A 225,176-nucleotide genomic window follows, 5' to 3' on the forward strand; every position below is an offset into this window, starting at 1 on the left:
ATCACCGCCTCCTCCGCCTGCTGCTTGTCCTTCAGGGCCTCGAAGGCGCCGTCGTTGAAGATGTTGCAGTTCTGGTAGATCTCCACCAGCGCCGTACCCGGATGCGCGGCCGCCTGACGCAGCACCTCCGTCAGGTGCTTGCGGTCGGAGTCCACCGTCCGCGCCACGAAGGATGCCTCCGCGCCGATCGCCAGGGACACCGGGTTGAAGGGGGCGTCCAGGGAGCCCATCGGCGTCGACTTCGTGATCTTGCCGACCTCCGAAGTGGGGCTGTACTGGCCCTTTGTCAGGCCGTAGATCCTGTTGTTGAACAGCAAGATCTTCAGGTTCACGTTGCGGCGCAGGGCGTGGATCAGGTGGTTGCCGCCGATCGACAACGCGTCCCCGTCGCCCGTGACCACCCACACGCTCAAGTCCCGGCGTGACGTGGCCAGGCCCGTCGCGATCGCCGGCGCGCGGCCGTGGATGGAGTGCATGCCGTACGTGTTCATGTAGTACGGGAACCGCGACGAGCAGCCGATGCCCGAGACGAAGACGATGTTCTCCTTGGCCAGGCCCAGTTCCGGCATGAAGCCCTGTACCGCCGCGAGGATCGCGTAGTCACCGCAACCCGGGCACCAGCGGACCTCCTGGTCCGACTTGAAGTCCTTCATGGACTGCCGGCCCTCGGCCTTGGGGACGAGGGAAAGCGCCTCGATCGTGCCCGTGCCTTCCGTGGACGTCTCAGCCATCGATGGCCTCCTTGAGAGCCGTGGCGAGCTGCTCAGCCTTGAACGGCATGCCGTTCACCTGGTTGTACGAGTGGGCGTCGACCAGGTACTTCGCCCGGATCAGCGTGGCGAGCTGACCGAGGTTCATCTCGGGGATCACGACACGGTCGTAACGCTTCAACACCGTGCCGAGATTGCGCGGGAAGGGGTTGAGGTGGCGCAGATGGGCCTGCGCGATGGACTCCCCGGCCGACCGCAGCCGTCGTACCGCCGCGGTGATCGGGCCGTAGGTCGAGCCCCAGCCCAGTACCAGCGTGCTCGCGCCGTGCGGGTCGTCGATCTCCAGGTCGGGGACGTCGATGCCGTCGATCTTCGCCTGGCGGGTACGGACCATGAAGTCGTGGTTGGCGGGGTCGTAGGAGATGTTGCCCGTGCCGTCCTGCTTCTCGATGCCGCCGATGCGGTGCTCCAGGCCCGGCGTGCCCGGGATCGCCCACGGGCGGGCGAGGGTCTGGGGGTCGCGCTTGTACGGCCAGAAGACCTCGGTGCCGTCCTCCAGGGTGTGGTTCGGGCCCTGGGTGAACTGCACGGTCAGGTCCGGGAGTTCGTCGATCTCCGGGATCCGCCAGGGCTCGCTGCCGTTGGCCAGGTAGCCGTCCGACAGCAGCATCACCGGCGTGCGGTACTTCAGCGCGATGCGGGCCGCCTCCAGCGCCGCGTCGAAGCAGTCCGCCGGGGTGCACGGGGCGACGATCGGCACCGGCGCCTCGCCGTTGCGGCCGAACATCGCCTGGAGCAGATCCGCCTGCTCCGTCTTGGTCGGCAGACCGGTGGACGGGCCACCGCGCTGGATGTCGATCACCAGCAGCGGCAGTTCGAGGGAGACCGCGAGGCCGATGGTCTCCGACTTCAGCGCCACGCCGGGGCCCGACGTCGTCGTCACCGCGAGGCTGCCGCCGAACGCCGCGCCCAGCGCCGCGCCGATGCCCGCGATCTCGTCCTCCGCCTGGAAGGTCCGCACACCGAAGTTCTTGTGCTTGCTCAGCTCGTGCAGGATGTCCGAGGCGGGGGTGATCGGGTACGAGCCCAGGAACAGCGGCAGGTCCGCCTGGCGAGACGCGGTGACCAGCCCGTAGGACAGGGCGAGGTTCCCGGAGATGTTGCGGTAGGTGCCGGTCGGGAAGGCCTGGGCGGCCGGCGCGACCTCGTAGGAGACCGCGAAGTCCTCGGTCGTCTCGCCGAAGTTCCAGCCCGCCCGGAACGCGGCGATGTTCGCGGCCGCGATCTCCGGCTTCTTGGCGAACTTGGTGGTCAGGAACTTCTCGGTGCCCTCGGTCGGCCGGTGGTACATCCATGACAAGAGGCCGAGCGCGAACATGTTCTTGCTGCGCTCGGCCTCTTTGCGACTGAGGTCGAATTCCTTGAGGGCCTCGACGGTCAGCGTGGTCAGCGGCACCGGATGGAGGCTGTACCCGTCGAGGGAGCCGTCCTCCAGCGGCGAGGCCGCGTACCCCACTTTCTGCATCGCCCGCTTGGTGAACTCGTCCGTGTTGACGATGATCTCCGCGCCGCGCGGCAGATCGGCGATGTTCGCCTTCAGGGCGGCCGGGTTCATCGCGACCAGCACGTTCGGGGCGTCGCCCGGGGTCAGGATGTCGTGGTCGGCGAAGTGCAGCTGGAAGGAGGAGACGCCCGGCAGGGTTCCGGCAGGCGCCCGGATCTCGGCGGGGAAATTGGGGAGAGTGGACAGATCGTTTCCGAAGGAGGCCGTCTCGGAGGTGAAGCGGTCCCCGGTGAGCTGCATACCGTCACCGGAGTCCCCCGCGAAGCGGATGATCACCCGGTCGAGGCGGCGGACGTCCTTCGCCCCTGCCGGTTTGCGCTGCTCTCCCACGACGGCTTCGTCGGCCTGCTCCGCTGGGCTACTGACCTGGCTGGTCACTGAACTGGACCTCCCTCGAGGCGGCTGTCCGGGACAGGCCTTCCCGCAGGCCCACCCAGGATCAACCCTACGTCCGTAAGGGTCGCCTTCCTGTGGCCAATCGCATGATGGACACCATTTTGAGACGGCCCGTCGCCCTGACTTGTCATGATTTACTCGCCCCCCGGCGCTTCCCTACAAGACGCTCCCCGCTGGCGTTCGGTTCTAGGTTCGATCGTTGATCTCTCGCCGCACTCGCGCCCCGCTCGTCGAGCGGTGCACCCATACGGCTGACACGGTGTCAGTCCGTCAGGAGTTCAGATAGGTGAGGACCGCGAGAACGCGACGGTGATCCCCGTCACTCGGGGACAGCCCGAGCTTCAGAAAGATATTGCTGACGTGCTTCTCGACGGCACCGTCACTGACCACCAACTGCCGCGCGATCGCCGAGTTCGTCCGCCCCTCGGCCATCAGCCCCAGAACCTCCCGCTCCCGCGGGGTGAGTCCCGCGAGCACGTCCTGCTTCCGGCTGCGCCCGAGCAACTGCGCGACGACCTCGGGGTCCAGCGCCGTACCCCCTCCGGCGACCCGCACCACGGCATCCACGAACTCACGCACCTCGGCTACCCGGTCCTTGAGCAGATAGCCGACCCCGCGACTGGACCCGGCGAGCAGTTCCGTCGCATACCGCTCCTCCACGTACTGCGACAGCACGAGGACCCCCAGCCCCGGATGCGCCTTCCGAAGCTGTACGGCGGCCCGGACCCCTTCGTCGGTATGGGTGGGAGGCATCCGCACATCGGCGACGACGACATCGGGCAGCTCACCCTGGGCGTCCAGCTCGGTGATCGTCTTGATGAGCGCCTCCCCGTCGCCGACCCCCGCGACGACGTCGTGCCCGCGGTCGGTCAGCAGCCGGGTCAGCCCCTCCCTGAGCAGAACCGAATCCTCGGCGATGACCACCCGCACCCTGTCCTCCACGATCCTCGGCCCCCCACAGCCCCGACTCCGCGCCCGCCTCCCCGGCGGGCAAAGTCCAGCATTCCAGCATTCGCATCCGGGTGCGCCGGAGCAACGGGAATCGACCCGAATCCACGGGAATACGCGCACGGCACGGCGGGTTCCGGCCTCTCACAAGGCCGGTTGTCGATCATCAGTCGTTCGCGAAGGACGACGAGGGACGACGAGGGACGATCCCGAACACCGGACGATTCCGACCATCGAGGGGGAAGGCCCATGAGGGCGATCACATTCAAGGAGACCGGCGGACCGGAGGTACTGCACCTCGCGGACCTCCCCACCCCGACCCCCGGCCCCGGCGAGCTCCTGATCCGCGTCGCCTACGCGGGCGTCAACTACGGCGAGGTCCAGCACCGCCTCGGCGACTTCGGCTCACCGACGGGCGACACGGTGACGGGCCTGGAAGCGGCGGGCCACGTGGCGGAGCTCGGCGAGGGCGTGACCGGCGTATCCGTCGGCGACCGTGTCACCGCCTACCTCCCCGACGGCGGCGGCTACGCCGAGTACGCCGTCGTACCGGCCGCCTTCGCCTTCCCCCTCCCCGACACGGTGGACCTGCGCACCGGCGGAGGCGCGGCCCTGGTCCTGACCACGGCATACGGCGTCCTGGCGGGGGCGGCGCGCATCGCGCGGGGCGACACGGTACTGATCCACGCGGCGGCGGGCGGGGTGGGCGGGGCGGCGGCCCAGCTGGCCAGAGCGCTGGGGGCGAGTGCGGTGTACGGCACGGCAAGCACGCCGCAGAAGGCGGCCTACGCCCGCGACACCTTCGGCTACGACGACGTCCACGTCCGCGAGACCTTCCCGGAGTCGATCCTCGCGGCCACCGCAGGCCGAGGCGTGGACATCGTCCTCGACCCGATAGGCGGCCCCACCCGCCTGGCCAGCCTCGACGTCCTGGCCCCATTCGGCAGGATCGCGGTCTACGGCGAGGCAGCCCGCCATCCCGACCTCACCCTCCCGATCCTCCCCCTCTGGAAAAACAACCGCACCCTCACCGGCTACAACATCGGCGACCTCTCCCGCCGCACCCCCGAAACCCTCCGCCACCACGCCCTCAGCGCCCTGTCCCTGGCGGCCTCCGGCGACGTACGGATCGACATCACGGAGGAGTACGAACTGGGGGAGGCGGCGGAGGCACATCGACTGCTGGGGGAGGGGCGGAACAGGGGGAAGGTGGTGTTGAGGGTGGCGGGGGAGTAGGGGGGCGGGGCTGAGTTTGTCGATGCCGGTCCAGGTATTTCAGCCCGTCCGGCGTTTGAGGACGAGGCCCTTTAAGGGCCGAAAAGGCGGGGTCTGGGGGCGCAGCCCCCAGGGACGCGGGGTCGAAGGGGCGGCAGCCCCTGGAGGATGGGACGGGTAGGGGCGGCGGGGGCGAAAACAGCCCCGCCGCCCACCGGCCGCACCCCCTCACCCCAACGCCCGCTCCCCCCGCCAAGGCAACTCCGCAGTAACCCGCGTAGGCCCCCCCACCGGCGAATCCACCACCAATATCCCGTCCACCGCGTCCAACCGCTCCGCCAGCCCCGCCAACCCGGACCCCGCAGCCGTCGAAGCCCCACCCACCCCGTTGTCCACCACCTGCAACATCAGCCGGTTCTCCACCCGCCACACATCCACCGCCGCCCACGTGGCCCGCGCATGCTTACTGATGTTCTGCAACAGCTCGGACACCGTGAAATACGCGATCCCCTCGATCGCAGGCGCCGGCCGTTCCACCAGATCCACCTCCACCTGCACCGGCACAGTGCACCGCGAGGCCACGGCGGACAGCGCCGCATCCAGCCCCCGATCCGTCAGCACCGCGGGATGAATCCCCCGCGCCAGATCCCGCAGCTCCTGAAGCGCCGTCTTCACCTCACCGTGCGCCTCGTCCACCATCCGGGCCGCCGCCTCCGGATCCTCCGCGAGCTTCTCCTTCGCCAGCCCCAGATCCATGGCCAACGCCACGAGCCGAGCCTGCGCCCCGTCATGCAGATCCCGCTCGATCCGCCGCAGATCGGAGGCCGCCGTATCGACGACGACCCCCCGGTCCGACTCCAGCTCCACCACCCGCGTGGCCAGCCGCGACGGCCCGAGCAGCCCGTGCACCATGACCCGGTCCACCATCGTCAGCGCCCGCACGATCCACGGCGTGGCCAGCGTGAACAGCAGCCCGACCAGCGCGGTGACCCCGATCTCGAAGGGGTTGTCGAGATAGATCCGATGAGTCCCGTCGCCGTACAGCTGAAGCCCGTCCTGCCCGCCGTACATCGGGAAGAGCCAGAACCACAGCGGATATGTCAGCAGCGCCCACCCGTACGCCCAGAAGCTCACGGCGACCACGAACGAGAACACCGCCCACGGCAGATGGATCACGGAGTACAGCAGCGTCCGCCAGGAGGTGCCGCTCTTGAGCACGGCCCCCATCCAGGCGAGGAACCCGCTGCCGCGCATCCGCAGCGGCTCAGGATCGGCGACCTCCAGCCGCAGCAGCCCCCGCGCCCGCACCCGCTCCATCGCGCCGAACCCCCGGCACCCGGCGAGCCCCGCCGCCAGCACCGGGATCCCGAGGAAGGTCACCAGCAGCCCGGCGCCGATCGCCACCATCGTGACGGCGTACGTGAACAGCACGATGCTGATCGGCAGGCTGAGCAGCACATATCCGAACTCCCGCCAGGTGCGCCCCTCGAACGGCGCCCGCAGCCCCGCGGGCAGCCGGCGCCGCCGCGGCGCCTCGTCGAGGAACCCGTAGCTCTGTCCGTAGTCCGTGGCCATCGGCGTTCGTCCTTCTCTCGTCCCGCGCCTGGGGTGTCCGGAGCGTGATGTCGCTGTCGTACCTCCACCCTGCTCGGCCGCAGGTCCACGAGCCATGGAGTCCGTCGGCGTCTTGGAAGGGGGGTTTTCCCTACCTACGACCGCACCACCGACGCCGACCGTCACCGAAGCCGCTCACCGCCGACCGCCACAACGGCGGTCACCACTGGCCGGCACCGCTGACCGTCACCGATGCCCGCCGTCGAACGACCGGTCCCGCCAGGGCAACTCCGCCGTCACCGTCGTAGGCCCGCCCTGCGGCGAATCGATGACGAACAACCCGTCCACGGCGTCGAGCCGCTCCGCGAGCCCCCGCATCCCGGTGCCACCGTCGAGGCGCGCACCCCCGCGGCCGTCGTCCCAGACCTGGATGAGCAACCGCTCCTCGGTCCGCCACACATCGACGGACGCCGACCGCGCCCCACTGTGCTTGCTGACGTTCTGCAGCAGCTCGGAGACGGTGAAGTAGGCGATGCCCTCGATGGCCGCGGCCGGCCGGGCGTCCAGGTCCGCCGTCACCTTCACCGGCACCGTGCAGCGCGAGGCGACCGAGGACAGCGCGGCGTCGAGCCCGCGGTCGGTGAGTACGGCGGGATGGATGCCGCGTGCCAGATCCCGCAGCTCCTGCAACGCCAGCTTCACCTCGCCGTGCGCCTCCTCGACCATCGCCTGCGCGTACTCCGGGTCCTCAAGGAGCTTCTCCTTCGCCAGGCCGAGCCCCATGGCGAGGTTGACCAGCCGGGCCTGCGCCCCGTCGTGCAGATCCCGCTCGATCCGCCGCAGGTCGGCCGCGGCCGTGTCGACCACGACCCCCCGGTCGGACTCGAGTTCGGCGATACGGCGCTCCAGCTCATCGGAGGGCGACAGCAGCCCGCGCACCATCGCCCGGTCGGCGTTGGTCAGCCCCCGCGCGATGTACGGCAGCACCGGCCACAGCACGAACAACGAGGTCAGCGTGATGGTGAAGGTCAGGATGCCCCAGGGCAGCCGGATGAAGTCGTACAGGATCGTCCGCCAGCCCACCGGGTCCTTCAGCATCATCCACAGCTGCTGGAAGAAGCCCGAGTTCTTGGTCCGCAGCGGCAACGGGCTCGGCTCGTCGATCCGCACCCCGAGCAGCGCCCGCGCCCGCCGCCGCTCCAGCGCACCCAGCCTCCGCGCCCCCATCAGCCCGGCCGCCAGCAACGGGAACCCGATCACCGTCACCGTCAGCCAGGCACCGGTGAACAGCACCGTCACCACATAGATGAACCCGAACAACGCCACCGGGAAGTTCAACAGGAGATGCGCGATCTCCTTCCAGGTGTGCGCGTCATAGGCGAAGCGGACGGGCGGAAGCGGCGATACGTTCTCGGCCTGCCTCTCGGCCGGGCGGGAATCTCTGAGGCGTTCGGTCATATGGGCTAGCGTGCCGCGCGGCGCGCCCCGACGCCATGAGGCGGACCGCCGCGCTGCCCTGGGGAAAACCCCACCTCGGCATCTCAAGCCGATCTCAAGCCGTGACGGGCTGCTTACGGTCTCTTTAGCAGGCCCTAGACTCCCGTGCGTACAGATCGTCGAACAGCCGTGTCCAAGAGACACGGATGGTGTTCATGCGGATGTTGTTCATGGGGACTCGGACAGGGAGCGAGGGGACGGACGTGCCGGATCCGACCGTCGGGTCGACCGTCGTCGTAGCGGCGGACTACTTCCAGTCGTACTCGGTCGTCGGACTGCTCGCCGTCGTCGGCGTGCTGTTCGTCGCCGTCGCCTTCGGCGCGGGCCGCCTGCTGCGCCCCGTCGTCCCGACCCCCGAGAAGCTCCTGACGTACGAGTGCGGCGTCGACCCCGTCGGCGAGGGCTGGGCCCACACCCAGGTCCGCTACTACGTCTACGCCTTCCTCTACGTCATCTTCGCCGTCGACTCGATCTTCCTGTTCCCCTGGGCCACGGTCTTCGCCGCCCCCGGCTACGGCGCCACCACCCTCGTCGAGATGTTCATCTTCCTCGGCTTCCTGGCCGTGGGCCTGCTGTACGCATACAAGAAGGGCGTCCTGACATGGGCGTGACGCCAGAAGCGACGCCAGAAGCGACGTCGGGAGTGACCCCCTCAGTGACCTCGCCGGAGCCCGTCCTGCTCCCGGAGCCGAAGCGCCTGGGCGCCCTCGCCCGCCTCGCCCCCGAGCCGATGAAGGTGGTCCTCAACTGGGGCCGCCGCTACTCCCTCTGGGTCTTCAACTTCGGCCTCGCCTGCTGCGCGATCGAGTTCATCGCCGCGTCCATGGCCCGCCACGACTTCATCCGCCTCGGCGTCATCCCCTTCGCACCCGGGCCCCGCCAGGCCGACCTGATGGTGGTCTCGGGCACCGTCACGGACAAGATGGCCCCCGCCGTGAAGCGCCTCTACGAACAGATGCCGGAACCGAAGTACGTCATCTCCTTCGGCGCCTGCTCCAACTGCGGCGGCCCCTACTGGGACTCCTACTCCGTCACCAAGGGCGTCGACCAGATCATCCCGGTCGACGTCTACGTCCCCGGCTGCCCGCCCCGCCCCGAGGCGCTCCTCCAGGGCATCCTCAAACTCCAGGAGAAGATCGCTCGGGAGTCACTGGGGGAGCGGTACGGCGTGACCGCACCGCGCGCTTCGGTCGGGGCGCTGCAGAGCGGACTGGTGAAGGCCCCGGAGACAGGTCCGACGGCGACGGGATCGGGTTCGGGTTCGGGTTCGGTGACAGGTTCGGCGCCGGGCACGCCGGACGCAGGTACGGGTACGGGTACGGGTACGGGTACGGGTACGGCCAACGGCCCCGCTCCGGACACGGACCCCACCTCGGCCCCCGGGGAGGAACGATGACCGAGGCCGGCTGGCTGCCCGCCCCCGCCGAGGAACTCTTCGGCACGGAGGCCACGGCCGAGGAGTCCTACGAGGTCCTGACCGTGGACGTCCCACCGACGTCCTGGCTCACCGCACTCTCAACGGCCCGCGACGAGCTCGGCTGCACCTACTTCGACTGGCTGAGCGCCGTCGACGAACCGGGCACAGGCTTCCGCGTAGCCGCGCACGTAGTCGCGCTCTCGCCTCCCCCCATCCGCCGCCTGCTCCTGCGCACGACCGTCCCGCACGAGTCCCCGACCCTCCCCAGCGCCGTCGACGTGTTCGCGGGCGCCGCCTGGCACGAACGCGAGACGCACGAAATGTTCGGCGTCGACTTCGAGGGCCACCCCGCCCTGAACCACCTCCTCCTCCCCGAGAACTTCGAGGGCCACCCCCTCCGCAAGGACTTCGTCCTCGCGGCCCGGGTCGCCAAGGCCTGGCCCGGCGCCAAGGAACCGGGCGAGTCCGACCACGGCGGCCCCAAGCGCCGCCAAATGCTCCCCCCAGGCGTCCCCGACCCCAACGAATGGGGCCCCCTGAAGGGCCAACTCCCCCCACCCCCAGCCCGCCCCACCCGCACAACAGGCCCCCGCCCAACAACCGAACGCCCCCTGCGCCGCACCCGCACAACAGCGGAGGGCTCAGCGAGCCAGACGGAGACCCCGAGCACGCCGGGTACGCCGAGCACGCCGGGTGGGTCCGGTGCGCCGGCTGCGGGGCCGCGCCGTGCGCGTACGGCGGCGGAGGGCTCGGCCAGCCAGTCGGAGGCTCCCTCGCCTTCGGGAACACCGTCCGCCGGGCCGCGCCGTGCCCGTACAGCGGCGGAAGGTTCAGCCAGCCAGGCGGCGACGCCAGCGACGCCAGGTACGCCCGAGGCACCGGCCGCGGGACCCCGTCGTGCCCGTACAGCCGCGGAAGGCTCAGCAAGCCAGACGGCCGCGGCTCCCGACGCGCCGTCGCCGTCGACCACCGACGCCGAGGCCTCCCCGTCGGAGACCAGCTCGCCCCCGTCGGCTCCCGACACCCCGCCCACCCCGTCCCGTACGCGCAGTGCGGACGCCCCGTGGCATCACGCCCGCCCGGCCTTCGACGAACCCGAGCCCGAGCCCGAGCCAGAACCCGAAGCCAAGCCGACCCCGGACCCGGTGCCGCCCACAGAGCCCGGTCCGACCTCGGAGTCTGAGCCGCAGCCGCAGCCGCAGCCGCAGCCGCAGCCGCAGCCGCAGCCGCAGCCGCAGCCGCAGCCGCAGCCGGAATCGGAGTCCCGGTCCGACGACGACTCCACCACGGTCCCCGAAGAACCCCCGGGAGCCGCCCGAAAGCCTGAGCACCCCGGAAAACCCGAAGCTCCCGAAAACCCCGCAGGAGGCCCGCAGTGAACGACGCTCTCGACGTCGCCCTGCGACTCCTGATCGTCTTCGTCGTCTTCCTCACCTTCCCCCTGATCGTCGGCCAGACCGAACACAAGGTCATGGCTCACATGCAGGGCCGCCTCGGCCCCATGTACGCCGGCGGCTTCCACGGCTGGGCCCAACTCGTCGCGGACGGCGTGAAGTTCGCGCAGAAGGAAGACGTCGTACCCGCGGGCGCGGACCGCCGTATCTTCCAACTCGCCCCTGCCGTGGCCCTCCTGCCCTACCTCCTGGTCCTCCTCGCCATCCCCATCGGCCCGAGCGAGGGCGCCGTCGGCGAGGTCATCGACGCGGGCGTCTTCTTCGTCCTGGCCGTCATGGGCGTCGGCGTCCTCGGCTCACTCATGGCCGGCTGGGCCAGCGCCAACAAGTTCTCCCTCCTCGGCGGCCTCCGCACCGCCGCCCAGCTCCTCGCCTACGAACTCCCGATGCTGCTCACCGCCGCCTCCGTCGCGATGGCGGCCGGCACGGTCTCCCTCCCGGGGATCGTCGACGCCTTCGAGTGGTGGTGGCTGCCCTGGCAGATCGTCGGCGCGATCGTCTTCTTCATCGCCGGCCTCGCCGAACTCCAGCGCCCGCCCTTCGACATGCCCGTCGCCGACTCGGAGATCATCTTCGGCGCGTACACCGAGTACACCGGCCTCCGCTTCGCGCTGTTCCTCCTCGCCGAGTACGCCGGGATCATCGTCCTGTGCGGCCTGACCACGGTCCTCTTCCTGGGCGGCTGGCACGGCCCGTGGGGCGCCGACGGTCTCGGCTGGGTCTGGACCCTGCTGAAGACCGCGATCCTCGCCTTTCTCGTGATCTGGCTCCGCGTCACCTATCCCCGCCTGCGCGAGGACCAGCTCCAGAAGCTCTCCTGGACCCTCCTCGTCCCCCTTTCCCTCGCCCAGATCGCCCTCACCGGCATCGTCAAGGTGGTGATCCAGTAACCATGGCTGAGCCTCTCCCGCCCACCCGGCCCCGCATTCCTGGCAGCGGCCTCGCCAAGGGCCTGGCCGTCACCCTCCGGACGATGACGAAGAAGACGGTCACCGAGCAGTACCCCGAGGTCCAGCCCGACCTCCCGCCCCGCACCCGTGGCGTCATCGGCCTGTTCGAGGAGAACTGCACGGTCTGCATGCTGTGCGCCCGGGAGTGCCCGGACTGGTGCATCTACATCGACTCCCACAAGGAGACGGTCCCGCCCGCCGCCCCCGGTGGCCGTGAGCGCAGCCGCAACGTCCTCGACCGCTTCGCCATCGACTTCTCCCTGTGCATGTACTGCGGTATCTGCATCGAGGTCTGTCCTTTCGACGCCCTGTTCTGGTCCCCGGAGTTCGAGTACGCCGAGACCGACATCCGCGAACTCACCCACGAGCGCGACAAGCTCCGCGAGTGGATGTGGACCGTCCCGGCCCCGCCCGCCCTCGACCCCGCCGCCGAGGAGCCGAAGGAGGTCGCGGCCGCCCGCAAGACCGCCGAGAAGCTGGCGGCGACTCAGGCCGAACCGCAGGAGGGAGACGCGTGAGCCCCGCTTCCGTACCCCTCACCCCGGCCGCCACCGGGACCCGCGGCTTCCTCACCATGGCCGCCACGGAAACCCACGGCTTTCTCTCCCCGACCGGCGTCGAGATCGCCTTCCTCCTCGTCGGCCTGGTCACCTTCGGCGCCGCGCTCGTCACGGTGACCACCCGGCAGCTGGTGCACGCCGCGCTCTGGCTGGTGGTGACCCTCGGCGGACTCGCCGTCGAGTACCTCCTGCTCACCGCCGAGTTCATCGCCTGGGTGCAGGTCCTCATCTACGTCGGTTCCGTGGTCGTCCTCCTTCTTTTCGGTCTGATGCTCACCAAGGCCCCCATCGGCCGCTCCCCGGACGCCGACTCCGGCAACCGCTGGGCCGCCCTCACGGTCGCCGTCGCCTCCGCCGCCGCCCTGGTCTGGGTCGTCGTCGACGCTTTCCGCGCGACCTGGATCGACCTGGACGGCCCCGCCGCCGGCTCGACGGAGGCCACCGGAGCGAGCCTCTTCCAGAACTGGGTCCTCCCCTTCGAGGCCCTCTCCGTTCTCCTCCTCGCGGCCCTGGTCGGCGCGATCGTCCTGTCCCGCAAGGCGAAGTCGGAGTCGAGCTCTCCCCCTGTGAACTCCCGGCCCGCGACCGGTAGTTCCCCATCCGCCCCGAATTCCCGCAATCACCCGATCGGGCGAAACAAACGGGTCGAGCGAACCGGGCCGACCGGGTCAGGCACCGCAGCCGAGCCCGGCACTCGTGGTGAGTCCGGAGCTCGTGCTGAGTCAGGTACTCGCGGTGAATCCGGTACCGGCGGCGAGTCCAGCTCCCGCGTCGACCCCGGCACCCTCATCGACTCCGACACCTCAGCCGACCCCGCCACCGAGGCTGTAACCGCCACCCGTATCGAGCCCGGCCCCCCAGCCGGGCCCGGCACCCGTGTGGAGCCCAGCGCCTCGGCGGAGCCCGGCACCCCGGTCGAACCAGGCCCTCAGGCCGAGCCCCGCACCCCCGCCCCGCGTCCCACCCCGGCCGAGCAGGAAGGTGCCCGCTGATGCACCTCGCCTATCCCGCCGTACTCTCCGCCCTCCTCTTCTGCACCGGCCTCTACGGCGTCCTCGCCCGCCGCAACGCGATCCTGGTCCTGATGTCGGTCGAGCTGATGCTCAACGCCGTCAACCTCAACCTGGTCGCCTTCGACGTCTGGCTCAGCAGGACCGCCGAGGAGACCCTGCACTCCGGTCAGGCGCTGACGCTGTTCACCATCGCCATCGCCGCCGCCGAGATCGGCATCGGCCTGGCGATCGTCCTCGCCGTCTACCGCAACCGCGGCACCTCGGACATCGACAAGCTCCGCGACACCGCCGAGGGCCACGAGCCCGAAGGCCCCGACTCCGACGGCGACGCCCCCGCGGCCGAGAAGGCTGAGGCCACCGCGTGACCACGACCACCCTCGCCGTCCTCGTCCCCCTCCTTCCGTTCCTGGGCGCGGCCGCCGGCCTGCTCCTGGGCCGCACCGCCCCCGGCTTCGTCCGCCCGCTCGCCGTACTGCCCCCGCTCGCCTCTCTCGTACTGGCCGCCCTGGTCGCCGTACGCCAGGGCGGAGACGAGGCCGTCGACGCGGCCACCGAGCTCACACCCACCGGTTCCGTCCCGATCGAACTCGCCCTGCACATCGACGGCTTCGCCGCCCTGGTCGCCGTACTCGTCGGCCTCGTCGCGACCTGCGTGCAGATCTACTCGACGGGCTATCTGCGCGACGACCCCCGCTACCCCTCCTACGCCGCTCTGGTCTCCCTCTTCACCGCCGCCATGCTCCTCGTCGTCTACTCCGGCGACCTGATGGTGCTGCTGGTCGGCTGGGAGATCATGGGCATCTGCTCGTACTTCCTGGTCGGCCACTACTGGGAGACCCCGGAGGCCCGCGCCGCCTCCATCAAGGCCTTCCTGGTCACCAAGCTCGGCGACGTCCCCTTCCTCATCGGCCTGTTCGCCCTCGCCACCGACGCCGGCTCCTTCCGCATCACGAAGGTCCTCGGCGCCGTCGCGCACGACGGGCTCGACCACCCGACGCTGATCGCCCTGCTGCTGCTCGCGGGCGTGGCCGGCAAGTCGGCGCAGTTCCCGCTGCACACCTGGCTCCCGGACGCGATGGCGGGCCCCACGCCCGTCTCCGCGCTGATCCACGCCGCGACCATGGTCGCCGCCGGTGTCTACTTCATCGCCCGTCTCCTCCCGGTCTTCGAGGCTTCGCAGGCCGCGATGGTCGTCCTCGCCGTCATGGCCGGCGTCACGATGCTCGGTTCGGCGCTCGCCGCACTCGCCCAGGACGACATCAAGCGCGTCCTCGCGTACTCGACGATCGGGCAGCTCGGCTACATGACCGGCGCCCTCGCCGTCGGCGACCGCGGTGCCGCCGTCTTCCACCTCCTGTCGCACGGCGCCTTCAAGGCGCTGCTGTTCCTCGCGGCGGGCGTGATCATCCACGCCGCCGGCACCAACTCGCTGGCCGCGATGTCCCGCATGGGCCATCTGCGCGACCGCGTCCCCGACGCGTTCTGGACGATGACCGTGGCGCTCCTCGCGCTCGCCGCGATCCCGCCCTTCAGCGGCTTCTTCTCCAAGGAGTCCGTCCTCGGCGCCGCCGAGCACGTCGCCACCGGCCACACCGAGCACGCCCCCGGCGCGGCGGGCTGGCTCGTCCTCGTCGCCGGGCTGCTCACGGCCCTGCTCACCGCGGCGTACGCGACCCGCCTGTGGCTGCTGGCCTTCCACGGCCGGGGGGCCGAGGCCCCCGACCACGGCCGTCAGCCGCTCACCATGACCACGGTCCTGTGGATCCTCGCGATCCCGTCCCTCGCCGTCGGCGGACTCGCCTACCGCGTGCTGCCCGACTGGTTCGACGGCAACGACCTCGCCCCGACCCTCACCACGTCCGTCCTCGGCACCGGCGTCGCCCTGGTCGGCGGCATCGTCACCTACGCCGCCTGGCGGCACACCACGGCCCTCGCCGCCCGCATCCCGCTGGGCGCGGTCGCCGCCCACCCGGACGGCGACGCCGGACTCGTCGAGGCCGAGGCCATCGCCAGCCACGAGCCCGCCTACGGGGACGTGGCCTACGCGCCCGACCCCGCGGACCCGGGCCGTCTGCTGCTCGGCCCGCTGCACCGGCACGCGGCCGTCGGCTTTCACCTCGACGCCGTGTACTCGGCCCTCTTCGTCCGACCGGTCCAGGCCGCCGCCGCCCTCGTACGGTTCCTCGACCGCGAGGTCGTGGAGACCTACGTACGCGGCGCCGGCGCCCTGCCGCGGCTGCTGGGCGCGGCCGTACGGCGGGCCCAGACCGGCAATGTGCAGACCTATGTGAGCGCGCTGCTCGCCGGCACCGTCGTCCTGGTGGTCGCCGCCGTCCTCGTCGCCACGGGAGCGTGAGCAGGCGTGATCGATATCAACGAGTCCGTGACGCAGTTCCTTCTGGCGTTCATCGTCGTCGGCCCGCTCCTGGGCGCCGTCGCCGCCCTGCTGCCGGCCCCGCCCGGACTGAAGGGGAAGTCGCCCGAGCAGGCCGTGCTGCGGCACGGCGTGACCGTGACCGGCGTGATCCTCGTCGCCGCGATCGTCCTCGCGCTCGGCTTCGACCACGACCACCCGTCGAAGATGCAGGCCACGACCGACATCAGCTGGATTCCCGCACTCGACGTGCGCATCCACCTCGGCATCGACGGCATCTCCCTCCCCCTTCTGGTCCTGACCGCGCTGCTGACCTTCCTCTGCGCGCTCTACTCGTACTTCAAGATGCCTTCGGGCCCGACCCCGAAGGCCTTCGTCGCACTGCTGCTGGTCCTCGAGTCCGGCACCCTCGCGACCTTCGCCGTCCTCGACCTGCTGCTGTTCTTCCTGGCGTTCGAGATGGTGCTCATCCCGATGTACTTCCTCATCGCCCGCTGGGGCGGCGAGGGCAGGACCCAGGCGGCGTGGCGGTTCATCCTCTACACGCTGCTCGGATCCGTGGTCATGCTGCTCGGCCTGCTCCTGATCGGGATCAAGGCGGGCACATTCGACATGGTGGCACTCGCCACTGACAACGGCCGGTCGCTGACCACATCCGTGCAGGTCATCGCCGTTCTGGCGATCGGGATCGGGCTCGCGGTGAAGACCCCGATGTGGCCCCTGCACAGCTGGCTGCCCGACGCCCACACCGCCGCCCCGACCGTCGGCTCGGTCCTGCTGGCCGGCGTCCTGCTGAAGATGGGCACGTACGGGTTCGTCCGGATCCTTCTCCCCATCGCTCCCGACGGCTTCGCCGACTTCGCGCCCTACCTCGCCTCCTTCGCCGTCGTCGGGATCATCTACGGATCCCTCGCCTGCCTGGCCCTCGCCAAACAGGGCGCGAAGGGCGACCTCAAGCGCCTCATCGCCTACTCCTCAGTCGGCCACATGGGCTTCGTCCTGCTCGGCATCGCCACGATGACCCCGACCGGCGTGAACGGCGCCCTCTTCGCCAACATCGCCCACGGCCTCATCACCGGCCTCCTGTTCTTCCTGGTCGGCGCGCTCAAGGACCGTACGGGCAGCACCGACCTCGACGCCCTCGCCGAGCAGACCGGCGCCGCGCTCTACGGCAAGGCACCCCGCCTCGGCGGCCTGCTCGCATTCGCCGCCGTGGCCTCCCTCGGCCTGCCCGGCCTCGCCGGATTCTGGGGCGAGATGCTGGCCCTGTTCGGCGCGTTCGACCCCGCCGACGGCCTCAGCCGCCCGGCGTTCCTCACATTCATGGCGATCGCGGCCTTCGGCACCCTCCTCACGGCCGCCTACCTCCTCGTCGTGGTCCGCCGCGTGTGCATGGGCGCCGTACCTCAGGACGCCCCGAAGCTCGCCGACGTCCAGACGTACGAGTTCGCGGCCTGGACGCCGCTCGTCGCCCTCACCGTCGTAGCCGGCCTGTGGCCGAAGGCCCTCCTGGGCCTGACCGACCCGGCCGTACAGCAGCTCCTCGCAGGAGGCACCCGATGAGCGCCCTGGCCGCCGCGGCCCAGCCGATGGCCGCGAACCTCGTCCAGTCCGTCGACTGGCTCGCCATCGCACCGCCCACCATCGCGGCGGTCGTCGGCCTCGTGGTCCTCGTCGCGGACCTGTTCGTCGGCGACCACAAGAAGGCGCTCCTCGGCCGGCTGTCCATCGCGGGCCTCGCCGCCGCCACCGCCATGCTGCTGCCCCTCCTGGACGGCGACCGAGCCACCTTCTGCCTCACCGGCGACCCCGACGTCTGCAGCTACACCGCGGACCGCTTCACCGTCGTCCTCCAGCTCCTGGTCCTCGGCGGAGCACTCCTGGCGGCCCTCCTGTCGGTCACCGCCCTCAAAGACGCCGACAAGGGACTCCCCGAAGGGGAGTACTGGTTCCTGCTGCTCTCCTCCGCCGCCGGCGCCGCCCTCCTGCCCGCCTCCCGCGACCTGGCGACCCTCATCGTCGCCCTGGAAGTCGCCTCCCTGCCCGCCTTCGCCCTCGTCGGCCTGCGCCACGGCGACCGCAAGTCCTCAGAAGCGGCCCTGAAGTTCTTCCTGTCCTCGGTCACCGCCACCGCGGTCAGCCTCATGGGCATCAGCTTCGTGTACGCGTCCACGGGCACCCTCTACCTCACCCGGATCGCCGACCGGATCCAGCACGTCGACGGCCAGCTCCACACCCTCACCCAGACCGGCGTCGTCCTCACCCTCGTCGGCTTCGCCTTCAAGACGGCCGCCGTCCCCTTCCACTTCTGGGTCCCGGACACCTACGTAGGCGCGCCCCTCCCCATCGCCGCCTACTTGTCGGTCGTCGGCAAAGCCGTCGGCTTCTCCGGCCTGATCCTCGTCACCGTCGTCGCCCTCCCCTCCTACGCCGACGTGTGGGGCCCGGCGCTCGCCGCGCTGGCCGCACTCACCATGACCGTCGGCAACGTCGGCGCCCTCCGCCAGCAGCCCACGCGCGCGTACAGCGCCGTACGCCTGCTCGCCTGGTCCTCCGTCGGCCAGGCCGGCTACCTCCTGGTGCCCATCGCCGCCGCCGCGTACTCCGACGACCCCGAGCACTCCATCGGCTCCACCGTCGCCTACGCCCTCATGTACGCCGCCGTGAACCTCGGCGCCTTCGCGGTGGCCGCACTGGTGGGCCGTACAAGAGCCCTCAACCGCCTCACCGACTACCGCGGCCTGTACGCCACGAACCCGCTCGCCGCCCTCCTGCTGGCCTTCTTCCTGCTGTGCCTCGCCGGACTGCCGCCGGGCATCATCGGCCTGTTCGCCAAGGTCACCGTCTTCTCGGCGGCCGTCGACGCCGGACTCGGCTGGCTCGCGGTGGTCATGGCGGTGAACGTCGTGATCGCGCTGTTCTACTACCTCCAGTGGACGGCCCTGCTGTTCCGCGCCCCCGAGGGCGAACCCGCGCGACACCGCATCCCCGCCCCCCTCACCGCCGCGATCGCCCTCACCGGTGTCCTCGGCATCGCCTTGTCGGGCGCTCCCCAGCTGATCCTGCGCTTCACCGACACCGGCCTCTTCTGAGCCCACCACCGGAGATCCCGGGAGCCCTCACCCGGACGGCGCACACCCGCCCCCGCGCGCACAAGGGAACTAGCCGCTCTCGCCTGGCGTTGACCAGTACGGGAGGGTCCACTGGACGTGAACCAGTAGGACCGCAGATCAAGCAAGCAAAGGGTTCCCCTGCTGCACGACTTGGAGGGCGTACCGTGCACCGCCGGCACAACGGGCTCAGGACCGCAGTACTCCTCGGAGGACTGTCGGCACTCATCATCGTCATCGGCAGCTTCTTCGGCCGTATGGGGCTCGTCGTCGCGGTCCTGATCGCCCTGGGGACCAACGCGTACGCGTACTGGAACAGCGACAAGCTCGCGCTACGCGCGATGCGCGCGCGCCCGGTGAGCGAGTTCGAGGCCCCCGCGCTCTACCGGATGGTCCGCGAACTCTCCACCCAGGCTCGCCAGCCCATGCCGCGCCTGTACATCTCCCCGACGGAGGCACCGAACGCGTTCGCCACGGGCCGCAACCCGCGCAACGCGGCCGTGTGCTGCACCGAAGGCATCCTGCGCATCCTCGACGAGCGCGAACTGCGCGGCGTCATCGGCCACGAGCTCAGCCATGTCTACAACCGCGACATCCTGATCTCGTCGGTCGCCGGCGCTCTCGCCTCCGTGATCATGTTCCTCGTCAACTTCGCCTGGCTGATCCCGATCGGCCGCTCCAACGACGACGACGGCCCCGGCATCCTCGGCATGCTGCTCATCATGATCCTGGGCCCGCTCGCCGCGTCCCTCATTCAACTGGCCATCAGCCGCTCCCGGGAGTACGAGGCCGACGCCTCCGGCGCCCAGCTCACCGGGGACCCCCTGGCCCTGGCCAGCGCGCTGCGCAAGCTCGAAATGGGCACCAAGCAGCTGCCGCTGCCCCCGGAGCCCCGCATCGAGACCGCGAGCCACATGATGATCGCGAACCCCTTCCGCCCGGGCCAGGGATTCTCGAAGATGTTCTCCACGCACCCGCCGATGGCGGAGCGCATTGCCCGCCTCGAGAAGATGGCAGGTCGCCACCAGTGAAGACAATCCTGAACGTCATATGGCTCGTCCTGAGCGGCTTCTGGCTGTTCCTCGGCTATCTGCTCGCCGGGGTGCTGTTGTGCATCACGATCATCGGCATCCCCTTCGGCATCGCCGCGTTTCGTATCGGCGTCTACGCCCTGTGGCCCTTCGGGTACACGACCGTCGAACGCCGGGACGCCGGCGCCCCCTCCTGCATCGGCAACGTCCTGTGGCTGATCCTCGCGGGCTGGTGGCTGGCCCTGGCCCACATCGTCACCGGCATCGCCCTGTGCGTCACGATCATCGGCATCCCGTTCGGCATCGCCAACTTCAAGCTGATCCCGGTGTCGTTGCTGCCGCTGGGCCGCGAGATCGTGTCGACCGACCAGCCGTTCTCGTCGCGCTGGTAGTCGGCCGGGGACAGCGTGGGTTTCCCACAGCCTCCAGGTTTTCCACAGGCCCGCACCGCTGTCAGTGCGGGCCTGCATCATGAACTCATGACCGTGAACGAACAGTTGCGGGCACAGGGGGCGACCGGGGCTCATGGCACCCGCTGCCCGCGGGCCCGCACATCACCCGAGTTCCACGACCGGCGCACCGCCGCGAGCCGTGCGCTCATATCCGCCCGTTCCGCCTGCCCGCTCGGCCGGCCAGGTATCCGTACGGCCTGACCGGGACGCGGCCGTGCGCGGTGAAAGGCGCCGGACCAATCGCCGCCGCACGAACTCCTACCGCCCCGCCCCACGCACCCCTACCGCGCCGCCACCCACCGCCGTACGCCGTACGCGACCACACCCACCACCAGCACACCCGCACCCACGGCCACCGACACTCCCGGCAGCGCGAACGCCAGCACCACGCACCCGAGAAGTCCCACCGCCGGCACCACCCGCGCCGCCGGAGCCGAACTCAGCGTCCAGGCCGAGGCGTTGGCCACCGCGTAGTACGCCAGCACACCGAAGGAGGAGAAACCGATCGCGCCCCGTACGTCCACCGTGGCGGCCAGGACCGCGACCACCGTGCCCACGGCCAACTCCGCCCGGTGCGGCACCTGGAAGCGTGGGTGCACGGCCGCCAGCGCGCCGGGCAGATGCCGGTCGCGGGCCATGGCCAGCGTCGTCCGGGAGACGCCCAGGACCAGGGCGAGCAGCGAGCCCAGCGCGGCGACGGCGGCACCGACCCGCACCACCGGCACCAGGCCCGGCACCCCGGCGGCCCGCACGGCGTCGGCCAACGGCGCACCCGCCCCACCGAGACCCTCCGCACCCAACACCGAAAGGACGGACACCGACACGCACGCGTACACGGCCAGCGCGATGGCCAGGGCCAACGGGATGGCGCGCGGGATGGTGCGCGCGGGATCCCGTACCTCTTCGCCGAGCGTCGCGATCCGGGCGTACCCGGCGAACGCGAAGAACAGCAGACCGGCGGCCTGCAACACCCCGCTCACCCCGCCCGAGGCACCGCTGTCCAGCCGCCCGGCATCGGACGCCCCGGACCCCAGGCACACGACCACCACGGAAGCGAGGACAGCCAGCACGACCGCCACGATCACCCGCGTCAGCCAGGCGGACTTCTGGACTCCGCCGTAGTTCACCGCGGTCAGCGCCACGACGGCCGCGACCGCCACGGCGTGCGCCTGCCCCGGCCAGACGTACGCGCCCACAGTGAGCGCCATCGCCGCACAGGAGGCCGTCTTCCCGACCACGAACGACCAGCCCGCCAGATAACCCCAGAACGGACCGAGCCGCTCGCGCCCGTACACGTACGTGCCGCCGGAGGCCGGGTACAGCGCGGCCAGCCGTGCCGAGGAGGTGGCGTTGCAGTAGGCGACCACGGCGGCGACCGCGAGCCCGAACAGCAGCCCGGACCCGGCCGCGCGTGCCGCGGGGCCCAGGGCGGCGAAGATGCCGGCCCCGACCATCGAGCCCAGCCCGATGACCACGGCGTCCCCCACGCCCAGGGTGCGGCGCAGTTCGGAGGCGGCGCCGGAAGGTGTCATGCGTCGCACCCTACTGATCAGTGCAACCGACCGGTGTGTTGGTGACGTCCTCCCCATCAACACGGCACCAACAACGCTGCCGCCGGTACATGAACGCACCACGTACAACCCACCAGCGCACAGCCCGCCCGGACGGAAGTCACAGCGCCGGGACAGTTCGGGCACAGCGCGGAAGGGCAGGTTCAGGGCATGAGCATCATCGGTTGGATCATCTTGGGACTTCTGGCCGGGGCCATCGCCAAGTTCCTGCTGCCGGGGCGTGACCCGGGCGGCTTCATCGGTACGACCCTCATCGGCATCGCGGGCGCCTTCATCGGCGGCTGGATATCGGCCCGTTGGCTGGACCACCCGGTCACCAAGAACTTCTACGACGGAACCACTTGGGCCGCCGCGATCGGAGGCTCACTCGTCCTCCTGATCGGCTACCGCATCCTGTTCGGCAACTCGCGCGACTGAGCACCCCCCGAACCGCAGCCAGCAGGCGAGAAGGGTGGACACCGGCCAGGTGCCCACCCTTCCTCGTCCTTCCCTTCTTTCTTTCCCTTCCTTCTTTCTCACGGCCGGGTCAGCGCACGGTGGAGATCTCCTGGCCCTGGTAGCCGGCGCGGGTGGCGGCCGCGATCTGGTCGCGGACCGGGCGGGGGAGCGCCGGGGCGAGGAGGGACGGGAGGTCGGAGGCGTCGGCCGGGGCCTCCAGGAAGCCGGCCTTCGCGTGGGAGAAGAGGGAGACGGCGTGGCCGACTTGGTAGGGCTGCAGAGCGCCGGATGCGGTCAGCGCGGCGCGGGTCTCGCCGAGCGGGAGGTCCTGGTAGCTCACCGGGCGGCCGACGGTCTCGGCGAGCACGGCCGCGATCTCGGCGCCGCCGAACGCCGTCACGCCCTCCAACTCATAAGTCCTTCCGGCATGCGGGCCGGGGACGCCTGCTGCGAGCGCGCGTTCGGTCTCGGCGGCCACCCGCACCGCCGCGTCCGCGAGGTCCTGCTTGGCGACGACGGATATTCGGCCGGTGCCCAGGGAGGCGGAGAAGACGCCTGTCTCCGCTGCCCCGGCAGCACCCGTGGCGGCCAGTCCCGCCGGGACCTCCGGGTAGAGGCCGTTGCGGAGGACCGTCAGCGCGAACGGCCCCCGGGCCAGCCGCTGTTCCGTCCACCGGTGCGGCAGAGCGATCGTCAGGCCGTCGCCGGATCCGGCGAGGCTGGTGTACATGACATGGCGGATCCCGGCCGTGGCCGCCGCGTCCGCCACCGCTCCGTGCCGGGCCAGCACCACGTCGTCCTCCGCGTAGCCGGCGGAGATCACGACGAGGACGTCCACGCCCTTGAACCCCTCGGCCAGGGTCGCCGGTTCGTCGAAGTCGACGCGGCGGGTGGTGGTCCCGTCGCCGCCGCGAGTGCCGCCGGCCACCTCGACATCGCCGAGCGCCTTCAGACCGTCGTACACCAGGCCGCCGAGTCCGCCCGAGACACCGGTGACGAGAATCATGGGAACACTCCTTCTGACGCTTCTGTTTCCGCGGGTGGTGATGGCGTCGAGCATCCGTCCGGGCGGACGGGGGCGGAAGGAGGCACTTTGATGTCGGCCACGAACACCGCGGTAACCCAGCAGGTCAGGGCGGGCGAGGGGGAGGCGGGCCACGGTCCGTGCGGGGACGACGACTGCGGGATCCGCGACATCCTGGATCGGCTCGGGGACCGCTGGACCGTGCTGGTACTGGTCGAACTGTCGAAGGGGACCCGTCGCTTCCGGGAGCTGGAGCGGGCGATCCCCGGCATCTCGCAGCGCATGCTGACGCTCACCACCAAGCGACTGGCCCGCGACGGCTTCGTCGAGCGCATCGCCTACCCGACCATCCCGCCGCAGGTCGAATACCGGCTCACCGAGATGGGCCGAAGCCTCGCCGACATGGCCTTCCACCTCGCCGACTGGTCACGTGACCGCAAGGCGGCGATCGCGGCGGCGCGGGACCGGTGGGACGCCGAGCACGGGGGCTGAGCACAAGAAGCTGACGGCGACGGCACGTGAGGGAGGGAGCGAGAGAGGTGAGGTGACGATGGCGCGAGGAGGGCGGGTCACCGAGGCTCGACCCCGGTGACCCGCCCTCCTCACACCCTGTCTGTCAGGTCCGTCCGCCCGTCGGCATCCGTGCGGGGCAGACCGGTTGACCTGACTACCGGTAGTTCACGAACTGGACGGCGAAGTCGAAGTCCTTGCCCTTCAGGAGGGCGATGACGGCCTGGAGGTCGTCGCGGCTCTTCGAGCTGACACGCAGCTCGTCACCCTGGACCTGGGCCTTCACGCCCTTCGGGCCCTCGTCACGGATGATCTTCGCCACCTTCTTCGCGTTGTCCTGGGAGATGCCCTCCTCGATCGACGCGAAGATCTTGTACTCCTTGCCGGACAGCTGCGGCTCACCGGCGTCCAGCGCCTTCAGCGAGATGCCGCGCTTGATCAGCTTGGACTGGAAGACGTCGAGGACGGCGTTCACCCGGTCCTCGGAGTTCGCCTCCATCAGGATCTTGTCACCGGACCACGAGATCGAGGCGCCGACGCCCTTGAAGTCGTAGCGCTGCGAGATCTCCTTGGCGGCCTGGTTGAGGGCGTTGTCGACCTCCTGCCGCTCGACCTTCGAGACGATGTCGAAACTGGAGTCGGCCATGTCCTGTGGCTCCTTGTATCGGGGTGCGTATCGGGTGCGTATCGGCGTACATGGGGCAGCCGCCGAGCCCGGTACAGACCCCGGGCCGCATCCGCACAAGCCTAGCCACCCCACGCCCCCCGAGCGCTGATCAATCGGGTGGCGAAGCACCCCTCCACATCGGGTATTGTTTACGTCGTTGCCACGGAGCGCCGCCGAAAGACGGTTCGAAGGGCAGCAAACCCCGGCGGTGTGCCCGAGCGGCCAAAGGGAGCAGACTGTAAATCTGCCGGCTCAGCCTTCCCAGGTTCGAATCCTGGCGCCGCCACACTGGGGAAGACCCCCTCCCAACTGCGGAAACGCAGTGAGGAGGGGGTCTCTTCGTATTCGGGCCATGTTCGGGGGGATTTGAGGGGCAGTCCGAGGCGGGGGTGACCCATCCCACTGGGTTCACTCGGTACGGGCGGGTCTCACGGTCGCTGCATCACCCGGTCGACCACCCCGTCGGCGGCCACGTACGACCACTGCTCGTACGTCACCGATCCTGCCTGCCGACGGTCCCGCATTCCCAGGTATCGGTACGTCTTGGCGTCGAAGACCAGGACCGGGCCGCCGTCCGCCCACGGAGTGCCCGGCTTGCCCACGTACTGGATGCCGATGCCCGTGCGGCCGTCCGCGTCCGTCTCGTTCGGCAGGAGTTTGATGCCGGGGACGGTGGCGAGGGCCTCGAAGGCGGCCGGGCGCAGGCCTTCCGGTAGGGCGGGGGTGCGGAGGAGGCCGTAGAGGAAGAAGTGGACCATCGGCCACTCGTCGGGCCGTGTCGGGCGGTCGTAGGACGGCTTGGCGCCCATGTCGCGCAGGGTGATCGTCAACTTGGCGGGGTCGGTGGGCAGTTGCTCCAGCTGGGACCACCTGCGCGGTGGCCAGCTGCTCTGCCCCGGCCGGTCCGGCGGGACCCACTGGGTGTGCTCCAGCTCGCTGACGTACGACTTCTTCGAGCCGTCGACCGAACTCCAGCTCTCATCGACGTACGTCCGGCTCCGGCCGCCGCCGACCGGGGTCTCCTTGATGATCTCCTTCGAGTAGATGAACTGGTCGTCGCGTGCCGCGATGGGCCGCTCGGTCCTGCGTTCCTCGGCCGCCGCGCCGCGCAGAACCGTGGCCGCGCTCGCGGGGCGGGTGCGGGGGGAGGGGTCCGTGTCCTCGGTGACCAGCACTGTTGTCGTGACGGCCGCCGCCGCGAGGCCGGCCGCCGCGATGCGCAGCAGCGGGCGACGGCGTACGGTCATGGGGGCTGGAGTCCGCATCGCCTGGTGCAGGTGGAAGCGGGCACGCGCGCGTGCGGTGTCCGTGAGCGGGGGCGCGTCGTCCCATTGCTTCAGGAGTTCGAGTTCATTCATCGTCGTCGGATTCCTCTCGGAGTGCGGTCGGATCGGATCCGCCCAATGCCTCACGAACCTTCCTGCGAGCCCTGTGCAGCCGCGACCGGACCGTCCCCACCGGCACCCCCAGGGCGCGTGCGGCCTCCTCGTAACCGAGGTCGGCCCAGGCGACCAGCAGCAGTACGTCCCGGTGCCGGGCCGGTAACCGGGCCAGTGCGGCGGCGAGTTCACGGCGTAACGCCTGGGCGCTGACCCGATCCGCCACCAGGTCCGCGACCGCCTCCTCGGCTCCGCCGCCCGTGGGCGCGGGCAGCCGGGCGAGCGCTCTCAGACGCCGGCCCTCGGCGCGGCGGTGGCGGCCGATGAGGTTGGTCGCGATGCCGAACAGCCAGGGGCGGGCGTCGGCCAGCTCCGTGTCGTAGCGGAACCGCTGCTGGAAAGCGGTGGTGAAGGTCTCCGCCATCACGTCCTCGGCCACCTCCGCACCCAGCCTGCGCGCCGCGTAACGGTGCACCGAGTCGGCATGCCGGTCGAAGAGCGCGGCGAACGCCTCGGGCTCGTCCCGCGACCGTTCGATCACCGCGGCGTCGCTGTCCTGCCCCACCCTGACGCCCGGTTCGACGGTCATCGGGGGCTCCTTTCGTCGTGTCCGGACGTTCTGAAGACTTGGGCTTTCAGCAGTACTTCGCCGCACGCGGGAATCGAGTTCCGTCTTCGCCCGGTGCCCCGGCCATTCGCCTGGGGTCCGTGGTCGGCCGCTCGGCGGCCGCCACCCGTCCGGCGCGCTCAACACGAGCCCGCTCGGGGCACACTGACCCCATGTCCACCCGTCGCAGGAACTGCCCCGCATGTCATCGCGAGATCGCCGTCGTCGCCGGGCGCTACGCGCGCCACGATCCGCCCGGCGCCCGCGAGAACGGCGACCTCACGTCCTGCCCCGGCTCCCGTCGACAGGCACAACTCGGCGCGGCTCAGCCGTCGTTGGACGGGTATGTGGTCCCGGAGTTCCCGGGGCAGATGCCGCTGTTCTGAGCGGTGGCGCGGGAACTCCGGTGTGCTGAGCGACGCCCCCTACGTGCCGGGTCGTACCGCTCCTCCTACGTGCCGGGGCGTACCGCTCTCAGTTGCCGGCCACCGACTTCACCGCCACCGACACCGGCGTCGATCCGCCGATCAGCTCCAGCGTCAGTCCGGCCGTCGCCGGGGTCTCCAGCAACTCCGCCACCACGGCGGCCACGTCGTCGCGTGTGACCGGGCCGCGGCCCGTGTGGGCCTCGAGGCGGACCAGACCGGTGCCGGCGTCGTTCGTCAGCGCGCCGGGGCGCAGGATCGTCCAGTCCAGGGCGTCCAGGCCGCGGACGTGGTCGTCGGCTTCGCCCTTGGCGCGCTGGTAGACGTCGAAGACATCGTCGCCCTGGTGCTTCGCATCGGCGCCCATCGACGACACGACCACATGACGCCGTACGCCGGCCCGGACCGCCGCGTCCGCGAACAGCACCGCCGCGCCCTTGTCCACCGTGTCCTTGCGGGCCGCACCGCTGCCGGGGCCCGCGCCCGCCGCGAAGACCGCCGCGTCAGCGCCCTGCAAGTGGGCCGCGACCTCCTCCACCGAGGCCGACTCCAGATCCAGGAGCACCGGTTCGGCACCGGCCTCCCGCAGGTCGTCGCCCTGCTCGGGCTTGCGGATGATCCCCGCGACCTCGTTGCCGCGCGCTGCGAGCAGTCGCTCCAGCCGCAGCGCGATCTGACCATGACCACCAGCGATGACAATGCGCATGCCTTCGACCGTACGCCCGGACGGCCGCATCCGCCGCACGACTTGAGCCGTGCCTCAGGGAGCGCGCCAGGGGGCGCGAATCGAGGCGCACACGCCCTGCGCGCAAGCTGTCGCCGCACAACGGGGGCGGCGCTCAAGGGCGCGCAGGCAGAGGTTCACGCCCCGCTCCGCATCTCACGCCCTTCTCCGCGCCTCGCGCCCTTCTCCGTACCCCGCGCCCCCTCCGTGCCCTGCGGGCCCCCTTCGAGCCCGGCGCCCTCTTCGCCCCCTCGCGCCTCCTCCGCGCCCCACGCCCCGCGCCCCTTCAGCGCCCCGCGCCTCCTGCACGCCCCGCCCCCCTTTCGCGCCCCACGCGCGCCCTCCGCACCCCCACCCCGCCCAGCCGACCTCACGACACCTCCCCCCGCCCCTGCCGCGGCAGCCCCAACTCCACCGCCGCCGCCGAGTCGCAGAACTCCCGTACCGCGCTCGTCCGCGCCACCACGCGCCCCCGGTGCACCACGATCCGGCTGTAGGCCAACGACAGCGCCCCCGAGAGCCGGTCGCCGCGCACCGCGAGCAACTCGGCCGGGAAACCCGCCTCCACGCGCACCTCGGGCAGCCCCAGTACGGCCCGCGCGGAGGCGCTCACCGCGTCGTAGGCGTCCTCGGGGCGCATGCCGTAGCGGGAGGCCAGGAGGTAGGCGGCCTCCAAGGGGTCGCCGCGGCCCACCGGGTTGGAGACGTCCCGCAGGGCGCCGCTGCCGGCCGCCACCCGTACCCCGGCGGCGCGCAGCAGCCGTACCGGCGCCGTGCCGCGCCGTTCCACGCCCCCGCAGCCGCCCTGCGGCAGACACACCACGGTCACGCCGGCAGCGGCGAGTTGGTCGGCGGTGCGGGAGGCGATCTCGGAGGGGAGCCGGCCGAGGCCGCCGCAGGGGCCGAGGGTCACCCCGGGGCGCAGGCCGCCGGCCATCGCGGCGAGGCGGGCGAGGCGGGGCGGGTCGGTGGCGTCGGTGTGGAGGTCGACCGGGCAGCCGTGTTCGGAGGCGACCTCCAGGATCGCCTGGACATAGCCCGTCGGGTCGGGGTCGAGGTCCGGGCAGCCGCCGACCACCGAGGCGCCCATCTTCACCGCGTCCCGCAGCATCGCGAGCCCCTCCTTCCCGGCCGCCCCGGTCAGCACCCGCGGCATCGCCACCGCGGTCAGCTCGGTGAGCCCGCGCAGCGAACGCCGTGCCTGGAGAACGGCCGCCAGCGCGCCGAGCCCCTGGACGTCGCCCACGCGCACGTGTGCTCGCAGCGCGGTCGCCCCGTGCCCGAGTTGCAGCAGGGCCGCCTCGGTGGCCCGGCGCTGGACGTCCTGGGGGTCGTACGAGACCGGGCCGCCCTCGTCGGCGGAGAGCGCGGTGTCGCCGTGGGCGTGCGGCTCCACGGGGGCCGGGAGCAGCAGATAGCCGCTGAGGTCCACTCGCGCACCGCACGCGCGCGTGCTCTCCGACGCCAGGCTGCCCGCCGTGCCGACCGCCTCGATGCGCCCGCCGCCCAGCCGTACGTCCACGGTCCGGCCGTCGGTCAGCCGTGCCCCGCACAGCAGGAGTGAGGTGGTGTCGGCCGGGCCCGGCGAGGACGACGAGTGGGGCGGCTGCGGCTGGCTGTCGGGCATCGCGCTCCAGGGGCTCAAGGCTCGTGGCCCGGGGCCGCGGGCAGGGGACGCTCGGGGCTGCGGGCGGGGGACGCAAGATCACGCAGAGTGAGTCGAGCCTAGGGTGGCGATCCACTCGTGGCGGGGAGGAGCGCAATAGTCGTACCGGTGTGGTCCGCCGTACGGGAGAGGCCTCGGAGGCGGGTGGGAGATCCACTGGCCGGAGCGCCCGACGGGCTGCCCGACAGGCCGCCGTGCAGAGCGCCGGGAGATCGCCGGAGCGATCACCGGAGAGACCGATGGGGCGGCCGTGATCAGACCGCTCCACGGGCCGCGGGCGGGGCCACGAAACGGATTTGGGTGAACGGCGGCCGAGCGTGTAATGTCTTCATCGCTCGCCCCAATAGCTCAGTCGGCAGAGCGTCTCCATGGTAAGGAGAAGGTCTACGGTTCGATTCCGTATTGGGGCTCTGGTGTGTGAGGTTCCCGTCGCGAGGCGGGAACGGATCGCATCACAGCGGTGTAGCTCAGTCGGTAGAGCAAGCGGCTCATAATCGCTGTGTCACCGGTTCAAGTCCGGTCACCGCTACTGACAGTAGCCGATTGTGGGGTCGGTCCTTCGATCGGCTACTCTTCTTTGCGTTAAATCAGTCCTATCCGTTCGTCAAGGAGCACTCCTGTGGCTGCCACCGACGTCCGCCCGAAGATCACGCTGGCCTGCGTGGAGTGCAAGGAGCGGAACTACATCACCAAGAAGAACCGGCGTAACAACCCGGACCGACTGGAGATGAAGAAGCACTGCCCGCGTTGCAACGCGCACACCGCGCACCGCGAGACGCGATAAATCAGGCTCGTACGCGAGGCCGCCCCCAGCAGTCAGGGGGGCGGCCTCGCGTCGTTCATGGGCCGATACCGGCCAGTACCCAGTGCGCCGATACCAGCCATTACCCAGTACTCAGCGATCAGGAGGTGCCGAGCCCATGGCGCTCGACCAGTCCTTCGTGGGGCGGAGCTACCCGCCCACCGAGCCCTATGAGGTGGGCCGGGAGAAGATCCGCGAGTTCGCGGAGGCCGTGGGGGACGCCAACCCGGCGTACACCGACCCGGACGCGGCCAAGGCGCTCGGTCACCCCGATGTGATCGCCCCGCCGACGTTCGTGTTCTCGATCACCTTCAGGGCCGCCGGCCAGGTCGTCGCCGACCCGCAACTGGGTCTGGACTACAGCCGCGTGGTGCACGGCGACCAGAAGTTCGCCTACACCCGCCCGGTCCGCGCGGGCGACCGCCTGACGGTCACCTCGACCATCGAGGCGATCAAGTCCCTCGCGGGCAACGACATCGTGGACATCCGCGGCGAGGTCCACGACGAGGCCGGTGAGCACGTCGTGACCGCCTGGACCAAGCTCGTCGCGCGCGCGGCCGAGGAGGCGTGAGGAAGACGATGACGGCGAAGATCGCATACGACGATGTCGAGGTCGGCACCGAGCTGCCCGCCCAGAGCTTTCCCGTGACGCGCGCCACGCTCGTCCAGTACGCGGGCGCCTCCGGGGACTTCAACCCGATCCACTGGAACGAGAAGTTCGCCAAGGAGGTCGGACTGCCGGACGTCATCGCGCACGGCATGTTCACCATGGCCGAGGCGATCCGCGTGGTGACCGACTGGGTCGGCGACCCGGCCGCCGTCGCCGAGTACGGCGTCCGCTTCACCAAGCCCGTCGTCGTCCCGAACGACGACCAGGGCGCCGTGATCGAGGTCAGCGCCAAGGTCGCGGCCAAGCTCGACGACAACACGGTCCGCGTGGACCTCACCGCGACCAGCGCCGGGCAGAAGGTGCTGGGGATGTCCCGGGCGGTCGTACGGCTGGCCTGACGAGCAGCACGCTGAGTAAGGGGCGCCCTCCATGGTGGGGCGCTCCTTACTGGTGTGAGGCCCCCTACCGGCCCCAACGGTCGGGGCGGTGAGGTCGTTCCGGGATGACCTTGACGAGTTGATGGATGCCGGGATGCCCCTTGACTTAGTTAGTGATTGAGTACTAACTTTCTATCCATGGTCAGGATGAGCGCAGAGGAGAGGCGCGAGAGCGTGATCCGCGCGGCGACGATCGAGTTCGCCCGTGGCGGTTACCACGGCACGTCGACCGAGGCGATCGCCAAGCGGGTCGGGGTCTCGCAGCCGTATCTCTTCCGGCTCTTCCCCGGTAAGAAGGCGATCTTCCTGGCGGCGGCGGAGCGGTGTGTGGAGGAAACCATCCGCACCTTCGACGAGGCCGCCGAGGGGCTCCAGGGCGAAGAGGCCCTGCATGCCATGGCGAACGCGTACACCAAGGTCATCGCGGAGCATCCGGAGCGGCTGCTGATGCAGATGCAGATGTACGTCGCCGTGGGCGCCGCCGAGGAGGAGGGTGACCACGAGTTCGGGGCGGCCGTGCGGGAGGGCTGGATGCGGCTGTGGGACACGGTCCATCTGCCGCTGGGCGCCGACGCGGGCGAGACGACGAACTTCCTGGCGTACGGGATGCTCATCAACTGCCTGGTCGCGATGGGGTTTCCGCCCGAGCACCGGGTGTGGGAGGGGATGTACCCGTCGGCGCGGGACAAGGGCCGACTGGAGAAGTGAGCAGCAGAGGCGTCATCGGCGCCTTTTCATGAGCGCGAAAGTTAGTAATCAATAACTATCCGGACAGCTCTGGGGGAGCAATGTCACAGCAAGTCGCACACAGGACGTCACGCGGGGGAGCCGTCTGGGCCCTCGTCATCACCAGCGTCGCCGGGTTCATGGCGGCCCTCGACAACCTCGTCGTCACCACCGCGCTGCCCTCCATCCGCGAGGACCTCGGCGGTGCCCTGCACGACCTGGAATGGACGGTGAGCGCCTACACCCTCACCTTCGCGGTCCTCCTCATGTTCGGCGCGGCCCTCGGCGACCGCTTCGGCCGCCGCCGGCTCTTCCTCACCGGCCTCACGATCTTCACCGGCGCGTCCGCCGCGGCGGCCCTCGCCCCCGGCATCGACAGCCTCATCGCGGCCCGCGCGGTCCAGGGCGTCGGCGCGGCCATCATGATGCCGCTGACCCTCACCCTCCTCACGGCAGCCGTGCCCGCCGCCAAGCGCGGGATGGCGTACGGCATCTGGGGCGCGGTCAACGGACTCGCGGTGGCCTCCGGCCCCCTGATCGGCGGCAGCCTGACCGAGCACATCTCCTGGCAGTGGATCTTCTGGCTGAACGTCCCGCTGGGCGTCGCCCTGCTCCCCCTGGCCCGCCTCCGCCTCGCCGAGTCCCACGGCACCGGCGCGCCCCTCGACATCCCCGGCACCCTCCTCGCCAGCGGCGGCCTCTTCGGCATCGTCTACGGCCTGGTCCGGGGCCCCGCGGACGGCTGGACGGACAACCTGGTCCTGACGTCCCTGTTCACCGGCACGGCACTCCTCGCCGGCTTCGTCGTCTACGGCACCCGCGCCAAGAACCCCATGCTCCCGATGCGGCTGTTCCGTTCCCGGGCCTTCTCCGGCATCAACGCGGCCAGCCTCCTGATGTTCCTCGGCATGTTCGGCTCGATCTTCCTGCTCAGCCAGTACATGCAGGGTGTGCTCGGCTACTCGCCGACCGAGGCCGGCCTGCGGATGCTCCCCTGGACCGGCATGCCCATGCTGGTCGCCCCCATCGCCGGCATCCTCTCCGACCGCATCGGCGGCCGCCCGGTCGTCGCCACGGGCCTCTTCTTCCAGGCGGCGGGCCTCGCCTACCTGGCCTCCGTCATCACCGTGGACGCCTCCTACGCGATCCAGCTCCCCGGCCTGATCATCAGCGGCATCGGCATGGCCCTCTTCTTCGCCCCCGCCTCCAACCTGGTCATGTCCAGCGTCCGCCCCTCCGAACAGGGCATCGCCTCCGGCGCGAACAACGCCCTGCGCGAGGTGGGCGGCGCGCTCGGCATCGCGATCATGGGCTCGATCTTCGCGGCCCAGGGCGGCTACGAGACGGGCCAGACCTTCGTGGACGGCCTGCGGCCCGCACTGGTGACGGGGTCTGCGGTGGTCGCTCTGGCGGGGGTGGCTGCGCTGTTGATTCCGGCCCGGAGGGAGAAGGTCCTGGTACCGGCTGAGCCGACACGAGCGGTGGAGAAGGTGAGCGCCTAGGGGGTTGCCGGGTTCTGTGGCCCGGCGGGCGCGGGTGGACTGTGGCTGGTCGCGCAGTTCCCCGCGCCCCTGGGTGGGTCCAGCCGGCCGCGTACGGCGGTGAGGGGACGGGGGCGGGGGGTGTCCGCCCGCAGCGGCCGGTCCGTCATCCAGCACTGAACGAGCTACAGCCACCGCCGGACCGAGGACGGACACCCCCCGCCCCCGCCCCCGGCCCCGACCCACCCACTCCGCGTAGTGCGCAACGCAAGCCCCCACCGAGCCGCCACAGGCCGCCGCAGGCACTTCAGGGGCGCGGGGAACCGCGCGAACGCCCACCCCCACCGACCCGCAGATCGCCACGGTCCCCCCGCCGGAGGCACCCCGTACCCTTGAGCCCGTGCAGGAACGACACGACGCCCCCCTCGCCCCGCTGACCACCTTCCGCCTGGGCGGCCCCGCCACCCGCCTGGTCACCGCGACCACCGACGCCGAGGTGATCGCAGCCGTCCGCGAGGCCGACGAGACCGGCACGCCGCTCCTGCTCATCGGCGGCGGCTCGAACCTCGTCATCGGGGACAAGGGCTTCGACGGCACCGCCCTGGTCATCGCGACCAAGGGCATCGCACTCGACGGCACCCACCTCGAACTCGCCGCCGGTGAGGTCTGGACCGACGCCGTCGCACGGACCGTGGAAGCGGGGCTCGCCGGAGTCGAGTGCTTGGCCGGCATCCCCGGTTCCGCGGGCGCGACGCCGATCCAGAACGTCGGCGCGTACGGCCAGGAAGTCTCCGCCACGATCACCGAGGTGGTCGCCTACGACCGGCGCACCCGGGAGACGGTCACGATCGCCAACGCCGACTGCGCCTTCTCCTACCGCCACAGCAGGTTCAAGGAAGACCCCCACCGCTACGTCGTCCTTCGCGTCCGTTTCGAACTGGAAGACGCCGACGGCCTCTCCGCGCCCGTCAAGTACGCCGAGACCGCCCGCGCCCTCGGCGTCGAACCCGGCGACCGCGTCCCCCTCGCCGCCGCCCGCGAGACCGTGCTGAAGCTGCGCGCGGGCAAGGGCATGGTCCTGGACCCCGAGGACCACGACACCTGGTCCGCCGGTTCCTTCTTCACCAACCCGATCCTCACCGCGGAGGAGTTCACCGCGTTCCACGCGCGCGTGAAGGCCCGCCTGGGCGACAGCGCCGAACCCCCGGCCTACCCGGCGGGCGAGGGCCACACCAAGACCTCCGCGGCCTGGCTGATCGACAAGGCCGGCTTCACCAAGGGCTACGGCACCGGCCCCGCCCGTATCTCCACCAAGCACACCCTCGCCCTCACCAACCGGGGCGATGCCACCACCGAAGACCTCCTGGCCCTCGCCCGCGAGGTGGTCGCCGGCGTGCACAGCACCTTCGGCATCACCCTGGTCAACGAGCCGGTGACGGTCGGCGTCAGCCTGTAAGGCGCAGTACGCCCTAAGGCTCGCCACGCCATCACGCGACAAGGCTCACCACGCCATAAGGCTCAGTACGCCACACCCACCCCCTGCTTCACCGTCCCCGCATCGTCGATCATCGACAGCATCGCGTGGGCCACATCCGCCCGCCCGGCGAACCGCCCCTTCGCCGGGAACCCCCCGACCACCGTCCGGTACACCCCGCTCACCGGCTTGTTCTGCAACCGCGGTGGCCGTACCGACGTCCAGTCCGTACCGCTGCGGGCCAGCTCGGCCTCCATCTCGCGCAGGTCGGCGTAGACGTTCTTGAGGAGCGCCGAGACCAGGCCCCGCATCCCGCGGTCCAGGAGACCGTCGTGCTCGGGCGCGGGTCCGACAGGCGCGGCGCTGACGACCAGCAGACGCCGTACGCCCTCGGCGTCCATCGCCGCGAGGACCGTACGCGTGAGCCGGGTGGCGACCCCCGCGTCCTTGGTGCTGCGCGCGCCGAGGCCCGACAGCACCGCGTCCCGGCCGGCGACGGCGGACCGTACCGCCGCCGGATCCGTCAGGTCCGCGCGGAACACCTCCAGGCCCGCGCCGGTGACAGTCAGGCGTGCCGGGTCGCGGACGACGGCCGTGACCTCGTGACCCGAGTCCAGGGCCTGCCTGACGATCTCCTTGCCTATGCCTCCGGTGGCGCCGAAAACGGTGAGTTTCATGGGACCCCCCATGTTCATGGGACAGGTGGGTGAGTATTCACTCACCCCTGACTCCCTCTAGAGTGGGTAAGTACTCACCCACCCGTCAAGGCCGTACGGAAAGCTGTACTGAAAGAAGGTTCGGACACCTCATGGAGAACAGGCCGGCCCGCCTCCGCATCCTCGACGCCGCCCACGAGCTGATGCTCACCGTCGGCTTGGCCCGCGCCACCACCAAGGAGATCGCCAGGGCGGCCGGCTGCTCCGAGGCGGCCCTCTACAAGTACTTCGACAGCAAGGAAGACCTGTTCGTCAGGGTCCTCTCCGAGCGGCTGCCCCGGCTCACACCCCTGCTGAACAGCCTCGCCGCCGAACCCGGTCAGGGCACCCTGGAGGGAAACCTCACCGAGATCGCCCGCCAGGCATCCCTGTTCTACGAGCAGAGCTTCCCGATCGCCGCCTCCCTCTACGCGGAGACCCAGCTCAAGCGGCGGCACGACGACGCCCTGCGGCAGATCGGCGCCGGACCCCACATGCCCATCGAGAACCTGGACACCTACCTGCGCGCCGAACAGACCCTCGGCCGTGTCCGCCCCGACGCCGACACCTTCGCCGCCGCCTCCCTCCTCCTCGGCGCCTGCGCCCAGCGCGCGTTCGCCTACGAGGCCACCGAGACCGGCGCCAGACCCCCCGTGGACGAGTTCGCGGCCCGCCTCGCCGCGACGCTCCTCGGCGGAATCTCCGTTGCGCACCGACCCCGCGGCCCACGACCCTGAGGCCATGAAGGACCCCAAATGCGGCTGAGGCTGCGACAGTTCAGGCCCAGGACCGGCCCCCACGAGCACCGGATCGTCCAGCCCCGCCAGACCCTGCGCCACACCTCACTGACCGCCCCCGAACCCATCGGCCTCCTGCTCGGCGACCACGACGGGCTGAGCCGGCTGGCCGGCCTTTTCTCCTTCGCCGCCTACTCCCGCCACACGATCGTCCATGTCCCGCTGCGCGACGGAGTCCCGCCCGACGAGGGCTGGGGCGAGCGGGTCGACCTCGTCCTGGCCCAGCACAGCGCCGGCCTGCGCGCGAGCGACTGGCCCGAACTGCGCCGCAAGCTCAGGCACGGCACCCCGCTGACCGTGCGCACCGACGAGGCCCGCACCGCGCGGGACGCGGAGTCCTGGCGGGCCCGCCGGTCCCACGCGGACGCCCGGGACACCCTGCGGCACGCCACCCACGCCCGGACGCTCTTTCTGTTCGGCGACCGGGACGCCTTCGTCTCGCTGGCCACCGAGTTCGCCTACGCGGCCGGCTGGGGGCCGCGGCAGAAGCGCGTCGCCGAGGGGCACATGGCGTTCATGTCGGCGCTCACCCTGCCCGAGCCGCCCGGGCCCCCGAGCGGCGGCCACCCGCTGGAGGTGGACATCTGCTACAAGCCGTATCCGCCCTACGCCCACTTCAAGAGACCGGGCGAACGAGCCATTCGTCGATCCCGGCCAGCATCCGCGCCTTGACGACCTCCGGCGCGGCCGAACCCCGCACCGACTGCCGGGCCAGTTCCGCCAGCTCCGCGTCCGTGAAACCGTGGTGCTGCCGGGCGATCTCGTACTGGGCGGCCAGCCGCGAGCCGAAGAGCAGCGGGTCGTCGGCGCCGAGCGCCATCGGGACACCGGCCTCGAACAGGGTCCGCAGCGGCACGTCCTCGGGCTTCTCGTAGACGCCGAGCGCCACGTTCGACGCCGGACAGACCTCGCACGTCACGCCCCGGTCCGCCAGCCGCTTCAGCAGCCGCGGGTCCTCCGCCGCCCGCACCCCGTGGCCGATCCGCGAGGCGTGCAGATCGTCCAGACAGTCCCGCACGGACGCCGGCCCGGTCAGCTCACCGCCGTGCGGCGCCGACAGCAGCCCGCCCTCGCGCGCGATGGCGAACGCCCGGTCGAAGTCCCGCGCCATGCCCCGCCGCTCGTCATTGGAGAGCCCGAACCCGACGACCCCCCGCTCCGCGTACCGCACCGCGAGCCGCGCCAGCGTCCGCGCGTCCAGCGGATGCTTCATCCGGTTCGCGGCCACCAGCACCCGCATCCCGAGCCCGGTCTCCCGCGAGGTCGTCTCCACCGCGTCCAGGATGACCTCCAGCGCCGGGATCAGCCCGCCGAGCCGGGGCGCGTACGACGTCGGATCGACCTGGATCTCCAGCCACCCCGACCCGTCCCGCACATCCTCCTCCGCGGCCTCGCGCACCAGCCGCTGGATGTCCTCCGGCTCCCTGAGGCACGACCGCGCCGCGTCGTACAGCCGCTGGAACCGGAACCAGCCCCGCTCGTCGGTCGCCCGCAGCTTCGGCGGCTCCCCACTGGTCAGGGCCTCGGTCAGCGCCTCGGGCAGCCGCACACCGTACTTGTCGGCCAGTTCCAGAACGGTCCCTGGGCGCATCGACCCGGTGAAGTGCAGGTGCAGATGGGCTTTCGGCAGCTCAGAGACATCACGTACACGCTCCATTCGCCGATCCTGCCGTACGCCCCCGCCGTCCCGGTAGCGGATTCCCCGAACGTGGTCTTGCTCGCACAAACGACAGGGACCACCCAGGAAGGTTCCCGGGTGGTCCCTGTCGTACGGCGTCAGTCCTGCGCCTCCGCGAGGAGCTTCTGGATCCGCGAGACACCCTCGACGAGGTCCTCGTCGCCCAGCGCGTACGACAGCCGCAGATAGCCCGGCGTACCGAAGGCCTCACCCGGGACGACCGCGACCTCGGCCTCCTCCAGGATCAGCGCGGCCAGCTCGACCGTGTCCTGCGGACGCTTGCCGCGGATCTCCTTGCCGAGCAGGTCCTTGACCGACGGGTACGCGTAGAACGCGCCCTCGGGCTCCGGGCAGAGCACGCCGTCGATCTCGTTCAGCATGCGGACGATCGTCTTGCGGCGGCGGTCGAAGGCCGTACGCATCTCGGCCACCGCGTCCAGGTTGCCGGAGACCGCCGCCAGCGCCGCGACCTGGGCGACGTTGGAGACGTTCGACGTGGCGTGCGACTGGAGGTTCGTCGCGGCCTTCACGACGTCCTTCGGGCCGATGATCCAGCCCACGCGCCAGCCCGTCATGGCGTAGGTCTTCGCGACACCGTTGACCACGATGCACTTGTCGCGCAGCTCGGGGAGGATCGCGGGCAGCGAGGTGAACTTCGCGTCGCCGTAGACCAGGTGCTCGTAGATCTCGTCGGTCAGCACCCACAGGCCGTGCTCGACGGCCCAGCGGCCGATCGCCTCGGCCTCGGCCTCGCTGTAGACGGCGCCGGTCGGGTTCGAGGGGGAGACGAAGAGGACGACCTTCGTCCGCTCCGTGCGCGCCGCCTCCAGCTGCTCCACGGAGACGCGGTAGCCGGTGGTCTCGTCCGCGACGACCTCGACCGGGACACCGCCGGCGAGACGGATCGACTCCGGGTACGTCGTCCAGTACGGGGCCGGGACGATGACCTCGTCGCCCGGGTCGAGGATCGCGGCGAAGGCCTCGTAGATGGCCTGCTTGCCGCCGTTGGTGACGAGCACCTGGGACGCGTCGACCTCGTAGTTCGAGTCGCGCAGCGTCTTCGCGGCGATCGCGGCCTTCAGCTCGGGCAGGCCGCCGGCCGGCGTGTAGCGGTGGTACTTCGGGTTGGAGCAGGCCTCGACGGCCGCCTGGACGATGTAGTCCGGGGTCGGGAAGTCCGGCTCACCGGCGCCGAAGCCGATCACCGGACGCCCGGCGGCCTTGAGGGCCTTGGCCTTGGCGTCCACGGCGAGGGTGGCGGACTCGGAGATCGCGCCGACTCGGGCGGAGACCCGGCGCTCGGTGGGAGGGGTTGCAGCGCTCATGGGGCCCATCGTTCCAGACCGGAAACGTCACCGGCACACGGGTTTCACAGACTGAACAACGGCTGAACAACCGTCCGGATTCGCGCGCTGGCCTGGGTGATCTTGTCGAGCAGCGCAGTCGATCCCCAGTCGATCTTCCGCTCGCAAAGCCCCTACGGGCGCTTTCTGTTCGACGGGGGGCCCGGGACCACGTACACTCTCACCTCGTTGGCCTCACAGCGGCCGCACTCATCCGGTGCACACCGAGCACCCGGGCGGATGCGGTACGTTTGGGGGGAACCACAAAGGGTCGTAGCTCAATTGGTAGAGCACCGGTCTCCAAAACCGGCGGTTGGGGGTTCAAGTCCCTCCGGCCCTGCTACACACACCGCCAGGATGTGTGCGCATGTACGTACAGGTAATGCACCGCCGTGCGGCTCAGACCGGGCGCGGCACGGCCACGACCCGGGAACAGGTGAGGACGAATGGCGGACGCCGTGGGCTCCATCGACACGCCTGATGCCCAGGACGAGGCGCCCTCGAAGAAGGCTCGCAAGGGCGGCAAGCGGGCCAAGAAGGGCCCGCTGAAGCGCCTGGCCACTTTCTATCGCCAGATCGTCGCGGAGCTCCGCAAGGTCGTCTGGCCGACGCGCAGCCAGCTGACGACCTACACGACCGTGGTGATTGTCTTCGTGATCGTCATGATCGGTCTGGTCACCGTGATTGACTATGGACTCAACCACGCCGCCAAGTACGTCTTCGGCTGAGCACAGAGCGATAGGGCGCCGTGGTTACCGGCGCCCCTTTCGCATGTTCCACCCCTATGTATCCAGGAAGAAGCAGCCACCGTGTCTGACCAGAACCTGAACGACGCCATCGAGCCGGACGAGTCCGTGGAAGACGAGCTCGACATCATCGAGGGCGCGGACGAGGACCTGGACGAGGTCGAGGCTGCCGATACCGAGGCGGGCGAGCCTGCCGAGGAAGCCGCCCTCCACGTCGAGGACGAAGACGCCGAGGAAGAGTCCGGCGGCGACGTCGAGGCCGTTGAGGACGAGGAAGAGGCTGTCGAGGAGGAGCCGGCCGAGCCGGTCGACCCCGTCGTCGCCCTGCGCGAGGAACTGCGCACCCTCCCCGGCGAGTGGTACGTCATCCACACCTACGCCGGTTACGAGAACCGCGTGAAGACCAACCTCGAGCAGCGCGCTGTTTCGCTGAACGTCGAGGACTTCATCTTCCAGGCCGAGGTGCCGCAGGAAGAGGTCGCGCAGATCAAGAACGGCGAGCGCAAGACGATCCGTCAGAACAAGCTCCCCGGCTATGTGCTGGTGCGCATGGACCTGACGAACGAGTCCTGGGGCGTCGTCCGCAACACGCCCGGCGTCACCGGCTTCGTGGGCAACGCCTACGACCCGTACCCGCTGACCCTGGACGAGATCGTCAAGATGCTCGCCCCGGAGGCCGAGGAGAAGGCCGCCCGTGAGGCCGCCGAGGCCGAGGGCAAGCCCGCTCCGCAGCGCAAGGTCGAGGTCCAGGTGCTGGACTTCGAGGTCGGCGACTCGGTCACCGTCACCGACGGCCCGTTCGCCACGTTGCAGGCCACGATCAACGAGATCAACGCCGACTCGAAGAAGGTCAAGGGCCTCGTCGAGATCTTCGGCCGCGAGACGCCGGTCGAGCTCTCCTTCGACCAGATCCAGAAGAACTGAGGTTCTTCGGACCGCACGCTTCCGACCAGGTCAGACGGGCTGTCAAAGCTTGTCTGACCTGCTCGGTTTTTAGCCGCACACCTATACCCGTTATCGTTGTGCGGTATGCCTGCATCCGGGACGCGACCCGGACGCCGGCACACCTCGATTGAAAGGACCCGGAGAGTAATGCCTCCCAAGAAGAAGAAGGTCACGGGGCTCATCAAGCTCCAGATCCAGGCCGGTGCCGCCAACCCGGCTCCGCCGGTCGGCCCCGCGCTGGGTCAGCACGGCGTCAACATCATGGAGTTCTGCAAGGCGTACAACGCCGCGACCGAGTCGCAGCGTGGCTGGGTGATCCCGGTGGAGATCACGGTCTACGAGGACCGTTCCTTCACCTTCATCACCAAGACGCCGCCGGCCGCCAAGATGATCCTCAAGGCCGCGGGCATCGAGAAGGGCTCCGGCGAGCCGCACAAGACCAAGGTCGCCAAGATCACCGAGGCGCAGGTCCGCGAGATCGCCACCACCAAGCTCCCCGACCTCAACGCCAACGACCTGGACGCCGCCGCGAAGATCATCGCCGGTACCGCGCGTTCCATGGGCGTCGTCGTCGAGGGCTGAGCCCCAAACCCGTACATCAGCAGAAGTGGCGGGGCCTGCTCGGCCCGTACCACGACTCCTAAGAATCACCAGGAGAAGCAGTGAGCAAGCGCAGCAAGGCTCTCAAGGCTGCGGACGCCAAGATCGACCGGGAGAAGCTCTACGCTCCCCTCGAGGCCGTCCGTCTCGCCAAGGAGACCTCCACGACCAAGTTCGACGGCACCGTCGAGGTCGCCTTCCGTCTGGGTGTCGACCCGCGCAAGGCCGACCAGATGGTCCGTGGCACCGTGAACCTCCCGCACGGCACCGGTAAGACCGCCCGGGTCCTGGTCTTCGCGACCGGTGACCGTGCCGAGGCCGCACTCGCCGCGGGCGCCGACATCGTCGGCTCCGACGAGCTCATCGACGAGGTGGCGAAGGGCCGTCTGGACTTCGACGCCGTCGTCGCCACCCCGGACCTCATGGGCAAGGTCGGCCGCCTCGGCCGCGTGCTCGGTCCGCGTGGTCTCATGCCGAACCCCAAGACCGGCACCGTCACCCCCGATGTCACCAAGGCTGTGACCGACATCAAGGGCGGCAAGATCGAGTTCCGCGTCGACAAGCACTCGAACCTGCACTTCATCATCGGCAAGACGTCCTTCGACGACACCAAGCTGGTGGAGAACTACGGCGCGGCGCTGGAGGAGATCCTCCGTCTGAAGCCGTCCGCCGCCAAGGGTCGCTACATCAAGAAGGCCGCGGTCAGCACCACCATGGGCCCCGGCATCCAGCTCGACCCGAACCGCACCCGCAACCTCCTCGTCGAGGAGGACCCGGCGGCGGTCTGAGCCTGAGGCTCACCCGAAGTCCGGTCACGGGCCCCGCACCTTCCGAGGTGCGGGGCCCGTTCCCATGTGCGGGGAGCGCGCCCTGAGTTAGCGTCTGGACAGGGCCGACACGCACAGGGGGACGCATGAAGAGCAGCACGGGGGGCCGTACGGTCTGCTCGGTCGCGGTGGTGGCCGTACTGGTGGGCGTGGCCGGCTGCACCTCCTCCGGCTCCTCCGACGACAAGCCCGCACAGAGCCGTGAGGCGACACCCTCCGGCTCCGTCGCGGCGGCCCTGCGCTCCGCCGAGCGCACCACCGAACAGGCCGCGTCGGCCCGGGTGAGCAGCGTCACGGTCATGGGCACCCAGCTGTCCGTCAAGGGCGACGGCGCCATCGGCTGGCGGGACGGGCTCACCGGCCGGATGACGATCACGTACACCGGTGGCACGGTGGCCGACACCATGCGGGAGCTGGGTGTGACCTCGATGGAGGCCCGCTATCTCGCCGACGCCTACTACGCGCGCATGGGGGACACGTTCGCGGCGAGGATCGGCGGCAAACACTGGGTGAAGTACGCCTACGAGGACCTCAAGACCCTCGGCGGCGGCGCCAACTTCGCCGATCAGATGCGCAGCACCACGCCCGACCAGTCCGTGAAGCTGCTGCTGGACTCCGAGGACGTGCGCCGGGTCGGCGCGGAGAAGGTGGGCGGGCGGAGCGCCACGCACTACTCCGGGACCGTCGCGGTGGCGGACGTCACCGACGCGGATTTGCGCCGGCAGCTCGACCGGGCCGGGGTCACCACCGAGACCGTCGACATCTGGGTCGACGACAGGAACCTGCTGGTCAAGAAGGTCGAGAAGAGCCGGACGGCGACCGATCAGGTGACCCAGACCGCCCTCTACAGCGACTACGGCGTGCGCGTCTCCGTCGAGAAGCCGCCGGCCGCCGACACCGAGGACTTCAAGGCGCTGCTGAAGAAGCGCTGAGGAAACCGGGCGGCGGCTCCACCCCCTGAGGGATTAGGCTCACGATCTTCGCTGTGCGCCGACCACGCATCAGCCATGTGTTCCTCGGGGGGATTCCATGAGATCTGCCGTACGCGCCGCCGTGCCGCTCGCCGCGCTCCTGCTGGCCGGCTGCGGCGCCGGCAGCGGCGCGGGGGAGTCCTCCGGGACGTCCGCCGCGGACGCCGTCGCGCGGGCCGCCGAGAAGTCGCAGGACGTGACGTCGGTCCACTACCGCGCCACCGGCCGCATACCGGAGACGGGCCGGGTCAGCACCGAGGCGCAGGTCTCCGTCGAGCCGTCGCGGGCCCGCGTGACGACGGTCCAGTCGGGCACCTCGGCGGGCAGGATGGAGTTCCGTCTCGTCGACGGCGTGCTCTACGAGAACGTGGCCGACAAGGACGTGAAGGAAGTCGGCGGCAGACACTGGGTCAGCTTCGGGCCGACCGCGAAGTTCACGGCGGGCGGCGGCCTGAAGATGGACGTCACCCTGCTGCGCGACCAGGCCGCCCGGAACCCGGCCCGGGACGCCGCCTTCCTGGCCGCCGCCGACGACGTACGGCGCGACGGCACCGAGAAGGTCGACGGCGCCGCCACCACGCACTACACGGGGACGGCGACCCTCGACGCCCTGCGCGGCTGGCTCAAGGAGCAGAAGAAGGCCACCCGCACCCGGCTCGGCCCCGGCCTCGACGAGTACGACCGGCTGGAGGTCGACGAGCTCACCCTGGACGTCTGGATCGGGGGCGACGACCGGGTCAAGCAGTTGCGCACCCAGGGCATGGGACGCCACGGCGAACTCGACCTCACCACCGTGCTCTCCTACGGCAAGCCGGTCACCGTCCGGGCCCCTGCCGCCGACGACACGGTGGATCTGCGCAAGCGGGCGAAGGACACCGCGCGCTGAGCACAGTACGGGCCGATTTGCTTGACAGTGATGCGGTCACGTACTCTCTCGGAGAAGCCAAAGACCGCTGGTCGTTGCCGTGCGCTCGCAAGAGGGTTCGGTGGCCGAAGGATCCGCTGAAAATCGCGGACGACCCGCGCAGGTGACTGTGGAAGTTGCTCCCGGAGTTCGCTGCCCAACAGCGTGCGAGTCCCGGTCGAGCCACGCCCCGTGCGCCTGCGCCGGGGCGTTTCGTTTTCCGCAGCCCCTTCTGAGCGGTCCTCATCACCCGGAAGGAGGCCACGCTTATGGCAAGGCCCGACAAGGCTGCCGCGGTAGCCGAGCTCGCGGACCAGTTCCGCAGCTCGAACGCCGCTGTGCTGACCGAGTACCGGGGTCTCACCGTGGCGCAGCTCAAGACGCTGCGTCGTTCGCTCGGTGAAGACGCCCAGTACGCCGTGGTGAAGAACACGCTGACCAAGATCGCGGCCAACGAGGCCGGGATCAACACGCTCGACGACCTGTTCAACGGTCCGACGGCGGTCGCCTTCATCACCGGTGACCCGGTGGTGTCGGCGAAGGGTCTTCGTGACTTCGCCAAGGACAACCCGAACCTCGTCATCAAGGGCGGTGTCCTTGACGGCAAGGCGCTGTCCGCCGACGAGATCAAGAAGCTCGCGGACCTCGAGTCCCGCGAGGTTCTGCTCGCCAAGCTGGCGGGTGCCTTCAAGGGCAAGCAGACTCAGGCTGCGCAGCTCTTCCAGGCGCTTCCCTCGAAGCTCGTCCGCACCGTGGACGCTCTTCGCGCCAAGCAGGCCGAGCAGGGCGGTGCCGAGTAACTCGGCTCGCACATTGACCGCGGCCGCCTGAGGCGGAAGTGGTCGACGCGGGCCGAACGTACGCCCGCCGACATGTACATCACGGCACCAGCCGATCAAGTGGAAGGATCGCCCGACATGGCGACGAAGCTGTCCCAGGAAGAGCTGCTCGAGCAGTTCGAGTCCCTCACCCTCATCGAGCTCTCCGAGTTCGTGAAGGCGTTCGAGGAGAAGTTCGACGTCACCGCCGCCGCGGCCGTCGCCGTTGCCGGCCCCGCCGTCCCCGGCGCCCCGGCCGAGGCCGCTGAGGAGCAGGACGAGTTCGACGTCATCCTCACCGGCGCCGGCGAGAAGAAGATCCAGGTCATCAAGGTCGTGCGTGAGCTGACCTCCCTGGGTCTGAAGGAGGCCAAGGACCTCGTCGACGGCACGCCGAAGGCTGTCGTCGAGAAGGTCAACAAGGAGGCCGCGGAGAAGGCTGCCGAGGCCCTCAAGGCCGCCGGTGCCTCCGTCGAGGTCAAGTAAGACCTTTTGCAGGCCCCATAGGCCTGTAACGCAATAGCGCTGAAGAGCGATCATCCATCCGGGTGGTCGCTCTTCGGCGTTCCCGGGGTCCCTGTGGCGGCGGACTTGTCCCCGGGTGCGCGAGGGGTATGGTGATCTTCGTCGTGCCTCTGAGCACCCCTGGTGGCGACCGGTCGGGGCGAGACAGGCCTTGACGAACCGCACGCAGCGCGCAATTCTCAGGACGCGTCGCCAGAACGGTCCGAATCCGAGGCATGGATCGGCGACGAAGAGGGCAGTATCAACGTGCGTTGAGGGCAGGCATGCCGAAGGCGTTGAGGACAACGAGGGTCACAGAAAATCGGGGCTGGACATCAGTGCGCCAAGTGGCTACACTGACCCTTTGCGCTGCCTGTTAGCTGTCCCCTGCCCGTCACCAGGGGTCTGCCCTCGCCTGAGCCACGACGATCAGAAGATCCCTGACCTGGGATTTCTATCGCTGTGGGCGGAGAGGGACCGGTACGCGCGTAGTGAGTCCGAGCCCTCGGAAGGACCCCCTCTTGGCCGCCTCGCGCACTGCCTCGAACGCGAATATGAACAACGGCGCCAGCACTGCCCCGCTGCGCATTTCCTTTGCAAAGATCAAGGAGCCTCTCGAGGTTCCGAACCTGCTCGCGCTGCAGACCGAGAGCTTTGACTGGCTGCTCGGGAACACCGCCTGGCAGAGTCGGGTCGAGGAGGCTCTGGAGTCCGGTCAGGACGTCCCCACCAAGTCCGGTCTGGAGGAGATCTTCGAGGAGATCTCCCCGATCGAGGACTTCTCCGGGTCGATGTCGCTGACGTTCCGCGACCACCGCTTCGAGCCGCCGAAGAACAGCATCGACGAGTGCAAGGACCGCGACTTCACGTACGCGGCCCCGCTCTTCGTGACGGCTGAGTTCACCAACAACGAGACCGGCGAGATCAAGTCCCAGACGGTCTTCATGGGCGACTTCCCGCTCATGACCCACAAGGGCACCTTCGTCATCAACGGCACCGAGCGTGTCGTGGTGTCGCAGCTGGTCCGCTCGCCGGGTGTCTACTTCGACTCCTCCATCGACAAGACGTCCGACAAGGACATCTTCTCGGCCAAGATCATCCCGTCCCGGGGTGCCTGGCTGGAGATGGAGATCGACAAGCGCGACATGGTCGGTGTCCGCATCGACCGCAAGCGCAAGCAGTCCGTGACCGTCCTCCTCAAGGCTCTCGGCTGGACCACCGAGCAGATCCTGGAGGAGTTCGGCGAGTACGAGTCGATGCGCGCCACCCTGGAGAAGGACCACACCCAGGGCCAGGACGACGCGCTGCTCGACATCTACCGCAAGCTGCGTCCGGGCGAGCCGCCGACGCGTGAGGCCGCGCAGACGCTGCTCGAGAACCTCTACTTCAACCCGAAGCGCTACGACCTGGCCAAGGTCGGCCGCTACAAGGTCAACAAGAAGCTGGGTGCGGAGGCTCCGCTCGACGCGGGCGTCCTGACCGTCGAGGACGTCATCTCGACGATCAAGTACCTGGTCAAGCTGCACGCGGGCGAGACCGAGACGGTCGGCGACAGCGGTGTGAGCATCGTCGTCGAGACCGACGACATCGACCACTTCGGCAACCGTCGTCTGCGCAGCGTCGGCGAGCTCATCCAGAACCAGGTCCGTACGGGTCTGGCTCGTATGGAGCGCGTCGTGCGTGAGCGCATGACGACCCAGGACGTCGAGGCGATCACGCCGCAGACCCTGATCAACATCCGGCCGGTCGTCGCCTCCATCAAGGAGTTCTTCGGCACCAGCCAGCTGTCGCAGTTCATGGACCAGAACAACCCGCTGTCGGGTCTCACCCACAAGCGCCGTCTGTCGGCTCTTGGTCCGGGTGGTCTCTCCCGTGAGCGGGCCGGCTTCGAGGTCCGTGACGTGCACCCGTCTCACTACGGCCGTATGTGCCCGATCGAGACGCCCGAAGGCCCGAACATCGGTCTGATCGGTTCGCTCGCCTCCTACGGCCGCGTCAACGCGTTCGGTTTCGTGGAGACGCCGTACCGCAAGGTCGTCGACGGTGTCGTCACCGACGAGGTCGACTACCTCACGGCCGACGAAGAGGACCGATTCGTCATCGCGCAGGCCAACGCCACGCTCGACGACGAACTGCGCTTCACCGAGAACCGCGTCCTGGTCCGCCGTCGTGGCGGCGAGGTCGACTACGTCCCCGGTGACGACGTGGACTACATGGACGTCTCGCCGCGCCAGATGGTGTCGGTCGCGACCGCCATGATCCCGTTCCTCGAGCACGACGACGCCAACCGTGCCCTCATGGGCGCGAACATGATGCGTCAGGCCGTGCCCCTGATCAAGAGCGAGTCCCCGCTCGTCGGCACCGGCATGGAGTACCGCTCCGCCGTCGACGCCGGCGACGTGGTCAAGGCCGAGAAGGCGGGTGTGGTCCAGGAGGTCTCCGCGGACTACATCACCACGGCCAACGACGACGGCACGTACATCACGTACCGCCTGGCCAAGTTCGCCCGCTCCAACCAGGGCACCTCGGTCAACCAGAAGGTCATCGTCAACGAGGGCGACCGGATCATCGAGGGCCAGGTCCTGGCCGACGGTCCGGCCACCGAGAACGGCGAGATGGCGCTGGGCAAGAACCTGCTCGTGGCGTTCATGCCGTGGGAGGGTCACAACTACGAGGACGCGATCATCCTGTCGCAGCGCCTCGTGCAGGACGACGTCCTCTCCTCGATCCACATCGAGGAGCACGAGGTCGACGCCCGTGACACCAAGCTCGGCCCCGAGGAGATCACCCGGGACATCCCGAACGTCTCCGAGGAGGTCCTCGCCGACCTCGACGAGCGCGGCATCATCCGGATCGGTGCCGAGGTCGTCGCCGGTGACATCCTCGTCGGCAAGGTCACGCCCAAGGGTGAGACCGAGCTGACGCCGGAGGAGCGCCTGCTCCGCGCGATCTTCGGTGAGAAGGCCCGTGAGGTCCGTGACACCTCCCTGAAGGTGCCGCACGGCGAGATCGGCAAGGTCATCGGCGTCCGCGTCTTCGACCGTGAAGAGGGCGACGAGCTGCCGCCGGGCGTGAACCAGCTGGTTCGTGTCTACGTGGCGCAGAAGCGCAAGATCACGGACGGTGACAAGCTCGCCGGCCGTCACGGCAACAAGGGTGTTATCTCGAAGATCCTTCCGATCGAGGACATGCCGTTCCTCGAGGACGGAACTCCGGTCGACATCATCCTCAACCCGCTCGGTGTCCCGTCCCGAATGAACCCGGGACAGGTCCTGGAGATCCACCTCGGCTGGCTCGCCAGCCGCGGCTGGGACGTCTCCGGTCTCGGCGAGGACTGGGCGCAGCGCCTCCAGGCCATCGGCGCCGACCAGGTCGCCGCCGGCACCAATGTCGCCACCCCGGTGTTCGACGGTGCGCGTGAGGACGAGCTCGCGGGTCTGCTGAACCACACCATTCCGAACCGCGACGGCGACCGCATGGTGCAGCCGACCGGTAAGGCGCGGCTGTTCGACGGCCGCTCCGGTGAGCCGTTCCCGGACCCGATCTCCATCGGGTACATGTACATCCTGAAGCTGCACCACCTGGTCGACGACAAGCTCCACGCCCGTTCGACCGGTCCGTACTCGATGATCACCCAGCAGCCGCTGGGTGGTAAGGCGCAGTTCGGTGGTCAGCGCTTCGGTGAGATGGAGGTGTGGGCGCTGGAGGCATACGGCGCCGCGTACGCCCTCCAGGAGCTGCTGACGATCAAGTCCGACGACGTCACGGGCCGCGTGAAGGTCTACGAGGCGATCGTCAAGGGCGAGAACATCCCCGAGCCCGGCATCCCCGAGTCCTTCAAGGTGCTCATCAAGGAGATGCAGTCGCTCTGCCTGAACGTGGAGGTGCTGTCCAGCGACGGTATGTCCATCGAGATGCGTGACACCGACGAGGATGTCTTCCGCGCTGCGGAGGAGCTCGGCATCGACCTGTCCCGGCGCGAGCCGAGCAGCGTCGAAGAGGTCTGACGGGAGTTCGGGCGGGCTCACGACCATGAGCCCGTCCGGCCCCAGGACCCCCGTATCAGACCCCAAGACTTACGACCCTGAGAGGGATTGACGCATAGTGCTCGACGTCAACTTCTTCGACGAGCTCCGGATCGGCCTGGCCACCGCGGACGACATCCGTCAGTGGAGCCACGGCGAGGTCAAGAAGCCCGAGACCATCAACTACCGCACCCTCAAGCCCGAAAAGGACGGACTCTTCTGCGAGAAGATCTTCGGTCCGACCCGGGACTGGGAGTGCTACTGCGGCAAGTACAAGCGTGTCCGCTTCAAGGGCATCATCTGTGAGCGCTGTGGCGTCGAGGTGACTCGCGCCAAGGTGCGCCGTGAGCGGATGGGCCACATCGAGCTGGCCGCGCCCGTCACGCACATCTGGTACTTCAAGGGTGTTCCTTCGCGCCTCGGCTACCTGCTGGACCTGGCGCCCAAGGACCTCGAGAAGGTCATCTACTTCGCGGCGTACATGATCACGTACGTCGACGAGGAGCGCCGTACGCGTGACCTGCCCTCCCTGGAGGCGCATGTCTCCGTCGAGCGGCAGCAGATCGAGAACCGTCGCGACTCCGACCTGGAGGCCCGCGCCAAGAAGCTCGAGACCGACCTGGCCGAGCTCGAGGCCGAGGGTGCCAAGGCCGATGTGCGCCGCAAGGTGCGCGAGGGTGCCGAGCGTGAGATGAAGCAGCTGCGTGACCGTGCGCAGCGCGAGATCGACCGTCTCGACGAGGTGTGGACCCGCTTCAAGAACCTCAAGGTCCAGGACCTCGAAGGTGACGAGCTGCTCTACCGCGAGCTGCGGGACCGCTTCGGCACGTACTTCGACGGTTCGATGGGTGCCGCGGCGCTGCAGAAGCGCCTGGAGTCCTTCGACCTGGAGGAGGAGGCCGAGCGCCTCCGCGAGATCATCCGTACCGGCAAGGGCCAGAAGAAGACCCGTGCGCTGAAGCGGCTGAAGGTCGTGTCTGCCTTCCTGCAGACCTCCAACAGCCCCAAGGGCATGGTCCTCGACTGCGTCCCGGTCATTCCGCCGGACCTTCGCCCGATGGTGCAGCTGGACGGTGGCCGTTTCGCGACCTCCGACCTGAACGACCTGTACCGCCGTGTGATCAACCGCAACAACCGTCTGAAGCGCCTGCTCGACCTGGGTGCTCCGGAGATCATCGTCAACAACGAGAAGCGCATGCTTCAGGAGGCTGTTGACGCCCTCTTCGACAACGGTCGTCGTGGTCGCCCGGTCACCGGTCCCGGTAACCGCCCGCTGAAGTCCCTCAGCGACATGCTGAAGGGCAAGCAGGGTCGATTCCGTCAGAACCTGCTCGGCAAGCGAGTCGACTACTCGGCGCGTTCCGTCATCGTCGTCGGCCCGCAGCTGAAGCTGCACCAGTGCGGTCTGCCCAAGGCCATGGCGCTGGAGCTCTTCAAGCCGTTCGTGATGAAGCGCCTGGTCGACCTGAACCACGCGCAGAACATCAAGAGCGCCAAGCGCATGGTGGAGCGCGGCCGCACCGTCGTGTACGACGTCCTCGAAGAGGTCATCGCCGAGCACCCGGTGCTGCTGAACCGTGCTCCCACCCTGCACCGCCTCGGCATCCAGGCCTTCGAGCCGCAGCTGGTCGAGGGCAAGGCCATCCAGATCCACCCGCTCGTCTGCACCGCGTTCAACGCGGACTTCGACGGTGACCAGATGGCCGTCCACCTGCCGCTCTCCGCGGAGGCGCAGGCCGAGGCCCGCATCCTGATGCTGTCCTCGAACAACATCCTCAAGCCCGCCGACGGCCGTCCGGTGACGATGCCGACCCAGGACATGGTCCTCGGTCTGTTCTTCCTCACCACCGACGGTGAGCTCCGTGACACCAAGGGCGAGGGCCGTTCGTTCGGCTCCACGGCCGAGGCGATCATGGCGTTCGACGCCGGCGAGCTCGCGCTCCAGTCGCAGGTCGACATCCGCTTCCCGGTGGGCACCATCCCGCCGCGCGGCTGGACCCCGCCGGTGCGCGAGGAGGGTGAGCCGGAGTGGCAGAACGGTGACTCGTTCCGTCTGAACACCACCCTGGGCCGCGCGCTCTTCAACGAGCTGCTGCCCGAGGACTACCCGTTCGTCGACTACTCGGTCGGCAAGAAGCAGCTCTCCGAGATCGTCAACGACCTCGCCGAGCGCTACCCCAAGGTCATCGTGGCGGCGACGCTCGACAACCTGAAGGCGGCCGGCTTCTACTGGGCGACCCGTTCCGGTGTCACCGTCGCCATCTCCGACGTCGTCGTTCCCGAGGCGAAGAAGGAGATCGTCAAGGGCTACGAGGCGCAGGACGAGAAGGTCCAGAAGCAGTACGAGCGCGGTCTGATCACCAAGGAAGAGCGCACTCAGGAGCTCATCGCGATCTGGACCAAGGCGACCAACGAGGTCGCCGAGGCGATGAACGAGAACTTCCCCAAGACGAACCCCATCTTCATGATGGTTGACTCGGGTGCCCGAGGAAACATGATGCAGATGCGGCAGATCGCCGGTATGCGTGGTCTGGTGTCGAACGCCAAGAACGAGACGATCCCGCGTCCGATCAAGGCCTCCTTCCGTGAGGGCCTGTCGGTGCTGGAGTACTTCATCTCGACTCACGGTGCCCGTAAGGGTCTCGCCGACACCGCTCTGCGTACCGCCGACTCGGGTTACCTGACCCGTCGTCTGGTGGACGTCTCGCAGGACGTCATCATCCGCGAGGAGGACTGTGGCACCGAGCGCGGTCTGAAGCTGCGGATCGCCAACCGTGGCGCCGACGGTGTGCTGCGCAAGGCGGACGACGTCGAGACCAGCGTCTACGCCCGCATGCTCGCCGAGGACGTCGTCATCGACGGCAAGGTGATCGCGCCGGCCAACGTGGACCTCGGTGACGTGCTCATCGACCAGCTGGTGTTCCACGGGGTCGAGGAGGTCAAGACCCGCTCGATCCTGACCTGTGAGTCCCAGGTCGGCACCTGCGCCATGTGCTACGGCCGCTCCCTGGCCACCGGCAAGCTGGTCGACATCGGTGAGGCGGTCGGCATCATCGCCGCCCAGTCCATCGGTGAGCCCGGTACCCAGCTGACGATGCGTACCTTCCACACCGGTGGTGTGGCCGGTGACGACATCACCCAGGGTCTGCCGCGTGTCGTCGAGCTCTTCGAGGCCCGTACCCCGAAGGGTGTCGCGCCGATCTCCGAGGCGAGCGGTCGCGTTCGCATCGAGGAGACGGAGAAGACCAAGAAGATCGTCGTCACCCCGGACGACGGCAGCGACGAGACGGCGTTCCCGATCTCGAAGCGTGCCCGTCTTCTGGTCAGCGAGGGCGAGCACGTCGAGGTGGGCCAGAAGCTCACCGTGGGTGCCACCAACCCGCACGACGTGCTGCGCATCCTGGGTCAGCGTGCCGTCCAGGTCCACCTGGTCGGCGAGGTCCAGAAGGTCTACAACTCGCAGGGTGTGTCGATCCACGACAAGCACATCGAGATCATCATCCGGCAGATGCTCCGCCGTGTGACGATCATCGAGTCCGGCGACGCCGAGCTGCTGCCCGGCGAGCTGGTCGAGCGCTCGAAGTTCGAGGTCGAGAACCGTCGTGTGGTCCAGGAAGGCGGCCACCCGGCCTCCGGCCGTCCGCAGCTGATGGGTATCACCAAGGCCTCGCTGGCGACCGAGTCGTGGCTGTCGGCGGCGTCCTTCCAGGAGACGACCAGGGTCCTCACGGACGCGGCGATCAACGCCAAGTCCGACTCCCTGATCGGCCTCAAGGAGAACGTCATCATCGGTAAGCTCATCCCGGCCGGTACGGGTCTGTCCCGCTACCGCAACATCCGGGTCGAGCCGACCGAGGAGGCCAAGGCCGCGATGTACTCGGCCGTCGGCTACGACGACATCGACTACTCGCCGTTCGGCACGGGCTCCGGCCAGGCCGTTCCGCTGGAGGACTACGACTACGGTCCGTACAACCAGTAAGCGAGCAGCATGAGTTGAAGGGCGGTCACCCCGTTTCGTACGGGGTGACCGCCCTTCGGCGTTCTCTAGTGCGGGGTCAGTTCCCACGCCGTGACCATCACAGTCGCTACGGCGGCCAGCGCACCGATGCTCGTCAGTGGCCAGCGGGAGCGCTCCAGGGCGTCCAAGCGCTGTTCGTGGTCGGCGAGTTGTTTGTCGGTCTGGTCGCTGCGCTGGACGAGCAGGGCGAGGGAACCGTCGACGCGGGCGAAGCCGGCCTCCAAGGTGCCGCGGAGGCGCTCCAGTTCCAGGGCGACGGCGATCGGGTCATTCGGGTCGGGGTCACCCATCCGCGCCTCCTTCCGTCCGCAGCCACGAGGGCAGCAGTGCCTGGACGCCGGGCAGGGCCATGACCCGGGCCAGGCCGCCCGCGACGGCGAGCGCACCGGCGGCCCAGGGGAGGGACTCCGGGACGCCGGAGGCCCGGACGATCTCCGGGAGCATGACCGCGACGCCGACCGTGGTCTGGAGGGTGGTGCGCAGGGTGCGCTTGGTGGAGTCCTTCATGGGTCAGATCTCCTTGGTGTACGGCACCTTGAGCGCGGCCCAGGACTTCGCGCCGGGCCAGCCGTCGGCGGCGGTGCCGGTGTAGCCGCGCCTGCGCTGCCACTTGGCGTACGACGCGCGGTCGGCGTCGGTCCACTGGGGGCCGGGTCCTTCGGTGTACGCGGAGCAGCCTTCGGCGACCAGGCGCTTGCCCATCGCGGTGATGACGGGGGACTTGGGGTTCTTCTTGAACCAGGCGGCGCCGGGGAAGGGCTGGTGGGCGGGCTTGGCGGGGGTGGTCTCCGTCGGCTGCTCACCGAGCAGCTGGGAAACCCTGGCCCGGAAGTCCGCCATGGTGAAGCCGCGCGGGTCGATCTTGGCGCTGGTCCACTCCTTGTGGCCGATGACGGAGGCCGCCGTCCAGCCGTGCGCCCGGCACAGCGCGGCCGACGCGCGGGCCATGGCGTCCAGCTGGACCTCGGGCCAGGGGTCCTTGCCGTCGCCGAGGTTGACGCACTCGAAGCCGTAGAAGTGGACGTTGCCGTCGGTGTCGTTCTCGTCGGGGGCGGGGAGCGTGGCGCGTTCGGCGATCACCGCTTCCAGTACGTCGCCGTCGCCGCTGCCCGCGTGGTTGGCTCGGCCGTTGCCGACCAGGTGGACCGTGCCGTCCTTGGCGATGACGCCGTGGCAGAGGGGGCCGGGGAGGTCGGAGCGGCCGTTGAAGCAGAGGCTGACGGTGGCGGTGGTGCCGAAGGTGACGGTGTGGTGGATGATCACGCCGTTGACCGGGCCCCAACTGCCCTTGTGGTTGCGGTTGTTGGTGCGCCAGCCGGCGTGTTCGACGACGCTGACACCCTCCTTCCGGAGGGCGGAGAGCAGGGCGTCGGCGGAGAGGGGTGTGGCCATGGGCGGGTCCTTCGGGGTGACGCGGGCATGAGAAAACCCCGGCCGGCGGGAGCGGCTCGGGGCGGGCGGGAGCGGGGGATCGGCTAGGCGCCGGTGGTCGTGTCCGTCGTATCGGTGTTGCCCGATCCGTCGTCCGCACCGCCTCCCGTGTCGTCCCCGCCGCTCGGCCACAGCTCGCACAGGGCCCGGTAGGCCGCCGTGTTCTCCTGGAAGTTGGCGAGGGCGGCGGTCACCGCTCGCTGGACCGCGGTCTGGTCGGGGACGACCGGGTCCGTGCCGACCGGCATGACGGTGACGCGGCCGTTGCCGCGCAGGACGGAGCCGTTCGCGCCGGTCTCGGTGAACTGGGCGGTGACCGTGACCGGGGAGTAGGTGCCGGTGATCGAGTCGGGGGCGATGATGCTGCTCAGGCTGGTGTCGGAGACGTTGACGTAGATGGTGTGGCCGGCCTCGGTGAGGGTGGCGCGGCCGGCGAAGTCGATGGCCAGGCCCCAGGGCTGGGAGGTGTCGATGTCCATGGTGGGAGGTGCCTTTCCGGAGTCAGGTCTGGCGGCCGTGCATCAGTACGGGGTTGACGTAGACGGTGCCGCCGCTCGCGGCCATGGCCTGGATCTCGACCTTGAGCAGGGTGCCGAAGACCGAGCCGAAGTCGGAGCTGATCAGGCCCTCGTAGTTGAAGTCGGAGCCGGCGGCGACCGTGCTGCCCCACTGGACGCCGTTGACGAGGACCTGGACGCTGCCGGTGTAGCCGGTGGTGACGCGGGTGTTCATCAGGAGCCGCATCTTCGGCTGCCAGGCCACGTTGTAGGACATCGCGACCGTCGTCATGGCGGTCGCCGTGGTCTGCGGCCAGCGGGTGTACGTCGAGTCCTGCGGCGGCAGCATGGCCAGCCAGGGCCGGGCCAGGCCGCCGTTGCCGACGTCGTCCGAGAAGATCTCGCGCTCCGCGGTGTCGTAGATCCGCAGCGGCTGCTGCGAGGTGGCGGTGCCGTCGCCGTTGTACATGCTCAGGGCCCGGTTGCCGGTCTGGCGGCGGAGGTCCATCTGGTACTCGGTGCCGTTCCAGTTGCCGACCCGGAAGATGACGGGTCCGCCGGACGGGCCGACCGAGAGGGCGCCGCCCGCGACCGTGTTGAGGGCGGGGCGGCTGTTGACGGCGGTGGACAGCTGCTGGATCCGGCGTTCCATCTGGGTCAGCCGGTCGATGATGTCTTCGGGCAACTGGGGCATCAGTCGGCCTCCTCCAGATAGAGCTCGGCGGTGTCCGGGCGGCCGCGCTGGGCCGGGCTGACCTTGACGCCGATGATCCGGTAGCGGGCGTCGAGGCCCTCGGTGAACCACTCGTCCCTGATCCGGATACGGGCGGTGCGGCCGAGCAGCGCCGTCGGCACCAGGTCGTCGAGGCGGACACTGATCTCGGGGATCACCACCGCCCCGGTGGCGGCGGTGAGTTCGGTGCGGGCGATGGCGTCGAGGGTCGCCGGGGCGGTGATCTCGTTGTGGTCCGAGGTCAGGTCGATGCGCGGATATCCGGCGTGCCCGGCCGCCGTCCCGATCAGCTGGTCGGCGACCGCGACCGTGGAGGCGAGCGGTCGGGACTCGCTGGCCTGGTCGGTGTTGGTGGAGGCGCCCCGGGCGCGGGCGGTGGTGCCGCCGCGGGTCGCGTCGCGCGGGAAGGAGTACGACAGGATCGTGCCGGGCCGGTCCAGGACCAGGTCGGTGCTGCCAGTCTTGATCTTGTCGTGGCCCAGGACCAGGCGGCGCACCCGGGCGCCCGAGACCGGGTCGGTGTACACGGTGACGTGGTACTCGAAGCCGTGCTCCAGGGCGGCCAGGGCGTCCAGCGCATCCAGGTAGGAGGTCTCGTCGCCGTCCCGGTAGGTGACCGTACGGACGATGTCGGAGGTCTCGGTGCCGTAGGTGACGAGGATGTCCCCGCCGTCCAGGGAGGTCTGCATGTCGTTCCACAGGCCCCGGGCGATGGCCAGCTGGTCCGTGTCGGTGAACGTCAGCCGGTAGCCGGCGTCGTACGCGGCGGTCGTCGCCCGGATCAGCCGGCGGCCCGCGTACGACTCGAAGGTCGCCGCCTGGATGCCGAGGGTGAGGACGCCCTGGTCGTCGCTCTGCAGGGTGCTGGTCCAGATGATGCCGCCCCACCACAGGTCGTTGCCGCGCTGGAGGTAGACCGCGGTGCGGCCCTCCTCGATACGGCGGACCCGGGCGGCCATCTCCGCGTTGGGGACGGGGATGGTGCCGGAGAGGGAGCCGGCCTTGCCGATGTAGTCGTCGACGGTGACATCGCGCAGCGGGAGGATGTCGATGGTGTTGTCGGTGAGCAGGTCGCAGAAGATCGCCCGGTAGGGCGTGTTGAGGACGCTCATGCGGCGGCCTCGTAGGTGGCGGTGCCGCGGATGGCGTGGGTCGAGGCCCACGTCCAGGGGGAGAGGGCGTCCACGACGCCCTGGCCGGCGGAGCCGATCGCGGTGGCGTCGACCCGGCCCGTGCCGATGTTCAGCTCGAAGGTGCCGGTCGTGCCCAGGTAGATCCGGCCCATCGCGCGGGCGTTGGCCGCCGCGGACAGCTCGGTGAAGCCGACCACGGGCTGGGCGGCGGCCGCGGTCACCGGCAGCGAGAAGCGCCAGTTGTCCGAGTTGGTGGGGCTGGTGCCGAAGTCGGTGGTGGTGCCGAACACGATCGAGAAGTTGAGGTGCACGGTCGTACCGGACTTGAGGTAACGGCAGTTGACGGTCGCGTTGCCGAACGACGGTGTGGCGTTGCCCGTGCTGGTCGTCCAGGTCGGGGTCCAGCTCTGCCAGGTCGGCAGGACCGGGTAGTCGGCCCAGGCGGTGCCGGTCCAGCGTTGCAGCTGGCCGTAGTTGTCGCGGTACTGGCCGGGGTAGGCGCCGGCGGTGCTGCCGATGGTGACCGGCAGGATGCCGCCGACGGCGACCGTGGCCTGCCGCTGGTCGGCGAGGGCGGTGGACCAGGGGATCCCGCCGCCGCCCGCGCTCGTGCCCTTCGCCACCGTGACCTGGTAGAGCGGGAGCGCGAGGGAGGGCGTGGCGGGGACGGCGGGGGTGGCGGCCGGGGTGCCCTTGACGATCTCGACGACGGCCTCGGTGCGGCCCGAGCCGTCGTAGGCGTCGTCGTAGACCCGCAGGACGACGAGGTCGATCCTGCCGTACTGGGCGTCGCCGTCGGCGAAGGTCAGGGGCAGGTACTGGGTCAGGGCGACCGGGTAGGCGCCCTGGCCGTCGGCGCCCTGGACGACCGCCCGGCCGGGGCTGACGGAGGCGGTCATGGCGCCCGTCGTGCCGGTCACGGCGAGGCCGGAGACATGCCACTGGCCGTCGCCGGAGCCCGGCAGGATGCCGGAGCGGGTGGCGACGGCCGAGGTCGGGGTGAGGGCGCCGAGTGAGACGAGGCGGGTGTCCTCGCGGGACTGGCCGTCCGGGGACAGCCAGCCGGAGCGTACGGGCATGCTGAACTCCCTTTCCGAAGAGGTCGGTTTCCGAACAGGTCAGAAGGCCGGGTCGACGCGCAGGAAGATGTTGTCGTACCAGCAGGTCACGGCGGCGTCGTTCGAGCGGTGCAGGGCGGTCGCCGTGTAGCTCGTGCCGGCGGTGAGCGAGCCCACGCGGATCACCGAGGAGACGGAGGAGTAGACGGTGCCGCCGTGGGAGACGGCGTACTCGTCGTTCACGGCCAGGACGACCGTGCTGCCCGTGGTGACCTGCGGGGCCATGTACGCCGTGGCGGTGCTGCTGCTCTGGGTGAGCATGCGGGCGCCGAAGTGGAGGAGGACGGCGCCGGTGGTGGGGGCGGTGAAGGTGAGGGTGAGGGCGGTGACGGCGGTGTCGGTGAGGGCGGCCGTGTAGGTCGTGGACGTGGTGTAGCCGGCGTCCAGGGACTGGGCGAACGGCGACGGCGCGTTCGCCGACTGCCAGGCCGTGCCGTTCCAGCGCTGGAGGTAGCCGGTGGAGGTGTCGCGGTACTGGCCGGTGTACACGCCGGTGCTGACGACGCCCGCCGGGGCGATGCCGCCGACCGCCCTGGGGTACTTCTCCCACGCGGTGCCGCCCCAGCGTTCCAGGTAGCCCGCGTTGTCCTGGTACTGGCCGGGGTAACTGCCCGCCACCGTCGCGTTGTTGTAGACCGGCAGGATCCCGCCGGCCGCGACCAGCGTGGTGCGCACGTCGATGTTGTCGGTGGCCCAGGCGATGCCGCCGGTCCCCGCGCCGGCCCCCGCCCGCACGGTGACCTGGGCCAGGGGCAGCGCGAGCGAGGGTGTGGCGGGGACGGCCGGGGTGGCGGCCGGGGTGCCCTTGACGATCTCGACGGCGGCATCGGTGCGGCCGGAGCCGTCGTAGGCGTCGTCGTGGACCCGCAGTACGACCAGGTCGATCCGGGCGTACTGCGCGTCGCCGTCGGCGAACGTGATCGTGATGTCCTCGTCGAGGGCGACCGGGTAGGCGCCCTGGGCCGCCGTGCCCTGGATCACGGCCCGGCCCGTGGCCACGACGGCGTTCATCCCGCCGGTGACACCGCCCACGTAGAAGCCGCTCACCCGGTAGCGGGGGTCGTTGTGGCCCGGCAGGATCCCGGAGCGGGAGCCGAGCGGGCCGGTCGGGGTCGTGGCCCCCAGCGAGGCGAGGCGGGTGTCCTGGCGGGTCTGGCCGTTCGGGGAGAGCCATGCGGTGCGTACGGTCATGAGGAGGCCTCGTAGGTGCCGTGGATGGACAGGACGTCGCCCGCGGCCCAGGTGAAGGGCGCGGCCTTGTCCCAGATGGCGGTGCTGGCGCCGAGGGAGTCGCGGAGCGAGCGGACGATGCCGCCGTTGGCGGTCGCGAGTAGGCCGGAGCCCTGGTAGAGCAGTACGGCCGAGGAGTCGAAGGCCTCCGCGTTCAGGACCCGGCCGTCCAGCTTCCAGGCGGGCGTGGAGACCGGGGCGGCCGGCAGCGAGAACGTCCAGTTGGCGTTGGCGTCCTGCGCGGAGAGGTTGGTCGTCGAGCCGATCCTGAGATAGATCCGCACGTGGACGACCGTGCCCGTCTTGGCGTACGACCCGGCGAGCGTGCCGTCGCCGATGGTGGGCGCGGTGCCGTTCTCGGCGCCCCAGACCGGCGTGTAGTCGGTCCAGGCCGGCACCGGCTGGTAGGACACCCAGGACGTGCCGTTCCAGCGCTGGAGCACCCCGGCCGAGGAGTCGCGGTACTGCCCGGTGAAGCTCGCCGTGGTGACCGCGCCGGCCGGGGCGATGCCGCCCAGCGCGCTCGGGTACGCCACCCATGCCGAGCCGTCCCAGCGCTGGAGCGCGCCGCCCGAGTCGCGGTACTGGCCCGGGTAGGCGCCGTTGCCCGTCTCGCCGTACACCGGGAGGATGCCGCCGACCGCGACGGTGGGGGTGCGCAGGTCGGTGAGGGCCGTGCTCCAGTCGATGCCGCCCTTGCCGGCGCTGACCGCGGCACCGACCTTGACCTGGTAGATCGGCAGGCCGATGGCCGGGGCGGCGGGGGCGACCGGGGTGGCGGCCGGGGTGCCCTGGACGATCTCCAGGGCGGCCTTGGTCTGGCCGGAGTTGTCGTAGAGGGAGTCGTAGATCTTCAGTACGACGAGGTCGATCCGGGGGTTGGTGGCGTCGCCGTCCGCGAAGGTGAGGCCGGCCGGCTCGGAGAGCGTGACCGGGTAGGCGCCCTGGGTCGCGCCCGCCGCGATGACGGCGCGGCCCTCGTGGACGGTGGCCTTCATGGTTCCGGAGGTGCCGTCCATCCAGAAGCCGGACAGGCGGTAGAGGCCGTCGTAGGACCCGGGCAGGATGCCGGAGCGGACCTCCAGGGGGTTGGTCGGGGTGGTCGCGCCGAGCTGGGTCAGCCGGGTGTCCTCACGGGTCTGGCCGGTCTCGGCCACCCATGAGCCGCGCAGGTTCATCCGCTGGTCTCCTCTGTAGTCGTGCCGGTCGGGAACGCGGCCGTACGGCGGTGCCCGGGCCGGTCAGGAACGCAGCCATTCGGCGGTGAAGTTGGTGGCGTAGCCGGAGCCGCCGAGGGTGGTGATCGTGGAGCCCGAGTTCTGGAAGCCGTAGAGCGCGAGCTTGTCGCCGGCCGCGCACTTGAGCAGGGCGCCGCCGCCGACGGTGGTCGCGCCCGGCCCGGCGCCGACCAGCCAGGTGGCGCGCGGGACTCCGGAGCCGTTCTGGTAGATGCGGGCGCCGCGCGAGCCGGTGGTGGACTCCGTGAACCAGGTGACGGCGCCGGTGACCCGCCACCAGCCCGCACGGGGCACGGTGTAGGTGGTGGACCCGGACCAGCCGGTGACGTCGTCCACGTCGGTGGTGGTCAGGGTGATCTGGGTCCAGGTGCCGGTGGCCACGGACTGGGACGCGGTCTGCTCGACGCTCAGCAGGATCGTCGAGCGGCCCTCCGCGTACTGCCAGGCGCTGCCGTCCCAGCGCTGGAGCAGACCGCTCGCGTTCTCCTGGTACTGGCCGACGTAGCTTCCGGTGGAGAGGGCGCCGGTCGGGGCGATCCCGCCGACCGCCTTCGGGTAGGAGACCCAGGCGGTGCCGTCCCAGCGCTGGAGCGTGCCCGGGGTGTCCCGGTACTGGCCCGCGTAGGCGCCGTCGAAGCCGCTTGCCGGGACGATGCCGCCGAGCGCGGCGGTCGGATAGCGCAGGTTGGTGACCGCCGTGGACCAGGAGATACCGCCGTTGCCGGCCGAGGCGCCCGCGGGCACCGCGATCCGGTAGAGCGGCAGGGCGTTGCCGTTCGGCGTGTTGGGGACGACGGGGGTGGCGGCCGGGGTGCCCTTGACGAGCCGGAGCACCGCGGCCGTCGTACCCGTGCCGTCGTAGTCGTCGTCGAGTACGGCGAGTTCGACGAGGTCGATCCGGGCGTACTGGGCGTCGCCGTCCGGCACGGTGAGGGTCTCCGGGTCGGTCACCGCCACCGGGTAGGCGCCCTGGAGGATCCGGCCGCTCTGTATGAAGGCGCGGCCGGTGCCGATGGTGAAGCTCATCGTCCCGGTGGCGCCGGTCAGGGCGAAGCCGCCCGGGACGATGCCGCCGCGGCTCTTGAGCGGGACGTTCTCGGCCGCGCTCGCGTTGATGGTGAGCAGGCCGGAGAGGGTGAGCCGGGTGTCCTGGCGGGTCTGGCCGGTGGGGCTGAGCCAGGCTGCTGTCACGGTCATGCGATCACCACTCCGCTGAACGCCACCGGACGGCGAGCTGCGCGCCGGTGTCATAGGTGTCGGGACGGAAGGCCAGCTCCGCGCGGCCCGGTTCGAAGGCGAACAGCTCCTCGGGGCCGCTGTCCGCGGCCGCGGTGTGGCGGCGGGAGGCGGTGCCGTTGAGGGTGACGGTGCCGGCCGCGGTGTCCACGACCAGCTCGTCACCGGCCGCGAGCCCGATCTCGTAGCGCAGCCGTCGGCCCGAAGTGCGGTCCGTCACCGTGGGGTTGACGCACGGGCCGGTGAAGGTGAGCACCGGGTGGGTGGGCGCCGAACCGGTGTTGTCGGCGCCGACGTCACCGGTGGAGGCGGTCTGGCCCCAGTACAGCGGCCAGGTCAGCGGCCAGGTGAGGCCGCTCTCCGGCTGCGGCGCACCCGTGACGGCGGCCTGCTCGTCGACGGCGTAGCGGCGCGGGTCGGTGGCGTACCACTGCACGGACGCCTTGGAGACGCCCTGCGTGGTGTACGTCCGGTCCGCCGCGAGGACGCGCTGGCCGACCCGGGCCCGGACGGCCAGCGTCTCGCCGTGCAGCCGTACGGCGAGCCAGCGCTCCGTGTCGCCGAGCAGCAGCGCCTGGCGCAGCGCGCGGATCGCGGTGAGGGAGGAGGCGGTGTCGTCGGCCGGCGGTACGGTCCACACCGTGCCGCCGACCTTGCGGGGCTTGGCGTAGCGGGCGCCCGGCCAGGCGCCGTGCGCGGTCGGGTGGTCGGCGTCCGTGCTGTCGTACTCCGGCAGGTCCTCCCAGCCGGTCAGCCCGTCCCGGCCGATCTCGTACGGCGTGCCGGGGCCGAGCAGCAGTCCGGCCCACTGCATCTGCCCGTCGCGGGTGATGAGTGAGCCGGGGGGAACGTCGTCGGTGTACGCGGTTGTCGTGATCTCGGCCATCTCGGCCGTCACCTCACTCTCATGGGCGTGCGTGGGCCGCGGCGAGGAAGAGCAGGTCCTCGGCGGTGGCGTGGGCGCCGGCGCGCGCGTTCTCGTGGAACTCCTTGACGCGGTGGCGGTGTCGGTCCTGTGCCGCGGTCCGGCCGCGCCGGGCCAGGGCCCGCTGGCGCTCCAGCGCGGTGAGGGGCAGGACCTTGCCGGTCCGGGAGGTGGCGCCGGGGACCGCCACGCCACCCTCCGCGAGCATCGCGATCTTGTTCAGGTGGACGCCGAACTTCTTGCCGAGGATCGAGAAGCTGAGGCTGTTGAGCCCGTCGATCACCCAGTTCGCGAAGGCGATCAGCCCCTGGATCGGGCCCTTGACGACCCCGGCCACGGTCTGGGCGCCGGTGGTGACGAACTGCCCCATCGCGCGCAGGGTGCCGGAGGTTGCGTCCTTGATCCGGGTGAAGCCCCGGGGGATGTCCTGGGTGATCCAGGTGAGCACCGGCTTCACGGCGTTCTTGAACCCGCTCCAGATCGCCGCGACCCTGCCGCTCAGCGCCCGGGTGTCGCCGGTGGTGAGGGCCTTGAGGACGGCGAAGCCGGTGCCGATGAGGGTGCCGATGACGGTGAGGGCGGTGGTGATCAGGGTGAGGTAGCCGGTGACGTAGGTGTTCACCGCGCTCGCGATGACCTTGAGGACCGGGGTGAGGAGGGTCAGGTAGCCCCGCACGTACTGGAGGACCAGCGTGGCGAGCTGCTCCATCAGCCGCTGGCCGGTCTCCGAGTTCAGCGCGATGTCGAGCAGCCAGCCGGCCACCGGCAGGAGGAGGCCGGTGACGAAGCCGATCGGGTTGGCGCGGGTCAGGGCGTTGACGACGATCATCACGCCGGCGCCGATCGTCATGGCGGTGCCGTAGGCGTCGAGGAGGCCGCCGAAGACGCCGGAGGCGGCGATGAGCGCGCCGACGATCGCGAAGACACCGCCGAGCCCGTCCTTCAGCCTGCCGAGGGACTTCGTGGCGCTTCTGCCCCTGCCTCCGGCGGACTTGATGTCGGAGGCGGCGGCGGTGGCGGTCTGCCCGGCCTTGGTGACGGAGCGGGCGGCGGCGTCGGCGCTCGTCCTGAGCCGCTGGACGGCGGTGGCGCTCTGGCCGGTGGGGGCGGTGACACGGCCGAGGCCGGAGGCGGCGCCCTTGACGCGGTCGGTGAAGGAGCGCAGTCCGGCCTGGGACCGCTCGACCTTGCCGCGGAACGAGCGCAGGACGGGTACGGCCCCCAGGAACGGGTTGCGTACGACCGCGCTGCTCATCCGCGCGCCTTCGCCAGGAACATCAGCGCGTCGGCGGTGCGCTGGGGGCTGCTGGACTCGGCCGCGTAGTAGTGCTCGATGTGCAGGGCACCGCCGCCTTCGGAACCCTGGGCGTACGCCCTGCCCTTCGCGGCGGCCGACCTCAGCAGCCGGTCCAGCTTGCTGAGCGGCAGGACGGCCTCCGCCTCACCGGCCTCGGCGAGGAGCGCCGGGACACCGCCGGAGCGGGGCATGACGACACCGCCGGCCGCGAGGGCGGGGATCTTCGGGAGGCTCACGCCGAAGGTCTTGCCGCCGACCATCGGGACCCAGCCCGGGATGGAGACGTGGATGCCGTTGAGGGCGCCGATTGCGGAGTTGATGAGGCCGATGACCGCGTTGATCGGGCTCTTGACGGCGCTCTTGATGCCGTCGAAGGCGCGGCTCGCGATGCCCTTGAGGCCGCCCCAGATGCTGGAGAGCTTGTCCTTCACGGCCCGGAAGGCGTTGGGGATCGCGGACTTGACCCAGTTGACGACCGGCGAGATGACGGCCTTGATGCCCTTCCACACGCTGGAGACGACCGTCTTGATGGCCTTCAGCGCGGTGCTGATGACCTTCTTCCAGATGTTCACGTAGGTCTTGATGACGGTGGCGACGGCCTTGACGACCTTGGAGATCGCCGTCTTGATGCCGTTCCAGACCGACTTGATGAGCTTGCCCGCGCTCTTCATGATCGGCCCGATGGCCTTCATGACGCTGCTGATCACGGACTTGATGACCGTGAAGGCCTGCTTCAGGACCTTCTGCATGGTCTTCGAGTTGGCCACCATGTCGATGACCTTGTCGATGAGCGGCTGAAGCAGCTCCATGAGCATGCCGAAGAAGTTGCCCTTCATCGACTTGTTCATCTTGTCCTGGCCCTTGGCCGCCTTGCTCGCCCCGGACTCGTACTTCCCGAGGTTCTTGCCGGCGCTCGACCCTGTCTTGCCGGCCTTCGCGAGCGACTTCTCGGCCTGGTCGGACGCGGACTTGAGGTCCTTCAGCTCCTTGCCGGAACCGTCGGCGGCCGTTTTGAGGGCCTTCAGCTGACCGGCGCCCTTCTGACCGGCGCTGCCTATCCCCTTGGCCGCGGTCGCGGCGCCGGATGCCTTGGACTTGAAGTCCTGGAGGGAGCCGGATGCTGTCTTGAGGGAACGGACGAGACTCATTGCACACCTCCTTTCGGAGAGGTCGGGATCATCAGCCGGTGAGGGAGTCGGCGGTCCGCGTGGACGCGGCGGCCAGTTCCTCGAACAGCTTCTTGAGGCCTGAGGCGTTCCTCTGGACCGCGTCGGCGGCCTTGGCGATGTCCCTCAGCGTCTGGGCCTTGGGGAGTTTGCTGTCGCTGAAGGTGTTGAGCGTCGTGTCCAGGGTGCCGATGGCCGTGGCGACATCGGTGATGGCTTCCTTCGGACTCGGGGTCAGCTTGTTCTTCAGGTCCCCGATGGCCTTGGCGATCTTCTTGATCGCGCTCGCGGATTTCATGTCCGCGGTCGCCGAATTGAACTCCCGGATTTTCGGGGAGATTCCGGAGAGGGCGCTGTTGAGCTCGGCGATCAGTTCCCCGGTGAGGCCGTGCGGGTTGATGGAGACGGAGTTGAGGCTGTCCATCTGGACGCGGGTCATCTGCTGCGGAAGGCCGTTCTCGCCGATGGCGAGTACGCGTCCCGTCCGCTGCGGCTGGTCGTTGGGTCTGCCCACATTCAAGAGGGCTCTGGTGACCTTTTCGAGGCCCGCATTGAATATCTTTCCGAAGTCGAGCAGTTTCCCGAGCAAAAGGGCGGCGAGCGCGCCGAAAGCGAGCAGCAGCTTGCTGCCCCAGTTCTCGCCGTCCTTGATCGCGCTGAAGAGATCCTTCAGGCCGAGCGCCTCGAAGAGCGATTCGAAGAGGTTCTTGTCGGTCTCCGGGCCCTTTTTGATGGCGTTGACTATTTCGGTGGACTTGTCATCGAGCTGTTGCTTGGTGGCCGGTGAATTCGCTGGTGCGCCATCATCCTTGGGTATGGACATTGTGCCTCCAGGGCGGAACTGAGGGTTGACCGGGAGAGATGCCCGCTGATAATCTGCCCGCGCATTTTCCGTGAGAAGGGGTGGATATGAGTAATATGGCGGGTGTGGGATTTACTTTGGTGGGTCTGGGCGCGCTGATCTGCTTCCTCAATCTCACCGGGCTTCTGAAGTTCCTGAAACAGCGGAAACTGCAACGCCGAGGCGTCGAGGGGGAAGCTTTCTCGGAACGTCAGGAATGGATCCGCGAGGGACACCGCGTCTACTACCAGATCCGCCTTCCCGAGGATTCCGGCAGACGCCGGGCGCCTCGGTTCATAGAAGTGGGCGTGGAGCCGCGGGGGCCGGTGGGCACCACTGTGCCGGTGGTGTACGACCCGAGCAGGCCGAGTCGGGCCAAGACCGGAACGCTGGCGGACATCGATCTGTCCGAAGAGCGCGTCATGGTGATGTTCTTCTGGATTCCAGGGCTGGCCTGCGTGGCCGTGGGCGCGGCACTGGCGCTCGTTTTCTGGTGAAGCGGCCGGCGCCACGGTGACGGTCGGGCGGGGGCCGACGCGTCCCGCGGCGCTTCCGGGGGTGTGCTGGTGGGGCTACGGCCGGCGCTGACGGCCCAGGGGACCGCGTCCCGCCTCCGACAGCGCGTCCGTCCACCCCGCCGCGTAGGCGCGGGACTCGCGGGCGAGCAGCTCTTCGTACACCCGGTCGAGCAGGGCCTCGCGGCTGGGCGCGGGGGCGTGCAGGAGGTGGGCGAGGCGGGTGTAGGAGTCGATCGGCTGCTGCTGGTTGCTCGTGCCAGTCGCCATGTCTGTCGGCCTGCTTTCCGGTCTGTCCGCTGGGCTGGTGGTACAGATGGCGCTCCCGCGAGGGCGTTCGAAGCGTCTGTTCGAACTAGTGTACGAGTAGACCGGTGGTGTCGCTCCGTGTTTGCCGAAGACGCTGTGTGACGAGTCTTTGGATCAAGGTCTGGACCTGCGGAGATACCGGGGTGTGGTGGAGGTTGTGTCAGGTTCGTGGAGTACGATCCGGCCGTTCTCCCGTCGGTTAATCGAAAGTGAACGGCAAGGCCCGGCAAGGCATCCGAGGGCCTGCCGTACGACGGTGGACGGCGACCGGCAGCCGTCCTCGCGCGGGGGGCGCGCGATGGGGCAGGGACGAGAGCAAGGCCTACGGGGTGGACGGGGACGCGAGCAACGCGCGGCAACGGCATGTGATCGACTGGCTGGAACAGGCCCCCGATCTGCCGCATCTCATCGCCCGGCTCTCCGAGTTGGTGCTGCGCCTCGGTCACGAGCCCGAAGACCTGGTGATCCTTCCGCGCGCCGAGCTCGACCGGCGGGAGACCGCCGCCTACAGCGCCGGCTGGGCCGATGTGGTCGACGAGCAACTCCCCGCTGTTCGAAGGGCGTATGAACAGCGGATCACCGCCGCCTATCTGCAAGGGCAGGAGGACGCCCGCACCGGGCGCCGGCCGCGTCGGGCCCGTCGGGTCGAGGGGGAGCGGGAACGGGAGTCGGGGGGTGAGGTCATCGCGCTGCCTTACGTCCAACTCCTGCGGCCGCCCGATGAGTTGACGCGGGTAGAACAGCGGGGCGAGCGGGAGCGGTCCGTGGCGGACGGGCGGGCCGCCGACGGAACGGACGGTACGGAGACGGCCGCCGAGCCCCCGGCCGAGCCGTTGCTCTCCGCTCGCGATGTGCGGGAGAAGCGCGCCGCCCCGCCCGAACGGCGTCCGGTGGTGCGACGCAACGGGCGCCCCAGCGTGCCCCCGCTGAGGGAAGGCAAGGGACGCAGGGGCGACGCGGGGGACGCGCGGAGAGAGGAGCGGACCCGCCTCTCGGAGCGGGCCCGGGCCCTCGCGGACGAACTGGAGGGCCGGGCCCCCGGCCGACGCCGGGACGAACAGGCCGAGCAGGCCGAGCCGGCGGGGCCGGCGGGGCCGCAGGACTGAGCCCGCCGTGCAGCGCACTCGGCGAACTCGGCGCATCCGGCGTCCTCAGCCGAAGAACCGGGCCAACTGCACGGCGGACGGCGCCGATTCGGACGTGGGCGAGCCCGGAGCCGTAGCCGGGTCCGGGTCGCCGCTGTCCTCCCCCGTCGGCGGTTCCTCGTCGTCGTACGACGGACGCGGCACCGGCGCGGGAGGGTCCGGCTGGTCGCCCTCCTCCGAATTGACGCAGGCGAACATCCAGTTGGCGGCCGCCAGATGGTCCACGGCGGCGGCGAGGAGGTGGTCGGAGACCGACCACTCCGCGGCCTCGCCGTGCAGCTCCCGGTTCAGGGCGCTGTCGCGCGGAAGGTGCTTGACGAGGACCGCGAGTCGCCGTGCGGACAGCGTCTCGCGGTGCCAGTCGAGCAGGTCGATGCCGTAATAGCGGAGCAGGTCCGCTTCGAGGGCCTCGGCGTGTTCGTCGACGAACCCGACGAGGCTCAGCCTTCCCCCAGGCCGAGCCCGGTCTCCTTGCCGTAGGCCTCCAGGATGGCGGCGATGTCCTGCATGGTGATCTCGTGCTGCTCGAAGCGGGCGAACTGCTTCTCGCCCAGGAGCAGTTGGAGCAGCCCGTCCACGTCGTTGTCGTCGAGCTTGCGCAGCGCCTTCGCGGTCGCCCGGGTCAGCTCCGTGGGCAGGGTGTAGCTCTCCTCGTCGAGCTCGAACGACCAGGTGCGGCCGAGGGCCTCCAGGCGCTGGGCGCGGGCCGCGTTGACGTCGAAACGGGTCATGGATGCTCCTTGTGCGGTGGTGGGGAGGGGTGGAACGGGGCCGGGGTGGGGCGGGCGGGGGCGCCTGCCCCACCCCGGCGGGTCAGGCAGCCGCGTACGCGCTGTCCTTCATCACGAAGCTGGCCAGCGCCGAACCGTCGGCGGCGGCCATCGCCGTGTAGGTGATGCCGAGCTGGGCCGGGGACTTGCGGGCCAGCTTGATGTCGTCCGCCGCGGTGACCTGGCCGCGCGGGATGCCGAAGCGGTAGGTGACGGCGGTGCCGTCGCTCGCCTTGACGTCCGTGAACTCCAGGCCGAGGGCGCGTACGTCGGCGTACGGGCGGTCGGCGATGTCGTACTTGTAGACACCGGTCGAGCCGGTCACCGCGTCCACCGTGCCGCCGCCCATGAAGAACGGCAGCGTGTCCTCGTTGAACTGCAGCAGCGAGAACTTCAGGGTCAGGTCGCGGTCCGAGTACACGAAGTGCACCGGGCTGACGGCCTGCCACACGTCGACCGGCTCCAGCTTGTCCTTCTTGGAGAAGGTGACGCCGTCACCGGAGGTGAAGCCGAGGTTCTTCCAGCTCGCCCAGTCGGTGGCGGTGTCGGAGGAGAAGGTCGTCGGCACCTTGGTGTCGGCGGTGGCGACGTAGAGGCGGCCTACGCCGGCGATGCGGATCTCGGAGGAGTTGGTTCCTGCCATGGTGGTTGTTCTCCTTGTTCACAGGGGTGGGTGTGGTGCCGCACCCGGGTGTTCCGTCGTCCGGGTACGACGAAGGCCCCGCCGGGGTGGCGGGGCCTTCGGTCTCTGGGGGCGCGGGGCGCCGGGCGGTGGAGCGTCCGTCAGTAGACGTCCACGTACAGCTTCAGTACGGTGACGTAGCGGTTGGCCGCGGAGTAGAGGTAGTCGGGCAGCCAGCGCGGGCCGTCCTGTTCCTCCACCTCCGTCACGAGGTTCGTGCCGTAGCGGTTGTTCGCCATCGCCAGTACGGCCTGGCGGGCGTCGTTGGCCAGGAGGTGCGCGGCGTGCTTCGTCGGGCCGTACACCTCCAGCTCGATCAGCGGCTGGTCGACGTGGAGTTCGCCGACCCAGGCGCCGCCGCGGCGGTTGACGAGGACGGCGGCGGCGGTGCCGTCGAAGCCGGACGGTGCCTGTACGTCGACGATCGCGCCGGAAAGTCTTGAGTCGTCCCCCAGAACGTCGACGACCATCGCCTCGACGTCGGGGAAGGTGCTCGGTGGGGTGGGTGTGGTCATGCCGGGTCACCTCGGGTGCAGCGTTGTATGCAGCGTTGGGTGGGTTGCGGTGAGTGGGCGCAGCTCCGCCGCTGCAACAACTGTGACATGAGAGCGTGCGCGCACGCAACTAAATCCGGAGACCCGTGTGGGGGGAGGGGGAGGGGAGGCAGGTCACCCGTCGGCCCACGGGTGTCCTCCAGGGTGCGTCCGCCGAAGCGGAGGGGTGTCGAGCGAGGGGTGTCGAGCGGAGAGGGGTCAGTCGATCGTCGCGGCCGCGTCCGCCAGGGGGCGGGGGTCCTCGTGGCCGTGCTCCAGCGGCGGTACGTCGTTCGGCAGGAACTGCTCCACCACGCGGACGAACATCTCCCTGCGGTCGGCCGGCACGCCCAGCAGGTCCGCGACCTCCTCCAGGGTGGGGCGGCGGCCGAACTCCGCGTTGGGCGTCGGGGCGGTCAACTGGCCGCCGGGGTCGGTCAGTTCCTCGGCGGTCAGGCGGCCGGAGCGGATGAGCATGTCGCGGACCGGCACTCCCAGAACGCGGGCGAGCCGTCGGGTGGTCTCGAGGTCCGGCATGCTCTGGCGCTGGAGCAGGCGGGTGACGGCGGCGCGGTGAACTCCCGCCTCGTCCGCGATGCGTGACTTGCCGCCGCCGCGTGGGCTGTCGATGTCGTAGCCGCGGTCGCGCATCAGGTCCTCGACCCAAGCGGCGAACGCGTCCAGATCCTGGCTGGTCATCTGAGGGCTCGCTTCCTTTGGAGTGCGGCAAGTTTAGCTTGCTTGCGCGCACGGAATTACGTGCTCTCGCGCAAGTACCTAGGAAAGTTCGACGCCGAGCTGGGAGTTTTCGTGAAGGCGGGGCCCGGATTGCCCCGATCTCCCGAAAGGTTCCCTGGCATATTCGTTGCGAGCGCGCGCGCAATCTGTAAGTCTGGATGGCGCTTGCTTCACATCCGCCCCACCGGAGTCACATCGGGAGGTCCCATGTCCGTCACCGGCTCGTGCCCGCCACCGGAACGCACGGAACCCAGAGAAGCCGTCGCCTGGCAGTCCGCGGCCGCCTGCGCCGGTCTGCCGCCCCGGGTCGTCTTCTCGAAGAAGGTCAAGGAAGCCGCCCCGGCCCTGCGGGCTTGCGCCGGCTGCCCGGTACGAAGTGCCTGCGAGCAGGCCGTCGCGCCCGCTGACAACTGGTTCGACGGGGTCTGCGGAGGACGCCTGTGGCGCCGGGGCCGCCCGGTGGAGATCCCCGCCCATCTCCTCCCGGTGACGCTGAGCGCGCCGCGCGGAGGCGACGTTGCCTGACCAGTCACCGCCGCCTGACCGTCGTACGACCACAGACAAGGCACTCCCGACCGACAGCACCGCCCCGACCGACAGTGCCGCCTCGACCGACAGTGCCGCCTCGACCGACAGTGCTGCCCTCTGGATCGGCATGCTCCTCCAGCAGTTCCCCGAGCTCTCCACCGAACTCGCCCCCGGCCGGACGACACCGGCCCACCGCCCCGCCACCCCGCCGGCCCCCGCCGGCCTCGCCGAGCGCCTCCGTGAGGAGCGCGCCGAGGCCCTGCTGCTCCAGCAGGCGCACGGACTCGTCGCCCCCGGGTACGGTGCGGCGCCCCTGCGGCTGCACATCTCCGACACCATCCGGGACATCACCGACGGTGTGGTCGAGCTGGAGGAGGCGGTGCGCGACCGGCTCGGGCTGGGGCGGGCCCGCCGTGCGACCGTGCCGCAGCGGCTGCGCCGGATCGCCGCGCTGCTCGACGAGGTCGCCGCCGACGCCGTACTCGCCGCCCATGTGCGGGACGAGACCCGGCGGATGGCACGGCGGTGCGCCCGTGCGCTGGGGGACACCGAGACCGTCGTACGGGTGTCGGGCCGCTGCCCCTGGTGCGACTCCGTCTCGCTGCGGGCCTTCCCGGACCGCGCGGCCGTGCTGTGCGTCAACCCCGCCTGCCGTTGCTCGGCGCCGGACTGCGGCTGCCACGACGACCCGGCCTACCGGCACGCCTGGAACGAGGGGGAGTGGAGCCACCGATGAGAGCCGCACCGATGAGAGGCGTATCGGTGAGTGCCGTATCCGTGAGTGCCGTACCGGTGAGTGCCGAGCTGCCGACACTGATCCCCGGTCCCCTCGCCGCCCGGGAGGCCGGTGTCGCGCCCGCGACCATCCGCAAGTGGGTCCAGCTCGGCCGCCTCGCACCCGCCGGCAAGGCGGGGCGTGCCCAACTCTTCCGGCTGGAGGACGTGTTCGCGGCGGAGCGGGCCGCGGCCGCGGGAGGTGCGCGGTCCCGGAGTTGAGGGGGCGGTCCCGGCGTTGAGGGGTGGGGCGGCCGATCGGGGCGCGGCCCCCGAGCCCTTCGCCACGACGTACCCGGTGACGCGGTCTGTGACGAAATGCCGGTTCGGCGCATCATGGAGGGAGCTCGGGGGGTTGGGGAGGTGGTTCCGTGTCGAATCCTTCGTGGCAGCCCTGGCAGGGCGTCCCGCAACCCTGGCAGCCGCACGGCGTGCCGTCGCCGGCGTCCATGCTCGCCTCCCACGCCGACCGGGAGCGGACCGTGGACGTACTCAGGGCGGGGTTCGGGGAAGGGCGGCTGGAGAAGGCGGAGTTCGACAAACGGGTCGGCCGGGCGTACGCGGCCCGGACCGTGGGGGAACTGGCGCTGCTCGTCTCGGATCTGCCGCAGGGGCCGGTCGTGCAGCCCGTGGTGGTCCCGCGGACGTTTCTCCCCGCGCCCCAGCCGCGGACCAACGGCAAGGCCGTCGGAGCCGTCGTGTGCGGGCTGCTGTGTCTGCCGACCTTCGGGCTCCTGGGCATACCGGCGGTCGTGCTCGGCCAGTCGGCCCGCTCGGAGATCCAGCGCTCGGGGGAGGGCGGCGACGGGATGGCGTTGCTGGGGCTCGTCCTCGGGTGGATGTCGATCGCGGCGTGGACGCTGATCCTGACGTTGCTGGTCGCGGCGGCGCTGGTTTCCGCGTGAGGTGTGAGGTGTGAGGCGTGAAGCCGGGCGGTCACCCTGTGCGGGGTGGCCGCCCCTCTTCTCTTCGGCACGCTTCAGAGGCCGGTGCGGAGATACGGCTCCAGGGCGCGGATACGGGTGTGGTGGTCCGGATGCGTGGACAGCAGACGGGCGATCCTCCCCGGCTCCTTGAGCCGCTGCCCGCTCGCCGCGATCGCCGCCTTCTCGCGGTCCTCGGACGCCTGGAGCTGGTACAGCACCTGCGACATCTGCCCGGCGAACCCCAGTGCCGCGGCCTGCTGGTCGGCGCGCAGCTCGCCCTTGCGGCCCACGTAGGCGAGCAGATACGGGGCCAGCACCAGCGGCACGGTGATCCAAGGAGCCGCCATGAACCCCACCACGAGCAGCGTGCCCAGCACCAGGGCGACGACGAGGAAGGCGAACCCGGAGAAGAAGGCCGCGACGGCGAGCGCGATCCGGGCGATCAGCTTGGTCAGCGCCCAGGCGATCCTTCCCGGCAGCGAGTACCAGTAGCCGAGCAGGCCCGCCCAGGCGTGACCGCCGGTGTGGTGGCCGAGCTCATGGGCGAGTACGGCGGCCAGGTTGCTGCTGGGGATCTCGTTCAGGGCGTACGTCGTGACGCTCACGACGTGACCGGCGACGGCCGACGCGTTGAGCTCGCCGCTGTTCTCCACCATGAGCTCATAGCTGTGCGCCTCGATACCCGCCCGCGCGGTGACCTCACGCCAGACCGGATCCAGCCGGGACTGCTCCTGGGCCAGCGGGGCGCGGAGCTTGAGCACATGGCGCGCGAACGCCAGCTCGCTGGGGCGGTGGAAGACGAGGGCGCCGGAAGCCAGCCACACCACGACGACGATCCACGCGCCGACCTCACCGAACAGCATCGCCCCGAGCGCGGCGAGCACGGCCGCGCTGACGACCAGGCCGGGGAGGTGGATGAGCAGCCGGCCTATCGCGGTGGCGTCGGCGCCGCGCTGGTGCTGAGCGACGTGGATACGGGAGCCGAGGTGGCGGTAGTCGAGGTCGTCGGGGGCGGTGGTGGCGGGGTGGGCGGCCGCCGGGTGGGTGGTGGGTTGTGGGGGGATGGCGGGGGCGGCCGGGGTGGCGGGAGTGGCCGGATACGGGGGAGCGGGGTACTGGGGCGGGGCTCCGGCTGGGTACTGCGGTGGGGGTGACGGGGCCGGGTACGTGGGCGGGGTGTTCGTCGGGTACGGAGGGGGCGGGGTCGCGGGGGCCATCGGGTACTGCGGTTCCGAGGCGGCCGGGCTCGTCGGGTACGGGGGCGGCGGGGCCGTCGGGTACTGCGGTTCCGGGATGGCCGGGTCCGGGGGCTGGGTCATGGGGACTCCTCTGGTCTGGCGTGTTCCGTTTCCGTGGTCGGGGTGTTCGTCGGCCGGTCGCGTTCGCGTCCCGCCGGGATCATGAGGACTCCGGGGCGGCGGGCGGCTGCGGCGGCGGGGTGGGGGCGCCGGGCGGGGGAGGTGTCACGGGGGCGGGGCCCTGGGCGGCGTACGGCGTCTGGGGAGCGGGCGGCTGCGGGCTGCCCGGTTGGTACGGGGGCGGGGGTGCGGCCGGTGAGGGGGCGCTGACCTGGCCGTACGGCGTCGGTGTGGGTCCCGGCTGCGGTGGTGTCCCCGGTGCCGCCGGCCCGCCGTAGCCGTACGGAGCGGTGGGCGGTGTTCCCGGTACAGGCCCGCCTCCGGGGACGTACGGAGTCTGCGGCGCCCCCGCTTCCGCCCCGGCCCCCGCGGCTCCGTACGGAGGCGTACCGCCCGCCGGCAGCTCTCCCTGCGCCGCCCCCGCCCGTCGGCGCATCAGCTCATCCACCTCCCGTCGGATCTGCTTGAGCGACTCGGCCTTCTGGTAGTCCTCCAGGGCGTCCCCGCTGATGAGTTCCAACTGGGTTTTGATGAAGGCGAGTTGGTCCTGGTGGATGTTGCCGATGACGAGTTGGGTGTCCTCGGGGTGGGCGGCGAGGTGGAGGGCCCAGGCGCCGACGCCGCCGTGCTGGAGCCAGTACTGGTAGAAGTGGATCTTCTGGGCCGTCAGCTCCTGGTGCTGGCGCTGGCGCAGTGCCTCCAGCTCGTACTGCTGCTGCGCCTGCCGCATCCGGAACTCGTGCTCGGGGTCGAGCATCTCCGATTCGTAGCGCAGGGCCCGTCTCCGCTGCCGGTGGGCGATGGCTTCGTCGTCGAGGCGCAGCCGGATCATGCACGTGACCGCGAGTCCGATGCCCGCCGCGAAGGAGCCCGATTCGACCGCCTGCTGGACGGCCGTCTCGGCTGCCGGACTGTCCTCGATGGAGTACCGCCGGCTGACCGGGCGCGCGAACTGCTGGAGCTCGCGGGTCAGCCGGGTCGGTACGTCCCGTTCGCCGCTGCGGACGAAGGCCTCGGGGTCGTGGACCCGCCAGGTGAGGTCGGCGGTGGCGCCGAAGGCGAACGCGTCGTCGTCGGAGGGGAGTTGGAGTTCCAGCTGGACGGGGTGGCTGCCCATGTCCACCTCGTAGACCGAGGTGTAGCGGCGGGTCGCCGCGTCCGTGCGGCTGGGGCGGTGGGGCGGGATGTACGTGTCGTACGCGCCGCCCGCGGTGGCGAAGACCAGGGCGTGGTCGATCGCGGTCACCGGGCGGCGGGCCGTGTAGTCGAACCGGGCGATCGGCCGCACGGTGAGCACGGGGTCGATCAACGTGCTGTGCCGGTCGGCCTGTTGCTGCCACTCCGGCTGACGGCGGAAATCCGCCATGGTCAACTCCTCGGCTGGTGCTGTGAGTTCGGGATCGGGGTCTGGCTCGGGTTCGCGTTCGGCGGCAGGTGCAGTGCCGCCAGCAGGCGGGAGGCCACCGGCGGGGGCGGTCCGCCGTCCTCCGCGCGCAGGGTGCGCAGCAGATGGGCGAGCCGGTCGCGGTCGGCCGCGGTGAGGACCAGGGCGGGCAGCAGCAGCTCCAGGGCCTGGGCGGCGTCCGCGCGGCGCTGGGCGACATGCACCCAGGTGTGCAGGGCGCCCAGGGCCTGCCGGGTGTGGTCGCGGTCGCCGAGGGCGGTGCGCCACAGCGTGGCGAGGTCGCGGGCCGAGTCCGCCTCGTACATCCCGATGTCGGCGTACCACTCGACGAGCGCGCCCTCCTCTGCGTTGTCGCAGGCCCGCAGGAATCCGGCCAGCGCGAGCGCGCGCACCGACGGGGTGTCGTGGTGCAGCAGATGGACGAGCTCGGAGAGCATCTCGCCGCGCCGGGCCCCCACCGACAGCAGCAGGGCCGTCGACTCGACGAGGTTGCCGCTCTCGGCCTCGGTGCTGTCGTCGGCGCGTGCCCGTGCGGCGAGGGCGCTCAGGGCGGGGGCGGCGAGGTCCGGGCGGAGCGGGGCGAGCAGGCCGAGGGCGCGGATCGCGGTCCAGCGGCGGGCCCAGTGCCGGTCGGTGCACCACTGGGTGAGCAGCCGCAGGACGACCGGGGCGTGCAGCAGCTGGGCCAGGACCAGGGCGTTCGCGGCGGTCACCCGGGGTCCGAAGGAACGCGACACCGCCCAGCCGTCGATGAGCAGGGCGACCGCCGAGGGCAGGTCGGCGAGGGCGAGGAACGCGGCGGCCGCGGCGGCCCGGGTCCGTACCACCGGCCGTCCGTCGCGGGCCAGTTCGCGGAGCCAGGAGACCAGCGCGGGGCGGGCCGAGGGATGTCCCGTCCACACCTCGGCGAGCAGCACGCGTGGGGTGTCGTCCCTCGGGAAGTACGCGGTGAACTGCGGTACCGCCCCCCACTCGGTGCTCTCGTCCCGTATCTCGCCCTCGGCCCCGGCCCGTTCGAGTCGGGTCTCGGCGGCGAGCCCGAACACCGGTATCTCCGGCTGGAGTTCGGGATGCTGGAGCCGCTGGAAGTGCACGAAGAGCTTGTCCGCGAGTTCGGCGGCCAGTACATAGGGGGCCTGGTCGAAGACGGCCAGCGCGATCAGGAACGCCTTGTCCCGCAGATCGGTCCCCGCGTCGCCGAGCCGGTCCCGGCACTGCCGCTCCACCGCGGCCTGCCCGAAGTCCACGAGGCGCGCCGCCGCCTCGGCACTGCCGTCATAACCGGCCAGCACCCGCGCGAAGGCGGCCGCCTCGGCGGGGTGATGCCGGGTCGCGAGGAACTCCCGCACGGGTCCGAGCTCCAGCAGCTCGTCCGGCCGTCGTTCGGCGGCGGCCAGATGAGCCCGTACGACGTCCCGCGCGTCCGGCGCCTCCCACGCCAGCGGGGTGACGCCCAGCAGGAAGGGTGACTTCTCGACGGTGATCACCAGGTAGCCGTCGGTCTTCTTCAGCTGGTCGACGGCGGCGTAGAGGTGGTTGTCGCGGAGGGGGCGGTTGCGGGTCAGGGGCAGGTCGCGCAGGACGTACCCGACGTTGCGGGTGAGCTGGGCGGTCAGGGTCGCGGGGGTGGTCTCCTCGGACAGCGCGTGCACGGCGGGCACGCCCAGTTCGCGCAGCAGCATCCGCGCGGCGGCGTACCGTCCGGCGGCGTGGGCGCCCGAGAGGATCAGCACGCGTTCCTCGCGCAGCCGTCGCCGGGCGTCGTCGAAGGCCGGGGCCGCCACGAAGACCCTGGCGAGGTCGTCGAGTTGCTCGCGCGGTATCTCGCCGGAGACGTGCGCGGACGCGGACGTCCCGTGGTGGTGGATCTCCGTCTTGCCGCCCATGAACACGTCCCCGGCGACCTGCCCGCCGGACACCCCGTGCTGGGCACCGCCGACCAGACTGCCGCCGAAGGCCGCCGCCGAGCCCAGGATGAACCCCGGGGTGTGCGCGAACAGCTCCCGCTGAGCCGCCCGCGCCTCCTGCGTCCGCTCCTCGGGTTCGACGGGTTCCGCGGTGGCGCCGCCGGGGCTCGGCTGCGGGTGCCGCGGCGGTACGGCGTCGGCGGCGGGCGCGTCCGACGGGGGCACGGTCATGCGGAGTCACCCCGCGAGCTCTCGGAGCCGCCGAGGTGGACGTTCCCGGTGACCTCACCTCCGGACACCCCGTGCTGGTCACCGCCGACGAGGCTGCCGCCGAAGGAGGGGGAGCCGCCGTTGAAGGTGAAGGTGACGCCGCCCCCGGCAGCCCCCGCCCCCGGCTCCCCCCGCGGCCCCGGTGCCGGGCCGTCCCCCGAAGTACCCGGCACCGGGGCTCCCCCCGTCCCCCCTTCACTGTGGTCGTCGGTCGCCGGCACCGGGCCGTGCAGCCAGGCCGGCAGCGGACCGTTCTTGCTGGTCACCGTCACGGCGTGGAAGTCGGATGCCGGGATGCCGGGATGGTCGTGCCGCACGATGCCCCCGTGGACGCTCTCCGAGACGCACAGGGCGAAGTCGTCCCGGCGTTCGCGCAGGGCGGCGCGCAGGAGCGGGGCGTCCAGGAGGCGGCAGGCGTGGTTGAGGTCGGAGCCGACCCAGCCGTCGTGCTCGTCCACGGCGACGTATCCCGTGGCGACCACGCCCCGCAGCCGGATCTGCGCCGAGCTCGACGCCATGCGGTTGACGGAGCGCAGCTGGGCGGGGACCTGGGTGAGCAGGGCGCGCAGCAGCGCCGGTACGGACGCGTTCGCGTCGATCAGCTCCATCACCGCGTCGCCCCGGTCGGCCCGCAGCCGCAGCGTCTCGTCGATGCCGGCGCTCTCCAGCGCGCGGTCGGTGATGTCGTAGAGCATCCGCCGTAAGTACGCCTGCTCCACGTCGTCCCGGTCGCTGTACTTCTCGATGTCGAGCAGGAGGATCGTCCGGCTCAGGGGGTCGGTCATGGTCGCCTTTCCGGTGGGGATCCGGTGGGGGGTCTGCCGTCTGGCGAGAAGAGTGGCCCCAGGGGCGGCCCCGGCGAGAGGGCGGATGACGCACTGGAACTGTGACCGTGTGCACAGAAGGCGCCCGGGACACGCGGGGCGCGCGGGACCCCGTACGCCTCAGGACCCCGTACGCCTCAGGACCCCGTAGGCCTCAGGGCCCCGTCCGCCTCACGACTCCGCGCGGGCGATCCTGCGCAGTACGTCCATCCGTACGATCCGCATCGTCCTGCGCCCGGTCACCACCACGCCCCGGTCCCGCAGGTCCTTCAGCAGCCGTTGGACCATCTCGCGGGAGGCGCCCACCGAGCCGGCCAGTTCCTGTTTGCTGAGCGGGACCAGGAGTTCGACGCCGGCCTCGGTGTAGCGGGCGTTCGTGTGTGCCAGCTCCAGCAGCAGGGCCGCCAGGCGCTCGCGTACGTGCATCGAGGCGAACTCGATGCGGCGCTGGTCGGCGGCGCGCATGCGGTCGGAGGTCAGGCCGAGGAGGGCGTAGGAGACGGCGGGGGAGTCGGCGAGGAAGACCGTGAAGCGCTCCCTTTCCACCGCGACCGCGCGCACCGGCTCCAGCGCGGTGACCGTCGCCGAGCGGGGCCGTCCGGTCAGCGCGGCCGACTCGCCCACGATGTCGCCGGGGCCGCGCAGCGCGAGCAGCGCCTCGTAGCCGTTGACGGCGGCGGCGGTCACCTTGGTCCAGCCGTGGGTGACGAAGAGGACGTACGACGAGGGCTCGTGCTGGTGGAGGAGGATGTCCCGGGTCCGGAAGCGCAGCTCACGGCCGAGCGCGAGGAGTTTCTCGCGGTCCTCCTTCTCCAGGCGGGCCAGAAAGGGCACGCGGTCGTCGAGCGCGTTCTCCCCGGGTAATTCGGCCGCCGTCATGCAAGTCCCCCGTCGTCACTCTGTGCAGCGACCGATCAACGTACTGAACAAGTGGTTGGCATGAACACCAATTGCTGACATTCACAGATGTGGACGGCGCAGAACAGGGACAAGTCCGGCGTGTCGGTGCCCGCTCCATTTGTTTTGACCGAAGTCCGTGAGGTAGGTACGCTCAGACCTTGTGCCTGGGGTGTGCCCTGGCTCTCGTGCGTGCCATCGACCGCATGGCGAGCCTCCATCGGCCACCGTGAATCCGCGCCCTTTTCGCCCTCGGGTGGAAGTCTGCGGGATCCGACACACCCGACCGCGTGGGTCGGCGACGTTCCAGGTTAGCTTCACATTCGGCACACAGAAACCGGAGAAGTAGTGCCTACGATCCAGCAGCTGGTCCGAAAGGGCCGGCAGGACAAGGTCGAGAAGAACAAGACGCCCGCACTCGAGGGTTCCCCTCAGCGTCGCGGCGTCTGCACGCGTGTGTTCACGACCACCCCGAAGAAGCCGAACTCGGCCCTGCGTAAGGTCGCGCGTGTGCGTCTGACCAGCGGGATCGAGGTCACCGCTTACATTCCGGGTGAGGGACACAACCTGCAGGAGCACTCCATCGTGCTCGTGCGTGGTGGCCGTGTGAAGGACCTGCCGGGTGTTCGCTACAAGATCATCCGCGGTTCCCTCGACACCCAGGGTGTCAAGAACCGCAAGCAGGCCCGCAGCCGCTACGGCGCCAAGAAGGAGAAGTAAGAATGCCTCGTAAGGGCCCCGCCCCGAAGCGCCCGGTCATCATCGACCCGGTCTACGGTTCTCCTCTTGTCACGTCGCTCATCAACAAGGTGCTGCTGAACGGCAAGCGCTCCACCGCTGAGCGCATCGTCTACGGCGCCATGGAGGGCCTTCGCGAGAAGACGGGCAACGACCCGATCATCACGCTGAAGCGCGCTCTGGAGAACATCAAGCCGACCCTCGAGGTCAAGTCCCGCCGTGTCGGTGGTGCGACGTACCAGGTTCCGATCGAGGTCAAGCCCGGTCGTGCCAACACGCTCGCGCTGCGCTGGCTGGTCGGTTACTCCCGCGCCCGTCGCGAGAAGACCATGACCGAGCGTCTGCTCAACGAGCTTCTCGACGCCTCCAACGGCCTCGGTGCCGCTGTGAAGAAGCGCGAGGACACCCACAAGATGGCCGAGTCCAACAAGGCCTTCGCGCACTACCGCTGGTAGTCGCTACCCCCATCGAGACCGAGAGAAGACTGAAGCCTTATGGCTACCACTTCACTTGACCTGGCCAGGGTCCGCAACATCGGGATCATGGCCCACATCGACGCGGGCAAGACGACCACCACCGAGCGGATCCTCTTCTACACCGGCGTCAGCTACAAGATCGGTGAGGTCCACGACGGCGCCGCCACCATGGACTGGATGGAGCAGGAGCAGGAGCGTGGCATCACGATCACCTCTGCTGCCACCACCTGTCACTGGCCGCTCGAGGACAACGACTACACGATCAACATCATCGACACCCCGGGTCACGTGGACTTCACGGTCGAGGTGGAGCGTTCGCTCCGCGTCCTCGACGGTGCCGTCACCGTGTTCGACGGTGTCGCGGGTGTGGAGCCGCAGTCCGAGACGGTGTGGCGTCAGGCCGACCGTTACGGCGTGCCGCGCATCTGCTTCGTGAACAAGCTGGACCGTACCGGCGCCGAGTTCCACCGCTGCGTGGACATGATCTCGGACCGCCTGGGCGCCCAGCCGCTCGTCATGCAGCTCCCGATCGGTGCCGAGGCCGACTTCAAGGGCGTCGTGGACCTGGTCCGCATGAAGGCGCTCGTGTGGTCCGCCGAGGCCGCCAAGGGCGAGATGTACGACGTCGTCGACATCCCGGCCACGCACACCGAGGCTGCCGAGGAGTACCGCGGCAAGCTCATCGAGGGCGTCGCCGAGAACGACGAAGAGATCATGGAGCTGTACCTGGAGGGCCAGGAGCCCACCGAGGAGCAGCTGTACGCCGCGATCCGTCGTATCACCATCGCGTCCGGCAAGTCCAAGGACGTCACGGTCACCCCCGTGTTCTGCGGCACCGCGTTCAAGAACAAGGGCGTCCAGCCCCTGCTCGACGCGGTCGTGCGCTACCTGCCGACCCCGCTCGACGTGGAGGCCATCGAGGGCCACGACGTCAAGGACCCCGAGGTCGTCGTCAAGCGCAAGCCGTCCGACGACGAGCCGCTGTCGGCGCTGGCGTTCAAGATCATGAGCGACCCGCACCTCGGCAAGCTCACCTTCGTCCGGATCTACTCCGGTCGCCTGGAGTCCGGCACCGCCGTGCTGAACTCCGTCAAGGGCAAGAAGGAGCGCATCGGCAAGATCTACCGCATGCACGCGAACAAGCGTGAGGAGATCGAGTCGGTGGGCGCCGGCGACATCGTCGCCGTCATGGGCCTGAAGCAGACCACCACCGGTGAGACGCTGTCCGACGACAAGCAGCCGGTGATCCTGGAGTCCATGGACTTCCCGGCGCCGGTCATCCAGGTCGCCATCGAGCCCAAGTCGAAGGGCGACCAGGAGAAGCTGGGCGTCGCGATCCAGCGCCTGGCCGAGGAGGACCCGTCGTTCCAGGTCCACTCGGACGAGGAGACGGGCCAGACCATCATCGGTGGTATGGGCGAGCTGCACCTCGAGGTGCTGGTCGACCGTATGCGCCGTGAGTTCAAGGTCGAGGCCAACGTCGGCAAGCCGCAGGTCGCGTACCGCGAGACGATCCGCAAGGCCGTCGAGCGCGTCGACTACACGCACAAGAAGCAGACTGGTGGTACCGGCCAGTTCGCCAAGGTGCAGATCGCGATCGAGCCGATCGAGGGCGGCGACGCCTCGTACGAGTTCGTGAACAAGGTGACCGGTGGCCGTATCCCGAAGGAGTACATCCCTTCGGTCGACGCCGGTGCGCAGGAGGCCATGCAGTTCGGCATCCTCGCCGGGTACGAGATGACGGGCGTCCGCGTCATTCTTCTCGACGGTGCCTACCACGAGGTCGACTCCTCCGAGCTCGCGTTCAAGATCGCCGGTTCGCAGGCCTTCAAGGAGGCCGCGCGCAAGGCGTCCCCCGTGCTCCTTGAGCCGATGATGGCCGTCGAGGTCACCACGCCCGAGGACTACATGGGTGAGGTCATCGGCGACATCAACTCCCGCCGTGGCCAGATCCAGGCCATGGAGGAGCGGGCCGGTGCCCGCGTCGTGAAGGGCCTCGTGCCCCTCTCGGAGATGTTCGGTTACGTCGGCGACCTGCGCAGCAAGACGTCCGGCCGTGCGAGCTACTCCATGCAGTTCGACTCCTACGCCGAGGTTCCGCGGAACGTCGCCGAGGAGATCATCGCGAAGGCCAAGGGCGAGTAACACACTCCCGTTACACGCTTTAGGCTTGACACCGACCGCCGGGGATCGCCCGGCACGGGAGAACCCCGGCGGGCGGCATCCCAGCAAAGATCACCTGGCGCCGATGAGTAAGGCGTACCAGAACCACTCCACAGGAGGACCCAGTGGCGAAGGCGAAGTTCGAGCGGACTAAGCCCCACGTCAACATCGGCACCATCGGTCACATCGACCACGGTAAGACGACCCTCACGGCCGCCATTACCAAGGTGCTGCACGACGCGTTCCCGGACCTGAACGAGGCCTCGGCGTTCGACCAGATCGACAAGGCTCCCGAAGAGCGCCAGCGCGGTATCACCATCTCCATCGCGCACGTCGAGTACCAGACGGAGACCCGTCACTACGCCCACGTCGACTGCCCCGGTCACGCGGACTACATCAAGAACATGATCACGGGTGCGGCGCAGATGGACGGCGCCATCCTCGTGGTCGCCGCCACCGACGGCCCGATGCCGCAGACCAAGGAGCACGTGCTCCTGGCCCGCCAGGTCGGCGTTCCGTACATCGTCGTCGCCCTGAACAAGGCCGACATGGTGGACGACGAGGAGATCCTGGAGCTCGTCGAGCTCGAGGTCCGTGAGCTCCTCTCCGAGTACGAGTTCCCGGGCGACGACCTGCCGGTCGTCAAGGTTTCCGCTCTGAAGGCCCTTGAGGGCGACAAGGAGTGGGGCCAGTCCGTCCTCGACCTGATGAAGGCCGTCGACGAGTCGATCCCGGAGCCCGAGCGCGACGTCGACAAGCCGTTCCTGATGCCGATCGAGGACGTCTTCACGATCACCGGTCGTGGCACCGTCGTCACCGGTCGTATCGAGCGTGGTGTCCTCAAGGTCAACGAGACCGTCGACATCATCGGCATCAAGACCGAGAAGACCACCACCACGGTCACCGGCATCGAGATGTTCCGCAAGCTGCTCGACGAGGGCCAGGCCGGTGAGAACGTCGGTCTGCTCCTCCGTGGCATCAAGCGCGAGGACGTCGAGCGCGGCCAGGTCATCATCAAGCCCGGTTCGGTCACGCCGCACACCGAGTTCGAGGCCCAGGCCTACATCCTGTCCAAGGACGAGGGTGGCCGTCACACGCCGTTCTTCAACAACTACCGTCCGCAGTTCTACTTCCGTACGACGGACGTGACCGGCGTTGTGACCCTCCCCGAGGGCACCGAGATGGTCATGCCGGGTGACAACACCGAGATGAAGGTGGAGCTCATCCAGCCCGTCGCCATGGAAGAGGGCCTGAAGTTCGCCATCCGTGAGGGTGGCCGCACGGTGGGCGCCGGCCAGGTCATCAAGATCACGAAGTGATCCTGGCCCGTAAGGGCTGACCGGTAGGTCTCTTCGGAGGGGCCCGTACGACTTCGGTCGTGCGGGCCCTTTCGCATGTCCAGGCGCAGGTCCAGGACAGGTGCCTACGCGGGCTCGGGCCGCGGCCCGAGGGCCATGACGGCGAGCGTGGTGACGCGGGTGATGGCCCCGCCGAGCAGCGCGGTGAGGAAGCCGTCGACATGCAGTCCGGACCCCATCTGCCCGCTGAGCCAGGAGACGAGCAGCCATACGAGGCTGTCCTGGACGATCCCGACGGCGGCGAGGGCCAGCAGCGCGACCGGGGGCGCGGTGCGGATGGAGCTGGGATAGGTGTGGATCACCTGGTTGACGATGAGAAAGCCGATGCAGGCCAGGATCGTCTGCCAGAACGGCCCGTCGTCGACGGGGGAGATCCCGGGGAGCAGGGCGGCGGCCAGGCCGACTCCGAGATAGGTGCCGAGTATGCGTCTGCGCTGGTACATGGGCGTGATCATCGGGGCGCGCCCCGGCCTCTGACAAGGCTTCGGCCAAGGGGGACGCAAGGTGGGGGCGGGGAGCCCCTGATGCCCCGGTGAGGCTGTGGCCGGGGCGAAACGAGCGTTCGGTGAAGGCTTGACCAACTCCGGGCGGCGGAACGGCGAGCGCCGCGGCAACTTCGCGTCCGGGTCGTACGGAATGCGCTTGTCTGTTCGCTGTGAGGCTGTTGTGACGACGTAGCGTGAGTCGCTCATCGGCCACCGGGGGCGGGCTTCTCATGACGACGGGCAGACAGCGGATGCGCGGTACGGACAGCCGGCCGACGCTATCGATGCGGGCGGTGGTGCGGGGGCCGCGGCAGCCGCTGCCACCGCTGGTGCCGGCCGAGGAGCCGAGGCCGAAACCCGCGGGGGCCCCTCGGCGGCGGCCCGACCGCCGGCTCTACGCCATCGACGGCCTCCGTCTCGTCGCCGCCCTGATGGTCGCCCTGCACCACTACGCCGGGACCTACCGCGTCGACCGGCCGGGCAACGCGATCTGGGACCGGCCGGTGTCCGACATCATGCCGACGGTGTTCCGGTTCGCCTCCTACGGCTGGATCGGCGTCGAGATCTTCTTCGTGATCAGCGGCTTCGTGATCTGCATGTCCTGCTGGGGCCGCACCCCGAGGCAGTTCTTCGTGTCCCGCGTGATCCGCCTCTACCCCGCGTACTGGTTCGCCATCGCCTTCACCACCGTCGTCCTGCTCACCCTGCCCGGCGTCTGGCCCCGGCAGCCGCTGCGCGAGGTGCTGCTCAACTTCACGATGCTTCAGTCCGGTTCGGGCGTCGGCAACGTCGACGGCGTGTACTGGACCCTCTGGTCCGAGCTCCGCTTCTACCTGCTGTTCCTGGTCGTGGTCGCGACGGGACTGACGTACCGGAAGGTCGTCGTCTTCTGCTGCGTCTGGGGCGCCGCGGCCATGCTCGCCCCGATCTCGGACTTCCCGCTCCTCCAGCTCCTCGCCAACCCGGAAGGCGCCTGGTACTTCATCGCCGGCCTCGCCCTGTACCTCATGCACCGCTTCGGCCAGGACCTGCTCCTGTGGGGCATCCTCGGGATGGCCTGGCTGATGGGCCAACTGGAGCTGGGGCAGCGGATCGACGAGGTCGAGCACGTCTCCGGCTGGCGGGGCAGCGTGCTGATCTTCACCGTCTTCCTGCTCGTCATGGTCGCCATCGCGCTCGGCGCGGCGGACCGGGTCCGGGGCAAGTGGCTGGTGACGGCCGGGGCACTGACGTACCCGCTCTACCTCACCCACTACACGGCCGGTACGACGGTGATCAACCGCCTCCACGACACCATGGACCCCCGGCTCCTGGTCGTCGCGGTCATCGGCGGATTCCTCCTGCTGAGCTGGGCGGTGCACCGGTTCGTGGAACGGCCGGTGGCGGGGGCGCTGAAGCGGGGTCTGGACACGTCGTTCGCACGGTTGCGCAACGCGCGGGCCTGAACGGGGGGCCTGAACTTCCGTACGGTTACCGCCTCTTGACCCTTCAGGCCCGGTAAGGCCCCTTGTAGGTATGGACGCCACCGGGGGAGTGTCTCCTGGTGGCGCCCCGGGCCGGCACGGTCCGCGTCTGGGACCTCGCGGACAGCGGCTGCCGCCACGTCCTTCAGGCTCTACGAGGACGTGCTGCTCCAGGAGACCGAGTGGGACTGAAGGGGGCCGGGACGGGTTCGGCGCCCGTGGCACCGGTTAGTCTGCCGTCTCCAAGATCGACCCACTGATGAGGTGCAAGTGAGAACAGGCAGACCTACGGCCGCCGTTGCCATGCTCGCGGGGGCGCTCGCTCTCTCGGCGCTCAACGCTCCGGCGGCCCAGGCCGCGGACACCGGCATCACCGTGTCGGACATCGTCATCAACAAGGGCAAGCCGATCGTCGTCGGCACGTCGAAGGAGGTGGAGCCGTCGCTCACCTTCACGATCACGCTGCCGGCCGGGTACAGCACCGATGATCCGTTCGCGTACGACGCGAATCCCTTCCTCTACCGTGGCGACATCGCCAAGGCGGCCGACACCGGCGAGAACTACATAGGCCCGGGCGGCTACACCTGCTACGAGCAGAGCGCCAAGAAGGCCAGCTGCGAGGGGTCCCTCTACATCGACCCCCACCCGAGCCAGGAGCACGTCGACTCCAACAGCGACGCCACCAAGTGGAAGGTCGGCGTCTCGCTGACTCTCTTCAAGGCTGACGGCAGCCTCAAGGCCCAAGAGCTGGAGACACGCTCCACGACCGTACGCCTCAAGCGCGCCGCCAAGGTCACCGTGAACGCCTCGCCCGAGCCGGTCACCAAGGGCAAGAAGATCACCGTCACCGGCAAACTGACCCGCGCGAACTGGGAGACCAAGAAGTACGGCGGCTACGGCGGCCGCACGGTCGAACTCCAGTTCCGTGAGACGGGTACCACCGCCTTCAAGACCGTCAAGAAGGTCACCACGAGCAGCACCGGCGCCCTGAGCACCACGGTCACCGCCGCCACCGACGGCACCTGGCGCTGGGTGTACCGCGGCAACGACACGACCGGCGCCGCGACCAGCGGCGGGGACCACGTCGACGTGCGCTGACCCCGCGGGGGAGGGGACGCCGGTACGTCCGGCGTCCCTGTCCAGGGGACCTGTGTTTGACCTGCGTCACTCTCGGGGTATTCTCTCCGGCTCGATTGGCGGAGCCCCTGCCCCATATGGCAGACTGTCGGAGTTGCTCGGTCGAGTGTTGATGCTGCGCGCCTCCCGCCGGGAGGACCGGAAGCGAGTCCCACAGTACTCGTCGCCCTAACTGCCACTACGGCAGCGCTGGGGCGGACGTACGGGAATCTTTCGGGAAGCAAGGTGCGGCACAGACCAGGCACCCGGTGGATCTCTTTCTCAGGCAAGGGATGTTCGAACAAGGGACATCTGTGTCAGCGAAAGCGCGACACGCCCGACCGCGTGGGTCGGAGCGAGGGTCAGGAACACCGGGTTCCAGAGTGTTTAACGAGACAAAGGACTACTGAGTAGCCATGGCGGGACAGAAGATCCGCATCCGGCTCAAGGCCTACGACCACGAGGTCATCGACTCCTCGGCGAAGAAGATCGTCGAGACGGTGACCCGCACTGGTGCGTCGGTCGCGGGCCCGGTGCCGCTGCCCACTGAGAAGAACGTGTACTGCGTCATCAAGTCGCCGCACAAGTACAAGGACTCGCGCGAGCACTTCGAGATGCGCACGCACAAGCGCCTGATCGACATTCTCGACCCGACGCCCAAGACCGTTGACTCTCTGATGCGACTCGACCTTCCGGCCGGTGTCGACATCGAGATCAAGCTCTAAGGGTCGGTGATCTGAGAATGGCTAAGCAGATCAAGGGCATCCTCGGCGAGAAGCTGGGCATGACGCAGGTGTGGGACGAGAACAACCGTGTTGTTCCGGTCACCGTCGTCAAGGCCGGCCCCAACGTCGTCACCCAGGTCCGTACGAACGACGTCGACGGCTACGAGTCCGTCCAGATCGCGTTCGGCGAGATCGACCCGCGCAAGGTGAACAAGCCCCTCAAGGGCCACTTCGCCAAGGCCGATGTCACGCCGCGTCGCCACCTCGTTGAGATCCGCACCGCGGACGCCTCCGAGTACACCCTCGGCCAGGAGATCACCGCTGAGGTGTTCGAGGCCGGGATCAAGGTCGACGTGACCGGCAAGAGCAAGGGCAAGGGCTTCGCCGGTGTCATGAAGCGTCACAACTTCAAGGGCCTCGGCGCCGGTCACGGCACCCAGCGCAAGCACCGCTCCCCCGGTTCCATCGGTGGCTGCGCCACCCCGGGCCGTGTGTTCAAGGGCCTCCGCATGGCGGGTCGCATGGGCAACGAGCGGGTCACCACCCAGAACCTGACCGTCCACGCCGTTGACGCGGAGAAGGGTCTGCTGCTCATCAAGGGCGCGGTTCCCGGTCCGAACGGCGGCCTCGTCCTGGTCCGCACCGCGGCCAAGGGGGCCTGAGGTACCGATGAGCACTGTTGACATCCTTTCGCCTGCCGGCGAGAAGACCGGAAGCGTCGAACTCCCCGCGGAGATCTTCGGCGTGGAGAAGGTCAGCATCCCGCTGATCCACCAGGTCGTCGTCGCGCAGAACGCGGCTGCCCGCCAGGGCACGCACAAGACGAAGACCCGTGGCGAGGTCCGTGGTGGTGGCAAGAAGCCTTACCGCCAGAAGGGCACCGGCCGCGCCCGTCAGGGCTCGACCCGCGCGCCGCAGTTCGCCGGTGGTGGCGTCGTGCACGGTCCCGTGCCGCGTGACTACTCGCAGCGGACCCCGAAGAAGATGAAGGCCGCGGCCCTGCGCCACGCCCTCACCGACCGGGCCCGCAACAACCGCATCCACGTCGTCACCGGCGTGATCGAGGGCGAGGCTCCTTCCACGAAGGCCGCCAAGTCGCTGTTCGGCAAGATCTCGGAGCGCAAGAACCTGCTCCTGGTCGTCGAGCGTGCCGACGAGGCCGCGTGGCTGTCCGCCCGCAACCTGCCCCAGGTCCACATCCTGGAGCCGGGCCAGCTGAACACGTACGACGTGATCGTCTCGGACGACGTGGTCTTCACCCAGGCCGCTCTCGAGTCCTTCGTCGCCGGCCCGAAGGCCAACGACACCGAAGGGACTGAGGTCTGATGGCCATCCGTCACCCCTCTATCGCCTCCAAGGCGGCCAAGGCCGCCAAGGCCGCGCGCGTCGCCAAGGCGCGTCGCCACGCCGCCGAGGGCAAGAACACCGTCGAGACGCCGCTCAGCAAGTCGTTCACGGACCCCCGTGACGTGCTGCTGAAGCCGGTCGTGTCGGAGAAGAGCTACGCGCTCCTCGACGAGGGCAAGTACACGTTCATCGTGGCCCCCGACGCCAACAAGACCCAGATCAAGCAGGCCGTCCAGGCGGTCTTCTCGGTCAAGGTCACGGGCGTGAACACGCTCAACCGCCAGGGCAAGCGCAAGCGGACCCGCACCGGTTTCGGCCAGCGTGCCGGCTCCAAGCGCGCGATCGTGACCCTTGCTGAGGGCGACCGTATCGACATCTTCGGCGGTCCGACCGCGTAAGCGGGTCGGATCGTCCGATATCGGACGAGGACTGAGAAATGGGAATCCGCAAGTACAAGCCGACTACGCCGGGCCGTCGTGGCTCCAGCGTCGCCGACTTCGTCGAGGTCACGCGGTCCACGCCGGAGAAGTCGCTGGTCCGCCCCCTGCACAGCAAGGGCGGCCGTAACAACGCCGGTCGTGTGACCGTTCGCCACCAGGGTGGCGGACACAAGCGCGCCTACCGCGTGATCGACTTCCGTCGTCACGACAAGGACGGCGTGCCGGCGAAGGTCGCGCACATCGAGTACGACCCCAACCGCACCGCGCGCATCGCGCTGCTGCACTACGCCGACGGCGAGAAGCGCTACATCCTCGCCCCGCGCAACCTGCAGCAGGGTGACCGCGTCGAGAACGGTCCCGGGGCCGACATCAAGCCGGGCAACAACCTGGCCCTCCGCAACATCCCGGTCGGTACCACGATCCACGCGATCGAGCTCCGTCCCGGTGGCGGTGCCAAGTTCGCCCGCTCCGCCGGTGCCTCCGTGCAGCTGCTCGCGAAGGAGGGCTCGATGGCCCACCTCCGCATGCCTTCCGGTGAGATCCGCCTGGTCGACCAGCGCTGCCGCGCCACGGTCGGCGAGGTCGGCAACGCCGAGCAGAGCAACATCAACTGGGGCAAGGCCGGCCGTAAGCGCTGGCTGGGCGTTCGTCCGACCGTTCGCGGTGTGGCGATGAACCCGGTTGACCACCCGCACGGTGGTGGTGAGGGCAAGACCTCCGGTGGTCGCCACCCGGTCTCCCCGTGGGGTCAGAAGGAGGGTCGTACTCGTTCGCCGAAGAAGGCTTCGAACAAGTACATCGTCCGCCGCCGCAAGACGAACAAGAAGCGCTAGGAGCGGGTTTAGATGCCGCGCAGTCTCAAGAAGGGGCCCTTCGTCGACGACCACCTGATCAAGAAGGTGGACGCCCAGAACGAAGCCGGCACCAAGAACGTCATCAAGACCTGGTCCCGTCGCTCCATGATCGTGCCGGCCATGCTCGGCCACACGCTCGCGGTGCACAACGGCAAGACCCACATCCCGGTGTTCGTCACCGAGTCGATGGTCGGTCACAAGCTCGGCGAGTTCTCGCCGACTCGTACCTTCCGGGGTCACGTCAAGGACGACCGGAAGTCGAAGCGCCGCTAGCAGCGGATCGCATTCAGACACGTAAGTAACTGAGAGGGACAACCATGGAAGCCAGGGCCCAGGCGCGGTACATCCGCGTTACGCCCATGAAGGCCCGCCGCGTGGTGGACCTTATCCGTGGCATGGATGCCACGGAGGCTCAGGCTGTTCTGCGATTCGCTCCGCAGGCAGCCTCCGTGCCGGTCGGCAAGGTGCTCGACAGCGCCATCGCCAACGCCGCGCACAACTACGACCACACCGACGCCGACAGCCTCTTCATCTCCGAGGCGTACGTCGACGAGGGCCCGACCCTGAAGCGGTTCCGGCCGCGTGCCCAGGGCCGTGCCTACCGGATCCGCAAGCGGACCAGCCACATCACCGTGGTCGTCAGCAGCAAGGAAGGAACCCGGTAATGGGCCAGAAGGTTAACCCGCATGGGTTCCGGCTCGGCATCACCACGGACTTCAAGTCCCGTTGGTACGCCGACAAGCTGTACAAGGACTACGTCAAGGAAGACGTCGCCATCCGTCGGATGATGACGTCCGGCATGGAGCGCGCCGGTATCTCGAAGGTTGAGATCGAGCGCACCCGTGACCGTGTGCGTGTGGACATCCACACCGCGCGTCCGGGCATCGTCATCGGCCGCCGTGGCGCCGAGGCCGACCGCATCCGCGGTGACCTCGAGAAGCTCACGGGCAAGCAGGTCCAGCTGAACATCCTCGAGGTCAAGAACCCCGAGACGGACGCTCAGCTGGTTGCTCAGGCCGTTGCCGAGCAGCTCTCCTCCCGCGTCTCCTTCCGCCGCGCCATGCGTAAGAGCATGCAGTCGGCGATGAAGGCCGGCGCCAAGGGCATCAAGATCCAGTGCGGTGGCCGCCTCGGTGGCGCCGAGATGTCCCGCTCGGAGTTCTACCGCGAGGGCCGTGTGCCCCTGCACACGCTCCGCGCGAACGTGGACTACGGCTTCTTCGAGGCCAAGACGACCTTCGGCCGTATCGGTGTGAAGGTCTGGATCTACAAGGGCGACGTCAAGAACATCGCCGAGGTCCGCGCCGAGAACGCTGCCGCCCGTGCGGGTAACCGCCCGGCTCGCGGTGGCGGCAACGACCGCCCGGCCCGTGGTGGCCGTGGTGGCGAGCGGCGCGGTCGCAAGCCGCAGCAGGCTGCCGGTTCCGAGGCCCCCAAGGCCGAGGCTCCCGCCGCCGCTCCGGCTGAGAGCACCGGAACGGAGGCCTGACCGACATGCTGATCCCCCGTAGGGTCAAGCACCGCAAGCAGCACCACCCGAAGCGCTCCGGCGCTGCCAAGGGCGGCACGCAGGTTGCGTTCGGCGAGTACGGCATCCAGGCGCTCACCCCGGCGTATGTGACGAACCGTCAGATCGAGGCCGCTCGTATCGCCATGACGCGTCACATCAAGCGTGGTGGCAAGGTCTGGATCAACATCTACCCGGACCGTCCCCTCACCAAGAAGCCTGCCGAGACCCGCATGGGTTCCGGTAAGGGTTCTCCGGAGTGGTGGATCGCCAACGTCAAGCCCGGACGCGTGATGTTCGAGCTGTCGTACCCCAACGAGAAGATTGCGCGTGAGGCCCTCACTCGTGCAGCGCACAAGCTGCCGATGAAGTGCCGGATCGTCAAGCGCGAGGCAGGTGAAGCGTGATGTCGGCCGGTACCAAGGCGTCCGAGCTGCGCGAGCTGGGCAACGAGGAGCTCCTCAACAAGCTCCGCGAGGCCAAGGAAGAGCTGTTCAACCTCCGCTTCCAGGCGGCGACGGGCCAGCTCGAGAACCATGGCCGTCTGAAGGCGGTCCGCAAGGACATCGCGCGGATCTACACCCTGATGCGCGAGCGTGAGCTGGGCATCGAAACGGTGGAGAACGCCTGATGAGCGAGAACAACGTGACTGAGAACACCACTGAGGCCCGTGGCTTCCGCAAGACCCGTGAGGGTCTCGTCGTCAGCGACAAGATGGACAAGACCGTCGTCGTCGCCGTCGAGGACCGCGTGAAGCACGCGCTGTACGGCAAGGTCATCCGCCGTACGAACAAGCTCAAGGCTCACGACGAGCAGAACGCCGCGGGCGTCGGCGACCGTGTCCTCCTCGCGGAGACCCGGCCGCTGTCCGCCACGAAGCGGTGGCGCGTCGTCGAGATCCTCGAGAAGGCCAAGTAATTTCCTGCGGGCATCCCCGCAGGACAGTTCCGCCAGGCTCGGCAGGGGCCCCAACTCCCGTAAGGGATAAGGCCCCTGCCGGGAACCGGCAGACAAACAGGAGATAGACGTGATCCAGCAGGAGTCGCGACTGCGTGTCGCCGACAACACTGGTGCGAAGGAAATCCTTTGCATCCGTGTGCTCGGTGGCTCCGGTCGCCGCTACGCGGGCATCGGTGACGTCATCGTCGCCACCGTCAAGGACGCGATCCCCGGTGGCAACGTGAAGAAGGGTGACGTCGTCAAGGCGGTCATCGTTCGCACCGTCAAGGAGCGCCGCCGTCCGGACGGCTCGTACATCCGCTTCGACGAGAACGCCGCCGTCATTCTGAAGAACGACGGCGACCCTCGCGGCACCCGCATCTTCGGCCCGGTCGGGCGTGAGCTGCGCGAGAAGAAGTTCATGAAGATCATCTCGCTGGCTCCGGAGGTGCTGTAAGCATGAAGATCAAGAAGGGCGACCTGGTCCAGGTCATCACCGGCAAGGACAAGGGCAAGCAGGGCAAGGTCATTGCCGCTTACCCGCGCGACGAGCGCGTCCTGGTCGAGGGTGTCAACCGGGTCAAGAAGCACACCAAGGCCGGCCCGACCGCCAAGGGTTCGCAGGCCGGTGGCATCGTCACGACCGAGGCGCCGATCCACGTCTCCAACGTCCAGCTGGTCGTTGAGAAGGACGGCAACAAGGTCGTCACGCGTGTCGGTTACCGCTTCGACGACGAGGGCAACAAGATCCGCGTTGCCAAGCGGACGGGTGAGGACATCTGATGGCTACCACCACGACTCCGCGTCTCAAGACGAAGTACCGCGAGGAGATCGCGGGCAAGCTGCGTGAGGAGTTCTCCTACGAGAACGTCATGCAGATCCCCGGCCTCGTCAAGATCGTGGTCAACATGGGTGTGGGCGACGCCGCCCGCGACTCCAAGCTGATCGAGGGCGCCATCCGCGACCTCACCACGATCACCGGTCAGAAGCCGGCCGTCACCAAGGCCCGCAAGTCCATCGCGCAGTTCAAGCTGCGTGAGGGCCAGCCGATCGGTGCCCACGTCACGCTCCGTGGCGACCGCATGTGGGAGTTCCTGGACCGCACCCTGTCGCTCGCGCTGCCGCGCATCCGCGACTTCCGTGGTCTGTCCCCCAAGCAGTTCGACGGCCGTGGCAACTACACCTTCGGTCTCACCGAGCAGGTCATGTTCCACGAGATCGACCAGGACAAGATCGACCGTACCCGGGGTATGGACATCACCGTGGTCACCACGGCGACCAACGACGCTGAGGGTCGCGCCCTCCTTCGTCACCTCGGCTTCCCCTTCAAGGAGGCGTGAGCGAGATGGCGAAGAAGGCTCTGATCGCGAAGGCTGCTCGCAAGCCCAAGTTCGGCGTGCGTGGCTACACGCGCTGCCAGCGCTGCGGCCGTCCCCACTCCGTGTACCGCAAGTTCGGCCTGTGCCGCGTGTGCCTTCGTGAGATGGCTCACCGTGGCGAGCTGCCGGGCGTGACCAAGAGCTCCTGGTAATCCCCGCTTTTAGGGATTCCCGAAGCTCTCGGTAAGCAATGGGCGTGTCAGACGCCCTCCTCTCCATGGCTTAGGCTGGGAGGGTTGGGCGTCTGACGACTGCCCGTACGACTTACTACGCCGTAGGTCCCCCGCACCGCACCCGCCTCGTCTCGGATCGAGGAGAGGGATGGCGCACCAGGAAACCCCGGCGAGAGAGGCCGAAGGCCAATTCATGACCATGACTGATCCGATCGCAGACATGCTTACGCGTCTGCGGAACGCGAACTCGGCATACCACGACTCCGTGACGATGCCGGCGTCCAAGATCAAGTCTCACATCGCGGAGATCCTCCAGCAGGAGGGCTTCATCACGGGCTGGAAGGTCGAGGACGCCGAGGTCGGCAAGAACCTCGTCCTCGAGCTGAAGTTCGGCCCGAACCGTGAGCGCTCCATCGCGGGCATCAAGCGGATCTCCAAGCCCGGTCTCCGGGTTTACGCGAAGTCCACCTCCCTGCCCAAGGTGCTGGGCGGCCTCGGCGTGGCGATCATCTCCACGTCGCACGGGCTCCTCACCGACAAGCAGGCCGGCAAGAAGGGCGTAGGCGGAGAAGTCCTCGCCTACGTCTGGTAGCGGAAAGGAATCGGAGGAAAAAGCTATGTCGCGTATTGGCAAGCTCCCCATCACGGTTCCCGCCGGCGTGGACGTCACCATCGACGGCCGTACGGTCTCGGTCAAGGGCCCCAAGGGTTCCCTGAGCCACACCGTTGCTGCGCCGATCGAGATCGCTAAGGGTGAGGACGGCGTTCTGAACGTCACCCGCCCGAACGACGAGCGTCAGAACAAGGCCCTGCACGGCCTGTCCCGCACGCTGGTGGCGAACATGATCACCGGCGTGACCCAGGGTTACGTGAAGAAGCTCGAGATCAGCGGTGTCGGTTACCGAGTGACCGCCAAGGGTTCGAACCTGGAGTTCGCTCTGGGCTACAGCCACCCGATCACCGTCGAGGCCCCCGAGGGCATCACCTTCAAGGTGGAGGCCCCCACCCGGTTCTCGGTCGAGGGCATCGACAAGCAGAAGGTCGGCGAGGTTGCGGCCAACATCCGCAAGCTGCGCAAGCCCGACCCGTACAAGGCCAAGGGCGTCAAGTACGAGGGCGAAGTCATCCGCCGCAAGGTCGGAAAGGCGGGTAAGTAAGCCATGGCATACGGACAGAAGATCCTCAAGGGCGACGCCTACAAGCGCGCCGCGATCAAGCGCCGTCACATCCGTATCCGTAAGAACATCTCGGGTACGGCTGAGCGTCCGCGTCTCGTAGTCACGCGCTCGAACCGCCACATCGTGGCCCAGGTCATCGACGACATCAAGGGTCACACCCTGGCGTCGGCGTCGACCCTGGACACCACGATCCGCGGCAACGAGGGCGACAAGTCCGCGCAGGCCAAGTCGGTCGGCGCCCTGGTCGCCGAGCGCGCCAAGGCCGCGGGCGTCGAGGCTGTCGTATTCGACCGTGGTGGCAACCAGTACGCCGGGCGCATCGCCGCCCTGGCGGACGCCGCCCGCGAAGCCGGGCTCAAGTTCTGAGCCGCTCGTAGCTAGCGGAAAGAGAGAGGTAATCCAATGGCTGGACCCCAGCGCCGCGGAAGCGGTGCCGGTGGCGGCGAGCGGCGGGACCGTAAGGGTCGTGACGGTGGCGCTGCTGCCGCCGAGAAGACCGCTTACGTTGAGCGTGTCGTCGCGATCAACCGTGTCGCCAAGGTTGTGAAGGGTGGTCGTCGCTTCAGCTTCACCGCGCTGGTCGTGGTGGGCGACGGTGACGGCACCGTGGGTGTCGGTTACGGCAAGGCCAAGGAGGTGCCGGCCGCCATCGCCAAGGGTGTTGAGGAGGCCAAGAAGCACTTCTTCAAGGTCCCCCGTATCCAGGGCACCATCCCGCACCCCATCCAGGGTGAGAAGGCTGCCGGCGTTGTGCTCCTGAAGCCCGCGTCGCCCGGTACCGGTGTTATCGCCGGTGGTCCGGTGCGTGCCGTGCTCGAGTGCGCCGGTATCCACGACGTGCTGTCGAAGTCGCTCGGCTCCGACAACGCCATCAACATCGTGCACGCGACCGTGGAGGCCCTGAAGGGTCTGCAGCGTCCCGAGGAGATCGCGGCCCGCCGTGGTCTGCCCCTCGAGGACGTCGCTCCCGCGGCTCTTCTCCGTGCGCGTGCCGGGGCGGGTGCGTAATCATGGCGCAGCTCAAGATTACGCAGGTCAAGTCCTACATCGGCAGCAAGCAGAACCACCGTGACACCCTGCGTTCCCTTGGTCTCAAGGGCATCAACACGCAGGTCGTCAAGGAGGACCGCCCCGAGTTCCGCGGCATGGTGCACACCGTCCGCCACCTCGTGACGGTCGAGGAGGTCGACTGATCATGGCGGAGAACAACCCGCTCAAGATCCACAACCTCCGTCCCGCCCCGGGCGCCAAGACCGCCAAGACCCGTGTGGGTCGTGGTGAGGCGTCGAAGGGTAAGACGGCCGGTCGTGGTACCAAGGGCACGAAGGCCCGCTACCAGGTTCCGGAGCGCTTCGAGGGTGGGCAGATGCCCCTCCACATGCGTCTTCCGAAGCTGAAGGGCTTCAAGAACCCGTTCAAGACCGAGTTCCAGGTCGTGAACCTCGACAAGCTGGCCGCGCTCTACCCCGAGGGTGGCGAGGTCACGGTCGAGGGTCTGGTGGCCAAGGGTGCCGTTCGCAAGAACAGCCTCGTCAAGGTCCTCGGCCAGGGTGAGATCTCCGTGGCGCTGCAGGTGACGGTCGACGCCGTCTCCGGCTCCGCCAAGGAGAAGATCACCGCCGCCGGCGGCACCGTCACCGAGCTCGTCTGAACACCTCAGGCGTCTCGATGACTTGATCGATCCCGACCGGGGATACCCCACAAAAGGGGTATCCCCGGTTGGTCGTTCCTAGGGTGGCAGTCTCGCCGGTAAGGTGGCCTGCACTGCCAACTTTCACAGGGTGCTTCACCTGAGGCACCCTGAGCGGCAGTTGACCGTTATGCATTCGTCTGTATCCGTCGAACCTCAAGACCGTCACCCTTGACGCAGTAGCGCGGGGGTCGCAGGAGGCACCGTGCTCACCGCGTTCGCCCGGGCGTTCAAGACGCCCGACCTGCGCAAGAAGCTGCTCTTCACGCTGGGCATCATCGTCGTGTACCGGGTCGGTACGCACATTCCGATCCCCGGCGTCGACTACACGTCCGTTCAGCAGTGCGTCGACGAGGCGTCCGCGAACCAGGGCCTCTTCGGTCTGGTCAACATGTTCAGTGGCGGCGCGCTGCTGCAGATCACCATCTTCGCGCTCGGGATCATGCCGTACATCACGGCGAGCATCATCCTGCAGCTGCTGACCGTGGTCATTCCGCGCCTCGAAGCCCTCAAGAAGGAGGGCTCGGCCGGAACGGCGAAGATCACGCAGTACACCCGTTACCTGACCGTGGCGCTCGCCATCCTTCAGGGCACCGGCCTCGTCGCCACCGCCCGCAGCGGCGCCCTCTTCTCCGGCTGCACCGCGGCGTCGACCATCGTCCCGGACCGCTCGATCTTCACCACCGTCGTCATGGTCATCACCATGACCGCCGGTACGGCCGTCGTCATGTGGCTCGGTGAGCTCATCACCGACCGCGGTATCGGCAACGGCATGTCGATCCTGATGTTCATCTCGATCGCCGCGACCTTCCCGTCCGCGCTGTGGGCCATCAAGAAGTCCGGCACCCTGGCCGACGGCTGGATCGAGTTCGGCACCGTCATCGCCGTCGGCCTGGTCATGGTCGGCCTGGTGGTCTTCGTCGAGCAGGCTCAGCGCCGTATTCCGGTTCAGTACGCGAAGCGGATGATCGGCCGCCGTGCCTACGGCGGTACGTCGACGTACATCCCGCTGAAGGTGAACCAGGCGGGTGTGATTCCCGTCATCTTCGCGTCGTCGCTGCTCTACATCCCGGCTCTGATCGCGCAGTTCTCCAGCAGCAATTCCAGCTGGAAGACCTGGATCGAGCAGAACCTGACCAAGGGCAACCACCCGATCTACATCAGCATGTACTTCCTGCTGATCGTTTTCTTCGCCTTCTTCTACGTCGCGATCTCGTTCAACCCCGAGGAAGTCGCCGACAACATGAAGAAGTATGGTGGCTTCATCCCGGGCATCCGGGCTGGCCGACCGACCGCTGAGTACCTCTCCTACGTGCTCAACCGGATCACCTGGCCGGGTTCGCTGTACTTGGGTCTGATCGCTCTCATCCCGACGATGGCGTTGGTTGGTTTCGGGGCAAACCAGAACTTCCCGTTCGGCGGGACCAGCATCCTGATCATCGTGGGTGTGGGTCTTGAGACGGTGAAGCAGATCGAGAGCCAGCTCCAGCAGCGCAATTACGAAGGGTTCCTCCGCTGATGCGAATCGTCCTCGTCGGGCCGCCTGGTGCCGGAAAGGGAACGCAGGCCACGCGCCTCGCAGAGAAACTGCGTGTCCCGCACATCTCCACGGGCGACCTGTTCCGCGCCAACATCAGCCGGCAGACGGACCTTGGCAAACTCGCGAAGTCCTACATGGACGCCGGCAACCTCGTCCCCGACGAGGTCACCATCGCGATGGCGAAGGACCGCATGGAGCAGCCGGACGCCGTCAACGGCTTCCTGCTCGACGGCTTCCCGCGGAACGTCTCGCAGGCCGAGGCGCTGGACGAACTCCTCACCACCGAGGGCATCAAGCTGGACGCGGTGCTGGACCTGGAGGCCCCCGAGGAGGAGGTCGTCAAGCGGATCGCCGGCCGGCGCATCTGCCGTAACGACTCCTCGCACGTCTTCCATGTGACGTACAAGAAGCCGGTCAAGGAAGGCGTCTGTGACGTCTGCGGCGGCGAGCTGTACCAGCGGGACGACGACTCCGAGGCGACCGTCCGCACGCGCCTTGAGGTCTACCACACGCAGACCGAGCCGATCATCGACTACTACAAGGCGCAGGGGCTGGTCGTGACGATCTCCTCCCTGGGTCCGGTGGACGAGATCACGCAGCGCGCCCTTGAGGCGCTCAAGGGCGAAGCCGCCGAGAACAAGTAGTTCGCGTGGCCCCACGGCCGCGGTGTCCTTCGGGACGCCGCGGCCGTTGTGTTGTGCCCTCGGCAAGGGCGAAATGCAAGGGCAAACGGCAAGGTCAAATTGATGTGGACATGCGACACAGGCGACACATAGGGTTCACATGACCTCACCGGCTGACCTCCGGTGACGCAACAACCTCATGGGGAAGAGGAATATGTTGAAGGCAAAGCTCGCCCGTGCGGCCCTGGTGGCCGGTGCGACCGCCTCTCTGGTGGTCGGGCTGAGTGCCTCGGCGCAGGCCGAGAGCGACAAGCAGATCACCCTCCCGTCGGGCCGTGGCTACATGCACTTCCACGACGACGGCGATGTCTTCGAGGTCTGCGACAAGAAGGCCGACGGCCATGGAGTCACCGGTGCCCTGTGGGTCCGGAACTCGGCCGGTATCCAGTCGCGGCTGTGGACCCTCGACGACGGGGGCAACTCCGGCTGTGACAAGAAGGGCGAGAACATCGGCCAGCTGTCCGTCTACAAGATGCAGGTCTGGTGGAACGGCGGCGGCGCCTCTGTCTGGTCGCCGGAGTGGTTCAACGAGTAAACCGCGGATGCGCTAGCTCGACCCGTGCGCTGACGCTTCGCCGGCTGATGGGTTGAGATCCGCTCCAGAGGGGCTGCTCCGTGTTCGCGGGAGCGGCCCCTTTCTCGTTTTCCCGTCTCTTGTGGAGGTACAGCATGGCCCCCGACCCGCAGACCAGGACCCCGTTCAGGGCTCGCCGCCTCGTGGTGACCGGCCTCGTCGCCGCCGTCGTCGCCGCGGGGATCGCCGTACCGCTCGCCCTGCGCGGCGGCGATGATACGGAAGGGCGGCCCGCGGCGAAGGCGGCCGGTGTCACCGGCGTCACGGGCGTCGCGGCGCACCCGGACCAGTCGCCGCCCCGGCAGCTGATCGCGGCGGGAAGCGTCGCCGTCTCGGCGTACTACACGACGAAGTTGGTGAAGCAGCCCGACGGGAACGCGGTCGGCACCTATGAATGGTGGCTGCTCGACACGGCCACCGGCCGGTATACGAAGACGGACTGGGCCTGGGTGGACGTCGCCCCCGGGATGCGGACCGCGGCGGTCCTGGAGCGCGATCTGCCCGTCGACCGGATAGGGCTGGTGGATCTGGCCACGGGCAAGGTGCGGCGTTGGATCGACGTCGACGGCGGTGTCGGTGGCGGTGTCGGCGGCGTGCGGTTCTCGCCGGACGGCAGGCGGCTGCTGGCGACGGCGTACCGGCTCAACCCGGACGGGCTGTTCAAGGACGCGTCCTACGTGCTGAACGACCGGACGGTCCCGGGGCCCAAGCAGAGCCGCACCGGCTTCTATGTGATCGACGTCGCCTCCGGCAAGGCGGCCTTCGCCGAGCGGCCGGCCCGGAAGACCGAACCGGGGATGCCCGTCGGCGGGCGCCAGGACTTCGAGTGGAGCCGTGACGGGGAGCGGGTGTGGGCGCCCGCCGACAACGAGGCGGGCCGGGTCTTCTACGACGGGACCGGCAAGGAGGTCCCGGCCCCGGAGCGGGAGGCCGGGCCGTACGACCCGGGAGTCGTACCGTCTCCCGACGGAAAGCTGGAGACCGGGGCCTTCGTGGGGGAGGGCAAAGAGATCGTCTCCGAGGTGCGCCGGGTGAAGAACGGTGAGCGGGCCGCCGTGATCCCCGGCCAGCAGCTGCTCGCGTGGGCCGACGACCGGCACCTCATCGCCTGGCGCTGCGATCCCGAGCGCTGCGACCCGGGCAAGGGCGAGTTCCGCAACCAGCTGCTTCTGGTCGGCCTGGACGGGAGCACCTTGCCGCTCTCCGGGTTCCGGTCGCAGACGCTGCGCGACGACAGCCGCTGGACGCCGGTGTTCACTCGGCGCTGAGCGGGGCGGGGCCCGACGGGGACGACCGCGTGTCGGCACGCCGCCGGGGGCCGTACTGTTGTGGTGTACAAGACCGGGATCCCGTGAAAGGGCAGAGCTGACAGTGCAGATCAAGAACCCCGACCAGATCGCCAAGATGCGGGCGGCGGGGCTGGTCGTCGCCGCCATCCACGCGGCCACGCGCGAAGCGGCCGTGCCGGGGGCGTCCACGAAGGACCTGGACGAGGTCGCGCGCAAGGTGCTGGCCGAGCACGGGGCGAAGTCGAACTTCCTCGGGTACGGCGGCTTCCCGGCGACGATCTGCACCTCGGTCAACGAGGTCGTGGTCCACGGCATCCCCTCCGAGGACGTCGTCCTCAAGGACGGCGACATCATCTCCATCGACGCCGGCGCGATCGTCGACGGCTGGCACGGTGACGCCGCCTACACGGCCTTCGTGGGCTCGGGTCACGCTCCGGAGCTGGTCGAGCTCTCCCGGGTGACGGAGGAGTCGATGTGGGCCGGCATCGCGGCCATGAAGCAGGGCAACCGGCTCGTGGACATCTCCCGGGCCATCGAGACGTACATCCGCCGGCAGCCGAAGCCGGGCGGCGGGAAGTACGGGATCGTCGAGGACTACGGCGGTCACGGCATCGGCACCGAGATGCACATGGACCCGCATCTGCTGAACTACGTCGACCGGCGGCGGGGCAAGGGTCCGAAGCTGGTCCCCGGGACCTGCCTCGCGATCGAGCCGATGGTCTCCCTGGGGACGCCGAAGACGGAGGTCCTCTCGGACGACTGGACGGTCATCACGACCGACGGCACGTGGTCGTCCCACTGGGAGCACTCGGTGGCGCTGACGGCGGAGGGGCCGCTGGTGCTCACGTCTCCCGACGGGGGTAGGGCGAAGCTGGCGGAGTACGGCGTGACCGCCGCTCCGGATCCGCTCGCATAGAACGTCTGTTGTCTGCGGGTGTGTGGGGGCTGGTCGCGCCCACGCGGCGGAGCCGCAAATCGATACAGCCCCGCGCCCCTAAAGGGGCGAGTCTGCGTCCCCTGCGTGCTTAATGATCTACCTCTCCGGGCATTCTTCCTCGATTCGTCTTTCCGGGTGTGCTGACGTAGACTGACTCGTCGGCTCTCGTGCACCCGCATGTCCGCATGCGCTCGTAAGAGACAAGTGCGGGAGTCGATCAAGGTAGTCGATTCGAAGGGCGAAGCGTGGCCAAGAAGCAAGGTGCCATCGAGATCGAGGGCACTGTCGTCGAGTCTCTTCCGAACGCCATGTTCAAGGTCGAGCTCCAGAACGGCCACCAGGTCCTGGCACACATCAGCGGCAAGATGCGTATGCACTACATCCGCATCCTCCCTGACGACCGGGTCGTGGTGGAGCTGTCTCCGTACGACCTGACGCGTGGCCGGATCGTCTACCGGTACAAGTAGATCCCTCTGACTCGGAGAACCTCAATCTCATGAAGGTCAAGCCGAGCGTCAAGAAGATCTGCGACAAGTGCAGGGTGATCCGCCGTCACGGCCGGGTCATGGTGATTTGCGAGAACCCGCGCCACAAGCAGCGCCAGGGCTAGTCGCAAACAGCCGCACCCTCTGCCTTCGCAGAGACTTCGCGCGACGCGAGCTGATTATGTAAATACGCGGAACCCGGACACGCCATGTCCGACACCCTCGGTTCGGAGGCCGAGGACCCGATTCGTACCTGGTACGGCGGTCGGGAGCCGGTTCTGCGTCAGACCTCCGAAGATCAACTGGAGCCATTGAATGGCACGCGTTTCCGGTGTTGACATCCCGCGCGAAAAGCGCGTGGAGGTCGCCCTCACCTACGTGTTCGGCATCGGCCGGACCCTCTCCCAGCAGACGCTGGCCGAGACCGGTATCGACCCGAACACCCGCGTTCGCGACCTCTCCGAGGAGCAGCTCGTCGCGATTCGTGAGTACGTCGACAGCAACATCAAGACCGAGGGTGACCTCCGTCGCGAGATCCAGGCCGACATCCGCCGCAAGGTCGAGATCGGCTGCTACCAGGGTCTCCGTCACCGTCGCGGCCTGCCCGTCCGCGGTCAGCGCACCAGCACGAACGCTCGTACCCGCAAGGGCCCGCGTCGCGCCATCGCCGGCAAGAAGAAGCCGGGCAAGAAGTAGTCCACAGCGGACTTCGCAGTCCAGCGGTCTTCGCTGTAGGACCGACCACCTCCCGTAGGAGTACAGATGCCCCCCAAGGGTCGTCAGGGCGCTGCCAAGAAGGTGCGCCGCAAGGAAAAGAAGAACGTCGCTCACGGCCACGCGCACATCAAGAGCACGTTCAACAACACGATCGTCTCGATCACGGACCCCTCGGGCAACGTGATCTCCTGGGCCTCCGCCGGCCACGTCGGCTTCAAGGGCTCGCGCAAGTCCACCCCCTTCGCCGCGCAGATGGCCGCCGAGTCGGCCGCCCGCCGCGCGCAGGAGCACGGCATGCGCAAGGTTGACGTGTTCGTCAAGGGCCCGGGTTCGGGTCGCGAGACCGCCATCCGTTCGCTTCAGGCGACCGGTCTTGAGGTCGGCTCCATCCAGGACGTCACGCCCACCCCGCACAACGGCTGCCGTCCGCCGAAGCGTCGTCGCGTCTGACCTCGCTTCGCAGGGCTTTTCGGGCGGTACGGCTCTTCTGAGTCGTATCGCCCGTACCCTTGTTGCATATCAGGGCATCAAATAGTGGGTGCCCCTGACTGAAGGATTCACCGCATGCTGATCGCTCAGCGTCCCTCGTTGACCGAAGAGGTCGTCGACGAATTCCGCTCCCGGTTCGTGATCGAGCCGCTGGAGCCGGGCTTCGGCTACACCCTCGGCAACTCCCTCCGCCGTACCCTCCTGTCGTCGATCCCCGGCGCTGCTGTCACCAGCATCCGTATCGACGGCGTCCTGCACGAGTTCACCACCGTGCCGGGCGTCAAGGAGGACGTCACCGACCTGATCCTCAACATCAAGCAGCTGGTCGTCTCCTCGGAGCACGACGAGCCGGTCGTGATGTACCTGCGCAAGCAGGGCCCGGGTCTGGTCACCGCCGCCGACATCGCGCCCCCGGCCGGTGTCGAGGTGCACAACCCCGACCTCGTCCTCGCCACGCTCAACGGCAAGGGCAAGCTGGAGATGGAGCTCACGGTCGAGCGTGGCCGTGGTTATGTCTCCGCCGTGCAGAACAAGCAGGTGGGCCAGGAGATCGGCCGTATCCCGGTCGACTCGATCTACTCGCCGGTTCTCAAGGTCACGTACAAGGTCGAGGCCACGCGTGTCGAGCAGCGCACCGACTTCGACAAGCTGATCGTCGACGTCGAGACCAAGCAGGCGATGCGTCCCCGTGACGCCATGGCCTCCGCCGGTAAGACGCTGGTCGAGCTGTTCGGTCTCGCCCGCGAGCTGAACATCGACGCCGAGGGCATCGACATGGGCCCGTCCCCCACGGACGCCGCCCTCGCCGCTGATCTGGCGCTGCCGATCGAGGAGCTGGAGCTCACCGTTCGGTCGTACAACTGCCTCAAGCGTGAGGGCATCCACTCCGTGGGTGAGCTCGTCGCGCGTTCCGAGGCCGACCTCCTCGACATTCGCAACTTCGGTGCGAAGTCCATCGACGAGGTCAAGGCGAAGCTGGCCGGCATGGGCCTGGCCCTCAAGGACAGCCCGCCCGGATTCGACCCGACCGCCGCGGCGGACGCCTTTGGCGCGGACGACGACGCGGACGCGGGTTTCGTGGAGACCGAGCAGTACTGAGCGGTACAGCGCAGTACTGACCGGTTGTTGCCGGTGAGCATCCGCTCATCGGGTTCCTGACCCCGGTACCTGATACGGCCGGGGCAGACACACAGGAGAAAGAAATGCCGAAGCCCACCAAGGGTGCCCGTCTGGGCGGCAGCGCCGCGCACGAGAAGCTGCTCCTCGCGAACCTCGCGAAGGCGCTGTTCGAGCACGGCCGTATCACCACCACCGAGGCGAAGGCCCGCCGTCTGCGGCCGTACGCCGAGCGTCTGGTCACCAAGGCGAAGAAGGGCGACCTTCACAACCGCCGCCAGGTGCTTCAGGTCATCACGGACAAGAGCATCGTGCACACGCTCTTCACCGAGATCGGCCCGCGGTACGAGAACCGTCCGGGTGGCTACACCCGTATCACCAAGATCGGTAACCGCCGTGGCGACAACGCGCCCATGGCTGTCATCGAGCTGGTCGAGGCGCTGACGGTCGCGCAGCAGGCCACTGGTGAGGCCGAGGCCGCGACGAAGCGTGCCGCCAAGGACGCCGAGGCTGCTCCGGCCGCCGAGGAGACCAAGGTCGACGTGACCAAGACCGACGAGGTCGAGGACGCGGCGGCTGAGGAGTCCAAGGACGCGTAAGCGTTCCGCACAGTGGGCCCGTTCCTTTCGAGGAGCGGGCCCGCTTTTGTGTTCCTGAGAGGATCTCCCTGTGAGTGAAGAAGCAGCGCCCGGTTTCGTACGTGTCCGTCTCGACCTGTCCTACGACGGGAGCGACTTCCGTGGCTGGGCCAAGCAGGCCGGTGGGCAGCGGACCGTGCAGGGGGAGGTCGAGGATGCTCTGCGGACCGTGACGCGGTCGGGGGAGACGACGTACGAGCTGACCGTGGCCGGGCGGACGGATGCGGGGGTGCATGCCCGGGGGCAGGTGGCTCATGTCGATCTGCCCGAGGACGTGTGGGCGGAGCATCGGGAGAAGCTGCTCAAGAGGCTGGCCGGGCGGCTTCCCAAGGATGTGCGGGTGTGGGCGGTCGGGGAGGCCGCCGAGGGGTTCAACGCCCGGTTCGCGGCGTTGTGGCGGCGGTATGTGTACCGGGTCGGGGATCGGCCCGGGGGTGTCGATCCGCTGCTCCGTAATCATGTGCTGTGGCACGACTGGGAGTTGGACGTCGCGGTGATGGACGCCGCCGCCAAGTCGCTGGTCGGGGAGCATGACTTCGCCGCCTACGCGAAGAAGCGTGAGGGGGCGTCGACGGTTCGGGAGATCTTCGACTTCGGGGTGCGGCGGAGCGCGGACGGGGTCGTCGAGATCGAGGTCCGCGCCGACGCGTTCTGCCACAACCAGGTGCGGTCCATGGTGGGGGCGCTGCTGTTCGTGGGGGACGGGCACCGCGGCGTGGAGTGGCCGCGGAAGGTGCTGGACGCGGGGGTGCGGGACAGTGCCGTGCATGTGGTGCGGCCGCATGGGCTGACGCTGGAGGAGGTCGCTTATCCGGCGGACGAGCTGCTGGCGGAGCGGCAGCGGCAGGCTCGCCGGGTGCGGGGGCAGGTGCACTGAAGAGGGGCCCCGGTTTCGGGGCCCCTCTTTGTTGTGTTCCGGGTCGGCTCTGTGTGGTGGGTCAGCCGGCCAGGATCTTCTTGAAGGTCGGCTGGAGGAACGGCTCCAGGGACTCGGCGTAGCTGCCGGTCATGTGGCTGTAGTCGAAGTAGACGACATGGCCGCCGATCACGGCAGGGCAGTAGCCGTCGGCGCAGAGCGCGGGGATCGTGTCGATGACCTTGGCCCCGTACTCCTCGGCCACCTCGCGTTCCAGGGCGCGCTTGTCCGCGTGGTCGATGACGTCGTCGGACTTCGGGCTGCACGACGCGAGGTCGTCGCCCTTCTCCGCCAGGCAGTCCGGGACACTGAAGCCCGGGTAGGGCGTGTCCGTCATGTAGACGAGCTTGGCGCCGGTGGCCTTGAGCTTCTTGAAGGTCTGCTCGGCGCCTGCGCGGGTGGCCGTGGCCTGTACGCGGTTCACGACGACCACGACATCAGGCTTGAGGTCGGCGATGTAGGCCAGCGCGGACTTCCGCCAGCTGTTGCACTCCGTGTACTCGCGGCCGATGTCCGCACGGGTGATCTTGTAGACCTCGGGGCTGCAGCCGCCCTTCGCCACGGTCACCACCTTGGCGTCCAGTTCCTCGCCGAGCTTCTGGAAGGCGTTGCCCCACTGCCAGGAGTGCGAGTCGCCGATGACGGCGATCGTGGACTTCCCGTCGCGGTCGCCGATGACGCAGTCGTCGCGTATCTCGAACTTCGTGACGTCGATGTTGTCGATGCAGCCGTGCTCGGTCTGGTCGTCGGGCGCGTTGAGCAGGATCTTCTCGCTGATCTCGGGGCTGTCCTTCTCGGCCACCGCCTTCTTCACCGAGTCGATGCCCTGGTAGCCCAGCGCGGCCGTGCTGTCTCCGGTGGTCGCGACGGACAGGTTGAGCGGCACCACATGCAGGGCGAGGGCCATGGCGGCGACGGTGGACGCCATCACTGCACCGCCGGTGACCACACCGCGCACCGGGCTGAGGGCGAGCTTCACGCTCTCCCGGAACTTCTTCTCGACCAGGAAGTGGGTGAGGCACGCGATGAGGAAGGAGAAGACCGCGATCCGCAGCCGGTCCTCGTAGGCGAACTCGCGCGTGACGATGCTGGGCCAGAGGATCAGGAGCGGCCAGTGCCACAGGTACCACCCGTAGCTGACGTTTCCGATGAAGTTGAGGACCGGGTTGTCGAGGATCCGTTCCACTCCGGCCCGGGGGTTGGCGCAGCCGCCGGCGATGACGAGGGAGGCGCCCAGCAGCGGACCGGCCACCGCGTAGCCCGGCAGCGGGGTGTCCTTCGTGATGAGCATCGCCGTGACGAGGAGCATGCCCAGGCCGACCCAGGTCAGGAAGGCGGCCAGTCCGCGGTTCATCCGGGAGAGGAAGGAGGCGCTCAGGGCGAGCAGGACACCGAAGGTGATCTCCCAGATGCGGGTGGGAGTGCTGAAGTAGGCCATCGGCTGGTTCGGGGTGGTCTGGGTGTAGCCCAGGTAGAACGAGCCGCCGATGACCGCCATCAGGAACACCGCCACCAGGAAACGGTTGCGGAAGATGAGCCGGCTCAGCCAGACGATGGCGACGAGCACGATCGGCGCGACCACATAGAACTGCTCTTCGATGCCCAGCGACCAGAAGTGCTGGTAGGGGGACTGGCTGCCGTCGTTGGCGAAGTAGTCGGTGCCGTTCTCGGCGAGGCGCCAGTTGATGAGGCTCATCGACGCCGCGAGTCCGTCGGTCATGTACTCGCGGAAACGGAACGGACTGACGTAGATCCAGGACAGGACGGCCGTGGTGATGATGGTGAGGGCCATGCCCGGGGCGAGACGCCGGAAGCGGCGGGCCCAGAACTTGGTCAGGGACACCTTTCCGGTCTTGTCGATCTCGGCGAAGAGCTGGCCTCCGATGAGGAAGCCGCTGAGCACGAAGCTGACGTCCACGCCGCCGTGGATGTCGAGGATGCCGCAGTGCATGGCGACGACCATCATGATGGCGACGGCACGCAGGCCCTGGATGTCAGGCCGGTACTTGCGGAGGCGCTCCGCGTTCGCGTCCTTGGAACGATGGCTGGTCACGGTACTCCAGTAACTGTCCGGTCAGGCCGGCGACTTCAGTGGACTGTCGGGCAGGCGACGGCCGTGCCGCTGACCCGCACACCCTGGGCGGGGATGCGGATACCGCACGACAGCCGCAACTGGGCGGGCAGTTCGTTCTGGGCTCCGACGTGCGAGTGGCAGCCCACGACGACCTCGCGGAGGAGCGACTCCTCGCCGATCGTGGAGTCGTGGTCCACCACGGACTCGTGGACCTGGGCGCCCTCGGAGACCGTGACGTTCGCGCCGATGATCGAGCGGTCGACGACGACGTGCGCGCCGATGACGGCGTTCGGGCCGATCGTCGAGCCGCCGGTGACACGGGCGGTCGGGTGGATGGCGGCCGTGGGGTGGATCAGCGCCTCGGACGGGCCGTCCACCAGGGGCGAGGTCGCCTTGCCGCTGACCAGGTCGGCGGAGCCGTGCACGAAGGCCAGCGGGGTGCCGAGGTCGCGCCAGTACTCCTGGGTGGTGTGGCCGAAGACCCGGCCGCCGCCGGCGACCAGCTGCGGGAAGGTCTCCTGCTCGACCGAGACCTCGCGGTCGGCCGGGATGGCGTCCAGGACGGAGCGGCGGAAGACGTAGCAGCCGGCGTTGATCTGGTCGGTGACGATCTCCGCGGCCGTCTTGGGCTTCTCCAGGAAGGAGAGCACCCGTCCGTCCTCGTCGGTGGGGACCAGGCCGAAGGCGCGCGGGTCGAGGACCCGGGTGAGGTGCAGGGTCACGTCCGCGTCCTGCGTCTCGTGCCGCTCCAGGAGGGCGCGCAGGTCGACGCCGGACAGGATGTCGCCGTTGAGGATGAGGACCGGGGCGTCCGGGTCCTCGCCGCGCAGCAGGCGGCCGGCGTTGCGGATGGCGCCGCCGGTGCCGAGGGGCACCTCCTCGACGGCGTAGGAGATCGCCAGGTCCTGGGAGAAGTCCTTGAACTCCTCCTCGAAGAGGCTGGCGAGGTACGAGGTGGCGAACACGACGTGCTCGACGCCGGCGTCCATCAGCTTGGCTATCTGGTGCCGGATGAAGGAGGAACCCGCGACGCTGAGCAGCGGCTTGGGGGTGTGGTTGGTGAGCGGGCGCAAGCGCGTTCCCTTGCCGCCCACGAGGATGATGGCTTCCTGCATGATTGCCTCGCTCGGTCAGCTGGTGGAGTCGTCGGTCCCGGGACCTGCGTAGTCAGAGCTGAAGCAGGTCTTGATGGCCTTCTCGGTCAAGGGGCGCCCGGCGAAGTCGAGCCGGGAGGCGGTCTTGTCGTCGGGCTTGGTGTTCGGGTCGTCGTCGAACCAGATCGACCACCAGTAGACGCCGCTCATCTTGCGTTCCTGGACGACCCTGCAGACCGCCGTGTACCAGTTGGCCTGCACCTGAGGATTGACGGTTCGCTTGGTGTAGAAGTCGCCGGGGGCGTGATAGGCGCCGTTCATGGCGCCGATGCCCGCCTCGGCCACGGTGATCTTGGGCAGCGGGCCGGTGGCCTTACGGTCCAGCCAGTCGTTCCACCCGTCGACCAAGGTGTCGATGGAGGCGGTGTCCTTCACCTTGACGGGGAAGTACGCGTCGACGCCGAGGTTGCTGACGGGCATGTTGATACGGCCGCGGACGTAGTTGTCCCAGTTGGCGTCGTAGGCGATGTCGCCGGAGAAGTCCTTCTCGGCGGAGGCGACCAGGGTGTCCCAGCCGGTCTCGCCCTCCATGGAGTTGAGCTCGGTGCCGATCACGAAGGTGTTCGTCTTCGTGTTCTCGGCGGCTTCGATGTACGGCGTGACGAGCTTCGTGTACGACGCGAACCAGGCGGAGCGCGAGGCCGGTTCGATGCTGCCGCGCCAGTCGCTCGACGTCTTGAGGGTGTCCTCGTCCATGACGGGGCGGAGCGTGGTGCGGAAACCGGCGTCCTTGAACACCTTCAGCACCTTCTCCACGCGGTCCGGGGACGGGGTCGCGTTGCCCCGGGAAACCTGGCTGGAGGTGACGCCGCCGGTGAAGTAGGGGAAGGAGAGGGACACCGAGTTGGCACCCAGATCGATGAGGTACTTGGCCTGCTTACGGGCCTGGGACTCGATGAACTCGTCGGACCGTTCCTTCTTCTCCTCCTCCCAGTAGACCTGTGCGCCCCACTGCGGCATGCCGGGCTTCCAGGGCTTGGCGACCTGGAGGGCGTCGGTGCCGGAGTCGGAGTCGGAGTCGGAGGAGGGCTTGGACTTCTTGCCGTCCGTGGTGGCGGCCGGGGCGGTGGTCTCCTCGGGAGCGTCGCCCAGGACGAGCTTGGGCAGCCTCGAGCCCGCTTCCCAGCGCACCGGATGGTCGCCGAAGACGAACGGGGTGCCCAGCACGATGGTGAGGACGGTCACCGGGAAAATGGCAAGCAGGGGCAATCGTGAACGCATGGTCAGTGGTCTTCCGGGGGCTCAGGCGGGCTTGGCGATCACGACGAACTTGTTCTCCTCGCGCCGGACGAACTTCAGGAAGCCCTTGAAGCCACCGAGTCCCTCCATGATCGAGAAGACGGGGATGAGCGCGACCACGACGATCGGCTCCCACCACTTGCGTCGACCGCTGACCGAGGCCAGGGCGTTGAGCCGCAGCCCCTCCCAGTAGGTCCAGATCACATAGGCGAAGTTGAGGGCCCAGAGGATCACGATGGACTGGGTCACCGGCGAGGTGTTCATGTCGTTGAACAGCCAGCCGATGAGAAGCACGGCGCCGATGTGCTGGAGCGGGCCGAGGATCCAGGTGGCCACGCAGATCGACAGGAACCAGCGGTAGCGCAGGGGCACGGCCCGGTTGCAGCAGAGGGCGACCAGACCCCAGGCCCAGCGGTCGCGCTGCTTGACGAAGTCGGCGGCGCTGGCGGGCGAGGCGCCGTAGCAGCGGCCGTTGAACCAGTCGCTCCTGCCGGGGTACTTGCGGCAGAAGGTCAGGGCGAGCCGGGCGTCCTCGACGATCTCCTTGGGCCCGAAGTCCCAGCCGATCTCGGCCTCGATGGACGCGCGTAGCACCAGCAGCTCGCCGTGCACACCGGCGGCCGGGGTGCCCATGCCGGTCAGCGCCCGGAAGCGGGCGATGTCGTCGGCGGGGCGCACCGCGTCGGCGAGCCAGGTGAACATGTTGACCGCGTTCTCGCGCGGGTACGTGAGGATGCCCTGGGCCATGTGCTTGGCCTCGTCGGGGTGGGCACGACGCTGCCGGTTGATGAACTGGGCCAGCGAGGACGCGGTGTCGGGGCCGACGCCGGTGTCGTCGTCCATGTGCAGCACCCAGACGTAGTCCAGGGCCTCGCCCTCGGCGATGCGCAGCTCGTGGGCGTAGTGGTTGGCGCGGGCCTTGAAGCGGGTGCCGTTGGCCGGGACGTAGTCCTTGGGGACGGTGATGACCCGGATCAGCGGGTGGGAGGCTGCGAGATTGTCGATGGCCTCGGTGGCCTCACAGCCCTCCTCGGTGAGGATGTCGACGCGCATGTGCGGGAAGTACTCCGGCAGATGCTCGACGTACGACAGGATCGAGCGCTCCAGCGCCGGGTACGTGTCGTGTCGGCCGATGGTCGGGCAGAGGGCGATCAGGAAGTCCTGCTCGGCGGGTGCCGGAGGAGTCATCTGATCGCTCTTGCGGACCCGGCGGCGGATCAGCAGAGCGCCCTGGATGCCGACCATCACGCCGGCCACCGGAAGTGACCAGACGACGGTCAGGATCCAGCTCATCAGGGACGAGCTGGGTCTGTAGCTCCACAGTCCGAAGGCGGTCAGAAGCACGAAGGGCAACAGGAACGGGAGAATGCCCGGCTTCCAGGACGCGGTGCGCTTGGCGAGCTTCTGATTGTGCCGCGAATACTGCGGCACCCCCCCGTCGACCAGTGTCGATGTCATGACGGCTTCGGAACTCCTGTGAGATCGGTGGTGCGTTGAGGCAACGACGGATCTCGGCCACAGCGCGCGCGAGCGCACCACGACGTCATTGTTGTTCCGGGCCCATCCCCCTCAACGCCTTCTCTGGCGCCTCGGTCAGTGGCCGCTCAGATGCCCCCCCAGGCGTCCGAACCACTGACCGAACAGGCCACCGATCCTCGCATGCGTGCGCGGTACAGGGAAAGCGTGTGAGAGAGATGTGTTCAAAAGTTAACCGAGTGACGTCTTGTGTAGTGATCTTTACTCGGTGTCACTAGTCCGAAAATGGCTACTCGTGATCACTTTTGGTGATCCATAGGTGCGTTTCACGTCGGCCGCCGTGTTCTTGTGCCGGGGCGCGGAGACGTTCTCGTACGACAGCGCCTGGCCCCACACGGTCCACAGCACCCATGGTGTTTCGGCCAGCGTCCTGGGCTGGGCCGCGTTGAGCGGTACGTGGAAGGACTCGGAGACGATCCGGGGCCTGCGGTAACGCTCCAGGCCGCGGTACCAGACCTCCGTCCAGGCGCCCCCGCCGAAGGGCTTGGCCGGGCTGTCGCTGTAGTCGTCCACGCCGACGATGTCGACGTAGCGGCCGCCCGGGTAGTAGGCCCGGGGCTCGCGGCCGTAGCTCCCGTCCCAGGAGTTCGGCGCCCACACGAAGATCAGGTTGTGCAGGCCGCGACGGCGTACGAGATGGTCGTACGTCAGTCGCCACAGCTTGCGGAACGCGGCGGGATCCTGGCCCGCCCACCAGAAACCGTGACCCGGGGCCGTGTTCATCTCGTGGTACGGGCGTAGCAGCACCGGCACGCCCCGGTCCGCGAGATAGCCGAGGTGGTCCGCGAGAAAGTCCAGGTCGTGCAGGAGGGCTCGGTACTCGGAGCTGCCCTCGGTGACCACCCGGCGGAACCAGCCCGCGTCCTTGGCGCCGGGCGAGTTCACATGCTTGGTCTGCTCGAAGCCCTTGACGGGGCTGCCGGGGTACGGCTGGTGGAACGACAGGCCCACCAGCCCCGCCGGGCCGCCTCCGTTGTGCGGAAGGGAGACCCGGATGCCGGAGGAGCACTCGGTGTGGGTGCCGGAGGGCCGGTAGGAGCCGTCGGCCGCCCGGGGCAGGCCCGCCCACACGCCGACGGCGAGGTCGACGGCGTCCTCGACGTACCCCCAGTTGCGGCGGCAACTCGGCCAGGAGCCGTTGTAGGAGCGGGCCTGGCCCACCGCCCAGCCCGGCCGGTTGTACCCGGGCCCCAGATCCAGCTCCACGAAGCCCGGCAGCCGCCCGGTGATGTCCCGCGCCTTCTTGTAGTAGTACCCGGGCTGCTTCGTCCCCAAGTAGTCCCCGTACTTCGGGTTGTACCGCTCGTTGTGCAGCTCCACGTGCTGGCCGATCACCGTGCGGGAGGCGCGGCCGCGGCGGGCGTTGTTCTCCAGGCCGGCGAGGAGGGCGTAGACGCGGCGGGCGGCGGGGGTGGCCGCGGGGTCGCGGTCGCGCAGGTCGGTGGGGACCAGGGGCGGGGGGCCCGCGGAGTCGTCCTCCGGCCAGGCCGCCCACAGTGTGCCGAGCACCGCGGCGGCCGCGCTCGCCCCTATCCATCGCACCCGGTCGCGCATGTGCATGCGCCGTCCCCCCTCCTCGTACCCCCGCGGAGCGATTCTGCCCCGGTACGCCCTGTTCCGGGCCGGTCGAGGGGGATGAGAAGCAGGTCCGGGTTGTTCCTTCTTGCTCGTTGCTACTCGTTCGCCGCAGCCGACGCCTGGGACTCACCGCGGCGGCGGATCTGGCGGAAGGTGAACTCGGCCAGGTCGTTGCCGATCGACACGACCGAGGTGCTCTTCTCCGTCACGTCCTTGCCGTTGGTGAAACCGGCGGTCGTGAAGTACGCGTAGCGGCCGTAGGAGTTCGTCGTGGTGCGGCAGATCGCGCCGTCGCAGAAGGTTTTGATGCCCTTGCCCGAGAGGGAGGCGACGACGCTGCTGTTGTCGGCCTGGGTCTTGGCCTTGGTCGCCTGGGCCTCGGTGTCGAAGACCGCGACGCCGACGGTCACCGCGACGCCGTCCTTGATGTACGACACCCGCAGCAGACGGGTGCAGCCATTGGCCTTGAGGACCTTCGGGAGGGTGCCCTTCGCGGCCGAGGCGCAGTTCTTGGTGTCGGCCGTCGCACCCTTCTTGTACAGGGTGTCGCCCATGGTCAGCTGGGTGCCGGGGAAGAGGATGTCGGCGCCGAGCGGGGCCGTGTCCTTGGTCTTGCTGGAGACGAACTCCTTCGGGTCCAGCGGGGGCGGGGCGCTGGTCGGGGCGAAGGACGGGGCGGTGGCGGACTGGCTCGGGATGTCCGCGGTCGCGGGGAGCGAGGAGGTGGTGGACGCCTCGCTGTCCCCGTTCGCCGACACCACCGCCACGGCCACCGCGGTGCCTATCGCCACCGTGGCCAGGGCGCCGCCGCCGATGAAGAGCACCTTGCGGCGCTTGTTGCGGGTCTCCGACGCCTCGGCGAGCGCGGCCCAGTCCGGGGTCCGGCCGTCTCCGCCGTCACTCCACGGCTGCTGGGAATTCGGTTTCCAGGGGTCCCACTGGGACGGGGGTCCCCCCTGCTGCCCGTAGCTCATGGGGCGCATCTTAGACGGGGGACGGGAGGGGCCGACGCGCGTACTCGTTTTGACCCGTCCGGGGCAGCGCGAGTAGTCTTGCGGTTTGTTATGCGTATTGGCTTGGTCGCTCTCAGGCGAGAAGCCCTTACGTAGGTTCCCTGGAGCAGTTACCAGTGGGCGGCATACGGGCAGTGTTCCCGGCTTCTGTCGTCCCCAGCTGCACGATCGCTTCAAGGATGCCTTGTGTCAGCACCCATCCCTGAAGAAGAAGGCTGAGAAGTGCGTACGTACAGCCCTAAGCCCGGCGATGTGACTCGCCAGTGGCATGTCATTGACGCTCAGGACGTCGTCCTGGGCCGTCTCGCCACCACCGCCGCGTCCCTCCTGCGGGGCAAGCACAAGCCGATCTACGCGCCCCACGTCGACACCGGTGACTTCGTCATCATCATCAACGCCGACAAGGTGCACCTGTCCGGCAACAAGCGGACCCAGAAGATGGCGTACCGCCACTCCGGCTACCCGGGTGGTCTGCGCTCCGTCCGCTACGACGAGCTGCTGGACAAGAACCCGGAGAAGGCCATCGAGAAGGCCGTCAAGGGCATGCTCCCCAAGAACACGCTGGGCCGTCAGATGCTCTCGAAGCTGAAGGTCTACAAGGGTGACCAGCACCCGCACGGCGCGCAGCAGCCGCAGCCGTTCGAGATCACCCAGGTCGCGCAGTAAGTCCGGCCACCCCCTAAGCCTGAAGAGAATCTGAGGAACATCGTGGCCGAGACCACCGCTGAGCAGCCGGTCGAAGAGACCGAGACCGAGCTTGTCGACATCGACAGCTACACCACCGAGTCCGAGGTCCCCGTCGAGGGTGAGTACACCTCGGAGTCCCTCGCCTCCCGCTTCGGCGACCCCCAGCCGGCCGCCGGCCTGGGCCGTCGCAAGAACGCCATCGCCCGCGTCCGGATCGTCCCGGGCACCGGCAAGTGGAAGATCAACGGTCGCACCCTTGAGGACTACTTCCCCAACAAGGTGCACCAGCAGGAAGTCAACGAGCCCTTCAAGGTGCTCGAGCTCGAAGGCCGCTACGACGTCATCGCCCGCATCGCTGGTGGCGGTGTCTCCGGTCAGGCCGGTGCGCTCCGTCTCGGTGTCGCCCGTGCGCTGAACGAGGCCGACGTGGACAACAACCGCGGCGCCCTCAAGAAGGCCGGCTTCCTCCGTCGCGACGACCGTGCGGTCGAGCGCAAGAAGGCCGGTCTCAAGAAGGCCCGTAAGGCTCCGCAGTACAGCAAGCGTTAATCTTCGCTGCCTGTACTTCGTACTCGCGCGCGTCTGTACTTCGTATTCGCGCTTTCAGCAGTACGTCCGAACGCCCCGGCGGCACGCCACAGTGCCGCCGGGGCGTTCGTTTATCACAGGCTTAGGCGTATAACGGCACAAGACGTTCTAAGGCTCGTGTGATCGGATGATCGCTGAGTGATCTCCGAGCAGTGACGCTCTATCAGGAGGACAAGTGGGACGACTCTTCGGCACGGACGGCGTGCGCGGCGTCGCCAACGCGGACCTGACGGCCGAGATGGCGCTCGGTCTGTCCGTCGCGGCGGCGCATGTGCTGGCCGAGGCGGGTTCGTTCGAGGGCCACCGGCCGACGGCGGTTGTCGGACGCGACCCCCGTGCGTCCGGGGAGTTCCTCGAAGCCGCGGTGGTGGCCGGGCTGGCCAGCGCGGGCGTCGACGTCCTGCGGGTCGGCGTTCTGCCCACCCCTGCCGTGGCGTATCTCACCGGCGCCCTCGGCGCCGATCTCGGCGTCATGCTGTCCGCCAGCCACAACGCCATGCCCGACAACGGCATCAAGTTCCTCGCTCGCGGCGGGCACAAGCTCGACGACGAGCTGGAGGACCGGATCGAGTCGGTCTACGAGTCCCACCGGCACGGCGAGCCCTGGGACCGGCCGACGGGCGGGGGTGTCGGGCGGGTCCGTGAGTACCTGGAGGGCTTCGACCAGTACGTCGCCCATCTGATCGGTGTGCTTCCCAACCGGCTCGACGGGCTGAAGATCGTCCTCGACGAGGCGCACGGCGCCGCCGCCCGGGTCTCGCCGGAGGCGTTCACCCGGGCCGGGGCCGAGGTCATCACCATCGGTGCGTCGCCGGACGGGCTCAACATCAACGACGGCTGCGGGTCGACCCACCTCGGGCTTCTCAAGGCCGCTGTCGTCGAGCACGGGGCCGCCTTCGGGATCGCGCACGACGGGGACGCCGACCGGTGCCTCGCCGTGGACCACACCGGTGAGGAGATCGACGGCGACCAGATCATGGCGGTGCTCGCGCTGGCCATGCGGGAGCGGTCCGCGCTGCGGGCCGACACCGTGGTCGCGACCGTCATGTCCAACCTCGGGTTCAAGCTGGCGCTTGAGCGGGAGGGGCTGACGCTCATTCAGACCGCGGTCGGGGACCGGTATGTGCTGGAGTCGATGAAGGAGCACGGGTACGCCCTCGGCGGCGAGCAGTCCGGGCACGTCATCATCCTGGACCACGCGACCACCGGAGACGGTACGCTGACCGGGCTGATGCTCGCGGCTCGGGTCGCCGAGACCGGGAAGTCCCTGCGGGAGCTGGCCTCTGTGATGGAGCGGCTGCCCCAGGTGCTTATCAATGTGCCCGACGTCGACAAGGCCCGGGTGCAGACGTCCGCGGATCTGGCCGCCGCTGTCGCCGAAGCCGAGCGTGAACTGGGCTCCACTGGGCGGGTGTTGCTCCGGTCCTCCGGCACCGAGCCGCTGGTCCGGGTGATGGTCGAGGCCTCGGATATTGATCAGGCTCGGTCGGTGGCGGGACGGTTGGCTGACGCTGTGAAGTCTGCGTTGGGGTGACTTCCTGGGCTTGGGGAGGGGGTTCTGCGGGGCGCGGGCTGACTCGTAGTCTCATTGCTGGTCGCGCAGTTCCCCTCGCCCCTTCGCTGCTTCAAGATCCGACAGATTATGACGAGCGGCACCGGCAGGTCGAATTTCGCGTACAGGTAGCTCGCGTAATAGGCCCAGTTGACTCCCTTGCCGGGAACCTTCCTGGTCTGGGCCTCGATGGCGAGCAGGAAGCCGCTGCCCTCGGACGGCTCGACCTTCAGCACCGTGTCCACACGGCGCTCCAACGGCTTTAACTCCGTCGCGTCCGGAGTGATCGCCTCGATGTCTGCCTTCACGGGGGGCGGGAGGGATACCGGGTGATCAAGACGTGTTCACTCGTTCGAGCAGCGGGGAAACGTTCACGCCGCCGTCAGCTCGCACCACACATACTTGCCTCTGCCGCCGTTGCGAGCCTGCGGTTGCCAACCCCACTGGTCGGCACAAGCCCTCACCAGGGCCAGCCCTCTCCCGTCCTCCGCGTCGGTGAGTTCGGCGAACTTCCCTGGCGGCTCCGGAGGTTCCTGGTCCGTATCCCACACTCCGATCCACAGAACCCCCGCCGACCAGCGCACCCGCAACGCCGCCGGATCCGTCGTATGCCGTACGGCATTGGAGACCAACTCGGCCGCGAGGAGCTCAGCGACGTCGACCACGCGGATCAGGCCGTGCATGGTCAGGATGAGACGAAGGGTGCGGCGGCTGATGGTGACGGCTCGGACGTCGTGCGGGATGTGCAGCGTGTACTCCCAGGGCGCGGACTCGGTTCCGGGCATGCGACAACTCCGTTCGGGCGGTATGGGGTTGCGATCGGCGGGTGGTGGCAGTGCCGCGGCCGTCATGGCAGGACGGGGCGGTGCGCTTCCGGGGTTCCGGCGTATCGCAGTGTGTGCGGCGCATCGCTGACGGTAGACCTAGAATTCAATGTCCGGCAAGCCGATCCCGTAATCTGACCCCCGAACGAGTCGCGCCCACAGGCGTGTTGATCCGAGGAGCGCTCCATGGCGGGGTTGAGGCAGGAACCCACCGCACGACAACTACGCCTGGGCGTCGAGTTGCGCAGACTGCGCGAGGCGACCGGCCTCACCGGCCGGGAGGCTGCGGCCCTGCTCGGGGTGAGCTCGGCCCAGATCACCCAGATCGAGTTCGCCCAGACCGGCGTGAGCGAGAAGCGCCTGCGCAGCCTGGCCGCCAACTACGCCTGCACCGATGAGGAACTGATCTCAGCCCTCGTACGCATGGCCACCGACCGGACGCGCGGCTGGTGGGAGGAGTACCGGCGGCTGCTGCCGACCTCGTTCCTGGACCTGTCAGAACTGGAACACAACGCCACCTTCCGATGGGACGTGGACCTACTGCACGTCTCCGGCCTGCTCCAGACCGCGGACTACGCACGGGCCCTCTTCGCGACCCGTATTCCGGAACTCCCCGAAGCCGAGCTGGACCTGCGCGTTCAGCACCGCATGCAACGGCGCGTGATCATCGAAGGGGACGCGCCGATCCCGTACGAAGCGGTGATCCACGAGGCCGCGTTGAGGATCGGCGTCGGTGGCCGGGCCACCTCACAGGCTCAGCTCGCCCGCATCCTGGAGCTGTCCGAGGCGGACCACATCACCGTCCGCGTCATCCCCTTCACCCTGGAGCGTTTCGACGACACCGGCGGCGCGATGATCTACGCGGGCGGCGCCATCCCGAAGCTGGACACCGTGGTCCGGGACGGACCTCACGGCACGGCCTTCATCGACGCCGAGGCCCAACTCGGCGTATTCCGAACGCTCTTCCGTAGAGTGGAGGCAGCGTCGCTCGACCCCGAACGATCACGCGAACTGATCCACAAGCTGACCAAAGAGCTGTGAGGCGCCCGGTGAACACCCTCGACAACTGGCGGAAGTCGACCCATTCAGGCGGCGGCGACGGTAACGCCTGCGTGGAGGTCGCAACCCACTCCACCTGCATAGCCATCCGCGACTCGAAGACCCCAGCCAGGGCAACCCTCACCTTCCCCGTCGGAGCCTTCACTCCCTTCATAGAGGCCCTGAAGTCACCGCCCTCCGTCAGCCGACCGTAGGCCCGGCTCTCCGGCGACCAGGTCAGCCTCCTGCGTCGCGGTGACGGCACGATCCAGGAAACGGGTGAGCAGATCCGCGTCGAGGCACAGGTTGACGCCCCTGTAGAGCTCTTTGGAGAAATCGACACCGCGAGTGTCCATGACCCGCAGGACGGCCGCGGCCCAGGCCGCCAGATATCCGGCGGTGAAGCCCGCGCCCCATCGCTCCCGGTGTTCCTGGTCCTGCCCCGCCGTCACGGCGCGAACCCGAGCCACCTCCTCAAGCGGAAGGGCTCCGCGCTGCCTGAGACCTTCCAGGCCGAAGTGGAAGTCACCCTTGACCTTCGCTGGCGGAATGCCCAGCGCGAGGCAGGTCGTCGTGAACCGGAACAGGTCGACCAACTCCGGCGGATCGTCCTGCTGGTCGTCTTGCTGCCCGTCCGACACTCAGGCCTGCTCAGGGTCGGCCGCCGGAACGTCCGGGTCGTCCGCGAACAGATCCTCAGCCCGCTCGACAGTCCGCGAGCGCTCCAGCCAGGCATCGACACGATCCAGATCCGTACAACTGGTGATGCGCTCACGCACACTGGCCGATACGGCGATGCCGCGCACGTCCAGCACGGTCAGGATCCCCTTGGCCTCGCCTCGCGCCTCGCCCTTGACCTCGCCCTCCAGATAGGCCGTCTCACGAACCGTCCCCCGGCCGGGGAAGTAGCTGACGAACGACATGATCTCATTCCATTTCTCTCCGGCTGGGGTCTTACCCAGGGTGATTTCCAGGAACTCGAAGAAGTACCCGGCGGACTCAGGGTCCGTCTCCTGAAGTTCCTGAAGGGCGCTGGCGATCGCCTCCAGTATGGCGTCGCGGTGAGGGCTACGGGCGTGCGCCAAGGCGGAGAGCACGGCGAGCGCATAGTTCTTCGCCGCCGTCCGGGCATCCGTGATCACCGGCAGATTGTCCGGCCCGGCGACCAGCGGATACACCCGCAGAGCCGTCCATCCGCGCGTACCGCAGTCAAAGGGGCCGACCGCCCACTTGGCAGTGGCACTGTCCTGGCAGATCACGAGAAGCAGCACAGGCAGGCGGAACTTCGCCTGGAGATAGGCGACGTAGTACGCCCAGCTCTCCTCCTTGCCGGCGACCTTGCCCGACTGCGACTCGATGGCGAGCAGGAAGTCCTCGCCGTCCGACGGCCCGACGCGCAGCACGGTGTCCACACGCCGCTCCAGCGGCCGGGTCTCCGTCACATCCGTGGTGACGGCGTCCACGGTCGCCTTCGCGGGTAACTGGACGCCCAGGATCCCGAATACCGGAGAGAGGATCTCGGGCCGATCCTGGAAGATCCGGTGCAAGCCCTCATGGGCTGAAGTGACCATGCGCGCAACGTAGATCGATCACCGGACAGCCAACCCGGACAATCGGCACCCGTTCACTCTTTCGAGCAGCGCCGAAACGTTCAGCCCTGGCTGGGTGTCACCATCGGCGCGACCGTCTCGACAGGATCGCCAGGCTGCCACACCCCCGAACTCCAATCCGGTGTGGGAGAAGGCCGGTCCGGAGCCGGCGGAGGGGTCGAGCCACGGTTGGGATTCTGCGGGACGGCGTCGGACCCACCGGCCGAGTCACCCACCGCCGTACCGGAATCAGCCGATCCGCCAGACCCGCTCCCCGAGTCCGTGCCTGACGCCTGCCGCGCCACCGCGGACTTCGAAGGCGTCGGAGTCGGGGACACCGAACCCGAGCCGCTCGGCGAAGAGGCCACCGACGGCTCGGCGCCCGTGGCATCCGCCAAGGGACTCGCCGAAGGTGCCGACGAATGCTCCGCGCCCTTCGGTCCAGCCGAACCCCGAGTTGCCTCCGGCTGAATATCCCACCACGCACAGGGCGGCCAAGGGCACGGCCGACCGCAGCGACACCACGCCCAGGCTGCGGCGGACTCTTCGCAGGGATCGAGGAGGCCTCCTCGGACGGTTCGTCAGACATCGCTTCCGGTCTGGAAGGTGGTTCGGATGGGACGTCACATGCCGCGGGGTGGCCCGTATCGGATCTCTGGGCGTTCGTCCGGGGTCATGGGAAGGTTCTGAAGGGCCACCGGGCCGGGGTAGAAGGCGGAGCCGCCTGGGCCAGTCACCTCTTCGCCTGTGAGCCAGCGGTAGAGCCACTCCGCGAACGAGCACGAGAACTCGAAGAACTCATAGTCACCGCCTTCTACGAAGAGCGATCCCTTCCCCGACGCGCCCTGAGGTGCGTAGAAGATCTCCTCGGCCCGGTCGGTCCCTGCGATCGGGATCAGACCATCAGGAGTGCCGAAGACCAGTTCGGGGACGCCGAGTGAGATGCGGGGGTCACCTTCGGGCTCCCCGTCATCCCATTCGATCTCCGACCAGGCTTGGGAGGTCCTGCGGATGCCCTCGCCCAGATTCCACCGTTCGGTGGCCGGGTGGCTCAGGTAGAGGTGCCCGTTGATCTGGACCGGGGCGTAGGCGTCGACGATCTCCTTGTAGTCCGCGGGGAGGGCCGTACCGAGCTCGCTCTCCAACTTTCGCCACGGCTCGGGATCTCGGTATCGCCACAACGGCTCGCCGAGCATCTCCATCACGCGCGCGAGATACTCCTCCCTATGCCTTGCCTGTCGGCCCTGCGCTCCGCTACTCGGTCTCAATCGACAGATTCCCTGGGGAAATACGAGTCCATATCGACAACGTATCCAAGCAAATCTGCGAAATCGCCGAAGAACATGCTGTCACCCTCACCGACCCACCAAAATCTTTCCGGAAGAATATCGGCGGCTTGCAGCATGAAAATTCCCCGAGCTTCATCCTCGTCGATCGCAACAGGAAACAGGGCAGTGTCCTCCGGAAGTCCAACATCGACCGGCGTTCTCGACTCTCGGAGAGTGTCCAAAAATTGCAGGCCTGACTTCTCGGATTCTCCCTGCGCCCAGTCCCTGCAACCCAGGATCCTCATACCGGGAAAGAAGCCTTCCATGCCGTCCGACAGGGAAAGGAACTCTCTGTACTTCTCGTCCAACTCCTGGCTGGCAATAGACTCGAGAGCGAAAATCTGCTCGTCCGTCGCGGGCGGGTAGATCCGGGGAACGGTCCCATAGGGTGTTGATTCGGACAGGTATTCGCGAACCTTTCGGGTTGTCAACTCGATGAGCAGACTCCGCACTCCCACGACGCCTCCAAGCCTCTACGGGCGGTTGATCTGGCAGATACCGTACTGCCCCGGCGAGACCGTACCCATTTCACGCTCTGTCGTGTACTTCTTGGATTTCCCACCCGATCACATGGGCGGGTAACCCGCCTTCAAGTCTAATTCTCCAGCCAACTAGATCCCGGAAGGTTCAACTATTCAAACCAATGAACTTCAGGCCATTCAGGCATCCAGTCCACAGCAAGACGTCCGGCAAAGACGCCCGCCAGCCAGTCGTTAAGCGTTTCTTCGGACTCGTACCAGTCATGCCAGTTCCTACGAAATGCAGAAACCGTCCACCTCCCGGAACCGCGATCCTCAAGGAATAGCTTATCCCCCTCAACCGTATGCCCCCAATGAAGCATTCCGCCGGAATCGGGCAATACGGCATTCGGGATGGTCGAGTGACCCTCTCGAACGAAATCACTCATCCACACCCCCTTTTCAGCCATGAACTTAGCACCGAAGACGAAGAGGAAATCAGAGATCAGCGTGTCACCGTAAAGTGAGCAGAATTCCTTCAAATCTTCAGGCAGCTCGACCCTAAAAGCGACCTCCACCTCACCCAAGCCCGCTTCACTACCCCCCGGGGTTCCCCTAGCAGGTTTCTCAATTCTTCCATCGATGACACGTCGACCCTCCGCCCTCAGGCGTCACCAGCACTTATATGTTGCTTCCGCATTGTTATCGAATTCATAACGCACATCCTCGGACCCGAACGAAATGAACCTGATCTTCGTCGGGATCACAGAACCAGGATCACCGTACACAGGCGTCACCTGAACGACCTGATGGCCACCCGCTTTGATTGACTTGACCACGACGTCTTCGGCCATCTTGTACATGCGGTCATTCGCTGTCTGGTACATGGGGACAAAGTTCCTGGTGTCCTTGTTGGAGCCCCCGTGTAGGGGTCGGCTGAACGGCTGCATTCCAGCGGGCAATCGGTCAATGCCTCTGGCCTCGTTCGACCTGCCCCGGCGGTGGAACCCGGCGCCCACCCCGATGCGCCTGTGAGGATGTTGGGGTGCCGGTCTACCTCCGTCAGCTCTGGGAAGCGAAGGCTCCACCGACTCCGCTGGCGGGGTCTCGTGAAAGACAGAGGCTAAGGGGCATTGCCCCTGCGCCGCTGTGCGGCCCAGAGCCACTTCTGGAAGAGCAGGGTGAGGGTGCCCGCCAGGACGATGCCCAGGAGGTTCAGCAGCAGCTGGTTCGTGGAGCCGACCGTCTGCTTCGTGTCGCCGTAGGCCAGGGCCACCGCCGCGTTGGCCGCCGCCGGGACCGTCGTCACCGAGATGGCCACGCCCACCAGGGCGCCTGACTTTGCCGAGGTCAGGGAGAGGGTGCCCGCGATGCCGGCCAGGACCGCGACGACGAAGGAGAAGGCGTCGGGGGCGTAGACGAAGGCCGTGTTGGGGCGGTCGCCGTCGAGGTCGGACTGGTGGAAGAGGTCCACGGCGTCCATGAAGAGGCTGAAGCCCACCGTCAGCGCCATCGCCACCGCGAAGCCCACGATCAGGGCGATCAGCGAGCGGAGGGCCAGACGGGGGTGGCGTTGGACGATCGAGGTGCTGAAGGCGGCCAGCGGGCCGAACTCCGGTCCCACCGCCATGGCGCCCACGATCAGGATCGCGTTGTCGAGGACCACACCGCAGGCCGCGATCATCGTGGCGATCGTGAGGAAGGCGACGTAGGTGATGGAGAGCGTCGACTCCTCGTGGGTGGCGTCCGTGAGCTGCTCCCACAGGACCGCGTCCGCACCCTCGCCCGGGGCCTCGTCCTCGGCCTTGTCGGCTCGCTTGGACAGGGACAGGTCGATGTTCTCGACGGCGATGGAGCCGGTCTTGTCGAGGTCCAACGCGCGCAGTGCGCCGATGAGTTCGTCGCCGGCCTCGCGGGCGACGTCGCACATCACGACGTCGCCCGAGGGGTTGCGGGCGGCGCCCGGCAGGACGACCAGGTGGGTGGTGCCGACCGTCTTCTCGATCAGTCGGACCACGTCGTCGGTCCTGTCGGCCGGGGTGATCAGGCGCAGATGCAGCATGACGCCTTTTTAACAGGCGACGGGCCCGGTCCGGGACTTCACAGCTTGCGCAGGCGCAGGCGCTGGACCTTGTGGTCCGGGCCCTTGCGGACGACCAGGGTGGCCCGGCCGCGCGTGGGGGCGATGTTCTCGATCAGGTTGGGGCGGTTGATAGTGCGCCACTGGGTGCGGGCGTACTCCAGGGCCTCCTCCTCCGACACCTGCGTCCACTTGCGGAAGTAGGAGTCGGGGTTCTGGAAGGCCGTCTGGCGGAGCTTCTTGAAGCGGTTGAGGTACCAGCGCTCGACGTCCTCGGGGCTCGCGTCGATGTACACGCTGAAGTCGAAGTAGTCGGCGAGACCGACTCGCGTACGGCCGTCCTTGCCGGGGAGGGCGGGCTGGAGGACGTTCAGGCCCTCGACGATCAGGATGTCCGGGCGGCGCACGACGAGCTTCTCGTCCGGGACGATGTCGTAGATGAGGTGGGAGTAGACGGGGGCCGTGACCTCGTCCTTGCCCGCCTTGATGTCGGCGACGAAACGGGTCAGGGCCCGGCGGTCGTACGACTCCGGGAAACCCTTTCTCGACATCAGGCCGCGGGCCTGGAGTTCCTTGGTGGGCAGCAGGAAGCCGTCCGTCGTCACCCGCTCCACGCGCGGGTGTTCGGGCCAGCGGGAGAGCATGGCCTGGAGCAGACGCGCGACCGTGGACTTGCCGCCGGCGACCGAACCCGCGACCCCTATGACGAACGGGGTGCCGGACTGGGCGCCCTGCTCGCCGAGGAAGGTGTTCAGCGCGCTTCTGAGGCCGTCGGTGGCGCCGACGTAGAGGTTGAGGAGGCGGGAGAGCGGGAGGTAGATGTCCCGCACCTCGTCGAGGTCGATGACATCGCCCAGACCACGCAGTTTCTCGACCTCCTCGGCGGTGAGCGGCAGCGGCGTCTTGTCGCGCAGCGCGCTCCATTCGGCACGGGTGAGGTCGACGTAGGGAGTCGCCTCCGGCTTCTGCCGGTGGGCGCTCCGGGGCATCGAGGAGACCGGAGAGATCACAGTCCATTGTTAACGGAGTTTGAACGGGAGTGGGGGTGGGGTCCGTCACGCCTCCACCGCGACTCCGGGGGTGACTCCCGGAGTGGCTCCGGGGTGGAGGGTTCGTACGGCCGTGGGAAAATCCGATTTCGGGCACGCGGCGGGGGATTCTGGCGCTGTTTCGGCGGGGTTTCGCCTCTAGGCTGCGGCGCATGTGCGGAATCGTGGGTTACGTGGGGTCGCAGTCGGCGCTCGATGTCGTGATGGCCGGACTGAAGCGACTGGAGTACCGGGGGTACGACTCGGCAGGTGTGGCCGTGCTGGCGGACGGGGGGCTGGCGGCCGCCAAGAAGGCCGGCAAGCTCGTCAACCTGGAGAAGGAGCTCGTCGACCGGCCGCTGCCGGCGGGCGGGACGGGCATCGGGCACACGCGGTGGGCGACCCACGGCGGTCCGACGGACGCCAACGCCCACCCCCATCTCGACAACGCGGGCCGGGTGGCCGTCGTCCACAACGGGATCATCGAGAACTTCGCCGCGCTGCGGGGCGAGCTGGCCGAGCGCGGGCATGCGCTGTCCTCCGAGACGGACACGGAGGTCGTCGCGCATCTGCTGGCCGAGGAGTTCTCCGTGACGGCCGACCTCGCGGAGGCCATGCGGCTGGTGTGCCGACGTCTTGAGGGCGCGTTCACGCTGGTCGCGGTGCATGCGGACGAGCCGGACGTGGTGGTGGGGGCGCGGCGGAACTCGCCGCTCGTGGTGGGCGTAGGGGAGGGGGAGGCATTTCTCGCGTCGGATGTCGCCGCCTTCATCGCCCATACGCGGTCGGCGGTCGAGCTCGGGCAGGACCAGGTCGTCGAGCTGCGCCGGGACGGGGTGACGGTCACCGGGTTCGACGGGCGTCCGGCCGAGGTGCGGTCGTACCACGTGGACTGGGACGCGTCCGCCGCCGAGAAGGGCGGCTACGACTACTTCATGCTCAAGGAGATCGCCGAGCAGCCGAAGGCGGTCGCGGACACCTTGCTGGGGCGGATCGCCGCCGATGGTTCGCTGACCCTCGACGAGGTGCGGATCAGCGCCTCCGAGCTGCGGGAAGTGGACAAGGTGGTGATCGTCGCCTGCGGTACGGCCTTCCACGCCGGGCTCATCGCCAAGTACGCCATCGAGCACTGGACGCGCATCCCGTGCGAGGTGGAGCTGGCGAGCGAGTTCCGCTACCGGGACCCGATCCTGGGGGCGCGGTCGCTCGTGATCGCCATCTCGCAGTCCGGGGAGACCATGGACACCCTGATGGCGCTGCGGCATGCCCGGGAACAGGGCAGCAAGGTGCTCGCCATCTGCAATACGAACGGGTCGACGATTCCCCGTGAGTCGGACGCGGTGCTGTACACGCACGCCGGGCCCGAGGTGGCGGTCGCGTCGACGAAGGCGTTTCTGACGCAGCTGGTGGCCTGTTATCTCGTCGCGCTGTATCTGGGGCAGGTACGGGGCACCAAGTGGGGGGACGAGATCTCCGCCGTCATCCGGGATCTGTCGCAGATCTCCGGTGAGGTCGAGCAGGTGCTGGAGACGATGGAGCCGGTGCGGGCGCTGGCGCGGTCGCTGGCCTCCAAGAACACCGTGCTCTTCCTCGGACGGCATGTGGGGTATCCGGTGGCGCTCGAAGGGGCGTTGAAGCTCAAGGAGCTCGCCTACATGCATGCCGAGGGGTTCGCGGCGGGTGAGCTGAAGCACGGTCCGATCGCGCTCATCGAGGAGGACCTGCCGGTGGTCGTCGTCGTGCCGTCGCCTCGGGGGCGGTCGGTGCTGCACGACAAGATCGTGTCCAACATCCAGGAGATCAGGGCTCGGGGGGCGCGGACGATCGTGATCGCGGAGGAGGGGGACGATGCGGTGGTGCCGTATGCGGACCATTTGATTCGGATCCCTGCGACTCCGACCTTGCTTCAGCCGCTGGTGGCGACGGTGCCCTTGCAGGTGTTCGCCTGTGAGCTGGCCACCGCTCGGGGGAACGAGGTGGACCAGCCTCGGAACCTGGCCAAGTCGGTGACGGTGGAGTAGGGCGTCACCTGGGCGTCCTCGTAAGGTGCTGCGCATGAGCATCATCGGTGTCGGGATCGACGTGGCGGAGATCGAGCGGTTCGCGGCGTCGTTGGAGCGTACGCCCGGGATGGCGCAGCGGCTGTTTCTCGACAGTGAGTTGCTGCTGCCCAGCGGGGAGCGGCGCGGGATCGCCTCGCTCGCGGCCCGGTTCGCCGCCAAGGAGGCGTTGGCCAAGGCTCTTGGGGCGCCTGGTGGGCTCCAGTGGACCGATGCCGAGGTGTACGTCGAGGGGAGCGGGCAGCCGAGGCTGCGGGTCCGGGGGACGGTGGCGGCGAGGGCGGCGGTGCTGGGGGTGCGGGCCTGGCATGTGTCGCTCAGTCACGATGCGGGGGTGGCTTCGGCGGTGGTGATCGCCGAGGGGTGAGCCCCGCCTCTGCCGTCGTGGTTCGTCGTGCGTGGTTCCGTGCGTACGAGGGAGACTCGGAGCCATGCGTACTGCGTACAGCGTGGAGACGGTCAGGGCGGCCGAGCGGGAGCTCATGGCTCGGTTGCCGGAGGGAACGTTGATGCAGCGGGCGGCCGCCGGACTGGCCGCCGCCTGCGCGGACTTGCTGGGGCGGGTGTACGGCAGCCGGGTCGTACTGCTCGTGGGGAGCGGGGACAACGGGGGTGACGCCCTGTACGCCGGGGCTCGGCTGGCGCGGCGCGGGGCGGGGGTCACTGCTGTGCTGCTCGTGCCTGAGCGGGCTCATGCCGGGGGGCTTGCCGCGTTGCGGCGGGCGGGGGGCTCGGTGGTGGGGGTTGGCGGGGCGGGTAGCCAGGGTGGCGGTGACGGCGGCCGTGGTGTCGAGGGGGCGATTCTGCGGGCCGACCTTGTTCTTGACGGCATCGTCGGGATCGGTGGGAAAGGCGGGTTGCGGCCCGAGGCCGCCCGGCTCGCCTCCGTGGTCGCGCAGGCCCGGGCCGCTGTCGTCGCCGTCGATCTGCCCAGTGGCGTCGACGCCGATACGGGGGAGGTGCGCGGGAGTGCGATCCGGGCCGACCTCACCGTCACGTTCGGGGCGCACAAGCCGGGGTTGCTGATCGATCCGGCTCGGGAGTACGCCGGGTCCGTGCGGCTCGTCGACATCGGGCTGTCTCTGCCGGTCGAGGCCGAGGTGGAGGCGTTGCAGCACGCGGATGTGGCGGAGCTTTTGCCGGTGCCGGCGGCGGAGAGCGACAAGTACCGGCGGGGCGTGGTGGGGATCGCCGCCGGGTCCGCTCGGTATCCGGGGGCGGCTGTGCTGGCCGTGGCGGGGGCGTTGCGGGGTGGGGCCGGGGCGGTGCGGTACGTCGGGCCTGCCGGGGACGCCGTCATCGCTCGCTTTCCCGAGACGCTTGTGTCGGATCAGGGGCCGAAGCGGGCCGGGCGGGTGCAGGCGTGGGTCGTCGGGCCGGGGGCGGGGGACGACGCGGCGAGTGTGGCGGAGGTGCTGGACGCCGATGTGCCGGTGCTGGTCGATGCGGACGGGCTGCGGCTGGCGGAGGTTTCCGCGGTGCGGGGGCGGAGGGCGCCGACTCTGATGACTCCGCATGCGGGGGAGGCGGCGGCGTTGCTGGGGGTGGCGCGGGAGGCTGTCGAGGGGGCGCGGCTTGAGGCTGTGCGGGAGTTGGCGGGGCGGTATGGGGCGACGGTGTTGTTGAAGGGGTCCACGACGCTGGTCGCCGATTCCGGGGGCGGGGCGGTGCGGGTGAACTCCACGGGGACGTCTTGGCTGGCCACGGCGGGGAGTGGGGATGTGTTGTCGGGGCTGGGCGGGTCCTTGTTGGCGGCGGGGTTGTCTGCGGTGGATGCGGGGAGTGTGGCGGCGTATCTGCATGGGCTGGCGGGGCGCTTCGCGGCCCGGGGGGCGCCGGTGGGGGCGCAGGATGTGGCGGGGGCGGTGGGGAGGGCTTGGCGGGATGTGGGGGTGGGGTGAGGGGTGAGTGGCCGTGGGGGTGCTCAGGGCTTCGCGCGCCGGATGTCGATGTTGCCGTGGCGGGTGCGGGCGCGGATCTTTACCGTGTCGTCGGTCTGGGTGGGGCTGGAGGAGGCCGTGAGGGTGTTGCGGACCTGGCCCGAGGAGGAGTTGGCGTCCAGCCAGGCCGCCGTGCCCTCTCGGACGCCGATGGCGATGGCTCCGTAGGACGTCTCCAGCTGGACCGTGCCTCGGGCCACATCGTCCACTCGCAGCGTGCCGTGGGCCGTTGTCGCCGTCACGGAGTCCTCCGCGCGGCGGATTTCGATGTCGCCGTTGGCTCCCGAGACGCGGATCTCGCCGATCGCGGCGCCGACCGTCGTCGTGCCGTGGGAGTTCTTCAGTACCGCCGGGCCGTCCAGGTGGCCCACGCGGAGGCTGCCGGTGCTCGTCGCGATCTCCGCCGGGCCCTCGACCCGGTCCACCGTGATCGAGCCGTGCGATGCCGTCAGGTGCAGGGGGCCCGTCGTGTCGAAGCGGGTGTCGCCCGAGGACGTCTTCACCCTCACCTCGCCCAGGCGGCCCTCGCCCAGGACCTGCACCCAGGCGCCCGTCATGTCGATCCGGGAGCCCTCCGGGAGTTCCACCGTCACGTCCACCGTGCCCGTGCGGCCGAACAGGCCCGACTTGGGGGTGCGGACCGTCAGTACACCGCCCGCGAACGTCACCTGCGTCTGGTCGGCGGTCCGGACGTCCGCGTCCTTCTTCGGCTCACGCGGCCGCACCTCCACCACCGTCTCGCCGCGCTCGCTCGCGGTGAACTGGATGGAACCGGCCTCCACATGTGCGGTGACCGCGATGGCCGATGGGGTCTCGAAAGAAGGCATGGCCCTCCCGTCCTGGATCATTGAGTAACTAGCGGACCCAGCCCGTGAAGCTCTGCCCGAACGTCTGGGACTTCTCCGGCGGGCGGGGGCGCGTGCCGCCTTCCACCGCGGCCGAGACCGCTCGGACCAGCCACGCGTTCACCGACAGGCCCTCACGGCTCGCCGCCTCCTCCGCGCGTGCCTTGAGGTGGGCAGGCAGCCGGAGGTTGACCCTGGCCGTGCCGCCCTCGTCGCCCTCGGCCGGGGCCGCGGGCCTGAACGCCTCGACGGGTGCGGCCGGTTCCGTGTGGGCGCCGCCGTCGGTGGGCGGGAGGGTCACCACGAAGTCGGGGTCGAGACCGCGCAGCCGTACGTCGACCGAGCCGGGAGCGAGGTCACGGGTGATCTCGTCCATCGCGGCGGAGAGCACGTTCAGCATGGTCAGACGGGTCGCCGACTCCAGCGGAGCCGTCAGCCGCTCGGCCAGCTCGCGGGCATCTTCCCCGCCGGCCTCGGCGGCCACCGCGAGTTCACGGCGGAGAGTGTCGACATAGGGAGTGAGGTCCATGACGTCATGATGGCGGCGCCATGGCGCCATGTGCAAGCCGAGGTGGTGTCGTGTTGTCGGGTGGGTTTGCAGGAAGCTTTTCAGCTGCGGAAATGTAACGGGCTTGTGCTCTGGTGGGGTGGCTGCCGGCGTTTTCCCGGGTGTCGCCCGGCGGTGAGTGGTGCCACGTGGTGCCATCTCGCGCCCCCCTTGTGTCGTCGCTCCGCAAATAGGGTGACCCCTCCGCGCGGCACCCCCAGCGCCCCCACCGCCCGCGTTTCGCTGATCACATGATCAGCAGACGTATCGCTCGTATCCCTCGTATCCCTCGTATCGCCCTCGCCCATCGAAGCGCGGCCGTTCTCCTCGCCGCCGTCACCGTCCTTCCGGTGGTCACCGCCACAAGCGCCACCGCCGATCCCGCGCCCCCCGCCCCCGCCCCCGCCTCCGGGCCCGAGGCCGAACTCGTCCCCGGTGTCTATCAGCCCTGGCAGATCGACACCCCGGACCAGGTCCTGGCGCCGCAGGTCTACACGCCCAGCGCCAAGGAGGACGCCGTCGAGCCGGCCGAGGCCGCGCCCGGGACGTACGACCTCGTCGAGTACGTGCCGCTCGCCGATGCCGTCGCCCGGGTCTCGTGCACCAAGTCGGCCGGGCCCTTTCAGCGGCAGGTCGAGCGGTGGCTGAAGCGGAAGGTGGACGGGAAGCAGTCGAAGGCGGACTGCAAGGCGATCCGGGCCTTCCAGGTCAAGCAGAAGATCAAGCCGGCGATCGGGTTCGCCGGGCCTGTCACCTGGGCCCGGATGCAGTATCTGTCCGCCAAGAAGAATCCGAACGCCTCGAAGAAGTGTCCTGTGCGGTCGTACCGTGTCGCCTGCGTCGATCTCAATCGGCAGATCACCTGGGTGCAGAAGGGGGAGAAAGTCGTCTACGGGCCCGTGCCCATGCGGAGCGGGCGGGCCGGGTACCGGACCCGTACCGGGTGGTTCAAGGTCTACTGGAAGCACAAGAACCACGTCTCCACGCTGTACCACCAGCCCATGCCCTACGCGCAGTTCTTCAGCGGCGGCCAGGCCTTCCACGCCGTCTACGGCTCCATCTTCACCACCGTCGGCTCCATGGGCTGCGTCAATCTGCGGATCGGGGACGCCCGGAAACTGTGGGGTGTGCTGAAGAAGGGCGACCGGGTCTACGTCTGGGGGCGGCGGGCCGGAGCGTAGGCGTCCGGGGGGACTGTCCTACCCCTCTGAGAGACTGGGGGCGCCATGAGTGAGACACCTGCCCCGCGTACCACGCCCCTGCGTGCTCGCGCCGAGATCGATCTGGCCGCCCTGCGGGCCAACGTGCGGGCCCTGCGCGCCCTCGCGCCGGGCGCGGCCCTGATGGCCGTGGTCAAGTCCGACGCGTACGGCCACGGGGCGGTGCCGTGTGCCCGCGCGGCGGTCGAGGCGGGGGCGACCTGGCTGGGCACGGCGACTCCCGAGGAGGCCCTTGAGCTGCGGCGGCAAGGGCTCCGGGACGTCCGCGTCATGTGCTGGCTCTGGACGCCCGGCGGCCCCTGGCGCGAGGCCGTCGAGGCCGATGTCGATGTCTCCGTCAGCGGGATGTGGGCCCTGGAGGAGGCCGTGGCGGCCGCCCGGGCGGCCGGTGTCCCCGCGCGCGTGCAGCTCAAGGCCGACACCGGGCTCGGGCGCAACGGCTGCCAGCCCGGCGAGGACTGGAGCCGGCTCGTCGCCGAGGCCCTGCGCGCCGAGGCCGACGGTCTCATCCGTGTCACCGGGCTCTGGTCGCACTTCGCCTGCGCCGACGAACCCGGCCATCCCTCCATCGCCGCCCAGCTCACCCTCTTCCGGGAGATGGTCGCGTACGCCGAACAGGCCGGCGTCCGCCCCGAGGTGCGGCACATCGCCAACTCGCCCGCCACGCTGACCCTTCCCGAGGCGCACTTCGACCTCGTACGGACCGGGGTCGCCGTCTACGGCATCTCGCCGAGCCCCGAGATCGGCGGTCCCGCCGATTTCGGGCTGCGTCCGGTGATGACGCTGAGCGCGTCGGTGGCGCTGGTGAAGCGGGTGCCGGGCGGGCACGGCGTCAGCTACGGCCATCACTACGTCACCCCGGGCGAGACCACCCTCGGTCTGGTGCCCGTCGGCTACGCGGACGGCATCCCGCGGCACGCCTCCGGCACCGGGCCCGTCCTGGTCGGCGGCAAGTGGCGGACCGTCGCGGGGCGGATCGCCATGGACCAGTTCGTCGTCGACCTGGGCGGCGACGAGCCCGCGACCGGCTCGGAGGCGATCCTCTTCGGGCCCGGCGACCGCGGTGAGCCCACCGCCGAGGACTGGGCACAGGCGGCCGGGACCATCGCGTACGAAATCGTCACCCGGATCGGCAGCCGTGTTCCGCGCGTCTATGTGAACGAGGGACAAGCTGGGTAACCGCCCAGCAACGAGAGACACAGCCGCAAGCGGTATCAGTGAGCGACCAGTAGTCCGACAGTCCGGCAGTCCGGCAGTCCGGTGAAGAGGAGCGGTACGTGAGCGAGAGCAGTGCGGAGGCCGCGCTGGCCGTCGCCTCCGCCACGGGGGCGGCCGGGAACTGGCGCCGGGCGACGGGGATCGCGGGCGCCGCGATAGGCGTGGTCGCGGCGGGAGCGGCGGCCGGTGTCGCCATCGAGCGGATGACCGTCGGGCGCGGGATGCGGAAGAAGGCGCGGCTCGCGCTCGACTCCGCCGGGCCGTACGGCTCGCTGCGCGGCACGCCCGGCAAGGCGTACGCCGATGACGGCACGGAGTTGTACTACGAGGTCGACGACGTCGAGCCGGAGGGCGGGTCAGCGCCGCGCCGGCGCCGGCTGTTCGGGCGGAAGGCGCCGCTGCCCGTCACCGTCGTCTTCAGCCACGGGTACTGCCTCAACCAGGACTCCTGGCACTTCCAGCGGGCGGCGCTGCGAGGTGTCGTACGGACCGTGTACTGGGACCAGCGCAGCCACGGCCGGTCCGGGCGGGGCGAGCGGCAGGTGCGGGACGGGGTGCCGGTCGACATCGAGCAGCTGGGGCGCGACCTCAAGGCCGTCGTCGACGCCGCCGCGCCCGAGGGGCCGGTCGTGCTCGTCGGGCACTCCATGGGCGGGATGACCGTGATGGCGCTCGCCGACCAGTACCCCGAGCTGATCCGGGACCGGGTCGTGGCCACCGCCTTCGTCGGTACGTCGTCGGGGAAGCTCGGCGAGGTCAACTTCGGGCTGCCCGTCGCCGGGGTGAACGCGGTGCGGCGGATCCTGCCCGGGGTGCTGAAGGCGCTGGGGCAGCGGGCCGAGCTCGTGGAGAAGGGGCGGCAGGCGACCGCCGATCTGTTCGCCGGGATCATCAAGCGGTACTCGTTCGCGAGCCGGGACGTGGACCCGGCCGTGGCCCGGTTCGCCGAGCGGATGATCGAGGGGACGCCGATCGACGTGGTCGCCGAGTTCTATCCGGCGTTCACCGACCACGACAAGACCGAGGCGCTCGCCCACTTCAAGGACTTCCCGGTCCTGGTGCTGGCCGGGATCGGGGACCTCGTCACGCCGAGCGAGCACAGTGAGGCCATCGCCGGTCTGCTGCCGGACGCCGAGTTGGTGCTCGTGCCGGACGCCGGGCACCTCGTGATGCTGGAACACCCGGAAGTGGTCACCGACCGTCTCGCCGACCTCCTCACCCGCGCGGGTGCCGTGCCGGCAGGGGCTACCGTGGGTGGCTATGGAAGCACCAGCAGCACCGCACAGCCCGGTTGAGACCGAGCTGACCGTCACCTCCCCCGAGCAGATGCGTGAGCTGGGCCTGAAGCTGGCCAAACTGCTGCGCGCCGGGGATCTCGTGATGCTCAGCGGGGAGCTCGGCGCGGGCAAGACGACGCTGACCCGGGGGCTGGGGGAGGGGCTGGGCGTGCGGGGTGCCGTCACGTCACCGACCTTCGTCATCGCCCGGGTGCACCCGTCCCTCGGGGACGGTCCGCCGCTCGTCCACGTCGACGCGTACCGCCTGGGCGGCGGGCTCGACGAGATGGAGGACCTCGACCTCGATGTCTCGCTGCCCGACTCGGTGATCGTCGTGGAGTGGGGCGAGGGCAAGGTCGAGGAGCTCACCGACGACCGGCTCCAGGTCCAGATCCACCGGGCCGTCGGGGACACCACGGACGAGGTGCGGCACGTGACGCTCACCGGGCTCGGGGAGCGGTGGGCGGCGGTCGAGCTCGGGGTTCTCGCCGCTTGAGGATCGGTGGATGAATATTCCGACAAGACGTCGGCAAGTTATTGCATTTGCGGTCGTGCGCGTGGTCACATGGTATCCAGTTCGTAGTTAGGTCTACCTAACTACGCCCGCCCCCGGTGCTCAGGAGGCGTCCATGTCGGCCACGGAACGAGACGAGGCGGCGCCGCGCGCGGTGTCCGCGGTGCCCATGCGTGACCTGCTGGCGGCGTGTGCCGCGGCAAACGCGATCTCGACACCGCCACGTGTGCCCGACCGGGAGACGCTTCAGCCACGCGGGGCCGAGCAGCGTAAAGCCGCTTAGCGGATCACGATCACCTTCTGGCCGATCGTCGCGAAGTCCCACATCGCCTCGCCGTCCTTGCGGGACTCCCGGATGCCGCCCGTCTTCGTCGTGGGGTCGTTCTGCGGCAGGGAACCGGCCACGGCCGCGCTGAAGCCGATGGTCACGCCGTCGACGCTGGTGAAGCGGACGACGTGTTCGATGGGGGTGCCGTCGGTGCCGGTGACCGAGTTCGAGCGGGACGTGACGTAGTAGGAACCCGGGGTCGGGTCGACGGTGCCCGGGGTGACCTCGAAGGTTCGCTGGACCTTGTTGCCCGGCCCGACCAGCCAGACCCGGTCGTCGTCCACCGAGTACACGACCCGTTCACCCTTGCCGGAACCGGCGGGCAGCGCGCCGGGGTGCTTCGTGTCGCGCGGCGCCTTGGAGGCGGCCGCAGCGGCGTCGCTCGTCTTGTGCGAGGTGCCGAGCGAGGCCGGGACCGTCGCCGAGGCCTGGTAGGCGAGGACACCGACCGCGACGAGGGCCGCCGTGGTGAGTCCGGTCACGATCCCGGCGCTGGGGCTTGGCACGGTCGTCCACCTCGAAGTCGTACGGCGTGATCCTTCGCGACGTTAGCAGTCTGCGGGCGTCCGACCGGGGCGGCGATGTGCGCGGCGTGGGAGCCGTAGGCTGTTTGCGTGCTCTTGCTCGCTCTGGATACCGCCACCCCCGCCGTGACCGTCGCGCTGCACGACGGTACGGACGTCATCGCCTCGTCGAGCCAGGTGGACGCGCGCCGGCACGGCGAGCTGCTGCTGCCGGCCGTCGACCGTGTGCTCGCCGAGGCCGGGCTGAAGCTCGACGCCGTCACCGGCATCGTCGTCGGGATCGGACCCGGTCCTTACACCGGACTGCGTGTCGGGCTGATGACCGCCGACACCTTCGGGCTCGCCCTCGGCGTCCCCGTGCACGGCGTGTGCACGCTCGACGGGCTCGCCTACGCCGCCGACGTCGAGAAGGGCCCCTTCGTCGTGGCCACCGACGCCCGGCGCAAAGAGGTCTACTGGGCGCGGTACGCCGACTCCCGTACCCGGCTCACCGAGCCCGCCGTCGACCGGCCCGCCGATATCGCCGAGGTCGTGAAGGGGCTGCCTGCCGTCGGGGCCGGGGCTCTTCTCTATCCGGACACCTTTCCCGTCGCGCACGCGCCCGAGCATGTGTCCGCCGCCGCGCTCGCGTCTCTCGCCGCCGAGAGACTCGCCGCGGGCGAGGAACTCCCCGCCCCCAGACCGCTGTACCTGCGCCGCCCCGACGCCCAGGTGCCGAAGAACTACAAGGTGGTCACCCCCAAGTGACCGCCGTGCTGCGCGAGATGCGCTGGTGGGACATCGATCCCGTGCTGGAGCTGGAGAAGGACCTCTTCCCCGAGGACGCCTGGTCGCGGGGCATGTTCTGGTCCGAGCTGGCGCATGCGCGGGGGGCCACGGCGACCCGGCGCTATGTCGTCGCCGAGGAGGCCCTCGCTGAGGGAGGCGTGCGGCTCGTCGGGTACGCCGGGCTCGCCGCTTCCGGGGAGCTGGCGGACGTGCAGACCATCGCCGTCGCCCGCGACCACTGGGGCACCGGGCTCGGCGGGCTGCTGCTGACTGAGCTGCTGCGCGCGGCCACCGCCTTCGAGTGCGCCGAGGTGATGCTGGAGTGCCGGATCGACAACGTGCGGGCGCAGAAGCTGTACGAGCGCTACGGCTTCGAGGCGATCGGCTTCCGGCGCGGCTACTACCAGCCCGGCAATGTCGACGCCCTCGTCATGCGGCTGACAGACCCTTCAACCTCCGTACAAGGAACCGAGATCAATGGCTGACGAACCCCTCGTCCTCGGCATCGAGACTTCCTGCGACGAGACCGGCGTCGGCATCGTCCGCGGCACCACCCTGCTCGCGGACGCCATCGCCTCCAGCGTCGACGAGCACGCCCGCTTCGGCGGGGTCGTGCCCGAGGTCGCCTCGCGGGCGCATCTGGAGGCGATGGTGCCGACCATCGATCGCGCGCTGAAGGAGGCGGGGGTGAGCGCGAGGGACCTCGACGGCATCGCGGTCACCGCCGGTCCGGGGCTGGCCGGGGCGCTGCTGGTCGGCGTATCCGCCGCGAAGGCGTACGCGTACGCGCTGGGCAAGCCGCTGTACGGGGTCAACCACCTCGCCTCCCACATCTGCGTCGACCAGCTGGAGCACGGCAGCCTTCCCGAGCCGACGATGGCCCTGCTGGTGAGCGGGGGGCACTCGTCGCTGCTGCTGTCCACCGACATCACCACGGACGTACGGCCGCTCGGCGCGACCATCGACGACGCGGCCGGCGAGGCCTTCGACAAGATCGCCCGGGTGCTCAACCTCGGCTTCCCGGGCGGTCCGGTCATCGACCGGTACGCGAAGGAGGGCGACCCGAACGCGATCGCCTTCCCGCGCGGGCTCACCGGGCCGCGCGACCCGGCGTACGACTTCTCCTTCTCCGGACTGAAGACCTCCGTGGCCCGCTGGATCGAGGCCAAGCGGGCGGCCGGTGAGGAGGTGCCGGTGCGGGACGTGTCGGCGTCCTTCCAGGAGGCGGTCGTGGACGTGCTGACGCGGAAGGCCGTGCGGGCCTGCAAGGACGAGGGCGTCGACCACCTCATGATCGGCGGCGGGGTCGCCGCCAACTCGCGGCTGCGGGCGCTCGCCCAGGAGCGGTGCGAGGCCGCCGGGATCCGGCTGCGGGTGCCGCGGCCGAAGCTGTGCACGGACAACGGGGCGATGGTGGCCGCGCTGGGCGCGGAGATGGTCGCACGGAACCGGCCCGCCTCCAGCTGGGACCTGTCGGCGGACTCCTCGCTCCCGGTGACGGATCCGCATGTCCCCGGCCACGACCATGTGCACGAGGTCAGCAAGGAGAACCTGTACTCGTGACGGTCGCGTTGATGTGGGAGGCGCGGGCCGTCGAGGGACGGGGCGCGGAACTGCTCGCCTGGGCGCGGGAGCAGGGGCTTCCCGCCGCGCCGCTGCGGCGGGAGACCTTTCGGGCGCCTGAGGACCGGGTGCTCGTCATCACGTGGTGGGACGCGGAACTTGACGCCGAGCTGCCCGAACTTCCCGAGCCCGAGGGTGAGTTGGTGAGCCGGGCCGTGCATCGGTGGCGGTTCGAGTCGGTGGAGGGCTAGCGGGGGCTCAGTCCCACCAGAAGTACCAGCGCCACTGCCAAACGGGGTCACGGCTGGGGAGCCGACAGGGCCCACGCCGAGGTCAGCAGGGTCGAGAAGGCCAGGGCGCAGGCCACCACGGAGGTCAGGGTGCCGCCCGTGTTGAGGAAGGCCGCGAGGGTGCCCAGGAGTGCGCCGGTCGCCGTGAAGGGGAGGGCGGGGCGCCACCAGGAGTGGGCGGGGCGTACGACGGTGCCGGCCGGGATGACGAAGGCGTCGCGGAGGTCGCCGCGGACCGTCGAGGGGGCTTCGAGGGGCGTGTGGGAGGGTGCGGCGCGGCGCAGGCGGCCCAGCGGGACTAGCCGGGTGCCGTCCGGCAGGACGATCACCGCGCGGCGGTGGCCGTGGACGGTGACCGGGACGCGGTCGGGGAGGTCGTCGAGCGCGGGGTGCCACATGACTCGCTGCCAGCGTGAGCCCCCGGCCGCCTCGCCGTCGATGTCCAGGACGAGCCATGTCGTCGGCAGGCCCTGCCCGAGGGGTCCCGCCCTGCGCTCCCCGATGCGTACCAGGGCCGTCGCCGGACGGCCCGGCCGGTGGGCCGCCACGCGGAAGCGCAGGCCGCGGAGGACCCAGGCGGCGCAGAGGGCGGCCGCGACGAACCCTCCGAACGCGGTGGCGTCGAGGAGGTCCTCGTCCTCGTCCTCGGACGCGTCCTCGTCGGGGAGGTCGCGCCAGTCCATGGGCCGGCCGTGCGGGTTCTCCTCGGTCGGGTCGTAGGCCACGAGGAAGAGGGTCTTGCGGGGGTAGGCGGCCGAGCCCTGGTCGGGGAAGCGTTCCGTGTGGGTGCGGCCCGCCTTGTCCTCCCACCGTACGAGGACATCGTCGCCGTCGGTTCCGACGCCGCGCTCGACGATCTCGCCGAACGTGGTCGCGGTGTGCTCCCGGGCGTGCTCGTGGGCGTACACGTGCCCGCCCAGCCAGGCGGCGAACAGGGCGTATCCGACGAGGGTCACGGCAAGCCCGAACAGGGCCGTGCGGAGGGGGCGTTGGCGGTCGCCCACCGGGCTGGTGGTACGGCTCATGCGGTCACCTCCGCCGCGAGCAGCGCCCGTACGGGGGCCGTGTCGCCGTTCTCCACGGCCGCCGTCAGCAGTTCGCTGAGGTCGACGACCCTGCCCTCGGGCGAGGCCAGCACGCTGGTGCGCCAGCGGCTCGGGTGGGTCCAGCCGGCGTCGCCGAGCACCGGGGCGAGGGCCAGGATCATCGCCCCGGTCAGGACGGTCCGGGCGAACGCCGTTCGTACGGAGGCGGGTTGGTGGCGTACGCCGGGTTCGATACGGCGGGCCAGGCGGGGCCAGCTGCCGTCGCTGACGGCGTCCAGGGCGGCGGTCAGGGCCTGGGCGGGGGAGTCCTGACGGGTCGCCTGCTGGAGGGGGAACGGGCCCTTGTCGTCGAGGAGTTGGCGGAGACGGTCGGGTGGGAGGGCCAGGAGGGGGATCGGGCGCGGGGTGGCCGCCTTGGCCCTGTTCTTGGTGCCCCGGGCTCCGCGGGCGCGGCGGGGCTTCGCCTGCTCGGCCAGTTGGCCGACGCACCAGCGCTCCAGGGCCGGGCCCGTGCGCAGGGGCAGGGGCTCGTCGCCGTACGTCGTGACGGCGTCGGCGGTCGGGAGGGCGGCCAGGCGGCGGGCGAGCGGGGGGTGGTCGGCCGTGGCGTAGGGGTCGAGGGCGTCGTGTTCCGCGATGGCGCGGACCGTGCTGCGGACGACGTGCGGGTCGTGGAGGGCGGTGTCCAGGGCGTCGTAGAAGTCCTGCGGGTAGGTGCCGCCGTCGTGCCGGCCGAGGGCGTGCCACCAGTGCAGGCCGAGGCCCTCGTACAGCGCGTCGAGCCGGATCGAGCGTTCCAGCGCCGCGGCCGTCGTCGCCGTACCGACGAGGCGGGCCGCGTCGGCGTCGGAGTCGGTCTCCGTGCGCCAGACCCGGGGCTGGGTGGCGCGCAGGAGCGGGGTGGCCAGGGGGGCCAACGGGCGGAAGCGGGGCCTCAGTTCGGCCGTGAGGGCGCTGCGGGCCAGGAGCAGCCAGGACGTGCGGCGGTGGCCGACGTGCTGTTCGTGCGCGAGTTCGTGGGCGACGACCGCCGCGAGCTGGTCGGCGGTCAGGGTGCGCAGTACGGGGAGGCCGAGGACCAGGACGTAGGCGCGGATGCCGGAGACCGTGGAGCGGCTCAGGGAGGCCTGTACGTCCGGGACGACCCGGACGAGGAGCGGGGCCCGGAAGCCGAGGCGCTCGGCGACGTCCTGGACCAGGGCCGCCAGTTCCGGCTCGTCCCGGGGGCGGATCGCCTGGCCGGGCAGGCGTCTGCGGGCCACTACGGCGCCGAGGATGCTCAGCAGCGTCAGGGTGAGGGGCAGGAGGGCCGCCGTCGGGTTGTCCGCCTTCGCCAGGACGATCGGCAGGGCCACGCCGGAGGCGAGCGGTATCAGCGCGGCGAGGGCGAGCATGGCGGCGATGAGGGGCCACTCGCGGAGCGCGGAGGGTGTCTCTTCGCCGGCCGTGGCGGGTGGCTGTTCGTCGGCCGTGGAGGGTCTGCCGGATATGCCCTGGTCCATCGTGTGCCCCCGTCGCGCTCTGGTGCGTCGGCGGATTGTGCCACAGGGGGCAGACGCTTGGGGTGGCGCTCGGGGGCTACGCCGGCGTCGTCCCCGCGGGTGCCCCCGCGCCGTTGCGGCTCGGCACGCCCACGGAGTACGCCAGCTTCCACGGCGCGTCCGAGTCCGCGCCCCGCCACAGCACCCGTCCGTTGCGCCGCTCCCAGTCCACCGCCAGCCAGATCTGCCCCAGCCAGGCCAAGGCCGGCCAGAGGGGGAGGAGGGCGATCCAGGGGGCCCAGGCGATGGCGAGGACGAGGGTGGGGACCGTCATCACCGTGAAGAGCCACCAGTTGAGGGGGTGGCGGCGCAGGCCGATGCTCTTCGCCGGGGCCTCCGGCAGCGGGATCGCCGCCTCGAAGTCCCGTATCTCGCCGACCCACTTGAGCCGGGTCGCCCCGAGCAGCGTGCACACCACCGCGAAGGCCACCAGGCCCAGCGCGAACCGGCCCACCCCGTACGCCGTCATCGGCGCCCCGTGTACGCCGCTCGTCGCCGCCAGGCTGACGGCGAGAGCGGCCAGCGCGGTGTACACGGAACGCAGTTCGTGGTGGACGTATCTGTCCATGGTGACCCTCCCCCAGGCGCGGAGGGTCAGGCCGGTCCCGACACCTCCGTCTCGCAGCGCAGCACGCGGTCCGCCCCCACCACCCGTACCGGGCCCGTGAGTTCCAGCCGGGCCGTATGGCGTACGTCCGTGCTGGAGGCCGCCAGCCGCAGTTCCAGGATGCCCGGTTCGACGACCCGCCGGAGTGAACGATCTGTGAAGGACGACAGGTCGGTGTGGAAGCGGAAGGTCACCCGGGACTCCTCTCCCGGCGCCAGTTCCACGCGCTGGTAGCCGATCAGCCGGACGTCCGGACGGGTCACCGACGCCACCGGGTCGTGCAGATACAGCTGGACGACCTCGGCGCCCGCGCGCTCGCCCGTGTTGCGGACGGTCACCGTCATGTCGTACGAGCCGTCCGTGCCGATCCTTGTGTCGGCGGCCTCGGACTCCCATGCGAACGTCGTGTACGACCTCCCGTGCCCGAACGCGTACAGCGGGGTCGGATCCAGGTTGCTGACCTCGCCCGCGAGGCCCAGCGGGGGCTGGAGGTAGGTCCACGGCTGGCCGCCCGGCAGCTGCGGGACGCTCACCGGGAGCCGGCCGGACGGGTTGACGCGGCCGGACAGGACGCCCGCCACCGCCGGGCCGCCCTCCTCGCCCGGGAAGAACGCCTGTACGGCGGCGGCCAGTCGGCCCTGCCAGCGGCCGAGTGCGTACGGGCGGCCTGTCAGCAGGACCAGGACGACCGGGACGCCCGTGGCGACCAGCGTGTCCAGCAACTCCGCCTGGACGCCCGGCAGCCGGAGGTCCGTCGCGTCGCAGCCCTCGCCGGACGTGCCGCGGCCGAACAGGCCCGCCCGGTCGCCCAGTACCGCCACGCACACATCCGCCTCGGAGGTCCGGGCCACCGCCTCCTCGAAGCCGGAGGTGTCGGGGGCGGAGGTGTCGCAGCCCTCGGCGAACGTGACCTTGGCGTCGGGGAGTTCGGCGCGCAGCGCCTCCAGGACGGTCGGGATGCCGATGCCCATCGGGATGTCGGGGTGCTCGGTGAGGACGTGGGACGGGAAGGAGTAGCAGCCGAGCATCGCCAGCGCGTCCGCAGCCCTCGGGCCCACCACCGCGATCCTGGTGTCGGGGGAGAGCGGGAGGATGCCGTCGGGATTGTCGAGGAGGACCACCGACTCCTCGGCCAGGCGGCGGGCCAGCACGCGGTTCGCCGTCGAGTCGAGGTCGATGCGGGCGGGCGGCTCGGGGTTCCAGTCCTCGTCGAGCAGGCCCAGCTCGCACTTCTGGAGCAGGACCCGGCGGGCCGCGCGGTCGATCAGGTCCTCCGGCACCTCGCCCGCCTCTACGGCCTCCAGGAGCGGCTTGCCGAAGCACTCCACGGTGGGCAGTTCGACGTCGAGGCCCGCCGTGAGGGCCGCGTGGGCCGCCTCCGCCTTGGTGCCGGCGACGCGGTGCTGGGACTGGAGGAAGCGGACGCCGAAGTAGTCGGCGACCACCGTGCCGGTGAACCCCCAGTCCTCGCGCAGGAGCCGGGTCAGCAGGCCAGGGTCCGCCGAGGCCGGCACGCCGTCCGTCTCGTTGTACGCGGCCATCACCGAGCGCGCCCCGCCCTCGCGCAGCGCCAGCTCGAACGGCGGCAGGGTCACATCGGCGAGCTCCCGGACGCCCGCGCGCACCGGTGCCTGGTTGCGGGCGCCCGCCGAGGAGGCGTACCCGGCGAAGTGCTTGAGCGTGGCGACGATCCCGGCCGACTCCAGGCCCCGCACATAGGCGGCGCCGACCGTGCCGACCAGGTACGGGTCCTCGCCGATGGTCTCCTCGACCCGGCCCCAGCGGGGATCGCGGACCACGTCCAGGACCGGGGCGAGGCCCTGGTGGACGCCGACCGTGCGCAGGTCACGGCCGATGTTCCGGGCCATCTCCTCCACCAGCGACGGGTCGAAGCTCGCGCCCCAGGCGAGCGGGACCGGATAGGCGGTGGCCTGCCAGGCCGTGAAGCCCGCCAGACACTCCTCGTGGGCGAGGGCCGGGATGCCGAAGCGGCCCGCCGCCGCGATACGGCGCTGGGCGCGGGCCAGTGCCCGCGCGCCCAGCGCCGGGTCCACGGGGGCGGTGCCGAAAGGGCGGGTGAGCTGGCCGAGGCCCTGGGTGATCAGCTCGTCCCAGTCGTAGTCGGCGGTCATCTCGCGTTGCAGCGGGGCGACGCCGTTGCCGTCCGTGCTGGCGCCGACCCACACGCCGTACAGCTGGGCGGTTTTCTCCGCGAGGGTCATCCGGGAGAGGAGGTCGTCGACGCGGGCGGCGGCGGGCAGGGCGGGGTCACGCCAGGGGGCGGTGGTCATGAAACTCCTGTCAGGGTGAGGGCCCTCACGAATGTCCCTAACTCGAATGTCCCTAACGAAAAACGAAGGTCGCAGCGAATGTTTCGATATGCATGCCGAATGTTTTGGGAACCTAGGCGGGTGAGAAGGGTTCGTCAAGAGGTCGTGCAGGGATACGATCGCCGCCATGACACCCCCGGAGCCCGCTGAAACCAGGACGGCAGGGCGGTCCACGCAGACCGCGACGCTTGCCGAGATCGCCCGAGAGGCCGGCGTCTCGGCGCCGACTGTTTCGAAGGTGCTGAACGGCCGCGCCGATGTCGCCCCGGCCACCCGCACCCGCGTGGAGGAACTGCTGCGCGCCCACGGCTACCGGCGCCGCCGGGCCGAGGCGAGCCGCTCGCCCCTGATCGACCTGGTCTTCCACGAACTGGAGAGCGCCTGGGCGATGGAGGTCATCCGGGGCGTGGAGAACGTCGCCCGGGACGCCGGGCTGAGCGTCGTCCTGAGCGAGAGCGCGGGGCGGCTCACGCCCGGGCGGACCTGGGCCGACCAGGTCGCCGCGCGGCGGCCGCACGGGGTGATCCTCGTGCTGTCGGGGCTCGACGAGTCCCAGCGGGCGCTGCTCACCAGCCGCTCGATCCCCTTCGTCGTCATGGACCCGGCCGGCGACCCCGGCGCCGACGTGCCCTCCATCGGCGCGACCAACTGGCAGGGCGGACTCGCTGCCACCCGGCACCTCGTCGACCTCGGCCACACCCGCATCGGCGCGATCAGCGGGCCCTCGCGCATGATGTGCAGCCGCGCCCGGATCGACGGCTACCGGGCGGCCCTGGAGACCGCCGGGCTGCCGGTCGACCCCGAGCTCATCAGGCACGGCGACTTCCATCACGAGGCCGGCTACCGGCAGGGGCTCGAACTGCTGCGCCGCCCGGACCGGCCGACCGCCGTGTTCGCCGGGAACGACATCCAGGCGCTCGGGCTGTACGAGGCGGCGCGCGAGCTGGGGCTGCGGATCCCGGAGGACCTGAGCGTCGTCGGCTTCGACGATCTGCCGGTCGCGCCCTGGGTCGGGCCGCCGCTGACGACCGTACGGCAGCCGCTGACCGAGATGGCCGAGGCGGCGGCCAAGCTGGTGCTCGACCTGGCCCGCGAGGACGGGGCCGGGACGGCGACCCGGGTGGAACTGGCGACGAGCCTGGTGGTGCGCAGCAGCACGGGGGCGCCTCCTGCGGCTTAGCTGTGAAGCGGCTTAGCTGTGAAGCGGCTTAGCTGTGAAGAGGTGTTGCTGTATTGACGGGTGTTCCGTGCCGCCCCACACTGCCCCGAAGCCAATCGGTTGCACGACCGAAACTTTCGGAGGCACCCGCAATGAGATCTCTGAGAACCGGCTTATCCCTGGCGACGCTCGTCACCAGCCTCGCGATGCTGTTCACGGCGCCCGCGGCGCAGGCCGCCGACACCCCGCTCCGCGACCTCGCCACCGCCAAGGGCAAGGTCATGGGCACGGCGGTCACCGGCTCCAAGCTGACCGGGACCTACGGCGACATCGCCGGGGCCCAGTTCAACTCGCTGACGCCCGGCAATGCCATGAAGTGGGGCTCGGTCGAGCCGACAAGGGGCAGTTTCAACTGGACGGAGGCCGACCAGATCGTGGCCTTCGCCGAGGCGCACGGTCAGCAGGTGCGCGGCCACACCCTGGTCTGGCACAGCCAGAACCCGGGCTGGCTGACGAACGGCACCTGGACCCCGGCCCAGCTGAGCACGCTGCTCAACGACCACATCGCGACGGAGGTCGGCCGCTACAAGGGCCGGCTGGCCGCCTGGGACGTGGTCAACGAGCCGTTCAACGAGGACGGCACCTACCGCTCGACCCTCTGGTACAACGGCCTCGGCTCCGGCTACATCGCGCAGGCCCTGACCGCCGCCCGCGCCGCCGACCCGGCCGCCAAGCTGTACATCAACGACTACAACGTCGAGGGCGTCAACGCGAAGTCCACCGCCCTGTACAACCTGGTCAAGTCCCTGAAGGAACAAGGCGTTCCGATCGACGGGGTCGGTCTCCAGGCCCACCTCATCCTCGGCCAGGTCCCCTCCACCCTCCAGCAGAACATCCAGCGCTTCGCCGACCTCGGCGTCGACGTGGCGATCACCGAGCTGGACATCCGGATGGCACTGCCTGCCGACAGCGCCAAGCTCGCCCAGCAGAAGGCCGACTACAAGGCGGTGACGGCGGCCTGCGTGGCCGTGACCCGCTGTGTGAACCTCACCGTCTGGGGCTTCACCGACTCCGACTCCTGGGTCGACAGCACCTTCCCGGGGTACGGGGCGGCGACGCCGTACGACGCGAACTACGCGCCGAAACCGGCGTACTACGGGATCGCGGAGGCGCTCGGCGGGACGAGCACACCGCCGCCGACCGGGGCGTGCTCGGCGGCGTACGGCGTGCAGAGCCAGTGGAACACCGGGTTCACCGGGAACGTGACGATCTCCTGCTCGGGTGCCTCGCTGTCGTCCTGGAAGGTGACCTGGACGTACGGCGCCGGGCAGCAGATCACGCAGGCGTGGAACGCCACGTGCACCCAGTCCGGCGCGGCGGTCAGCTGTGGCAACGCCTCCTACAACGGGACCGTCGCGGACGGCGGCTCGGTGAGCTTCGGGCTCAACGCGTCGTGGAGCGGGAGCAACCCGGTGCCGACCGTGACGCTGGGCTGAGAAACGTTAGATTTTCCGAAGAAAGGCGGCCTGGACGCGCTCCTCGTAATAATTCGGACTTACGTTCCTCTCCGTGAACGGAGACGACGAAGGCAGAAGAGCGGGCCGGCGGTCACGTGTGCTGAAGGCCGCCGGCCTCACTCTCGCGGGCGTACTGGTGGCGGGCGCCGCGGCGGGCGGCTGGGTGTACTGGCACCTCAACGACAACATCAAGAGCGTCGACATCAACAGCGCGCTCGGCGACGACCGCCCGGCGAAGCCGGTGACGACGCCCTCCCCGTCCGCGTCCGCGTCGGCCTCCCCCTCGCCCCTGCCCTCCGAGGCCCTGAACATCCTCGTCCTCGGCTCCGACTCACGCAGCGGCAAGGAGAACCAGGCGCTGGGCGGCGGCAGCAGCACGGGCGCCCGGTCCGACACGGCGATGGTCGTGCACATCGACGCGGGACGCACCGAGGCGACGGTCGTCAGCATCCCGCGCGACACGCTCGTCACGCGTCCGTCCTGCCCCCTGGAGGACGGGGGATCGACGGCGGTGGCGTACAACGCGATGTTCAACAGCGCCTACTCGGTGGGCGGCCCGGTCTGCGCGGTGAAGACCGTCGAGTCGATCACGGACGTCCGCATGGACCACTACATCGAGATCGACTTCTCGGGCTTCGCGAAGCTCGTGAACGCGCTGGGCGGCGTCACGGTCACCACCGACGAGGACATCGACGATTCCAGCAGCCACCTGAAGCTGAAGGCCGGCACCCACCACCTGAACGGCAAGCAGGCCCTCGCGCTCGCCCGCACCCGGCACGGCATAGGCGACGGCAGCGACCTCGGCCGGATAGGCCTCCAGCAGAAGCTGGTGAAGGCCCTGCTGGAGCAGATCGCCGCGACCGACCTCCTCACCAGCCCCACCAAGCTCTACAAGGTCGCCGACGCGATCACCGGCAGCCTCACCACCGACACCGGCCTCGACTCGCTCGGCGAGCTGACGACCCTCGGCCAGAGCCTGAAGGGGCTGTCGTCCGACCAGGTCAAGACGGTGATGATGCCCGTGGTGACGGCCCCCTCGGACGCCAACCGGGTGGTGGCGAACGAGCCCGAGGCGAGCGAGCTGTGGGAGTCGTTGCGCTGAGCGCTACAACTTTCGGGAGTCCCAGGGTGTCTGTTGCGGTGACCGCGCTGCCGTAATGGTTGCCGTAATGAGGGGGTTTCCTGATGTCCACCCGCCGTTCGTACAAGCACTGGTCCGTGCCACTCGTGGCGGGCGCGCTCGCGCTGGGCGGGATCCCGGCCCTCACGGCGACCGCGGGGGCGGCCACGCCGGCGCCGGCCCGTGACGACTTCGACGGGGACGGCTACCAGGACCTCGCCGTCGGCGCCCCGAACGCCACGGTGGGCGGGCAGAGCGGAGCGGGCTACGTCGTCGTCATGTACGGCGGACCGCACGGCCTCACCAAGGCCAGACGCACCGTCATCAGCCGCGCCACCACCGGCATTCCGGGCAGCCCCGCCCTCGGCGAGGCCTTCGGCATCCAGCTCTCCAAGGGCGACCTGGACGGCGACGGACGCACCGACCTCGTCATCGGACACACCTCCACGCGCACCGACGCGGTCGTGGTCTGGGGCGGCGCGAACGGCCTGTCCGGCGGTACGTCCGTCCCCGCCGCGAGCACGCAGACCGGCGACTTCGACGGCGACGGCAAGCAGGACCTCGTCCTCTTCCGCGGCGGCCGCTCGGGCATGGACGACCCCTTCGGCACGAAGGCCACCGTCTGGACCGGCCCGCTCTCCCGCTCCGGCAGCCCCGCCGCGACGAAGCCCTTCGGCCCGACCGACCTCACGTACTACGACGTGGTGGGCAGCGCCGCCGGGGACGTGGACGGCGACGGACGCGACGAACTCGCGGTGAGCATCTACTACGGCGACGGCGGCTACGGCTCGAAGTTCTACCGGCCCGCCGCCACCGGTGATGCCTTCACGTCCGCCACCGACACCGCCCCCGAGAGCGAAGGCGGGGCGGCCTTCGGTGACGTCAACGGCGACGGCTACGGCGACTTCGTGCGGGGCGATCAGAACAAGTCGACGATCACCGTGGCCCTCGGCTCGGCCGGCGGCCTCTCCCCCGCGTCCACGTGGAAGACGTACAGCCAGAACACCCCCGGAGTCCCCGGCGGCCGGGAGACCGTGGACTACTTCGGCTCCTCCGTGTCCGTCGGCGACATCAACGGCGACGGCTACGAGGACGTGGCCGTGGGAGCACCGGGGGAGGAACTGGGCTACAACGACGGCGCGGGTGTCGTCGACGTCCTGTACGGCAGCCGGAACGGCCTCACCGGCAAGGGCGCCCAGGCCTTCAGCCAGAACACCGCCGGAGTCCCCGGCGCCGTGGAGACCAGCGACAGCTTCGGCGGCTCGGTCCGCCTCCTCGACATCAACGGCAACGGGTACGCCGACCTGGCGGCCGCGGCGACGTACGAGAACGCGGGCGCGGGCGCGGTGTGGTCGCTGCGGGGCCGGCCCACGGGGGTGGTGACGGACGCGGCGTTCACGTTCGGGGGGAAGACGGTGGGGGCGCCGTATGTGAAGGCGGGGTTCGGGCGGGAGCTGAAGTAGCTCGCGTGGAGGTCTGGGGGTCTGGGGGTCTGCCGGTGTTCTCCTTGCGTTCGTACGTGCCGTGGGCCGCGCCGCTGACGGCGGGGCTGCTCGTGCTGGGAGGGGTGCCGGACGACCTCCCGGGTGACAGCGTCCGGGCGGGGCCGGTGCGGGACGACTTCGACGGGGACGGGTACCGGGATCTGGTGATCACCGCGCCTTTCGCGGACGTCACCGAGCGCGACGCGGGCTATGTGGCGGTCCTCTACGGTGGCCCGGACGGTCCGGCCATGTCCGGCCGGACCGTCGTCATCAGCCGTGGTACGGAGGGGATTCCGGGGCAGCCGGGGGAGTCGGAGCGCTTCGGCTCCGCGCCGTTCAAGGGCGACCTGGACGGCGACGGCTACGCGGACCTCGTGCTCGGGGGCACCTGGAAGACACAGGACGCGGTCGTCGTGTGGGGCGGCCCAGGCGGGCTCACCACCGCGGGCGCCACGTCCGTCCCCGGCAACACCCCCGTGCCGGGCGACTTCGACGGCGACGGCGAGCTGGACCTGGCCCTGTTCCGGTCGAGCCAGTTCGCGGTCGACGACGCGCCCTTCGGCAGCACGGGCAAGGTCTGGTACGGCCCGATCTCCCGCTCCGGCATCCCGGCTCGCGAGACCGGCTTCCCGGACAAGCTCAAGAGGTTCGACGTCTACAGCGGCGCGGCCGGGGACCTGAACGCCGACGGCCGCGACGACCTCACCCTGAGCGGCGACTGCGGTGCGGGCGACAGCGACCACCACTTCTGCTACCCGCTCTACCTCGGTGCGAAGTCGGGGTTCACCAAGGCGTCCGCCGGGTTCTTCCGGGCGGGTACCGCCCAGGGCGACATCAACGGCGACGGATACCTCGACTTCGTCAGCAGCAGGAGTACGGGCGACGGCGAGGGCGAGGGCGGCGGCCTCGGCACGATCGCGTTCGGCACGGCGGACGGCCCTTCGCCCCGCTCCACCTGGACGTCCATCGACGAGGCGGTCCGGGGGACACCGGCGGAGGCGATGCTCGACAAGCACTCCATCGCCTCCGTGGCCGTCGGTGACATCACGGGCGACGGTATGGCGGAGGTGGCGCTGGGCGTGTTCGGCGAGGAGCGGGAGGGAGCCGAACCCGAGGACACCTCGGGCGCCGTCGTGATCCTCCGGGGCGGCCTCGGCGGCCTGACCGGGACCGGCGCCCAGCGCATCACCGAGGACACCCCTGGCGTCCCGGGCGGGGTGGAGGACTACGACCACTTCGGCGTCGGCCTGCGCGTCCTCGACCTCGACGGCAACGGCTTCGGCGACCTGTCCGTGGGCGCGTGGCGGGAGGACGACGGGGACGGGCGGGCGTATGTGCTGCGGGGCGGGCCGGAGGGAGTGGTGACGGAGGGGGCGGGGCCTGACGCGGTACTGACGCTCGACGCGAAGTCGGTGGGGGCGCCGAACGAGGGGGCGCACTTCGGTTCAGCTCTCAAGTAGCCCGGGGAACAATGGAGTTGTGTTGTTACGGCCCGAACGGCGTACAAGCAACCGACTGATCCGCGGCACGGTGCTGGCCGCCGTCGCGGCGATGTCCCTCGGCCTGGCGGTGTGGATCTGGCTGGACCCGGACGTGACGGCGGACGTGGCCACGATCGCGGGCCTGTTCGTGGGCCTGGCTTCGCTGCTCCTGGCACTCGCGGACTTCTTCCGCCCGGACCCCGCCCCTCCCGACCCCGCCGCCCTCGCCGACGACCTGGCCCTGCGCCTGTGCGAACAGTGGCTGGAGGAGGCGGAGGCACGCCAGTTGAGGGACCCGCGGGTGCTGCCGCTGACGTGGACGACGACCGGCCGGGACGTGGCGGACGTGCCGCGCAACGTCGTACGCATGCGCCTGGACGGCCGCCTCGACGGCCGCTTCGACGAGGTCACCGCCCGCCTCGCCGAGGGCTGGTCCCAGGTCCCGAACCACCGCCTGGTGGCGATAGGCGAGCCGGGCTCAGGGAAAACGGTCCTGGCGATGCTCCTGACGCTGGGCCTGCTGCGGGCCCGAGCCCAGGGCGACCCCCTCCCGGTCCTTCTCCCGGTCTCCTCCTGGGACCCGGTCCGGGAACGCCTCGACGACTGGATTGTCCGGACACTCGCCCAGCCGTACTACAACGGCCGAGCCGACATCCCCCGCACGCTCCTGACCCACGGCCTGCTGCTCCCCGTACTGGACGGCCTGGACGAGATTCCCGAGTCCGCCCGCCGCAGCGCGATCAAGGGCATCAACCACGCCATCGGCGGTGAGCGACCGGTGGTGGTGACATGCCGGGCGGCGGAGTACGAGGAGCTGATCCGGGGCGGGGCGCCGACGCTGCGGCGGGCGGCGGTGGTGGAGATCTCGCCGGTGCCGGCGGGGGACGTGATCGGCTACCTGGACGCGGTGGACTGGCCGAGACCGACGTCCTGGAGACCGCTCTTCACCCACCTCCGCACCGACCCGTGCGGCCCCCTGGCCCAGGCCCTCTCGACACCGCTGATGGTGACGTCCGCACGGCTGGTGTACGAGCGGGGCGGCGGTGACCCCGGGGAGCTGTTGGACACCGAACGCTTCGACTCGGCGTACGCGGTGGAGGACCACCTCATCAACGGCCTGGTCGACGCGGCGTACGCACGGGATCCGCGGCTGCCGGAGGGGGCGGTGGGGGAGGGGCGGGAGCGGTGGAGCGCGGGGGAGGCTCGGCGGTGGCTGACGTTTCTGGCGTGCTATCTGCATGATCGGCGGGAGCGGGATCTGGCTTGGTGGTTGTTGAGCGGGCGGTTGTTGTCGCGGTGGGCGGGGCCGGTGATGGGACTGGCTCTCGCCGTGGTGCTCATCGCTGTCGCCGCCGGGTGGATGACGGCGACGGGGAGCATCGGTCCGGACAGCCGGAGCCCGGCTCTCATCATCGCGATCGGTATCGGCGGGATCTTCGCACTGCTGAATTCCCTTGTCTGGTACGCCTCCGAGGCCAGGCCGCCCGGTCGGCTCGCCTGGTCGGTGCGCGGCTCCGCCGACCGGCTGCTGCGCGGCTTCCGCAGTGGCGCGGCCGTGGCTCTTCTGACCGCGGGACCGGTGGTTCTCGGCGTCACGGCCGTCCGGGTCGTCGCCGATCCCGGCGGCCGGGGCACGCCTCGCGCCGTCGAGTTGTACGTCGAGGACGTCACTGTCTCCGCGGCCCTCGCGGTGGTCGCCGGCCTGGCCCTCGCCGCGCACAACTGGCTGGACGCCCCGCCCTCCCGCGCGACCCAGGTCGGTCCGCGCAAGTCGCTGGTGCAGGACCGGCGTTCGGCGCTGGCGAGTGCGGGGCTCGCGGGCGCGGTGGTGGCGCTGACGGGGCTGCTCGGATGGTACGTCGGGGTCGTGGCCGGGGACTTCCTGCTGCGCCTGCTGACCCGATGGACCGGCTGGCCGGGCCGTCCCGACGTCAGCGTGCTGGCCGGGGACCGCTGGCGGACGGTCACGGGTGTCTTCAGCGACTGGCAGACGGCGGTGGGGATCGCCGTGTTGCTCCCGGGTACGTTCTTCGCCCTCCTCGTCCTGACCGGGCGGGCCTGGCCACGGTTCGTGGTGGCGCGCGTGTACCTCGCCGCCCGTGGTCAACTGCCCTGGCGTCTCATGGCGTTCCTTGCCGACGCCCGGCGCCGGGAACTGCTGCGACAGGCCGGTGGCGTCTACCAGTTCCGGCACATCCGGCTGCAGGAGACGCTGGCCGGGGAGGCGACGTATCTGGAGGAGCGGGGACGGGAGGCGGCACGGCGGGCGGAGGTCCGGCGGCGGGCAGTGCTGGCGGCGGGAGCCGGTGTCGTGGTCGCGGGCGCGGCCTGGGGGCTCAGCAGACGGCGGGACAGGAGCGTGGCGACCCTGGCGGTGCCGGGGAAGCGGCCGGTGGTGGCGGTGGCGATGCGGCCGCGACAGGGCTGGCAGGTCGCGTACGAACTGGAGCCCGGGGGCGTGTGGCTGGCGGACGGGGCGGACCAACACAGCGCGCCGGTGCTGCTGCGTGCTGAAGGTGACTACTACCCCGCGCCGTCGCTGGCCTTCTCCAGTACCGGAAGGTTCCTGGCGATGAACGATCTCTCGGGGAGGGGCGTCGGGTTGTGGGACCTCCACCCGCCCCTGTCGCTCGCCCGCCTCAACGTGTTGCGGAAGGACCAAGGAGAGTATGCGGACGCTCTTGTGGCCTTCCATGGGGATCTGCTGGCGGGCGCCCTGGGCTCGACGGTCGCGCTGTGGAAGGTGTCCGGTTCGGGCGCGGTCACCCGCCTGCCTGAGCCGGTTCCCGACGGTGACGGCACCCAGGACGACATCGTCGACATGGCCTTCCTGCGCGACGGCAGCCTCGCCACGCTGGATGCCTCGGCCGTCCTGCGGCGCTGTCCGCCACCACGTTTCAGCACCGTCAAGGAGGACTTGCCGCGCCCGACCCTGTGGGAGAAGGACGAAGACCTTTCGGACGCCTCCCTCTGCGCCGCCTCCCACGACGACGCCTTCGCCTTGTTCGGTTTCGAGCGCGCGGAACTGTGGCGGCGCCAAGGCACCGGCTGGGGACGCCCGGTGAGCCTCGGCGCCTTGGGGACGACCGGCGCCTTCCACCCCACCGAACCTCTCCTCGCCGTGGGCGACCTCTACGGCGGCGACATCCAGCTCTGGCACACCGATGCGATACCGGAAGCGCGGAAGGGCAGGAAACTCACCGGCCACAACGCCCCAGTCCTCGCCCTCGACTTCAGCCTCGACGGCAATTGGCTCGCCTCCGGCAGCGATGACGGCACGGTCCGCATCTGGGATGCCGGCGACCTGTTGTGATCCCACAGTGGTGCGAGTGCCAGTGGCGGGACTGTCCTGAAGTTGGGTCTCCCAAGATTTTCGTAGGCGTTGATCGGCTGAGCTTGAACTCGGGTTGAGGTCAAAGAGCCTTTTCCACATGGCCACTGAGGTCTTCTCAATGAAGATCACTTCCACCGGCCGTTGAGGACGAGGGCGGCGCGAGTGTCGGCATCGAGCTCGTTCCGACTTGCCTTTCGGGCGGCGGACCGGGACGTGGATGCCGATGCCGGCGCCGATGTATCCCTTGTCGGCCAGGGTGGACAGGCCGTCGGCAGCCGCGTTGTACAACTTGGGTAGGACGTGCCGCCGGGCGGCGGTGATGTCCGGGGTGGAGCCCGGCTCGACATCGGACACCCACAGTGGGGTGCCGTCCGGGGCTGACAGGAACTGGATGTTCCCGCCGAAGCTGAACCACAGGTCGTTGCCGTTGTCCCGGGTACCTGCGACGCGATCACTCTCGACGAGCATGCCGTCGAGGATCACGTGACTCATCTCCTCGCCGCGGCAGCGGTCCAACACCGCGCACAGGTCCGGCGCTTGAGCCGCGAGGACGTCGATGCCATCGTGGAGGTAGCGGTAGGCGGTGGCCTGCGAAACACCGGCATCCCTGGCCAGGCAGCGCACGCAGCTCCGCTGATGGAACCAGCGCAGCACCAAGACCGCCTGTCGAAAGGTGCTCAAGGCGCGCGATCCGCGCGGGGTGTTGAGACGACGGCGCTGCGCGGCAAGCAGCCGGGAGAGGTGGACCATGATGTGGCGCGGGACATCGAGCGCGGCAGCATAGGTGACCAACGTGAAGCCTCTGGTTCAGCGGACGATCTTGTGGTGACAGCCGTCCTACCAGGGGCTTCATGTCTGTCAACGACTGGACCCCGAATCGTATTTCGCTGAGAAACATCACTAACTCACCTGCCCTGAACGGGACTTCTCAGAATCCCTCTACGTCAAGAACCGTACAGGCCCGGTGTGGAATCTTGCTGAGAATTACAAGTGGGTTGAAGGCGTAATTGGAAAACTGCAAACGGTCGGCATTGGCCGATCAATCTCCTTGATGAGGGTACGATGGCGCTGAGTCAACGTCTGATCTCGAAAATACGACAAGAATTTGAAGGGGAAGCGGAGGCCGTTCAATCTCTCCTTGAAAGTGAGGAGTTGAGGGTTTTTGGTCAAGAGGGGGCGGCGACGGATCGGGTTCTGACGGCCGTGATCATCGTCGCATCGGGAAATGTCGATCGTTTCTTGTATGCTTTGCGGGTCATGGAACAGGACTGGCGTGACTTGCTTTTCTATGCCGGTCTGGACAACGCTGACTGGCCCGAGCGTCTCGATGAGTACTATGGCGTTCAGTAGCGAATTCCTTTTCCCAGTCGGTTTGCCGAATGTGTGCGATTTCAAGTTCATTGCTCCGGGTGGACACGCTATGCATATATAGGGCTTCACCACCACTGCGAACAGGGTCCGGTCAATCCGCCGGTGACGTTCCCGCGGTGACGGGTAGTAGCTCAGGCTGGGACAAGGCCATCGCGTGCTCCTCCGGTTGAACTGGTCGTTCACCAGGGAGACTTGCGCGATGGTCTGCCCCTGCGCAGGGGGTATGCGCAGTCAAAGGATGCATGCCCCGGGCAGGTACCTGCGCGTTCCGGGGCCTGGCCCAGCTACACCACTTCATAGGGCGCCATCGGGTCCGGGCGGTCACAGTTCCGGTGGCCGTCGTCGTTGCCGCCGCGTAGGGCTGACCGGCAGCGGTCGCAACACCATGGCGGCTGGCCCTCAGTGGAGTTGAGGGTGCCATTCGCCTGTGGGACGTCAGTCACCTGCCGTAACCTCAAAGTGACCGTCGATGTACACAGCGTGGTGTGCCCAGGTGGAGGTGGGGTCGTTGGGGGAGCAGGTGCCGATCGCTTGGCGGTACTGCGGGAACCAGTTCAAGATGTGGCGACAGGAGGCCGGGATCAGCCGCGAGCAGGTGGGCGCGGAGTCCAACTACTCGCCGGACACGATCACTTCGTTCGAGCGCGGGGTGCGCAGACTGCCGACGAGACTGCTCGCGCTCGGGGACGAGATGTTCGGCGCACGGGGCAAGCTGAAGGCGGCGGCCCAGTACCTGGAGCCGGAGAAATACCCGCCGCGCGCACGGGAGTTCATGGACTGCGAGGCGCGGGCGATCGCCTTGCAGTCGTATCAGGGGATGCTCGTCCCGGGCCTGCTCCAGTCCGAGGACTTCGCCAGGGCGATGCTGAGCGCCCACTATCCGCCGCTGGACGAGGAGACGATCGAGGTCCGGACGGCGGCCCGCGTGGAGCGGCGGCAGTTGCTGTTCCGCAAGCCGCCTTCGTACTTCGCGTTCGTGGTCGACGAGATCGCGCTGCGGCGGGAGGTGGGCGGACCCGAGGTGATGCGGGGGCAGTGCGAACTGCTGCTGGAGTTGGGTGCGTTGCGTAACGTCGACATCCAGGTGTTGCCGATCAGCAGGGGTGCGCACGTCGGACTCGGCGGTCCATTCGTGGTGCTGGAGACGGCGGATCACGAGCAGTATGCCTTCGAGGAAGGGCAGACGTTCAGCGCGCTGTACTCCGATCCGGAGACCGTCGGAAGGCTCTCGCGGCGAATTAGCATGATTCGCATGCAGGCCCTCAGTACCGAGGAGTCGGCGGAGTTCATCAAGAGGGAGGCCGATAGCTGGTGAGCGATCAACTCGTCTGGTTCAAGTCGAGCTACAGCAACACCGAGGGCGGTGATTGTGTCGAGGTCGCCCTCCGTCCCCGCACCGTCCACGTCCGTGACTCGAAGCTCAACCTTCGGAGCGACACCCCCGAGTTGACGGTTCCCGCCCGCGCCTGGACGGAGTTCGTCGCGCACGTCGGGGCTTGAGCTTCGGGGGTCGGGATTCGAGACCCTTTTGCAAGGAATGGGTGGGCGGCACAACCCACCCACCCTCCCAAGTCACCTTGCTGGCCAGGCGAGATGACTTTTCGTGATCGGGTCGCGGCGGAGCGTGGCGAGCGTGTAGCGTGCGCCTCGAAAAGCATCGACCCCCGTGGGTGCGGGAACACCACGCGGGGGTCTCACCAACTGATCGAAAGCGACTCGATCCATGGCTATCGCCCAGCTTAGTGCTGCCCCGCGCCCGTCCGCCCACCCCAAGGCCAATCCCGGGTACGGAAAGAAGTCCGCACCGGACCAGGAGCCCCGCAGCGGACGGGACTTCGCCCACCTTCCCTCCCGCGAGGCGTCGATCGCCACGTACATCGACCGGCTCGACGACGGGGCGGACATCAGCGTGAAGACGCTGGCCAAGCATGTCTCATACGGCCAATGCGCCATCGGTACCGCCCTCAACAACCTCTCCGCCGCCGGGCATCTACGCCGCGTACGCCGTCCCGTCACCGTCGATGGCTGTCCCCGCTGGGTCTGGCACACCTTCTTCTCCCGTACCGCTCGCGACGACGTCTGGTGGGACACCTTCCTCGCCGGTGAGGCACCGGTCACCAAGCCCTCGCCGGAAACGGTGCGTTCGGCGGCGTTCGGCGTGCTCGCCCGGCTCGGGCGGATCGACGCACGGCTGACGCTCTCGGCGGGGGAGTGCGGGGCGTTGGAGGAGAGCGCGGCGGAATGGTTCGCGCGGGGGGCGAGTGAGGCGCAGTTGGTGCAGGCGGTGGCGTCGGGGCTTCCGAAGCGAGTGGAGTATGCGTTCGGCTTCGTGCGCGCCCGGCTGGTGGAGAAGCTGCCGCCCGAGCCGGAGCCCGCGCAGCCCGTTCGCTACGAGGTCCTGTGCACGGCGTGCGGCGAGCCGGGCGAGGGCGAGGGCGAGCACGGTGGCGGTATGCGCGGCGGGCTGTGCGCGGGCTGCCGGGGTGGGCGGCCCGGCCTCGACGCCGACCGGGTGCACGCCCACGCCGGGCGGCTGCGTGACGCCCTGCGCGCTGGACGTCGTACAGAGGGAGGAGCAGGCGCATGACTTGCAGGAGGGCCGACCGGCCCCAGATGCTCGTCGAGTAGTTCGAGGAACTCGCCCGTCTTGCACCCGAGTCGGTGCGTCTGGAGTTCCTGAACGGAAAGCTCGGGGTCAGACCCGCGCCGGACGGGAATCACGGATCGATCCTGATGTGGCTGCTCAAGCGGTGCCTGCAACACCGCCCTGAGCTGTTCCTCTATCCCGGGCAGGGACTCAAGGTTGAAACATGCCGCAACGGGCGGGCGAGGCCGGACGGCGTGCTCGCGTCCGAGGGGCATTTCGCCGACAGGGGTGAGTGGTCCGAACCTGACGATGTCCTGATGGTGGTCGAGGTCATGCGCAACCGCATCGCGAAGCCGGACGGATACGCGGCCGCGGGCATCCCTGTCCATCTCCTCATCGACCGTGACGCGGTCAGCGTGACCGTCTGCGCCGATCCCGAAGACGGTGTCTACCGCTCCCTCACCACCCGAGCCCTCGGGGCGGTGATCGAGCTGCCGGATCCGGTCGGGATCACGCTGGAGACGGCGAAGCTCAAGGACTTCGTCGACTGACGGCGTCGCTGACCTGCGGAAACGGTGCCGGAAAGAAATCTTCGGGAAATTCCGGCGTGCGTGTCGATCCCCCCGCCCCCCGATCGACGCATGGTTGAGAGGCCGGAAAGACCCGGCCCCTGAATCCGGCACCCGGAACCCGAGGAGTCACCATGCCCCGCTACCTCTCCCTCGTGCAGATCGACGAGTCCACCGCCCCCGCCGAGGGCCCCAGCCCCGAGCTGATGCAGCGGATGGGCGAGCTGATCGAGGAGATCACCAAGGCCGGCGTCATGCTGGACACCGCCGGTCTGACCCCGTCCGCGCAGGGCACCCGGGTGCGTTGGGAGGGCGGGAAGATCTCCGTCACCGACGGGCCCTTCACCGAGGCCAAGGAGGTCGTCGGCGGGTACGCGATCATGCAGTGCAAGGACCGGGCCGAGGCGCTGGAGTGGACCAAGCGGTTCCTTCAGGTGCACGAGGAGTACTGGACCGTGACCTGCGAGGTGCGGGAGATCGCGGAGGGCTGAGGCTGATCTCCCTGGCCATACATCTGCACGAGGTGTTGCATGGAGGGCTGTGACCCCACAGCCCTCCAACGGCAACGGCACCGCCGACGCACGCCACGCCATCGACACCGTCTTCCGCCTCGAATCCCCCCGCATCGTCGCCGCCGTCACCCGCATCGTCCGTGACATCGGCATCGCCGAGGAACTCGCCCAGGACGCCCTCGTAGCCGCCCTGGAGCAGTGGCCCCGCGACGGGGTCCCCGACAACCCGGGTGCCTGGCTCATGACGACCGCGCGGCGGCGGGCCGTCGATCTGGTGCGGCGGCGGGAGAACTACGCCCGCAAGCTCCAGGAGATCGGCCGCGACCTGGAGACGACGACCGCGCCGCCCGAGGAGCCCGCCGACCCGGAGGACATCGACGACGATCTGCTCCGCCTGGTCTTCACGACATGCCACCCGGTGCTGTCCCCCGAGGCCCGAATCGCCCTCACCCTGCGCCTCCTCGGCGGCCTCACCACCCCCGAGATCGCCCGCGCGTTCCTCACCCCCGAGCCGACCATCGCCCAGCGCATCGTCCGGGCCAAGCGCACCCTCGCCACCAAGAACGTCGCCTTCGAAGTGCCGTACGGCCCGGACCGTGAGGCCCGCCTCAGCGACGTACTCGACGTCATCTACCTGATCTTCAACGAGGGTTACGCCGCCACCGCCGGTGACGACTGGCTGCGCCCGGGCCTGTGCGAGGACGCCCTCCGGCTGGCCCGTGTGCTGTCCGGGCTGATGCCGAAGGAACCGGAGGTGCACGCGCTGACCTCCCTCCTGGAGTTCCAGGCTTCCCGTACCGCCGCCCGCACCGGCCCCGACGGCGTCCCCGTACTCCTCAAAGACCAGAACCGCCGTCGCTGGAACCGCATGCTCATCGCCCGCGGCATCAAGGCCCTCGGCCGCGCGGACGCCACCGCCACCGGCGCGCCCGGCCCGTACGCCCTCCAGGCCACCATCGCCGCCTGCCACGCGCACGCGTACACCTACGAGGAGACCGACTGGACGAGCATCGCCACCCTCTACGGCCTGCTCGCCGCCCGTGCCCCCTCCCCGGTCGTCGAGCTGAACCGCGCGGTCGCCGTGTCGATGGCGGAGGGCCCGGCGGCGGCTCTGGAGATCGTCGACACGCTCGCCGCCGAGCCCGCCTTGCGCGACTACCACCTGCTCCCCAGCGTCCGCGGCGACCTGCTGGCCCGCCTCGGGCGTACGGCGGAGGCGCGCGCGGAGTTCGAGCGGGCGGCGGGGCTGGCGCGGAACGGGCGGGAGCGGGAGCTGCTGGCGGCGAAGCTCCGGGAACTCCCCGGAACCCCCGTGGAGTGATCTGAGTCACATCCTGTCACGGTCGTCACGCCCCCGGTGTCTTGTGGCCGAACCCCCGAGAACGACGGAAACGACCGAGGAGACACCATGAACCGGAACACCGAAGTCATCGTCATCGGCGGCGGATACGCCGGAGTCATGGCGGCGAACCGGCTGACCCAGCGCGCCGACGTCACCGTCACCCTGATCAACCCCCGCCCCGTCTTCGTCGAGCGGATCCGGCTGCACCAGCAGATCGCCGGGACCCGCGACGCGGTCGTGGACTACGGCAAGGTGCTGGCCAAGGGCGTCGGGCTGGTCGTCGACACCGTGACCCGGATCGACGCGGACGGGCGCGCCGTGCGGCTGGGAGCCGGGGGCACGCTTCGCTACGACTACCTCGTGTACGCCGTGGGGAGCGGCAGTGCCGACCCGACCGTGCCCGGCGCGGCCGAGTTCGCCTACCCGATCACCAGCGTGGAGGAGGCGGAGCGGCTGCGGCCGGTCCTCGACGCCGCGCCCGCCGCCGCGCCGGTGACGGTCGTCGGAGGCGGCCCGAGCGGGATCGAGACCGCCGCCGAACTGGCCGAGCGGGGGCGCACGGTGACCCTCGTGTGCGGCGGGGACCTCGGTCCCACGCTGCACCCGCGCGGCCGGGCCTCGGTCGCCGGGCGGCTGGCCCGGCTCGGGGTGACCGTGCTCGACGGACCCGGCACCAAGGTCGCCGCGGTGACCCGTGACGCCGTCCGGCTCGCCGACGGGCGTGAGCTGCCGAGCGAGGTGACCATCTGGACCGCCGGGTTCGGGGTGCCGGATCTCGCGCTGCGCAGCGGGCTGAGCACCGACGCCCTGGGGCGGCTCCTCACCGACGAGACGCTCACCAGCGTCGACGACGAGCGCATCGTCGCGGCCGGGGACTCGGCGGCGCCCTCGGACCTGCCGTTCCGGATGGGCTGCCAGTCGGCGGTCCAGCTGGGCCCGCAGGCCGCCGAGACCGTACTCGCCCGGCTCGCCGGGACGCGGCCCGCGCCCGTGAGCGTCGGGTTCGCCGGTACCTGCATCAGCCTGGGCCGCCGTTTCGGCATCTTCCAGGTCGCCACCAAGGACGACATCGCCAAGAAGCAGTACATCGGCGGCCGTTTGGGTGCGAAGGTCAAGGAGATCATCTGCTGGAGCACCGTCTGGCAGCTGGGCTACGAGGCCCGCAAGCCCGGCAAGCACACCTGGTGGGCCAAGGACCCCATGCGCCAGGAGCTGCTGCGGGCCAAGGACGCCCGGACGCCGGCCACCGCTGAACAGGCGGCCTAGCCGAAGGCCGCGAACGACCGAGGGGGAACCAGAGACATGAGCGAGCACGGCACCGACCCGGCCACCGACACCTTCGTCGCCCACCGCAACCTGCTCTTCACGGTGGCCTACGAGATGCTCGGCTCCGCCGCCGACGCCGAGGACGTGCTCCAGGAGACCTGGCTCAGATGGGCCGCCGTCGACCTGGAGCAGGTCCAGGACCACCGCGCCTACCTGGTCCGCATCACCACCCGCCAGGCCCTCAACCGGCTGCGCACCATGACCCGCCGCAAGGAGTCGTACGTCGGCCCCTGGCTCCCCGAGCCGATGCTCACCGCACCGGACGTGGCCGAGGACGTCGAACTCTCCGAGAGCCTGTCGATGGCGCTCATGCTCGTCCTGGAGACGCTGTCGCCGACCGAACGCGCGGTCTTCGTGCTGCGCGAGGTCTTCGACATCGAGTACGACGAGATCGCCGCCGCCGTCGACAAGAGCCCCGCGGCCGTCCGCCAGATCGCGCACCGCGCCCGCAAGCACGTCGACGCCCGCCGCCCGCGCCGGTCGGCCTCCGTGAAGGTGACCCGGGCGGCCCTGGAGTCCTTCCAACACGCCCTGGAGACCGGGGACTTGCAGGGCCTCCTCGACGTACTCGCCCCCGAGGTCGTCATGCTGAACGACGGCGGCGGCATCAAGGTCGCCGCCCCGCGCCCCATCACCGGCGCCTCCAAGGTGGCCCGCTTCATCCTCGGCGCCATGGCCAAGAACGGCGCCACGCTCACCGCCGCCCCCACCGTCGTGAACGGCAACCCGGCCCTCGCCCTCAGTCTGGGCGGCGAGTTCGACGGCGTCGTGGCGTTCCGCATCGAGGACGGTCACATCAGCGGCCTCTACTACGTCCGCAACCCGGAGAAACTGACCCGCGTCGACTCCGAGACGAGCCTCACCCTGCGCTGAACCCGCTGCTCAGGCGGGGGCGCCGATCAGCATCGTCGGCGCCCCCGCGACCCGCGTCAGAAACACGGTCGCCTCGGCCTTCCCGTGCGGCTTCGGCAGTACCTTGCGCCGCAGTTCCTCCGGTTCGACGGCCGAACCCCGCTTCTTCACCGTCAGGATCCCGACCCCTCGCTCCCGCAGCAGCGCCTTCAACTTCTTCACGTTGAAGGGGAGTTGGTCGGTGATCTCGTAGGCGGTGGCATACGGGGTCACGTGCAGTTCGTCGGCGGTGATGTACGCGATCGTCTCGTCGATCAGGCCGCCGTCGAGGTCCTCGGCGACCTGCGCGACCAGGTGGGCGCGGATGACGGCGCCGTCGGGCTCGTACAAGTACCGGCCCACGGGGCGGACTTCGGGGTTCGGCAGCATGGTGGCGGGCGAGGCCCAGATGCCGGCCTCCGAGGGCAGCAGGATCGCCCGCCGTGCCCCCGGTGTCCGGCCCTCGCCGAACTTCAGCACGGCCTCCTTCACGTCCCCCCGGTCCGAGATCCACTCGGCCTCGGCCTCGGCGGGGATCGCCTCGTGCGGGATGCCGGGCGCGACCTTCAGTACGCCGAGCGGCGCCTTGAGGGCGGCGGACACGGCCCAGGACAGGGGAGGGGAGTAGGCCTCGGGGTCGAAGACGCGCCCTCGGCCGCCCCGTCGCGCCGGGTCCACGAACACCGCGTCGTACGGGGACGTGTCGATCTCCGTGACGTCCGCCTCCCGTACCTCGATCAGGTCGGCAAGGCCCAGCGCCTCGGCGTTCGCCCGGGCCACGGCGGCGGTGAAGGGGTCGCGGTCCACCGCCAGGACGCTGATCCCGGCCCGCGCCAGCGCGATCGCGTCCCCGCCGATCCCGCAGCACAGGTCGGCGACGGACCGGACGCCCAGCGCCTGGAAGCACTCGGCGCGATACGTCGCCACACTCGCCCGCGTCGACTGCTCCACCCCGTTCGGCGTGAAGAACATCCGCCCCGCGTCCTCCGCCCCGAACTTCACCGCCGCCCGCTGCCGCAGCCGCGCCTGGCCGAGCGCCGCCGACACCAGTTCGGCGGGGTGCTCGCGGCGCAGCCGGGTGGCGACGGCGAGTTCGTCGGCGGGGGCGGTGCCGCGCACCGCGTCGAGGAGGGCGCGGCCCTCGGGAGTGAGGAGGGCGTGGAGGGGGGCGAGGTCGTTCACCGGGTCATTGTGGGCCAGTCGGAGGACGCGGCGCCTCCGGCGGCGGTGTCGGCCCGGGATCAGGGCGGTGACCTGCGAGGATCCGGCGCCATGGGATCAGTAGTACAAAATGACAAAAGCCGGTCGGGTCAAGGGCTGCGCCTCCGGATCGGCGTCGCCGTCCTCGCCGTCGCCGCGATCGCCTCGGGCTGTACGCAGGCCGAGAGCACGAAGGTCCGCCCGGCCCCCGGCCAGCAGCCCCTGAAGGCGCCCCCCGCCCGGGCCCTGGACTCGTACGCCACCAAGCTCCGCGCCCAGGCGAGGACCGCCAAGCGCTGGGGCCTGGCGAAGGTCCCGCTGACGCCCCCGGCGCCGCCCGCGAAGAAGCCGAGGATCACCACCCGCAAGGGCTTCGAGGTCGACGACCACGTCGAGCAGGGCCTGCCGCCCGTCTTCACCACGATCCCCACCCGGCAGAAGATCGTCTTCCTCACCATCGACGACGGCGCCGAGAAGGACCCCGCGTTCCTGCGGATGATGAGCGAGCTGAAGATCCCGTACACCGCCTTCCTCAGCGACTACCTGGTCAAGGAGGACTACGGCTACTTCGAGCGGATGCGGGTCCGGGGCGTCGTACTCAACAACCACACGCTCCACCACCCGTACCTGCCGGGGCTGTCGTACACCGCGCAGAAGCGCGAGATCTGCGGCATGCAGGACGTCATCGAGAAGCGCTACGGCAAGCGGCCGCTGCTCTTCCGCCCGCCCTTCGGCAACTACAACGAGGACACGCTGCGGGCGGCGAAGGCCTGCGGGGTGAAGTACGCGCCGATCTGGAACGAGGAGGTCTTCGTCGACCACTGGGAGTACCGGGAGTGGGACCGCTCGATCCACCCGGGGGACATCGTGCTGAGTCACTTCCGCGGCCGGGAGGACTGGAAGGGCACGATGCCCGACATGATCCGCCGGTTCCTGAACAAGATCACGGCCGAGGGGTACGCGGTGGCCCGGCTGGAGGACTACCTGTGAGTGCGCGAGGACTGGCCGTCGTGGCCCTGGCGGCCACGCTGCTCACCGGCTGCGCCCCGTCCGTCGACCCCATCGAACGGCTGGGCAGGAAGGCGGTGACGTACGGGGCGAAGGGGACGCGGTCCGGGGCCGGGTCCGCCGTGCCCGTCGTGAAGCGGATCTCCACGTCCGACAAGGTCGTCTTCCTGACCTACGACGACGGCGCCGAGAAGGACCCCCGCTTCGTCGAACTGGTCCGTCAACAGCGGCTGCCCGTCAGCATGTTCCTCACGGACAGCGTCGTCGGACCCGGGTACGGCCACTTCGCCCGCCTCCAGTCGGTGGGCGCCTCGATCCAGAACCACACCCTCGACCACGCCGCCCTGCGCGGCCTGCCCTACGCCGGCCAGCGCGCCGAGATCTGCGGCCAGCAGGACAAACTCAAGTCCCGCTTCGGCATCCGCCCCCGCCTCTTCCGCCCGCCCTACGGCACGTACGACACGACGACCCTCCGCGCCGCCGCCGACTGCGGTGTCGAGGCGGTCGTGCTGTGGCGGGCGTCGATGGGGGACGAGGGCCTGACGTACGGGACGGGGGAGCGGCGGCTGCTGCCGGGGGACATCGTGTCCGTGGCGTCGATGGGGACGAGCGGGATGACGCTGGTGGAGCGGACGGAGAGGGTGCTGGAGGAGGTGCGGGGGGCGGGGCTGCGGGTGGGGCGGCTGGAGGATTACGTCTAGGGCGCCGGTCGGGGCATTTCAGCCTGTCCGGCGTTTGAGGACGAGGCCCCTTCAGGGCCGAAGCGGGGGTCTGGGGGCGGCAGCCCCCGGTCGCGGCAGCGCCGACGCAGGGTGCCAGGACAGTCACGGCGCCCCTGGTGAAATCCGCTCGGCCCGCGCCGCGAATCCGCTCGGCCCGCGCCGCGAATCCGCTCGGCTCGCGCCGCGAATTAGCAGTCCGCTTGACCGAGTGCTAATCGCGGTCATAGTCTCGGGTCTGGCACTCCCCCCTGGAGAGTGCCAATAGCGACGGGCAGGTCCGGCACCCGCGACGACGGATCCACCTGGTCGCCACCTCAGACAGTTAACCCCGTGAGATCTCCGAAGGGGGAGGTCGGATCGTGACGACCGCCAGCTCCAAGGTTGCCATCAAGCCGCTCGAGGACCGCATCGTGGTCCAGCCGCTCGACGCCGAGCAGACCACGGCCTCTGGCCTGGTCATTCCGGACACCGCGAAGGAGAAGCCCCAGGAGGGCGTCATCCTCGCCGTCGGTCCGGGTCGCTTCGAGAACGGCGAGCGCCTGCCGCTCGACGTGAAGGTCGGCGACATCGTGCTGTACAGCAAGTACGGCGGCACCGAGGTCAAGTACAACGGCGAGGAGTACCTCGTCCTCTCGTCCCGCGACGTCCTCGCGGTCATCGAGAAGTAGTTGACCCGCTTCTTCACCGAAGCACTTTGCTTTTGAGCTGCGCCCCGGGCCCCCGCGACCTCATGAATCCGGGCGTCAGGGGCGCAGTTCGCTTTTACACCCACGTTTTCCGAGAGGGCTGAACCGCTCCCATGGCGAAGATCCTGAAGTTCGACGAGGACGCCCGTCGCGCCCTCGAGCGCGGCGTCAACAAGCTTGCCGACACGGTCAAGGTGACGATCGGCCCCAAGGGCCGCAACGTCGTCATCGACAAGAAGTTCGGCGCCCCCACCATCACCAACGACGGTGTCACGATCGCCCGCGAGGTCGAGATCGAGGACCCGTACGAGAACCTCGGCGCGCAGCTGGTGAAGGAGGTGGCGACCAAGACCAACGACATCGCGGGTGACGGTACGACCACCGCCACCGTGCTCGCCCAGGCGCTGGTCCGCGAGGGCCTGAAGAACGTCGCCGCGGGTGCCTCCCCGGCGCTGCTGAAGAAGGGCATCGACGCCGCCGTAGCCGCCGTGTCGGAGGACCTTCTCGCCACCGCCCGCCCGATCGACGACAAGGCGGACATCGCCGCCGTCGCCGCGCTGTCCGCGCAGGACACGCAGGTCGGCGAGCTCATCGCCGAGGCGATGGACAAGGTCGGCAAGGACGGTGTCATCACCGTCGAGGAGTCCAACACCTTCGGGCTGGAGCTGGACTTCACCGAGGGCATGGCCTTCGACAAGGGCTACCTGTCCCCGTACTTCGTCACCGACCAGGAGCGTATGGAGGCCGTCCTCGACGACCCGTACATCCTGATCAACCAGGGCAAGATCTCCTCGATCCAGGACCTGCTGCCCCTCCTGGAGAAGGTCATCCAGGGCGGTGCCTCCAAGCCGCTGCTGATCATCGCCGAGGACGTCGAGGGCGAGGCCCTCTCCACCCTGGTCGTCAACAAGATCCGCGGCACCTTCAACGCCGTCGCCGTGAAGGCTCCCGGCTTCGGTGACCGCCGCAAGGCGATGCTCCAGGACATGGCGGTCCTCACCGGCGCCACGGTCATCTCCGAGGAGGTCGGCCTCAAGCTCGACCAGGCCGGTCTGGACGTGCTGGGCTCCGCCCGCCGCGTCACGATCACCAAGGACGACACCACGATCGTCGACGGCGCCGGCGACTCCGCCGACGTCGTGGGCCGCGTCAACCAGATCAAGGCCGAGATCGAGAACACGGACTCCGACTGGGACCGCGAGAAGCTCCAGGAGCGCCTCGCGAAGCTGGCCGGCGGCGTGTGCGTGATCAAGGTCGGCGCCGCCACCGAGGTGGAGCTGAAGGAGAAGAAGCACCGTCTGGAGGACGCCATCTCCGCGACCCGCGCCGCGGTCGAGGAGGGCATCGTCTCCGGTGGTGGCTCCGCGCTCGTCCACGCCGCGAAGGTGCTTGAGGGCGGCCTCGGCAAGACCGGCGACGAGGCCACCGGTGTCGCCGTCGTCCGCAAGGCCGTCGTCGAGCCGCTGCGCTGGATCGCCGAGAACGCCGGCCTGGAGGGCTACGTCATCACCTCCAAGGTCGCCGAGCTCGACAAGGGCCAGGGCTTCAACGCCGCCACCGGCGAGTACGGCGACCTGGTCAAGGCCGGCGTCATCGACCCGGTCAAGGTCACCCGCTCCGCCCTGGAGAACGCCGCCTCCATCGCCTCCCTCCTCCTCACGACCGAGACCCTGGTCGTCGAGAAGAAGGAAGAGGAGGAGCCGGCGGCCGCTGGTCACGGCCACGGTCACTCCCACTGAGCCCAGTAGCTCGTAGAAGCCCCGGCTTCATAGAAGGCCCGGCACCCGCGCGACGGGTGCCGGGCCTTCGCCGTACCAGTGGCGGCCCTACTGCTCCAGGTCGTCCAGCACGCCCAGCTGCCCCATCAGCCCGAGCCGGTCGTACTGCCACCACCCCTCGGCGATCTTCCCGTCGGCGGCACACCGATGGATGGTCGTCCCCGTCATGGAGACCCGCTTCCCCGTGGCCGGGATCCCCATGAAGTCCCCGTTGTGCGTCCCGTGCCAGGTCCACCGGGTGCACACCCGGTCACCCTGCGCCAGCTGGTCGTCGATGGTGAACTCGAAGTCGAAGCCGCCCTTCCACATCTCGACCTCCTCCCGCACCGCGTCCAGCCCGATCACGTCCTGCTCGTTCGACGGATCATGATCGTGATAGTCCTCGACCAGCAGCCCGTCGAACGACGGCACCTCCGTCCCGGCCAGCGCCTCGAAGAACCGCCGGCAGGTGGCGGCGTACAGCTGCTCGTCCCGCACCACGTCGAGATCCGTGAACGTCGGCATCTCGTCGCACAGCGCGACCATCTCCCGGAAGATCTTGTCCGTCTCCGGCAGCCCGGAATTCCGCATCGCCTCCTCGTACGACGGAAACTCCACGATCTCGACGAAGTGCGACGCGTCCCCCCGGTCCTTCCCGATGGTCGTGTGCGTCGCGGTCCGTTTCCCCTTGGTCTGCTCGACCCATGTGTCCATCAGCCGGTTCATCTCGTCGAAGCGGCTGGTTCTGCAGTCGATGAGCTGTACGAAGGTCATGACACCATCGCCTCCGGCCCCCTGGGTCCGGTTGTACGGGTCCATTGTCCCGCTCTTTGCCATCATGGGCCCATGGAGGCGCGGGGGGACCGGTCCGTCTCGGCGGGCCGTGACATCGGGGTGGCGGTGACCGGCGACCACAACAAGGTCGTAGTGCACCCCATGACCGCGACAGCCCCCATGGCCCGCTCGGCGTACCGGGAACAGGTGCGCCGCATCGCCCCGCGCGAACTCATCGACCGAGACCACGAGTTGGCCGAGCTCGCCGACTTCTGCACCGCCGCCTCGGGCCCGGCGTACGCCTGGTGGCGAGCCGGGGCGTGGGCGGGCAAGACCGCGCTGATGTCGTGGTTCGCGCTGCATCCGCCGCGGGGTGCGCGGGTGGTCCCGTTCTTCGTCACGGCACGGCTCGGTGCGCACGACGACGCCACGGCGTACGTCGACATCGTGGGCGAACAACTGGCCGAGCTGGCCGGGGAGGGACTGCCCGCCCATCTCACCGTGGCGACGCGCGAGGCCCACCTGCTGCGTCTGTACGGGGCGGCGGCCCGGACCTGCGCGACGCGTGGCGAACGGCTCGTCCTGCTCGTGGACGGGCTGGACGAGGACCGGGGCGTCACGACAGGACCGGACGCCCACAGCATCGCGGCCCTGCTCCCGGAGCACCCGGAGGCGGGCATGCGGGTGGTGGTCGCGGGCCGGCTCCATCCGCCGCTGCCGCAGGACGTCGCCGAGCGCCACCCCCTCCGCGATCCGGCGGCCGCACGGGAGCTGGTCGTCTCGCCGCACGCCCAGGCGGTCCGGGTGGAGGCGGAGCGCGAACTGAAGCGGCTGCTCCGAGGGCCGGGCCTCGCCCACGACCTGCTCGCGTTCGTCACCGCCGCCGAAGGAAGCCTGACGACGGCCGACCTCGCCCACCTCACCGGCGCGACACCGTACGAGGTCACCGACCTCCTGCGCACCATGGTGGGCCGCACCTTCGCCACCCGCGCGGAGGGATACCTCCTCGCCCACGAGGAACTCAGGGTCCAGGCCGAGGAGATGATCGGCGCCCGTGAGCTGACGCGCCGCCGCGACGCCCTGCAGGAGTGGGCCGACGACCACGCGACGCGCGGCTGGCCGGAGGACACCCCCGCCTATCTGCTGCGGGACCACTTCCTCGTACTGCGCCGCTGCGGCGACCTCGACCGGATGCTCCGGCACGCCCTGGACCCCGTACGCCATGACCGGATGCTCGCCGTCACCGGCGGGGACGCCACCGCGCTGCGGGAGATCCGGCTCGTCCGGGAGCGGCTGACCGGCGCGGGGCAGCCCGTCGACCTGCTGACACTGCTGCGCCTGGCGATGCGGCGCACGGATCTGCTGGACCGCAACACCTGGATCACCGCGGACTTCGCCCGGGCCTGGGCCGAACTCGGCGAGTACGACCGCGCGGAGGCCGCGGCCCGGACCCTGCGGCACCCCGAGCGACGAGCCGAATGCCTGGCGCAGGTGGCCAGAACGCTCGCCGTCCGCGAGAAGACCGAGCACGCCCGCACCCTGCTCGCCGAGGCCGAGGCCGAACTGGCGGAGGCCATGGCGGAAGTGTCGGACAGCGCCTCCGAGGCGGGCGGAAGCCGGCAGACGTACGGACTGCCCTCCGCCCGCCTTGCCGTCGTCCAGCTGCTGATGGCACTCGACCTGTACGACAGGGCGGAACAGGTCGCCTCGTCCGGCGGCGACACCTGGCCCGAGCACCGGCGGATCGCCTGTCTGGTCGGCATCCGGCTGGGCACCGAGCAGATCGACCGCGCGCTGGACCTCCTGGAGTCCCACCCGGAGCTGGAACCCGCTTACCTGGTGCGCATCGGCTTGCTGCTCGACGACTACGAGCCGTTGGACTCCCGGCAGAAGGACAGATTGCGCACGCTGGTCGTCGAGGGGTGGCAGCGGGCCGACTCCTACGACCAGGTGCGGGACGTGGTGGAGGAGCTGGCCCGGGCAGGTGAGTTCGAGGACGCGGAGCGGGCGGCCCGCACCTGGGACGCCGACGCGGAGGAACGCGCGGGCCTGCTGCTGACCGTGTACTCCGAACTGGTCCGCGCCAACTACCCGGAATCCGGAAGGCTGTTCAGCGAGATAGCCGGCGCCGGCCACCGCGACGACGCCCTCATCGCATCGGTGACGGGCCTGGCCCGCATCGGCCTGCTGCACCAGGCGCGGGAGCACGCACAGTTGATCACCGACCGCTACGACCGGGAGAACGCGCTGTCTGCGGTCGTCGAGGCGCTCGCCGCCGAGGGGAAGTTCGCCGAGGCCGAGGAACTGCAGAGGACGGGTCTCCGTGACGACCGTGGGGACGAAGCGCTGGTGACCGGGGCGGTCGCCTGGGCGGCGCGGGGACACCGTGCGGAGGCGGTCGCGTACCTCGTCCGGCTGCAGAGCCGACTGCGCGACCGGGCCGCGGACCTGCTCGTCGTCCAGCAACGGGTCGACGTGGCGGACGCCCTCCGTGAGGTGGGCCGCGACGACGACGCCCGCCTCGTCCTCGACGCCATCGAGGACGACCTTCCGCGGCTCACCTGGTCGGACGAACGCGACTGGCTCGTCTGCGACGTCGTCAGAGTCCTCGCCGAGATGGGGGAGCCGGAGCGGGCAGCGGCGCTCCTGGGGGAATTCTCCGACGTCGGCAGGGTGACCGGCGCCTGGCGGGACATCGAGAGAAGCCTCATCCACGCGGGTGCCCACGACCGGGCCGCGGCGCTCGAACGGGAGATGGGCGAGGAGATCACCGCGTGCCTGCGCGAAGAATCGGAGTGGCTACGGGAGGGGGCGGTACGGGATCTGGTGGACGCGGGGCGGCCGGCCGAGGCCGTGGCCCACGCGCAGGCGGCCGCGACGGAAACGTTCAGCGCGGAGACCCGCGTGGTGCTCGCGGCGGCGCTGGCGTCTTCCGGGCGGTTCGAGCAGGCGCGCGTGGCGTTGGAAGAGGCAGGGGCCGCTTCCGGGCGTCATGGGTGGTCGGTCGCGCGCTACCGCTTCCTCGCCCTCCAGGCGTTGGGCGACCACGACGAGGCCTGGCGGACCGTCGAGGAGGCCGCGTCCATCGAGGCGGAGGGGAAGTGGCTCGGGAAGGTCGACGACCTCATCGGAACCCTCGTGACCGCCGGTGAACCGGACCGAGCCGAGTCGGTGGCCAGGGACATCGACGCGGGACAGCGGACACACCGTGCCACGGACGCCCTGGTGAAGGCACTCGTGGCCGCCGGTGACCACGAGCGGGCCGTACGGGTCGCGGGTCTGGGCACGACCCCGGCCGGCCTGCGGGCCCGCACCGCCGCGGCGCTCGTACCGGCGGTCGACCCCGCCCTCGGCCGCGAACTCGCCGCGTACGCGCTGGGGGAGTACGACTCCTGGGTGGACGCACTCCCGGCCCTGGCCCACGCGGATCCCCGCACGGTCCCGCTGGCCATCGACTTCCTGCGCCGCCGGACCGCGCCCACGCCACCGCCTACTGAGGCCCGTACTTCCGCCCCGTCCTAGAGGAAATCCCCCCGAGCAACCCCCGAGGCACCACCTTCACCACCCCCATCAACGCCTTGTACCGGGCATCCGGGATCGACAGCGTCTTCCCGCGCGCGAGGTCGTGCAGTGCGGCCGCCACCAGTTTGTCGGCGTCGAGCCACATCCAGCCGGGGATGTTGTCCGTGCCCATGCCGGCCCGCTCGTGGAACTCGGTGCGGACGAAGCCGGGGGCCAGGGCCATGAGGCGTACGCCGCTGCCCGCCAGGTCCTTCGCGGCGCCCTGGGTGAACTGGACGACCCAGGCCTTGGAGGCGCCGTAGGTGCCGCGCGGGACGAAGGCCGCCACCGAGGCGACGTTGACGACGCCGCCCCGGCCGCGCTCGCGCATGCCCTCCGTCGCCGCGGAGGTCAGTCGCAGGACCGCCTCGCAGTGGACCTTGAGCATCTTCAGCTCGTCGGCCATGGAGACGTCGAGGTAGCGGCCCTTGTTGCCGAAGCCCGCGTTGTTGACGAGGAGGTCGACCGGGTTGCGGCGGTCGGAGAGGCGGGTGGTGACCGACTCGATGCCGGAGTCCTCCGCGAGGTCCGCCGTGAGGACCTCCACCTCGACGCCGTGCCGGTCGTGAAGTTCGGTCGCCTGCTCGCGCATCCGCTTGGTGTCGCGGGCCACGAGCACCAGGTTGTGCCCGTCGGCAGCCAGCCGCCGTGCGAACGCGGCACCGATGCCCGCGGTGGATCCCGTAATCAATGCCGTTGTCATGGAGCAAGGTTAGTGACCCGGACCGACAGCGTCCGACTGCCGTCAGGCCTCACGCTTCCCCTGCTTCTCCCCGTACTTCTCCACATACTCGCGCGCCGACCGGAGCACCTCCGGATGCAGCGCGTCCCCCGCGGCGAGCATCCGGGGCAGCAGGGCCCGCTCGGTGGTCGTCGCCCGGAAGGCCAGCGCGACCGTCACGTCGTGGTCGGGCCGGTGCACGATCTCGACCGCGTCCCCGGCCCGGAACTCGCCCGGCTCGATCACCCGCAGATACGCCCCCGGCGCCCCCTTGGCGGTGAACCGCTTCACCCACCGCTCCTCACCCAGGTGGCCCTGGAAGGTCCCGCACGGAATCCGCGCACTGGTGATCTCCAGCACCACCTCGGGCCCGATGCGCCAGCGCTCACCGATCAGCGCCCCGGACACGTCCAGACCGAGGGTGGTGATGTTCTCCCCGAAGGCGCCGTTGGCCAGCGAACGCCCCAGCTCCCGCTCCCAGTCGTCCAGGTCCTCGCGCGCCACCGCGTACACCGCCTGGTCGTCCCCGCCGTGATGCTGCCGCTTGCACACGTCGTCCCCGGCGAGCCCGCTGCCGCCGATCCCCTTCGGCCCGGGCGCCGCCACCCGCACCGGCCCCGCCACCGGCTGCTTGTCGATCCCGGTCAGTCCCTCCGGGTTGTCCGTGTACGACACGGCCTTGGCCCGGCCCAGATTCACCGACAGAAGCTTCATGGACGGCACGGTAGGCGGCCGCCGCCAAAGCCGCTACGCATTATTCGGCGTCGTATCAAAGCCTGGCTTATCCTCGGAGGGTGATCGAAGCCCGCCACCTGCGCGTCCTGCGCGCCGTCGCCACCACCGGCTCCTTCTCCGCCGCCGGCCGCGAACTGGGCTGCACCCAGCCCGCCGTGAGCCAGCAGATGAAGGCCCTGGAGGCGTCGGTCGGCACGCCGCTGCTCGTGCGCAGCGGACGCGAGATGCGGCTGACCCAGGCGGGGGAGGCGCTGGTCCGGCACGCCAACGGCATCCTCGCCGGCCTCACCGCAGCCGAGGAGGAGGTCGCCGCGATCGCGGGGCTGCGGGCCGGGCGGGTCCGGCTCGTCTCGTTCCCCAGCGGCTCCTCCACCCTCGTACCCAGGGCCCTCGCCGCACTGCGTGCCGCGCACCCCGGCACCCGGGTCTCCCTGGAGGAGGCCGAGCCCCCGCAGTCCGTCGAGATGCTCAGGGAAGGGGACTGCGACGTCGCCCTCGCCTTCCGGTACGAGCGAGCCGCCCGGGAGCAGGAAGGCGAGTGGGCCGACCTCGTCGTACGGCCCCTGCTGACCGACCGGCTCGTCGCCCTCGTACCCGAACGGCACCGGCTCGCGCGCGCCGGGTCCGTGGCCATCGGGGAGCTCGCGCGGGAGCCCTGGATCGCCGGATGCCCGCGCTGCCGGGGGCAGTTGGTCGAGGTGTGCGAGGGCGCCGGGTTCACCCCCCGCATCGACTTCGCCACCGACGACTATCCGGCGGTGGTCGGCCTGGTCGGCGCCGGTCTGGGCGTCGCCGTCCTGCCCCAGCTCGCCATCGAGTCCGTACGGCCCCGGGGCGCGCGCACGGTCACGCTGGAACCGGCCGTGCGGCGGGAGATCGTCGCGCTGACGCTGCCCGATCTGGCGCAGGTGCCGGCGGTGGCGGCGACCCTGGAGCAGCTGGGGAGAGCGGCCGGGCGGAAGTGAGCGGCGGAAGCGAGTAAGGGCACGCGTGCGCGTGCCCTTACTTGGAGAAACGTTCCTTCAGTTGTTCGATACCGCGTGATTCGATACGGCGTGCCCGCCTACCGATGACGCCGTCACCAGCCGATTGCGGGCCCGCCCCATGAGTTCCTCGCGCTCGTCCTCGGTCAGCCCGCCCCACACGCCGTACGGCTCTCTCACCGCCAGCGCGTGCGCCGCGCACTGCGCGCGTACCGGGCATCTCATGCAGACCTCCTTGGCCGAGTTCTCGCGAGCGCTCCGGGCCGCTCCTCGCTCGCCCTCCGGATGAAAGAAGAGCGAGCTGTCCACCCCGCGACAGGCAGCCAGAAGCTGCCAGTCCCACAGGTCCGCGTTCGGTCCGGGAAGGCGGGAGAAATCTGCCATTGCGTGACCCCTTGTAGCCGTTCTGTGGCGGATACGGTGTCTACGACCGTACATCTGCGATCTAAGGAGATGAAAATATGACTCATTGCGAATCTAGCCTCAGACACCAGCAAAAGGGAAGAAAAGGGGCCAAATGGGGCACCGGTTGTGATGAAACGTTGTGGGTCCGTCGCGCATGTCTGCACCGTGTCCGCACCCTCACGTAGAGTGCCGAAGATGGCACACGGCCCCGTAACTCTTTCGAGTGACCGTCGTTGAGAGTGCGGAGGCGGTTGAAACAACGAAGCGCTCGGGCAGGCGTCCGAGACGGTCGACCGCACAGGTGACGATTTCGTACCAGCCTGGAGGCTCAAGGTGACGTGCATCAGCTGCGGAGGGCGGCCATGACATCCGTCCTCGTCTGCGACGACTCCCCGCTTGCCCGAGAGGCGCTCCGCCGCGCGGTCGCGACCGTGCCCGGCGTCGAGCGCGTGACGACCGCGGCCAACGGCGAGGAAGTCCTCCGCCGCTGGGGTGCGGACCGCTCGGACCTGATTCTGATGGACGTACGCATGCCCGGGCTGGGCGGCGTCGAGACCGTGCGGAGGCTGCTGTCCGCCGACCCGGGTGCGCGGATCATCATGCTGACCGTGGCTGAGGATCTGGACGGGGTCGCGCTGGCCGTCGCCGCGGGTGCGCGTGGGTATCTGCACAAGGACGCTTCGCGTGCGGAGCTGCGCGCGACGGTTACGCAGGCGCTCGCTGACCCGACTTGGCGGCTTGCTCCTCGGCGGCTGCGGTCCGCCGAGATGGGGGCGGCGCCCACGCTCACGGCGCGTGAGATTCAGGTCCTCGAAGGGATGAGCCACGGGCGGTCCAACGCGGAGATCGGGCGGGAGTTGTTCCTGTCGGAGGACACCGTGAAGACGCATGCTCGGCGGCTGTTCAAGAAGCTGGGTGCGTCTGACCGGGCGCACGCCGTCGCTCTTGGCTTCCGTTGGGGTCTGGTTCGCTGAGAACTCGGCTGCGGGTGCGTCGTGGCTGGTCGCGCAGTTCCCCGCGCCCCTATGGGGCGCGGGTAATCGTGCCCGGTGCTTGTTTCGGCGGCGATGCCGCATCCTTGAGGTGTGGAGTCTCTCGGGGACGAGTCGGTCGAGCGGAAGGGGAGGGCGCAGGGGATGAGTTCCGGCGCACCTGCTCATAACGCTTCGGTGCACAACATCGGACGCGGTGCCACGGATGAATCGGCCGCAGGGCACCATGGACCGATGCGTGAGGACGAGACGACGGTGATCGGTGGGCTTGTCCATCGCGCCGTCGACGGGGATGAGCAGGCGACACACGACCTGCTCGCCCATGTCCACCCACTGGCGCTGCGCTATTGCCGCACCCGGCTGTCCCGGCTGCCCGGCGACGCGCGTCACTTCGTGGAGGATCTGGCGCAGGAGGTCTGCGTCGCGGTGCTGCTGGCGCTGCCGAGGTACCGGGACACCGGTCGGCCCTTCGAGGCGTTCGTGTTCGCCATCGCCGCCCACAAGGTCGCCGATCTGCAGCGGGCCGCCATGCGCGGGCCGGGGTCCACGGCCGTGCCGTCGGACGAGATGCCCGAGCGGCCCGACGACTCCCTCGGTCCTGAGGAGCGGGCGCTGCTCAGCAGTGACGCCGAATGGGCCAAGAAGCTGCTCGCCAACCTCCCCGAGAACCAGCGGGAGCTGTTGCTGCTGCGGATCGCGGTGGGGCTGACGGCGGAGGAGACCGGGCAGATGTTGGGAATGTCACCGGGCGCGGTCCGGGTGGCCCAGCATCGGGCGCTGAGCCGGCTGCGGGCGCTCGCCGAGCAGTAGTGCCTTGGCCTCTGCTCCTTTGTGCCTTTGTTGAACAGGCCGTACCTGAGTTCCGTACGAACATACGAAGCCGGTAGCCGGACGGAACCGTGGAATTCGGGACCCTTCCTTCCCGTTAGCATGGACATCCGCACCGATCAAGGCCATTGGGGAAGGTGTCATGACTGCAAACGTCGACGGAGTGCCTGACAAATTCGCGACACTCGGGCTGACCTACGACGACGTGCTGCTGCTGCCGGGCGCGTCGGACATGGCGCCCGACGAGATCGACACCGCCTCGTACGTCTCCAAGAACGTGCGGGTGAACATCCCGCTGCTGTCCGCCGCCATGGACAAGGTCACCGAGTCGCGCATGGCGATCGCGATGGCCCGTCAGGGCGGCGTCGGCGTACTGCACCGCAATCTCTCCATCGAGGACCAGGCCAACCAGGTCGACCTGGTGAAGCGGTCCGAGTCCGGCATGGTGGCCGACCCGATCACCGTGCACCCGGACGCCACGCTCGCCGAGGCGGACGCGCTGTGCGCCAAGTTCCGCATCAGCGGTGTGCCGGTCACCGACCCGAACAAGAAGCTGCTCGGCATCGTCACCAACCGCGACATGGCCTTCGAGAGCGACCGCTCCCGCCGGGTCCGCGAGGTCATGACGCCGATGCCGCTGGTCACCGGCAAGGTGGGCATCTCCGGCGTCGAGGCCATGGAGCTGCTGCGCAAGCACAAGATCGAGAAGCTTCCGCTGGTCGACGACGAGGGTGTCCTCAAGGGCCTCATCACCGTCAAGGACTTCGTCAAGGCGGAGAAGTACCCGAACGCCGCCAAGGACGGCGAGGGCCGGCTGCTCGTCGGTGCCGCGGTCGGTGTCGCCGGTGACGCCTTCGAGCGCGCCCAGGCCCTGATCGAGCGGGGCGTCGACTTCATCGTCGTCGACACCGCACACGGCCACTCCCGCCTGGTCGGCGATATGGTCGCCAAGATCAAGTCGAACTCCTCCGGCGTCGACGTCATCGGCGGCAACATCGCCACCCGTGACGGTGCCCAGGCGCTCATCGACTCCGGCGTCGACGGCATCAAGGTCGGCGTCGGCCCCGGCTCCATCTGTACGACCCGTGTCGTCGCCGGCATCGGCGTCCCGCAGGTCACCGCCATCTACGAGGCCGCGCTCGCCGCCAAGGAGGCCGGCATCCCGGTCATCGGCGACGGCGGCCTCCAGTACTCCGGCGACATCGCCAAGGCGCTCGTCGCGGGCGCCGACACCGTGATGCTGGGCTCGCTCCTCGCGGGCTGCGAGGAGTCCCCGGGCGAGCTGCTGTTCATCAACGGCAAGCAGTTCAAGTCGTACCGCGGCATGGGCTCGCTCGGCGCGATGCAGACCCGCGGCGAGCGCAAGTCGTTCTCCAAGGACCGCTACTTCCAGGAGGGCGTCGCCTCCGACGAGCAGCTGGTCCCCGAGGGCATCGAGGGCCAGGTGCCCTACCGCGGCCCGCTGCACTCGGTCGTCCACCAGCTGGTCGGCGGACTGCGCCAGTCGATGTTCTACGTCGGCGGCCGCACGGTCCCGGACCTCCAGGCCAACGGCCGCTTCGTACGGATCACGTCGGCGGGTCTGAAGGAGTCGCACCCGCACGACATCCAGATGACGGTCGAGGCGCCGAACTACAGCCGCAAGTAGCCGAAAGCGACGTCCACGCGCGCGTGAGGCTCGGTCGAGGGCGGTCCCGGAGCATCCGGGGCCGCCCTTGTCGTACCCGTCGGGGATACTGGAAGGCGCTGCAACGCATCAGGGAAAGGCCACACACGTGACTGAGATCGAGATCGGGCGCGGCAAGCGCGGCCGCCGGGCGTACGCCTTCGACGACATCGCCGTCGTCCCGAGCCGTCGTACGCGCGACCCGAAGGAGGTCTCGATCGCCTGGCAGATCGACGCCTACCGCTTCGAGCTGCCGTTCCTGGCCGCCCCCATGGACTCGGTCGTCTCCCCGGCCACCGCGATCCGCATCGGCGAGCTCGGCGGCCTCGGCGTACTGAACCTCGAAGGACTGTGGACGCGGTACGAGGACCCGCAGCCGCTGCTCGACGAGGTCACCGAGCTGGACGCGGAGACGGCCACCCGCCGCCTCCAGGAGATCTACGCCGCTCCCATCAAGGAGGAGCTGATCGGCCAGCGCATCAAGGAGGTGCGCGACGCGGGCGTGGTCACCGCCGCCGCGCTCTCCCCGCAGCGCACGGCGCAGTTCTCCAAGGCCGTCGTCGACGCGGGCGTGGACATCTTCGTCATTCGCGGTACGACGGTGTCGGCCGAGCACGTCTCCGGCTCGCACGAGCCGCTGAACCTGAAGCAGTTCATCTACGAGCTCGACGTCCCGGTGATCGTCGGCGGCTGCGCCACCTACACGGCGGCCCTGCACCTCATGCGCACGGGCGCCGCGGGTGTCCTGGTCGGCTTCGGCGGCGGCGCCGCGCACACCACGCGGAACGTGCTGGGCATCCGGGTCCCGATGGCGACGGCGGTCGCGGACGTGGCGGCGGCCCGCCGTGACTACATGGACGAGTCCGGTGGCCGGTATGTGCACGTCATCGCGGACGGCGGCGTCGGCTGGTCCGGTGACCTCCCGAAGGCCATCGCCTGCGGCGCCGACGCGGTCATGATGGGCTCGCCGCTCGCGCGCGGCACGGACGCGCCCGGCAAGGGGCACCACTGGGGCATGGAGGCCGTCAACACGGAGCTTCCGCGCGGCAAGAAGGTCGACCTCGGCACGGTCGGCACGATCGAGGAGGTGCTGACGGGCCCGTCGCACACTCCCGACGGCTCCATGAACTTCTTCGGTGCGCTGCGTCGGGCCATGGCCACGACCGGGTACAGCGAGCTCAAGGAGTTCCAGCGTGTCGAGGTGACGGTGGCGGACTCGCAGCACCAGCGGTAGCGGTAGGGCTTTCGGCGGCTTGGGGCCGGTCATCCCGGGTGGGGTGGCCGGCCTTCTGCGTGCCCAAGTGGGCTGGTGGAGGCGCGTTTTGCGGGCGAGGGGCGCGCGGTTGCGTTCGGGGCGAATGTGGGCCGAACGGGCGTAAGTGGGCGGTAGTGTCCTTGATCGGCGACCCGCTGTCTGGGGCGCCCCCTTCCAAGGAGCACGTGTCCGGACCTTGTGGCCCGGGGCCCGGCCCGGAGCTCCAATGGACCGCCCCACCGGGTTAACGGGCGGCGTCATGGAAGGGGGCGTGCCCATGGGCCGTCACCGCAAGCCCACCCGCTGGGATCAGATGTGGCTTCGGCTGGTGAAGTTCCGGAGGAGGTGGATCTTGCGGATTTATGGCTGGTGAGCGGCCGCCCCTATAGACAGTAGGGGCGGACACTCGTAAACCAGTCAGGAGCCCGCTGCAGCACCCCCTGCGGTGGGCTCCACCTTTTCGGTGGCGAGCGGCCGTCCCTATAGACGCTAGGGGCGGACGCGTCGTGAACCATCCAGGAGCCTCCGCAGTACCGCATGGCCATCTGCGGTGGGCCCCACCTGCTGGGTACGGTACCCGCGCCGCGTCCCGCGTGCCACCAGCCCCGGAGCCCGCCGCGCCCACGCGCCCCCCTTCACAACCGGTGCGCCGCCCCCGTAGGTGTCGCCCCCCGCGTGTCCAGCAGCAGCTGGGCCTTCACCGACAGGCCCTGGAGGTCGTACGTCCGGTGTTGCTGGAGCAGGATCGTCAGGTCGGCGTCGGCGGCGGCCTCGTAGAGGGAGTCCGCGCGGGGGACCGGGCGGTCGAGGACGTTCCAGGAGGGGACGTGGGGGTCGTGGTAGCTGACCGAGGCGCCCAGTTCCATCAGGCGGACGGCGATCTCGTGGGCGGGGGTGGCCTGTTGGTCGGCGAGGTCGGGCTTGTAGGTGACGCCCAGGAGGAGGACGCGGGCGCCTCGCGCCGACTTGCCGTGTTCGTTGAGGAGGGTGGCGGCGCGCTGGATGACGTAACGCGGCATCTGGCTGTTGACCTGCTGGGCGAGTTCGACCATGCGCAGGGTGCGGCCGGTGGGGGTGGTGGTCAGGTCCTGGGGGGCGGCGTGGCCGCCTACGCCCGGGCCGGGGCGGAAGGAGTGGAAGCCGAAAGGCTTGGTCTCCGCGCAGCGGATGACGTCCCAGAGGTCGACGCCGAGGTCGTGGCAGAGGACGGCCATCTCGTTGACGAGGGCGATGTTGACGTGGCGGTAGTTGGACTCCAGGAGCTGGACCGTCTCCGCTTCGCGCAGACCACGCGCGCGTACCACCTTGTCGGTGAGACGGGAGTAGAAGGCGGCCGCCGACTCCGTGCACGCGGGGGTCAGGCCGCCGATCACCTTCGGGGTGTTGGCGGGGGTGAAGTCGCGGTTGCCGGGGTCGACACGGCTGGGGGAGTAGGCGAGGTGGAAGTCGCGGCCCGCGCGGAGGCGGGAACCCTCTTCGAGGAGGGGGCGCAGGAGGTTCTCCGTGGTGCCCGGCGGGACCGGTGACTCCAGGACGACCGTGGTGTGCGGACGCAGATGGGCGGCGAGGGTGCGGGCCGCCGACTCCACCTGGGTGAGGTCGAGGCCGCCGTCCGCCGCGCGGGGGGTGGGCGCGCAGATCACCGCGGTGCGTACGCGGCCGAGCTCGGCGGGGGAGGTGGCCGGCCGGAAGCCCCCCGAGAGCATCCGGCGCAGTTCGGCGGGGCTGAGGGAGCCGGCCTCGGGGCCGGTGCGGTAACCGAGCGTGGGGATGCCGGCGGCGACGGCCGCCTGGGCCAGGGGCAGTCCGAAGGGGCCGAGTCCGATGACGGCGAGATCCGCGGGCATGGCGTGGACCGTCCTTCCCAATAACCGAAGCGGGACAGGTGCGCAAGCCCTGTGGACTGGAAGAGCGAGCGCAATGTCAGACTAAGAGTAAATCTGACCGGAATACGAGATTGATTCCGTGTGTCTCCTCCGGCGCCTCCGTGAAAGTTGTCCACAGGGTGGGGGTGACTGGTGGCTGAACTTGGGCAAGCCGGTCAGAATTTGGGCAGGGGGATGCGGACCGGGCCACTCCGACCGACAGCAGGAGGCAGCGGTGAGGACAGCGACACTGGGGCCGGCGCAGCGAGCCGAGGCGCTCGCCGCCATGGCCGAGCACGAGCTGGACCTACTGGTGGTGGGCGGCGGTGTGGTCGGTGCGGGTACCGCCCTCGACGCGGTCACCCGCGGACTGTCCGTCGGCCTGGTCGAGGCACGTGACTGGGCGTCGGGCACCTCCAGCCGGTCCAGCAAGCTCATCCACGGCGGACTGCGCTATCTGGAGATGCTCGACTTCGCCCTCGTACGGGAGGCGTTGAAGGAGCGCGGACTGTTGCTGGAACGGCTCGCTCCACATCTCGTGAAGCCGGTGCCGTTCCTGTATCCGCTCCAGCACAAGGGCTGGGAGCGGCTGTACGCCGGGTCGGGCGTCGCGCTCTACGACACCATGTCGATGGCCCGCGGGCACGGGCGGGGCCTGCCGATGCACCGGCATCTGAGCCGCCGTCACGCGCTGCGCATCGCACCCGCCTTGAAGAAGGACGCGCTGGTCGGTGCCCTCCAGTACTACGACGCCCAGATGGACGACGCCCGTTTCGTCGCCACGATCGTGCGGACCGCGGCGGCGTACGGCGCGGCCGTCGCCAACCGGGCGCGCGTGACCGGGTTTCTGCGTGAGGGCGAACGGGTGGTCGGGGCCCGGGTGCAGGACGTGGAGGCGGGCGGGGAGTACGAGATCCGCGCCAAGCAGATCGTCAACGCGACCGGTGTGTGGACCGACGACACCCAGGCCATGGTCGGCGAGCGGGGGCAGTTCCACGTACGGGCCTCCAAGGGCATCCACCTCGTCGTGCCCAAGGACCGGATCAAGTCGACGACCGGGCTGATCCTGCGCACCGAGAAGTCCGTGCTGTTCGTCATCCCCTGGGGCCGACACTGGATCGTCGGCACCACCGACACCGACTGGGACCTCGACAAGGCCCATCCGGCGGCGTCCAGCGCGGACATCGACTACCTGCTGGAGCACGTCAACTCGGTGCTCGCCGTGCCGCTCACGCGGGACGACGTCGAGGGCGTGTACGCGGGGCTGCGGCCGCTGCTCGCCGGGGAGTCGGACGCCACCAGCAAGCTGTCCCGTGAGCACACCGTGGCGCATCCCGTGCCAGGGCTCGTGGTCGTGGCGGGCGGCAAGTACACGACGTACCGGGTCATGGCCAAGGACGCGGTCGACGAGGCGGTGCACGGGCTCGATCTGCGGGTCGCCGAGTGCGTCACCGAGGACGTGCCGCTGCTGGGGGCCGAGGGGTACCGGGCGCTGTGGAACGCGCGGGCGCGGATCGCGGCCCGGACCGGGCTGCACGTGGTGCGGGTCGAGCATCTGCTGAACCGATTCGGCTCGTTGGCGGAGGAGGTGTTCGATCTGATCGCCGCGGATCCCACGCTGGGCGAGCCCCTGCACGCCGCCGACGACTATCTGCGCGCCGAGGTCGTGTACGCGGCCTCGCACGAGGGGGCGCGGCATCTCGACGACGTGCTGACCCGGCGGACCCGGATCTCCATCGAGACCTTCGACCGGGGGACGCGGAGTGCGCGGGAGGCCGCCGAGCTGATGGCGCCGGTGCTGGGGTGGGACAAGGACCAGATCGAGCGCGAGGTCGAGCACTACGAGAAGCGGGTGGAGGCGGAGCGGGAGTCGCAGCGGCAGCCGGACGATCTGACGGCGGACGCGGCTCGGTTGGGGGCGCCGGACATTGTGCCGTTGTAGGGGGCGGGGTGGGTTCGCGTGGGTTCACTCGAACGAGTGTCGTGAGTCGGGATCTTCGTTCGGAACCCGGTCGTTCTATGAGGTGCGGGGGCAGAACTCGGCGGCGAGCAGGGCCGGTTCGAGGTCGGGGTCTGTCAGCGCGGTCGTGTTCACGCGGAAGGTGAGGACGCGACGGCCGTCGACGGTGGCCGCGGTGCGCACGTAGCTGCCGGCGATCCGGCCGTTGTGACCCCACACCGTCGTGCCGCACGGCAGCTTCACCGGGAACAGGCCCATGCCGTACAGGCCGTGTGCGGTACGGGTGTCACGCATCTCGCGCAGCCAGTGCGGGGGCAGGAGTTCGCCGCCGAGCAGCGCCGCGTAGAAGCGGTCCAGGTCGGTGAGCGTGGTCACCAGCTCGCCCGCGGCCCCGGCCACCTGCGGGTCGAGCGCGGTGACGTCGGTTCCGTCGGTGTCGTAGGCGCGGCCGTGCGGGGAGGGGAGCGTGGTGCGGGAGCCGGGGAAGGAGGTGTCCGTCAGACCCAGCGGAGCGATGATGCGGCGCTCGGCCTCGGTGGCGTACGAGTCGCCGGTGACCTGTTCGATGACCAGGCCGAGCAGGACGTAGTTGGTGTTGGAGTAGTGGTAGCGGCCGGGGTCGGCCGGAGGGTGGGTGAGTGCGATACGCACGGCTTGGAGAGGTGAGAGGGGGACGGTGCCCCCGGTGTCCGCGGTGTAGTCGTTCAGGCCGCTGGTGTGGGTGAGCAGGGCGCGCAGGGTCATCGTGCGGCCGTCGTTGCCGGCGCCGCGCACCAGACCGGGCAGGTGCTGCTCCACCGTGTCGGACAGGGACAGCCGGTGTTCTTCGGCCAGTTGGAGCACGACCGTCGCGATGAAGGTCTTCGTGATGCTTCCGGCGCGGAAGTGGTCGGCGCGGGCGATGCCCTGCCCTGCCTGGGCGTAGTGCGTGCCGGTCTCCTCGCGGGCGAGCAGCGCGGCGGCCGGGGCTCCGCCCGAGGTGAGCAGCAGCGGGAGGACCGCGTCCGCGGGGGGTGTCGCCGGCGCGGAGGAGGCGGCCGGGGCGAGGGCGAGGAGGGCCAGGGACACAGGTACGGCCAGTAGGGTCCGTAGCGGCGGCATCGTTGTCCCTCCCTTGGGGCGATCGGGGCGCTTGGTGGCGCGGCCGGGCTTGGGGCGATCTGGGCCGCTCTGTGGTGCGGTCGAGCTTGGTGCGATGTGGGTCGTCCGTGGCGCGGTCGGGTTTGGCGCGATTCGAGTCGGGCCGTGGCGTGATCGGGGCGCTTCTTTGTCGCGGCCCATCATGCAGGGCGGGCGGGCGGGGGCTGCGGGCGGTCCCCGGGGACCGTTCTTCGTCACCGTGTGTCGAGGGGTCGGGGCGGGCCGTGGTCGTCGTGGTGGGCGGGGGCGGGATGTGCCGTGGTCGGCGTGTGCGGAGGGGGCCCCTGGGCGTCGGGCACTTGTCGGGTGAGGGACAATGGAGGCTCTGTCAGGGCGGGTTGTATGAGGGGACGCATGTCGGAGGCGGAGCGGGCGGGGGCATCCCGTCAGGACAAGAGCGAACGTCTCCTCGCCGGGCGGTACCGGTTGGGAGCAGTGCTCGGCCGCGGCGGCATGGGCACGGTGTGGCGGGCCGAGGACGAGACCCTGGGCCGGATCGTCGCCGTGAAGGAGCTGCGGTTCCCCTCCAACATCGACGAGGAGGAGAAGCGCCGGCTGATCACGCGGACCTTGCGTGAGGCCAAGGCGATCGCGCGGATCCGTAACAACAGCGCGGTGACGGTCTTCGACGTGGTCGACGAGGACGACCGGCCGTGGATCGTCATGGAGCTCGTCGAGGGCAAGTCGCTCGCCGAGGTCATCCGGGAGGACGGCCTGCTGGAGCCGAGGCGTGCGGCGGAGGTCGGGCTCGCGGTGCTCGACGTGCTGCGCTCGGCGCACCGCCAGGGCATCCTGCACCGGGATGTGAAGCCGTCCAACGTGCTGATCTCCGAGGACGGCCGGGTCGTGCTCACCGACTTCGGCATCGCGCAGGTCGAGGGCGACCCCTCCATCACCTCGACGGGCATGCTCGTCGGCGCCCCTTCCTACATCTCGCCGGAGCGGGCCCGTGGGCACAAGCCGGGTCCGGCCGCCGATCTGTGGTCGCTGGGCGGGCTGTTGTACGCGGCGGTCGAGGGTGTGCCGCCGTACGACAAGGGCTCGGCGATCGCGACCCTGACCGCGGTGATGACCGAGCCGATGGAGGAGCCGAAGAACGCGGGTCCGCTGAAGGACGTCATCTACGGCCTGCTCACCAAGGACCCCGAGAAGCGGCTCGACGACGCCGGTGCGCGGGTGATGCTCAACGCCGTGATCCACGCGCCCGAGCCCAAGGACGAACCGGAGCCGGCGCAGGACGCGACGAAGGTCGTGCCGTTGCCTCCGCAGCCGGACCGGGGTGAGGGCGGGGAGCGGTTGCGCGGGGCGCTGCGTTCCGTGCGGAAGGCTGCCGTGGCGGCGGGGGCGGCCGGGACGGCTGCCGCGTCGCGGGTGAAGTCCGGGAGCGGTACGGCGACTTCGGGGCCGGCAGGCGGTGCGGTGGCTCCGGCTTCCGGGGCCGGGGCAGCGGGTGGGGCGTCGGCTCCGGGTACGTCTGGCGGGGCGGTGGCTTCGCCCTCGGGCTCGGGTTCGAGTGCGGCCGGGGCGGCTGCCGCGGGTTCCCGGGGTGCCGGGTACTCCGGCTCCGGGGTTACCGGTTCGGGTGCGGCTGGTTCGGGGGCTGTCGGTTCCGGCGCCGCCGGTTCCGGGGGCAACGCGGGCAGTGGTGGGCGGAGTTCGGGGTGGCCCGTGATGACGCCGCCGGCGGATCTGCCGGATCTGCCGCCGCGGCCCGTGCCCAAGGCGCCCATCACCGATGTGGTGCCCAAGCGGACGTTGGTGATCATCGCGGTGGTCGCGGTGCTGGCGCTGATCGCGGTCGTGCTGGCCGTCGTGCTGAACGGCGACGACGATGCCTCCGACAACTCCGCGAAGGGCGGGGGCGGCAAGGTCTCAGCCGGTGCCAGTGCGAGCGCGAGTGCCTCCACCAAGGAGGACACGGGCGGCGGTGCCCAGACGGACGGTCAGGCGACCGGGTCCGCGGGCGCTTCGGCCGGGCAGACGCCGAGCAACAGCCCCACCGCGACCGGCGGCAGCGAGGGCGGTGGCTCCGCGGCCGGTGACGGGAGCACGGCCGAGACGACGTACAAGGGGAGTCAGGGGTACTCGATCGGGTTGCCCAAGGGGTGGAAGTTCCAGAGCTCGGGGTCGGCGGGGGACCGTTTCACCGGGCCGGACGGACAGAAGCTGCTCGTCGCCTGGACGTCCACGCCGAAGGGGGACCCGGTGGCGGACTGGAAGAGCCAGGAGCAGTACATGACCCGCTCCCAGTACGACCGGGTCCGAATAGCGAAGGTGAACTACCGGGGCTGGCTCGCGGCCGACTGGGAGTTCACCTATACCGAGGGCGGCACGAAGTACCGGACGATCGACCGGGGATTCGTCGTCAACGACCATCTCGGATATGCGCTGATGTACACGGCGAAAGCCGCCAATTGGGGTAGCGAGCTGCGAAAGGACACCTGGCAGACGCTCGCCGATACATTCGAACCGAAATCGTGAAGTGACCCGGCCCGCGTTTGAGGCGTGAGATCTGGCATCCCCTCTTTGCGAGTTGCCTCCGGCACGTATCGTGAAGGCTTGCGGACCGTACGCATCCAGGTATGGGCGGAACGGCACGCGGGGCGAACGGAATTGACCGATCCGGAGTGCCGGGGGAGGCAACGTGGACGACTATGCGGGACGGGTACTCGCCGACCGCTACCGCCTGCCGCTGCCGCCCTCCGACGAGTACGAACTGACCGAGACCCGGGCCTTCGACACCTACAGCGGCCAGGAAGTCCTCGTCCGGCAGGTGCCGTTGCCCGAGGTCGTCGAGGCGGAGGTGCTCGACGCGGAGGGGCTGCCCGACGGGTTCACGGCAAGGGACCCCAGGGAGCGGGGAGTTCGGCGGTCCGCCGCCGCGGCGCGTACGAGCACCCGGCGGCCTACCGATCCGGCCGTGCGGCGGGCCGTGGAGGCCGCGCAGGCCGCCGCCTCGATTCCCGACCATCCTCGGCTCGACCAGGTCTTCGACGTGTTCGCCGAGGGCGGGTCGCTGTGGATCGTGAGCGAGTTGGTGGCCGCGCGGCCCCTGGCGGCGCTGCTCGCGGAGAAGCCGCTGACGCCGTACCGGGCGGCCGAGGTCGCCTCCGATGTGCTGATGGCCCTTCGGGTGCTGCACGCGCACGGCTGGGTGCACCGGAACATCACCGCCCGGACCGTCCTCGTCTGCGACGACGGCCGCGTCATGCTGACCGGCCTCGCGGTCGGGGCGGCGGAGGAGGCGCTGTGCGGGTACGACCCGGTGCCGGTCGAGGACGGCGACGGGGGGTTCGGTGACCGGCGGGGTGTGGGTGCGCCGGGTGTGTCGGGTGCGCCCGGTGTGCCGGGGACGTTCGGCGGGGCGGGGGGCGTAGGGGCTTCCGGTGGTCCGGCGGGTGCCGGTGGTCGTAGCCCTGGTGGACCTGGTGGCCGGGCGGTCGGTGGAGCCGTCGGTGGCGGTGCCGGTGCTGGTCAGGCGGCTGATGTCGATCCCGAGGCCGCTCGGCGTGCGGCCATCGAGGCGCGGGAAGCCGGAGGGCTGCCGGGGCTCGGTGCTGATGCCACGAACGGTACGAGTACCGCGGCGGCGATCGAGCGCAGGGCTGCCGTGGAGACCGGCGGGGATGTCCGGGCCGCGCGGGCCGGGGCGATCGCCGCGTATCGCGCGGGTGCCCGGGCCGCCGCCCGGGTCCAGGAGGCCCAGCAGAACGGGCGGGCGGCTCTGCCGGGGGCGCGTTCGGCGCCCGAGGGGGACCCCGCGGTGCGGGCTGGGGGGCCTACACCGCCGTACGACCTGGCCAACGGCGTCGGGTTCGCGCCGGGTTCCGAGCCGGTCAGTGGTGCGGTGCAGGCGGGGCGGGACGAACGTTCCAGGACCAGTGCCTCGCCTCCCGGGCAGATAGCCGATCCCTATGGGGTCCGGACCGACCGGCAGCACGGGACCGTGGCCCGAGGTGGACCGGGCGGTGCGGCGCTTCCGGCGGGCGGTGGCGGTGGTGTGGTGCCGACGGGTGGGCAGGAACGTGCCGCCGGGATTTCCGGTGCCGCTCCCAGCGCTGACGGCACTCCCAGTCGTTGGGACGAGCTTGCCGCCGCCGCTCCCGTGCCCCGGGGGCCCGCCACCGCGCTTGCCGCTGAGCGGGCGCGGCAGGCCAGGATGGCTGTGGTGGGGCCGGTGACCGAGCGGTGGGCGCCGGAGCAGGCCGGGCCGGTGCATGAGAACTGGCAGTTGGCCGCGCCGATCGGGCCCGCGACGGATCTGTGGGCGCTGGGGGCGCTGCTGTTCAGGGCCGTGCAGGGGCATGCGCCGTATCCGGAGGAGTCGACGGCCGAGCTGGTGCAGTTGGTGTGCGCCGAGCCGCCGGCGTTCGCGGAGGAGTGCGGGCCGCTGCGGCCGGTCGTGGAGTCGTTGCTGCGTCAGGACCCCACCGAGCGGCTGGACTTCGAGGAGCTGCGGGGCTGGCTGCGGTCGCTGGTGCGGTCGGCGCCCGAGCCGGACGTCGGCGTGGGCCTCGTCGCCGCGCCGCCCCTCGACGGCAGCCGGCTGCCCGTCGTACGGCGGCGGGGCGAGCTGGTGCGCAGGCGGCGCGCAGGGCTGCCCGCGACCAGTGCGCACGGACGGCACAAGCGGGCCAAGCAGGAGGCGGGGCGGTCGCCGCGGCGGCTCGGCCGTACGTTGCTGCTGCTCGTGCTGCTGTTGATGGCCGCGGTGATCGCGTACGCCGTGCTGTTCATGCCCAAGGCCGATGAGTCGACGGGCGGTGCGGGGGAGACCGACCGGACCGGTGCCGCCGGTGAGGTCAGCGCGGCGCCGACCTCCAGCAGTGAGCCACGGCCCGATCAGACCTCCCCGAAGGCCGAGGAGAGTGCGAGTCCTTCGGAGACGGCTCAGACGCAGACCCAGTCGGCCACCGGGCCCGCCGTACCGGACGGATTCACCCTGCGTTCGGACTCCGCCGGGTTCCGGGTCGCCGTCGCCGACGGCTGGACGCACAGCCCGAAGAACGGGCGCGGTCAGGTCGTGTACTCGCACGGCGACTTCGACCTGATCGTCGTACCGGGACGCGATGGCGCGGACGAGTACGGCGAGGACCCCATGGCGTACCAGCGGGAGGACGAGGCCGAGCTTCAGCCGTACCGGGATTCGAGTTGGGCCAGCGCCAGCGGGCTGAAGACGATCCAGGTGGGCGGGCGGACCATGGCCGAGGGGCAGTTCACCTGGACCGATGACGCGGGGCGGGAGCTGTTCGTGCGCAATCTCGCGATCCTCATCGGCGGGAAGTACCACGTGGTGCAGGTGCGCGGTCCGGAAGCCGAGCGGGACGAGGTGACGCGGCTGTTCGACCAGGCGGCGGCGACATACGAGGTCACCGGCTGAGCTCGGGCTTTCACGGTGGGTGAGGGTTCACTCCGGCGGCCGAAAGCGACAACTGTCACAACCGCGAAACCTTGGCACCCCCGTGGTTCCCTGCGTCCGGGCCGGTCCCTAATCTGACCCTGTCAAGAGCATTGCGGGGCAACGTGAATCAGATGCAGGGCCTGCTCCTCGCGGGTCGTTACCGGCTTGCCGACACCATCGGCAGCGGCGGTATGGGCCGTGTGTGGCGTGCGCATGACGAGGTGCTGCACCGGGCCGTCGCCATCAAAGAGCTGACCGCTGCCCTGTACGTCTCCGAGAGCGACCAGGAGCGGCTGCTGCACCGCACCCGTGCCGAGGCGCGGGCGGCCGCCCGGATCAACCACTCCGCCGTCGTCACCGTGCACGACGTGCTCGATCATGACGCCCGGCCGTGGATCGTCATGGAGCTGATCGAGGGCGGCTCGCTCGCCGACGCGGTCAAGGAGCGGGGGCGGGTCGAGCCGGCGGAGGCGGCCAGGATCGGGCTGTGGGTGCTGCGCGCGCTGCGTGCCGCGCACTCCGCCGGGGTGCTGCACCGGGATGTGAAGCCCGGCAATGTCCTGCTGTCCCACGACGGTCGCGTCCTGCTCACCGACTTCGGCATCGCCCAGATCGAGGGCGATACGACCATCACCCGCACCGGAGAGGTCGTGGGCTCGGTGGACTACCTCGCCCCCGAGCGGGTGCGCGGGCATGACCCCGGGCCGGCCTCCGACCTGTGGGCGCTGGGCGCGACGCTGTACACGGCGGTCGAGGGGCGGTCGCCGTTCCGCCGCACCTCGCCGATCGGCACCATGCAGGCCGTCGTCGAGGAGGAGCCCGCCGCGCCGGTCAACGCCGGGGTGCTGGGGCCGGTCCTCGCGGCGCTGCTGCGCAAGGATCCGGCCGCGCGGCCCAGTGCGGCCGAGGCGGAGCGGATGCTCGCCGAGGCGGCGCAGGGGCGGGTGCCGGGGGCGGCGGCGTCGGTGGACGCGGTGGATGCGGTGACCGGGCAGGTGCGGTACGGGACGTCCGGGACGGGAGTGGGTGCTGGGGCCGGGGCCGGGGCCGGGACCTTCGGTACCGGTACGCGGGTTGGGCAGACGGCCGCCGCGACGCCGTATCCGCCGGTGACGATCGGGCCCGCGTCGGTGCCTGGGCCCGCGCCGCGGAAGCGGCATCGGTTGCGGACGTTCGCGCTGGTCGTCGCGTTGGCGGCGATCGTGGGCGGGGGTGTGGCGGTTGCGTTGCAGCAGTCCGGTGCGGACAGCTCCGCAAGGTCCGCCGGGTCCGACGGTTCCTCGTCGAGTCCGAGCAGCAGTGCGAGTGCCGGTGCCGGCGCCAGTGCCTCGCCGAGCAAGGAGGGCGGCCAGGGGACGGTTCCCGCCAGCTGGATTCCGTACGAGGATCCCGTCGGTTTCACCATCTACCTGCCCAAGGGCTGGGCGCGGTCCGTCTCCATCGACAAGGACGGCCTCACGCAGGTCGACTACTCGCCCGACAACGGCAAGCACCTCGTGCGGGTCGCCGTCGACACCGGGCCGGACTTCAGCAGCTCGTACGAGCACTTCCGCAACCTGGACGGGCAGCTCGCGGACCGCTTCCAGGACTACACGCGGCTGAGCCTCAAGGACGAGCTCTTCCGCGATCTGCCGGGCGCCCGCTGGGAGTACACGTGGAACGCGCTGGCCAAGGACCCGCCGCACTACTTCGCGGCTCCCTACCGTGCCATCGACGTCGGGTACATGGACGGCGACGGCACCGAGTACGCCATCTACGCGGCTTCGCCGGCCGCCGACTGGGCCACCACGAGCAAGCAGTTCAACTGGATCCTGCGGAGCTGGCAGCCCAAGTCCTCCTGACCCGCCTCAACTTGGCCGGTCACCGCCCCGGAAGGGATCCATCCGGCGCGGCATCATGGGGCTCATGGGGACCCCGGGGGACAACTTCCGTGTCATAGCGGGCCGTTACCGCCTGGAGGCGCGGCTCGGGCGTGGCGGTATGGGAGTTGTGTGGCGGGCGAGCGATCTGCTGCTCGGGCGGCGGGTCGCGGTGAAGGAGCTGTCTCTCGACGAGACGTTGTCCGAGGCGGAGGCGCGGTGGCAGCGGGACCGTACGCTGCGGGAGGCGCGGGCCGTCGCGCAGCTCAGGCATCCGCACATCATCGTCGTGCACGATGTCGTCGAGTATGACGAACGGCCCTATCTCGTCATGGAGTTGATCGATGGTGGGTCTCTCGCCGACCGGATCGCCGTGCACGGACCCGTCGGTGCCGTCGAGGCCGCGCGGATCGGGGCCGATCTGCTGGGCGCGTTGCGGGCGGCGCACGCGGCCGGGGTGCTGCATCGGGACATCAAGCCGGCGAACGTGCTGCTGGAGGCCGGGACCGGGCGGGTCGTGCTCACCGACTTCGGGGTCGCGCGGGTCGCCGGTGCCACCACGCTCACCGAGACCGGGTCCTTCGTCGGTTCGCCCGAGTACACCGCGCCGGAGCGGATGACCGGGGCGGGGACCGGGCCGCCGTCCGACCTGTGGTCGGTGGGGGCGCTGCTGTGCACGGCGCTGAGTGGTGAATCGCCGTTCCGGCGCGACTCGTTGAGCGGCGTCCTGCACGCGGTCCTCGCGGCCGAGATACGGCTGCCCGCGCAGGCGGTGCCGCTGCTGCCCGTCGTACGGGGGCTGCTGGAGCGGGATCCGGAGCGGCGGCTGGACGCGGAGTCGGCGGAGCGGCTGCTGCGGGGGTTCCTGGAGACGGGGCACATGCCGGTCGCCGAGCGGCGTTCCGTGCGGGGGGTGGTGACGGCGGTGGTGCTGGTCGCCGCGATGGCGGGGGCCGGGGTGTCGGGGGCGGCGCTGATCATGCATCAGGGGGAGGGCGGGGACGGGCCGTCGCCGTCACCCACGTCCATCAGCATTAGCAGTTCGGCGAGTGTGAGTGGGAGTGTGAGTGGGACTGCGAGTGAGGGGGTGAGTGAGAGCGCGAGCTCGTCCGCCACGCCGTAAATGGGAGATAAGCGACCCCGTGAGTCACGGGTCTGTGACTGGACCGCCTTCTGGGTGGATACGGACACGCCTGGCGCGATATGAACGGACCCATGAGCAGCAACGGGGGAGCCCCTTACGGGTCCGACGAGCCGACGAGTTTCGGTCTGCAACCGCCGAACCCGCCCGCGGCCGTGCCGAATTCGCCCGCGGCCGTGCCGCATCCGGACAATCCGTACGCGGCGCCCACGCAGGTCGTCCCGCAGCCGACGGTTCCTCAACAGGACCCGGGGACCGGCAGGTTGATCGGCGGGCGTTACCGGCTGCTCGCCAAGCTCGGGCACGGCGGCATGGGCACCGTCTGGCGGGCGAAGGACGAGACGGTGGACCGCGAGGTCGCCGTCAAGGAGCCCCGCGTCCCCGATCATCTTCCCGAACGTGAACGGGCCAACGCGTTCGAACGCATGCGGCGCGAGGCGCGGGCCGCGGCCCGGCTCGATCACCCCTCCGTCGTGAACGTGCACGACGTCGCGGTCGTCGACGGCCAGCCCTGGATCGTCATGGAGCTGGTGCAGGGCCGCTCGCTCGGCGACGCCTTGCAGGAGGGCACCCTCGGGGCGCGGGAGGCGGCGCGCGTCGGTCTGGAGGTGCTCGGCGCGCTGGAGGCGGCGCACGCGGCGGGCATCCTGCACCGTGACGTCAAGCCGGACAACGTCCTGCTCGGCCGCCATGACCGCGTCGTCCTCACGGACTTCGGCATCGCCCAGATCGAGGGCGAGACCAATCTGACCGACACCGGCGGCTTCGTCGGCTCGCCCGAGTACATCGCGCCGGAGCGGGTGCTGGGGCAGCGGCCGGGCCCGGCGTCGGACCTGTGGTCGCTGGGCGTGGTGCTGTACGCGGCGACGGAGGGCGTCTCGCCGTTCCGGCGCAGCAACACCCCGGCCACCCTCCAGTCCGTCCTCAACGCCACCCCGTCCGCCGCGCAGGGCCCGCTGGCCGAGGTCATCAACGGCCTGCTGGAGAAGGACCCTTCCCGTCGTCCGACGGCCGCCCAGACCCGCGCGCTGCTGGAGGCCGCGGCCCGGCCGCCGGTTCCTGCGCCGACGCAGGTGGTGCAGGTGGGGGCTGTCGGGCAGGTCGGTGAGGGTGCCAAGGGCGGCCTTCACCTTCACCTGGGCCGCAAGCCCCTGCTCGGGCTCGGTGCGGCGGTCGTAGCGGCCGCGGTGGCGGCGTACCTGGTGATCGCGGATCCCTTCGCGGGACCGTTGCCGGACGGCTGGACGAAGAAGCACGTCAAGGACGTCGCCGCGACGCTGGCGGTGCCCCCCGAGTACCAGGAGCGCGTGCCCGACCGGAAGACGGACGAGGCGCACTGGGTCACCTACACCGACTACAGCGGCAGCATCTGGATCGGGCTGCGCCTCGACAAGAAGTCCGAGGACACGGGCAACAGCATCGCGGGCTCGGCGGCCGCCGAGATGTACGAGGACGACAAGCAGTTCAAGGAGAACGGCGACTACGGCCTCCAGATGCCGGAGAACCCGACGACGAAAACCGACGGCACGGCCACGTACCAAGGCAAGCAGGCCGCCGAGAACACCATCACCTACCTCACCGACGACAGCCAGAACCCCCGCCCCCGCGAGATGCAGATCTTCTACTACAAGACCTCCAAGGGCGACATGTACAAACTCACCATCAGCTATCCGGGCAAGGGCGATTTCACGGACCGGGGGCGCGAGGTGGCGAAGACGGCCATCGCGAATCTGGACGTCGACGTGCTCTGAATTCCGTTGTCAGTGGCGGCGGTTAGGGTCATCCTCCTCTGAGACTGATCTTGGGAGGGGACTCTTGAAGCAGTACGCATGGAGACGTGCCGCGACCGTGTGCGCCGTGGCGGCTCTGAGCACCGCCGGGACGTCGGCCGTGGCCTCCGCGGCCGACGAGGAGGCGCCGGCCGCGCCCGTCGTCACGTCGCAGGAGTATCCGGACGACGACAACTGGCATGACGGCGTGGGCCATTACGGCACCTTCGTGATCGACTCGGCGTCCGACGACGTCGTGTCGTACCGCTACCGGCTGCTCGGCGGGGCGCGGCAGACGCTCACGGCGGCCGAGCCGGGCGGCGCCGTGTCCCTGCGCTGGATGCCGGAGAAGGAAGGGCCCGCCTCACTCCAGGTCGAGGCGGTCGACGCCGCGGGCAACACCAGCGCCACGACCACCTATTACGCCCTGGTCCAGGACGGCCGCGCGGCCGTCACGCACTGGGACCCGGACAGCCAGTCCGGTGCGGAGACCGGTTCCGGTGTGAGCCTGGGCGCCTCCGGACCTTCCGGTACGACGGTCGGCTCCGCGGCCTCCTTCGACGGCTCGGACCAGGCGTACGCGAGCCTCGACACCTCCGTGGACGCGGCGCGGGACTTCTCCGTCGACGCCTGGGTGCGCCCCGACGAGCTGGTCGGCGGCTCGACGGTCGTCAGCCAGGCGGGCTTCACCCTCGGCACGGTGACCGGTTCCGCCGGCCGCGTGGAGTGGGCCTTCTCCCTCCCGGCCGCCGACGGCGGCACGGCGACCATCAGCGGCGGCGCGCCCGAGCCGGGCGAGTGGGCACACCTGGTCGGCGTGTACGACGGCGAGAAGGACCAGGTCCGTCTGTACGTCGACGGGGACCTCGCCGGCACGGCCGACAACCTTGTCACGGCGGGCGGCACCGGCGCCCTGCGCATCGGCGACCACTGGCAGGGCCTCCTCACCGACGTGAACATCTGGGACCGCGTGTACGTGCCCGGGGAGATCACCGAGACGGCGACCCGCAAGGCCCAGCGCCTGGGCTACTGGGACCTGGAGTCGGCGACCGACGGCCAGAGCCCGGCGTACGCGGGCGGCGCGCCGCTGACGCTGGCGGGCGACGCCTCGATCCACGCGCCCGTCGACGACTGCGCCTGGAACCCCGACTGCGTCCCGGTGACGTACCCGATCGTCGGCAACGGCGACCTGCTGCTCGACGGCGACGGTGATCACGCCTCCACGCCCACCGCCGTCACCCCCACCGACGCCGGCTTCTCCGTGGCCGCTCAGGTGCGCATCGACCCGGACACCGCGACCCGTGACATGACGGTGCTGTCCCAGCCGGGTGAGCACACCGACCTGTTCACCCTGCGCTATCTCGCCGCCTCGCAGACCTGGCAGGCGGTCGTCGCCCACGAGGACCGGGCCGACGCCCCGACCACCACGGTCAGCGCGCCGCTCTTCCTGAACTCTTCGGCGGGCGAGCAGTTCCTCGCGGTCGTCTACGACGAGAAGACCGACGAACTGCGGCTCTACGTGGACTACGACCACCCCGCCGACACGGCGAGCGTGTCGGGCCTGAACACCTGGGCGCCGACCGGCGACCTCCAGGTCGGACGTACGCTCACCGACCCCACCGAGGATCTGGCGGGCGAGGTCGACGACCTCCACACCTACGCCGGTGTCCTCAGCCGCACCCAGCTCTCGATGCTGCGGCTCGGCGGGGTCGACATCACCTGAACCACCTGAACAACCTGAACCACCCGACACCGACGGCCGCGTGCCGCCCCGCGTCGACAAGCAACCACCCCGCGCGGTACTGATGGGGCATGAGCAACGACCGGGGCGGCAGCAGCCCGAAGGGCCGATTGATAGGCGGCCGTTATCGGCTGGCCGAGCGTATCGGCTCGGGCGGGATGGGCACCGTCTGGCGGGCGCACGACGAGCTCGTGGATCGTGAAGTCGCCGTGAAGCAGCCGAGGTTGCCGGGTGATCCGGATGACGAGGCCCATCAGCGGGCCTCTCATCGGCTCTACCGGGAGGCCCGGGCCGCCGCCCGGGTCGATCATCCCGCCGCCGTCACCATCCATGACGTGGTCGTGGAGGACGGACTCCCCTGGATCGTCATGGAGTTGATCCGTGGGGAGTCCCTGCACGAGGCGCTGCGGCGCGGCCCCGTCGACCCCGCCGAGACCGCCCGGATCGGCCTCGCCGTCCTCGGCGCCCTGCGCGCCGCGCACGCCGTCGGGATCGTGCACCGGGACGTGAAGCCCGCCAACGTCCTGCTCGGCCCGCACGGCCGGGTCGTCCTCACCGACTTCGGCATCGCCCATGTCCAGGGCGAGGAATCCCTCACCGTCAGCGGCGAGTTCGTCGGCTCGATCGACTTCGTCGCCCCCGAGCGGATGTCCGGGCGGGGCGCGGGCCCGTCCTCCGACCTGTGGTCCCTGGGCGTCCTGCTGTACGCCGCCGTGGAGGGCGAACCACCGTTCCGGCGTACGACGTTGGAGTCCACCCTCGCCGCGATCCTCTCCTTCGACCCGCCCGAGCCCAAGCGTGCCGGAGCCCTCGCCCCCTTGATCGCCGGGCTGTTGGGCAAGGACCCCGACCTGCGGCCGGACGCCGAGGAGGCCGCCCGGGTGCTGGAGGCGGCCGCCGAGGGCTGGCCCGTGCCGCCGCTCGCGCAGGCGCCGGTCGCCGTCCAGGAAGCCGACCGAATACGGGAGTTGGGGGAGGACTCCGGGACGGTACGGGTGCGGGGGCGCAAGTCGGCCACACCGGAGCCCGTCACGCCGGAACCGGCGCCAGCGGCCCCGGTCGTACCTGATCCGGAGTCGGAGTCGGACTCGGCCCTGGACGAGGACTCGGCCCCGGAGCCGCGGTCCGCCGTCACCGTCGTAACGACCGCCAAGCCCAAGCCCCGCCTCCTGCGCCGCCCCCTTCCCGCCGTCCTCCTCGGCGCGGCCCTCGTCGCGGGCGGCGGCTGGGCCGGGGTGTCCTATGTGCTCGCCGAGCCCGAGCCCGCGGGCGTCGCCGAGCACACCGCCACCTATGAGTCGGCCCCCGCGTCCGAGGCCACCGACGAGGCCTGGACCCAGCACCGTGAGACCGACATGAACGCCGTGCTCGCCCTCCCGAGCCGCTACGAGGAGATCGCCCGGGAGGGAACCGGCGCCGTCGACCGCCCCCGGCTCGTGGTCTACGAGGACGGGGTGGTCCAGCTCCGCCTCACCGAGTGGGACCAGGCCCCGGCCGCCCCGATGACCAGGGCGAAGGAGGAGGCGGGCGAGTGGGCGGAGTACGGGGGCGGTGCCGCCGCGACGCAGTACACGGACACCAGCCTCGACGGCCACGAGGCCGTGCTCGCGGACACCACCTACGGCGCGAAGGATTCCCCGACCCGGGTCATGCAGCTGTTCGTGCGGACCGACGACGACCGGATGTACGAGTTGCGCGTCGACATGCCCAAGGGGACCGCGGACGAGAAGGACGGGACCTCGCTGTTCAAGGGGGCCCGTGACCGGCTTGTGATCGGAAATGGCTGAGCCGCTGGTGATCGTCCCCGCACAACGCGCTGATCAGCGGCTTTACCGCCAGTGATCACTGGCGGTGTGTGAGCGGTCGGTGAATCCCGATTACCGACGGGTACCCAAAGTGCCCGACCCGGCATACTCTGCGGCTCATGACGGACTCGAAGGCTTCGGAGCAGGCCACCAACCCCCTCGCCCCCGCCCCGGAGGGCGCCCGTACCGCCGCCGACGTGGTCACCCCGGAGCTGGTCGCGCAGCTCACCAAGGGCGTGGCCGGTTCCGGTCGTACCGCCAACCACACGCCGTTCACCGGCGAGAAGCTGGCCGACCTGCCCGAGTCGACGCCCGAGGACGTCGAGAAGGCCTTCGCGGCGGCCCGCAAGGCGCAGGCGGTGTGGGAGCGGACGCCCGTACGGCAGCGCGCGGCCGTCCTGCTCCGCTTCCACGACCTGGTGCTCGCCCGCCAGGCCGAGGTCCTCGACCTCATCCAACTGGAGACCGGCAAGGCCCGTCTCCACGCCCATGAAGAGGTGCAGGCCGTCACGGTCGCCGCCCGCCACTACGGCCGCAAGGCACCCTCCTATCTGCGCCCCAAGCGGCACGCCGGCGCCATGCCGACCCTCACCAAGGTCACCGAACTGCGGCACCCGCGCGGTGTGGTGGGCCAGATCGCCCCGTGGAACTACCCCCTGGAGCTGTCCGTCGGCGACGCGCTCCCCGCGTTCGTCGCGGGCAACGCGGTCGTCATGAAGCCGGACACCGAGACCTGCCTGACGGCGCTCTGGGCGCGTGACCTCCTCATCGAGGCCGGTCTCCCCGCCGACGTCTTCCAGGTCGTCCTCGGCGAGGGCCCCGTCGTCGGCCCCGAGGTCGTCCGGCACGCCGACTACGTCTCCTTCACCGGCTCCACCCGCACCGGCCGCGAGGTCGCGCAGGGCGCCGCCGCCCGCCTGGTCGGCGTCTCCCTCGAACTCGGCGGCAAGAACGCCATGCTGGTCCTCGAGGACGCCGACATCGAGAAGGCGGCGGCGGGCGCGGTCCGCGCCTGCTTCTCCTCCGCCGGCCAACTCTGCATCTCCATCGAGCGGTTGTACGTCCACGAGTCGATCGCCGACGCCTTCCTGGAGCGCTTCGCCGCCCGCACGAAGGCCATGCGGCTCGGCAAGTCCCTCGCCTACGGCGCCGACATGGGCTCACTGGTCGGCGAGCGCCAGCTGGAGACCGTGACGCGGCATGTCGAGGAGGCCGTCGCCAAGGGCGCGAAGGTCGTCGCCGGCGGGGTCGCCCGCCCCGACATCGGCCCGTACTTCTTCGAGCCGACCATCCTCGACGGGGTGACCGAGCCCATGGCGATCTGCGCCGAGGAGACCTTCGGCCCGGTCGTCTCCCTCTACCGTTTCAAGACCGACGACGAGGCGGTCGCGGAGGCCAACTCCACGTCGTACGGCCTCAATTCCTCGGTCTGGACGAAGAACGCCAAGCGCGGCCGCGAGGTCGCCGCCCGGCTGCGCACCGGCACCGTCAACGTCAACGAGGGCTACGCGCCCGCCTACGGCAGCGTCCAGTCCCCGATGGGCGGCATGAAGGACTCCGGGCTCGGCCGCCGCCACGGCTCCGAGGGCATCCTCAAGTACACCGAGGCCCAGACCGTGGCCCAGCAGCGGCTGCTGCCGATGGCACCCTCGCTGGGGATGAGCGACGAGGCATACGCGCAGTTCATGAGCCGCAGCCTCAGGCTCATGAAGGCGTTCCGGTTCCGGTAAGAGGCGTAATCCAGTAAGTGACGTAAGAAGTAAGCGGCGTAAGAGGAGAGAGCGCGTGAGCAATGACGCTTACGACTATGACGTCATCGTCGTGGGGTCCGGCTTCGGCGGTTCCGTCACGGCCCTTCGCCTCACCGAGAAGGGATACCGCGTAGGAGTCCTGGAAGCCGGCCGCCGCTTCACCCCGGGCACGCTTCCCAAGAACTCCTGGGACATCAAGAACTACCTCTGGGCCCCCAAGCTCGGCATGTACGGCCTCCAGCGCATCCATCTGCTGGGCAACGTCATGGTCCTGGCCGGCGCGGGCGTCGGCGGCGGCTCGCTCAACTACGCCAACACCCTCTACGTACCGCCGAAGCCGTTCTTCGAGGACCCCCAGTGGCGAGACATCACGGACTGGGAGGAGGAGTTGAAGCCGTACTACGACCAGGCGCGCCGCATGCTCGGCGTACGGCTCAACCCGACGATGACCCCGTCCGACGTCCATCTGAAGGCGGCGGCCCAGCGGATGGGCGTCGGCGACACCTTCCACATGGCGCCGGTCGGCGTGTTCTTCGGCGACGGACAGGACGCCGACGGGGCGGGGAAGGCGAAACCCGGCGAGCAGGTGGCGGACCCCTACTTCGGCGGGGCGGGTCCCGCCCGCAAGGCCTGCACCGAGTGCGGCGAGTGCATGACCGGCTGCCGTCACGGCGCGAAGAACACCCTCAACGAGAACTACCTCTACCTCGCCGAGAAGGCGGGCGCGGTCGTGCACCCCCTGACGACGGTCGTGTCGGTGACGGATGACTCCCAGGGCGGGTACGCGATCGCCACGCTCCCCACGGACCGCAAGAAGAAGGGCGAGGGGCGGACCTTCAAGGCCCGCCGGGTCGTCCTCGCCGCCGGTACCTACGGCACCCAGACCCTGCTGCACCGCATGAAGGCGGGCGGTCAACTGCCGCACCTCTCCGCGAAGCTGGGCGAGCTGACCCGTACCAACTCCGAGGCGCTGGTCGGCGCGCAGACCAACAACCGGCGCTACCGCAAGGCGACGGGGGAGAAGAAGGTCGACTTCACGCGCGGCGTCGCCATCACCTCCTCCATCCACCCGGACGAGAACACCCACATCGAGCCGGTCCGCTACGGCAAGGGCTCCAACTCGATGGGCGGCCTGTCCATCCTCCAAGTCCCGTACGCCGAGGGCTCGTCCAGGGTGCTGGGATGGCTGACCAATGCGGCCCGGCACCCCGTGCTCGTCCTGCGCTCCCTCTCCAACCACCGCTGGTCGGAGCGGACCATCATCGGCCTGGTGATGCAGTCGCTGGACAACTCCCTGACGACGTACCTGAAGCCGGACGGCGTGGGGAAAGGCCTGTTGACGGCCCGTCAGGGTCACGGCGCTCCCAACCCCAAGCAGATCAAGGCGGCTTCGGAGGGCGCGTCGGCGATCGCGGCCGAGATCAACGGCTTCGCGGGCTCGAACGTCGGCGAGTTGATGGGGACGCCGTTGACCGCCCACTTCCTCGGCGGCTGCCCGATCGGCGCCAGCGCCGAGGAAGGCGTGATCGACCCGTACCACCGCCTCTACGGCCACCCCGGCATCTCGGTCGTCGACGGCGCGGCCGTCTCGGCGAACCTCGGCGTGAACCCGTCCCTGACGATCACGGCCCAGGCCGAGCGGGCGATGTCGTACTGGCCCAACAAGGGCGAGGCCGACCCGCGCCCGGCACCGGGAGCGGCGTACGAGCGCCTGAAGCCGGTCGAGCCCCAGACCCCGGCGGTCCCGGCGGAGGCGTTCGGCGCGCTCCGGCTGCCGTTCCTGGGGATACCGGCGGTGCCGCCCAAGTCCTGACCCCGGACAGAGAGAAGGACCTGCACACAGAGAGAAGGACCTGCACACAGAGAGAAGGACCTGCGTCCCCCTCCGAACGCAGGTCCTTCTCTCTGTTTTGCGGTGAAGCTGTCGTGCGGTGAAGCTCTTTACGGCGCTGGGGTTTTAGCCCTCCGCACCGGCCTTGCGGCGGCGCATCGCGAACACGGCACCCGCACCGGCGACGATCGCGACACCGCCGACGAGGCCGATGGTCGGCAGCGCCGAGCTGGAGCCGGTGTCGGCGAGGTTGCCGGTCGGCAGCTCGGAGACGTCGCCCTGCGGCTTCTTCACCGAGTCCTTGGAGCCGTTGTCGCTCGGCGTGGCGGTACCCGGGTCGGGGTTCTCGGAGCCGGCCTTCAGGACGGTGAAGTCGTACTGCGCCCAGCCCTCGGCGATGCAGTCCTGGCCGTCGACGTTGTCGAGGTAGGCGCCGGAGCCGAAGGAGTAGGCGTCGCCGGCCGGGGCCTTGGCGTCGATGCTGACGCGCAGGCTGACCGTCTTGCTCTTGCCGGCCTTCAGGGACTCGACGTAGAAGAAGTAGTCGCCCGCCCAGTCGTCGGAGCCGATGCGGTCCCAGGAACCGGTGTCGGGGTTCTTGAACTCCAGGTCGACGTACGGGCTCAGGAACTTCGCCTCGTCGAGCTCGTAGTTCTCGACCTCGGCGTAGAACGCGACGCCGTCGACGGTGGTGCCGGAGTCGTTGGTGACGACCAGCTTGAAGTTGTGGAAGCCGTCACCGGCGACGATCTTGCCGGGCAGGCCCTTGATGTCCGCGGAGACCTTGGCGTCCGAGAAGTCCTCGTCGAGCTCCTCGCAGTACGGGACGTCCGGGTCGGTCGGCTCCTCGCTCGGCTCGGCGGACTCCGAGGGCTCGTCCGACTCGGTGGCCGAGGCCGAGGCGCTCGGCGACGCGGTGTCGGTGGCGCTCTCGCTCGCCGTGGGCGAGGCGGTGTCGGTCGGCAGACCCGTGTCGGTCGGCAGCGCGGTGTCCGTCGGCGAAGCGGTGTCGGACGGGGTGTCCGTCGGCGTGCTGCTGACCGTGTCGGTGGGGGTCGGCGACGTCTCGTCCGCGAACGCGGCAGGCGCGGACAGCAGGGCGAGCGGGGCTATGACAGCCGTCGCAGCCGCTGCGGCCATGGCACGGCGAAGCTTCATGAAAGACCTCAAGAAGTCCGGTGTGCTGCGCGGCGCAGCACGCGAGTGGGGCCGGGCCTCGCGTGGGGGCGCGGGTGTGGCCCGTGGTTCGCCTGGTTTGATTCGTGAACGCTGTGAATGGTTGCGCTCGCACTCACAGGAAATTTATGTGGGCTGAGTCACACCCAAGTTCCGCTTGTGAAAGGCCTTTCGGAGCCCTTAGAACTGACCGTCGTGTCAGACAAGCCAGATAAGCCGTCCGAGGACTCTTCCTCGAACTCCGCGAACTCCGAGAACTCCGCGAACTCCGAAGTCCCCGACGACGTCTGGGAACAGTTCAAACGCTCCGCCGCACAGGCCGCTCCCAAGGAGCCCTCCGCGCGCGCCCGCATGGTGTCCGAACGGCTGCGGCAGCAGGAGGCGCGGGGTGAACTGCCGGAGGGCTGGCGCACCGGCCCGCTGTGGCAGGAGAAGAAGCGCGGCCGGCGGATATGGCCGGTCCTCGGCGTGCTCGTCGCGATCGCGGTGGTGATCGTGGCGCTGAAGCCGTCGCTGGTACCCGGGCTCGGGGGTGCCTCGGCGGATACGGCGGTGGAGTCGCCGCTTCCCGAGGAGACCGCGGCCCCGACCGCGGCGCCGTCCGCCGCCGCACCGGCGATCCCCACCCTGGACGACCCGTTCGCCGGGTCCCCGGCGAAGAACTGGGCCGACGGCAAGGCCGCGATCGTCGTACCGAAGGCCAAGGCGGTCGGCGGGAAGTCGAAGGCGGAGGTCACGCAGGCCCTGGAGCTGACCCGCGAGCTGCTGATCTCCGCGAACCTCGACCGGGCGACACTGCGCGGCGACTATCCCAAGGCGGCGATGGACCTGCTGGATCCGAAGCAGCCGGACTTCGTCTCCCATCTGAAGCTGTCCCTGAGCAAGCCGGGCGACAAGCAGGATCCGACGTCGATGTTCAGCCGCTTCGACCCGGACGAGATCCGGCTGGTGGGTGACGTCGTGAAGGTCCGCGGCCGGATGTCGTTCAAGGCCGGCGACCACGCCTCCGTCGCCGTCCACGCCGACTACACCTTCGTCTACCCGGTGGTCCGCACCGACGGCACGACGGAGGTGACCCGGACGATCGTCCGCCGCGTCCTCGACGTCGAGATCCCCGATCCGGCCAAGTATCAGGTCACGCCGGGCAAGCTCACCGTGCTGCGCTACGACCGGGACGCCGGCAACTCGGACTGCGCCGTCGACGACGGCTACTTCCACCCGCAGTTCCCCTCGGACGCCCCGACGAGTGCGCCTCCGTCGGGCCCCACGACGGACCCGTACGACCGCAGCAAGGACATCAGCGACGCGAAGGACTGCGGCACGGTGTCGCGGGTCTGACCGGGCATGCGAAGGGCCCCGCGGGACGGAGCCGCGGGGCCCTTCTTTCGTCAGCACCGGCGTCAGGGCAGCGCCGGTGCCTGGGTAGCGGCGCCGGGGGGTTGCGCCGCTTGCTTGCGTGCCCTGGGTCGGCGCCCCGGCGTATGCGGGGCGCGCGGAAGGTCTGGACCTCTGGCGGTACGGCAACGCAGAACAATGCGGTTGTCTACGGCGGGACTTGGGGGCTTTTCCAGCATCGTGCTGGAAGGACGCGGCCTCCGCAACCGTTCCGTCCAGCATTGTGCATTTTTGCAGTTTCCGCCGGTCGGCCCCGAGCGTCCCCGGAGCCGACCGTTCTCTTGGGTGACCGGGCTGCTGTCCCCTGCCGTCCGGTCACTTACCTGGAGCGAGGTCCCACGACGCACGGTGTGATCCGTACGTCTCATCGCCCCAGCGAGCCACGCGTGGTTCTTTCGGGCCCGCCCCTGGCTGGCACGGACACCAGCACCAACGAAGCGGTCCGCGATCCGGTCACGCGCCGTACGGGTGAGAGCGGCACCGAACTCAGATGCGACCCCGGCACCGTCAGATGCGACCCCGGCACAGTTCGAGAAGCGTCATCGCCAGCGACGTACCGGGCTTGCCGAGCGCCTCGCTGTAGTGGCTGAGGATCTCCATCTCGCGGGAGAGGTTCACGCGCCGGCCGCCGGAGGTGATCCGCGCCTCCTGGATCACGGCGGACACGGCCATCCGTTCCTGGATCAGACCGATGATCCGGTCGTCGAGCGCGTCGATGCGTTCACGGGCACCGGTGATCACGTCCGCGGCCTCGGAGGTACGGGCGCCGGTCACGTCGATGGCGGTCATAGGGGGCTCCTCATCGGTTTCTCGGGATGCGGTGCCCCGGAGCGGCGAGGTCCGGAGGAAACGACAGGCGCCCCGGACCTTGTCGGCCCGGGGCGCCTGGGAAGTCGCTTGTCAGTAGCTCAAGCAGCACGACCATGGCAGCCGGCGGGCCGGGTGCCATAGGTAAAGAGGAAGGTCGGGTGCGTGAGCATGGGGCCAGTATGCACGCCCGCCCGAACCTGTCCAACCGAGGTCCGTCCACCGGACGGGAGGGGCCCTGGCGACACCCCGGTAGACTCGGCCTCACACACACCCCTCGCTCACCGCCGGAAGGCAACCCGTGTCATCAGCGAACCCCGCCGCCGCTCCCGACACCGTCCTGGTCGTCGACTTCGGCGCGCAGTACGCCCAGCTCATCGCCCGTCGCGTCCGCGAGGCGCGGGTCTACAGCGAGATCGTGCCGAGCACCATGCCGGTCGAGGAGATGCTCGCCAAGAACCCGGCGGCGATCATCCTCTCCGGCGGCCCCTCGTCGGTCTACGCGGAGGGCGCCCCGCGCCTGGACCGCGCGATCTTCGAGTCCGGCGTCCCCGTCTTCGGCATGTGCTACGGCTTCCAGCTGATGGCCACGACCCTCGGCGGCACGGTCGACAACACCGGCGCGCGTGAGTACGGCCGTACGCCACTCCACGTATCGAAGTCGGGTTCGACGCTCTTCGAGGGCACCCCGGACGAGCAGTCGGTGTGGATGTCGCACGGCGACGCCTGCTCCGCCGCCCCCGAGGGCTTCACCGTCACGGCCTCCACGGACGTCGTCCCGGTCGCCGCCTTCGAGAACGACGCCAAGAAGCTGTACGGCGTCCAGTACCACCCCGAGGTCATGCACTCCACGCACGGCCAGCAGGTCCTGGAGCACTTCCTCTACCGGGGTGCCGGTCTCAAGCCCGACTGGACCACCGGCAACGTGATCGAGGAGCAGGTCGCCGCGATCCGTGAGCAGGTCGGCGACAAGCGCGCCATCTGCGGGCTCTCCGGCGGCGTCGACTCCGCCGTGGCCGCGGCCCTGGTCGCCCGTGCCATCGGCGACCAGCTGACCTGCGTCTACGTCGACCACGGTCTGATGCGCAAGGGCGAGACCGAGCAGGTCGAGAAGGACTTCGTGGCCGCGACCGGCGTCAAGCTGGTCGTCGTCGACGCGGAGGAGCGCTTCCTCACCGCGCTCAAGGGTGTCTCGGACCCCGAGGAGAAGCGGAAGATCATCGGCCGGGAGTTCATCCGGGTCTTCGAGCAGGCGCAGGCGGAGATCATCGCGGACGCGGGTCCGGCGGTGGAGTTCCTCGTCCAGGGCACCCTGTACCCCGATGTGGTCGAGTCCGGTGGCGGTACCGGCACCGCGAACATCAAGTCGCACCACAACGTCGGCGGTCTGCCGGAAGACCTCGAGTTCCAGCTGATCGAGCCGCTGCGCAAGCTGTTCAAGGACGAGGTCCGGATGGTCGGCCAGGAGCTGGGCCTCCCGGACGAGATCGTCCAGCGCCAGCCCTTCCCCGGCCCGGGTCTCGGCATCCGGATCGTCGGCGAGGTCACCAAGGAGCGGCTCGACCTGCTCCGCGACGCCGACGCCATCGCCCGCGAGGAGCTCACCGCGGCCGGCCTCGACCGGGACATCTGGCAGTGCCCGGTGGTCCTGCTCGCGGACGTCCGCTCGGTCGGCGTCCAGGGCGACGGCCGCACCTACGGCCACCCGATCGTCCTGCGCCCGGTCTCCTCCGAGGACGCCATGACGGCGGACTGGTCGCGACTGCCGTACGAGGTGCTCGCGAAGATCTCGACGCGGATCACCAACGAGGTGGCGGACGTCAACCGGGTCGTCCTCGACGTGACGTCGAAGCCGCCGGGCACGATCGAGTGGGAGTAGACCTCTCCGAGGTCTCTCAGGTGCGCTTGATCGTGCGCACCGGCTCACCGGGCTTCCAGACCTGGACGACGAGGTACTTGTCGTCCTCGACGTAGGTCCTGACGACCTCCGTCAGCTCGGTGCGGAAGAGGTGGAACGGCTCCGGCGGTTCCACCTCTTCGCCGTACCTGTCCTTCGTCGCGCTGTCGTGCACCTCGACGGCCCGCCCGCTGACACGCATGTCGCCGACACCCGGGTCCTTGCCGGGGCCGGGGTTCGCCTGGATCGCGAAACGCGGGTCCCGGAGCAGGTCACGGGCCTTGAGCGAGTCCGGCATCATGCCGAGCCACAGCTCACCGTTGAGGAAACGCACCTCAAGGCCGCTGGTGCGCGGGGAGCCGTCCTTGCGGAGGGTCGCGAGGACGTGGTGCGTGAAGGCCCCGAAACGTTCCTCGACGAGCTTGGCGAGGTCCGGTTCGGCGGTGGTGAAGGCTGCCCAGTTCGCTGTCATACGACGAGTGTGGCGCCGATACCCGACACCCGCTGTCCGGTTTTGGACGGGGAGAACTGGCACGTCATCTTTTCATCACGGCTCTGTTCTCCTGCGCGGACCGACGGTAACTTCCGCCCCGTAAAGCTCTCCCAGTGCTGGAGGAAAGATGCCCGGGACGTATGGGCCCCATCCGCCGACACCGCTGCCCACGGACAGCCTCCAGTTCGCGATGCCGCCGATGCACGAGGCGGTCGAGGACGAGCGCCGGCACCGCAAGGAACGGCTCGCGGGCGCGCTGCGGCTCTTCGGCCGCCTCGGCTTCGAGGACGGCGTGTCCGGCCACATCACCGCACGCGACCCGGAGCTGAGCGACTGCTTCTGGGTCAACCCCTTCGGCATGCCCTTCAAGCACGTCACGGTCGGCGACCTCGTCCTCGCCAACACCGACGGCCAGGTCATCGAGGGCCGCTACCACGTCAACCAGGCCGCCTTCACCGTCCACGCCCAGGTCCACACCGCCCGCCCCGACGTGGTCGCCGTCGCCCACTGCCACTCGGTGCACGGGCGCGCGCTGGCCGCCCTGGGCGAGCTCCTCGACCCCATCACCCAGGAGAGCTGCGCGTTCTACGAGGACCACGCCGTCTACGACGCGTACTCCGGCGTCGCGGTCGACGCCGCCGAGGGCCGCCGCATCGCCGCCGCGCTCGGCACCCGCAAAGCCCTCGTCCTGCGCAACCACGGCCTGCTGACGGTCGCCGACTCGGTCGACGCGGCGGCCTGGTGGTTCCTCTCCATGGAACGCTCCGCCCAGGTGCAGCTGACCGCCAGGGCGGCCGGGCGCCCGGTCCTCATCGAGCACAAGGCGGCGGTGGCGACGCGCGAGCAGCTCGGCGGGGACCTGGTGGCGTGGATCAACTACCAGCCGCTGTGGCAGGACATCAGCCGGAGCGAGCCGGATCTGCTGAGCTGAGGGGGTCTAGAACCCTCGTAGTACCGCCGCCTTGGTCATGGCGAACTCCTCGTCCGTGAGGATGCCCTCGCGGTGGAGCTCGCCCAACTCCCGCAGGCGGCGCAGGAGTACGTCGTGGTGGTCGGCCTGGGGCGGTACCGCGGCGGTGAGTTGGTGGGGGCGGTCGGCGTAGTCGCCGCCCGTGCGGGTGGACGGGTGGGGGAGACGGGCGGTGACAGCCGTGGCGACCAGGGCCGTGAGGAGGTCGCGGCGGGTGCTGCCCCAGAGGTCGAGTGCGTAGGGGTCCTTCTCGGGCGGCAGCTTGGAGAAGGCCGTCTCGCGGGTCACGAAGCGCAGGAAGCCGTCCTCGTAACCGGAGTTGGGAAGCCACTCGACACCCACCAGGTCGCCGATCGCGATGATCCGAGGGCCCGTCGCGCGCTTGACGCGGTCCGACGTGTCCGACCAGTCGATACGGACCTGGAGACCGTCGAAGGAGATCGTGCCGTCGGAGGACCGCACGGAGACCGGGACCGGCGGCCCGGCCAGCAGGTAGGTCTTCGTGGGGTCCTTGGGGATCTGGTCGAGGAGCAGCGAGTGGCGGATCTCCTCCGCCACGTACTCCGCGACCCCGGAACGGTCGATGTCCACCAGCAGCCGGTACGGGTCCGCCGCGTCCGGCAGCCGCCCGCCCGTCGCCTGGAGCAGCGGGTCCGCGCCCTCGCGCAGCCGCATCCGCAGCCGGCCCCGTTTGCGCTCGGGTTCGTAGACGACGCTCGACACGGCCTCGATGGGCACGGCGATCTCCCCGTACGTCTGCCGGAACAGCGGTACGGAGCGATGGAGTCCCGGCGTGATCCTGACCGTTGTGCCGTCGAAGGCCCAGGTCCCGTCGCGCTGGATGATCTCGGCCATAGGGAAATTCTCGCAGCCGGGTCAACACGGCGGACCTGCCTTCACCCGCCCTGACCACACCTGCCGGACGGGCACCCAGTGGCGTAGGGCACAATTCGCTGTCATCGCACGGGAGTTGCGGGGCGGCCGCCGAGACCTCGGCAGGGGCCGTGGGCCGTGGGCCGTGGATCGTGGTTCGTGGAGATCGCGGGGAAGGCGGGCGTCGGGCGTGGCGGTGCAGGAGGCGAGACACGGCTCGGACACGGGCGTGCACGGGGGCGGCTGCACCTGTGGGGACTGCCCGCACGGGGCACGGGAGGGACACCGGCGCGCGGTAGCCGCGTTCCTCCTGAAACGGGACGAGTTCGCCGCCGGGCAGGGGCTTCCGGCCGCCGTGGCCCACTCGGCCTCGGCCTCCCGCCAGTGGGTGTCGGAGGAGCTGACCCAGTCCGCGGAACTCGTCGCCGAACGCGGCCGCGCCGAGGGCGAGTCCTGGCTCGCCCGCGTGTGGTGGCGCACCGCGTGCACGGTGTGGGCGGGCGTGGTGGTCCTCCTCCTCGTCCAGGCCCTGACGGCGATCGGCGCCGGCTGGACCTCCGCCCGCACCGCGGGTCTCCTGGCCGCCCTGCTGACGGCGTCCGCGCTGACCGCCGCCTCCTGGTTCCACCGGGCCCGCGGCGGCGCCCTCGCCCCCGTCATCGGCGAGGACAACCGTCTCTCCACCTCGCGCGCGGTCGCGGTCGCCTGGGTGCTCTTCGTGGCGTACGCCGTACTGGTCCTCGTCGGCCGCCTCGCCGCCGCCTCCGACCACACCGAGCGCGACACACTGATCGACGGTCTCGAACTCGCCCGCGGCGCCGGGGTGGTCACCGTCCTGGCGGTGGTCTGCGGGATCGCGGTCCTGGTCCGCCGCGTGGTCGGACTGCGCGTCCTCGGCCAGCGCCTGCAAAAGGTACGCGCCGACCGCCCCCGCGCGGCCGACCTGCTGACCGACGACGCGGGCCGCGGCACCTTCGCCGACATCCAGTACGTCGTGATCAGCGCCGTCGCCCTGCTCTTCGCCGCCGTACGACTGGCCCGCCGCCCCGACCAACTCCCCGACCTCCCCTGGGGCCTGGCGATACTGGTCCTGATCTCCGCCGCGACCTACGTGGCCGGCAAGTACGCCGAGGGCGGCCGCCCCGTCATCCTCTCCGTCGTCCGCGCCCGCGAGGCCGGCGACCTCGACGGCCCGATCCGCACGGGCGACGACATCGAGATCCGCGGCGCCGGTTTCGTCCCACCGGGCGCCCAGAGCGCGGAGCGGCTCTCCCGGATGACGGTCCGCGTCGGAACCGTCCACGTCCACGTCCCCCTCGTCCCGGTGACCGGGGGCTTCAGCAACCCGACGGACGCCGTACTCACGGTGCCGGTACCGGCGGACGTGGAGCCGGGGCGGGTGGAGGTGCAGGTGATCACCGCGGCGGGCGTGGAGACGAATCGGTACGCGATCGATGTGACGGACTGAGGGCGGGTGGCAGGGAGTTGGGCTGGGCGAGCCCGGCTTCGAATCTTTGTTCTATGCTCTGCCCGTGAGTGAAGACGTCCTCTCCGTCATCCCGACCGACCCGTACTGGCAGCCCGAGGAAGCCGCCGCCCTCCGCGCCCAGGCCCTCGTGACCGAACTGACCGGCGGCCTCGCCCCGGACACCTCCGTCGAGATCGACGTCGACTGGTACGAGCTGCCCTCCGTCGTCGACAGTGCCCAGAACCTGGAGCGGATCGCTTGCCCGCGGTGCCGGGGACGGATCGACCTCGAATGGTGGGCGGACCTCATCGAGGACAACGTGGACGGTTTCACGACCCTCGATGCGACGGCCCCCTGCTGCGGTGCCGCCGTCTCACTGGACCAGCTGGACTTCGACTGGCCCTGCGGGTTCGCCCGGTTCGAGATCGCCGTCTGGAACCCGGAGCTCGACCGGCTCGCCGACGAGGAGCTCGCCGCTGTCGCCAAGGCGCTGGGCCATCCCGTACGCCAGATCCGCGCCCACATCTGAGCGCTCCGCTCCCCGCTGTTCTCCGTCGAAATTGCGTGCTTCGGCATTGAGCGGCATCTCCTGTTCGTGCGTATCGTCTTTTGAGGGGCCACGGCACGCACGCTGGGCGAGAGGCGGCTCGGAGCGATGACTCACAGCTTCCGTACGGACACGCACACCCCCTACTACGACGGCGGCCGGAGCTGGCGGGACACCGCCGCCCACTACGCCCTGCTCCCGCTGCGGCTCTTCCTCGGCGTCACCTTCATCTACGCCGGCCTGGACAAGATCACCGACAGCGCCTTCATGAAGGCCTCGGGGCCCGGCTCCATCGGCGACCAGATGCGCAACGTCCGGCAGTCCGCGGCGATCCCCGACATGATCGACATGGCCCTGAAGAGTCCCGTCGGCTTCGGCTACGCCATCGCCTTCGGCGAGCTGGCCGTCGGCATCGGCACCCTCATCGGCCTCCTCGCCCGCCTCGCCGCCCTCGGCGGAGCGCTCATCTCCCTCAGCCTGTGGCTGACGATGAGCTGGGCGTCCGACCCGTATTACTACGGAAATGATCTTGCTTATCTGATGGCCTGGCTCCCCCTGGTCCTCGCCGGCGCCCCGTACTTCTCGCTGGACGCGGCGTTCAAGGCCCGCCGAAGGGAACGGGCCGGGGCGTACTGACGCCGTCGGTCGAGGAGCGCTCGGAAGCGGGTTCAGGTGCACGGGGGAACCCCCTCCACCCCCTCTCGGGACAGCTGCCCGGTCAGCCCGGTATCTCCGGCTCGGCTCCCGATGCCGTACCGGTGCCGGCCGGCCTGCGTCGGCGGCGGACCGCGCGGGTCAGCAGGCCCACCGCGCCGGCGAGGCAGAGGCCGCCGGTGACCACGGGGATCACCACGAACCACGGGGTCTCCCAGGCGTCGCCCGCGTCACCGGCGTAGATGATGCCCGCGAGGACGAGGAAGAGGCCGGCGATCAGCTTGCCGGGGCGGAATTCATGACGCAGCACGACGCACCTCCGCCTGGCCCACGCCGACCTCCAGGTCGAGGTCGAGGGTGCCGCCCGCCTTGCCGCCCTTGACCGGCTGGAGGGTCAGCTCCTTGGACTTGTCGGGTGCCACGTCCACGTCCTCCTTGTCATCGCCGGGCAGTTGGATGTCGCCCACTCCGACGTCGATGCTGACGTGCACGGTCACGTCCGGCGGCACGATCACCTTCAGCTGGCCCACTCCGACTTCGGCACTGGTGGTCACCGTCTGCCCCTTGGCCACGTCGAGGCCGGTCAGGTCCAGGGTGCCGACGCCGGTGCCCAGGTCGTACTTGGGCTGGACCTCGGTGACCGCGGCGGGTCGCCAGGTCTGCTCGATCCAGCGGGTGCCGATGTCCTTGGGGAGCGCGGCCGCCCCGGCCAGCAGGGCCGCCGTGAGCACCGCAAGGAACACCGACCCGGCCCCCGTGCGCCCTAGGAACGAGCTGACCGCTATGCCCAGGCCGATGACTATGAGCGCGCAGGACAGGCCGGTCTGGAGGCTGGTGCCGAGCGGGTGGTCCTCCCACGTCAGGCTGGTGCCGAGGCCGCCCGCGACGAGGGCGAACAGGAAGACCCAGCCGCCGATCCAGCGGGGGCCGCGTGCCTTGGGCGGCTGCGGACGGGCGGCGCGGGCGTCGACCCGGCCCGGGCCGTATCTGCCGAGGCTGATGTTGACGGCCGCCGCGATGTCCCGGTCGCGGGAGTCCCGGGGGCCCCACAGATAGCCGGTGCCGCCCTCGTGCGTGCCGTCCTTGACGATGGGGTCGCGCCACCAGGAGGGGTAGCCGGCACCGACCGGCGGCGCCTGGGCCTCCGGCGGGGCGTCGGCGGCGGCCTGGACGGCGAGGGGGTCGATGTCGGGGGTGCCGCGGTGCCGGGACCAGTAGGCGGCGCCGGCGAGGAGGAGGGAGAGGACGACGGCGAACGCCAGCACGGTGCCGTTGTTCAGCATCGTCAGGAAGACCCCGCAGCCGACCAGGGCGAACAGCACGGCCGTCAGGGCCTGCCCGTCGACCCGGCCGGTCAGCAGCTTGCGCACCTCGTTCTCGTCGTCGTCCTCGTACGGGACGAAGAGCCAGGCGAAGCCGTAGAAGATGAGGCCGATGCCGCCCATCGCGGAGAGCACGGCCAGTGTGATGCGGAAGATCACCGGGTCCATGTCGTACTGCCGCCCGAGCCCGGAGCACACCCCGGCGAGCATCTTGAACCGCCGGTCGCGGCGGAACCGGGCGGGGGGTGCGGCGACGGTGCCGCTCTCGGCCCCGGTGACGGCCCCGCTTTCGGACCCGGCGGCAGTTCCGCTTTCGGTCCCGGCGGCGGCTGCGTCCGCCCCTGCCTCCACACCCACCCCCGTATCCGTGCGCGCGCCCGCCCGCTCGTGCGCGCGCGGTTCCTCACCCGCGGTGGCCGTGGAGGGCGCGGCGGACGAGGCGCCCTCGTCGGGTGCCGGGTCCGCGGCGTGCTGGTGATCTGTCATGTGTCCATGGTGACGGGCGAGCCGCCCCGGCGGGAGTCGGATCGACCCTGGCCGGACCCTGATATCGCCCCTGAGCCGGCGCCGGGGAACCGTTCGACGGCGGGACGTTTCCGCGGGTTTCGAAGATCAGGGGAGTCTAGGGGGCCGACCCTGATGCCCCGGCCCTCCGACCGTGTGAACATCGATGGCATGCCGGAAGCCGCAGCACCGCCACTCGTCGAACCGCGGCCGCCGCGCAAGCTCTACCGCAGCAGTGACGGACGCTGGCTCGGTGGTGTGGCGCGGGGGCTCGCCGGGCATCTCGGGCTGCCCGTCATCTGGGTGCGGCTCGTGTTCGTGGGCCTGTTCATGGCGGACGGGCTCGGCGCGCTGCTGTACGCCGCGTTCTGGTTCTTCGTACCGCTCGGGGTCGGCGGGGTGGGCGGGCAGCGGCCGCCCTCGCTCGTCACCACCGAGACCTCGCCGGACGGCCGGCGCAGACTGGTCGCCCGCAGGCCGGACAAGGGCCAGATAGTCGCTCTGCTGCTCATGGTCGTCGTGGCCATGGTCTTCGTGGGCAATGTCAATCTCGGCACCGGAGCCAAGGCCTACCTCTGGCCCGCCGTGCTCGTCGGCGCCGGAGTGGCCCTGGTCTGGCGGCAGGCCGACAACGCCCGCCGGGCCCGCTGGGTCGAGGTCGGCCGCCGCAAGCGCACCCTCAGCCTGCTGCGCGCCGCGGGCGGTGTCCTGCTGGTCACGGCCGGTGTCTCCGGCATCTTCGTCCTCCAGGGCTCGGCCGCCCACCTCGGCTCGGTCCTCCAGGCGGCCCTGGCGGTCCTGGTCGGCATAACGCTCCTCGCGGGCCCCTACCTCGTGCGCATGACCCAGGACCTCTCCGAGGAGCGCCTGATGCGCATCCGCGCCCAGGAGCGCGCCGAGGTCGCCGCCCACGTCCACGACTCCGTGCTGCACACCCTCACCCTGATCCAGCGCAACGCGGAGAACGCGAACGAGGTGCGCCGCCTCGCCCGCGCCCAGGAGCGCGACCTGCGCACCTGGCTCTACAAGCCCGAGGGCACCGGCAAGGACGAGGCCGACGAACCCGACACCCTCGCGGAGGCGGTACGGCGCAACGCGGCGGAGGTGGAGGACAAGCACGGCGTCCCCATAGAGGTCGTCATAGTCGGCGACTGCCCGCTCGACGAGAAGATCGGCCCGCAGATGCAGGCCGCGCGCGAGGCGATGGTGAACGCCGCCAAGTACGGTGGCGAGGGCGGCGCGGTCCAGGTCTACGCCGAGGTCGAGGGACGGACGGTCTTCGTGTCCGTCCGCGACCGTGGCCCGGGCTTCGACCTCGACTCGATACCCGCCGACCGCATGGGTGTCAGAGAATCGATCATCGGCCGCATGGAGCGCCACGGCGGTACGGCCCGTCTGCGCGCGGTGCCGGACGGCGGCACGGAGGTCGAGCTGGAGATGGAGAGGGCGGAGAAGACGTCATGAGCGACGAGGCGAACGGTACGGCGGAGGCCACCACCGACAGTGCGGGCGAGCGCCGGGTGCGTGTGGTCCTCGTCGACGACCACCGGATGTTCCGCACGGGCGTCCAGGCCGAGATCGGGCGGACCGAGGAGACCGGCGTCGAGGTCGTCGGCGAGGCCGCGGACGTCGACCAGGCGGTCACGGTCATCACCGCGACCCGGCCCGAGGTGGTCCTCCTCGATGTCCACCTCCCGGGCGGCGGCGGTGTCGAAGTCCTGCGCCGCTGCGCCCCGTTGATGGCGGACGCGGAGCAGCCGGTGCGGTTCCTGGCCCTGTCGGTCTCGGACGCGGCGGAGGACGTCATCGGCGTGATCCGGGGCGGGGCGAGGGGCTACGTCACCAAGACCATCACGGGTACGGATCTCGTCGACTCCATCTTCCGGGTCCAGGACGGCGACGCGGTGTTCTCCCCGAGGCTGGCCGGCTTCGTCCTCGACGCGTTCGCCTCGACGGACGCCCCGCCGGTGGACGAGGACCTGGACCGCCTCACCCAGCGCGAGCGGGAGGTGCTGCGGCTGATCGCCCGTGGGTACGCGTACAAGGAGATCGCCAAGCAACTGTTCATCTCCGTGAAGACGGTGGAGTCCCATGTGTCGGCGGTACTGCGGAAGTTGCAGCTGTCGAACCGGCATGAGCTGACGCGCTGGGCTACGGCTCGACGGCTGGTCTGACGGAGCGGGAGGGGAGCGAATATCGGGTTGCCTGTCGGCCGCGGCGGTGGATCCAATGTCCGGCATGATCACCCAGGTGCGCCCGCTGTGGCGAGACGAGGCCGATGGGTCGGCTGTCCGGATCGGGGCCCTCGTCCCGCTGACGCCGCCCGGCTGGATCGGAGCGGGTCAACACCTCCTCGCCGGGCTCGAGTTGGCGGTGCGTGAGGTCAACGACGCGGGTGGGATCGGCGGCGGACGGCCGCTTGAGCTGGTGGTCCGGGACACGGCGGCCGATCCTGAGCGGGCCGCGGCGGCTGTGGAGGAGCTGGCTGAGCTGGGCGTGGCCGCGGTGGTGGGGGAGTATCACAGCGTCGTGGCTCGTGCGGTCGCGACGAAGGCCGATGCGCTGGGAATGCCGTATCTCTGCTCGTCGGCGGTGCTCGACGTGCTCACCGAGCAGCCGACGGACTGGGTCGCGCGTCTGTCGCCTCCGCAGTCGCGGGGCTGGCAGGTCTATGCGGACTTCCTTCTCGGTGCGGGGCACCGGCGTATCGCCGTGGCGGCGCAGCCAAGCGTGTACTGGGCGGCCGGGACGCGGATTCTGCGGGACCACCTCGCTCCGCGCGGCGGGACCGTCGTAGAGCTTGATGTGGGTGTGCTCGGTCCTGAGGGCGTGTGCGAGGAAGTTGCGGCCCGTGGTGCGACGGCTCTTCTTCTGCTGGTCGGTCACCCGGAACCGGCCGTGCCGATCGTGCGGGCCGTCCGGCGGGACGAGCGGCTTGCGGAGATCCTCATCGGGGCGCCGGCCGGGCAGCCGGAGTTCGGTGAGTGGGCGGAGTTGCTGGGGAGCGATGGGGCGGGGGTGCCGTTCCTGCGCTATCTGCCCGATCAGCTCACGCCGCTCGGGGCGCGGGTCGAGGCGGATCTGCGTGAACGGCTGGGTGGGGCGCCCTCGTTCGTTGCCTTCGAGGGGTACGACGCGGTCGTCGTCCTTGCGGAGGTGCTGGGTTCGCGGGGTGTGGGGTGGGGGAGCGTCGTGGTTGAGGGGACGCGGGGGCGGATCGGGTTCTCTCGGGTGCCGGGGATCAGTGTGTGGCAGTGGGGGGCGGCGCCGGTGCAGGTCGTGGACCGGGATCCGGTGGAGCGCGATCGGTTCCGGGTCCTTCACCGCGGAGGCTGAGGGTCAGCGCCGCTGGGTGAGCGAGCGGCGTTCGGGCCGGTGCAGGGCGAGCGCCTGGAACGCGGTGATGACGGCGATGGTGCCGATCAGGATCAGGCCCTGAGACCACCATCTCGCCTCGACGCCGGTGGCGTCGAAGGCACCGAACACGACGGAGACGGAGGCGCCGAAGAGGAACAGGAAGATCTTGGTCAGGTTGCCCGCCCGGCGTTTCCTTTCCACGTCCGCCCGCGACGCCGCAAGGTAGTTCCTCTCGAAATCCTCGAGCAGCCAGTGCTCGACCGTGCTCTCGGCGTACGACAGGCTGCGTGCGCCGAGAAGTTCCTCCTGCGCGTGCCCGGAACGCTCCCAGTCCTCGGCGGCCTCGGTCAGTCTGTGGCGCAGTTCGAGCCCGGGCCGGGACTCCTCGATCCACTGGCGTGCCCTCGGCCACGCGTGCACGAGGGCGTCGTGGGCGAGCTGCACGCACGCGGTCCGGTCCGTGTAGAGGGTGACCAACAGCCGCTTCTGGAGCAGCTCCTCGCACAGCTCGGCGGCTCCCATCGAGGCGACCGTCGACACGGCCACCGCGCGCCGCTGCGGCCGGCCGTACGAGTCGACCGTGCCGAGGTGCAGCAGCAGTTCGCGGGCTCGCTCGTAGTCCTCCGTGGAGAGCGAGCGGAACCATTCCTCCGCCGAGCGGACCATGCTGCCCGACACACCGCCCATGTCCGCGTACGCCCGGTGGGTGAGATACCCCTCGCGCCGGTGCGTCCACATGTCGTGGAGGACGAACTGCAGGAGGGACAGCGCGCTCGGCTCCTCGCCCACGTCACTCAACAGCAGGTCGGCAAGGCCCGGTTCCAGCTGGAGGCCCACGGCGCGCGCCGGCAGTTCCACCGTCTGGCGCAGTTCGCCGGCGGACATGGGCCAGACGCTCACGCTGTACTCCGGCTGCGCCAGGAAGCCCGCGTGCTCACGAGCCGGGCTCAGGAACTGGGCGCGCAGGACGGTCACCGGGAGAGCCTTGGGCGAGTCGTGGAGCTGCCGCAGCAAGGCGAGCTGCCCGCTGCGGAAGGCGGGATCCTGGGCGAGCAGCTGCTCGAACCGGTCGAGGACGACCACCACCTTCTCGGCGGATTCCGAGAGGCCGGCGACCGAGCTCAGCGCCTCGCGCAACTCCTGCGCGCTGTCGTAGCGTTCGACTCTGACGACCGGCCAGCCGGCACTGCCCGGGATGCCGTCCCGGCGCAGGAGGGGAATCATTCCCGCGTTCACCAGGCTTGTCTTGCCGCTCCCCGCCTCGCCGACGACCACGCACGCCCCGCACCGCTCCAAGGTGTCCAGAGCCTTGCGGACCAGCCCGTCCCGCCCGAAGAACAACCGCGCGTCGGCCTCCGAGAACGGCATGAGCCCGCGATACGGAACCGGCTCGTCCGTGGCCACGGGCAGTGGCCCGTCCTCCGCCATCGACCGCCTCAGGACGGCCCGTACGGTGTCCAGCAGGCGCTCCGGGTCGATACCGGCACGGAAATCGAGATACGTGTAGTTCCGCAGTTCCTGCGGCAGTCGGCTGCTGCCGGACAACAGCACCGGCAGCAGCCGCGTCTCCTCCGCTTCGGCCAGGGGTAGCACCATGCGCAGCTGGAACGGGACCGGTCCGCTCATCGGGTCGACCAGCACCAGGCTGACCTTCGCCCGGGAGGCCCCGTCCCATGGCTCGTCCGGTGCCGGCTCGGCGACCCGAAGCCCGCCCTGGCGGGCCAGCACATCACGGATCTGGTCAGCCGCCTCCCGGCTGGCGCCGGGGTACACCAGGAAGACATCCGGCGAAGCGAACCGTGTCGTCGGGTCGTACCGCGTCTCGACCGGCCCCCTGCCGCCCGGCTCCCCACCGCGGCCGGCCGGCGCCGGACGCAGCGCCGCCACCGCGTTGCGCTCGGGCGCCAGCAGGGCGATCGCGCTGCGTAGACTGTCGTACGCCCGTACGAGCGCCCGGCGTTCCGTGGCCCGCCCCGGATCCGTGATGACCTGTTCGTCGAAGGCGTACGCCGGTACGTAGGGCAGTTGGAGCTCCCAGAGGGTGAGCCCCGCCTGGGTCAGCGCGTCCGGCATGAACGGTTCGAAGGTCTGCTGGAAGCGTTCGGCGAAGTCGTCGAGAAGCGCCGGGTCCTGCTGGTCGACGCGGGCCGGGACGACCAGGACCTCCAGCGGGCGGTCGCCGCGCACCGCGCGGACCTGGGGGGAGAGGAAGTGGCGGACCATCCATGCCGTGCCGTCGAGGTTCTGGAGGTTGGGCGCGCACAGGGCGACGACGGCGTCGGCGAGCTGGTAGGCGCACACGCCGCCCAGCTCCGTCACGCCCGTACGGCTGTCGACCAGGACGATGTCGTACCGCTCGGCGCAGGTGCGGCGGAACCACTCGAAGAAGAGCTCGCCCGACCAGACGTAGTAGAAGTCCTGCCAGTCGAAGCGCCGCAACTCGGCGCCGTAGCGGGTGATCTGGTCGTCGGTCTGGCGCAGGCCCGCCGGGAGCAGGTCGAGACAGCCGCCGTCGGGGCGGGGCGGGTAGACGGCGGAGATGTACCGGTCCAGATCGCGGTACGCGTCCTCCTCGCCCTCGTCGGCCGCCGAAGAGGCCACGGACATCGCGTACTTGAACGCCAGCAGCAGATCCAGCAGACCCTCGCGGCCCCGCACGCGCGCGTGGTCGATGGGGAAGAAGTGCTCCAGGCCGGGGGCCTCCAGGTCGAAGTCGACCATCAGGACCCGCACCCCGCTCCTGGCCAGCTGGTCGGCGATGTTGGCGAGCGCCATGGAGCGGCCGACGCCACCCTTGTAGGAGTAGAAGGTGACGATCATGCGCCTCCTCCTTCGGTGATCAGCCGAGCCATGGAAACGGTGGGCCGGGTGCCGAGTTCGGCCTCCAGGCGCCGGGCCTTGTCGACGCTGGGCCGGGCGTTGCGGTAGGCGTCCAGGGTCTGCGGCAGGCTGGCGCGCAGCCATCTGTCCAGGTGGCGTCCGCTGGCGACGTTCATCTCGCAGAGCGGGTCGAGGATGTCGCCGAAGCGGTGGTGGGCGTGGTGGAGGCGCTCGGCCAGCACCTCCCGGATCAGCTCGTGCGCGGTGCCCGCGGCCGGGTCGTCGGGGGCGAGGGTGATCAGGGACACCTGGGGGCCTTCGTGGAGGGGAGAGGCCCGGAAGGCGGCCTCCAGGTCCGGGTGCAGCAGGGAGAGTTCGTCGGCCACCACCAGGCAGCCGTTGCGGGCGATGTCCCCGAAGAGGAGCGTGTGCGCCGGGTCGTAGGAGAGCAGGTCGTCGAAGAGGTACGGCTGGAGTCTGATCTTTCTGCCGCGCAGCAGCAGGTCGGGACCGTTGACCCCGGTCACGGCGGTCTCCAGGACCTGCCCGATGGTCCGGCTCGCCGCGCCGAAGGGTCTCCAGTCCGCCCGGGAGGCGCCGTACCGGGCCCGCACCGACTCCGGGGTCAGGCCGAAGCCCCGGACGATGTCCGCCACCGGACCGGGGGGTGCGCCGCTGAGCAGGCTCTCCGCTTCCTCGTCCGTCATGGTCACGACCACGACAGGGAGTCCGATCTCGTAGTCGGGGCGTTCCAGCCCGATGGTCTTCGAGAGGGCCGCGTTCAGCCGGTACGGCAGGGGCTGGGCCGCCGACTCGGCTATGACCTCGGTGATCCCCCAGGACGCGGCGTCCGCCGCCATCGAGTCGGCCAGGCCGGGCGCGGTGACGCCGAGCAGGGGGCGGGCGGTACGGGCACGGGCCAGGTCCAGGACCCGGCGGGCACGGCCGGGGTTCTCGCCGAGCAAGGTCATCAGCGCCGGGGACAGCAGGAGGGCGACCGCGCGTGCCGAGGTCACGGCACGGTCCAGGTCCAGGACCTCCTTCGGGGTCGAGGCCAGCAGACCGTCCGGGGACGTGGTGACGCCCCACAGACCTCCCACGCCGGTGGCCAGCTGGGCGGCCGCCTCCTCGTCCCTGAGGGCGTGCAGCAGGTGCAGGTCATGGGTCAGCCGGCGCGGGTGCGGTGGTTCCGCGACGGTCCGGCTGGGGGCGGGGACCGCGGGAATGCGCAGATGGCTCTGGAGGGAGGTCACCACGTCCGTGGCGAGCCCGTCGGGGTTGGTGAAGAAGCGGGTGGTGTGCTCCTCGGCCAGTTCCGCGCGCAGCTGTCTGACCCGGGCGTCGGAGTCGGAGTCGGATCCTTCCTGGCCGTCGATGCGGTCGGTCGGCCAGGCCGCGCCCGGCTTCAGCAGAAAGACCAGCCGTGGGCGTCCCGTCTCACCGGCTTTGCGGTACTCCAGTTCGGTGATCGAGCGCTGTCCGTCCGGGTTCAGCGGTCCCTGCTCGGGCACATGGCCGTAGCGCAGGGCGAAGATCCCGATGTAGATGTCGCAACTCGCCACATCGGCCAGGCACTTCTCCACCGGACGCTCGTCGGAGGCGGTGTAGTCCTCCATGGTCACGACATCCAGCGGCAGTCGACGCAGCGCGGCCAGCACCGCCGCCCGGTACTCCTTCAGATCGGACCACGTCGACGACAGATAGACCTTCACCCTGCGTACCTCGCTCCTCACGCGGTGAGGACAAGGTACAGGTGAGCGGCGGGATGTGACGGCCTATGGATCAGATCAAGGGCCCGCTCACACCACTCGGGTGGCCCCCGCGAACGGCATCTCATCGATAGGCGCGATCCGCACCGGCGCCGTCGGATTCGGCGCGTGGATCATCTGCCCGTTCCCGATGTAGATCCCGACATGACTGATCGCGGAGTAGAAGAACACCAGGTCCCCCGGCTGGAGTTCGGAGCGGGAGACGCGGTGGCCGGTGTCGATCTGGGCGTAGGTGGTGCGGGGGATGGAGATGCCGGCGGAGCGGTAGGCGGCTTGGGTGAGGCCGGAGCAGTCGAAGGCGTCGGGGCCGGTGGCGCCCCAGACGTAAGGGCTGCCGAGTTTGGAATAGGCGTAGGAAACGGCCGCCGCCGCACGGGAGTTGGGGGCCTGGACGTCTCCGGCGGGCAGCAGGGTGTCCCGGGCGCCCGCGCCCGCCCCCGCACCGCCCGATCGCGATGCCCGCTGCACGTCACCCGAGCGCTCGTCCGTCGGCAACTGCGCCATCAGACGCCGCGCCGCGTCCAGCTTCCCGGTGATCGTCTTCTTGTGCCGCTTCAGCTCGGCCTGGCGTGACTTCAGCGAGGCCAGCTCGATGTGGGCGGCGCCGCGCAACTGCTCGATCTCGCGCAGCTGTTGGCGGACCGAGGCTACGGAGGCCGCCTGGCGGGTGCCGGCGCGTTCGACGAACTCGGCGCCGTCGAGGTAGCGGTCGGGGTCGGAGGACAGGGCGAGTTGGAGGGAGGGGTCCATGCCGCCCTCGCGGTACTGTGCCGCCGCCATCGAACCCAGCGCGTCCCGCGCCGAGTTGAGCTTCTCCGTCTTGCGGGCGGCTTCGTCCCGCAGGGTCCTCAGGCGCTCCTCGGCCGCGTCCGCCTTCTCCTTCGCGCCGTTGTACTTGTCGGTGGCGGCCTCCGCCTCCTGGTACAGCTTGTCCACCTTCGCCTTCACCTGAGCCGGTGTCAGGTTCGGCTCGGCGTGCCCGGTCCCGGCGAA

217 protein-coding genes, 4 tRNA genes and 4 pseudogenes (1 of these 225 running past the window's edge) are annotated in these 225,176 nt (G+C 69.8%); 144 read left to right on the top strand and 81 right to left on the bottom strand.

All coding sequences use genetic code 11. The annotated features are described in order from the left end of the window. The 3 genes from ABZ928_RS30455 to ABZ928_RS30465 form a co-directional block, all read right to left on the bottom strand. On the bottom strand, positions 1-731 hold a 731-nt coding region (locus tag ABZ928_RS30455; RefSeq protein WP_361525880.1), incomplete at its 3' end, for a 2-oxoacid:ferredoxin oxidoreductase subunit beta. Then, positions 724-2,652 (bottom strand): 2-oxoacid:acceptor oxidoreductase subunit alpha, encoded by a 1,929-nt coding sequence (locus ABZ928_RS30460; RefSeq protein ID WP_361525883.1) that lies wholly within the window; start codon positions 2,650-2,652, stop codon positions 724-726. The genes ABZ928_RS30455 and ABZ928_RS30460, both read right to left, overlap by 8 nt. Before the next feature lie 288 nt (positions 2,653-2,940). Then, complete coding sequence (locus tag ABZ928_RS30465; RefSeq protein ID WP_356443006.1) at positions 2,941-3,600, bottom strand: response regulator transcription factor; 660 nt, start codon at positions 3,598-3,600, stop codon at positions 2,941-2,943. 267 nt (positions 3,601-3,867) lie between these two features. On the opposite strand from ABZ928_RS30465, the gene ABZ928_RS30470 reads away from it, so the two are divergent. Further along, positions 3,868-4,854, top strand: a complete 987-nt coding sequence (locus ABZ928_RS30470) for a zinc-binding dehydrogenase (protein ID WP_361525886.1) — start codon at positions 3,868-3,870, stop codon at positions 4,852-4,854. Between the two features lie 207 nt (positions 4,855-5,061). Here ABZ928_RS30470 and ABZ928_RS30475 read toward each other — a convergent pair whose 3' ends face one another. Beyond that, positions 5,062-6,408 carry a sensor histidine kinase gene (locus tag ABZ928_RS30475; protein ID WP_361525889.1) on the bottom strand — a complete coding sequence of 449 codons (1,347 nt, stop codon included), beginning with the start codon at positions 6,406-6,408 and terminating at the stop codon, positions 5,062-5,064. Positions 6,409-6,633: 225 nt separating this feature from the next. Continuing rightward, positions 6,634-7,845 (bottom strand): sensor domain-containing protein, encoded by a 1,212-nt coding sequence (locus ABZ928_RS30480; protein WP_361525891.1) that lies wholly within the window; start codon positions 7,843-7,845, stop codon positions 6,634-6,636. Positions 7,846-8,054: 209 nt separating this feature from the next. Between ABZ928_RS30480 and ABZ928_RS30485 the strand changes: the two genes are divergently transcribed. The 13 genes and pseudogenes from ABZ928_RS30485 (at position 8,055) to ABZ928_RS30545 (ending at position 20,446) form a co-directional block, all read left to right on the top strand. Then, positions 8,055-8,495, top strand: a complete 441-nt coding sequence (locus ABZ928_RS30485) for an NADH-quinone oxidoreductase subunit A (RefSeq protein ID WP_361525894.1) — start codon at positions 8,055-8,057, stop codon at positions 8,493-8,495. Next, positions 8,486-9,280 (top strand): NADH-quinone oxidoreductase subunit B family protein, encoded by a 795-nt coding sequence (locus ABZ928_RS30490; RefSeq protein WP_361525897.1) that lies wholly within the window; start codon positions 8,486-8,488, stop codon positions 9,278-9,280. Before ABZ928_RS30485 ends, ABZ928_RS30490 begins: the two co-directional genes overlap by 10 nt. Then, complete coding sequence (locus ABZ928_RS30495) at positions 9,277-10,680, top strand: NADH-quinone oxidoreductase subunit C (RefSeq protein WP_361525900.1); 1,404 nt, start codon at positions 9,277-9,279, stop codon at positions 10,678-10,680. Before ABZ928_RS30490 ends, ABZ928_RS30495 begins: the two co-directional genes overlap by 4 nt. Next, positions 10,677-11,645, top strand: coding sequence for a complex I subunit 1 family protein (locus tag ABZ928_RS30500; protein ID WP_361525903.1), 969 nt, complete (start codon positions 10,677-10,679; stop codon positions 11,643-11,645). Before ABZ928_RS30495 ends, ABZ928_RS30500 begins: the two co-directional genes overlap by 4 nt. A gap of 2 nt (positions 11,646-11,647) precedes the next feature. Further along, positions 11,648-12,223, top strand: a complete 576-nt coding sequence (locus ABZ928_RS30505; RefSeq protein WP_361525906.1) for an NADH-quinone oxidoreductase subunit I — start codon at positions 11,648-11,650, stop codon at positions 12,221-12,223. Between the two features lie 56 nt (positions 12,224-12,279). Beyond that, a pseudogene (locus ABZ928_RS30510) lies at positions 12,280-12,900 on the top strand (NADH-quinone oxidoreductase subunit J); the annotation flags it as partial. 356 nt (positions 12,901-13,256) lie between these two features. After that, the gene (gene nuoK / locus ABZ928_RS30515) at positions 13,257-13,643 is read left to right on the top strand and encodes an NADH-quinone oxidoreductase subunit NuoK (RefSeq protein ID WP_361525909.1); all 387 of its coding nucleotides are present in this window, start codon (positions 13,257-13,259) and stop codon (positions 13,641-13,643) included. Then, positions 13,640-15,634 carry an NADH-quinone oxidoreductase subunit L gene (locus tag ABZ928_RS30520; protein ID WP_361525912.1) on the top strand — a complete coding sequence of 665 codons (1,995 nt, stop codon included), beginning with the start codon at positions 13,640-13,642 and terminating at the stop codon, positions 15,632-15,634. The genes nuoK and ABZ928_RS30520 overlap by 4 nt, the downstream gene beginning before the upstream one ends. 6 nt (positions 15,635-15,640) lie before the next feature. Then, on the top strand, positions 15,641-17,215 hold the full coding sequence (locus ABZ928_RS30525) for an NADH-quinone oxidoreductase subunit M (protein ID WP_361525915.1): 1,575 nt from the start codon (positions 15,641-15,643) through the stop codon (positions 17,213-17,215). 5 nt (positions 17,216-17,220) lie between these two features. Continuing rightward, positions 17,221-18,744 carry an NADH-quinone oxidoreductase subunit N gene (locus ABZ928_RS30530; RefSeq protein ID WP_361526679.1) on the top strand — a complete coding sequence of 508 codons (1,524 nt, stop codon included), beginning with the start codon at positions 17,221-17,223 and terminating at the stop codon, positions 18,742-18,744. A gap of 185 nt (positions 18,745-18,929) precedes the next feature. After that, positions 18,930-19,793: a zinc metalloprotease HtpX gene (gene htpX / locus ABZ928_RS30535; RefSeq protein WP_361525918.1), complete on the top strand. Its 864-nt coding sequence runs from the start codon at positions 18,930-18,932 to the stop codon at positions 19,791-19,793. Further along, positions 19,790-20,185 (top strand): YccF domain-containing protein, encoded by a 396-nt coding sequence (locus ABZ928_RS30540; protein WP_289922277.1) that lies wholly within the window; start codon positions 19,790-19,792, stop codon positions 20,183-20,185. The genes htpX and ABZ928_RS30540 overlap by 4 nt, the downstream gene beginning before the upstream one ends. An 87-nt stretch (positions 20,186-20,272) precedes the next feature. Beyond that, positions 20,273-20,446 (top strand): hypothetical protein, encoded by a 174-nt coding sequence (locus ABZ928_RS30545; protein WP_361525921.1) that lies wholly within the window; start codon positions 20,273-20,275, stop codon positions 20,444-20,446. 80 nt (positions 20,447-20,526) lie between these two features. Here the strand turns inward: ABZ928_RS30545 and ABZ928_RS30550 are convergent, their stop codons facing one another. Beyond that, the gene (locus ABZ928_RS30550) at positions 20,527-21,777 is read right to left on the bottom strand and encodes an APC family permease (protein ID WP_361525924.1); all 1,251 of its coding nucleotides are present in this window, start codon (positions 21,775-21,777) and stop codon (positions 20,527-20,529) included. A gap of 189 nt (positions 21,778-21,966) precedes the next feature. Between ABZ928_RS30550 and ABZ928_RS30555 the strand changes: the two genes are divergently transcribed. Beyond that, the gene (locus ABZ928_RS30555) at positions 21,967-22,233 is read left to right on the top strand and encodes a GlsB/YeaQ/YmgE family stress response membrane protein (protein WP_361525927.1); all 267 of its coding nucleotides are present in this window, start codon (positions 21,967-21,969) and stop codon (positions 22,231-22,233) included. 109 nt (positions 22,234-22,342) lie between these two features. On the opposite strand, the gene ABZ928_RS30560 is transcribed toward ABZ928_RS30555, so the two are convergent. Beyond that, on the bottom strand, positions 22,343-23,260 hold the full coding sequence (locus tag ABZ928_RS30560; protein WP_361525929.1) for an NmrA family NAD(P)-binding protein: 918 nt from the start codon (positions 23,258-23,260) through the stop codon (positions 22,343-22,345). A gap of 90 nt (positions 23,261-23,350) precedes the next feature. On the opposite strand from ABZ928_RS30560, the gene ABZ928_RS30565 reads away from it, so the two are divergent. Then, entirely contained in the window at positions 23,351-23,770 is a 420-nt protein-coding gene (locus ABZ928_RS30565; RefSeq protein WP_361525932.1) for a helix-turn-helix domain-containing protein, read from the top strand. A gap of 175 nt (positions 23,771-23,945) precedes the next feature. Here ABZ928_RS30565 and ABZ928_RS30570 read toward each other — a convergent pair whose 3' ends face one another. After that, a complete protein-coding gene (locus tag ABZ928_RS30570; RefSeq protein ID WP_353689719.1) occupies positions 23,946-24,434 on the bottom strand; it encodes a YajQ family cyclic di-GMP-binding protein in 489 nt (162 codons plus the stop codon). 225 nt (positions 24,435-24,659) lie between these two features. Between ABZ928_RS30570 and ABZ928_RS30575 the strand changes: the two genes are divergently transcribed. Next, a tRNA-Tyr gene (locus ABZ928_RS30575) sits at positions 24,660-24,741 on the top strand. Between the two features lie 142 nt (positions 24,742-24,883). On the opposite strand, the gene ABZ928_RS30580 is transcribed toward ABZ928_RS30575, so the two are convergent. Further along, a complete protein-coding gene (locus ABZ928_RS30580) occupies positions 24,884-25,813 on the bottom strand; it encodes a CU044_5270 family protein (protein WP_361525935.1) in 930 nt (309 codons plus the stop codon). After that, complete coding sequence (locus ABZ928_RS30585) at positions 25,806-26,423, bottom strand: RNA polymerase sigma factor (protein WP_361525937.1); 618 nt, start codon at positions 26,421-26,423, stop codon at positions 25,806-25,808. Before ABZ928_RS30585 ends, ABZ928_RS30580 begins: the two co-directional genes overlap by 8 nt. 191 nt (positions 26,424-26,614) lie before the next feature. Here ABZ928_RS30585 and ABZ928_RS30590 point away from each other — a divergent pair, with 191 nt between their 5' ends. Then, the gene (locus ABZ928_RS30590) at positions 26,615-26,827 is read left to right on the top strand and encodes a hypothetical protein (protein ID WP_361525939.1); all 213 of its coding nucleotides are present in this window, start codon (positions 26,615-26,617) and stop codon (positions 26,825-26,827) included. Between the two features lie 88 nt (positions 26,828-26,915). Here ABZ928_RS30590 and ABZ928_RS30595 read toward each other — a convergent pair whose 3' ends face one another. Together ABZ928_RS30595 and ABZ928_RS30600 are read right to left on the bottom strand one after the other, a co-directional pair. Next, positions 26,916-27,572, bottom strand: coding sequence for an SDR family oxidoreductase (locus tag ABZ928_RS30595; protein ID WP_361525942.1), 657 nt, complete (start codon positions 27,570-27,572; stop codon positions 26,916-26,918). A gap of 388 nt (positions 27,573-27,960) precedes the next feature. Then, entirely contained in the window at positions 27,961-29,217 is a 1,257-nt protein-coding gene (locus ABZ928_RS30600; protein WP_361525945.1) for an amidohydrolase family protein, read from the bottom strand. A gap of 376 nt (positions 29,218-29,593) precedes the next feature. Here ABZ928_RS30600 and ABZ928_RS30605 point away from each other — a divergent pair. The 8 genes from ABZ928_RS30605 to ABZ928_RS30640 all read left to right on the top strand — a co-directional run bounded on the left by ABZ928_RS30605 (position 29,594) and on the right by ABZ928_RS30640 (position 34,768). Next, a tRNA-Thr gene (locus ABZ928_RS30605) sits at positions 29,594-29,666 on the top strand. 46 nt (positions 29,667-29,712) lie between these two features. Next, positions 29,713-29,785 (top strand) — tRNA-Met (locus ABZ928_RS30610). 90 nt (positions 29,786-29,875) lie between these two features. Next, positions 29,876-30,040: a 50S ribosomal protein L33 gene (rpmG, locus tag ABZ928_RS30615; RefSeq protein ID WP_003948671.1), complete on the top strand. Its 165-nt coding sequence runs from the start codon at positions 29,876-29,878 to the stop codon at positions 30,038-30,040. 136 nt (positions 30,041-30,176) lie between these two features. Next, complete coding sequence (locus ABZ928_RS30620; protein ID WP_361525947.1) at positions 30,177-30,629, top strand: MaoC family dehydratase N-terminal domain-containing protein; 453 nt, start codon at positions 30,177-30,179, stop codon at positions 30,627-30,629. 8 nt (positions 30,630-30,637) lie between these two features. Then, positions 30,638-31,066 (top strand): MaoC family dehydratase, encoded by a 429-nt coding sequence (locus ABZ928_RS30625; RefSeq protein ID WP_361526682.1) that lies wholly within the window; start codon positions 30,638-30,640, stop codon positions 31,064-31,066. A 177-nt stretch (positions 31,067-31,243) separates the two neighbouring features. Beyond that, entirely contained in the window at positions 31,244-31,813 is a 570-nt protein-coding gene (locus ABZ928_RS30630) for a TetR/AcrR family transcriptional regulator (protein WP_361525950.1), read from the top strand. A gap of 80 nt (positions 31,814-31,893) precedes the next feature. Then, the gene (locus ABZ928_RS30635; RefSeq protein ID WP_361525952.1) at positions 31,894-33,333 is read left to right on the top strand and encodes an MFS transporter; all 1,440 of its coding nucleotides are present in this window, start codon (positions 31,894-31,896) and stop codon (positions 33,331-33,333) included. 379 nt (positions 33,334-33,712) lie between these two features. Further along, complete coding sequence (locus tag ABZ928_RS30640; RefSeq protein WP_361525955.1) at positions 33,713-34,768, top strand: UDP-N-acetylmuramate dehydrogenase; 1,056 nt, start codon at positions 33,713-33,715, stop codon at positions 34,766-34,768. Positions 34,769-34,830: 62 nt separating this feature from the next. On the opposite strand, the gene ABZ928_RS30645 is transcribed toward ABZ928_RS30640, so the two are convergent. Further along, positions 34,831-35,463, bottom strand: a complete 633-nt coding sequence (locus ABZ928_RS30645; RefSeq protein ID WP_361525958.1) for an NAD(P)H-binding protein — start codon at positions 35,461-35,463, stop codon at positions 34,831-34,833. A 131-nt stretch (positions 35,464-35,594) separates the two neighbouring features. Here ABZ928_RS30645 and ABZ928_RS30650 point away from each other — a divergent pair, with 131 nt between their 5' ends. Both ABZ928_RS30650 and ABZ928_RS30655 read left to right on the top strand, forming a co-directional pair. After that, a complete protein-coding gene (locus ABZ928_RS30650; protein WP_361525960.1) occupies positions 35,595-36,218 on the top strand; it encodes a helix-turn-helix domain-containing protein in 624 nt (207 codons plus the stop codon). An 18-nt stretch (positions 36,219-36,236) separates the two neighbouring features. Continuing rightward, positions 36,237-36,950 carry a hypothetical protein gene (locus ABZ928_RS30655; protein ID WP_361525963.1) on the top strand — a complete coding sequence of 238 codons (714 nt, stop codon included), beginning with the start codon at positions 36,237-36,239 and terminating at the stop codon, positions 36,948-36,950. Here the strand turns inward: ABZ928_RS30655 and ABZ928_RS30660 are convergent. Beyond that, positions 36,895-37,935, bottom strand: a complete 1,041-nt coding sequence (locus ABZ928_RS30660) for an adenosine deaminase (RefSeq protein ID WP_361525966.1) — start codon at positions 37,933-37,935, stop codon at positions 36,895-36,897. The genes ABZ928_RS30655 and ABZ928_RS30660 overlap by 56 nt on opposite strands. A 119-nt stretch (positions 37,936-38,054) precedes the next feature. Continuing rightward, positions 38,055-39,281, bottom strand: coding sequence for a pyridoxal phosphate-dependent aminotransferase (locus tag ABZ928_RS30665; protein ID WP_361525969.1), 1,227 nt, complete (start codon positions 39,279-39,281; stop codon positions 38,055-38,057). A 285-nt stretch (positions 39,282-39,566) separates the two neighbouring features. Between ABZ928_RS30665 and ABZ928_RS30670 the strand changes: the two genes are divergently transcribed. The 11 genes from ABZ928_RS30670 to ABZ928_RS30720 all read left to right on the top strand — a co-directional run bounded on the left by ABZ928_RS30670 (position 39,567) and on the right by ABZ928_RS30720 (position 53,618). Then, positions 39,567-39,639, top strand: a tRNA-Trp gene (locus ABZ928_RS30670). A gap of 106 nt (positions 39,640-39,745) precedes the next feature. Then, the gene (secE, locus tag ABZ928_RS30675) at positions 39,746-40,027 is read left to right on the top strand and encodes a preprotein translocase subunit SecE (protein WP_361525972.1); all 282 of its coding nucleotides are present in this window, start codon (positions 39,746-39,748) and stop codon (positions 40,025-40,027) included. A gap of 81 nt (positions 40,028-40,108) precedes the next feature. Then, entirely contained in the window at positions 40,109-40,969 is an 861-nt protein-coding gene (gene nusG, locus ABZ928_RS30680; protein WP_361525974.1) for a transcription termination/antitermination protein NusG, read from the top strand. Between the two features lie 168 nt (positions 40,970-41,137). Next, a complete protein-coding gene (gene rplK / locus ABZ928_RS30685) occupies positions 41,138-41,572 on the top strand; it encodes a 50S ribosomal protein L11 (RefSeq protein WP_079312374.1) in 435 nt (144 codons plus the stop codon). Between the two features lie 80 nt (positions 41,573-41,652). Continuing rightward, positions 41,653-42,378 (top strand): 50S ribosomal protein L1, encoded by a 726-nt coding sequence (gene rplA / locus ABZ928_RS30690; RefSeq protein ID WP_361525977.1) that lies wholly within the window; start codon positions 41,653-41,655, stop codon positions 42,376-42,378. 125 nt (positions 42,379-42,503) lie between these two features. Then, on the top strand, positions 42,504-43,349 hold the full coding sequence (locus ABZ928_RS30695) for a hypothetical protein (protein ID WP_361525980.1): 846 nt from the start codon (positions 42,504-42,506) through the stop codon (positions 43,347-43,349). A gap of 97 nt (positions 43,350-43,446) precedes the next feature. After that, positions 43,447-44,274, top strand: a complete 828-nt coding sequence (locus tag ABZ928_RS30700; RefSeq protein ID WP_361525983.1) for an LppX_LprAFG lipoprotein — start codon at positions 43,447-43,449, stop codon at positions 44,272-44,274. A gap of 287 nt (positions 44,275-44,561) precedes the next feature. After that, positions 44,562-45,092 carry a 50S ribosomal protein L10 gene (rplJ, locus tag ABZ928_RS30705; RefSeq protein WP_361525986.1) on the top strand — a complete coding sequence of 177 codons (531 nt, stop codon included), beginning with the start codon at positions 44,562-44,564 and terminating at the stop codon, positions 45,090-45,092. A 117-nt stretch (positions 45,093-45,209) separates the two neighbouring features. Then, positions 45,210-45,596 (top strand): 50S ribosomal protein L7/L12, encoded by a 387-nt coding sequence (gene rplL / locus ABZ928_RS30710; protein ID WP_361525989.1) that lies wholly within the window; start codon positions 45,210-45,212, stop codon positions 45,594-45,596. A gap of 539 nt (positions 45,597-46,135) precedes the next feature. After that, entirely contained in the window at positions 46,136-49,621 is a 3,486-nt protein-coding gene (rpoB, locus tag ABZ928_RS30715; RefSeq protein ID WP_361525992.1) for a DNA-directed RNA polymerase subunit beta, read from the top strand. A gap of 97 nt (positions 49,622-49,718) precedes the next feature. Beyond that, entirely contained in the window at positions 49,719-53,618 is a 3,900-nt protein-coding gene (locus ABZ928_RS30720; RefSeq protein WP_361525995.1) for a DNA-directed RNA polymerase subunit beta', read from the top strand. 65 nt (positions 53,619-53,683) lie between these two features. Here the strand turns inward: ABZ928_RS30720 and ABZ928_RS30725 are convergent, their stop codons facing one another. The 14 genes from ABZ928_RS30725 to ABZ928_RS30790 form a co-directional block, all read right to left on the bottom strand. Next, the gene (locus tag ABZ928_RS30725) at positions 53,684-53,947 is read right to left on the bottom strand and encodes a hypothetical protein (RefSeq protein ID WP_361525997.1); all 264 of its coding nucleotides are present in this window, start codon (positions 53,945-53,947) and stop codon (positions 53,684-53,686) included. Beyond that, entirely contained in the window at positions 53,940-54,164 is a 225-nt protein-coding gene (locus ABZ928_RS30730) for a hypothetical protein (protein WP_361526000.1), read from the bottom strand. The genes ABZ928_RS30725 and ABZ928_RS30730 overlap by 8 nt, the downstream gene beginning before the upstream one ends. 3 nt (positions 54,165-54,167) lie before the next feature. Next, positions 54,168-55,049 carry a peptidoglycan-binding protein gene (locus ABZ928_RS30735; protein WP_361526003.1) on the bottom strand — a complete coding sequence of 294 codons (882 nt, stop codon included), beginning with the start codon at positions 55,047-55,049 and terminating at the stop codon, positions 54,168-54,170. An 83-nt stretch (positions 55,050-55,132) separates the two neighbouring features. Then, complete coding sequence (locus tag ABZ928_RS30740; RefSeq protein WP_361526006.1) at positions 55,133-55,567, bottom strand: ATP-binding protein; 435 nt, start codon at positions 55,565-55,567, stop codon at positions 55,133-55,135. Between the two features lie 22 nt (positions 55,568-55,589). After that, a complete protein-coding gene (locus ABZ928_RS30745) occupies positions 55,590-56,279 on the bottom strand; it encodes a hypothetical protein (protein ID WP_361526008.1) in 690 nt (229 codons plus the stop codon). Beyond that, a complete protein-coding gene (locus tag ABZ928_RS30750; protein ID WP_361526010.1) occupies positions 56,279-57,430 on the bottom strand; it encodes a hypothetical protein in 1,152 nt (383 codons plus the stop codon). Before ABZ928_RS30750 ends, ABZ928_RS30745 begins: the two co-directional genes overlap by 1 nt. Further along, positions 57,427-58,530, bottom strand: coding sequence for a hypothetical protein (locus tag ABZ928_RS30755; RefSeq protein WP_361526012.1), 1,104 nt, complete (start codon positions 58,528-58,530; stop codon positions 57,427-57,429). Before ABZ928_RS30755 ends, ABZ928_RS30750 begins: the two co-directional genes overlap by 4 nt. Before the next feature lie 39 nt (positions 58,531-58,569). After that, entirely contained in the window at positions 58,570-59,760 is a 1,191-nt protein-coding gene (locus tag ABZ928_RS30760; protein ID WP_361526014.1) for a hypothetical protein, read from the bottom strand. After that, a complete protein-coding gene (locus ABZ928_RS30765; protein ID WP_361526017.1) occupies positions 59,757-60,977 on the bottom strand; it encodes a hypothetical protein in 1,221 nt (406 codons plus the stop codon). The genes ABZ928_RS30760 and ABZ928_RS30765 overlap by 4 nt, the downstream gene beginning before the upstream one ends. A gap of 63 nt (positions 60,978-61,040) precedes the next feature. Continuing rightward, complete coding sequence (locus ABZ928_RS30770) at positions 61,041-62,234, bottom strand: hypothetical protein (RefSeq protein WP_361526019.1); 1,194 nt, start codon at positions 62,232-62,234, stop codon at positions 61,041-61,043. 4 nt (positions 62,235-62,238) lie between these two features. Then, the gene (locus ABZ928_RS30775) at positions 62,239-63,159 is read right to left on the bottom strand and encodes a phage tail protein (protein WP_361526685.1); all 921 of its coding nucleotides are present in this window, start codon (positions 63,157-63,159) and stop codon (positions 62,239-62,241) included. Between the two features lie 19 nt (positions 63,160-63,178). Beyond that, positions 63,179-64,453: a tape-measure protein gene (locus ABZ928_RS30780; RefSeq protein ID WP_361526022.1), complete on the bottom strand. Its 1,275-nt coding sequence runs from the start codon at positions 64,451-64,453 to the stop codon at positions 63,179-63,181. After that, a complete protein-coding gene (locus tag ABZ928_RS30785) occupies positions 64,450-65,643 on the bottom strand; it encodes a phage tail protein (protein WP_361526025.1) in 1,194 nt (397 codons plus the stop codon). The genes ABZ928_RS30780 and ABZ928_RS30785 overlap by 4 nt, the downstream gene beginning before the upstream one ends. Before the next feature lie 31 nt (positions 65,644-65,674). Beyond that, complete coding sequence (locus ABZ928_RS30790) at positions 65,675-66,484, bottom strand: hypothetical protein (protein ID WP_361526028.1); 810 nt, start codon at positions 66,482-66,484, stop codon at positions 65,675-65,677. Between the two features lie 86 nt (positions 66,485-66,570). Here ABZ928_RS30790 and ABZ928_RS30795 point away from each other — a divergent pair, with 86 nt between their 5' ends. Beyond that, complete coding sequence (locus ABZ928_RS30795) at positions 66,571-66,999, top strand: DUF3592 domain-containing protein (protein ID WP_361526031.1); 429 nt, start codon at positions 66,571-66,573, stop codon at positions 66,997-66,999. Positions 67,000-67,074: 75 nt separating this feature from the next. Here ABZ928_RS30795 and ABZ928_RS30800 read toward each other — a convergent pair whose 3' ends face one another. Next, the gene (locus ABZ928_RS30800) at positions 67,075-67,287 is read right to left on the bottom strand and encodes a hypothetical protein (protein WP_361526034.1); all 213 of its coding nucleotides are present in this window, start codon (positions 67,285-67,287) and stop codon (positions 67,075-67,077) included. Positions 67,288-67,655: 368 nt separating this feature from the next. On the opposite strand from ABZ928_RS30800, the gene ABZ928_RS30805 reads away from it, so the two are divergent. Beyond that, on the top strand, positions 67,656-68,432 hold the full coding sequence (locus ABZ928_RS30805) for a hypothetical protein (protein WP_361526037.1): 777 nt from the start codon (positions 67,656-67,658) through the stop codon (positions 68,430-68,432). 45 nt (positions 68,433-68,477) lie between these two features. Here the strand turns inward: ABZ928_RS30805 and ABZ928_RS30810 are convergent, their stop codons facing one another. From ABZ928_RS30810 to ABZ928_RS30830, 5 genes are all read right to left on the bottom strand, one after another. Then, complete coding sequence (locus ABZ928_RS30810; RefSeq protein WP_361526688.1) at positions 68,478-68,846, bottom strand: hypothetical protein; 369 nt, start codon at positions 68,844-68,846, stop codon at positions 68,478-68,480. Positions 68,847-68,911: 65 nt separating this feature from the next. Further along, positions 68,912-69,202: a hypothetical protein gene (locus tag ABZ928_RS30815; RefSeq protein ID WP_030618547.1), complete on the bottom strand. Its 291-nt coding sequence runs from the start codon at positions 69,200-69,202 to the stop codon at positions 68,912-68,914. A gap of 82 nt (positions 69,203-69,284) precedes the next feature. After that, entirely contained in the window at positions 69,285-69,884 is a 600-nt protein-coding gene (locus tag ABZ928_RS30820; protein ID WP_361526040.1) for a phage tail protein, read from the bottom strand. Between the two features lie 140 nt (positions 69,885-70,024). Further along, positions 70,025-70,438, bottom strand: a complete 414-nt coding sequence (locus ABZ928_RS30825; protein WP_361526042.1) for a hypothetical protein — start codon at positions 70,436-70,438, stop codon at positions 70,025-70,027. 237 nt (positions 70,439-70,675) lie between these two features. Further along, positions 70,676-71,155 (bottom strand): helix-turn-helix transcriptional regulator, encoded by a 480-nt coding sequence (locus ABZ928_RS30830; protein WP_361526045.1) that lies wholly within the window; start codon positions 71,153-71,155, stop codon positions 70,676-70,678. 246 nt (positions 71,156-71,401) lie between these two features. On the opposite strand from ABZ928_RS30830, the gene ABZ928_RS30835 reads away from it, so the two are divergent. The 4 genes from ABZ928_RS30835 (at position 71,402) to ABZ928_RS30850 (ending at position 73,401) form a co-directional block, all read left to right on the top strand. After that, a complete protein-coding gene (locus ABZ928_RS30835; RefSeq protein WP_361526048.1) occupies positions 71,402-71,719 on the top strand; it encodes a WhiB family transcriptional regulator in 318 nt (105 codons plus the stop codon). Between the two features lie 130 nt (positions 71,720-71,849). Then, positions 71,850-72,458, top strand: coding sequence for a hypothetical protein (locus ABZ928_RS30840; RefSeq protein WP_361526691.1), 609 nt, complete (start codon positions 71,850-71,852; stop codon positions 72,456-72,458). 26 nt (positions 72,459-72,484) lie between these two features. After that, entirely contained in the window at positions 72,485-72,718 is a 234-nt protein-coding gene (locus ABZ928_RS30845) for a hypothetical protein (RefSeq protein ID WP_361526050.1), read from the top strand. Between the two features lie 149 nt (positions 72,719-72,867). Then, positions 72,868-73,401, top strand: coding sequence for a DUF1707 and DUF4190 domain-containing protein (locus ABZ928_RS30850; RefSeq protein WP_361526053.1), 534 nt, complete (start codon positions 72,868-72,870; stop codon positions 73,399-73,401). Positions 73,402-73,475: 74 nt separating this feature from the next. Here ABZ928_RS30850 and ABZ928_RS30855 read toward each other — a convergent pair whose 3' ends face one another. From ABZ928_RS30855 to ABZ928_RS30875, 5 genes are all read right to left on the bottom strand, one after another. Continuing rightward, on the bottom strand, positions 73,476-74,741 hold the full coding sequence (locus tag ABZ928_RS30855; protein ID WP_361526056.1) for a M48 family metalloprotease: 1,266 nt from the start codon (positions 74,739-74,741) through the stop codon (positions 73,476-73,478). 79 nt (positions 74,742-74,820) lie between these two features. After that, positions 74,821-76,146 (bottom strand): PE-PGRS family protein, encoded by a 1,326-nt coding sequence (locus ABZ928_RS30860; protein ID WP_361526059.1) that lies wholly within the window; start codon positions 76,144-76,146, stop codon positions 74,821-74,823. A 2-nt stretch (positions 76,147-76,148) separates the two neighbouring features. Further along, a complete protein-coding gene (locus ABZ928_RS30865) occupies positions 76,149-78,323 on the bottom strand; it encodes a hypothetical protein (protein ID WP_361526062.1) in 2,175 nt (724 codons plus the stop codon). Continuing rightward, positions 78,320-79,147 carry a hypothetical protein gene (locus ABZ928_RS30870; RefSeq protein WP_361526064.1) on the bottom strand — a complete coding sequence of 276 codons (828 nt, stop codon included), beginning with the start codon at positions 79,145-79,147 and terminating at the stop codon, positions 78,320-78,322. Before ABZ928_RS30870 ends, ABZ928_RS30865 begins: the two co-directional genes overlap by 4 nt. Before the next feature lie 210 nt (positions 79,148-79,357). Continuing rightward, the gene (locus ABZ928_RS30875; protein ID WP_361526067.1) at positions 79,358-80,065 is read right to left on the bottom strand and encodes a Crp/Fnr family transcriptional regulator; all 708 of its coding nucleotides are present in this window, start codon (positions 80,063-80,065) and stop codon (positions 79,358-79,360) included. Positions 80,066-80,431: 366 nt separating this feature from the next. On the opposite strand from ABZ928_RS30875, the gene rpsL reads away from it, so the two are divergent. From rpsL to tuf, 4 genes are all read left to right on the top strand, one after another. Beyond that, complete coding sequence (gene rpsL / locus ABZ928_RS30880; protein ID WP_003948652.1) at positions 80,432-80,803, top strand: 30S ribosomal protein S12; 372 nt, start codon at positions 80,432-80,434, stop codon at positions 80,801-80,803. A gap of 2 nt (positions 80,804-80,805) precedes the next feature. Next, the gene (gene rpsG / locus ABZ928_RS30885) at positions 80,806-81,276 is read left to right on the top strand and encodes a 30S ribosomal protein S7 (protein WP_003992340.1); all 471 of its coding nucleotides are present in this window, start codon (positions 80,806-80,808) and stop codon (positions 81,274-81,276) included. A 39-nt stretch (positions 81,277-81,315) separates the two neighbouring features. Continuing rightward, the gene (fusA, locus tag ABZ928_RS30890) at positions 81,316-83,442 is read left to right on the top strand and encodes an elongation factor G (protein ID WP_361526070.1); all 2,127 of its coding nucleotides are present in this window, start codon (positions 81,316-81,318) and stop codon (positions 83,440-83,442) included. A 143-nt stretch (positions 83,443-83,585) separates the two neighbouring features. Beyond that, entirely contained in the window at positions 83,586-84,779 is a 1,194-nt protein-coding gene (tuf, locus tag ABZ928_RS30895) for an elongation factor Tu (protein ID WP_361526073.1), read from the top strand. A 104-nt stretch (positions 84,780-84,883) separates the two neighbouring features. Here the strand turns inward: tuf and ABZ928_RS30900 are convergent, their stop codons facing one another. Continuing rightward, entirely contained in the window at positions 84,884-85,261 is a 378-nt protein-coding gene (locus ABZ928_RS30900; protein ID WP_361526075.1) for a phage holin family protein, read from the bottom strand. Between the two features lie 272 nt (positions 85,262-85,533). On the opposite strand from ABZ928_RS30900, the gene ABZ928_RS30905 reads away from it, so the two are divergent. From ABZ928_RS30905 to truA, 35 genes are all read left to right on the top strand, one after another. After that, positions 85,534-86,748 carry an acyltransferase gene (locus ABZ928_RS30905; RefSeq protein WP_361526078.1) on the top strand — a complete coding sequence of 405 codons (1,215 nt, stop codon included), beginning with the start codon at positions 85,534-85,536 and terminating at the stop codon, positions 86,746-86,748. A gap of 321 nt (positions 86,749-87,069) precedes the next feature. Continuing rightward, positions 87,070-87,864, top strand: a complete 795-nt coding sequence (locus tag ABZ928_RS30910) for a hypothetical protein (RefSeq protein WP_361526694.1) — start codon at positions 87,070-87,072, stop codon at positions 87,862-87,864. A 434-nt stretch (positions 87,865-88,298) separates the two neighbouring features. Then, the gene (gene rpsJ / locus ABZ928_RS30915) at positions 88,299-88,607 is read left to right on the top strand and encodes a 30S ribosomal protein S10 (protein WP_003948644.1); all 309 of its coding nucleotides are present in this window, start codon (positions 88,299-88,301) and stop codon (positions 88,605-88,607) included. A 17-nt stretch (positions 88,608-88,624) separates the two neighbouring features. Then, a complete protein-coding gene (rplC, locus tag ABZ928_RS30920; protein WP_020135811.1) occupies positions 88,625-89,269 on the top strand; it encodes a 50S ribosomal protein L3 in 645 nt (214 codons plus the stop codon). Positions 89,270-89,276: 7 nt separating this feature from the next. After that, entirely contained in the window at positions 89,277-89,933 is a 657-nt protein-coding gene (gene rplD / locus ABZ928_RS30925; protein WP_059192907.1) for a 50S ribosomal protein L4, read from the top strand. After that, positions 89,933-90,352 (top strand): 50S ribosomal protein L23, encoded by a 420-nt coding sequence (rplW, locus tag ABZ928_RS30930; protein WP_059192906.1) that lies wholly within the window; start codon positions 89,933-89,935, stop codon positions 90,350-90,352. The genes rplD and rplW overlap by 1 nt, the downstream gene beginning before the upstream one ends. Before the next feature lie 38 nt (positions 90,353-90,390). After that, on the top strand, positions 90,391-91,227 hold the full coding sequence (gene rplB / locus ABZ928_RS30935; RefSeq protein WP_007494772.1) for a 50S ribosomal protein L2: 837 nt from the start codon (positions 90,391-90,393) through the stop codon (positions 91,225-91,227). A gap of 12 nt (positions 91,228-91,239) precedes the next feature. Then, positions 91,240-91,521, top strand: coding sequence for a 30S ribosomal protein S19 (gene rpsS / locus ABZ928_RS30940; protein ID WP_003992359.1), 282 nt, complete (start codon positions 91,240-91,242; stop codon positions 91,519-91,521). 44 nt (positions 91,522-91,565) lie between these two features. Next, positions 91,566-91,913, top strand: a complete 348-nt coding sequence (gene rplV, locus ABZ928_RS30945; RefSeq protein ID WP_003974262.1) for a 50S ribosomal protein L22 — start codon at positions 91,566-91,568, stop codon at positions 91,911-91,913. Further along, a complete protein-coding gene (gene rpsC / locus ABZ928_RS30950) occupies positions 91,913-92,737 on the top strand; it encodes a 30S ribosomal protein S3 (protein WP_361526083.1) in 825 nt (274 codons plus the stop codon). Before rplV ends, rpsC begins: the two co-directional genes overlap by 1 nt. Positions 92,738-92,742: 5 nt before the next feature. After that, entirely contained in the window at positions 92,743-93,162 is a 420-nt protein-coding gene (gene rplP / locus ABZ928_RS30955; RefSeq protein ID WP_009327094.1) for a 50S ribosomal protein L16, read from the top strand. Then, the gene (gene rpmC, locus ABZ928_RS30960) at positions 93,162-93,386 is read left to right on the top strand and encodes a 50S ribosomal protein L29 (protein WP_059079052.1); all 225 of its coding nucleotides are present in this window, start codon (positions 93,162-93,164) and stop codon (positions 93,384-93,386) included. Before rplP ends, rpmC begins: the two co-directional genes overlap by 1 nt. Next, on the top strand, positions 93,386-93,673 hold the full coding sequence (rpsQ, locus tag ABZ928_RS30965) for a 30S ribosomal protein S17 (RefSeq protein ID WP_126273792.1): 288 nt from the start codon (positions 93,386-93,388) through the stop codon (positions 93,671-93,673). The genes rpmC and rpsQ overlap by 1 nt, the downstream gene beginning before the upstream one ends. Before the next feature lie 109 nt (positions 93,674-93,782). Then, entirely contained in the window at positions 93,783-94,151 is a 369-nt protein-coding gene (gene rplN / locus ABZ928_RS30970) for a 50S ribosomal protein L14 (protein WP_003998823.1), read from the top strand. 2 nt (positions 94,152-94,153) lie between these two features. Continuing rightward, positions 94,154-94,477, top strand: a complete 324-nt coding sequence (gene rplX, locus ABZ928_RS30975) for a 50S ribosomal protein L24 (RefSeq protein ID WP_030046380.1) — start codon at positions 94,154-94,156, stop codon at positions 94,475-94,477. Beyond that, positions 94,477-95,034 carry a 50S ribosomal protein L5 gene (gene rplE / locus ABZ928_RS30980; protein WP_003974255.1) on the top strand — a complete coding sequence of 186 codons (558 nt, stop codon included), beginning with the start codon at positions 94,477-94,479 and terminating at the stop codon, positions 95,032-95,034. The genes rplX and rplE overlap by 1 nt, the downstream gene beginning before the upstream one ends. Before the next feature lie 5 nt (positions 95,035-95,039). Next, positions 95,040-95,225 carry a type Z 30S ribosomal protein S14 gene (locus ABZ928_RS30985; protein ID WP_003948630.1) on the top strand — a complete coding sequence of 62 codons (186 nt, stop codon included), beginning with the start codon at positions 95,040-95,042 and terminating at the stop codon, positions 95,223-95,225. A 214-nt stretch (positions 95,226-95,439) separates the two neighbouring features. Then, the gene (gene rpsH, locus ABZ928_RS30990; RefSeq protein ID WP_013001411.1) at positions 95,440-95,838 is read left to right on the top strand and encodes a 30S ribosomal protein S8; all 399 of its coding nucleotides are present in this window, start codon (positions 95,440-95,442) and stop codon (positions 95,836-95,838) included. A 25-nt stretch (positions 95,839-95,863) separates the two neighbouring features. Next, entirely contained in the window at positions 95,864-96,403 is a 540-nt protein-coding gene (gene rplF / locus ABZ928_RS30995; protein ID WP_274242333.1) for a 50S ribosomal protein L6, read from the top strand. 3 nt (positions 96,404-96,406) lie between these two features. Beyond that, the gene (gene rplR, locus ABZ928_RS31000) at positions 96,407-96,790 is read left to right on the top strand and encodes a 50S ribosomal protein L18 (protein ID WP_361526089.1); all 384 of its coding nucleotides are present in this window, start codon (positions 96,407-96,409) and stop codon (positions 96,788-96,790) included. A gap of 36 nt (positions 96,791-96,826) precedes the next feature. Then, positions 96,827-97,432: a 30S ribosomal protein S5 gene (rpsE, locus tag ABZ928_RS31005; protein WP_019753099.1), complete on the top strand. Its 606-nt coding sequence runs from the start codon at positions 96,827-96,829 to the stop codon at positions 97,430-97,432. 2 nt (positions 97,433-97,434) lie between these two features. Then, positions 97,435-97,617, top strand: coding sequence for a 50S ribosomal protein L30 (gene rpmD, locus ABZ928_RS31010; protein WP_003974250.1), 183 nt, complete (start codon positions 97,435-97,437; stop codon positions 97,615-97,617). Between the two features lie 2 nt (positions 97,618-97,619). Continuing rightward, a complete protein-coding gene (rplO, locus tag ABZ928_RS31015) occupies positions 97,620-98,075 on the top strand; it encodes a 50S ribosomal protein L15 (RefSeq protein ID WP_003974249.1) in 456 nt (151 codons plus the stop codon). 244 nt (positions 98,076-98,319) lie between these two features. Continuing rightward, a complete protein-coding gene (gene secY, locus ABZ928_RS31020) occupies positions 98,320-99,633 on the top strand; it encodes a preprotein translocase subunit SecY (protein ID WP_361526093.1) in 1,314 nt (437 codons plus the stop codon). Continuing rightward, positions 99,633-100,298, top strand: a complete 666-nt coding sequence (locus ABZ928_RS31025) for an adenylate kinase (RefSeq protein WP_361526096.1) — start codon at positions 99,633-99,635, stop codon at positions 100,296-100,298. Before secY ends, ABZ928_RS31025 begins: the two co-directional genes overlap by 1 nt. A 193-nt stretch (positions 100,299-100,491) precedes the next feature. Then, the gene (locus ABZ928_RS31030; RefSeq protein WP_361526099.1) at positions 100,492-100,872 is read left to right on the top strand and encodes a hypothetical protein; all 381 of its coding nucleotides are present in this window, start codon (positions 100,492-100,494) and stop codon (positions 100,870-100,872) included. Positions 100,873-101,006: 134 nt separating this feature from the next. Continuing rightward, a complete protein-coding gene (locus ABZ928_RS31035; RefSeq protein WP_361526101.1) occupies positions 101,007-102,179 on the top strand; it encodes a hypothetical protein in 1,173 nt (390 codons plus the stop codon). Positions 102,180-102,282: 103 nt separating this feature from the next. Then, entirely contained in the window at positions 102,283-103,116 is an 834-nt protein-coding gene (gene map / locus ABZ928_RS31040) for a type I methionyl aminopeptidase (RefSeq protein WP_361526104.1), read from the top strand. Positions 103,117-103,382: 266 nt separating this feature from the next. After that, positions 103,383-103,604: a translation initiation factor IF-1 gene (gene infA, locus ABZ928_RS31045; protein WP_003948620.1), complete on the top strand. Its 222-nt coding sequence runs from the start codon at positions 103,383-103,385 to the stop codon at positions 103,602-103,604. 29 nt (positions 103,605-103,633) lie between these two features. Beyond that, positions 103,634-103,747: a 50S ribosomal protein L36 gene (gene rpmJ, locus ABZ928_RS31050; protein WP_003998809.1), complete on the top strand. Its 114-nt coding sequence runs from the start codon at positions 103,634-103,636 to the stop codon at positions 103,745-103,747. A 190-nt stretch (positions 103,748-103,937) separates the two neighbouring features. Continuing rightward, complete coding sequence (gene rpsM / locus ABZ928_RS31055; protein WP_093477045.1) at positions 103,938-104,318, top strand: 30S ribosomal protein S13; 381 nt, start codon at positions 103,938-103,940, stop codon at positions 104,316-104,318. A 66-nt stretch (positions 104,319-104,384) separates the two neighbouring features. Next, positions 104,385-104,789: a 30S ribosomal protein S11 gene (gene rpsK, locus ABZ928_RS31060; RefSeq protein WP_003956432.1), complete on the top strand. Its 405-nt coding sequence runs from the start codon at positions 104,385-104,387 to the stop codon at positions 104,787-104,789. A 114-nt stretch (positions 104,790-104,903) separates the two neighbouring features. Beyond that, complete coding sequence (locus tag ABZ928_RS31065) at positions 104,904-105,926, top strand: DNA-directed RNA polymerase subunit alpha (protein WP_003966937.1); 1,023 nt, start codon at positions 104,904-104,906, stop codon at positions 105,924-105,926. 104 nt (positions 105,927-106,030) lie between these two features. After that, positions 106,031-106,543, top strand: a complete 513-nt coding sequence (rplQ, locus tag ABZ928_RS31070; protein WP_361526108.1) for a 50S ribosomal protein L17 — start codon at positions 106,031-106,033, stop codon at positions 106,541-106,543. 70 nt (positions 106,544-106,613) lie between these two features. Further along, complete coding sequence (gene truA / locus ABZ928_RS31075; protein WP_361526111.1) at positions 106,614-107,459, top strand: tRNA pseudouridine(38-40) synthase TruA; 846 nt, start codon at positions 106,614-106,616, stop codon at positions 107,457-107,459. Between the two features lie 61 nt (positions 107,460-107,520). Here truA and ABZ928_RS31080 read toward each other — a convergent pair whose 3' ends face one another. The 6 genes from ABZ928_RS31080 to ABZ928_RS31105 form a co-directional block, all read right to left on the bottom strand. Continuing rightward, positions 107,521-109,551 carry an acyltransferase family protein gene (locus ABZ928_RS31080; RefSeq protein WP_361526114.1) on the bottom strand — a complete coding sequence of 677 codons (2,031 nt, stop codon included), beginning with the start codon at positions 109,549-109,551 and terminating at the stop codon, positions 107,521-107,523. Between the two features lie 35 nt (positions 109,552-109,586). Next, positions 109,587-110,687 (bottom strand): NDP-sugar synthase, encoded by a 1,101-nt coding sequence (locus ABZ928_RS31085; protein WP_361526117.1) that lies wholly within the window; start codon positions 110,685-110,687, stop codon positions 109,587-109,589. 15 nt (positions 110,688-110,702) lie between these two features. Continuing rightward, positions 110,703-111,911 carry a hypothetical protein gene (locus ABZ928_RS31090; protein WP_361526120.1) on the bottom strand — a complete coding sequence of 403 codons (1,209 nt, stop codon included), beginning with the start codon at positions 111,909-111,911 and terminating at the stop codon, positions 110,703-110,705. A 57-nt stretch (positions 111,912-111,968) separates the two neighbouring features. Further along, positions 111,969-113,423 carry a glycosyltransferase family 2 protein gene (locus ABZ928_RS31095; RefSeq protein ID WP_361526123.1) on the bottom strand — a complete coding sequence of 485 codons (1,455 nt, stop codon included), beginning with the start codon at positions 113,421-113,423 and terminating at the stop codon, positions 111,969-111,971. A gap of 279 nt (positions 113,424-113,702) precedes the next feature. Beyond that, positions 113,703-115,061, bottom strand: a complete 1,359-nt coding sequence (locus tag ABZ928_RS31100) for a glycosyl hydrolase (RefSeq protein ID WP_361526125.1) — start codon at positions 115,059-115,061, stop codon at positions 113,703-113,705. A gap of 113 nt (positions 115,062-115,174) precedes the next feature. Further along, positions 115,175-116,053 (bottom strand): hypothetical protein, encoded by an 879-nt coding sequence (locus tag ABZ928_RS31105; RefSeq protein ID WP_361526128.1) that lies wholly within the window; start codon positions 116,051-116,053, stop codon positions 115,175-115,177. Between the two features lie 261 nt (positions 116,054-116,314). Between ABZ928_RS31105 and rplM the strand changes: the two genes are divergently transcribed. From rplM to glmM, 3 genes are all read left to right on the top strand, one after another. Further along, positions 116,315-116,758 carry a 50S ribosomal protein L13 gene (gene rplM, locus ABZ928_RS31110; protein WP_058923752.1) on the top strand — a complete coding sequence of 148 codons (444 nt, stop codon included), beginning with the start codon at positions 116,315-116,317 and terminating at the stop codon, positions 116,756-116,758. A gap of 42 nt (positions 116,759-116,800) precedes the next feature. Further along, on the top strand, positions 116,801-117,328 hold the full coding sequence (gene rpsI / locus ABZ928_RS31115) for a 30S ribosomal protein S9 (protein ID WP_360922763.1): 528 nt from the start codon (positions 116,801-116,803) through the stop codon (positions 117,326-117,328). 214 nt (positions 117,329-117,542) lie between these two features. Then, positions 117,543-118,901 carry a phosphoglucosamine mutase gene (gene glmM, locus ABZ928_RS31120; RefSeq protein WP_361526132.1) on the top strand — a complete coding sequence of 453 codons (1,359 nt, stop codon included), beginning with the start codon at positions 117,543-117,545 and terminating at the stop codon, positions 118,899-118,901. A gap of 389 nt (positions 118,902-119,290) precedes the next feature. Here glmM and ABZ928_RS31125 read toward each other — a convergent pair whose 3' ends face one another. Further along, positions 119,291-119,704 (bottom strand): ATP-binding protein, encoded by a 414-nt coding sequence (locus ABZ928_RS31125; protein WP_361526135.1) that lies wholly within the window; start codon positions 119,702-119,704, stop codon positions 119,291-119,293. Positions 119,705-119,929: 225 nt separating this feature from the next. On the opposite strand from ABZ928_RS31125, the gene ABZ928_RS31130 reads away from it, so the two are divergent. Next, positions 119,930-120,784, top strand: a complete 855-nt coding sequence (locus ABZ928_RS31130; RefSeq protein WP_361526138.1) for a helix-turn-helix transcriptional regulator — start codon at positions 119,930-119,932, stop codon at positions 120,782-120,784. A gap of 8 nt (positions 120,785-120,792) precedes the next feature. Then, positions 120,793-120,996: a DUF397 domain-containing protein gene (locus tag ABZ928_RS31135; RefSeq protein ID WP_361526697.1), complete on the top strand. Its 204-nt coding sequence runs from the start codon at positions 120,793-120,795 to the stop codon at positions 120,994-120,996. On the opposite strand, the gene ABZ928_RS31140 is transcribed toward ABZ928_RS31135, so the two are convergent. From ABZ928_RS31140 to coaA, 9 genes are all read right to left on the bottom strand, one after another. Next, the gene (locus tag ABZ928_RS31140) at positions 120,970-121,422 is read right to left on the bottom strand and encodes a hypothetical protein (protein WP_361526141.1); all 453 of its coding nucleotides are present in this window, start codon (positions 121,420-121,422) and stop codon (positions 120,970-120,972) included. The two genes, ABZ928_RS31135 and ABZ928_RS31140, sit on opposite strands and share 27 nt — an antisense overlap. Further along, positions 121,423-122,352 (bottom strand): hypothetical protein, encoded by a 930-nt coding sequence (locus ABZ928_RS31145; RefSeq protein ID WP_361526144.1) that lies wholly within the window; start codon positions 122,350-122,352, stop codon positions 121,423-121,425. It lies immediately after the preceding gene. 267 nt (positions 122,353-122,619) lie between these two features. Next, on the bottom strand, positions 122,620-122,892 hold the full coding sequence (locus tag ABZ928_RS31150) for a hypothetical protein (protein ID WP_361526147.1): 273 nt from the start codon (positions 122,890-122,892) through the stop codon (positions 122,620-122,622). A gap of 101 nt (positions 122,893-122,993) precedes the next feature. Next, positions 122,994-123,572, bottom strand: coding sequence for an SMI1/KNR4 family protein (locus ABZ928_RS31155; protein WP_361526700.1), 579 nt, complete (start codon positions 123,570-123,572; stop codon positions 122,994-122,996). Between the two features lie 62 nt (positions 123,573-123,634). Continuing rightward, a complete protein-coding gene (locus tag ABZ928_RS31160) occupies positions 123,635-124,156 on the bottom strand; it encodes an SMI1/KNR4 family protein (protein ID WP_361526150.1) in 522 nt (173 codons plus the stop codon). 173 nt (positions 124,157-124,329) lie between these two features. After that, entirely contained in the window at positions 124,330-124,743 is a 414-nt protein-coding gene (locus ABZ928_RS31165) for a hypothetical protein (protein ID WP_361526153.1), read from the bottom strand. An 84-nt stretch (positions 124,744-124,827) separates the two neighbouring features. After that, entirely contained in the window at positions 124,828-125,043 is a 216-nt protein-coding gene (locus ABZ928_RS31170) for a hypothetical protein (RefSeq protein WP_361526156.1), read from the bottom strand. A gap of 236 nt (positions 125,044-125,279) precedes the next feature. Further along, positions 125,280-126,218 carry a DUF389 domain-containing protein gene (locus ABZ928_RS31175; RefSeq protein WP_361526158.1) on the bottom strand — a complete coding sequence of 313 codons (939 nt, stop codon included), beginning with the start codon at positions 126,216-126,218 and terminating at the stop codon, positions 125,280-125,282. 38 nt (positions 126,219-126,256) lie between these two features. Then, a complete protein-coding gene (gene coaA / locus ABZ928_RS31180; protein WP_361526161.1) occupies positions 126,257-127,225 on the bottom strand; it encodes a type I pantothenate kinase in 969 nt (322 codons plus the stop codon). Between the two features lie 212 nt (positions 127,226-127,437). Here coaA and glmS point away from each other — a divergent pair, with 212 nt between their 5' ends. From glmS to ABZ928_RS31195, 3 genes are all read left to right on the top strand, one after another. Beyond that, positions 127,438-129,285 carry a glutamine--fructose-6-phosphate transaminase (isomerizing) gene (glmS, locus tag ABZ928_RS31185; RefSeq protein ID WP_361526164.1) on the top strand — a complete coding sequence of 616 codons (1,848 nt, stop codon included), beginning with the start codon at positions 127,438-127,440 and terminating at the stop codon, positions 129,283-129,285. A gap of 34 nt (positions 129,286-129,319) precedes the next feature. Further along, the gene (locus tag ABZ928_RS31190; protein WP_361526166.1) at positions 129,320-129,691 is read left to right on the top strand and encodes a holo-ACP synthase; all 372 of its coding nucleotides are present in this window, start codon (positions 129,320-129,322) and stop codon (positions 129,689-129,691) included. A 64-nt stretch (positions 129,692-129,755) separates the two neighbouring features. Next, entirely contained in the window at positions 129,756-131,225 is a 1,470-nt protein-coding gene (locus ABZ928_RS31195) for an NAD(P)H-hydrate dehydratase (protein ID WP_361526169.1), read from the top strand. A gap of 23 nt (positions 131,226-131,248) precedes the next feature. On the opposite strand, the gene ABZ928_RS31200 is transcribed toward ABZ928_RS31195, so the two are convergent. Both ABZ928_RS31200 and ABZ928_RS31205 read right to left on the bottom strand, forming a co-directional pair. After that, complete coding sequence (locus ABZ928_RS31200; protein WP_361526172.1) at positions 131,249-132,091, bottom strand: DUF4097 family beta strand repeat-containing protein; 843 nt, start codon at positions 132,089-132,091, stop codon at positions 131,249-131,251. A gap of 28 nt (positions 132,092-132,119) precedes the next feature. Then, positions 132,120-132,638, bottom strand: a complete 519-nt coding sequence (locus tag ABZ928_RS31205) for a hypothetical protein (RefSeq protein WP_361526174.1) — start codon at positions 132,636-132,638, stop codon at positions 132,120-132,122. A gap of 269 nt (positions 132,639-132,907) precedes the next feature. Between ABZ928_RS31205 and ABZ928_RS31210 the strand changes: the two genes are divergently transcribed. From ABZ928_RS31210 to tsaE, 4 genes are all read left to right on the top strand, one after another. Continuing rightward, positions 132,908-133,837, top strand: a complete 930-nt coding sequence (locus tag ABZ928_RS31210) for a L,D-transpeptidase (RefSeq protein WP_361526176.1) — start codon at positions 132,908-132,910, stop codon at positions 133,835-133,837. Between the two features lie 45 nt (positions 133,838-133,882). After that, a complete protein-coding gene (alr, locus tag ABZ928_RS31215; protein ID WP_361526179.1) occupies positions 133,883-135,055 on the top strand; it encodes an alanine racemase in 1,173 nt (390 codons plus the stop codon). 98 nt (positions 135,056-135,153) lie between these two features. Beyond that, the gene (locus ABZ928_RS31220) at positions 135,154-136,389 is read left to right on the top strand and encodes an alpha/beta hydrolase (RefSeq protein ID WP_361526182.1); all 1,236 of its coding nucleotides are present in this window, start codon (positions 135,154-135,156) and stop codon (positions 136,387-136,389) included. Beyond that, entirely contained in the window at positions 136,355-136,867 is a 513-nt protein-coding gene (tsaE, locus tag ABZ928_RS31225) for a tRNA (adenosine(37)-N6)-threonylcarbamoyltransferase complex ATPase subunit type 1 TsaE (protein WP_361526185.1), read from the top strand. The genes ABZ928_RS31220 and tsaE overlap by 35 nt, the downstream gene beginning before the upstream one ends. 297 nt (positions 136,868-137,164) lie before the next feature. On the opposite strand, the gene ABZ928_RS31230 is transcribed toward tsaE, so the two are convergent. Continuing rightward, complete coding sequence (locus tag ABZ928_RS31230) at positions 137,165-137,719, bottom strand: hypothetical protein (RefSeq protein ID WP_361526188.1); 555 nt, start codon at positions 137,717-137,719, stop codon at positions 137,165-137,167. 108 nt (positions 137,720-137,827) lie between these two features. Between ABZ928_RS31230 and tsaB the strand changes: the two genes are divergently transcribed. The 4 genes from tsaB to ABZ928_RS31250 are packed head-to-tail and all read left to right on the top strand — an operon-like array spanning position 137,828 to position 140,319. Beyond that, a complete protein-coding gene (gene tsaB / locus ABZ928_RS31235; protein ID WP_361526191.1) occupies positions 137,828-138,484 on the top strand; it encodes a tRNA (adenosine(37)-N6)-threonylcarbamoyltransferase complex dimerization subunit type 1 TsaB in 657 nt (218 codons plus the stop codon). 17 nt (positions 138,485-138,501) lie between these two features. Next, positions 138,502-138,990, top strand: a complete 489-nt coding sequence (rimI, locus tag ABZ928_RS31240) for a ribosomal protein S18-alanine N-acetyltransferase (protein WP_361526703.1) — start codon at positions 138,502-138,504, stop codon at positions 138,988-138,990. Continuing rightward, entirely contained in the window at positions 138,983-140,068 is a 1,086-nt protein-coding gene (gene tsaD / locus ABZ928_RS31245) for a tRNA (adenosine(37)-N6)-threonylcarbamoyltransferase complex transferase subunit TsaD (RefSeq protein WP_361526194.1), read from the top strand. Before rimI ends, tsaD begins: the two co-directional genes overlap by 8 nt. Next, positions 140,065-140,319, top strand: coding sequence for a hypothetical protein (locus tag ABZ928_RS31250; protein WP_361526197.1), 255 nt, complete (start codon positions 140,065-140,067; stop codon positions 140,317-140,319). The genes tsaD and ABZ928_RS31250 overlap by 4 nt, the downstream gene beginning before the upstream one ends. 47 nt (positions 140,320-140,366) lie before the next feature. Here the strand turns inward: ABZ928_RS31250 and ABZ928_RS31255 are convergent, their stop codons facing one another. The 4 genes from ABZ928_RS31255 to ABZ928_RS31270 all read right to left on the bottom strand — a co-directional run bounded on the left by ABZ928_RS31255 (position 140,367) and on the right by ABZ928_RS31270 (position 145,843). Further along, positions 140,367-141,383, bottom strand: coding sequence for a hypothetical protein (locus tag ABZ928_RS31255; RefSeq protein WP_361526200.1), 1,017 nt, complete (start codon positions 141,381-141,383; stop codon positions 140,367-140,369). Next, complete coding sequence (locus ABZ928_RS31260; RefSeq protein ID WP_361526203.1) at positions 141,380-142,906, bottom strand: M48 family metallopeptidase; 1,527 nt, start codon at positions 142,904-142,906, stop codon at positions 141,380-141,382. The genes ABZ928_RS31255 and ABZ928_RS31260 overlap by 4 nt, the downstream gene beginning before the upstream one ends. Before the next feature lie 76 nt (positions 142,907-142,982). Further along, positions 142,983-143,513, bottom strand: coding sequence for a hypothetical protein (locus tag ABZ928_RS31265; protein ID WP_361526206.1), 531 nt, complete (start codon positions 143,511-143,513; stop codon positions 142,983-142,985). A 26-nt stretch (positions 143,514-143,539) separates the two neighbouring features. Next, entirely contained in the window at positions 143,540-145,843 is a 2,304-nt protein-coding gene (locus ABZ928_RS31270) for a glycoside hydrolase family 3 N-terminal domain-containing protein (protein WP_361526209.1), read from the bottom strand. A 166-nt stretch (positions 145,844-146,009) separates the two neighbouring features. Here ABZ928_RS31270 and ABZ928_RS31275 point away from each other — a divergent pair, with 166 nt between their 5' ends. The 6 genes from ABZ928_RS31275 (at position 146,010) to ABZ928_RS31300 (ending at position 155,956) form a co-directional block, all read left to right on the top strand. Beyond that, positions 146,010-147,062 carry a LacI family DNA-binding transcriptional regulator gene (locus tag ABZ928_RS31275; protein ID WP_361526212.1) on the top strand — a complete coding sequence of 351 codons (1,053 nt, stop codon included), beginning with the start codon at positions 146,010-146,012 and terminating at the stop codon, positions 147,060-147,062. 131 nt (positions 147,063-147,193) lie between these two features. Continuing rightward, complete coding sequence (locus ABZ928_RS31280) at positions 147,194-148,537, top strand: endo-1,4-beta-xylanase (protein ID WP_361526215.1); 1,344 nt, start codon at positions 147,194-147,196, stop codon at positions 148,535-148,537. A gap of 73 nt (positions 148,538-148,610) precedes the next feature. Then, the gene (locus tag ABZ928_RS31285; RefSeq protein WP_361526218.1) at positions 148,611-149,660 is read left to right on the top strand and encodes an LCP family protein; all 1,050 of its coding nucleotides are present in this window, start codon (positions 148,611-148,613) and stop codon (positions 149,658-149,660) included. An 83-nt stretch (positions 149,661-149,743) separates the two neighbouring features. Further along, entirely contained in the window at positions 149,744-151,141 is a 1,398-nt protein-coding gene (locus tag ABZ928_RS31290; protein WP_361526221.1) for an FG-GAP-like repeat-containing protein, read from the top strand. Positions 151,142-151,176: 35 nt separating this feature from the next. After that, positions 151,177-152,622: an FG-GAP-like repeat-containing protein gene (locus tag ABZ928_RS31295; protein WP_361526224.1), complete on the top strand. Its 1,446-nt coding sequence runs from the start codon at positions 151,177-151,179 to the stop codon at positions 152,620-152,622. Positions 152,623-152,644: 22 nt separating this feature from the next. Beyond that, positions 152,645-155,956: an NACHT domain-containing protein gene (locus tag ABZ928_RS31300; protein WP_361526227.1), complete on the top strand. Its 3,312-nt coding sequence runs from the start codon at positions 152,645-152,647 to the stop codon at positions 155,954-155,956. 216 nt (positions 155,957-156,172) lie between these two features. On the opposite strand, the pseudogene ABZ928_RS31305 reads toward ABZ928_RS31300, so the two are convergent. Beyond that, positions 156,173-156,727, bottom strand: a pseudogene (locus ABZ928_RS31305) (transposase family protein); the annotation flags it as partial. Positions 156,728-157,039: 312 nt separating this feature from the next. On the opposite strand from ABZ928_RS31305, the gene ABZ928_RS31310 reads away from it, so the two are divergent. The 9 genes and pseudogenes from ABZ928_RS31310 to ABZ928_RS31350 all read left to right on the top strand — a co-directional run bounded on the left by ABZ928_RS31310 (position 157,040) and on the right by ABZ928_RS31350 (position 164,557). Further along, the gene (locus ABZ928_RS31310) at positions 157,040-157,327 is read left to right on the top strand and encodes a hypothetical protein (RefSeq protein ID WP_361526230.1); all 288 of its coding nucleotides are present in this window, start codon (positions 157,040-157,042) and stop codon (positions 157,325-157,327) included. A 490-nt stretch (positions 157,328-157,817) separates the two neighbouring features. Continuing rightward, a complete protein-coding gene (locus ABZ928_RS31315; RefSeq protein ID WP_361526233.1) occupies positions 157,818-158,663 on the top strand; it encodes a helix-turn-helix transcriptional regulator in 846 nt (281 codons plus the stop codon). Next, entirely contained in the window at positions 158,660-158,848 is a 189-nt protein-coding gene (locus tag ABZ928_RS31320) for a DUF397 domain-containing protein (RefSeq protein ID WP_361526236.1), read from the top strand. The genes ABZ928_RS31315 and ABZ928_RS31320 overlap by 4 nt, the downstream gene beginning before the upstream one ends. 223 nt (positions 158,849-159,071) lie before the next feature. Next, positions 159,072-159,935: a hypothetical protein gene (locus ABZ928_RS31325; RefSeq protein WP_361526239.1), complete on the top strand. Its 864-nt coding sequence runs from the start codon at positions 159,072-159,074 to the stop codon at positions 159,933-159,935. Next, a pseudogene (locus ABZ928_RS31330) lies at positions 159,932-160,486 on the top strand (Uma2 family endonuclease). The gene ABZ928_RS31325 and the pseudogene ABZ928_RS31330 overlap by 4 nt, the downstream one beginning before the upstream one ends. 152 nt (positions 160,487-160,638) lie before the next feature. Then, on the top strand, positions 160,639-160,995 hold the full coding sequence (locus ABZ928_RS31335) for a YciI family protein (RefSeq protein WP_361526242.1): 357 nt from the start codon (positions 160,639-160,641) through the stop codon (positions 160,993-160,995). Positions 160,996-161,044: 49 nt separating this feature from the next. Beyond that, a complete protein-coding gene (locus tag ABZ928_RS31340; RefSeq protein WP_361526245.1) occupies positions 161,045-162,337 on the top strand; it encodes an RNA polymerase sigma factor in 1,293 nt (430 codons plus the stop codon). Between the two features lie 87 nt (positions 162,338-162,424). After that, positions 162,425-163,624 carry an FAD-dependent oxidoreductase gene (locus tag ABZ928_RS31345; RefSeq protein ID WP_361526248.1) on the top strand — a complete coding sequence of 400 codons (1,200 nt, stop codon included), beginning with the start codon at positions 162,425-162,427 and terminating at the stop codon, positions 163,622-163,624. 36 nt (positions 163,625-163,660) lie between these two features. Next, positions 163,661-164,557 carry an RNA polymerase sigma-70 factor gene (locus ABZ928_RS31350; RefSeq protein ID WP_361526251.1) on the top strand — a complete coding sequence of 299 codons (897 nt, stop codon included), beginning with the start codon at positions 163,661-163,663 and terminating at the stop codon, positions 164,555-164,557. Positions 164,558-164,566: 9 nt separating this feature from the next. Here the strand turns inward: ABZ928_RS31350 and ABZ928_RS31355 are convergent, their stop codons facing one another. Continuing rightward, a complete protein-coding gene (locus tag ABZ928_RS31355; RefSeq protein WP_361526253.1) occupies positions 164,567-165,757 on the bottom strand; it encodes a methyltransferase domain-containing protein in 1,191 nt (396 codons plus the stop codon). Between the two features lie 90 nt (positions 165,758-165,847). On the opposite strand from ABZ928_RS31355, the gene ABZ928_RS31360 reads away from it, so the two are divergent. From ABZ928_RS31360 to groL, 4 genes are all read left to right on the top strand, one after another. Next, the gene (locus tag ABZ928_RS31360; protein WP_361526256.1) at positions 165,848-166,765 is read left to right on the top strand and encodes a polysaccharide deacetylase family protein; all 918 of its coding nucleotides are present in this window, start codon (positions 165,848-165,850) and stop codon (positions 166,763-166,765) included. Next, positions 166,762-167,484, top strand: a complete 723-nt coding sequence (locus ABZ928_RS31365; protein WP_361526259.1) for a polysaccharide deacetylase family protein — start codon at positions 166,762-166,764, stop codon at positions 167,482-167,484. The genes ABZ928_RS31360 and ABZ928_RS31365 overlap by 4 nt, the downstream gene beginning before the upstream one ends. A gap of 380 nt (positions 167,485-167,864) precedes the next feature. After that, on the top strand, positions 167,865-168,173 hold the full coding sequence (gene groES / locus ABZ928_RS31370; protein ID WP_031477499.1) for a co-chaperone GroES: 309 nt from the start codon (positions 167,865-167,867) through the stop codon (positions 168,171-168,173). A 131-nt stretch (positions 168,174-168,304) separates the two neighbouring features. Further along, on the top strand, positions 168,305-169,930 hold the full coding sequence (gene groL, locus ABZ928_RS31375; protein ID WP_361526262.1) for a chaperonin GroEL: 1,626 nt from the start codon (positions 168,305-168,307) through the stop codon (positions 169,928-169,930). Positions 169,931-170,017: 87 nt separating this feature from the next. Here groL and ABZ928_RS31380 read toward each other — a convergent pair whose 3' ends face one another. Continuing rightward, positions 170,018-170,722 carry an ester cyclase gene (locus ABZ928_RS31380; protein ID WP_361526265.1) on the bottom strand — a complete coding sequence of 235 codons (705 nt, stop codon included), beginning with the start codon at positions 170,720-170,722 and terminating at the stop codon, positions 170,018-170,020. A 72-nt stretch (positions 170,723-170,794) separates the two neighbouring features. Between ABZ928_RS31380 and ABZ928_RS31385 the strand changes: the two genes are divergently transcribed. Then, the gene (locus tag ABZ928_RS31385) at positions 170,795-174,244 is read left to right on the top strand and encodes a hypothetical protein (RefSeq protein WP_361526267.1); all 3,450 of its coding nucleotides are present in this window, start codon (positions 170,795-170,797) and stop codon (positions 174,242-174,244) included. Here ABZ928_RS31385 and ABZ928_RS31390 read toward each other — a convergent pair. After that, positions 174,213-174,986 (bottom strand): SDR family oxidoreductase, encoded by a 774-nt coding sequence (locus tag ABZ928_RS31390; RefSeq protein WP_361526269.1) that lies wholly within the window; start codon positions 174,984-174,986, stop codon positions 174,213-174,215. The genes ABZ928_RS31385 and ABZ928_RS31390 overlap by 32 nt on opposite strands. A 42-nt stretch (positions 174,987-175,028) precedes the next feature. After that, on the bottom strand, positions 175,029-175,718 hold the full coding sequence (locus tag ABZ928_RS31395) for an MOSC domain-containing protein (protein WP_361526272.1): 690 nt from the start codon (positions 175,716-175,718) through the stop codon (positions 175,029-175,031). An 80-nt stretch (positions 175,719-175,798) separates the two neighbouring features. Here ABZ928_RS31395 and ABZ928_RS31400 point away from each other — a divergent pair, with 80 nt between their 5' ends. Then, positions 175,799-176,704, top strand: coding sequence for a LysR family transcriptional regulator (locus ABZ928_RS31400; RefSeq protein ID WP_361526274.1), 906 nt, complete (start codon positions 175,799-175,801; stop codon positions 176,702-176,704). Positions 176,705-176,761: 57 nt separating this feature from the next. Here ABZ928_RS31400 and ABZ928_RS31405 read toward each other — a convergent pair whose 3' ends face one another. Beyond that, the gene (locus ABZ928_RS31405) at positions 176,762-177,106 is read right to left on the bottom strand and encodes a WhiB family transcriptional regulator (RefSeq protein ID WP_361526277.1); all 345 of its coding nucleotides are present in this window, start codon (positions 177,104-177,106) and stop codon (positions 176,762-176,764) included. A 383-nt stretch (positions 177,107-177,489) separates the two neighbouring features. Between ABZ928_RS31405 and ABZ928_RS31410 the strand changes: the two genes are divergently transcribed. From ABZ928_RS31410 to ABZ928_RS31425, 4 genes are all read left to right on the top strand, one after another. Beyond that, positions 177,490-178,101, top strand: coding sequence for a response regulator transcription factor (locus ABZ928_RS31410; RefSeq protein ID WP_003948568.1), 612 nt, complete (start codon positions 177,490-177,492; stop codon positions 178,099-178,101). A 252-nt stretch (positions 178,102-178,353) separates the two neighbouring features. After that, positions 178,354-178,929, top strand: coding sequence for a sigma-70 family RNA polymerase sigma factor (locus ABZ928_RS31415; RefSeq protein WP_059192858.1), 576 nt, complete (start codon positions 178,354-178,356; stop codon positions 178,927-178,929). Between the two features lie 160 nt (positions 178,930-179,089). Further along, positions 179,090-180,595 (top strand): IMP dehydrogenase, encoded by a 1,506-nt coding sequence (guaB, locus tag ABZ928_RS31420; RefSeq protein ID WP_361526281.1) that lies wholly within the window; start codon positions 179,090-179,092, stop codon positions 180,593-180,595. A gap of 127 nt (positions 180,596-180,722) precedes the next feature. Next, positions 180,723-181,847, top strand: a complete 1,125-nt coding sequence (locus ABZ928_RS31425; RefSeq protein ID WP_361526284.1) for a GuaB3 family IMP dehydrogenase-related protein — start codon at positions 180,723-180,725, stop codon at positions 181,845-181,847. Positions 181,848-182,503: 656 nt separating this feature from the next. On the opposite strand, the gene ABZ928_RS31430 is transcribed toward ABZ928_RS31425, so the two are convergent. After that, a complete protein-coding gene (locus ABZ928_RS31430; RefSeq protein ID WP_361526287.1) occupies positions 182,504-183,715 on the bottom strand; it encodes a nucleotide sugar dehydrogenase in 1,212 nt (403 codons plus the stop codon). 253 nt (positions 183,716-183,968) lie between these two features. Here ABZ928_RS31430 and ABZ928_RS31435 point away from each other — a divergent pair, with 253 nt between their 5' ends. After that, positions 183,969-185,675 carry a glycerol-3-phosphate dehydrogenase/oxidase gene (locus ABZ928_RS31435; protein WP_361526290.1) on the top strand — a complete coding sequence of 569 codons (1,707 nt, stop codon included), beginning with the start codon at positions 183,969-183,971 and terminating at the stop codon, positions 185,673-185,675. A 75-nt stretch (positions 185,676-185,750) separates the two neighbouring features. Here ABZ928_RS31435 and ABZ928_RS31440 read toward each other — a convergent pair whose 3' ends face one another. After that, positions 185,751-186,794 carry a serine hydrolase domain-containing protein gene (locus ABZ928_RS31440; protein WP_361526293.1) on the bottom strand — a complete coding sequence of 348 codons (1,044 nt, stop codon included), beginning with the start codon at positions 186,792-186,794 and terminating at the stop codon, positions 185,751-185,753. Positions 186,795-187,187: 393 nt separating this feature from the next. Here ABZ928_RS31440 and ABZ928_RS31445 point away from each other — a divergent pair, with 393 nt between their 5' ends. The 9 genes from ABZ928_RS31445 to ABZ928_RS31485 all read left to right on the top strand — a co-directional run bounded on the left by ABZ928_RS31445 (position 187,188) and on the right by ABZ928_RS31485 (position 204,113). Continuing rightward, entirely contained in the window at positions 187,188-189,314 is a 2,127-nt protein-coding gene (locus ABZ928_RS31445; protein WP_361526296.1) for a serine/threonine-protein kinase, read from the top strand. Positions 189,315-189,477: 163 nt separating this feature from the next. Further along, the gene (locus tag ABZ928_RS31450) at positions 189,478-192,213 is read left to right on the top strand and encodes a protein kinase (RefSeq protein ID WP_361526298.1); all 2,736 of its coding nucleotides are present in this window, start codon (positions 189,478-189,480) and stop codon (positions 192,211-192,213) included. Positions 192,214-192,365: 152 nt separating this feature from the next. Beyond that, entirely contained in the window at positions 192,366-194,075 is a 1,710-nt protein-coding gene (locus ABZ928_RS31455) for a serine/threonine-protein kinase (RefSeq protein WP_361526300.1), read from the top strand. Positions 194,076-194,139: 64 nt separating this feature from the next. Continuing rightward, positions 194,140-195,216, top strand: coding sequence for a serine/threonine-protein kinase (locus ABZ928_RS31460; RefSeq protein ID WP_361526303.1), 1,077 nt, complete (start codon positions 194,140-194,142; stop codon positions 195,214-195,216). 92 nt (positions 195,217-195,308) lie between these two features. Next, positions 195,309-196,985, top strand: coding sequence for a serine/threonine-protein kinase (locus ABZ928_RS31465; RefSeq protein ID WP_361526305.1), 1,677 nt, complete (start codon positions 195,309-195,311; stop codon positions 196,983-196,985). A 106-nt stretch (positions 196,986-197,091) separates the two neighbouring features. Then, the gene (locus tag ABZ928_RS31470; RefSeq protein WP_361526308.1) at positions 197,092-198,726 is read left to right on the top strand and encodes a LamG domain-containing protein; all 1,635 of its coding nucleotides are present in this window, start codon (positions 197,092-197,094) and stop codon (positions 198,724-198,726) included. A gap of 89 nt (positions 198,727-198,815) precedes the next feature. Further along, positions 198,816-200,531: a protein kinase gene (locus ABZ928_RS31475; protein WP_361526311.1), complete on the top strand. Its 1,716-nt coding sequence runs from the start codon at positions 198,816-198,818 to the stop codon at positions 200,529-200,531. Between the two features lie 137 nt (positions 200,532-200,668). Next, on the top strand, positions 200,669-202,279 hold the full coding sequence (locus ABZ928_RS31480) for a succinic semialdehyde dehydrogenase (protein WP_361526314.1): 1,611 nt from the start codon (positions 200,669-200,671) through the stop codon (positions 202,277-202,279). A gap of 55 nt (positions 202,280-202,334) precedes the next feature. After that, positions 202,335-204,113, top strand: a complete 1,779-nt coding sequence (locus tag ABZ928_RS31485) for a GMC family oxidoreductase (protein WP_361526316.1) — start codon at positions 202,335-202,337, stop codon at positions 204,111-204,113. Between the two features lie 144 nt (positions 204,114-204,257). On the opposite strand, the gene ABZ928_RS31490 is transcribed toward ABZ928_RS31485, so the two are convergent. Then, the gene (locus tag ABZ928_RS31490) at positions 204,258-205,289 is read right to left on the bottom strand and encodes an LPXTG cell wall anchor domain-containing protein (protein WP_361526319.1); all 1,032 of its coding nucleotides are present in this window, start codon (positions 205,287-205,289) and stop codon (positions 204,258-204,260) included. A 177-nt stretch (positions 205,290-205,466) separates the two neighbouring features. On the opposite strand from ABZ928_RS31490, the gene ABZ928_RS31495 reads away from it, so the two are divergent. Then, positions 205,467-206,645, top strand: coding sequence for a hypothetical protein (locus ABZ928_RS31495; protein ID WP_361526321.1), 1,179 nt, complete (start codon positions 205,467-205,469; stop codon positions 206,643-206,645). Positions 206,646-207,209: 564 nt separating this feature from the next. Here ABZ928_RS31495 and ABZ928_RS31500 read toward each other — a convergent pair. After that, positions 207,210-207,494, bottom strand: a pseudogene (locus ABZ928_RS31500) (chorismate mutase); the annotation flags it as partial. Between the two features lie 316 nt (positions 207,495-207,810). On the opposite strand from ABZ928_RS31500, the gene guaA reads away from it, so the two are divergent. Further along, positions 207,811-209,388: a glutamine-hydrolyzing GMP synthase gene (gene guaA, locus ABZ928_RS31505; protein WP_361526324.1), complete on the top strand. Its 1,578-nt coding sequence runs from the start codon at positions 207,811-207,813 to the stop codon at positions 209,386-209,388. 16 nt (positions 209,389-209,404) lie between these two features. On the opposite strand, the gene ABZ928_RS31510 is transcribed toward guaA, so the two are convergent. After that, positions 209,405-209,878, bottom strand: coding sequence for a pyridoxamine 5'-phosphate oxidase family protein (locus ABZ928_RS31510; protein ID WP_361526327.1), 474 nt, complete (start codon positions 209,876-209,878; stop codon positions 209,405-209,407). Positions 209,879-210,026: 148 nt separating this feature from the next. On the opposite strand from ABZ928_RS31510, the gene ABZ928_RS31515 reads away from it, so the two are divergent. Beyond that, complete coding sequence (locus tag ABZ928_RS31515) at positions 210,027-210,830, top strand: class II aldolase/adducin family protein (RefSeq protein WP_361526329.1); 804 nt, start codon at positions 210,027-210,029, stop codon at positions 210,828-210,830. A 6-nt stretch (positions 210,831-210,836) separates the two neighbouring features. On the opposite strand, the gene ABZ928_RS31520 is transcribed toward ABZ928_RS31515, so the two are convergent. Further along, positions 210,837-211,724, bottom strand: coding sequence for a DUF4429 domain-containing protein (locus ABZ928_RS31520; protein WP_361526332.1), 888 nt, complete (start codon positions 211,722-211,724; stop codon positions 210,837-210,839). Positions 211,725-211,932: 208 nt separating this feature from the next. On the opposite strand from ABZ928_RS31520, the gene ABZ928_RS31525 reads away from it, so the two are divergent. The 3 genes from ABZ928_RS31525 to ABZ928_RS31535 all read left to right on the top strand — a co-directional run bounded on the left by ABZ928_RS31525 (position 211,933) and on the right by ABZ928_RS31535 (position 214,393). Further along, positions 211,933-213,210 carry a hypothetical protein gene (locus tag ABZ928_RS31525; RefSeq protein WP_361526335.1) on the top strand — a complete coding sequence of 426 codons (1,278 nt, stop codon included), beginning with the start codon at positions 211,933-211,935 and terminating at the stop codon, positions 213,208-213,210. Between the two features lie 64 nt (positions 213,211-213,274). Beyond that, a complete protein-coding gene (locus ABZ928_RS31530; RefSeq protein ID WP_361526338.1) occupies positions 213,275-213,739 on the top strand; it encodes a hypothetical protein in 465 nt (154 codons plus the stop codon). Positions 213,740-213,865: 126 nt separating this feature from the next. Continuing rightward, on the top strand, positions 213,866-214,393 hold the full coding sequence (locus ABZ928_RS31535) for a DoxX family protein (protein ID WP_361526341.1): 528 nt from the start codon (positions 213,866-213,868) through the stop codon (positions 214,391-214,393). Between the two features lie 82 nt (positions 214,394-214,475). On the opposite strand, the gene ABZ928_RS31540 is transcribed toward ABZ928_RS31535, so the two are convergent. Together ABZ928_RS31540 and ABZ928_RS31545 are read right to left on the bottom strand one after the other, a co-directional pair. After that, entirely contained in the window at positions 214,476-214,721 is a 246-nt protein-coding gene (locus ABZ928_RS31540) for a hypothetical protein (RefSeq protein ID WP_361526343.1), read from the bottom strand. Next, positions 214,708-216,219 (bottom strand): PspC domain-containing protein, encoded by a 1,512-nt coding sequence (locus ABZ928_RS31545; RefSeq protein WP_361526346.1) that lies wholly within the window; start codon positions 216,217-216,219, stop codon positions 214,708-214,710. The genes ABZ928_RS31540 and ABZ928_RS31545 overlap by 14 nt, the downstream gene beginning before the upstream one ends. A 153-nt stretch (positions 216,220-216,372) precedes the next feature. Between ABZ928_RS31545 and ABZ928_RS31550 the strand changes: the two genes are divergently transcribed. The 3 genes from ABZ928_RS31550 to ABZ928_RS31560 are packed head-to-tail and all read left to right on the top strand — an operon-like array spanning position 216,373 to position 219,573. Next, on the top strand, positions 216,373-217,701 hold the full coding sequence (locus tag ABZ928_RS31550; RefSeq protein WP_361526349.1) for a PspC domain-containing protein: 1,329 nt from the start codon (positions 216,373-216,375) through the stop codon (positions 217,699-217,701). Further along, positions 217,698-218,411 carry a response regulator transcription factor gene (locus ABZ928_RS31555; RefSeq protein WP_361526352.1) on the top strand — a complete coding sequence of 238 codons (714 nt, stop codon included), beginning with the start codon at positions 217,698-217,700 and terminating at the stop codon, positions 218,409-218,411. The genes ABZ928_RS31550 and ABZ928_RS31555 overlap by 4 nt, the downstream gene beginning before the upstream one ends. 55 nt (positions 218,412-218,466) lie before the next feature. Next, the gene (locus ABZ928_RS31560; RefSeq protein WP_361526355.1) at positions 218,467-219,573 is read left to right on the top strand and encodes an ABC transporter substrate-binding protein; all 1,107 of its coding nucleotides are present in this window, start codon (positions 218,467-218,469) and stop codon (positions 219,571-219,573) included. 3 nt (positions 219,574-219,576) lie between these two features. Here ABZ928_RS31560 and ABZ928_RS31565 read toward each other — a convergent pair whose 3' ends face one another. The 3 genes from ABZ928_RS31565 to ABZ928_RS31575 all read right to left on the bottom strand — a co-directional run. Then, a complete protein-coding gene (locus ABZ928_RS31565; protein ID WP_361526358.1) occupies positions 219,577-222,414 on the bottom strand; it encodes a hypothetical protein in 2,838 nt (945 codons plus the stop codon). Then, on the bottom strand, positions 222,411-224,147 hold the full coding sequence (locus ABZ928_RS31570; RefSeq protein ID WP_361526360.1) for a DUF4062 domain-containing protein: 1,737 nt from the start codon (positions 224,145-224,147) through the stop codon (positions 222,411-222,413). The genes ABZ928_RS31565 and ABZ928_RS31570 overlap by 4 nt, the downstream gene beginning before the upstream one ends. 66 nt (positions 224,148-224,213) lie before the next feature. Next, positions 224,214-225,176, bottom strand: partial view of an NlpC/P60 family protein gene (locus ABZ928_RS31575; protein WP_361526363.1) — the 3' portion only. It continues 99 nt past the right edge of the window; only the last 963 of its 1,062 coding nucleotides appear in the window; the start codon falls outside the window, past its right edge; it ends in the stop codon at positions 224,214-224,216.

Source organism: Streptomyces sp. NPDC046909 (assembly GCF_040644695.1).
Classification (GTDB): Bacteria; Actinomycetota; Actinomycetes; order Streptomycetales; family Streptomycetaceae; genus Streptomyces.

Excerpts from the sequence above, each read along its gene's own strand:
- ABZ928_RS30470 (WP_361525886.1), top strand. The coding sequence starts at position 3,868 with ATGAGGGCGATCACATTCAAGGAGACCGGCGGACCGGAGGTACTGCAC.
- ABZ928_RS30475 (WP_361525889.1), bottom strand. The coding sequence starts at position 6,408 with ATGGCCACGGACTACGGACAGAGCTACGGGTTCCTCGACGAGGCGCCG.
- ABZ928_RS30480 (WP_361525891.1), bottom strand. The coding sequence starts at position 7,845 with ATGACCGAACGCCTCAGAGATTCCCGCCCGGCCGAGAGGCAGGCCGAG.
- ABZ928_RS30485 (WP_361525894.1), top strand. The coding sequence starts at position 8,055 with ATGGGGACTCGGACAGGGAGCGAGGGGACGGACGTGCCGGATCCGACC.
- ABZ928_RS30490 (WP_361525897.1), top strand. The coding sequence starts at position 8,486 with ATGGGCGTGACGCCAGAAGCGACGCCAGAAGCGACGTCGGGAGTGACC.
- ABZ928_RS30495 (WP_361525900.1), top strand. The coding sequence starts at position 9,277 with ATGACCGAGGCCGGCTGGCTGCCCGCCCCCGCCGAGGAACTCTTCGGC.
- ABZ928_RS30505 (WP_361525906.1), top strand. The coding sequence starts at position 11,648 with ATGGCTGAGCCTCTCCCGCCCACCCGGCCCCGCATTCCTGGCAGCGGC.
- nuoK (WP_361525909.1), top strand. The coding sequence starts at position 13,257 with ATGCACCTCGCCTATCCCGCCGTACTCTCCGCCCTCCTCTTCTGCACC.
- ABZ928_RS30545 (WP_361525921.1), top strand. The coding sequence starts at position 20,273 with ATGACCGTGAACGAACAGTTGCGGGCACAGGGGGCGACCGGGGCTCAT.
- ABZ928_RS30550 (WP_361525924.1), bottom strand. The coding sequence starts at position 21,777 with ATGACACCTTCCGGCGCCGCCTCCGAACTGCGCCGCACCCTGGGCGTG.
- ABZ928_RS30555 (WP_361525927.1), top strand. The coding sequence starts at position 21,967 with ATGAGCATCATCGGTTGGATCATCTTGGGACTTCTGGCCGGGGCCATC.
- ABZ928_RS30560 (WP_361525929.1), bottom strand. The coding sequence starts at position 23,260 with ATGATTCTCGTCACCGGTGTCTCGGGCGGACTCGGCGGCCTGGTGTAC.
- ABZ928_RS30565 (WP_361525932.1), top strand. The coding sequence starts at position 23,351 with ATGTCGGCCACGAACACCGCGGTAACCCAGCAGGTCAGGGCGGGCGAG.
- ABZ928_RS30570 (WP_353689719.1), bottom strand. The coding sequence starts at position 24,434 with ATGGCCGACTCCAGTTTCGACATCGTCTCGAAGGTCGAGCGGCAGGAG.
- ABZ928_RS30580 (WP_361525935.1), bottom strand. The coding sequence starts at position 25,813 with ATGAATGAACTCGAACTCCTGAAGCAATGGGACGACGCGCCCCCGCTC.
- ABZ928_RS30585 (WP_361525937.1), bottom strand. The coding sequence starts at position 26,423 with ATGACCGTCGAACCGGGCGTCAGGGTGGGGCAGGACAGCGACGCCGCG.
- ABZ928_RS30590 (WP_361525939.1), top strand. The coding sequence starts at position 26,615 with ATGTCCACCCGTCGCAGGAACTGCCCCGCATGTCATCGCGAGATCGCC.
- ABZ928_RS30595 (WP_361525942.1), bottom strand. The coding sequence starts at position 27,572 with ATGCGCATTGTCATCGCTGGTGGTCATGGTCAGATCGCGCTGCGGCTG.
- ABZ928_RS30600 (WP_361525945.1), bottom strand. The coding sequence starts at position 29,217 with ATGCCCGACAGCCAGCCGCAGCCGCCCCACTCGTCGTCCTCGCCGGGC.
- ABZ928_RS30620 (WP_361525947.1), top strand. The coding sequence starts at position 30,177 with ATGGCGCTCGACCAGTCCTTCGTGGGGCGGAGCTACCCGCCCACCGAG.
- ABZ928_RS30625 (WP_361526682.1), top strand. The coding sequence starts at position 30,638 with ATGACGGCGAAGATCGCATACGACGATGTCGAGGTCGGCACCGAGCTG.
- ABZ928_RS30630 (WP_361525950.1), top strand. The coding sequence starts at position 31,244 with ATGGTCAGGATGAGCGCAGAGGAGAGGCGCGAGAGCGTGATCCGCGCG.
- ABZ928_RS30635 (WP_361525952.1), top strand. The coding sequence starts at position 31,894 with ATGTCACAGCAAGTCGCACACAGGACGTCACGCGGGGGAGCCGTCTGG.
- ABZ928_RS30645 (WP_361525958.1), bottom strand. The coding sequence starts at position 35,463 with ATGAAACTCACCGTTTTCGGCGCCACCGGAGGCATAGGCAAGGAGATC.
- ABZ928_RS30650 (WP_361525960.1), top strand. The coding sequence starts at position 35,595 with ATGGAGAACAGGCCGGCCCGCCTCCGCATCCTCGACGCCGCCCACGAG.
- ABZ928_RS30655 (WP_361525963.1), top strand. The coding sequence starts at position 36,237 with ATGCGGCTGAGGCTGCGACAGTTCAGGCCCAGGACCGGCCCCCACGAG.
- ABZ928_RS30660 (WP_361525966.1), bottom strand. The coding sequence starts at position 37,935 with ATGGAGCGTGTACGTGATGTCTCTGAGCTGCCGAAAGCCCATCTGCAC.
- ABZ928_RS30665 (WP_361525969.1), bottom strand. The coding sequence starts at position 39,281 with ATGAGCGCTGCAACCCCTCCCACCGAGCGCCGGGTCTCCGCCCGAGTC.
- secE (WP_361525972.1), top strand. The coding sequence starts at position 39,746 with ATGGCGGACGCCGTGGGCTCCATCGACACGCCTGATGCCCAGGACGAG.
- rplK (WP_079312374.1), top strand. The coding sequence starts at position 41,138 with ATGCCTCCCAAGAAGAAGAAGGTCACGGGGCTCATCAAGCTCCAGATC.
- ABZ928_RS30695 (WP_361525980.1), top strand. The coding sequence starts at position 42,504 with ATGAAGAGCAGCACGGGGGGCCGTACGGTCTGCTCGGTCGCGGTGGTG.
- ABZ928_RS30700 (WP_361525983.1), top strand. The coding sequence starts at position 43,447 with ATGAGATCTGCCGTACGCGCCGCCGTGCCGCTCGCCGCGCTCCTGCTG.
- rplJ (WP_361525986.1), top strand. The coding sequence starts at position 44,562 with ATGGCAAGGCCCGACAAGGCTGCCGCGGTAGCCGAGCTCGCGGACCAG.
- rplL (WP_361525989.1), top strand. The coding sequence starts at position 45,210 with ATGGCGACGAAGCTGTCCCAGGAAGAGCTGCTCGAGCAGTTCGAGTCC.
- ABZ928_RS30725 (WP_361525997.1), bottom strand. The coding sequence starts at position 53,947 with ATGGGTGACCCCGACCCGAATGACCCGATCGCCGTCGCCCTGGAACTG.
- ABZ928_RS30730 (WP_361526000.1), bottom strand. The coding sequence starts at position 54,164 with ATGAAGGACTCCACCAAGCGCACCCTGCGCACCACCCTCCAGACCACG.
- ABZ928_RS30735 (WP_361526003.1), bottom strand. The coding sequence starts at position 55,049 with ATGGCCACACCCCTCTCCGCCGACGCCCTGCTCTCCGCCCTCCGGAAG.
- ABZ928_RS30740 (WP_361526006.1), bottom strand. The coding sequence starts at position 55,567 with ATGGACATCGACACCTCCCAGCCCTGGGGCCTGGCCATCGACTTCGCC.
- ABZ928_RS30745 (WP_361526008.1), bottom strand. The coding sequence starts at position 56,279 with ATGCCCCAGTTGCCCGAAGACATCATCGACCGGCTGACCCAGATGGAA.
- ABZ928_RS30750 (WP_361526010.1), bottom strand. The coding sequence starts at position 57,430 with ATGAGCGTCCTCAACACGCCCTACCGGGCGATCTTCTGCGACCTGCTC.
- ABZ928_RS30755 (WP_361526012.1), bottom strand. The coding sequence starts at position 58,530 with ATGCCCGTACGCTCCGGCTGGCTGTCCCCGGACGGCCAGTCCCGCGAG.
- ABZ928_RS30760 (WP_361526014.1), bottom strand. The coding sequence starts at position 59,760 with ATGACCGTACGCACCGCATGGCTCTCCCCGAACGGCCAGACCCGCCAG.
- ABZ928_RS30765 (WP_361526017.1), bottom strand. The coding sequence starts at position 60,977 with ATGAACCTGCGCGGCTCATGGGTGGCCGAGACCGGCCAGACCCGTGAG.
- ABZ928_RS30770 (WP_361526019.1), bottom strand. The coding sequence starts at position 62,234 with ATGACCGTGACAGCAGCCTGGCTCAGCCCCACCGGCCAGACCCGCCAG.
- ABZ928_RS30775 (WP_361526685.1), bottom strand. The coding sequence starts at position 63,159 with ATGGCCGAGATCACGACAACCGCGTACACCGACGACGTTCCCCCCGGC.
- ABZ928_RS30780 (WP_361526022.1), bottom strand. The coding sequence starts at position 64,453 with ATGAGCAGCGCGGTCGTACGCAACCCGTTCCTGGGGGCCGTACCCGTC.
- ABZ928_RS30785 (WP_361526025.1), bottom strand. The coding sequence starts at position 65,643 with ATGAGTCTCGTCCGTTCCCTCAAGACAGCATCCGGCTCCCTCCAGGAC.
- ABZ928_RS30790 (WP_361526028.1), bottom strand. The coding sequence starts at position 66,484 with ATGTCCATACCCAAGGATGATGGCGCACCAGCGAATTCACCGGCCACC.
- ABZ928_RS30795 (WP_361526031.1), top strand. The coding sequence starts at position 66,571 with ATGAGTAATATGGCGGGTGTGGGATTTACTTTGGTGGGTCTGGGCGCG.
- ABZ928_RS30800 (WP_361526034.1), bottom strand. The coding sequence starts at position 67,287 with ATGGCGACTGGCACGAGCAACCAGCAGCAGCCGATCGACTCCTACACC.
- ABZ928_RS30815 (WP_030618547.1), bottom strand. The coding sequence starts at position 69,202 with ATGACCCGTTTCGACGTCAACGCGGCCCGCGCCCAGCGCCTGGAGGCC.
- ABZ928_RS30820 (WP_361526040.1), bottom strand. The coding sequence starts at position 69,884 with ATGGCAGGAACCAACTCCTCCGAGATCCGCATCGCCGGCGTAGGCCGC.
- ABZ928_RS30825 (WP_361526042.1), bottom strand. The coding sequence starts at position 70,438 with ATGACCACACCCACCCCACCGAGCACCTTCCCCGACGTCGAGGCGATG.
- ABZ928_RS30830 (WP_361526045.1), bottom strand. The coding sequence starts at position 71,155 with ATGACCAGCCAGGATCTGGACGCGTTCGCCGCTTGGGTCGAGGACCTG.
- ABZ928_RS30835 (WP_361526048.1), top strand. The coding sequence starts at position 71,402 with ATGTCCGTCACCGGCTCGTGCCCGCCACCGGAACGCACGGAACCCAGA.
- ABZ928_RS30840 (WP_361526691.1), top strand. The coding sequence starts at position 71,850 with ATGCTCCTCCAGCAGTTCCCCGAGCTCTCCACCGAACTCGCCCCCGGC.
- ABZ928_RS30855 (WP_361526056.1), bottom strand. The coding sequence starts at position 74,741 with ATGACCCAGCCCCCGGACCCGGCCATCCCGGAACCGCAGTACCCGACG.
- ABZ928_RS30860 (WP_361526059.1), bottom strand. The coding sequence starts at position 76,146 with ATGGCGGATTTCCGCCGTCAGCCGGAGTGGCAGCAACAGGCCGACCGG.
- ABZ928_RS30865 (WP_361526062.1), bottom strand. The coding sequence starts at position 78,323 with ATGACCGTGCCCCCGTCGGACGCGCCCGCCGCCGACGCCGTACCGCCG.
- ABZ928_RS30870 (WP_361526064.1), bottom strand. The coding sequence starts at position 79,147 with ATGACCGACCCCCTGAGCCGGACGATCCTCCTGCTCGACATCGAGAAG.
- ABZ928_RS30875 (WP_361526067.1), bottom strand. The coding sequence starts at position 80,065 with ATGACGGCGGCCGAATTACCCGGGGAGAACGCGCTCGACGACCGCGTG.
- rpsG (WP_003992340.1), top strand. The coding sequence starts at position 80,806 with ATGCCTCGTAAGGGCCCCGCCCCGAAGCGCCCGGTCATCATCGACCCG.
- fusA (WP_361526070.1), top strand. The coding sequence starts at position 81,316 with ATGGCTACCACTTCACTTGACCTGGCCAGGGTCCGCAACATCGGGATC.
- ABZ928_RS30900 (WP_361526075.1), bottom strand. The coding sequence starts at position 85,261 with ATGTACCAGCGCAGACGCATACTCGGCACCTATCTCGGAGTCGGCCTG.
- ABZ928_RS30905 (WP_361526078.1), top strand. The coding sequence starts at position 85,534 with ATGACGACGGGCAGACAGCGGATGCGCGGTACGGACAGCCGGCCGACG.
- ABZ928_RS30910 (WP_361526694.1), top strand. The coding sequence starts at position 87,070 with ATGCTCGCGGGGGCGCTCGCTCTCTCGGCGCTCAACGCTCCGGCGGCC.
- rpsJ (WP_003948644.1), top strand. The coding sequence starts at position 88,299 with ATGGCGGGACAGAAGATCCGCATCCGGCTCAAGGCCTACGACCACGAG.
- rplC (WP_020135811.1), top strand. The coding sequence starts at position 88,625 with ATGGCTAAGCAGATCAAGGGCATCCTCGGCGAGAAGCTGGGCATGACG.
- rplD (WP_059192907.1), top strand. The coding sequence starts at position 89,277 with ATGAGCACTGTTGACATCCTTTCGCCTGCCGGCGAGAAGACCGGAAGC.
- rplW (WP_059192906.1), top strand. The coding sequence starts at position 89,933 with ATGGCCATCCGTCACCCCTCTATCGCCTCCAAGGCGGCCAAGGCCGCC.
- rplB (WP_007494772.1), top strand. The coding sequence starts at position 90,391 with ATGGGAATCCGCAAGTACAAGCCGACTACGCCGGGCCGTCGTGGCTCC.
- rpsS (WP_003992359.1), top strand. The coding sequence starts at position 91,240 with ATGCCGCGCAGTCTCAAGAAGGGGCCCTTCGTCGACGACCACCTGATC.
- rplV (WP_003974262.1), top strand. The coding sequence starts at position 91,566 with ATGGAAGCCAGGGCCCAGGCGCGGTACATCCGCGTTACGCCCATGAAG.
- rpsC (WP_361526083.1), top strand. The coding sequence starts at position 91,913 with ATGGGCCAGAAGGTTAACCCGCATGGGTTCCGGCTCGGCATCACCACG.
- rplP (WP_009327094.1), top strand. The coding sequence starts at position 92,743 with ATGCTGATCCCCCGTAGGGTCAAGCACCGCAAGCAGCACCACCCGAAG.
- rpmC (WP_059079052.1), top strand. The coding sequence starts at position 93,162 with ATGTCGGCCGGTACCAAGGCGTCCGAGCTGCGCGAGCTGGGCAACGAG.
- rpsQ (WP_126273792.1), top strand. The coding sequence starts at position 93,386 with ATGAGCGAGAACAACGTGACTGAGAACACCACTGAGGCCCGTGGCTTC.
- rplX (WP_030046380.1), top strand. The coding sequence starts at position 94,154 with ATGAAGATCAAGAAGGGCGACCTGGTCCAGGTCATCACCGGCAAGGAC.
- rplE (WP_003974255.1), top strand. The coding sequence starts at position 94,477 with ATGGCTACCACCACGACTCCGCGTCTCAAGACGAAGTACCGCGAGGAG.
- ABZ928_RS30985 (WP_003948630.1), top strand. The coding sequence starts at position 95,040 with ATGGCGAAGAAGGCTCTGATCGCGAAGGCTGCTCGCAAGCCCAAGTTC.
- rpsH (WP_013001411.1), top strand. The coding sequence starts at position 95,440 with ATGACCATGACTGATCCGATCGCAGACATGCTTACGCGTCTGCGGAAC.
- rplF (WP_274242333.1), top strand. The coding sequence starts at position 95,864 with ATGTCGCGTATTGGCAAGCTCCCCATCACGGTTCCCGCCGGCGTGGAC.
- rplR (WP_361526089.1), top strand. The coding sequence starts at position 96,407 with ATGGCATACGGACAGAAGATCCTCAAGGGCGACGCCTACAAGCGCGCC.
- rpsE (WP_019753099.1), top strand. The coding sequence starts at position 96,827 with ATGGCTGGACCCCAGCGCCGCGGAAGCGGTGCCGGTGGCGGCGAGCGG.
- rpmD (WP_003974250.1), top strand. The coding sequence starts at position 97,435 with ATGGCGCAGCTCAAGATTACGCAGGTCAAGTCCTACATCGGCAGCAAG.
- rplO (WP_003974249.1), top strand. The coding sequence starts at position 97,620 with ATGGCGGAGAACAACCCGCTCAAGATCCACAACCTCCGTCCCGCCCCG.
- ABZ928_RS31025 (WP_361526096.1), top strand. The coding sequence starts at position 99,633 with ATGCGAATCGTCCTCGTCGGGCCGCCTGGTGCCGGAAAGGGAACGCAG.
- ABZ928_RS31030 (WP_361526099.1), top strand. The coding sequence starts at position 100,492 with ATGTTGAAGGCAAAGCTCGCCCGTGCGGCCCTGGTGGCCGGTGCGACC.
- ABZ928_RS31035 (WP_361526101.1), top strand. The coding sequence starts at position 101,007 with ATGGCCCCCGACCCGCAGACCAGGACCCCGTTCAGGGCTCGCCGCCTC.
- rpmJ (WP_003998809.1), top strand. The coding sequence starts at position 103,634 with ATGAAGGTCAAGCCGAGCGTCAAGAAGATCTGCGACAAGTGCAGGGTG.
- rpsM (WP_093477045.1), top strand. The coding sequence starts at position 103,938 with ATGGCACGCGTTTCCGGTGTTGACATCCCGCGCGAAAAGCGCGTGGAG.
- rpsK (WP_003956432.1), top strand. The coding sequence starts at position 104,385 with ATGCCCCCCAAGGGTCGTCAGGGCGCTGCCAAGAAGGTGCGCCGCAAG.
- ABZ928_RS31065 (WP_003966937.1), top strand. The coding sequence starts at position 104,904 with ATGCTGATCGCTCAGCGTCCCTCGTTGACCGAAGAGGTCGTCGACGAA.
- rplQ (WP_361526108.1), top strand. The coding sequence starts at position 106,031 with ATGCCGAAGCCCACCAAGGGTGCCCGTCTGGGCGGCAGCGCCGCGCAC.
- ABZ928_RS31085 (WP_361526117.1), bottom strand. The coding sequence starts at position 110,687 with ATGCAGGAAGCCATCATCCTCGTGGGCGGCAAGGGAACGCGCTTGCGC.
- ABZ928_RS31095 (WP_361526123.1), bottom strand. The coding sequence starts at position 113,423 with ATGACATCGACACTGGTCGACGGGGGGGTGCCGCAGTATTCGCGGCAC.
- ABZ928_RS31100 (WP_361526125.1), bottom strand. The coding sequence starts at position 115,061 with ATGCACATGCGCGACCGGGTGCGATGGATAGGGGCGAGCGCGGCCGCC.
- ABZ928_RS31105 (WP_361526128.1), bottom strand. The coding sequence starts at position 116,053 with ATGAGCTACGGGCAGCAGGGGGGACCCCCGTCCCAGTGGGACCCCTGG.
- ABZ928_RS31125 (WP_361526135.1), bottom strand. The coding sequence starts at position 119,704 with ATGCCCGGAACCGAGTCCGCGCCCTGGGAGTACACGCTGCACATCCCG.
- ABZ928_RS31130 (WP_361526138.1), top strand. The coding sequence starts at position 119,930 with ATGGCGGGGTTGAGGCAGGAACCCACCGCACGACAACTACGCCTGGGC.
- ABZ928_RS31145 (WP_361526144.1), bottom strand. The coding sequence starts at position 122,352 with ATGGTCACTTCAGCCCATGAGGGCTTGCACCGGATCTTCCAGGATCGG.
- ABZ928_RS31155 (WP_361526700.1), bottom strand. The coding sequence starts at position 123,572 with ATGGAGATGCTCGGCGAGCCGTTGTGGCGATACCGAGATCCCGAGCCG.
- ABZ928_RS31170 (WP_361526156.1), bottom strand. The coding sequence starts at position 125,043 with ATGTACCAGACAGCGAATGACCGCATGTACAAGATGGCCGAAGACGTC.
- ABZ928_RS31175 (WP_361526158.1), bottom strand. The coding sequence starts at position 126,218 with ATGCTGCATCTGCGCCTGATCACCCCGGCCGACAGGACCGACGACGTG.
- coaA (WP_361526161.1), bottom strand. The coding sequence starts at position 127,225 with ATGCCCCGGAGCGCCCACCGGCAGAAGCCGGAGGCGACTCCCTACGTC.
- glmS (WP_361526164.1), top strand. The coding sequence starts at position 127,438 with ATGTGCGGAATCGTGGGTTACGTGGGGTCGCAGTCGGCGCTCGATGTC.
- ABZ928_RS31190 (WP_361526166.1), top strand. The coding sequence starts at position 129,320 with ATGAGCATCATCGGTGTCGGGATCGACGTGGCGGAGATCGAGCGGTTC.
- ABZ928_RS31195 (WP_361526169.1), top strand. The coding sequence starts at position 129,756 with ATGCGTACTGCGTACAGCGTGGAGACGGTCAGGGCGGCCGAGCGGGAG.
- ABZ928_RS31200 (WP_361526172.1), bottom strand. The coding sequence starts at position 132,091 with ATGCCTTCTTTCGAGACCCCATCGGCCATCGCGGTCACCGCACATGTG.
- ABZ928_RS31205 (WP_361526174.1), bottom strand. The coding sequence starts at position 132,638 with ATGGACCTCACTCCCTATGTCGACACTCTCCGCCGTGAACTCGCGGTG.
- ABZ928_RS31210 (WP_361526176.1), top strand. The coding sequence starts at position 132,908 with ATGATCAGCAGACGTATCGCTCGTATCCCTCGTATCCCTCGTATCGCC.
- alr (WP_361526179.1), top strand. The coding sequence starts at position 133,883 with ATGAGTGAGACACCTGCCCCGCGTACCACGCCCCTGCGTGCTCGCGCC.
- tsaE (WP_361526185.1), top strand. The coding sequence starts at position 136,355 with ATGGAAGCACCAGCAGCACCGCACAGCCCGGTTGAGACCGAGCTGACC.
- rimI (WP_361526703.1), top strand. The coding sequence starts at position 138,502 with ATGCGCTGGTGGGACATCGATCCCGTGCTGGAGCTGGAGAAGGACCTC.
- tsaD (WP_361526194.1), top strand. The coding sequence starts at position 138,983 with ATGGCTGACGAACCCCTCGTCCTCGGCATCGAGACTTCCTGCGACGAG.
- ABZ928_RS31255 (WP_361526200.1), bottom strand. The coding sequence starts at position 141,383 with ATGAGCCGTACCACCAGCCCGGTGGGCGACCGCCAACGCCCCCTCCGC.
- ABZ928_RS31260 (WP_361526203.1), bottom strand. The coding sequence starts at position 142,906 with ATGGACCAGGGCATATCCGGCAGACCCTCCACGGCCGACGAACAGCCA.
- ABZ928_RS31265 (WP_361526206.1), bottom strand. The coding sequence starts at position 143,513 with ATGGACAGATACGTCCACCACGAACTGCGTTCCGTGTACACCGCGCTG.
- ABZ928_RS31270 (WP_361526209.1), bottom strand. The coding sequence starts at position 145,843 with ATGACCACCGCCCCCTGGCGTGACCCCGCCCTGCCCGCCGCCGCCCGC.
- ABZ928_RS31275 (WP_361526212.1), top strand. The coding sequence starts at position 146,010 with ATGACACCCCCGGAGCCCGCTGAAACCAGGACGGCAGGGCGGTCCACG.
- ABZ928_RS31280 (WP_361526215.1), top strand. The coding sequence starts at position 147,194 with ATGAGATCTCTGAGAACCGGCTTATCCCTGGCGACGCTCGTCACCAGC.
- ABZ928_RS31290 (WP_361526221.1), top strand. The coding sequence starts at position 149,744 with ATGTCCACCCGCCGTTCGTACAAGCACTGGTCCGTGCCACTCGTGGCG.
- ABZ928_RS31310 (WP_361526230.1), top strand. The coding sequence starts at position 157,040 with ATGGCGCTGAGTCAACGTCTGATCTCGAAAATACGACAAGAATTTGAA.
- ABZ928_RS31315 (WP_361526233.1), top strand. The coding sequence starts at position 157,818 with ATGTACACAGCGTGGTGTGCCCAGGTGGAGGTGGGGTCGTTGGGGGAG.
- ABZ928_RS31325 (WP_361526239.1), top strand. The coding sequence starts at position 159,072 with ATGGCTATCGCCCAGCTTAGTGCTGCCCCGCGCCCGTCCGCCCACCCC.
- ABZ928_RS31335 (WP_361526242.1), top strand. The coding sequence starts at position 160,639 with ATGCCCCGCTACCTCTCCCTCGTGCAGATCGACGAGTCCACCGCCCCC.
- ABZ928_RS31345 (WP_361526248.1), top strand. The coding sequence starts at position 162,425 with ATGAACCGGAACACCGAAGTCATCGTCATCGGCGGCGGATACGCCGGA.
- ABZ928_RS31350 (WP_361526251.1), top strand. The coding sequence starts at position 163,661 with ATGAGCGAGCACGGCACCGACCCGGCCACCGACACCTTCGTCGCCCAC.
- ABZ928_RS31360 (WP_361526256.1), top strand. The coding sequence starts at position 165,848 with ATGGGATCAGTAGTACAAAATGACAAAAGCCGGTCGGGTCAAGGGCTG.
- groL (WP_361526262.1), top strand. The coding sequence starts at position 168,305 with ATGGCGAAGATCCTGAAGTTCGACGAGGACGCCCGTCGCGCCCTCGAG.
- ABZ928_RS31380 (WP_361526265.1), bottom strand. The coding sequence starts at position 170,722 with ATGACCTTCGTACAGCTCATCGACTGCAGAACCAGCCGCTTCGACGAG.
- ABZ928_RS31385 (WP_361526267.1), top strand. The coding sequence starts at position 170,795 with ATGGAGGCGCGGGGGGACCGGTCCGTCTCGGCGGGCCGTGACATCGGG.
- ABZ928_RS31390 (WP_361526269.1), bottom strand. The coding sequence starts at position 174,986 with ATGACAACGGCATTGATTACGGGATCCACCGCGGGCATCGGTGCCGCG.
- ABZ928_RS31395 (WP_361526272.1), bottom strand. The coding sequence starts at position 175,718 with ATGAAGCTTCTGTCGGTGAATCTGGGCCGGGCCAAGGCCGTGTCGTAC.
- ABZ928_RS31405 (WP_361526277.1), bottom strand. The coding sequence starts at position 177,106 with ATGGCAGATTTCTCCCGCCTTCCCGGACCGAACGCGGACCTGTGGGAC.
- ABZ928_RS31410 (WP_003948568.1), top strand. The coding sequence starts at position 177,490 with ATGACATCCGTCCTCGTCTGCGACGACTCCCCGCTTGCCCGAGAGGCG.
- ABZ928_RS31415 (WP_059192858.1), top strand. The coding sequence starts at position 178,354 with ATGCGTGAGGACGAGACGACGGTGATCGGTGGGCTTGTCCATCGCGCC.
- guaB (WP_361526281.1), top strand. The coding sequence starts at position 179,090 with ATGACTGCAAACGTCGACGGAGTGCCTGACAAATTCGCGACACTCGGG.
- ABZ928_RS31430 (WP_361526287.1), bottom strand. The coding sequence starts at position 183,715 with ATGCCCGCGGATCTCGCCGTCATCGGACTCGGCCCCTTCGGACTGCCC.
- ABZ928_RS31440 (WP_361526293.1), bottom strand. The coding sequence starts at position 186,794 with ATGCCGCCGCTACGGACCCTACTGGCCGTACCTGTGTCCCTGGCCCTC.
- ABZ928_RS31445 (WP_361526296.1), top strand. The coding sequence starts at position 187,188 with ATGTCGGAGGCGGAGCGGGCGGGGGCATCCCGTCAGGACAAGAGCGAA.
- ABZ928_RS31455 (WP_361526300.1), top strand. The coding sequence starts at position 192,366 with ATGCAGGGCCTGCTCCTCGCGGGTCGTTACCGGCTTGCCGACACCATC.
- ABZ928_RS31460 (WP_361526303.1), top strand. The coding sequence starts at position 194,140 with ATGGGGACCCCGGGGGACAACTTCCGTGTCATAGCGGGCCGTTACCGC.
- ABZ928_RS31465 (WP_361526305.1), top strand. The coding sequence starts at position 195,309 with ATGAGCAGCAACGGGGGAGCCCCTTACGGGTCCGACGAGCCGACGAGT.
- ABZ928_RS31475 (WP_361526311.1), top strand. The coding sequence starts at position 198,816 with ATGAGCAACGACCGGGGCGGCAGCAGCCCGAAGGGCCGATTGATAGGC.
- ABZ928_RS31480 (WP_361526314.1), top strand. The coding sequence starts at position 200,669 with ATGACGGACTCGAAGGCTTCGGAGCAGGCCACCAACCCCCTCGCCCCC.
- ABZ928_RS31490 (WP_361526319.1), bottom strand. The coding sequence starts at position 205,289 with ATGAAGCTTCGCCGTGCCATGGCCGCAGCGGCTGCGACGGCTGTCATA.
- ABZ928_RS31510 (WP_361526327.1), bottom strand. The coding sequence starts at position 209,878 with ATGACAGCGAACTGGGCAGCCTTCACCACCGCCGAACCGGACCTCGCC.
- ABZ928_RS31515 (WP_361526329.1), top strand. The coding sequence starts at position 210,027 with ATGCCCGGGACGTATGGGCCCCATCCGCCGACACCGCTGCCCACGGAC.
- ABZ928_RS31520 (WP_361526332.1), bottom strand. The coding sequence starts at position 211,724 with ATGGCCGAGATCATCCAGCGCGACGGGACCTGGGCCTTCGACGGCACA.
- ABZ928_RS31535 (WP_361526341.1), top strand. The coding sequence starts at position 213,866 with ATGACTCACAGCTTCCGTACGGACACGCACACCCCCTACTACGACGGC.
- ABZ928_RS31545 (WP_361526346.1), bottom strand. The coding sequence starts at position 216,219 with ATGACAGATCACCAGCACGCCGCGGACCCGGCACCCGACGAGGGCGCC.
- ABZ928_RS31550 (WP_361526349.1), top strand. The coding sequence starts at position 216,373 with ATGCCCCGGCCCTCCGACCGTGTGAACATCGATGGCATGCCGGAAGCC.
- ABZ928_RS31555 (WP_361526352.1), top strand. The coding sequence starts at position 217,698 with ATGAGCGACGAGGCGAACGGTACGGCGGAGGCCACCACCGACAGTGCG.
- ABZ928_RS31560 (WP_361526355.1), top strand. The coding sequence starts at position 218,467 with ATGTCCGGCATGATCACCCAGGTGCGCCCGCTGTGGCGAGACGAGGCC.
- ABZ928_RS31565 (WP_361526358.1), bottom strand. The coding sequence starts at position 222,414 with ATGATCGTCACCTTCTACTCCTACAAGGGTGGCGTCGGCCGCTCCATG.